This is a genomic window from Caballeronia sp. A2-2 (assembly GCF_057612605.2).
This window is the reverse complement of sequence record NZ_CM172588.1, coordinates 1,192,796-1,423,481: the sequence shown is the minus strand read 5'-3', so window position 1 is coordinate 1,423,481 and position 230,686 is coordinate 1,192,796. Positions and strand designations below refer to the sequence as shown.

Genomic DNA, 230,686 nt, shown 5'->3' with positions numbered 1-230,686 from the left:
ACGTCGACGCCTTGCGAAGTTCTTCGAACAGGAGCGGCAAGCCCTTCATTGGAACGACCTGCGAGGCGTGCCCGGTTCCAGCCATACCTGCGGCGTACAAGGTGTCTGCGTCCCCTTGGGCGGTCCGCCACGCGTCGACCCATGTGCCGACGGTCAACGCCATTCCCGGTTCGTCGAGCGCGATATTTGCGGCCAACGTTGCCACGTCTCCAATGCGTCGCGGGTCCTGTCGAGTCATCAGGTGTTGCACCTGATACTCGGTCAAACGCAGCAGCGTCTCTAGGACGAGTTTGATGTACTGGCGAACCTGAAGGCTCGCCCATAACCCCCGAGCATCAGGCACGTCAGTCAGGTCAACCGGACTGCCGTCAGGGCCGAAGCCGCTTCCCATCGCGTGTCTAATGATGTCTACTGGCACGAAACCGGCCTCCGTCGCGAAGCTACCCTCAGAGGCAACAAGCGCCCGCATGGCAAGCGTCAGCCCTTTGTGGCGCATATCCCAGAGTTTATCGATAGGGAACTGACCCGGCGACGGAAGGTACTGCGACAGAAAAGCCTGCTGTTCCGCTGGGTGAGCCGAGTCGAGTCTCAGGAGAGGGTAAAAGCTGGATACGCGCTCACTCGAGATTTTCACCTGACGTGGGTCTGCAAGCCACTCAATCTGCGCCCGGGCGCCAGCAACGTCATCACTATGCGCGACCACATTTGCAAGATGCTGGGCGAATCCAGCTGCCAGGTCCCGTCCTGCACTGCTGAGCATGAAGGCACCGGGAATGGCTTTCGTGTCGAGCTGGAGAAACTGAAGGCCATTCACGAGGCTTGGGCGATACTGAGGCGCGGTGAGAAGGTACGCGCCTCGCGCGGTGTTCACTGGGCGGCCCTTTTCTCTAAGCTTTTCCTGCTCATCGCTGAGAATTTCACTCAGCCGCAGAGTTGCCAACTGGCCAGCTGTCGGCCAATTCCGGTCGGTGCCTGGCAAGCCGCCGCGGTGCTCACGATTGCACCACACAAGCAACAAGTCCATCTTCTCAAGAGCGGCGGTACAGAGTTCACGCGCATCCTCGACGTCCTTCGCGCTCTCCTTGGCAATAAGCCTTGCTTCCCGCAGTGCCCAGCAAAGTGCCGAATAGACTCTGATGGAGTTCGCAACGTTGTTGATTCCCGGCAGAAGAGTGCGATAGAGCGACATGTTCGCGCTCTGCAGACCCAATGGGTCGATTTTCAGCGCGGACTTGGCCGGAGTCGTGAAAACGGGCGCCTTATGCATTATTGCGGCTCCAGTCGGCGTAGATAGACGAGGCGACGTTGTAACGAGTCAGCTCAGTTGCTCTCAGTCCCGCAAAAACCGGTTTTTTGCAGTGGTCGTGAATGGTCACGCGTCGCGTTTTCAATGCGGTCACCTCCCCGATATTGCGCACGGCAGTACGGCAGTTGGGACAGGACGCGACGTTAGTCAGCGGTATCTCCTGCGGTATCAGCCCGAACGCCGTATTTTTCTTGTCGAGTTTGCCCGCTCTGAGCTCTTGTAGTCGCTCGAGCACCTTCTGGTAACGGGGGTTTGGGAGGCCTTGGGCCGCATTCCCGAACACTGAACCGAGCATTAGCTCAAGTTCTTCCCGAAGCGTCAGACTCGCCACGATTTGCGCGACATGCGCCGTTACCCGGCTTGTTGCGCCGGCTTCCCGCACCAACTCGAATGCATCAAGGTTCAGTCCCAGAGCGACTGCGTCTTCCCATTCCTTCACCGGCACTTCGCGTTGCGCGAAATCTTCAATCTGTTCCTTGATAGCACCGAGCGCAAGCGTTGGGGACACATCGTAGGCGCAACAGGCAAAGGTGCAGAGAACGGGAAGCAAGCGCTCGCGGTTGTCGACGTCGTAGTCGTAAGCGCTGTATTGAGCCAACCAGGCCCCCATCCCGTACGGGTCAACTGGCACGAACGCCTGTGGTGATGCACTCGGAGCGGGGGGTGGGGCGCCCCCGGCTTTCATAGAAACAACTCCTTCGGCAAGCGCGTCCGTTGCAGACATAGCGACCGCTCCCGAAACCATTGGCCCCGTTGCATCTTTGGCCAGCACCGCCGGGAGCTTCTCCAGCATCGCGTCGATGGCGTTTTGCTCTTTTGCGGTGCCTTCTTCGACGGTGTCCGCAAGGGCTGTTCTATTGCTACCGTACTCCTGCTCAGGCGTGATGATGTCCAGTTGACCGAGTGCGCGTCCAACCGGGCCAAAACGTGTCTGCCGGATATTGTCATTGAGGCTTCGAAAGGCTGCTGCCATGCTCTCCTCGGCAAGCTGAGGAGCGACAGTCAAAGCTGGCTCGTCCCCGTTTCGCCAGTCTTGGTACGAGCGGAGTTCCTTGAGCTTGCGCTGTTCTTCGCGATAATTGATTCCCTGAGGTTTCGCCGGGGTTAGGTCCTTGACATCGCCCTTGCCGTTGGTCGTCGCTTCAGGCTTGCGATGAAGAACCCCTGTCATCCAGTTGAGCACAGGGCGCAAGTCACGGTCGTTTCCTGTGCCGCTACGGATTCGTGAAGCCGCGCGTGCGAGTTCTTTTTCCCATGGCCTTGCTGCGAGTTCGCTCTCGACGTTGAGCCAGCCGGTGACCGTGAAGTCGCCCGTCCTCAGAAGAAGTCGACGCGCGCCCTCACATGAGCCTCGGCTTACCCGTGCAGTCTTGAACGAACCGTCCGGCTCAAGCGCCACGCCCGCGAGCGTGTGTTCGACTTCGGAGTCGCACCAAATCTCCAAGCTCACGGTGTCTTCGCTCGGGCGCGGTGATACCGTCCCGGTAATGATGCCATCCGACTGCCACTGGGCGTCAAGCGCGGGAGACTTGCGGCCAATCTCAGGGGACTTGAACTTGCACGCTTCGTATTTGACGGCTGCCAGTTCTTCTTCGCTCAACGTCTTCCATTTGAAAGCCGGCGTGTCCAACTTCCGGACAAGAGAAACCTCGACGTTTTCCAGCCCGAACAGACTTTGATTCGTCGCATTGACTGACCCGGTCATGACCATGCAGCCGCGCGGCGAACGAACTTCGAACACCTTGGCATGCGCAAATCCGTACTTACGGGTTTCAGCTGGCACGACGTAACATGTGTTATCAGGCAGCGCGTTCACCTTTTCCAAAGGGATGACGTAGCCCGCTTTGCCCTGACGTACTCCAAGCGAGAGCTCGGACGTTCCGCACAGGCGTGCGAGCTCGCAGGTGGCGTTCGCAGAAGGGTCGAGATAGGGCCCAAAAACAGTCAAGCCCGCCGCGTCCGGAAGATGCTGACGAACCAAGGTGCCGAATTGCTCGCCTGCGGTGTCGACTAACGTATGCACAAGCCAGACGGACGGATTTTCTCGAGCGGTCGGCGGTGCATCTTTAGCCACCTTGGACGCGCGTTCCGCGTAATACCGGAGATTGGCGACCGCTTTCGCGGACAAGCCGGGGCTAGAGGCGAACAGACTGGCGAATTCCGCAAAAGCCTCGAACACGAGCGGATTCGCTTGCGCGTTGACGGAATCAAGCACTTCGAGGTTGGCGTTTTGCCCGCTTGTCGTCAGATTGCCGCTACCCACGACCAAAACGTCATCGCCAGAACCTCGTTCGAGGTAGGCGATTTTCGGGTGGAAGAACCCGCCTGAGTCCTGGTGGACAGGGATGATTCGGTAGGCGTTGCCAGCATAGAGGCTCGTCGACTCGTCGGTCGATTTGCAGGCTTCCCGTGAGTCGACCAGCAAATCAACCTTTCCACAGCCTGACACCTTGAGCAACGGAAGGCAAAACGACTCGAACCAGTTGACGCTCAGGGTGAACGTGGTGAACAGCGCGCGGCGCGGGCGCACGGCGTCGATGATTGCCTGAAGTCTGGTCTGCATTCACGCTCCCCCGAGTGACGTTCGCTGAGGCGACGCCTTTAATGGTCGGGAGATTTTAGACGCCCTCTGCCTAGTCGTCATCTTGTCGCCACGTTGAAATGTGGCAGACCAATCGGTTCGTTTGACGAAAGCCCCATACGGAGGAGAGGGCGGGCGCGAGGAACGCTACAACTGGATGGGGCGCCGAATTTTCGGCTGACGCTGGCCTGCTGCCATGGAGAGGTTTGCACCCTTCTCGATAAGACGAAGCTTTGCAATTTGATGGTGGTAGCCGGCAAAAGCGGCGGCGACTGCGGGGTCTTGGAACGCGCTCACAATCTGCGCGTCGGCCGGCGGTGTCACGCATCCGGCCGGAATTGAATGAGACCAGCCACGCGCAGCGCGGAAACCCACGACAATCTGGGAAAACGTCATCCATGCGTGGTCGAGGTGTGCTTCATCGAACGAAAGCAGCTTTCCCGTGATTTCACAGGGTACTCTGTCGAGCGCGTCCCCATAGAGCTCGAACGCACTTTTCTTCGCGGCTAGGAGTGCAGCTTGGACTGCTGTACGACAGGCTCCCGTGAACTGCTGAGCATCACTCATCGGAACGGCCTTAACCGCCCAGATGTAGCTGATATCGGTGGCAGAGCCGTCTGTCCGGATAACCCAGAACCCCGGCGTCGAGAAACCATCGCTGACATTACGGCGGCGTTCGAAATGGTCAATACCGCTTCCTGCTTTCGCCGGCCCGTCTTGAATGGCGAGGTCAAATCGCTCAACAAGCGCGGATAGGTCGTCGTGGTCGCTTGCGTTGTCGATAGCCTGCTTGTCTTCATAACGCGCAAGCATTGCCTTGAAATGCGCCAATGCTGCTGCTTGCGTAGGCCACGATTTGCCGTTGGAAAGTGTGACGGGTTTTGCCATCGGAACGCTCCGCGGTGAGAAGCTAGCAGTTTCATGCAGCATAGCCGTCTTGTACAGAGTCCGACCATGGCCCAATACCCCTCCAAGAGGGCTACAGACACCTCAGACGGCTTATCGAATCGAACCTTTTGGGTGCGGGGGCGCTTTCACAAGCGCTCGACTTCAGGAAAAGCGCGCGTTCATTCGGTCTGGCTTGCCCCCGAGAGCATCGAGTCCACCGAATTCCTAAAGGTTCGCCGATGCGGTGCTACAGCTTGCACCGGCAGGGTATCGTGCTCGGTGGACAGACCATTCACTTTCTTCACCGCGGTGCCGATTGCCAGAAACTCAAGGATACCGCTCGACAGTTCGTTGACGACGACGTCCGTGCCGTAGACCGCTTCCGCGCCCGCGGCCTTCGCCTCGCTCTCCAGCATGTCCAGCGCATGCTCCCGCGCTTCATAGATGAGTTTCGTGAGCTCGGGAAGCTCACCCTTTTTCAGGCTCTGAAACCACGTTTTGACGCCGGTCGCTACGCCCAAGGCATACACAGCCGCGCCCATGACGATTTTCACCGGCGCCATGCCCATCCGCGTGAGAGACCAGAGCTCATCGCTTGTGAGGTCGCAGCTAACCGGCGTGCGCACGCTCAGCGCGGGGTGGTGAGCAGCCGTTCCGGTCATGAGCATCTCGTGGAAACCAAGGAACGGCAACATATCTGTCTCGACGCCGATGACGGCGTTCGCGCCCGCGGCGCCAGCGTCCGCAGCGAGGCGCTCCAGCGCCAGATGCCGCGTCTTGTTCAGAATACCGCTGATTTCAGGGAGTTCGCCGCGGAACAGGGAGCGCAAGCCTGCTGTGATGCCGCCTCCGACGCCCATGGAGTAGGCGACGTTGCCGAAAGCGAACTTTTTCGGCTGATAGCCGGCGTCCAGCGCGCAGTACAGCTCCTTTGCATCAAAGGAGGTTGTGAATGGCTCATTGCTCGATTCGTGGTGTACGGCAGAACCCAGTGCGAGAAACTCCAAGTGGCCGTCGAATATTTCAACCGTCGAGCGCACACCGGCTATGCCGTTGGCGTCCGTTTGAGCGCCTTCGGCCAGCAACCGGTTGAGGGCATCGTCACGACCATCTTTGATGAGCGATGTGACGTCAGGGCTTTCGCCGCCGGCGAGGTTTCGCACGCTCGAGTTGAGCGAGCCGAGCAGACCTCGAGACTGCACGCTGTTGCCAACCAACAACTGACCCGGGCGGAAGCCTTTCTTTTGCAGGCAGTAGATGTCGTGTCCACCAAGGCCGCTGATGACAATAGAGCGGTCGCGTGCCGTGTGTACTTGTGTCATTGAGTCGGGTCGGCGCAAACCGCCCTGTATATGCGATTTTTGAATGCAAAGCGACCAAACGACTTCGTTTGGCAAGTACGTTGCGTCGCCATGAAGCGTACCGCACCGTTGTCGACCGGAATGACCCATCTGCCGCGATTCTTCGCCATTTGGCAGGAGCGTCCGGCCAACCGCGTGCCAGGGCGAGGCGCGGTTCTCCGCTCAACTTTTGATGTTTATTAGTCGACGTCAGGGTCCCCGAGCGCCGTCGCCCGGCACCAAACGTCAACGAGGACAGGCGAGCCGCCGTGTGACGACGTGAACTCACGAATCCGCACCTGCGTTTGTGCGTACCACGAGTCGAATTCCGCTTCCGGCGCAAACGCGAGCGTCTCGTCACCCAGAAGCGCCGACACGCGCACGAGCGCCGGTGCGTTCAGGGTCGTGTGCGCACGCTGTTCGATGAGCTGTCGAATGTCGGCCGGCACCTTGATGCGCAGCCACTTCACGAAAAGGTCGACCAGCTTGTAGGTCTGACGGCGACTCAACGGGAAGTCCGCATGCGCTTTCGATTTCCAGAACTCGGACAGTGAGGTAACAAGCGACTCGTGCCATTTCTCGAAAACGTCCTCGCCCGTGAACAGCGTATCCAGTGCGCCGCGGTTCTTAAGCGCAATCAGGGCTTTCAATGAGTCGTTGGCCCACGCATTGAAAATGTCGTAGGCGGACGGCTTCCAGTTCTTGGGACCCGAAGGGTTGCCTTGAAACGCGCCGGCGGTCGCGCCAAAGAGCGTTTTCTCGCGATGAACGGCGTTGAAGTCTTCGCGACTGTTGTCAATGGCGCGCTGATAGTCTCGAACCAGCGGTGCCGTACCCATCTCTTCCAATGCAGGCGTCAAGTGTGAGCTCTCTTGTTTGTGTTTTGTAAGCTTCTCGGTTTCGAGAAGGGCACAACGACATGGCGCGGCCGACCTGAACGACGTGGCGCAGCAGGGGTACTTAAGTCCCGCCTCGCGAATGTCGTTAACACGGCATCGTGTGCCAGGCGACATTATCTCGCAAGAGAGCCCATAGACTGTCCCTTGTTTGCGTACGATGACGGCTCGAGCGGTGCAATAAGGAGAAAAAATGCTGCGACTGGACGGGGAGAGGGTTTATTCGGCGTCGGACTTGGTGTCGTTTCTTGAGTGCGAGCACAGCACAACGCTTGCCCTGACCGACATGGTGACGCCCTTGCAACGCAATCCGGAGGACGAGCAACTCGTGCTCGTACAGGAGCGCGGCATCCAGCACGAGAAGGCCTATCTCGAAACCCTCATTGCAGAAGGCAAGAGTGTCGTCGATATCAATGCGATTGCTGGCAAGGACATCCGCTCGCGCGTCGCCGCCACGCTCACCGCGATGAAGGAGGGGTTCGACGTTGTCTACCAGGCAGCCTTCCTCGACGACAACCTCCTCGGATACGCAGACTTTCTGGTCAAGGTGCCGATGCCGTCGAGCCTCGGTGCCCACAGCTATGAAGCAGTCGACACCAAGCTTGCGCTGTCTTCACGCGGCAAGTTTCTCGTGCAGCTCGCGTTCTACTCCCACTTGCTCGCACGTGCACAAGGCGTCTACCCGGAACGCATGGCGGTGCGCCTTGGCTCCAACGAGACGAAGACCTACCGCTGCGCTGATTTCCGCTTCTACTTCGATACAGCGCTCTCGCGTTTCCTCGCCCGGGTGAGCATCGCGAAGGCGGCGGACGCGGCGGCCGCAGCCGTCGACAGCTACCCCGACCCGTGCGACAAGTGCTCGCAGTGCCACTGGAGCAATCTGTGCGACGAGCGCCGGACGGCGGATGACCACCTGTCGCAGGTGGCGGGCATCACCCGGGTGCAGGTTCGCAAGCTGACTGATTCGGGCGTGCACACCCTCGAACTGCTGGCCGAAATGCCGGCCGAGACTCGAGTGCCGAAAATTGCGGACGAGACGCTCGCGCGTTTGCGCTCGCAGGCCGAACTGCAGCACCTCTTTCGAAAGGACAACGAGCGGCGTCTCGTACTGCTCGAGAAGGATGAGGACGACGCGCGCCGCCGCGGGTTCGAGCGCCTGCCCGAGCCGAACCCGGGTGACATGTTTTTCGACATGGAAGGCAATCCGCTCGAGACGGGCGGGCTGGAATATCTCTTCGGCGTCTGGGAGGTCGACACCGGTAAGGGCGTGTTCCGTGACTTCTGGGCGCATAACCGCGTTGAGGAAAAGCTCGCATTCGAGCAGTTCATGGATTACGTGGACGCCCGACTGAAGCTCTATCCGGATGCGCACATCTACCATTACGCCCCGTATGAACAAACGGCGCTCAAAAAGCTGATGTCCGTGCATGGCACGCGCGAAGCCTCTGTCGACAACCTTCTGCGCAAGGGCAAGCTCATCGACCTCTACGCGGTCGTCAGGGAAGCATTGCGCGTGTCGGAGCCCAGCTATTCGATTAAGTACATCGAGCGGTTCTATCGCGGTGTGCGGGCAGGGGATGTCACAAACGCTGGCGCCAGTATCGTGTTCTACGAACGTTGGAAGGCGCTCGTGAAAGAGGGCGGAAAAGAAGCCGAGGCCGCAAAGCTGCTGCAGGACATCGCTGACTACAATCGCGACGACGTGGAATCAACTTTCCAGCTTCGCGAATGGCTGCTGTCGCTCAGACCGACTGGAATGGTGTGGGCAACGGGTGCCGCGCCTGATGACGAAGCAGGCGAGAAGAGGAAAGAAAATCCTGACCGGCTCCGCACCGGGAAGCTTGTCGAGTCCATCCTGAAAATGCTGCCGGAGAAAGAGCAGAACTGGACCGAGGTTGACCGCTACCGGGCGTTGGTCGCGCACATGGTCTTCTACCACCGCCGCGAAGCCAAGCCCGACTGGTGGGCGATGTTCAATCGAATGGAAATGACCGACGCCGAACTCATCGAAGACGCCGAGAGTCTCGGTGGCATGGTGCGTGACCCCGACCGTCCGCCCATTCAAGTGAAACGGTCGAAGCGCTACTTCTACACCGCGCCCGCGCAAGAGACCAAGTTGCGCACGGGCGCACCGGCGACCGACGCGCGTACCGGGAAAAGCCTGTCAAATTTCGAAGTGGACATGCACTCGCTCAGCGTGTCATTCACGACGGCTACCGGCGTGGAGCCTGAGAAGGTCATTGCGGCCGGGCCAGGGCAACCGGTCTCGACCAAGTATCACGAGGCGGCGCTCGAGCATTTCGCCGCGTGCATGCTCTCGAAGGGTGATTCGTACCATGCGGTGGAGGCGCTGCTGTGCCGTGAGAATCCTCGCATCAAGGGTGTTGCTCAAGGCGCGCCGCTTGTAGACGACCGGGTTGAGCTCCTGCCTCAGGTCATCCGGGTCGTGGGCAACATGGATGAGACCTGCTTGTTTCTGCAGGGCCCTCCGGGTGCTGGCAAGACCTATACCGGTTCGCACGTTATCGTCGAACTCCTGAAACGGGGCAATCGGGTGGGCGTTACCTCCAACAGTCATCACGCCATCAACAACTTGCTGCGAGCAGTGGAGAAGCGAGCCGAGGCGACGAAGGTGGAATTCTTCGGGATGAAGAAGTCCACCGGTGGCGACAGTGAGCTTGGCGGCAGCATGATTGTCGATGTGCGGGATGAAGATGATATTTTCCTCGGGCAGCCGGACCTGGTCGCAGGAACATCGTGGCTTTTTGCGAAAGAGGAAATGCGCGACACGCTCGATTACATCTTCGTCGACGAAGCCGGGCAACTGGCGCTCGCGAACCTCGTCGTTGTCGGCATGAGCGCGAAAAACATCGTTCTTCTCGGCGACCAGATGCAGCTCGGGCAGCCCAGCAAAGGTATGCACCCGGGTCGTTCTGGCGATTCGACGCTGGACTATCTTCTGGACGGTGCCGCGACCATTCCCGCAGAAAAGGGCATTTTCCTCGGCACGACCTACCGCATGCACCCGGACGTCTGCGAGTTCATCTCGGACGCGGTGTACGACAGCCGCCTGAAGCCATCTGGTGACACGGTGCGGCGCGTGGTTCACGGTTCGTTCGACGGCGCGGCGCCTGCGGCCCTGACCGGCATTCGCTACGTGCCGGTGCAGCACGACGGCAATGCTCAGTCGAGCGCGGAAGAGGTCGAGAAGGTGAAAGCCCTTTTTGAGGAGTTGCTTCGGGGCACACGCGATGAGGAGGGCAGCATGGTGCCGATGACGCTCGACGATATCCTCGTGGTCGCGCCCTACAACGTGCAAGTCAACGAGCTTAAGCGCGCACTGCCGGCCGGCGCGCGAGTGGGTACGGTCGACAAGTTTCAGGGACAGGAAGCTCACGTGGTCATTCTGTCCATGACCACATCCAACGCTGACTACCTGCCCCGCGATATCGAGTTTCTGTTCTCCAAGAACAGGCTGAACGTTGCGGTCTCCCGCGCGAAGGCGCTGGCTGTGGTCGTCGCAAGCCCGGACCTGCTCTGCGTGCCTTGTTCGAAACCCGAGCAAATGGCGCTTGTGAACACGCTCTGTGCGCTGGTGCATTACTCCAACCGTCAACTGTCTCGCGGCGGGGCAACCGAGGCCCTCGACCTAGCGTAGTGTGAATGCCAAAACGGGACATAAAATGTCCCGTCTTTCATGCATCCTTGTGCTCCCCCCGACTTCCGGAGCCAGTATTGTACGAACGCTTTCTCCAGTTGCTAGCCGAGCTCAAGCTCCCGTCCTGCGGTGACGGACACTTCGAGGTCTTCTTCGCCGAGTTGCAGGCGCGTATCGAGCGCAAAGCGCTTCTGCTTCAGTCGTTGCTGCCCGGCCTGTCGGCGGCAAGCAGTCTAGAAGCCTTGAGCCGCGCGAGCGTCATGCCGAGCTGGTTGCGCACGCTCGAGACGTTCCAGCGCATCGACTCGCAAGCTGAGCTTGAAGAGTCCGCGTGGGAGCTGATTGACGTACTGCCTGTGTGTTTCGAGCCTGCGCCGGAAGAGCTGCCGTTATCTGTCGTGCAGCGCGTTTGCGTGCGCACGTTTGCGACGCGATTGCAGGAAGCGCTGCGCCTGGATGCTCCGCACGCGTTTCAGCTCGTTGCAGCGCTCTTCGGCGCGAGCGACTGGGCGGCGTTTGGTGGTCACAGGCCATTTTTGCCCACAGCTGAGACGCTGTACACGAATCGCACCACCTCCGCGCCTCCTGACGCCGCGGCAAGCGCACCAGAGTATGCCGTTCTCGAGCCCTGCGCCGCTGCGCAGCAAGCCGACGAAGAGTTCGAGGCACTCACGCTTCTTCGTCAGCCAGTCTTTCAGCTTGACCATGCTCAGAGCGAGAGTGTCGACCAGCCGTCTTTGCTGTGCGCCGCGTCGGTTGCCGCGATTCTGCGAGTCGAAAACGGCGATTTTGAAAACGCTGAGTGGAAGACGCGTCTCGCGCTCGAAGCGCTCGACGCGGTGTACCCGTCTGACTGGCGGCTGCCGCTTGCGCCCGACAGCAAAACGCATCTCTACTACGTGCGCCTGCGAGCCGCTCGATACTGCGCCTTACTGCATTCCGGCAATGCCGACGACGCGTATGCCGAATGGGATGTCCTGATGGCAAGGGGCCGCGCCTACCGAAAGGAAATTATGCGAATTACGCAGGAGCTCGCGCCAAAAGGGGCGAAGCCGCAACACAGGTCGGCGTTGCGGCTCGTCAGTTAGTGAGCTCCGCCTGCGTCCGACGCGGCCCACACCTCTTGCGCGTACGTTTCTGCCCAGTCAAGCGCCGACGCTACCGCGGCCTCATATGTCTCAGCGAAAAACCACTCGCTGCGAACCCGCGCCCAAGAGAAATGAAGCTCCCCACCATCGACGACGATGAATTCAGGCTGCCGGGCGTTGATGAGCCAGCCGAAAGGGCCATCGGCCTCCTGAATGGAATCCAGAAGCAGTTTTCCTAGGGAGGGGCCGTCGACGGTATAGGTCGGTTGAAACCACAACCGTCCGTGCAGGAGCGATTTCAGCGCTTCGAAATCGGACATCATCGCCGCCCGGAGGGATTCGGGCAGATTATCGTGGGTCGCCATCGTGTCGAGATGGACGATGTGCTCCAGTCGGAGAGACAGTCATTTGAAGTCGTGACTCAGTTCGCAGGATAAGCTCAACCGTTCCTCGATTAGTGACGTAGAAGGTTCGAGCATAGCCCGCACAGAGGACATTTCCCGGTCCTTTGTGGGTATGGCCGGTAGAGAACAGTCTGATAGCGACCACAGTGTTGCTTTTGCGGCGCAATGAGGGCTGAGCCCCTTACAAGGTAACCGACCGCTGCCTAAAATTGCAGCCACTACAAAGAGACCCAAGCGAGCGTCGAACGGTCTCAGTCATATTCGGGGATGGAAAAGTGAAGAAGCTGCAATTGGCTGACACGATGGGTTTGCGCTTTGATGGTCCGTGTATGCTCGACATTCAGCGCACGACGAAAGAAGGCGTGCCGGTTTATCCTTATTTGTGCGAGAAGGAAGGTGCTCCCGGGATACCCGTATTCGATGTCTCATTATCAGGAAACAGCGATGAGTATGAGGGTGTCGACTTGCCGGGATTGCTGAGACTTTTCAAAGATGGTGCTTTCAATCGGAAGGCGCAAATCAGGATGAAGCCTTTAACAGGCGGGCATCGAAGCGGAAAGGCGCCAGAGCTCGGAACCATCTCTGCGCACTTTCGCTCGCTCGTGGCCGCCCTTGATGCACCACAACCTCCCAAAGTGACTTCAAGTACGAGCACTCCCCGTGATGCCGACCAAGGTCGCTCCGCTATTGACGACCTATCATCGTTCGAAGAAGAGTCATCTGGCGACCGCGCGCTGACTGTTCGCCATGAATATCTCCGTGACCCACAGGAGCGGAAAAAGGTTATCGATTTCGCCAAAGGACACTGTTAGTACTGCCGCAAGCCAGGATTCGTGAAGGCCAACGGCGAGCGGTATCTTGAAGCCCATCACGTGATTTCACTTTCCGACAACGGTGATGACTCAGTCGAAAACGTGATTGCGGTGTGCCCAGAGCATCACCGCGAAGCTCACTTCGGCGTCAACGGAGAGGCGCTGGAGCGTGACTTCATGAAAGTCATCGGGCGACGTCGAGGCAAGCTGTAACCAGTCCCGCTGGTGCGGCTGGACGGCCGCGCTGGAGCTATCGCCAGGACGTCATCGACGTGTCCAGGCGCACTCCGAGGGGCGGTCTGCAACGGGAAAAACGGTGAACAGCGACACAATGCCCAGTGCCTTGAGCTTGCCCGCGGTTATACACCACGCGTTCAACACGTCTCGCTTGTTGAAGTAGCGCACCCGCAAGCTGCCATCAGCGTACGTTATCCAAAGGGCCATTGGCTTGTTTCTCGTCTTCGCGGTCTTCATCTTTTCCTTTGCGTATGGAAGGCGTAGTGGCGACCGGTCTCAAAAGTCCTCGGCCCACTTCTCCCAAAAACCGGGCGCGTCGTGGTGCGCATTCTTCATCGCGCGGTCGAGCGGCACTGCCCAGAACATCGCGTCGCTAAACCGCATTCTTCCGTCTTCGTGCTCGAGAAATTGCTGGACCTTCTTGAACTCAGGGTCGTTCTCGTCGAACGGAACGTCGACGTAAATCTGACCGGCGTACGAGCGCATGATGTTCTCGTTGGCGAAGTCCCCGCATGGCTTCCAGCCGACCCTGTTGGCAGCCAGCCACTCAATGATTGCCTTGCGAACATCGATATCTTCATACGACACAGGGTCGTCGAAACGCTCGGCCGGCGGGAATGCGATGAAGAGGACGTCGCGTTGTTTTTCTCGCGCAATCGCGTCGATGAACTGCAGGAGCATGGGCATGGAATTACTCCGCTTACTTCGACAGGCCGCACATCGCCTTGCCGTCAGCAGTCAGCCGAGGCGTCACCCCGTCGCGAACCCGGATGTACTGGCAGCCAGTCTCGACGTCGCGGTAGACATGAACCCAGTCGTCGGTCTTGACCTTCAGCTCCTCAAAGACTTTTGGGCCTTTGAGGGGAGGGTCGAATACGCCTAAGATGTAAAGCATTGCAAACATGAACGCGATTGACGCGAACATGAACCCTAGCGAACCCTTCAGCATCGACCGACTCCCCTGTTTTGTTATTTGATGAGCCTCAAATTATCCATAAGCAAGAGACATTTTATGTCCCGATATGACGTCGGTGGATGAGCGCGTCGACGAGATGATTTCACGCAAGGTGGCTGGCTTGAGAGCTCCGCGCCGCACTCGGCGTCCCGCTGTGGGATAAGGCGTCCGCGAGTTCGAACATAAAGGACGTAGGCCGTACGCATTGCCCCGTTTCGCGAAACGCAAGATACTCGCGTGGCAAAAACAACACGCCGTCAAAGACTTGTGAGCATCGCAAGATGGTCGTCCGGCCATGCTTCCAAGTATTCCTTCACCAGTTCCTCGACTTCGGACCACGCTTCGGCCTCTTCACCAAGACGACCGTACGCGCCTGTTTCCAGAACAGCCACCAGACATTGCAGGCAATCCAGCGCTCGCCGCGTCCGTTCACTCATTGCCGGCGACAACGAAAGCTCGCGCGCGACCACTTCGACGTCGCTGGTCGCAATTGAAAGTAGGCCTGTCATCAATTCGACGGTGGCGTTCGATGCGGGAGCGTCAAGCGGCCGATGGCGGGAGGGATTTAGACGATACGTATTCATTCCGCGTCTAGGGCAGCGATTTATTCAGGATGCTGCGGGCCGCGATGATTCGCTTAGTACGAGTGCCTTGGTCATGCAGACGGCAGTCGAAGGACAGATTAAGCGGAACTGTGCAGTAGTTCGCAACGCCGTGGGGGCAGACTCTCGCTTCGCAACCCGATAGCCCGCAGTGGCAAATAGCTGCTCGGCGCTTGTGGTCAAAAGCCACAACTCGGAGACACCTTGAACGCAGCAAGACCTCTCGATTGTGCTCAGAAGCAGCCGTCCGAGTCCTTTCCTTTCGCGCGACACTTCTACGGCGAGAGAGCGAACAAGCCCTGCTTGGTCGAAACGCTGTACGCCGACGCATCCGACGACGTCTCGGTCGACATCAGCAACGAGAAATCCCGCCATCAAATCTGCGCCCAAATCCGACGTCGGCAGGCCCCGTTGCGTGAGCAGGGCTCGGATTGCAGCCAAGTCGTGATTTCTCGCTTGCCGGAGTCTCATGAGCCACCATTAGAGAGATGTCTTCTGCGGAGACTTTTGCTCTGCTTTTGACGCGCGTACCGCGAGCCAGAACGAGACCGCGGATAGCGCTGACACCCCGAGTACCGTCCATTCGACGGCCAGGTAGCCGCGCGAGATGCCCCAAATTGTCGCGCCGGCAATCGGCGCGATGCCTTTCGCAATATTGGACGGCAACGAAAGCATACCGCTCATGGTGCCATAGCCCGCCAGACTTTTACTCGACTTCGCTCTCGTCTGTGTCGCCGTTTTCGGAATCTCGCTCATGGCTCATCGCGGCTTCGGTGAGCGCGGCGATGGCCGCCGGCGCTTTTTCTTTTCGTTCGCTGTAGCGGTCGGTCAAGTAATCGGAGTGGTCGCGGATGAGAAGCGTGAACTTGAACAGCTCTTCCATGACGTCCACAACGCGGTCGTAGTACGCCGAAGGCTTCATCCGGCCGCTTTCGTCAAACTCTTGAAACGCTTTTGCGACCGAGCTTTGATTCGGGATGGTCACCATCCTCATCCATCGTCCAAGCACGCGCAGTGCGTTGACTGAGTTGAACGATTGGCTTCCTCCAGACACCTGCATCACGGCAAGCGTGCGTCCCTGCGTTGGGCGGACGCTGCCCGTTTCAAGCGGCAGCCAGTCAATCTGATTCTTAAAGACGCCCGTCAGGGCTCCGTGCCGCTCCGGACTGCACCAGACCTGGCCTTCCGACCAGATGGAGAGCTCGCGGAGTTCCGCGACCTTCGGGTGGTCAACGGGAACGCTATCTGCCAGTGGCAAGCCGGCCGGGTCGAACACTCGCGTCTCCGCGCCGAAGCTTTGCAGGATGCGCTCGGCCTCCAGCGTGAGCAGCTTGCTGTACGAAGTTGGCCGCAACGAGCCATACAGCAGCAGGAAGCGTGGCGGGTGCACCGATACCTTGTGCGGTTCGAGCTTCTTCAGGTCAGGTGTGTCGAGAACCGATGCAACGATATTGGGGAGCGTGAAATCCATCAGCGCACCCTCTGGCCTGCGGCATCGACGATTTTCTGACCATCTTCCTTCGTGAATTCGCCGCGCTGTTCCGACGGGAGAATGTCCAGTACGGTTTCCGACGGGCGGCAAAGCCGAACGCCGAGCGGCGTAAGAACGAAGGGGCGGTTGATGAGGATGGGATGCACCATCATGGCATCAAGCAATTGCTCATCAGTCAGCGCGTCGCTATCGAGTCCAAGCTCGGCATACGGCGTGCCCTTTTCACGAATCGCGGCGCGTACCGTTAAGCCTGCAGTTGCAATCATCGATTTCAACTGCTCGCGGGTCGGCGGTTGTTCGAGGTATTCGATGATTTCGGGCTCGATTCCAGCATTCCGAATCATGGCCAACACGTTTCTTGACGTGCCACATGCAGGGTTGTGATAGATGGTGACGTTCATGATTTGCTCTTAAAGCGTTCGTGTTTCGTACCAGTACTGCGTGCGGTTGACTACCGCGACGACCAGCAGCATCACAGGCACCTCAATCAGCACGCCCACGACAGTGGCGAGCGCTGCTCCGGACTGAAATCCGAACAGGCTGATGGCTGTGGCTACGGCCAGCTCGAAGAAGTTGCTCGCCCCAATCAGGCTTGACGGTCCCGCGACGCAGTGCGCGACGCCGAGTTGACGATTCAGAAGGTACGCGAGACCGGAGTTGAGGAAGACCTGGATGAGAATCGGCACCGCGAGCATCGCGATGACCAACGGCTCCTTGACGATTGCCTGACCTTGGAAGGCGAAGAGCAGTACCAGCGTCGCGAGTAGCGCACAGATGGAATACGGGCCGAGCCGACCGACTACATGCTTGAAATGCGCCTCTCCGTGAGCACGCAACTGTCGGCGCAAGACCTGAGCAATGACGACCGGAATGACGATGTACAGCCCGACCGACGTTATTAGCGTGTCCCACGGAACCGTGATTGCGGACAGCCCGAGCAGCAATGCCACCAGCGGAGCGAAGGCGACAATCATGATGGCGTCATTCAAGGCCACCTGAGACAGCGTGAAGTACGGGTCACCCTTGCAGAGCTGCGACCAGACAAAGACCATTGCGGTACAGGGCGCCGCTGCCAGCAAAATGAGACCTGCGACATAGCTATCGAGTTGGCTGGAAGGCAGATACGGTGCGAAGACGTGACGTACGAAAATCCAGCCAAGAATCGCCATTGAGAACGGCTTGATGAGCCAGTTCACGACGAGGGTCACGCCGATGCCACGCCAGTGTTCGCGAACTTGCGACATGGCACCGAAGTCGATTTTCAGCAGCATGGGCACAATCATGACCCAGATGAGAATGCCCACCGGGATGTTGACATGCGCAAGCTCCAAGCGTCCGATGGCTTCGAACACTGCTGGCAACCAATGACCCAGCGCAATCCCCGCAACGATACAGAGCGCAACCCACACCGTTAGATAGCGCTCGAAGAAGCCGATGGCGGGAGTTGTGCGCGCGTCGGCCGAACCATTCAGGCTGCTCAAGCTCGACTCCGAAATGAGATGGTCGAAGGAGCAGGCGAGCAGCATGCGGGCGACTCGGGCTGAACGTCATGGCGCGACTGGCCGTAAGTCGGAGCGGCTTCGAGCGCCAGGAACGTTTCCCACGCAACGCCTTGCGGGTCGATGGTCCAGGACTTGTCGGATTTCGCGTAGCAGCAGGTGGTAGCCGTCTGGTCAATCGTCGGCAGTTCGGCCGAACTAAAACGGGCTCGCATCTCGGCGAGCTCACCTGCTGTCTCAACTTGAATGCCCAAATGGTCTATGCCCGGCTTCACGCCTCGCTTCGAAATCGCAAAATTCACGCGCGGGTCGTCGAGCACCCATTTGCGATAGTCGTCTTTCTCGACGGTCGGAGCGACGCCGCCGAACATCGCCGAGTAGAACTGGGTGCTTACGTCCAAGTCTTCTACGCTTATGTGGATATGCATGCGTTTCATTTGGTGTCTCCGCAGCACTGCGGCGCAGGAGCGACAGTGCACGCGTCACCGGCGCAGCAATTCTCGGTTAAGTAGCCAATCAGCCCGTTCATACACTCGAAATTAGCCGAGTAGAAGATGAACCTGCCCTCTTGCCGCCCCCGGACCAAATCTGCATGGGTGAGGTCCTTCAGGTGGAAGCTGAGGCCCGACGGCGAGATGTCGAGCTGCTGAGCGATTTCACCCGCTGCCATCCCACTCGGCCCAGCAACAACCAACGCGCGAAATATGGCAAGGCGCGAGTCATGAGCGAGCGCGCCCAGCGCGCGTACGACGAGGTTGGTGTCCATGACGTGAATGGTACGCTCGTATATTCAATATTTCAAGAAATATTGAAACGACGATTTGCACATCGAATGGCAAGCGTATTCGTTCGTCATGGTGGAATTTAATGAGCGGAGGCCTGGCCCCAGTTGTGTCGACCGGCGCTAAATCTAGTGGCAATCGAGTTGACGCCTCACTCACTGCCGGTGCCAAGTAAGTCTGTGCCCACATCGGTCTGCCTCAAGTATTGGGTTCGCTTTGCCGTTACCAGAGTCGGACAATAACGATTTGAGAGCAAGATGGCGCAGCAGTACGACGCAGAGATTGGCCGCACGCTTGGCTGGGACTTGGCATCCTACGGATGGACACCACGGGACGACGCACCTGCTCATGTCCTTGAAGGGCACGCGGAGGGCAAAGCCCGATTCGGAACGAACACCAAGCGCCCGACGCGCTTTGAACGTAAATGGCTGCAGCTTCGCCAGAACGCCCTGCGACGCGGAAAGGTCGTCGATAAGGCGATTACACCGACCTTCATCGAGGTCATCGACTATCCGACATGTCCGGTGACCCTCGTCGAGTTAACTCACAGCACTGGCGCAGATACCGACTGGTCGGTGGACCGTGTGAACAATGACGGCGCATATGCTGACGGCAACTTGATTGTGATGAGTGTCCGCGCCAATAAAGCAAAGGGCAACAGGAGCCTGCGAGATATCAAGGAGCGCCTCGCTGCTGAAGAGCCGCTGCCAGGACTCACTATTCGCGAGACATTCAGATTGCTCAGCCTGATGGAAAAGCCGTGCAGTTCTCCAACAGCGCAAGAGCCTCGGAATACGCTTTTCACGCGGTTATGTTTCGGCACCGCCCGTACTAACTACCAGAATCTCCAGCACATTCTGGTTATGTGCACCACAGTAGATTCCAGCAAACGCAATGCAATGTTTCGGACCCTTTCCGATGCGCATGCGGATGCACGCACGAGCGCCAGCCTCCTCAAACTTGCATACGAGAAGCTGGCGAAGCGAATGCAGGTCGTTGATTACATGTACGACGCGTGTAGCGATGAAGCATTTCAGACGCTGCTTCAGCGATGGGTCGAGACCATTCCGAGTACCCGCAGAAAGGCGTTTGACGCCAAGCTCGAGGCTATGACGGGCGGCCGAGGCGTACCTAAAGAGGTATTGCGGACATGGGCTTTGGAGTCAAAGGGACGGTTTGCGAACTGGTGATGGCCGGCTTGCAATCGCCCAGTACGGCACGCGTTGTCGGTGAGTTCTTCCCGGGACCTGCAGTCGCGTTGCTACTATCGCAACCGGCTAGCTTCGGCCTAGACGCACTCACTCCGCGAGCACTGCGAACGCAACGGCGTCATTCGCGCGGTCGCACGACTACCGACAGGCAGTGGTCCCGCAGTGCACCTCGCACCATGAGTCGCCTGGTCGATTTCCCGTTCTGCGCGCCGCACCTGCCACTCCCCAACTAGCTCTCGGAGGACAAGTGGCAGCGACCGACCAAAAGAAAACTGGCGAGTAGCGCGATTACTGTATATATATACAGTAATCGCGCTACCGTTGTGATAACGCTTCAAGCAGTGCGACCGTCCGCCTTGCGTTATCCAGTGCGCCTTCCAGCCCTAGCTCGGAATGTGAGTTGTCACTAACAAAGCTCGCGAGGCGCGCGAGGCAGTAGTTAATCAAATGTGTCGGGGCGCCCAATTTCTCCGACTCGTATCTAGAAAGGGTCGATTTGTGGACGCCAGTCGCCGCTGCAAATTCGGCTTGGGTGCTATCGCCTCGTGCCCATCGCAGGAGTTCGCCTTGGCTTCGAGGAGGGAACATAAGTGAACATGCTGTAATCGCAATGAAGTTGCTATAATAGCAACATTCTATTCGTCCGGGGTCTATACTTCGGTTTGAGACTTTTGAGGTTCCAATGGCCCGTTCTGACCAAGTGAAAGCACTACTGCGCGCATATGCTGGTGACAACCACGAGCATTTCTACGCAGTTGCTATGCAGATGGCTGCAGACGAGGCTCATCGCGGCCATACCAAGTTGGCGGCGGAACTGCGTGACCTTGTCGATGCCGCGAAAGCTGGCAAGAAGCCAGGTCTGTCGTCAGTGCAAAGCAAGGGTGCCCAACGGCCGACTCCGCTTGCGCAGCCGAAGGGAGAACTGTCCGAGCTCCTGACCGTGCAGTATCCGCACGAGCACTTGCAACAGATGGTGTTGTCTGACGCCGTGCGTGGGAAGCTGGACCGCGTCCTTCGCGAGCAACGCCATCACGAGCAATTGCGCAGCCATGGATTGAGCCCGCGTCGGAAGCTGCTTCTTGTCGGGCCGCCGGGTACGGGTAAGACGATGACCGCTGCCGTTTTGGCTGGCGAGCTTCGTCTGCCGTTGTTCACCGCACGATTCGACAGCCTCATCACCAAGTTCATGGGCGAAAGCGCCTCCAAACTCCGGCTCGTATTTGAGGCGCTCAAGTCAACCCGCGGCGTCTACTTTTTCGATGAGTTCGATTCGCTGGGTCTGCAGCGAGGCAGCCAGCATGACGTGGCTGAGATGCGTCGCACATTGAATATGTTCTTGCAGCTCATAGAACAGGACGCGTCGGACAGCCTTCTGATTGCTGCGACCAATCACGGCAAAGACCTCGACAAGGCTCTTTTCCGGCGATTCGACGACGTCATCAAGTACGAGGCGCCGGACGAGCGTCAGATTGAAACGCTGCTGAGAAACAGCTTGGGTACCTTCAGAACGTCAGGCATCGACTATCGTCATCTCGCGCATGTTGGCAAAGGTGAATCACACGCTGACATAGTAAAAGCATGTCTCGATGCTTTGAAAGACGCGATTATGGAGGGCGAGAAAACCGTAAATGAGGCGAGCGTCATTCGCCATTTGGAAGAGCGCGCTCAAGGCAACAACATACACTCCTAAAATTAACGTCCCGGTCGAAAGATTCGAGAACTCTTGCGGTAGACTCTCAGGCGAATAAAACTAAAGAAGAGCCTGAGAAAATGGCGGACGAACTGAAGAGTCACCTGTCCATCGATGGATTCGTGAGGACGCTTGAATTTCGCTCGCCCCTGTCCGTCCAGCGCGAAAATGCGCCGCAAAGGGACCGGGGGACGCACGGCCAACGTCTGTTGGCTCAGATTCAAGAGATTGCCGGCAGCGTTGTCGAACTCGAGGAAACCCGGGAAGCCTTGGGGTTGCCCGAGAGGCGCGGCATGTCTATCGCCGTCGAGTTCAGTCCTCGTGGGTCATTCGATTATGGAAAAGTGGAGTGGAAGTCAGCAGGCATCGAGCTACTGACAGTTCTGGCTCACACGAACTCCGACGTTGCCGTATTGCACGTTCCGGATGGCAAACTCTCTGCGTTCGTAAAACGCGTCACCGAATATCTCGAGAAGGATAATCGCAACGGTACGGCTCCCCAGCATGCCGCGCTCGTAAATGCGATTGAGAATATTCGCCGGGCTGCATTCACAGAGTTATGGACCGACGCTGCTGACCCACCCTTGGACGATGAACCCCGTTGGTTCCAAATTTGGCTGAGACACGTTGGCGGCAAAGTCGCTGACGTCGTGACGGAGTTTCGGGAGGAGGCCGGAAAGCTCGGCATTCATGTCGAGCCGGGCCACGTCAGGTTCCCTGGCCGCGTGGTCGTCGCAGCGCACGCGACCCGGGCCGCCATCGAGCAGGGTGTCAACCTGCTGGACCTTATTGCCGAAATCCGGTTTGTCGAGGAGAACGCAGAGTTCTTCCTCAGCGACCTGACGCCGGCAGAGCAGGCGGACTGGGTCGAAAACCTTCTTGAACGAACCACTTTCTTCGTCGGCGAGGACGTGCCGCATATATGCCTCCTCGACACCGGCGTGAACAATGGACATCCCCTGCTCGAGCCGGCCTTAGATGAAGCGGACCTTCATGCCTACAAACCGGACTGGGAGACGCATGACCACGCCGGCCATGGGAGTGAGATGGCTGGCATCGCGCTCTACGGAGACCTGACCGCGGCCTTGCAAACGGCAGATGAACTGGAAATCCCGCATCGGCTCGAGTCGGTCAAGATTTTGCCGCCTGACGGGGAAACGGAGCCTCACCTCTGGGGCGCTGTTACTGCGGACTCCGTTGCTCGGGTCGAGGTCGATACCCCTGACAGGTCAAGGGTGTTCGCGATGATGACGACCTCGGTTGGCCATCTCCTCGGTGCGCCCTCAGAATGGTCCGCGACGGTCGACCAACTCGCCTTTGGTCGCGCTCCCGTCGATGTAACCGGGTCTTCTGAAGAGGAAGACGAGGACGCCGTCCGCGTCCCCAGACTCTTCGTTCTGTCTGCTGGCAACGTTCAGTGGGCCGAGTGGGACAACTATCCGGAAAGCAATGCAATGAGCCCCATCCAGAATCCGGGGCAGGCGTGGAATGCGCTCACAGTCGGCGCGGCAACTTTGCTGACAGTTACTGATGCGAAAAAGCATGCGACTCTAGAAGCAATCGCCGAAGCAGGTTTGCTCTCGCCAGCGTCGACCACCTCGGTGTTATGGAGCAATACGCCTTGGCCATTCAAGCCGGACGTCGTTGCTGAAGGCGGCAATGGGTCGCTCGATGGCGGCATCCACGTAACGGTAGGTCCGGAGTCACTTCGCCTTTTGACGACTTCGAACACTCCAGCGACCAACCTGTTCGCTGATACCGGAGACACGAGCGCCGCGGCCGCTGAGGTAGCACGGATTTGTGCACACGTTCGCGCACGGTATCCGGAATACTGGCCGGAGACGATTCGAGCGCTTGTCGCTCATGGCGCTGAGCACACCCCTGGCATGCGGGGGACACTGCCACAAGAACCGAAGAAGCTCGACAAGGACAGGCTTCTGCGCACCTTTGGATATGGGCTGGTGACGCCGGCGCAATCAGAATATTCGACTGCACACCGGCCGACACTGGTAGTTCAGCGGCAGTTCAATCCCTATTACCGCAAGCCGGGAGGTTCGATTGTGTTGGGCGAGATGCAGTTGCACGACATGCCGTGGCCAATGGACGAATTATTGCAGCTTGGTGAAGTTCCGGTCGAACTTCGCGTCACGCTTTCGTATTTTGTTGAACCGAACCCGAGTTCGCGCGGCTGGCTCAGCAAGTTCCGCTACCAGTCCTACGCGCTTCGCTTTGCGGTCAGAGGTGCAACCGAGGACGAGGTTCAGTTCAAGGCTCGCATCAACAGGCTCGAGCGGGCACAGACCGAAGACAGCGGTTTTGGCGACCCAGACGTTGCCAACTGGAAATATGGCGCACAGTTGCGCGCCCGAGGCTCCCTCCATTCGGACACGTGGACCGGGACAGCAGCCCAACTCGCTACGAAATCCCAGATTGCAGTGTTCCCCGTTGGCGGCTGGTGGAAGGACTGGAAGGAAGCACGGCAATGGGATAGCGAGGCGCGCTATGCCCTAGTCGTCTCATTGAAGGTCGCAGATGACATCGAAACAGACATCTATGCCCCTATAGCATCTCTAATTGAGGCAGCCGTTGAGGTCGACGTCGGTACTTCAAGCGGCGAAGACCTGCTCTAGCAAATGTTGCCATAGCGAAAGAGCCGCCAGCACGGTATGCACTCTAACAAGGTCGCCGATGGGGCTATATTTAGCCACCTATTGAAGCGCAGTACCAACTGCGCCCCGCTCAATTTTCTGCTGTAATTCCATCACTGCATGCTTATAAGTTACACCTCCAATAACGGCCGCTATGAGTTCGTCAAAGACGGAGACAATGCTCATGCTCGGCGTAATACTTACACTCTCATTGTTGGCAAGAACGGCACTGGCAAGAGTCGCCTGTTGAGGGCTGTTGTGCTCGGCTTGATGGGAAATCGGATGAGCGAGGAGCAGTTGGACCGGGGCGATAGAAGTCAATTTCGCCAGTCTCCTTTCGAGCTTGATATCGACTTTGAGCCAGAACAAATAATTTGCGTTTCCACAAGTTCATTTGACAGATTTCCTCTGTTGCGAAGAGGCCAGACAGTTCCCGGATACAGCTACCTTGGGTTGCGGGGGCTCTCAAGCGCTAATCCGAGCATGTCGTACCTATCCAAAATCGCAAATACTTTGGTGGACTCCGTCCAACGTGACAAAAACCGAGCCGCTGCGATTGCTGGAGTTTTAGAATATCTTGGCTACGAGCCGTCGATTTCACTGTTTTGGTCGCTTATTCCCCATCGCTTAATCGAGGATATGAGCAACGCGGAAAGTCCAAGTGAATTCGCTCGAGAGGTCATGCGTCGCAGTTCGATAAATTTCGGCAATGAAACAGCCATTCACTATCAACGAATTATCGATGCAGCTAACTACCAATTGCGCGAGGGGCTCAACATAGCGCGTGGTACACCAAAAGGTAAACGAGCGCGGATGTATGAACTCCGACTGGAAGGGCGCGGACTCATCTTCGATGACCGAACGGATTTGAGTTTGGACGACATTCTGTTGCTCATAGACACAGGCTTACTGAGACTTCGCCAAGTCGAACTGCGCAAGAAAGGCGCAAATGAAAGTCTTCTAATTGGTGATGCGAGCTCTGGCGAACAAGCGGTAGTACTGAGTCTTCTAGGAATCGGTAGCCAAATTCAGGACAGGAGTCTTGTCTGCATCGATGAGCCTGAAATTTGCCTGCATCCGGAGTGGCAGGAGAAATTCATACAACTTCTGTACTCCACATTCCAGCACCTGGAAGGCTGCCATTTTGTGGTTGCGACGCACTCGCCCCAAATCATTGCAAATTTGCCATCGGGCGATTGCCACGTCATGTCGATGGAGACCGGAGTCGCCTCCGACGCATCTGCGTTTTCGCGCAAGTCAATAGACTACCAACTCGCAGAAGTATTCGGAGCTCCGGGCGTCCGCAACGAGTATTTGAGCCGAATTGCCCTAAGCCTATTCGCATCCGTGTCCAAGGTTCGCAAGTTCGATGCAGAAGCCCTCAGGACCTTGAAATCACTCGAGGACGTTGTCGACCTCCTCCAGAAAGACGACCCAGTCTACGACCTCATCATGGCGCTACAGGAGATGCGAAAGAGCTATGCCTGACATCGCAAACCCCGTCGCCTACACCGATGACCTGGACAGGCTGGTGCAGTCAAAGCAAGTTGACGCGACGTTCACGCATCAGGATTGGGGTCACGATGACCTTGCACCGCTTCGCACACATGTACGCACGCACTATCGACGTGAACAGCGAGCGATATGCTCATTTTGCCGCGGTCCCCTTGGCCTGCAGGCCGCAGAGAACTGCCAGGTGGAGCATATTGTCCCCAAGTCTATCCGGCCCGAGTTCATGTTTGAACCCAAGAACCTGTGCGTGATATGTGCCGACTGTAATGTCATCAAGCGCGACCAGGAGGTAACGGATACCATCCCCAATACGGTGGCGCCCAGGCGGGCTCAACGCGTCTACCCGCGCTCATCAACGGCCTTTTTGATAGTTCATCCACATTTCGATAGGTACAGTGACCACATTCTGATTCACCAGGGCTTCTACATCGACAGGTCGCCCAAAGGTAACTTCACCATCGGAGCATGCAGATTGAATCGGCGGCTGCACGAGTTCGGATGGGACGAAAATATCGTTGAAAGACCAGCGCTTATGGAAGCGGCCCAGCAATATGTCGATTCAGAACCGGGAGTCGAGAGACTTGCCGCGCTCCAGCGTCTCCGGGAGGAAGTACTGCCGTGATGACGAGCCGAGACCATATATCAGAAGCTTTTGTGCTGTAGGCGCAATGACGGCTCATCACAGCGGTATCTGTCGTTGAACACGCTCCAGATACCAAAGGTGACAATGTCGAGCTAACGGCCGGAGGCATCTTGTTATTAGATGCTGTTCGTCCGTAGCACGGCAGGTATCGAAGCCAGAGCGTAATCGAGTTGCGAAAGGGACGGTCGGCTTGGATATCGAATTCGATTCGGCCAAGTTGCCGAGGCCCGACGCAAATGTTCGCCTTTCTAAAGCAGTCGCCCCAAGCACGGTACTTTCTCGCGATTCGTCGCTGAGAATCCTCAACAAGACGAAGAGCAGACCGCTTGAACCTCCCAGAAACGCCGTGATGGAAACCGCCCGATTCCACAACCCATTTCCCGGCAGGCACGTGCCGCTGAAGATTTCGGGGCTAATGCAGCTTTGCCCGACAGTTTTGCACAGGCTCATGGGTGCAGCGCACAGTACAATTCACGCTGAGAGCGGAACGGCAGCGCTTTTCAAAGCGGCGAACCGTGCGCTGAAGACAAAAAACTATTCGCTAAAGCTCTTGCGTCGACTGTCCGACGTCATCCCGACAGAACACGAACATTCCGCTGTGTTCAGAGCCGCGCTGGCCGGGGACGTTGATGCACAAAGGATTGTCGACGGCATGGGCTCTTGGGAGTCGCTGTACCCACAGGTCGATGGCAAAACCCGCTACCGCACGATGGCGCGCGTTGCAATTGAACGGGCGGCCACGCGCCCTCATATTCTTGCATCAGAGTTGCGATACGGTGAAGCGGTCGATTACATGCTTCGCGACCCGTTACTGTCTCTATTTCTATGGGACGAGGCCGCGAAGGTGTTTCGACGCGCCACAGAGTTCGAAAAGCTTCGCATTGCGCAGTCGTCGCTCGTGCTCGAGACCGAATTGAGCGCGCTAGCGGCACTCGACGTGGAACTGTGTAGCGAAGGCGTTGAGGATACTGACTCGATGTTCCGGTCCCTGCTCCCAAGCAGCGCGACGGCCAAGGCTAACCCTGCAAGACTTCTCTTCTTGTGGTTCAAAGCGGAATTTGGCCTAAAGAGCATTGATAGCATACTTTCTCATCCTCGCCTGCTCGAGCTCGAACTGGCCGAGGCAACAGTTAAACGCTGGAGCAGCGGCTCGCATTGCATCTCTGAAGAGATGTTTGGTCAAATGGTCTCCGCACTCACAGGCAACGAAGCCCACGTACCAGCGCTCTCGCGGCACTGGGCGGCCCAGGTGCTTAACCTGATTGGATATCTTGGTCAGCATTGCTCGACCCATGCGCGAGCGCTGGCCGCCACGGATTTCCCGAGAGCGGCCGCGCCTTGGCCGGAGTACCCGTTCGGATATCCGTCGTTCGAAGAATGGTGTAAGGCGCGATATCCGTTCTGGCTTGAGTACCACGGCCGAGAGATTCAAAGGTTTGAAGCTAGCAAGGGGGCCACCCCGTCGAAAAACTGACGTCGGCGCGATGGCGTCCCACATGAGCGTTACTTCCCGGGATTCGCATTACCTCGGTTGCCGCCAGAGATTCCTCGCGGAACAGTGCTCGGCCAGTTGCCGCCGTAGAACTCGTTGGGTGCGCGTCCGCGACCGGGGCTTCCCGCGCGACTACCGCCTTGGCCTTGACTGCTGCCCTTACCTCCGACACTTGCTCCCTTTCCACCGTTACCTTTGCTCATCGTATGCCCCTTCGTTTGGTGCCGGGCCTATTCCCGACAGGCACAGTATCGGGCCGCAAGCAGGGGGAGTCAGTATCAGGTTTTGGACAAAAGCGCTAACTAAGGAAGAGCCCTCACTGAGCTCAGCGCTATGCAAAAAATGACGTTTGGACGTAGATGATTGAGGATTTGAACGATGATGCTTTCCGCGATTTCCATTCTGCCCGTGGAATTAGTTTAGGCCTTGCGGCCGGGTACGAACACACGTTCTTTACAAAGTAACCACGCTCGCCGAGAAGGGATATCGAGGCGCGTATGTTTCGGCTTGAGGCAAAGAGGCCGCCCTCCTTGAACCGCGACTCTCTCACCGTTGCTAGCTGGGAGGCGTTCCTCGCAGATAGTGGGAAAGGCGAAAGACGTGGGCCGAGCTCATCTAAGATGACCCACGATACGGTCTGGCGTTCCGAGATGCGGGTTATTCCGAGCTTTCAGAGCGTGATAAGCACGCTAGGATAGCCTCTAACAAATACGGCAGATGGGCGACTCCACCTTACGCGGAAACGCAATGAGCGACGAACTTAGTGACGACAAGGCAAATTCCATTCAGGTAATAGCGCGGGCGGGCAAGATTTTGAACGTTCTTAGCGACAAGCCAGAAGGCATGCGTTTGGCCGAGATATCGCGGATAGTCAATCTCCCGCGGTCGACGGTCCAGCGTATCGTGTCAGCATTAAGCCAAGAGGAACTCGTGCGGGCTGACCGTGGAGAAGGTGTGAGACTGGGTCCGGCCCTAATGCGGATGATTGGGCGCGTCCACACAGACGTCGTTGCGACGACACGACCCCACTTGGAATTGCTCTCTAAGCAGTTGCAGGAGACCGTCGTCCTCTGTCGCATAAGCGGTCAACGTCTCGCTTACGTGCATGCGGTCGTCGCAGAACACGTGCTGAGGGTGACGCCAGGAGTTGGTGGCGACCTTCCACTTCACTGCACAAGCGGGGGCCGTGCGCTCTTGGCACTCAATGCCAACTCGGATAACGAGATTTCGCTTGGTGGTGTATTTGAGAAAGTGACGGACGCGACAGTGACCGATGCGACTCAATTCGCTCGTATCATCGCTGAGACGCGCGAAACGGGTTTCGGCTGGGAGTCGGAGGAATCCATCGCGGGCGTATCTTCAATGGCGGTCGCCATCGACACGGTACACGGTCAGTATGCCGTTGCAGTCGTAGCTCCAACAGCTCGCGCGCTTCCGCGAAAGCACGAAATGGCCGAACGTTTGCTCAAACTAAAAGCCGACTTGCAGGTCGAGTTAGGCGATAGAAGCATCGACAGCTAAATCAATTTAACTGGGTTAAACAGTTCCTTTTCGCCAACTTGTTTCTTAGTACACCTATGGAACATCATGTGAACTTGCTCGGAGGTGGAGGAGCCGCGAGTGTCGCTGATGTAATCGCCCTCAATTTACGGAGACTGAAAATGCAAATCGCCGAGACTATGAATGCAATGCGACTACACCTGCCCGGAGGAAGTTTCGAACTCGACGCGATAGCAAAACCTCGGGTTGAGAGGGCAACTGACGTCGTTGTCCAAGTAAAAGCGTCTGGAATCGTGCCGAATCTACGCAATGTCATGCGCAGCTACGGTGAACGCGCTTACCTTACCGTGCCTGATTTGCCCGCAATTTACGGACTCGACACCGCTGGTGTAATTGTGGAGGTGGGTGACGATGTCACAGGCTTTGCTGTTGGGGACCGGGTGTATGTCAACCCAGGACGCTCATGCGGTACATGCCACGCCTGTCGCGTTGGAGACCGCATCAGCTGTCAAGCCTTCACATTCCAGGGCTACTTCGGTTTCGGGCCGCGGTCGAAGGAAATCTACCGTCGTTATCCGTACGGCGGGCTGTGTCAGTTTGTAACTGCTCCGGCTGACGGCCTGGTCAAGCTGCCAGAACAGGTCAGCTTCGAGCAAGCCGCACGGTTTGGCTATTTGGGAACGGCTTATTCAGGTTTGCGCAAAGCAGGTGTAGGAGCGGGACGAACGCTTCTGGTTTGTGGTGGCACTGGAACCCTTGGCCTATGTGCCGTTCAGATTGCTCGAGCGATGGGTGCCACAAAAGTCCTGTGCGTCGCACGCAATGAGGCAACTCTTGCTCGTGTGCGAGCGCTTGACCCAGCGAGAGTCCGCACGTTTTCCTACGGCTCGACCTCGTTGAAAGATTGGGTACTATCGGAAACGGAGCAGAACGGAGTCGATGCGGTAGTAGATGCCATCGGTCCTGGTGCGTCGCATCAAATCACGCACGACTGTATAGCCTCGCTGCGGCGAGGCGGAAGGCTCGTTGAGATTGGTGCCATGTCTGACCCGATGCCAGTCAATATGCACGAGCTCATGTGCGCCCGGGTAAGCCTGATTGGCTCGCTTTGGTTCTCTGTAGCTGAGGGACAAGACTTAGCCGCCATGGTCGCGGCGGGGACGCTAGACCTCAGCGTGTTTGAGCACCACTCGTATACCCTAGAGCAGGCTAACGAGGCACTCGCCGACGCAGAACGTCGAGTAGGTGGCTTCGTGAACGTCGTAGTCTCTCAGTAAGCCGCTCAGTGGCGACGCGGTGTCGTTGACCATTACCCAGCACTGGGAATTCGCACCAGGGAATCGACCGAGAAACCTCGTTGGATAACTGGTATAGACGGATTGCATAACTGAAGCAATCTAGCCTGCGGTACCTTAATCTCGACGCAGATATGCGAGGGTTTGAACCGCCAGCCATGTTCACTTGGGCGAGTTTGCTTCAGGAATATAGCCCGCCGTGTCGTCTGGCCATCTGCTTATCCACATGCGTACTTCAAGCGGAACTGAAGGACCTCGTCATAGATTTAGCAGTACATAAAATACTCAACGGAGACAAGATATGAAGACGATGCGTGCTGCGCGTTTGCACAAGGTTGGAGAAGCCTTTCAGGTTGACGAAATTCCGATGCCCGAACCGCGTCCCACAGATGTTCTCGTCAAGGTTCAAGCATGCGGGGTCGTACCCAACCTGCACAACGTTGTCGCGTACTATCCCGAGTGGTTCCCGTTTCTCCCTCTTCCCAAGTTGCCGGCAATCTATGGACTTGACGCCGCAGGTATCGTGGAACAGGTTGGAAGCCATGTTGTCGGCATCAAACCGGGTGACCGCGTGTATGTCAATCCAGGCCTGTCTTGCGGTAGCTGCCCCGCGTGTCGCAGGCGCGACAACACGAATTGTCCGGCTTATACGTTCCAAGGCTACTTCGGTTTTGGCCCGGGCTCGCAGCGCATCTTTGAAGATTATCCCTACGGTGGATTTGGAGAATTTCTCACCGCCCCGGCGACCAACCTCGTGAAGTTGCCGGAGGCGATTTCATTCGAGCAAGGTGCGCGTTTCGGCTATATCGGCACCGCCTACGCCGGACTTCGTCGCGCGTCGCTTGAAGCTGGTCAGACGCTCATCATCGACGGTGCCACCGGTACGCTTGGCCTGGGGGGTACGATTTGCGCGCTCGCGATGGGCGCCAGAACTATATTTGCCACCGGACGAAACCGAGAGCTTCTCGCGCAACTCAAAGAGCTCGCTCCCGAGCGCATTCATCCTGTGCCGCTTGGCGAGCGCAGCGTACATGACGTAGTCATGGAGGCGACTGACGGTTTTGGCGTTGATGCGGTACTTCAATGCCTTGGACCGAATGCGCCGGTCGCGAACGTCCTCGATTCGTTCTCAGCCATGCGGCGCGGCGGCAAGATGGTTTCCGTCGGCGGTGTTTCCGACCCGATTCCGCTTGAACCGTTCCCACTGATGTGCCAGCAAAAGTCTCTTATCGGTTCTCTCTGGTTCACGCCGGAGGAAGGCGAAAACATGGCCGCGATGGCGGACTCGGGCGCCCTCAATCTCTCGGTATTCGAGCATGAAGTGTTTCCTCTTGAAAAAATCAACGAGGCGCTCGATGCAGTGAACAACCGGCACGGCGGATTTACGAACGTTGTAATCAACCCAACGCTCATCTAGTCCGAGGTGTACCATGAATCGACGTGTCGTAACAGGACGCGATGAGGGCGGCGCTTCGACCTTCCTGAGTGACGGTCCGTCCCCTTGGAGTGCGTCGTTTAGCTCGGTCCCAGGCTTCGAGGTTTCAATGCTCTGGTCGACGGGCGGTCCGACGCCCTCTGCCTCTGCAACGTTCTCAGATACGGGTAGTTGGCCTGGGTCATGGGTGCCACCAACAGGCGGAAGCCGAGTCCTGCTCGTGGACTTTCCACCCGACAGCGTGTTTTTCTCTGAGAGCTTTGATGGCGCAGCAGCGCATCGAGAGCAGATGGAGAAACTGCCTGGATTGGCGGAGTGCTTCGAAGCCGAGAATCCTGGTATGCACACGACCCCGACGCTCGACTACGGGGTTGTCCTTTCCGGTCCCATTCACCTTGAGCTCGACAACGGCGAGACGCGAGAACTTCAAGCACATGACGTAGTAGTTCAGCGCGGCACGCGCCACGCGTGGCGCAATCCTGGAAAAGAGAAGGCGACCGTTCTCTTTGTGCTGTTAGGTTCTGCGTCACCAGCATAAGCACGATAGGTCCCCGGACCGGCTACGTCTGGGGATGCAGCAGTCAGCACCCACGCTGTTAAGACCAGTTCGACCATCAAAAGATGCTCACTCCTTTGGAGCGTGAGCGGGGCGCGCTTGCGCCTTTATAAGACGGAGACACAGTGAAAAAGCGAATACTCATAGCCGCTCTTGCGGTGGTCCCTTTGCATTCGTACGCGCAAAGTTCAGTAACTCTTTTTGGGCTTCTTGATGAGGGCGTGACTTACGTCAGTAACGCGGGCGGCCACTCGCTCGTACAGATGGCATCAGGCATTCAAGCACCAAACCTGCTCGGCATTCGCGGGACCGAGGATTTGGGCGGCGGCTACTACGCCTTTTTCGTGATGGATTCACAACCTGACATCAATACCGGCAAGCAAAACGGCGGAGCATTTACTGGTCGCGAGTCGTATGTCGGCATCTCGTCTCCGTATGGAACACTCTCGTTGGGCCGGCAATTCGACTACATGTTCGATAACTTGTCAGTAGCCCGCTGGGGGCACCAAATCCCCTTCGTCAGCCTTTATCAGTTGCCCGGAGGACCCTTCGCGAAGCTGGGCGCCCCCTTGGGGACGTTCGATTACACTCGAATCGCAGGCGGCGAGGCAACACCGAACGCTATCAAATTTACCTCTAAAACCTATGGAGGTATTGATGTCGGCGCGATGTACGGATTCAGCAATCTACCTGGTCAAACAGGAAGCAACAATCTGATGAGCTTTGGGGCGAACTACAGCAATGGTCCGCTGCGCCTGAATTCGGCGTACACCTACTCAAAGGAAGACGGCATCAACGAGGGACACTCTGGCATCCGGAACTTCGGCTTTGGAGGACGATATGACTTTGGCGTCGTAGGACTCGACCTGTTGTATACGAACACGCGCAATACATTCACCAATGCGCATGTCGACAGTTTCGAAGCTGGCGGTCTCATAACATTCGCGCCTGACCTCTTCCTGTACGCCAATTACATCTACGCGAAGGGAAACCAGCAGGTCGACAACAGCCATTCGAATCAAGCCGGCGTCACACTCGACTACCTCCTCTCGAAGCGGACCGACGTCTATATGAACGCGCTTTATCAACGAGCAAGCGGCACAGGTGCAGTGGCCTCTATCAACGGGACATTCGTGACGTCATCGAGCCAAAATCAGAGTGTGTTTCGACTCGGCGTGCGTACTTTGTTCTAACAGCCTGTTGAAATACCCTCCTCCCGAGTCATCCATACGCAAGGCAGAAACGTTGATCTAAAGAATCGAACGACACAGAGACCAAAGCGATGCGCGGCCCCGACGGCTATACCGAATCGATGTTTACGATGTCCAGACTGGACGATTTCGTTCCGGCCAATCATCCGCTGCGACCCATTCGCTTGTGGCTGAACGAGGCGCTCACGCGCATGGACGCGGTGTTTTCGCGCATGTACGAGAGCGAGGCCAAGGGCGGTCGCCCGAGCATCGCGCCGGAGAAACTGATACGCGCGCTGTTGTTGCAGGTGCTGTATTCGATTCGCAGCGAACGCATGCTGATGGAGCAAATCTCTTACAACATGCTGTTTCGATGGTTCGTCGGACTGGCGATGGACGATGCGGTCTGGGACCACTCCACCTTCAGCAAGAACCGCGACCGGCTGATGGTCCACGATGTCATGGTCAGCCTGTTCAACGAGACTGTCGAGACGGCGCGCGGGCGAGGTCACCTGTCGGGCGAGCATTTCAGCGTCGACGGCACGCTCATTCAGGCGTGGGCGGGGCACAAGAGTTTCGTGCCCAAGACGAAACCGGATGACGATTCGCCGCCTGAGGGCGGAGACGGCTCGCAGGAGAACTGGCGCGGCGAGAAACGCAGCAACGACACACACGAATCCAGCACGGACAATCAGGCACGACTGTTCCGCAAGAGTCGTGGCACGGGCGCGGTGCTTTGCTACATGGGTCACGTGCTGACCGATAACCGGCATGGTCTCGTGGTCAACGCGCAGGTCACGCAGGCCAGCGGCACGGCCGAACGCGACGCTGCCGCGCAGATGCTTGCGGATGCTGCGCAATGTGCCGGTACGACCATAACGGTCGGTGCCGACAAGAACTACGATACGGCTGGCTTCGTGGCGACGTGTCGCGCGAACAACGTGACACCGCACGTGGCGCAAAACGATGCACGCGCGGGCGGTTCCGCGATCGACGCTCGAACCACGCGATGGCCCGGCTATGCAATGAGTCAGTGCAAACGCAAATGCATCGAGCAGGTGTTCGGATGGGGCAAGACCGTCGGGCGGATTCGGCAGGCGATGTATCGAGGTCTGAAGCGAGTCGACCAACTTTTTCTGCTGACTCAGGTGGCGTACAACTTGACCCGCATGCGAACGCTTGCTGCTCGGGCAGCTTGAAAACGTAAGCGAGAAGCAAAGCGGCATTGGCAGCAGATGAATCAAAGAAAAGTTGGCGTCAATTCATTTGAAACACTGCATCGTGCTAGCTCTTGCGGATAAACGAGCGCGCGTTCATTCAGGGATATTTCAACGGGCTGCTAAAACACCTCGGATATGGGTGGACGCTCTACGTCTACCCGTACCGCCCCATCCGAGATGGTGATTTCTAAGTTTCTTCGGAGAGTTCGACGGTTTGTGCTTCGGCGGTCTTTTTCAGTCGCTCGGCTCCAAGCCAAATACCGCTTTCTACGATTTCGTCGACGAATTTGAAGACAAGTCGTTGGCCTTCACGAACAGCTTGCGAGTGAGAGCGCGCCGTGTTTTCGCACAGTGCCCAAGTCATATAAGCGCCGCGAATCGGACTCCAGGATAGCGACTCTTCCCAATAGGGGTTGCCGCTTACCGCGCAGCACGGTGTGATGGTGTCTGCGACGCCCTGTCGCGCAAGCTCCATGGAAAGATGCATCGCATCGATTTCAAAGAGCGTCTTGAACTCAAACCCGCGCCGTGAAAGCGAGTTTTCTATTGTCGTGCGGATTACGTTCGGCCGTGCTGGCAAAGCAAGCTTCAGCCTATCCAGCTTTGAGAATGCCACCGGCTTGTCAGGCTGCAGTCCGCCGTCCTTCTTACCAACGAGGATGAGCGGTTCTCGAATCAGCGGCGTGTGGATGTACCCCTGTGGTGGCGACCCTTCAAACGGGACAATCGCGAGGTCGAGCATGCCTGAGTGCATGACCTCACGCAGTTCATGGCTCGCCCCCTCGTGTACGCGCAAGGAAACGCCTGGGTACTCCGCTACCAAACGAGGAATGTATTTCGATGTGAATAGGTAACGCCAGGAAGGCGCCATGCCAATAGAAAGCTGGCCGGCAGCCCGGTCCCCAACCTGCTCGACCAGGCTTGTCAATTGTCGAAGGATGGGTCGCGCGCGCTCGAGTAGCAGCGTTCCCGCCTCTGTAAGCATGACGCCTCCCCCTGTTCGGGTGAAAAGCTTGGCGCGAATCTGATGTTCGAGCAGTGCAATGTGCCTAGACAGTGCTGGCTGAGAAAGCCGAAGGTCCGTGGCGGCTTTGTTGATGCTCCCCAGCTCGGCAACCCGCAGGAAGTATTCGATAAGGCGCGAGTCCACATCGGTCTCCGTTAGGCTCAATGTGGGTAACCTTGAGCTCTGTTATCCGTTAAATGATTATAGGTCGGACTTGCGTAGACCTCTTAGTTGGGGTTTGCACTGATGCTCGAATGTCGGTGGTTTTTGTAGCGAAAGTGAATGCAAGCCATTGAATTATATCATTAAATAATCGTGTTATAAGGGTTAACATCCATATGTTAATAATGGATGTCCTTTATAGAAAACTCGCATTAGTCGAATAACAAGCGGCTCGCTACTATTTGTTCAAGGTTTTCGCAGGACCAGCAGGGAAAAGCGGTCCCTCGTATAGCCAGCCGCCGAGCTGGCGTTGCAAACAACATGAATAAGGAGACAAGCCGTGACACTGGCTGTGCTTTGCGCATCTCACACGCCGCTGATGAAAGACGGCATCGCTGACCAAGAAGTTCGCACAGGTGTAAAGCAAGCGTTCAGCGCTCTTGCACAGCGAGCGGAAGAATTCGCGCCCGACCTTCTTATTCAGTTTGCTCCCGACCACTTCAATGGCTTCTTTTATGAGGTCATGCCGAGCTTCTGCGTTGGTATCAACGCCACCTCGCTCGGTGACTGGGACACCTCGGCCGGCCCGCTTCCGGTGGTGTCGGATGACGCTCTTCAGTTAAGCGAAACACTCCTTAACGACGGTCTGGATGTCGCTGTCTCCTACCGCATGGAAGTGGACCACGGCTTTGTGCAGATTTGGGAGCGCATGTTCGGAAATTTCAGTCGCTTCCCGACGATTCCAATCTTTATCAACTGCGCTGCCCCTCCGTTGCCTTCCTTCAAGCGAGCCCGTTTGCTTGGCGAAGCGGTTGGACGTTGGGCAGCCGCGTCCGGTAAGCGTGTCCTCATTTCGGCCTCGGGCGGGCTTTCGCATGACCCACCCACTCCGAGCATTTTGACTGCGCCTGACGAGGTTAAGGAACGACTCATCAGTGGCAGGCATCCCTCCGACGAAGTGCAACGGGCCCGCGTCGAACGAGTGTTGGCTGCGGGCGCCCGAGCCGTTCACGGCACACCTGAGATTTTGCCGGTAGACCCCGACTGGGATGCAGCCTTCATCGAGAAGCTCCAGCGTGGCGACCTCGAAGCATTCGACTCGATTCATATGAAAGACGTTCGAGCGAAGGCTGGTCGCGGCGGTCCCGAGGTTCTTGCATGGGTGGCGGCATTTGCCGCGCTCTCGACACAAGGTAAGTATCAGGCCGACCTCATTTATTACGAAGCCATCCAAGGCTGGATTGCAGGAATGGCAATGATGTTCGCAGAACCGAAAGCAGACCGCGCATAGCGCAGGTACATACACAGGAGATTACGAAATGGGCATTCGTACAGGCCAACAGTTCATCGACGGGTTGAAGAACAGTCCGCGTGACGTTTGGGTTCGTGGAGAGCGCGTCACCGACGTCACAACGCATCCTGCGTTCAAGGGAGCGGTAGAGCAACTTGCAGCGCTTTACGACACTCAGCACGACCCGGAACTCCAGGACAAGGTGACGTATATCGTTCCCGAGACAGGAGAGCGCGCAGGTTTGGCGTTCATGCCCGCAAAGTCCGCCGATGACTTGCGCAAACGCCGCGAAGCCTACCGCATCTGGGCAGAGACTAATTTTGGGTTGATGGGCCGCTCGCCTGACTTCATGAACGTCACACTGCTGGCGTTCTGGGAAGCTCAAAAGGACTTCGCCAAAGGCGGCGAGCAATTTGGCGAGAACATCGTGAAGTACTACGAGTACATCCGCGATAACGACCTGTTTCTGAGCCATGCCCTGATTACGCCTCAGAACGACCGCTCGAAGCAGTCCTCAGAGCAAGCCAACATGCACTTGCGCGTTGTCAAGGAAACAGAGGACGGTATCTACGTGAGCGGCGCACGCATGATTGCGACGCTCGGCCCCGTATCCGACGAAATGATTATGTACAACCTGCCGCAGTTCAAGGCAGGCGATGAAGACCACGCGCTCATCTTCGCGGTTCCTACGGACATCAAGGGTTTGCGCCAGATTGCACGAGACCCGTACTTCGTCGAGCACCACGATAGTTACGACCACCCATTGTCGACTCGATTCGAAGAGAACGACTCCCTTCTCATTTTCGACAACGTGTTCGTTCAATGGGAGCGCGTCTTCTGCTATCGCCAGGTCGAGTTGTCGAATCAGCTCTATTCGCACACGGCATTGCGCAACCACACCGCGCATCAAACAAATACGCGCGCCCTCGTCAAGATGCAGTTCTCGGTGGGGCTCGCTATCGCAGTAGCGAAGTCCATCAAAGCGGACCAATTCCTGCACGTTCAGCAAATGCTAGGCGAATTGCTCGGCTACGTCGAGCAAGTCAAGAGCGCGCTGGTGCGTTCGGAATACGAGGCTGAACCCTCTGAAGTCGGTACGGTGCGTCCTTCGCTCGCGCCGCTGCAAGCCATTCGCACTATGTTGCCGTATGCCTACCCATGTGTAGTCGAAGTGCTCCAAACCATTGGCGCGGGCGGCTTCATGCTGATGCCAAGCGGCGCTGATTTCCGCGCACCGGAACTCGCCGATGACATGGCGCTGTATTACCAAGGCGCCGGCGGCATGCCGTCTGTCGAGCGTGTGAAGCTCTTCAAGCTCGCGTGGGATTTGGCCGGAGAAGCGTTTGGTCAGCGGCTCGTCCAATACGAGCGCTATTACGCAGGCGACCCCGTCCGCAATCTCGCTATGAACTACTTCGCGGGAAGCCGTGACGCGGACATGCAGCGCCTAGTCGACAAGGCGCTCGGGCTTGCAGGCGACCCCGCGGAGACATTGGGTGAACAGGCGCCATCAAGCGCTGAACTCGAAGCCGAAGTGAACTGACTTCGAATCGACTGGTATTTCGCCGGTGCGATACAGGAGATAAAGATGTCGGAACCCAGCAATCAAGCGCACGGATTGTGTTTGACAGAGGCGGATGGCGTTGCGTTTCGCCACGCACTTGGTCACTTCGCAACGGGCATTACGGTGATGTCGACGCGGGACGCGGAGGGTCGGCCCTATGGCGCGACGGTTAGCTCGTTCTCGTCGTTGTCACTCGAGCCGCCCCTCATTCAATGGAGTCTCACGACTCGTTCGTACTCGTATCCCATCTTCAGTCAGGCCGGTCATTTCGCGGTGAACATCCTGGCGTCGGACCAAGAAGATGTCTCGCGTACGTTTTGCAAGCCGGTTGACCGCTTCTCGCTGGTCGAGTCTCACGGAGGTATTGAGCGACTGCCTCTCGTGTCAGGTTGCCTCGGCTGGATTGAGTGCCGTTTGGAACGACAGGTTGAAGCCGGCGACCACACAATTTTTATCGGTCGCGTGCTGAACGCGCGAGTCTCGAACAAGTCGCCGTTACTCCATTGGCGCGGGTCGTATCACCCTCTCGAAGTGGACGCAGTGTCCTGACCTTAGCGAATCTCTTGAAGGAACGTTATGTCTGATGCAACCCTTGAGCAGCCCGTTGCTGGTGCTGCAGACGTCGAAGCTCTCGCAGCGGAACTCCGTCGATGCTTCGAAACTGGCGAGACAGTCGCGCCGCTGCGCGACCGTGTGGCAAAGAATGATGTTGATACCGCCTACGCCATTCAAGACGCGAATACCCGTTTTTACGAATCGCAGGGTCGCCGTCTCGTCGGGCGAAAAATCGGTTTGACATCGAAGGTCGTTCAAGCGCAACTCGGCGTCGACCAACCCGACTTCGGGATGCTGTTTGCCGACATGGCGGCGGGCGAAGGTGAGCCCATTGCAGTTAGTCGGCTCCACCAGCCGAAAGTGGAAGCAGAGGTCGCTCTCATTTTGGGTGAGGACCTTAATCTGGAATCGCCGACGGTTGCCGACCTTATTCGCGCCACAAAATACGTGGTTCCGGCACTCGAGATTGTCGGTAGTCGCGTTTCGAAATGGGACATTCGCATCTTTGACACCGTCGCAGACAACGCCTCTTCGGGGATGTATGTCCTGGGTGGGCCTGCTCGTCGAATAGACGACCTCGACCTGCGCGGGCTTCAGATGACGATGACGCGCGAGCGTGCTGAGGAAGGCGCCAGTACAGGCCCGAACGTAGTCTCGACCGGCAGCGGCGCGGCATGTCTCGGGCATCCCCTCAACGCTGCAGTGTGGCTCGCCGGTGAGGTTGCTCGTCGCGGACGCCCACTGAAGGCCGGCGATGTTGTGCTTACCGGCGCGTTGGGACCAATGGTGCCAGTTACCGCCGGCGACACCTTTGTAGCTCAGATGTCGGGACTTGGCGAAGTCACGGCGAAATTCGTTTAACGAGGTCTTCTCATGTCTAAAACCAAAGTAGCCATCATCGGTTCCGGCAACATCGGCACGGATTTGATGATTAAAGTTCTTCGCCTCTCCGACGTGCTCGAGATGGGTGCGTTCGTCGGAATCGACCCGGAATCGGACGGCCTGAAGCGTGCTGCGCGAATGGGTGTTCCGACCACGGCCGAAGGCATTGACGGCCTCGTCAAGATGCCGAACTTCAATGAAATCCAGGTCGTCTTCGACGCGACCTCTGCCGGGGCGCACAAGAAGCACGATGCTGTTCTGCAGTCGCACGGCAAGCGCGTTATCGACTTAACACCTGCGGCAATCGGCCCGTACACGGTGCCTTGCGTCAACGGGGAAGCGAATCTCGATGCGCCGAACGTCAACATGGTGACCTGCGGTGGACAAGCGACGATTCCTATCGTTGCTGCAGTTAGCTCTGTCGCAACGGTTCACTATGCAGAAATCGTGGCGTCCATCTCTTCGCGTTCGGCTGGCCCCGGCACGCGTGCAAATATCGACGAATTCACTGAAACGACGTCGCAAGCTATCGAGCGCGTGGGCGGTGCCAGGCGCGGTAAAGCGGTCATCGTTTTGAACCCGGCTGAGCCGCCGCTCATCATGCGCGACACGGTGTACTGCCTTTGCGAAGGCGCGGACGAAGACACGATTGAGGCTTCGATTCAAGCTACGGTCGAGAAAGTACGGGCTTACGTGCCGGGTTACCGCCTGAAGCAAAACGTTCAGTTTCACCGTTACACGAAGGACAACCCGCTCTTTATCCCAGAGATGGACCAGACCTTCGTCGGGATGAAAGTCACGGTCTTCCTCGAGGTCGAAGGCGCTGCCCATTATCTGCCGGCTTACGCGGGCAATCTCGACATCATGACCTCTGCGGCGCTTTCGACCGCAGAGCGCATCGTGCGCCGCCAGTCGCATGAGAACAGCAAAGCGGAGGCGCTGTGAGCAACGAAATCAATTCCAAGCTGTATATCCAGGACGTGACTCTGCGCGATGGCATGCACGCCATACGTCATCAGTACAGCCTGGACCATGTTCGAACGATTGCTAAAGCGCTCGACTTGGCAAAAGTCGACGCAATCGAAGTCGCGCACGGCGATGGTCTGGCCGGCTCCAGCTTTAATTACGGCTTCGGTTCCAATACCGACTGGGCGTGGATTGAAGCAGTCGCCGAAGTCATCCAGCACTCGAAGCTCACGACGCTTCTGATTCCCGGAATCGGGACCGCACATGACCTGAAGCGTGCCTACGAAATCGGCGTTCGCTCGGTACGCGTTGCGACGCATTGCACCGAAGCTGACGTGTCGAAACAGCACATCGAATACGCGCGCTCGTTGGGCATGGACGTCTCGGGCTTCCTGATGATGTCGCATATGGCCGCGCCCGAAAAGCTGGCCGAGCAAGCGAAGCTGATGGAGTCGTACGGCGCTCACTGCGTCTACGTGACGGACTCCGGCGGAGCGATGACGATGGATGACACGGCTGCGCGCTTCCAGGCATACGACAAGGTCCTCAAACCCGAGACGCAACGCGGAATTCATGCCCACCACAACCTTTCTCTCGGCGTTGCCAACTCGATTGTCGCTGTTCAGAACGGTGCAATTCGTGTGGACGCTAGTTTGACCGGAATGGGCGCTGGCGCTGGCAACGCTCCCCTCGAAGTATTTATCGCTGCCGCTGACGCCCATGGCTGGAGCCACGGCACGGACCTCTATGCACTCATGGACGCGGCGGAGGAAATCGTACGCCCGCTTCAGGACCGTCCAGTTCGCGTTGACCGCGAAACGCTGAGTCTCGGATACGCCGGTGTGTACTCGAGCTTCCTTCGGCACGCAGAGGCAGCCGCTAAAGAATACGGCCTCGACACCCGAACGATTCTCATTGAACTGGGTCGCCGAAAGATGGTGGGTGGCCAAGAAGACATGATTGTTGACGTTGCGCTCGACCTCGTTCGTCAGAAGCAGGAGGCAGCGGCCTAACCGCCCGTCGCGAAGAGAGCGCCTGGCCTCGGGGCCAGGCGTACAGAACAAAAGAAGAAATAAAGAGATTCCGTTTGGAGGAAGACATGAGCAGCATGCTGAGTTCGAAATACGTTCCAGATGGCGTGAAGCGCGCGGCGTACCGAAAAATCTGGTGGCACATCATTCCGTTGCTTTTTGTTTGTTACGGCGTTGCATTCATCGACCGTATCAACATCGGCTTTACCAAGCTCCAGATGAGTGAATCGCTCCATATCGATGCCACCTGGTACGGCATTGCAGCGGGCGCATTCTTTATCACTTACGCACTATGCGAAATTCCGAGCAACCTGTTTCTTTCCAAATGGGGTGCCCGAAAGACGTTTGTCCGAATCATGTTCTTGTGGGGATTGGCCACAGCCGGGACCGCCTTCATTTCAAGCGTCGGTCACCTCATCACTTTGCGTCTCTTAGTTGGTGCTTTTGAAGCGGGCTTCCTTCCTGGCATCGTGCTTTATCTGACGTACTGGTTTCCTGCAGCTATGCGTGCTCGTGTGACGGCCGTCATTTTCGTTGCGAACGCCGCCGCCGGTGCAATTGCTGCGCCAATTACGGGTTGGATTCTTTCTGCACTCAACGGTGTATGGGGCCTCGCTGGATGGAAGTGGGTTTTCATCGTCGAAGGCCTGCCCGCATGTGCGCTCGGGATTGTCACGTTCTTCGTCCTCCGTGACCGGCCCGATGACGCAGAGTGGCTCAGCGACGAAGAGAAAGCGGCTGTAAAGGCAGACCTCGCATCGGAGGTGGTCGTTCAAGCTGACCATTCTGCAGGTCTCGTTCGCCAGATTCTCGCAAACCCATTGAACTACTTGGTCGCATTCCTTTTCTTCACGGCTATCTGCAGCAACTACCTGCTGTTCTTTTGGTTGCCGACCATTGTCAAAGAAAGCGGCGTTGCATCGCTGGTCAATGTTGGTCTGCTGACGGCGATTCCGCTGGGTATGGGCTTCGTCGGGGCTGTCGTCCTCAGCTGGAGCTCTGACAGGCTGAAGGAGCGCCGCTGGCATCTTGTTCTGTGCTTCTGTCTGATTGCTCTCGGGCTGGTTGCGGCGATGTCAACGCAAAACTTGACGTTGATGCTGACCTCTTTCGCCGTGACGAGCTTCGCCACAGGCGCTAGCGGTCCGTTGATTTGGTCGATTCCCCCCGGCTACCTCAGCCAGAAAGCAGCACCGGTCGCGCTGGCCTTCATTAGCACCCTTGGGAACATCGGCGCATTCGCGAGCCCGCCGCTGCTCGGCTACATCAAGACGGTAACAGGAAGCTTGTATGGCGGCGTGATTGCCATCGCAATCCTTTCCGCCATCGGCGCGCTCTGCATCGCCTTCGCGTTTCCGGAGCGGGCCGTCCGAGTACGAGACAAGCACGTGGACGGTCTCGGACAGGTGTAACGACACGGGCTTCGTTGTATGAGTCCAGAAACGAAGCTCAGGTTAGCTGATGACGGCACATCCGCGCTGTTAGCGTGCGTGCAACCAGTGGCAAGTGGCCATGGATGCAGTTTTAAGAACTTTTAAGGCGTACAGGAAGAGACTATGGACACCACCACTGAATTCGATACCGACGTGATTATTGTTGGCTCGGGCCCGATGGGCGCCACAACCGCGCTAGCCTTAGCGACTTACGGGATTCGTTCGCACATCATTTCGCGCTGGAACTGGTTGGCCGACACCCCGCGAGCCCACATCACCAATCAGCGAACCATGGAGGTCTACCGGGACCTCGACATCGAAGAGGACGTTGTCCGCAACTCGACGCCTTGGGACCAGATGGGCGACAGCCTGTTCACCACGTCGTTGGCAGGAGAGGAGCTCATTCGGCATCGTGCTTGGGGAACTGGCGAGGAGCGCCATGGTGATTACGTGAAGGGAAGTCCCTGTCCGCTGGTTGACATCACTCAGCCGAATATGGAACCAATTCTGCTGAACAACGCTGCAAAGCGCGGAGCCGGATTTTCTTCGAACACCGAGTATCTGGGTCACACGCAGGATGCGGATGGCGTAACGGCGCAGTTGCAGGACCGTCTGAGTGGCCGCGAATACACGATGCGCGCCAAGTATCTGGTTGGTGCCGACGGTGCGCGCTCTAAGGTGCTCGAAGAGCTGGACCTGAAAGTTGAAGGCGAAATGGCGCGTGCCGGGACGGCGTACGTCATCTTCAATGCAGACCTCTCGCAGTATGTGAAGCATCGCCCGAGCATCCTGCACTGGATTGTTAGCCCGCACGCCAGCTTCGGCGAAATCGGTCTGGGGCTCCTGCGCGCGGTCAAGCCCTGGACGCAATGGATTGCAGGTTGGGGGTTCGATATTTCGAAGGGCGACCCGGATTTAAGCGAGGAAACTGTCCTCGAAAAGATTCGAGTCCTCGTCGGTGACCCCGACGTGGAAGTCGAAATTGTTCGAAAGTCGGTCTGGTACGTCAATCAAGCATATGCCACTTCCTATTCCCGCGGCCGCGCATTCTGCGGCGGCGATGCTACCCACCGGCATCCACCCTCAAGCGGCCTTGGCCTGAACACTTGCGTGCAAGACGCTTTCAACTTGGCGTGGAAGTTAGCCTATGTGTTGAACGGCTACGCAACTCCGCAGTTGCTTGAGACCTACTCGGATGAGCGAGCACCGGTCGGAAAGCAAATTGTGCTCCGAGCCAATCAGTCCCGGAAGGACTACGCCCCCATCAAAGCAGTATTCAGCGTCGAAGGAACAGAGAACCCGGTCGCTGCGGGTATCGCCCGATTCAAAGACCCTGGTCCTGAGGGCATGAAAGCGCGCGCTGCCGCACAGGAGGCGCTCGAATTGAAGAACAAAGAATTCAACGCTCAAGGAGTCGAAATGAACCAGCGGTATTCGTCGAGCGCCGTTGTCGACGATGGGTCAGCGCCGGAGGCGTGGGCGCGAGACCCCGAGCTTTATCTGCAGCCGACGACGCGCCCAGGCGCGAAGTTGCCGCATGCATGGCTCGTGAATAAGTCTGGCGACCGTATCTCGACCCTCGATGTCGTGGGCAAAGGAAAGTTCACCCTTTTGACTGGCCTTGGCGGCACGGCATGGGCTGACGCTGTTGCGAAGCTGGACCTTCCCTTCCTCAAGACCGTCGTCGTCGGCTCTGAGCGCTACCAAGACCCGTACTGCGATTGGCAGCGTCAGCGTGATATCGAGGAAGCCGGAGCGCTGCTAGTGCGTCCGGACGGATATGTTGCCTGGCGTCAAAGCGCGAACGTCTTCGATAACTCTGAAGCATCGCAGTTGCTGCGCAGTGCTCTCGAGGCCGTTCTGGGCAAAGCGTAAATCTTCACCTCGAGATTGTGACGCGCACGCTGGCGTTTCACATTCCCGACTCCACTAATCCTGTAAAGCAGAGGAAACGAGAATGAGCACCCAAACCGGATTGACCGAAGCAGGTACGAGCAAGTTCGCCCGAATCAAGGAGGGTGACCTCGACCTTCAGATTCACTACAACGACATGGGCAAAGGTCCTCAGACCGTGGTGATGCTGCACGGCTCAGGCCCTGGCGCGAGCGGTTGGGCGAACTTCAATCGCAATCTTGAGCCGCTGGTTGGTGAAGGCTATCGTGTCATCCTGATGGACTGCCCAGGCTGGAGCAAGAGCGACCCGATTGTGAACAAAGGCTCGCGCTCGGAGCTGAACGCCAAGGCACTAAAAGGCCTGCTCGACGTGCTCGACATCCAGAGCCCGGTCCATATCATCGGCAACTCGATGGGCGGACACAGCGCCGTCGCGTTTGCTTTGGCAAATCCCAGCCGCGTTGGCAAGCTCGTCTTGATGGGTGGCGGCACCGGAGGCCCGAGCCAGTTTGTGCCGATGCCGACTGAAGGCATCAAGCTGCTGAACGGGCTCTATCGTGAGCCGACCATCGAAAATCTGAAGCGCATGATGAATGTGTTCGTGTTCGACACGAGCAACCTTACCGAGGACCTGTTCAAAACGCGCCTGGACAACATGCTTTCGCGTAAGGAACACCTCGAAAATTTCGCGAAGAGCCTCGATGCAAATCCGAAGCAGTTTCCGGACGTGGGCCATCGTCTTGCCGAAATCAAAGCGCCAACGCTGGTGATTTGGGGCCGCGACGACCGATTCGTTCCGCTGGACGTAGGTCTGCGTCTCGTGTGGGGCTTGCCGAACGCCGACCTGCATGTGTTCAGCCGCTGCGGGCACTGGGCGCAGTGGGAACACGCGGACAAATTCAACCGTATGGTGTCCGACTTCTTCGCGAACTGATATCGGCGGCGTTACAAGCCCGATGTTCCTCACAGAAGACCGGGTCGCGGTCCGCATTTCAAAACCTTTAACACACACTAGCCCCTTTCAGCACCACGGCTGCTCGATGCAGTCGTGGGCTCGCTTGCGTTAGGTCATTAAAAGTGTCAGTCGAGGAGATTCCACGTCGATTAAACCGACAGTGATTTGAATAGCATCCAGACCCTCTCGAACGCTGGACTAACTAGAAGAAGTATTTGGAGACTCTAAGTCATGAAGAAGACCGTCGTTGCCGCGGGTTGCCTTGCCGCGTTTACCAATTGCGCTCATGCTCAAAGCAGCGTCACGCTGTACGGCATTATCGATGAGGGATTTAACTGGACGTCCAATTCTGGCGGTAAAAGCCTGTACAACCTCTCAAGCGGCGTTATGCAAGGTAGCCGGTGGGGCTTGCGTGGGGCGGAAGACCTTGGTGGTGGCCTGAAAGCGATTTTCGTGCTGGAGAACGGCTTTGACGTCAACAACGGCTCGCTCGGCCAGAAGAATCGCGGAAGCACTCAGGGGTTGATGTTCGGGCGTCAGGCATATGTCGGTCTCTCGAGCCCCTACGGAACGATGACCCTTGGCCGTCAGTACGACTCCGTCGTGGATTATGTTGGTCCGCTCGAAGTGGGGACGCAGTGGGGAGGGTACATCGCCGCGCACCCCGGCGACCTCGACAATCTCAATAACGCTTACCGCGTCAATAACGCTATCAAATTCACCAGCGCGGACTACAGCGGCCTACGATTCGGTGGTGTCTACAGCCTTGGCGGCATTGCGGGAGAGACGACGCGAAATCAACTGTGGTCGGTTGGGGCAGGTTACACGCGTGGCCCACTCGTCCTCGGCGCAGCGTACCTGAACGCGCGGAACCCGAACGTTGGCTTCTTTGGCGACAATGGGGCGAGTACCGCACCTGCGGCGAATGCGAACTTCATCTCGTCGCCAGTCTACAGTGGCTACGCGTCTGCGCACACCTATCAAGTCATCGGCGCTGGTGGAGCGTACACGTTCGGTGCCGCAACAGTCGGCGCGACCTACTCTAACGTGCAGTTTAAAAGCTTGGGCGACACAGTTACGTCAGGCCCGAATCCGCGCGGATACACCGGGAACGCTACGTTCAACAATGCGGAAGTAAGCTTCAAGTATCAGGCCACGCCGGCATTGGTGCTGGGGGCTGCATTCGATTACACGAAAGGTGGCAGTGTCTCCACCGCTACGAGCTCGACAGGTGGAGCAAAGTATTACCAAGGCGTCCTCGGGGTTGACTACTTCCTGTCGAAGCGAACGGACGTCTACGTAATCGGCGTCTATCAAAAGGCCTCTGGCACGGATTCAACGGGCGCCACTGCGGTTGCCGCGATTAACAACCTGACGCCTTCCACTAGCGACCGCCAGACGACGGTTCGCGCGGGCATCAGACATAAGTTCTAAGCCGCAACAAGTCGCTAATGGCAGTCGAGCGCGTTGCTTTTTCTCTGTCTCGACTGCCTGCGGCAACGCCCTGACTGTAAGTCCCCCGACGAAACTTTCGCATGGCGGTCCTATCGTGAAATCAGTTATTACATGCGCGTGCCTGGTCGCAACATTCATCGGTCTATCGTCCTGTTCAAGCACCAAGCCGGCGTCAAGCTCAGTACCAGCTCGCATCGGCTTCGTGGCCGGTGCGGGTGGCTTCCAGAAGATGGCCGTTACAAATCAGGCATTTTTCGACACGCTAGCCGAGGCGGGTTACACGAATGGCGGCAAGCTTGATGTCGTGTTCCGAACGGCTGATGGAGACATGGCGCGGATGCCAGCGTTGGTTCGAGAGGTCCTCGACCAGAATGTGAGTATCCTGGTCGTCTCCTCTTCTCCTGGTTGTGCCGCTGCGAAGGCCGCGACCACGACGGTTCCCGTACTCTGTATTTCTGTTCAAGATGACCCTGTAAAAGCTGGTCTCACGCGAGAGGTCGCGAAAGCAGATGGAAATATCGTTGGTGTCTATAGCTACCTACCCGACGGTATCTCACAGCAGATGGATTGGCTCGGTCGGTTTCGACCCGGAGTCAAGACATTCGGTGTGTTGTTCAACCCAGAAAATGCAACACACATCCGCCTACTTTCGGAGTGGTCAGAGCTCGCCAACCAACGCGGCCTAGAGCTCGTGAAGATGCCTGTTGTCAAAGCGGCCGACATCGAGCCTGCAATCAAGTCGGCAGTCGCCCAGCACTGTCAGATTGCGATTGGCCTCCTTGGCGCAGACACCTACGCATTGAGAAAAGAAATCGCCGACGCCGCCCGAGCACAAAACTTTCCGATTGCAATGGATACCCCCGGCGGGTACACGCAGCTTGGAGGTGTCGCGGTAATCGGCGTGGATATCGTGCCGCTCTACCGAAGGGGTGCGCGCGAGTTGATGTTGCCAATGCTTAGAGGGACGTCTCCATCGCAACTCTCATGGCTTGGCCCTGACCGGGTCTCGGTGACTGTGAACCGGGAAGCGGCGCAGCGCTTCGGCATCGCCGTCCCGAGTGGCGTCGATTCCGTTCGGTGACCGTAGGCGGCGAGAACCATGAAAATTCTCATTATCGGCGCTGGTGCAGTGGGTACGTACTTCGGCGCAGCGCTTGCGATTGCGGGCCATCACGTGACCTTTGGTGTTCGCGACGTCAGCAAAAGCAGAATTGACCGCGAGGGCTTGCTGTTGACAGGTCCTCGCGGCGAATTTTCTGTTCGAGGCGTCTCACATACTTCGGACCCGAGCGCGGCCATGAGCATGGACATCGTGCTGTCTACGGTGAAACTATACGACGCAGCATCGAGCGCTCGCCAATGGCGCGTGTCATTAGAGTCAGCCGGTGTCGCAATCTGCCTGCAAAACGGAGTGGATGGCGCTGAACGGATGCTTGTCTCTGCGCCGGAGTCGAACGCAATTGGAGGCATCGCGTTCGTATCCGGAAGCTCAAACTCGCCAGGCAGAGTGAAATACCTCTCGAACATGTCGTCGTTGACCGTGGGAACGACGACCATAGAGAAGAACGCGACATTGAAGGCCTTCGTCGAAAGCTTCGCCAGTGTGCACAATCCGTTGAACGTGCGAATCGAGCAGACAGAAGACATCGCGCTTGCTCAATGGCGAAAGTTTCTTGCGTTGGCGACTAATGCTGCCTTGACTTGCCTCGTGCGACTCGGCGCGGGAGCCATTTACCACGACCCGACACTGATAGAGCTCGCTCAAAGGTCAATCAGAGAGATTTTCGATGTGGGTCGCGCCGAGGGCGTGCCATTGTCATACGCTGACAAGGAATCCGCGCTCGCGATGCTCCAAGGTCTACCAGCCGATATGGTCGCCTCGATGCATCACGATTTGCTCTCGGGCCGTCGACTCGAACTGGACGGTCTTAGTGGGCACATCTGTCAGCGAGGACGCGTCCACAATATCCCTACGCCCTTTCACGATTTCGCTTACGGCTGCCTGAAGCCGCACATGAATGGCGGCAGTACAGGCTTGTTCTGACCGCGACAATTCTCCGATGCTCGTTTGCCGGTGCTCTGCTATATTCAATTGCGAAGTCTGGCGATGGTCGATGTTGATTCGGCCGACCAAAGAGGAGTGGTATGAGGGGAAAGAGCGAAGCGCGAACGGCTGTGAGTATCGATGAGTCGCAGGAGACAGAACAGAGCGTGCAATACGGCTTCCTACGTTCTAATTTTCCGTTCTCAATCCGATTGCTACGCGGCTTTGTGCGCCGTGAAAGCCAGCGTATCTTCGACGAGGTTGGCATCCTACCGGGCGATGCGAGCGTGGTCGCAATCCTTGCTCTCAACCCCGGTATAACTCAAACGAAGCTATGTGATTCGTTGCTTCTCAAAAAATCACAACTTGCGGTCATTCTTCGCGGAATGAGTGAGCAGGGGCTCGTTGTCCGCAAGGAGTCATCTGAGGACCGCCGCATCAATAACCTGCGTCTTACCAAAAAAGGCGAGAAGCTCTGGGAAAAATTGCGTCAGCGTATCGACGAACACAATGAACTCATCTTGTCTCCTTTGTCCGAAGGAGAGAAGCAGACGCTCAATAGACTCTTCGAGAAAATTATTGGCGGATTCGAGGCACGAGGTTTGTCCGGCGACATGCCAGCACTCGCCGACGACTAAAGATATTGGCCGTGCGTACACGGCCATTTCACGCGTTAAACCGCTGGCGACAACCTAAGTGGAGTCGATGAAGGTCCGAACTCGACCCAGTCTGTCATCTTCACGTCGCCTGCGAGCTCAAATCCGCCGGTCATACGAAGCAGAGCGCCGATTCCGATTCTAAGTTCAAGACGGGCAAGGGACGACGCAGGACACTGATGCGCTCCGCGCCCGAAAGCGATGTGACGATTCGGCTGTCGGAACATATCGAACTCGTGCGGGTTAGGAAATACGTCTTCGTCGCGATTTGCCGACGGGAAAATCATCGTGATGGCTTCACCCGCTTTGATGTTTCTGCCGCCGATTTCGACATCGTGCTTGGCAGTCCGTGCAAACACCCTGTACGGGGCGTACATACGAAGAAATTCTTCGATAGCTCGCGGAAGCAATTCAGGCATCGACCGAAGCTTTGTCTGGAGCTCTTGGTCGCGAGCAAGGTGAACCGCAATGCTCCCGAGAACGGCGCCAGGAGCGGCTTGGGCGGCGGACAAGAACTGCCTGATGCTTGCCACGACAAGTTGCTCAGGGATGGCCTTGCCTCTCTCGCCAGCGAGAAGCAATGCGGAAACGAGGTCCTCGTCGGGGTTCAACAAAGCTTGCTTTCGTCCTTCCACGATTTCGCGAGCGATGGCATACAGGTCTGTGCTCGCCTGAATCATTTCCTCCTGATTCATTGACGTAGTTGCACGGTAGTAACGCACCCCAACCGAGCGAGCGCGAAGCATCATCTCAAGCGGTAGCGAGAGTATTTCCCCAAAGGCTTGAGCGGCGAAGTATTCGGCGAAGTCTTTGGTGAAATCCGCATGACCTTGCAGAACCAACGGCTGGAGCAGCTCGTGGGCATAGCTCTGAAGCGAGGCTTCCAGCTTGTCGATGCGCGACTTCCTGAAGATGCGGTTTATGGGCTCGCGGAAGGTGCTGTGTTCAGGCGGGTCGAAATGCAAAGGCGGCCGCGGCCCGTCTTTGCGAGTGACGCGCGGGACGATGTTCTGTTCTGCCGTGCTGAACGATGCAGTGTCTTCCTGCAGTCGGATGACGTCGTCGTACTTAAACAACGCCCAGAACCCCCCAAACTCACTACTGTGTGCCACAGGACACTTGGCACGCATCTCGGTGTAGTAGGCGTGCGAGTTGTCAAAGGTCTCCTCGTAGAGAGGATTAAATTCCGATTCAATTTCGCCTTCTTGCACGACGTCCCTCCAATCTCGACGTACCTCGGACTGCGACGTTGAGCGTCATCATCCCAAGCAGTTTTCATCCGTTAATCCGCTGCGCACGTTCACCGTGCTCCACTGTGCGGCTCCTGCGTCAGGGCCTTCCCGGATATGTCAAAAATGGATTCGCGTCATCCAGTTTCGACATTAGCTAAGCACCTGTCGTTGGTCCTAGTATAGCAATCGTTAAGAATGTTAACGAATTTATTTGAGTCGATTCCTGCTCTCTCCTGGCGATGGCTTATCTCCAAGAGAAGCCGGGAAATCCCGCGGTTTGATGAAAAGAAAAACATATGTCGGAGACACTTAATGAGAAAGAAAGCGGTGGCAATCTTGGCTTGTGCAATGTCTGGAAGCTTTGCTCATGCGCAGAGCAGCGTGACCTTGTACGGCGCAATTGATGCCGGCCTTACCTACACATCAAACCAAGGTGGCCACAGCAATACATTCTTTCAATCCGGTGTGAACAACCCAGACCCTTGGGGTCTGAAAGGCGTTGAAGACCTCGGTGGAGGAACCAAGGCAATATTCAAGCTCGAGGGGTACTACAACTTGGGCACCGGTGCCACCAATGGAGGCGGCATATTCGCGCACCAGGCGTGGGTGGGTCTTCAAAACGATAACTGGGGTACGGTGACCGCCGGCGACCAGTACGATTTCATGCTTACATCCTTGGCCTCTCGTCGCTGGGGGCCGATGATTCTCTATGTCTCGCCGTTTATGACGCAGGCCGGACCATTTGCGAACCTTAAGGCTCCGGGGCCTTTCGGGATGTTTGACTTTGACCGTACCGCCGGGACTGTTCGCATGAACAATTCCGTCATGTATCAGAGTCCTGTCATCAACGGCCTTACAGCGGGCGCAATGTATGGCTTTGGAGGTCAGCCCGGTTCCTTCGGGTTGAACAGCTCACAAAGTTTCGGCATTGACTACGCCAACGGTCCTCTGGCGCTCGACGCGGCGTACACCTATCAAAAATACCCCACTATCGCCAACGGTAGTAAGGGGATTCGAAACTATGGCTTCGGCGGACGCTATGCCATCGGAAAGAATTTCGTCGACGCGCTGTGTACGAACACGGCAAACACCGACAACGGCGCGCGCATTGATGTTTATGAAATCGGCGGCCTCATACCCATGGGTGCGGCGCTGAACCTTCACCTCGAGTACCAATTCATGCAAGGTAACAAGGTGCTCAATGAAAATAAGGCGCATCAAGTTGGCGCCACGCTCGACTATTCCATCACCACCCGCACGGGTGTGTACGCGAGCGTTCTGTATCAACATGCAAGCGGTGACGGTGCAGCCAACGCGTACATCATTGGCATGCTTGGTCCGTCGTCTTCGGGAAATCAGACAGCCGTTCGTATCGGTCTGAGAACGCGCTTTTGATTCTCGTTCAGAGCCCTCATTGGCGCTCGAACGGCGAGCAACATTTGAATATGGTTGGACAGGAGACTGGAATGACACTCGAGGCATCCACACTTCGGAAGTTGCGACTTCGTATCGTCTACTTCGTGTTTGTGCTTTATATGCTTTTTGCACTCGACCGGGTGAATATTAGCTTCGCCGCACTTCAGATGAACAATCATCTCGGATTCGATGCGAAGACCTATGGTTTGGGCGTGAGCTTGTTTTACGTAAGCTATCTTGCCTTGCAGTTACCGAGCGCCATGCTTATCCGCAAGCTAGGTATCAAGGTGTGGCTCGGTGGTTCCCTTGTGCTATGGGGACTCCCTTCCGCGGCGCTCGCGTTCACGAACAGCAAAGAGATGTTCTATGTCTTGCGCTTCATCCTTGGGGCGGCTGAAGCCGGCTTCGGCACCGCCATCATCTATTACCTGAACAACTGGTTTCCCAAGCGATATCGCGGTACGGCAATTTCCAGCACATTCCTCGCTGCTCCCGTGTCAGTTGTCATAGGTGCACCGCTTTCTGGTTGGTTCCTCTCGTTCAATGGAGCAGGGCTCGCCGGATGGCAGTGGATGTTTCTTCTCGAGGGAATTCCGACCATCCTGCTTGGCATCATTTCCCTCTTTTATATATCGGAGAGTCCTGCTGCCGCTCGATGGCTCACCGAGCACGAGCGAGAGTGGCTGGCCGGTGAAATCGAACGGGAGCACAACTCAGTGCGTACTGCCGGCGGTATCGAGTCACTTCGCTCCGTCTTCCTTAGTGCCCGCGTATGGGCTGCTGCAGGGGCGCTTTTTTCTCTCATTCTGGGCTTTACGGGCATGCTCTATTGGCTGCCGCTCGTCCTGAAGCAGGTCTCGAAGCAAACAGATTTTGGCGTCAGCGTATTGAGTGCGATTCCGTGGTTGGCAATGGGCCTGGGCATGTATTTCAACGCTCGACACTCTGACCGGCAGCAGGAAAGGCTCTGGCACGTCGGCGGTGGCATGTTTGCAGCCGCGGTTGGACTTGTTATAGGTGCCGGGGCACCTGCGCCATACAACATGCTAGGTCTCCTGATTGCAGGGTGCGGAATCGGCGCGGCACAGGGCATCTTCTGGACTATTCCTCTTGGATTCTTGAGCGGTTCTGCCGTTGCGGCGGGGCTGGCACTTATCAACCTTGTCGGGAACAGCGCGGGTCTCGTCGGGCCAAACGTCATCGGCTGGTTACGTCAGGCCAGTGGTTCATTCGTGCAACCGACTCTTTTCCTTGCGGCGGCGATGGCTGTGGGCTTCGTCTTGTTGCTTCCACTGAGAAAGGCGCTTGGGACCACGGTAGTTCCGGAGGCCGGACGATGAGTCTCGTGAGAAACAGCGACGACGACGACCTTGTGCTCGTGGCGGTGGGCGATGTGGGACCTTGTCGAGACGACCCCAGAAGCATTTTTGAGGATGTGCGTGAAGACATGCGCGGAGTCGACATCGGATTTTGCCAACTCGAGGTCAACTTGTCCGAGCGCGGTCAAAGACTTCCTCAGGTTCGGCATACGACGAAAGCGAGCCCTGATACAGCCGATGCCATGCGCGAGTGTGGCTTCAATGTTGTGTCCGTCGCCGGCAATCACTGCATGGATTGGGGGCGCGATGCTTTCGACGATACCGTCGCGGCTTTGCGCAATGCTGGCATTCACCCCGTAGGCGCCGGTGCGAACATCGAGGAAGCTCGCAAGCCTGTCATCGTCGATTGCAAGGGAACGCGGGTTGCCTTCTTGGCCTACTGCAGCATATTGCCCGAGGCTTTTTGGGCGGACGAGAACCGCGCTGGATGCACACCTATGCGGGCTTGGACCGTTTACGAGCAAATCGAGAAAGACCAACCCGGGACACCACCAAGAATCCATACTTATGCGAATCGCGATGACCTTACGGCGATGCGAGCAGACATCCGCGCTGCCCGCGAGCTCGCCGATGTCGTCGTAGTATCGATGCATTGGGGGATTCACTTCATTCCATTCACGATTGCGGACTATCAGCGAGAGGTAGCACATGCGGCAATCGATGAGGGCGCCGACATTATCCTTGGGCATCACACGCACATTTTGAAGGGCGTAGAGGTGTATCGCGACAAGCCGATTTTCTACAGCCTTTGCAATTTCGCGCTCGACGTTCCACTGTCACCAAAGATGATGGCAAGCAAGGCTTTCAAGGAAATCCAGTCCCTTAACCCTGAATGGAACCCGGACCCGAACAGCTCTTACACCTTCCCGCCCGATTCGCAATTGACCATAGCGGTTCGGGTTTTCATTCGAGAGCGAAAGGTGCTCGAGATATCGGTGTTGCCGGTTTTCATCAGCACGCACTCTCGACCGAGCTTCCTGGTGGCAGCAGACCCACGCTTCCATCAAGTAGTGGACTATCTGAAGCGCGCGAATGCTTTCGCAGGGTTCGACGACGTGGCGTTCGAGCTGCGGGAGGGGCGTCTCCAACTGACACGAGAGCAGGACCATTCTGGCTCTAGAAGCAAATCGGAGGCCGCCAATGGATGAGTCTGTCATCCTTGCTGGTCACGTTGCGGCGACCCGTTTTAAAGTACTTCCGTTGGAGGCAGTACGTGCAGCGGAGTTGAGCTTGCTTGACGCTATCGGCGTTATGTTTGCAGCAACGGGACTTACCGAAGCTTGTCGGTCCTTTTCCAATTTGGCACGCGCCTCGGGCGGTCGCCCTCACAGCGTGTTGCTGGATTCAGGCGCGCGAGTGCCGGCGGCGGCCGCCGCATTGGCAAATGGCGCACTCGCGCATGCGGTGGACTTCGAGGACACACACGACCGTGCAGTACTCCACCCCAACGCGGCGGTCATTCCAGCTGCGATGGCGGTCAGCGGAATGCTTGAAGGCGCTTCCGGCAAAGACCTCCTGACTGCAATCGCGGTCGGTGCAGACGTCGTCTGCCGCTTGGGCCTTGCTCTGAGAACGAATCCGCATGACAAGGGTTGGTATCACCCTCCCATGCTCGGTGCTTTCGGGGCCGCTGCCGCTGCTGCGAGTCTGCTTCGACTGACACAAGAGCAAGTCGTCGCCGCTTTCTCACTTGCGATGAGTCAGTCAGTCCTCACCTCGCAGTTCGAGTCTGATGCCGCATCATCCATCCGTGCGGTCAGAGACGGATTTGCTGCACAGGCCGGAGTGGTCGCTGCGCTTCTGGCACGAGACGGAATTAACGGATTCGCTGAGCCATTCGAGGGGCGCGCAGGATGGTTTGCCATGTACGCCGATGGCCAATTCGCCGGTGATTGCATACGGCATGCTCTAAGTGAGCGTTTCGAGGGAGCGTACGTGAGCTATAAGCTCTGGCCGTCTTGCCGCGGTACGCATCCCTTCATCGAAGCAGCACTGAAGCTTCGCGAAGAAGGCGTGTCACCTGACCGCGTGGAGCACATCGAGATAACGGCTTCGCCGTTGACCAAGATGCTGTGCGAGCCCTTCGAGCAAAAGCAAAGACCTGCTACCGCAATCGACGCGAAGTTCAGCATCCCCTTCACGACTGCAGCCGCCTTGATAACTGGCCGAGTTGGCCTTGACACCTTCGCGACCGAGCGACTCGGCGACAACCAGGTTCTGTCTTTGACGAAGAAGATGAGCTATCGGATTGATACGAGCAGAGACTTCAAAGCAACGCTAAGCGGCACAGTCCGAGTTGTCGAGTTGGATGGACGCACATCGTCCGTGAGTATCGTGCGTCCGCGTGGGAGCGTTGAGTGTCCAATGACCGAGGCCGAATTGCGGGAAAAGTTCTACGACTGCTGTACCTACCATGCCGTGCCAATTACGCGCCCCAAGGCTCAGAAAATCGCTGACACGGTGCTGAATGTTCGAAAGCTTGATAAGTTGGAACCGTTGTGGGAATGCTTTACCCGAGCGCAGTGACTTGGTGCCGTCGAGGCACTTGCTGGACCATAAATAGGGAGACGAAGATGAATGGACATAGACTGGCAGTCGCGCTGGCGCTCATGACTGGCGCCACCATCGCCGCAGCACAGCCGCCCCAAAATCCGAAGCCACCGAGGCAGGCGGGCGCAAGCGCTGCTCATAGCGACACTCAAGGCTGGACACCAGGAGCGCCACTTCCGCCGTCTCGAAAAGCAAATATTCACCATCCGAAGTTCGGGAAAAAGCCCAAGGCTGCATCTGCAGCAGATTCGAACTGACATTGGCGGTCGGTGAGTCGCGAGAGGGGCCCATGTGGCCCCTTTCGCGCGCTCGTCTGCGCAGAAGATTTAGTTGTGTTGGCTATTAAGACAAAAAGAGCCTAGTCCTGGATAAAGAGCTCTGTTTGAAACCTAAAGAAAGAGCTTTTTAAAAAGTGTTAGATAGTGAAGTGCGAGTTGGGCGACAGAACTTTGATTGAACGCGTCGCCCGCGTCAGCGCAACATACCAGTGCTGACGTGAAGTGCACGCATCCGGGGTGACAACTACATGGTCGAACTCTAAACCCTTCACAAGCAACGTGCTCCCCACCGAGCGATATCGAATGATTCGGCCTCTTTCTCGACGAGAGTTTGCTATGTGGAAAGCAGCATCGTCCAAGTGCACGTCCGGATGGTCGATGCAGTGGTGGAGTGCGGCTGCTACGCAATACGAAAGCTCGGGGCGGACCACGGTGACTCCTGGCTCTCGTTCTATACAGGTAAGGAAGTCGGCGACGCTGGCGAGAGAGTTTGCCCGAGCAATGGCGCAAAGCGCCAATTCCGCAGGTGTTGCTGGAACTCTCACGCGGGCTGGATTGTTTAGCAAACTTTCAACTCGTCTCCTTTTGCCTGCGACGTCAGTGCCCGCGTAGACGGTACCAGCGAGTTCCAACACTGCCTGCATGCGACGCGCACCCTCGAGGTTACGAAGCGCTAAATAGAATTCCCGCTCGGTGCGGCCGCCGACAGGCTCGACCGTCGTAGCGCCAATGGATTTGGCGAGGTCGGCACGCTGGGTGTCGCTCACGCTAGAGTGAATGACGCTCAACGTGTGACCGTCGTCCATGCGCACCGCGCAGTGAGTCGCAAGCTCGTGAGCCGCAGACCGTTGCGGAGCTTGCCTCCACGTCAGGCATTCGGGCGCGCCAGTGAAATCGAACCTTCCGGCCCGGAATTCATCTCGGCTTCTGATGAGCCAAGCGCCCAAATCGGGATTTCCTGCGGCTATCCAGCGATAAGGCATAGCAAGCCTTCCCGCCAAGGGAAATCGGGCGAGAGTGTCCGCATCCCAGTCCGCCAGTTCGCCCGGACGGAAACCAAAGATAGCTTGGAGCGGGTCGCCGAAGACGTAGCACCGCAGCGTTAGAGCTAAGGCGCAGACAAGACGATGGTGGTCGCGTGTGCAGTCTTGATACTCGTCCACGAGTACGCCTGTATATGACGCACGCAGGACGCTTGTAATGGCGCCACTCTCGACGAGGTGAGCCGCTGCCTGGATGACCGCGCTCCAATCGCGACCGGCGGCGGTCCACGCCTGCGGCAGCCCAGAGCCTATCGGGTATGCCATTGCATATCTGTGGGCCCATGCCGACAAGGTGTCTACATGCCATTTGTCGGCGGGCACCGCAAGGCGGCGCAGTCGCTTTCGAATAGCATCGACGCCGGCTACGGTGTGAGTCAGGACTAGCCATCGTCCCGGCACGTGCCGCGCGACGAGCGCAATCTGCTCGGTTTTCCCGGTACCCGCAGGCGCCTCAATCGCGCCGCTTCGCGATGCCATCATCTGGGCAACTGCAGCTTCAAGCATCGGCTTCTAACCAGGTGAAGATTCGGACGAGGTGGTCATCGGTTGTGCCACCGCCGATAAGGGACCACGGCGCGAGTAAGGTCTTCCCAATATCGAAACACAGGTCATAGTCCCGCTTCACCCATTTCTTCGAATGTGCCAGCGCGCCGAGTTGCCGAAGCATGCCTGCGTCATTTAGACGCCCCTCAATTTGGTCCAACGATGCAAACTGAGTTCTCGTCATCGTGGATGTCTCGCCAATGATGCGCGCCTCGCCGTTTTCACGTGCGGCGAGCCGAAGAAGCGACAGACGAGTCTCGATTGACGTTCCGAGGAACAGCTCCTGTTCAGTGCAACGGTCATCACCCCACTCGAAACGGCTAACGCCGACCGCATTGAGGGCGGCCTGTTGAGCAGCATTCGGCGGGGCGTCACTGTCGGTGAGCAATCCCGTGCGATAGCCCAGTCGGCGGAAATGCACGGCAACCTCCGGAGCCGACGAACCGCCTCCGTCGACAAGTGCTACGTTGTTTGCCTGGAATGGTCTTTCGGCACCTTCCGCGTAACCCTTCAAAAGTGCAATTTCAGTCTGCCCTTCACACACGAGGACGGAGCGGGCAAGTAGCGCTTCGCCCTTGTCACGGACATACTGTTTTGCCGCCAGTGCCGGGGTGTCACTGCTGCTGGCAGACGAGACGGAGACCTTGCCGCTAAGAGCATCTCGCCGACACACGAAGACTTCGGCGAACCGAACCTCTCGCAACGTTGTCGTCGAATGGGTCGTCAGAAATACTTGGCCGCTCGCTTCTACGCGCTTGCGGAGGTGGCTAGTGAGCAAAGAGATTCGATGTGGCTCAAGTCCAAATTCGAGTTCGTCGACCAGGAACAGATGTCGCCCCGCCGAATCTGCACTCTGGAGCGCCGCTACTGCGAGGCGCGACGAGCCTGTGCCCATGCATCGAAGCGGCACATTTCCATCGTGAAGGGCAATTCCGCTCGCGTTCGTCGAAAAGCTCGTGTGGTCAAGGTTCGCCGCCAGCTGACTGCGAACTTCCACGCCAAGGCGGGAGATGTCCGGCGCGACGGATTCGATTGTGTCCTTGAAAGTCTGTGCGCTCCGGCGAGCAAACGCGTCGCGTGCGTCGCGCAGCAACTCGTTCAAAACTGCCGGCAGGCGCTCAGGATGCTCGCCGACCCGCGACAGCGCTGAACCTCGCCCCCACGACAGGTGTCGGTCGGCGTACACCCCGAGGCGGGCCGGAGCCATCTGCTTTCGGTCGGCGAACTGGATTCGTCTTGTCTTGTCGGCCGGGTCGTGGTGATGCGGTATATACCAGACGGGCTCGAGAGTCTCATCAACTTCGAGCTTGAGCATCAGCGCCGGACGAAATCCTTCAGCTTCTGCCGGCTCCGCCCGCCAGCCCCTTGTATCAGGGTTCCATCCACAGAGCGTGAGCCCGTACTTGTTATCACGCAGGAAGGCCTCGGGCAGGTCCGCCACGATTGCTGCAATACGGATATGGTTTGCCGGCGCGGCGTCGTAGAAATCCAGGTCGTCGAACGACACATTGTGACGCTCGGCAAAGAGCAAATCGATGGCGTCAAGAATCGTCGTCTTCCCGCTGTCACCTGGGCCGATGAGGCCATTGATGCCTGGCTCTGGCGTCCAGGTTAATTCGCTGATACCCCGAAAGTTCTTGATGTAGAGCAATGCGATATGCACGTCGGTCTCTCCGCCGATTCCCGCCGGATGCAGGCTTATGTCGGATTCGACTATATAGGTTTACGTTGCAAAAAACGAACGCAAGAAATTGTGAACATGCGGCCGTGAGCCTGGGTTCGAGCTACCGCCCTGAAGCATCTCGACGTACCGTCGCTGTCGACCGACCTGTAGACTTCGATTTCTCGTTCACCGGTAAGGAGAGTCGTTTTGCTCGACCCAATCATCTCGCTCGCGTTCTCCATGCAGTCCAATCGAGGCGTGTATGCGCTTTTGCTCGGCTCGGGCGTATCCCGGTCATCGAGAATCCCGACCGGTTGGGAAATTGTCCTCGAGCTCGTGAGGAAGGTTGCCCGGCTGGAAGGTGCCAACTGCGAACCGGACCCGGCGGCGTGGTATCTCGCAAGATTCGGCCGCCAACCTGACTACGGCGAACTGCTCGATGCGGCCGGAAGAACACCCAGCGAGCGTCAGGCACTTCTGCGGAGCTACTTCGAGCCGACGGAACAAGAGCGTGAGGACGGTGCGAAGATGCCGACCAAAGCTCACCGAGCCATCGCGAAGCTCGTGCGTGCTGGCTACGTGAGGATTATTGTCACGACGAACTTTGACCGCCTCACAGAACGCGCGCTGGAAGACGAAGGCATTGCACCGATTGTGGTCAGCGGTCCGGACCAGTTGGCAGGGCTTCCTCCGTTCGCGCATCTCGGATGCTGCGTTGTCAAAGTCCACGGCGACTACCTTGATGTGCGCATCAGGAATACCCCGACCGAACTCGACGAGTATGCGCCCGAGATGAACCGATTTCTCGACAGAGTGTTCGACGAGTTTGGATTGGTGACCTGCGGTTGGTCGGCCGATTGGGACACAGCGTTGAGAGCAAGTATCGAGCGTGCACCATCACGCCGTTACTCCATGTATTGGGCCTCTAAAGGCGAACCGAGGCAGGCAGCGCTTGACCTCATTGCGCGACGTTCCGGTCAGGTTCTACAGATTGCCGATGCCGATAGTTTCTTCGATGACCTACACTCGAAAATTGAGTCCATCGAGGAATTCAGCAAACCGCATCCGTTTTCAAAGGACATTGCAATCGCGTCGACAAAGCGCTTCCTCAGTGAACCAAAGCACCGAATCCGCTTCTTTGACCTCATCGACGGTCTAGCTAATGACCTTGCAGTGAAACTTCGCGACGGTCCGTTCGCGGATACGAATACCATGCCCGGGCTAGAGTCGGTGACAGCAAGAGTCGAGTCCTATGACTCTCTTTGCACAAGCCTTGTTGGTGCGGCATTTATTATTGGTCGCTGGGGGACACAAGAGTCCGCCGCCGTGCTGCGTCGAGCTCACGAGCGAATTGCGGCGGTTCGACGTCAGGACGGATACGACATTTGGACGTGCTATCAGCATTACCCCACCACATTGCTCACGTACGCGGCGCTTCTTGGCGCGTCATTGAGCGACAACATGGTTGCGGTGCGCCCACTATTCGATGGCGAAGTGAAACTCTTGAGCTACGACACGCCTGTGGCGGTAGCCCTGCCTCCTGCGCTCTTCGTTCCCGATGGCGGCGAGAAGCTTCTCAAAGGATTCGAGCGGCAGCGTGTTCCGGTCAGCATGAGGTTGCATCAAACCCTCTGGTCAGAGCTAGGTGCCGATTTTACCTCTCAATCAGAGTTCGATTTTCACTTCGATTTTGTAGAAATTCTCGCTGCGCTGGCTTGTCAGCACATCAGGTCGCAGATGGAAGACGGCGATTTAGGGCGGTGGTTCCCGCCGGGTAAGTACGTCAATAGCGCGAAAAATCGCGAGCGAGTTTTTAGTCGAATCAGAGAGAGCCTTAACACCCTTGGCGACAAATCACCCTACGTGCTGACAAAATTGTTTGGAAGCACCGCCACCGCATGCGAGGCTGCAGTTTCCGCTTTGAGTGCCTCATCAGCCAAGAGGATATGGGGATGAATTGAGTGTTCGACGTCGTCAACGCTGAACTTAATCTTTGGCGTTCAGTGAGCGATGTCTTTGATGACATCGCGCACGTTCGCCTTATTGCAGCGTCCCTGGGAAGACATCTGAATTGCTTGCTGGAAGTGGCGAGGACGCTGGCGTGGGTGGAACGATTTTGCCCGTAAGCTCATAGGCGTTCGATGCCTTAGACAAGTCCTTAGTCTTGTCGTCGCCGCGCACCTCAATCGTCGAGACAAGCTGGACGCCTGTGCTTCCGTCTCGTGCCTCCGCAAGAGTGAGCGGGGCAGCTTCAGGTCCCGGCTTGGAATACGCACTTACACTTGACCCGGACGGCAGCTCTTCCACACGACGTAGAAGGTACACGGTATCGACGGAAACTATCTTCACCGTCATAGAAACCGTTGGCTTCACGGCGTTCGCCCCCTGCGTCGAAGTGATTGCCCACTTCTTCTCCAGCTCAGCCGTGATAGGAAAGAGTCCAAGCACTGTCTTGGCCGTGTCATCTGTCACGGTGGTGTTGGACTTTGTAAGAGTGCCTTGGGAATCGAACTCGAAATCTGCAGTAGCCGTTCCAATGAGCGGAACTCTATTTTTAATGTAGTAGACCTTGGGTCCGGTAATCATCTGTAGAGCCCATGTATTGCTCGTTACATCCGGCTCGTTGACTCGGACAAAGGGAGGTGGTGCAAACATCGCGAGCGCATGACTGACCTTTTTCTCAGCCTCTACAAATGTAGTCTCTCTGAGGCCAGCGTCGAGCCTCGTCAGTTCATCACGCAACCGTTTCTGACTTGAGGCTGCTCCATCGATGCGGATAGGTCCTGAGGTAGGTAGCGAGACCTTTTGGGCGTCGCTACTACGGTCGTCAGCTAGTTCGATTTGTAGTTCGAGGTCGTGGTACACACGACGAGTTTCGTGGTTGAGCACGGGCACTTTCACGTAGAACGGAATCCCAGGTTGCGTAACCATTTCGCCGCCATCTTGGGAGGAGACGTCGACCGCGCTGCATGCAGTCAACGTGATGGTTCCGAGCACCACTGTCGTTAAACGGATGCGTTGTGCCATGAGACCTCCGGACGCAGACCGGCAAGGCCGCGATGACCGAAAATATACGAAGAAGAGCTGACAAAATGTGCGCAGTCGAACGTTGCATAGCGCTCCGCCACAGGCTCAATTTGTGAGGCGAACGACAAGCTCGTCGCCAACCTGGACGATTGAGGCCTTGCGTCGCGACGGCCCAAGCGCGGCCACGCCGACGACTGAGCACGCGTCACGTTGGCGCTTGTAGCTGGAGGCGAGATTTTCCGAAATTGCACTCGGTCAACCCTGAAAACATCTGCTGATTGGCTTCCTCTCTAGTCCCAAGAAATTTTTTTGAGCAAAACTCCAGCGCCGCTCGCAGTCAGGCAGCCGACGAGGAAAGCTCTATGCGTGATGTCAGGGGACCCCTCCGGTCATCGCTTGCAAAACGCTGAAGTCTCGTTCAGCATTGCTGGACGGTTCGACCATACAGCGGAGTTGCAACATGAGCGATGATGAAGCTACTGTGTCAGAACAATGGCAACTGAAGGGTGCGGAAGTCGATGTCCAGACCGTTCTCGACGAACTGCGCGAGGCCTATCCGGATGTCCACTTCGAGGCGGAGCCTGCCGAGGAGGAGGACGATGAGGCGTTGACCTCCCGCAAGCCGCTCCGTGACCTCAATGTAGTGGACATCATCATCACGGCTGTTATCACAAAAGCGGCTCAGGAAACTCTGCTATATGCCTACAACAAGCTGAAGGAGCTTGCGCAAGACAAGTCTATAGAGGTCGAGGAGAAAACGGACGAAGAGGAAGGCTAGAACCACAAGCCCTGTAGGTAATTCCCAGCGGGCGCCGGGCTGTCTCGACGGGCCTAACTCGATTGAAGAGCGATTCAGAGAGCGAGCGCCCAAACGCGCCGCATGCTATGGCATACAAACCGTCGCCGCTAATCGCCCGAGCGTCGCTCCGGTCCGCTACTGGAGACGGCTTTTATTCGCCGCATTCGCAGTATCTTGGCTTTAATAAGGAAAAAATCAGCCGCTGGGTGCAAAATGTTAAGGGTGGACTGAAAGACCAACCTCCAGGTGTGAAAGAGGTTGAATCCGTAATTCAGCACGAGCTCGCTCACTGGATTCAAGGCCATGGGACCAGTATCGGTGCCTTTCTCTCGACACTGCGCGGTCGGCAACTAGACTTATTCAAGCGCTTTCCTCGTGCTGCTGGCGCCGAGTTGATTCACCGACTGTTCAGTCGGCGATTTGCGCCCGATGCCGCGCTGCCCCTCATCAGGACGTCAAAGTCTGTGCTCGCGAACGAGCCGGAATATGAGCGTCACGAGGTGTTCCTAGGCTTTAGAAGTCAATGGTGGAGTCTGCAACTCGCACAGTCCGTTTTCGAGCAGCCCACGGAAATCGTGAAGAAACGGCTGCGGGTTGGCGAAGCTCTAAGAGTCGCATTCGCTGATTCGACCGCGGATGAGTGGGGGCTATCTTCGTTGAACAGCTCCGACGCTGAGGAAACGAAACTCCAAGGGGTCTTATCACAGCAAATTAGTACAAACGACTTGCTTGAAGGATTCGCCTCGGCCAACCAACTCCTGTATTACTGCCTGTACCAGAAGATTGAACGAGGCGAGTGGCTGCAGCAGCGCATAAAGAAGACCATCCGGTCAATCTCTACGACACACTATGGGACAGGGATTAGGCATCTAGCTTCGGTGTCTTCATCGGCGAAGGGAGACATGATTAGCGGCATGGCCGTCTTTTGTGCAATCGCCGATTTGTCGTTACATCCGTCCTTCGAAGAAATCCACAATGCGGCCGCGCAAGGAGGGCTTATTGCGGACGCATTTGAGCGAGTGTATCCGCCATCGAGGTTCGTCGCGCTCTGCGAAGCCGCCGCTGGCCTTCCGCAGTTGTCCGTCAGAGCGACGCACGACGAGATTGAATCCTTTCAATCGGAGGTGATTCGCCGCGCTGGGATGACCATCGCGAACGAACAGCCGAAAGACCGCAGCGGGCTTCCGTCGATGCACGACCTGACATACAAAGGGGAAATTTTGGCCAAGTACACTTTGGCCGACGTAGAGAGTGCCTGGCAGAACAACGCGATGGAGTTGCGAAGAAAACTGCCAGCGTTGTTTGTTCTACCCTCTCCGCAGTATTTGCTCGACCGCGACTGGCTCACTGAAGTGCGCAAAGACCGCGAAAAGAGTTCTATCGTCCTTCCACCGCTGTGGTCAGATACAGAGAAACACATCTACTTTCACCTTAACCACTCGTCGTCCCACTGCCTAATCTTCTGGTCGCTCGTCGCGAACATCACGCATAGCTTATTGTGCGGCCACCAGCATGTGGACCTTTCCGGCTTTCCAGAGGACGTCCAAGAGAGCGGAATCATGGAGGACGCTCGCTCGGCAATATTTAGGCACTGCGGATTTGACACTGCTCCCCCTGTGACATAGACCGTTTCTAACGGAGTGCCGTACCGGTATCGGGTTGCGGAGAGAGGATGGTGTAAACGCGGCAGCGAACCGCCGTGGCGATGGAGCCTGCCTAAGTCACCAAAGGAGTCTCGAAGTTTCGGACTCGTGGGCGCAACGTCGAATGTAGCCCCATCAACGAAGTAAGCTGGCCCGTACCCAAACTCGGACACGAAAACCTCGGGGCCGTTCTGTTTGAGCTTCGGTTGGCTACGAAGTACACGCTCGCCATTGCCGTTGGCCATCACCTCAAAGCCAGCGGTACGGACAGAGAAACTATCTCCGGTGAAAGTCATGCGATGCGCCGATGGCTCGAGCATATCGAAGTGCTACCCGATAGCCGCCTCCTCGGCGCATGACCTGGACGAGGGTCTTCGTTCCGAGACTCTCGAAACGATAGTTCAATTCGAATAGCGCATGCCACGGTAGGTTGAGAGGCCTCATTGCTCTCGTTACTCGCGCGAGTCGATGCCGCGTCCGCCCTGGTTGAAGAAAAACTTCGGGATAGTAATTCGCCCGGCCAACCCTTACTCTAACTATGAGGTCTCGACACACCCTGTATCGAAGTTCCTTACGCGAGAGGCCTGCGCGCTTCGAAAACGCTGACGTTGTGAGCAGTCGCCCGGTGCGAACAAGTCGACGTCGCGCTCGGCGGACGAGTCGCATGGCTTCCGAGTCGGGCGTGTCTGCAAGGTCTTCCATGACATTCTTCGCGAGTTGATAGAAGCCTGAGGTTCGACCGTTGATTGGTAGCTCATGGCTGGTTGCTCCGCCGAGGCTCTCGGCTCAGTTTCGAGAGCATTCCGAACACGGCGTCCGCTACTTCGGTCACCGTAGCCCGCTTTGTGGACAGCTCGAATTTGTGAGCAACAGGAAGCTCGTCGCTCCCTGCGGTCCCCACTGTCACTGCAAGGACGCGGCCATCAAGGTGGCAGACGAGTCTCGCCTCGGGCACTGTGTCAGTTTGCCCCGCCGCCTGCCGCTCGACGATGACGACCATCGTCTTTCGTGCGTGGGGAATCGTATGAGGGAGTTGGTAGCCCGGACTATGAATGGCGCTGAGCGCCCGTGTCCACAACGGGCGCCGCGGGTCTATCTCCGCCGCACATTCATACAGTGGCTCTGCGGTTGAGGAATGCGTGGACCAATTGCCGCCGTAGAACTTGACCGCAGTCCGGCTGAACTCGCTTGCCCAAGCCTTCGCAAATCGGCGGAGGTGTTTGTAATTGACATCGTCTTCAAGCATGTCGACTGGCACGTTGTCGCCGAGCGCCCCGCACTCTCGCGTCAGAAGGTCAAGGCGCGATTCAGGCGGCGCCGGCACGATTATCTTGGCGATGTGCCAGAGCCGCTTCAGGTTCAACTTCGCGTCACAGAAAATCGCCGGGTAGACCGATTGACCGTCGACATCGAGCGTGAACAAGCGCCCATCGGTGAGCATAGCCGCCAGCCGCTTCTTGCTCACTCCTGGCGTCGCTCGGAAGTTCGCCTCGGAAAGGAGCTCTCCGTTCGCGAGCATCTGGCGACGTTGCTGAGCCGCCTTCTCTCGAACCCTCTCCATCGAGAGGAGACCTCTCGGAGCCGGATTTTCGAACACGTCAAAGTTCTCGTCGGCAATGAGCAAGACAACTCGTTCGACAAACGCTTCATCAGTGGCTTCGTCGAAGTTCGTTGACGGCCCCACGCCTGAATGGAAAAAGTCGTCGACGGCGCCGTGCTCTCGATGTTGGCGCTCATGCATCCATGGCAGTCTGGGCACAATGACGGTGCGAAGAATCTCGGCGCCGGTTGCATCGCGTTGTGCTGGCAGCAGCAGCAGGGTCGCGCTCGGCGCCGCACGGCTGAGTTGTTCGAGCAGTTCTCTGACATTCATGTTTGTTGCTCACGCATAGGCCTACACGAATCAGAGGCGGCCGAGGCTTTCGCATGCCGCCGCGCAGCCACGCGCAATGACGGAAAGGTGCTCATTGCCCCTCGTTATCCTCCCGCCATGGATGGACCGGTCGCGGAGGAAGCTCTTCTCGCCCAACCATGGCGACGATGATTCCGCGTGCGACGAGGTCCCACACACTGCCGGCATGACGGGGGTAGTCGCTCAACTGCCCGAGCCACTTTGGCTCATCGGAGCCTTCCTTTACTTCAATGAGATAGTGTCCATAGGCGCTGTCGCCGCCCACGTTGACGATGCGCGTCTCACCTAGAGTGCGACGACCTTTCGCGCTTCCACCAGGAAGCAGCTCAACGGTAATCAGAAGCACAGTTTCCTCCTGTCCGATTCCACTTCGAGCAACGTTCAACGCCAATGCATCTCCTGTAGGCCAAACCGAAGCTCCCCAAGCACAGGTTGTGATGCGATTCCCCAAACCGGGTCTGTTCGCACGAGTCGGTCTCGGCACCATGTTGGCCATCCCTCGTCGTCGTCATCAAGCGCGAGCCAGCATCTCGGTCTTCGTCTGCACACGTCGCTCCATATCTGCAGTCCCCGAGGCGTGTCTCGAAACTCCATCGCGTTCATCTTGCTGTGGAATGTCGCACCGACTACTCGCCCCGCCAGCCCAGGTCCCAATCGGCTCGCCAGATAGCGAACGCTCCCTTTGTAGTGGACGACCCATGACGTCGAAAGAACGATTCGGAGCTTCGGGTATGGCGCGAGTTCTCGCTCAAGAAGCGGGCAACACTCGAAAAGCGCGTGCCCTGGTTGGTTCATTAGGCAAGGCCCGAGGCCTCGAAGCCAATACACCGAATGAGGCTGGACCGCACCATCGAAATCGAGGTAGAGCACGTTCCCTCCCATCTGCCGCGGTGAGACGCGGTAGAGCTTCCCGGCGGATTTTGCGGCGCTCTCAGGGAACTCGAGCCCCGCATCAGCCAGCAACATACGAAGCGTATCTTTTCGTTCCAGCTCTAGCGGCCCAGTGTTCAGATAGACGCCCCCATCGGCTTGTACGCCCATAATCTCGCGCTTCCCGGACGAGAACACGAGCCTCGGGTTTGACTTGGCGGGAGTGACCGACAGCGTCAGTCGAGACTCGTTGTCCGCCCAACTTCGCAGCCATTGAAGGTTCGAGAGAAGGGCGTCGCCACCCTTATCCTCGTCGACCTTTTTCGGCCGCTGGCTCGACGCAACGAAGTTGAAATACTCGTCTACGCTTCTAGGCGAACCGGCGGCGGCTTTTTGTGTTTTCGCACGTTCGGTGCGTCCGATAACGGTCGGCACGTACGCGACACGGTCGCCACAAGCGAAATGTGTGAGCTCGATACCCACTACTTCACGTACGCCAAGGCGCTCATTCAGGTACTCAATCAAGCGTCGCAGAGTGAGCGGTATTTCGTCGGCAACGAACACAAGTCGACACTCGCCGGAAAGAAGCTTCTCCTGAACCGCACGCTAGAAGTCGACCGCGGAGCGGCCGGCAAGAAAGGTTCGAATTCCGCCTGCCGCGCCCCGTCGATGTAGGCTTTCAAGTCTTCTATTTTCGTCGCTTCAAGTGCGGCCGCGTAGTCAATCATCTGTGCGACTACCAAACGCTTACTCTCTGGATTGCCTGAGAGCTTGTCTTCTACCAGAATTGGCGTGCCTGCTTGGTCGAGGTAGAGATGGTCAGCGAAGATAGTTTGTCCGCGTCCGTCCACAAGTGGAAACTGGTCTTTCACCTCGAACCAGCGTTCCGGGTCCTCGACTGAGTCGGACAGGCTATCTGCGAGCAGGTTCGGATTGGCTGATAGCAGGTCCGTCAGCCGCTGCTCCAGCTCCGGACGGGTACGCGTGAACCTAACTGGCTTCTCGCCGTGGTCCGAGACATACATACTGCGCATAGCATAGTTCCCCGTGGTGAATTTGTATCGACAGCGTAGCGCGGGACTCATTCGGCGGTGTACGGGCGCTAACCCAAGCCCCACCCGCGCTGTGACGCTGCGCGAAGGCGTGCGGGTAACCGACACGCCTTCGCATTAACAGCGTTAAAAGTCCTCGGCCCACTTCTCCCAGAAGCCGGGCGCGTCGTGGTGTGCGTTGTTCACCGCACGGTCGAGTGGCACTGCCCAGAACATCGCGTCGCTGAATCGCATGCTTCCGTCTTCGTGCTCAAGAAATTGCTGGACCTTCTTGAACTCAGGGTCGTTCTCGTCGAACGGAACGTCGACGTAAATCTGCCCAGCGCACGAGCGCATGATGTTCTCATTGGCAAACTCACCACACAGTTTCCAGCCTACCTTGTTGGCTTCGAGCCACTCGATGATTGTCTTTCGAATGTAGATATCTTCGTAGCGCACCGGGTCTTCGAATCGCTCGGCCGGCGGAAACGCGATGAAAAGGACGTCACGCTGCTTTTGTCGGGCAATGGCGTCGATGAACTGCAGGAGCATAGGCATCAGGAGTCTCCGCTTACTTTGACAGGCCGCACATCACCTTGCCGTCAGCAGTTAGACGAAATGTGACGCCATCCCGCACGCGGATGTACTGACAGCCGGTTTCAACGTCGCGGTAGATTTGGACCCAATCGTCGGTTATGACCAACAGTTCCTCGAATACCTTCGGCCCTTTTCTCGGCGGGTCGAATACGCCGGAGATATAGAACATAGCAAACATGAACGCGATGGACATAAACATAAAACTTAGCGGTCCCTTCAGCATCGAGCCACTCCCCTATTTTGTTCTACGCTGGACCCATCGCATTGTCCACGTGTAAGAGACATTCATGTCCCGATATGGCGTCGGCAAGTTAAAACATCGACGAGATGAACCCATGCGAGGTAGCACCCTCGAGAAGCCCGCTTCGGAATGGCGCTTGGCTGGAAAAAGATAGGCGTCCGCGAGTGTGGCGAGAGGTGACGTGTGCAATCCCTGCGCATTGCCACGTTTGCGAAACGAACACACTCGCGTGGCAGAAAACTTCAAGCGTCAAAGATTTGTGAGCATTGCAAGATGGTCGTCCGGCCATGCCTCCAAATAGCTCCGGACGACTCCGACGAGTACAGGCCAGTCTTCGGCGTCCGCCGCAGCACCAGAACGACCGCTCACCCCTCTTTTAAGAATCTCGCTGGCACTCTGCAGGCAATCCAACGCCCGACGCAGGCGTTCGTCCATCGCTGGCGACAACGACAGTTCGCAAGAGACGACTTCGACGTCAGTGATTGCGGTCGCGAGAAGACTTGCGACCAGGTCGGCCGCGACAGATGACTCGCTGTCGAGCGCGAAAACGGGCGGGAGGATGGGAGCTATTGGTTGCATCGCAGATGTAGTCACCGCGATTTATTTCGTTCTCGGCTTGCGCGGTCCTTTCTTCACTTGGCGCCAACGCCATTAGAACAGGACGCCTTCATTGAGGTAGTTCGCCTGAATTTTTGACCACGACTATTTCGACCACGTTGCCGATTGCCGGAGGGTTGCCTATCTTCGTCCGCCTCACGCACGCGCGGAGCTGGTCTAAATGTCCAAGATGCGCGGCACGCCGAACCCAATCGGGCTCACGATAGCAAAGGATTCTATTAAGCATCCGCTGAAATGTGTTCGCTAGCCAACACACGCTCGAGATTTGTCAGCCTATTCTTGGCAACGTTTCGCGCGGGGCCACATAGAGAGAGACCAAACAATTAAACAAACAACTTCAAGCCACCCAGGTACCAGCCTTGGTGGCTTTTTCTTTTGCACCGCACTGCGTTCGAAGGCGAGCCAGGTTACCGTTCCTTGAAGCCACCGGAACTCGGACGGCGTTTCGTTCAGTTCGCCCCAGGACTGCTGTAATGTTCGCAATGTCGTCTGTGACTTGTTTGAAGTCTGTCGGCTTCACGACGTAAGCGCTGATACTCGTTTTCCGATGCAGACTCTTGCGTTTCGGTTTGCGGCTGCCGCAACTTTTGACCGGGGAACGGAAGCGCGACTCACGAAGGAGAAAAAATCACAGCGTTACCTGATTCGAGGCGAGCGAAGGTCCTGACGAAGCGATACGCCTGGCCATCAATCTCGACTTCATTGTTACCCACAGAAGTAGCTGCAAAAATTCCGTCGACCACTGCTTCCGCGAGAGCGCCATGTGGACCGCAGTCGACCTCCGCATCGAACGGATTGCCGACCGTAACGGCACACGTGCCGTTACGGGGTTCCATGATGACCAGGCTCGCATCCAGGTCCAAACACACTTCGAGATACTCTGCTAATGACGACAAGGATGCGTCGTGGGGTCGCGCTCGTTCATGCTGCGACGTGATGGGCATAGGGGAAGTTGTTGTGAGGAGGTTCGACTCGGGCGGAACATTCGAACTACGTTCCTGAGCTTTTTTACCGTCGGTGGACAGTAACACGAAGCATTAGCCTATCTACGACAACATCAAGAGCCCAGACTACTCCGGGTAAGCTCCCTCGATTCCGTTGACGCTAACGAGTCGGCATCTCAGGCCAAACGTATAGGCGGTTGCGTCAGTCGATTCAGCCCGTCTGCTGCCCAGAGCAGTGTCGCCTTTCCTAGACCGTGTATCTCTTGTTGATGACGTCGATAAAGCATCGCGTGGCTGAGTTGAGCCAACCGTCCTTTGATAACTCCGTCCTTGAAAAATCCGAATTTCCCCAGCGTGCCAAAGGCGTCGTAGTTCGCGAGCGACACGAGCGACCCAAAATCGTGATACGCGAATTCTCGTAGTGAGCCGCCGTTCACCCATATGGGTAGCGTTTTCGCCAGGTGCTCTGCCTGCTGCGTGGCGACCTGTGCGGTCGGCGCCAGCGCCCGTTCCGCGCCATTCATGAAAAGGCTGGAGCAATCGCCAAGCGCAAAAATATGGTCGTCGCGGGTTGTTTGCAGCGTCGGACGGGTGACAATTTGATTGGAACGCGACGTTTCCAGTCCTGCCAAGCCGCTCATGAAATCAGGTGCCTTGACCCCAGCTGCCCAAACCATCAAATCGGCCGGAACGAACTCGTCGGCGCCGAAGCAAAAGCCGTTCTCCTTGGCGCCAGTCACGCGCGTTCTCGTGAGCACGTTGAAGCCCATCCTTTTGAGCAATGACTCGCTCGAATCTGAGATGTCCGACGGAAACGCAGAAAGGATGCGCGGGCTGCTCTCGATTAGGGTCAGCTCCAGGCGCTGCCGTACCGTTGGGTCGCCATAGCCAGATGCGATATCGAGAAGCGAACTAAGTTCTGCCGCCAATTCCACGCCGGTGGCGCCACCGCCAACAATTGCGACACGGAACTGCTGGTCGCGCGCAATGCTTCTGAAAAGACGAGTTCGAAGCGTCTCGTTGAATGTTTCCGCTTGTTGCTGACTATCGATGAAATACGCATGGTCCGACACGCCTGAAGTGCCGAAGTCGTTGGCGCGACTGCCAAGGGCGAGCACCAAGACGTCGTAATTGACGGTGCGCGCGTCGACTATCTGCTCGCCATCGGCCGAACGTATCTCCCCAATATGTACCTGCTTCCGTTCCCGGTCGAGGCCGCACATCTCACCAGGTTGGTACGCATAGCCATGCGTGGCTGCGTGAGCGATGAAACTGACTTGCTGCGTGTTCACGTCACGCGTGCCCGCAGCGATTGTATGCAGCATCGGCTTCCAGATGTGCGTCGCGCTCTTATCGACGAGGGTGACTGTCGCGGCGACACCATTGCGAACGTGCCGCCCAAGTTTTGTAGCGAGTAAGAGCCCGGCGATACCGCCGCCGACAATCACGATGCGTACAGGAGGTTTCACGGTTCTAGATTCGATGGTTGTTGGCGATGCCAGTACAGAAGCCTGCCGGAAGCGATGTTTAGAGCAAGCTATGGACCCGCAGCCAAGGCGCCTCAGATGGTCTTTCCTTGCTGGCAAACAAGAAAATACTCATCCGAATGTTCGCGAGGTACAGCAGTTGCTCAAAGTCACAACATCGCCATCGCTGGTCTGATGAACGAGGCAACTTTCCATCTTGGGGGCTACATGGCAGAACACGTTTATAAGCTGCTTGAAATCACAGGTTCATCGCCAGTGTCATCAGATAACGCGGTCGAAATCGCGCTTGAAAAAGCGTCCGGTACGGTGAAAAACATCGAATGGTTACAGGTGACTGAGGCGCGTGGACATACCGAAGGCGGCAAGATTCTGCACTGGCAAGTCACCGTGAAGGTCGGCTTCCGGGTCGACGAGTGACGCTCGCAATCAAGACAAAAGCGCCCGTCAGAATCGCGCAAATTACCTATCTCTAGCGATAAAATTTGGATGAAGAACGCACTCAAGACCACGCTAGCGGCGCTTTTGGTCGCAACCTGCGCAGTACCTGCTGCCGCTATCGCTCGCCCGTACCATCATCACCGATGGCATCACCACCATCATGACAGATGGCACCATTATCATCATCGGCATTAGCCACTTCCTACGTGATTGCCTTTTCAAAGAAGATGCCGTCGTTGAGACCGAGCACAGCGCTACCGGCCGAAACTGGCTCATAGCCCATCCGCCAAAAGAACCGTCTTGTCGCCAATGTCGTCTTCGAAGCGTCAACTACAGTTGTGTGATATCCCGCGTTCGCGGCAATCATTTCGAGTCGAGTCAGCACGCTTCTTCCAATACCAACGCTCGGCAATCGACTGTATATGCATCTTAGCTCTGCAACGCCAAAGTCAAAACGCTTGAATGCGCCGCATCCTACCGGGGCATCCTGCGCTGTCCGTGCAAGGAGGAAGCAGCCTCGCGTGGAACTCACATCCGAATTCAAGAAGCGCGATTGTCCGCCGCTGCCCGTGTATAGGGCCATTGTCGCTGCCAGTTCGTCGAGCAACATGCGTGCGTCGTTTGACCATGGGTCTTCACGTTGAATGAGCACAGCGAGCGAGACGGGGGTCATGTCGTGCCTCAAAGGAGATGATTTGAGCTATCCGAGCAAATTGAGCGCCCGGAACGCCTCGTCGCCGAAATCAACAACTCTAATGCCACGATTGAACGAAAAGAAAGGGCTATCCAAGAAATGGATGGGCCGAGTGGACTTAAGACTCGAACGTTTTCATGACTGCGCTCTGTTTCTATTTAATGCGCTCTCCCCGAAGCTGGTGATTTTGTCTCTATTGGGTCGCTCCCCGTGTCGCAAAATGTCTTTGCAGGAAGTCAGGCGGCCTATTACGTGATGTGCGACTTTATTTCGACGCAGCTTAGGCGATAGGTTGCTGTTTGCGCAGGCAGGCCTTATCCGAGCTCTTGGGTAACTGTGGCGATAGGCGATTCATAGCGAATGCTCTCGGTACGGTATAGCCTACGCACGGGTGATTCCGGCCCGTGGATGCTAATTTCCTCCCGGGTCCGCCAGCATCGAGTCGGTGAATTCGGATATTTCTACCTCAATTTGAAACTGATTACTTTACTTGCACATTCAGTCACAGCGCCACCCTAGACTGTCAAGTACAGCAAAAGATGAAGCCCGCCAGAATCAAAAGTTCAATCCTGGCGGGTCATCGCCTTGGAGCGGCCGTATCGGCTCTGTTCCAAGAATCGCCAATTTCCGATATGACAGCTCTCGCTGTTTTGCGCTCTCTCTAGCTGCGGACTGGCCCTCGGTTGCAGGCAAACGATATATCCATCACATCAATCTGTGCAATAGGTAAAACGCCATACCGCAACACATTTGCAATCGCTCTTGATTGCAATCCTGACCACGCTGCCGATTTAGCCGTTTCGCAGATAAACGCAAAATATCCGCAAGACGGCTAAATTGAAAGGGCTGAATGGCGCACATCATGTTTCCACCTCAAAGGCTCGTCACCGTTAACCAACTGGGTGCACTGTTGGTGTTGCGAAGGAGGGAGCTCAGGCTCACGCAGACGCAAATAGGGCTACGTCTAAGTTTGAGTCAGAACCGCGTTTCTTGGCTTGAGAAAAATGCGGCCCATATCAGCTTCCAGCAGTTGCTGAATTGGACCGCGGCTCTTGAGGTGAAATTAGACCTCTCCGCGCGAGACGCCGATTTGCACAATGAGTCCGACTGGTAACAGCCAGCTTATCGTTGCCGTGGCGACGCTTCGTAGTAGGTACCGTCTATGCTGGTGGTCGAAGGGGCGGTCGACAGATTTTCTTGACCTTGTTCTCGTGACGCTGACGCGATGACCGCACGATGTCTTGCTGTTCTCATTTTGAAATGTCGTCTCGGGAGTATCACAACGCGGATAAAACGCCACGCGAGCGGTGGGACCGTTGCGGCTCGGTGCGACATTTGAAGCCGTGCCGTCAAGTGAACTTAAAACGCCGTACCGTAAGGACGCGAAATGACGAGAGAGATGTTAGGCCATAAGGAGCGGCTCGCGGTTCTAGAACGACGCATCGCTGCGGCAGAGGCGCTCATTGCCAAACACAATAAGCTCGCAGTGACACGTTCACAACGGGAAAACCGGGCGGTATCTACTGTGCTTTCGAGCTGGAAGCAGATACTTGAATCACTCAGGTTTCTTCGTCAGCTCGAAGTGCACCGCAACCAAGACCGTCCTGATTGAGCGCCGTATTCCGTTGGCAAGGACGCTCGTCCACGAGACTACCGAACGACTTTTGTCCACTGCCCGACGCTATTTGACACCACGACGGATTTTCGAATTTGGTCGGAACTTCCGCAGGCCGCAGCGATGCCCTTCAGCGCCAAACCGCTGGCGACAGGACTTCGCATCTGACCGAATGCGTCAGAAATTAAAGCAAGCCCGCGGCCGAAAAGATATCTTCCCCCTGCCACTTTTATGATGCAGAATAAAGAAAATAACTGGCACGAGCCGGACAACCGAGAGAACTGTCACCTTTACGGGGCAGTGAATTGCCACGATGAGACAAGCATATATGTCCGACCCAAATAAAACGAGGGAGTCTCCAATGGTTTCCCTCGAAATCAATCGGCGGTCCGATAGGGTACGACCGTCTTCAAATTACTCAACTATTTTTCGCCCGATGCTTCTTTAAGATTGAGTGCTCTCCTACGCGCGCACGTGTCGCGAATGAACACGATGTGCATCGCGTGAGTCCGTTGTTCACGCATCGCAGCGCTGGCGAAAGCGCGGTCAATACACGTAAATCTTAGCCAGGGGTCTAGTCTTGCTGCGTCAGCTTCGGAGAGCCTCGTCATCTTGACGCGTGCTCACGACTGGCATAACAGACATGTTCTCTGAGATGAGCTCGAGCTAGCTTGGATTGGCGTCCATTTCGCTACCTCGTCGGCTGTCGCGAACATTGTCATCAAGGCCGCTAGTTGAGGTGTACGTGAATATCCGGTCGGAATCGAACGTCAACGCGATTGACGAGCGGGAAATGACTGCTTTTATGCAGTCCACTAACTGTCGCGCGGCTCAGTTCACGGCGGCTGAGCTCGCGACGCACTTCAGTCTGACTCTGTTCGAAGCAAGGGCGTCACTCAACCAATATGCGCGGGATGGACTTGTGAGCTGCTTCACAAGTCAGGCGCAAGGCTGGGAGTGTTGGCTCGCGTCGAGGGACGGAAGATATGCATTTCTGCCACGTCGTGCTCGCGCCGAAGGCTTTGACCTAGAGAGACTGAAGCATCTAGTTGCAACCTATAGAAATGAACGGTTCGACGCGGAATACCAAGAACTTAGTTTGGGTGGTAGGCCTCTACGTGGCATGTCAAATGGCAAGCCTGTGATTGGGGTGAAGACGCGAAGCGAACCTTACAGCATCCCAGGTCACGTCCGATTTCTGGGTGGCTTAGCGACGCTGACCTCGCGCATGCTCGGCTCCCACGACTTCCTTATCATCGCGTTTCGCGAACGTATTCCCGAACGGCTGCAAAACAGGTTGATACTCAGGGGTTTAGGAGAAGGGCATGTTGTTGAATCCCCGAGTCACTCGGTCGATTCCGGCGAATCTCTGGCTCTACACCACCATACGAACCTTCTTAGTCCTCGTGTAATTGCACAGATACGCACTGGGACCTTTAACGTGCTCTCAAAGTTATTAGTCGACTCCCTTCCCAGGGATTTACTTCAAAGTGTTGTCAGTGACGTCGCGGATGCTGACGCGCCGATTCGCTGTTGCGTCTCTCCGTTTTCGTTCGAGGACCTCTGGATAAGCAAGCTCTCGAGTATGCACAGTGGCTGTTGGAGTTTTATCGACGAAACAATAAGCGGAGCACGGGAAAGAGCTAAGCATGCAGTGATGCGCTGAGGAACGGTATGGCGCATGCTTTTTTCGAAGAAGCTCTACCTTCGATTTGTGGTCTGAGCCTTGCACGCTTGAAGAGACTTCGCGATAGCGTGAAACGGGTCAAGCTGAACGTCTGCAGGGGCTTGCTATTCCACGCTGCTGCGCTACGCATCGGTGGCCGAAGGATAGTTCGTTAATCATGGTTCGTAAGCTGCTAAGCATATCTACAAGTCTTAACTAACATTATCGGCCGGGGCAGGCGACGAATGGGCAACGACGTCATTGAGGACTGAACATCTATGCCAAGCGTGCTCGTGGTTGAAGATGACCGAAGAATCCTGATTGCGCTCCAGACCATCATCGAAGGCGCGGGCCACGTCGTTCATATCGCTTCAAATGGACGCGATGCGTTGCATGTTGCACGGACATGCCGGGTCGACGTTGTTGTTTCGGACTTGAAAATGCCTGAAATGGACGGCGTGGAGCTATGTCGCCAGATGGCGTGCGACCCGTCACTATCTAATATCCCCATCATCTTGCAATCAGGGGTCCCCACGCCACCTGCCGAGGTCAAGCTCGCCGCGTTTCTCCTGAAGCCGTTTTCCCCAGCGGCTCTTTTGCTACTTATCGAGTTGCACACAGTTCAGCCTCTGCAACCTTGAGAATTAGCTTGCAAATAAGTCGCCGCCGCTACGGCATAGAATTGACGGTTTCGAAAGATAGGCGCCACGCATCATTCATGAACTTCAAGGTTGAGACATGACGCATATTCCCCCAGACGAGGCCCACTTTGCTGCCTCGTCGGTACCCGTCTTAAGTCCCGATTCGGTGGACGGTTCTGCAGCAGCTCTCTTTGACGCGATTCCAAGTGCGTTGCTTATCCTCCTGCCCGATGAACGCCTCACGGTAGCGGCGGCGACTGATGGATACTTGCAATCGACAAGGTCTAAACGCCAGGACGTGGTAGGGCAACCTCTGTCCGAAATGCTCTCGAAGCGATTCGGGCTGGCGACGGGCGAAGGCCAGAAGGTCTTTGAGGCCTTAGCATCGTCGCTACATACAAAACTAGTCTCCGAGCAAGTTGTACACGAGCAAGCAGAATCTGAAGGTTGCGAATCAAACGATTCGAAAGCGTGGAAAATAAAAAACGTGCCGGTGCTTGTGAAAGGTGCTGTGCTCTGCATCATTCTTTGCATTGAAGGTTTTTCTGATAGGACGCCCGCTATCTCGCAGGGAGAGGCAGCCACGAAAGCTCCTTGCACACTCGCCGTCCCGGATTCTCCAAGCCGTTTTATACCCAAACGAAAGACCGCAATCGTATGGGCCATTCGAACGAAGTTGAGTAGGTCCGCCCTCCGGCAAGATTTTAAGCTGGATGAGGGCGTGTTTAAATTGATTACAGATGCTGTTCCGCAGAGTGTATGGACAGCTCGTCCCGACGGGTACGTCCAGTATTTCAACCGCCAATTTTCAGAATTCGCGGGAACACCTCCAGAAGCCGCTGAAGACGGACTATGGGTAAACTTTGTACATCCCGACGACGTGTCGAAAGCACAGGCGGCGTGGCAGCACAGCGTAGCTACCGAAGAACCTTATGAGACTACATTCCGGGTAAGGCACAGGTCGGGCGAGTATCGGTGGACCCTGGTCCGAGCTTTATCGGTGCGACGGGACAATGAAGTCATCATGTGGGTAGGCACAAACACAGATATACATGACAAAGTTCTAGCGGAGGAGGCGCTTCGCGAAACCAATCGTCGTAAAGACGAATTTCTGGCGATGCTCGCCCATGAACTTCGAAATCCGCTTGTCCCAATCGTAGCTGGCGCGGAGATGCTTTCAAAAGCTCCTACCGATGAGCAACGTGTAACTCAACTGAGCGACATGATTCGACGTCAGATTGCGCACATGACTAGCCTTATAGACGACCTCCTTGATGTCTCAAGGGTCACACGCGGCCTCATAGTTCTAGAAGACTCAATCGTTGATTTGGAAAAGGTTGTACAAGAAGCGGCAGAGCAGACCCGCCCGCTTTTCGATGTGCACCAACATGAGCTAAACCTTCTGATATCAGGCGGTCCACTATGTGTCCGAGGAGACCACACTCGGTTGGTGCAGGCGTTAAGCAATCTACTTAACAACGCAGCGAAGTACACCCCTGACTCAGGAACCATACTGATTGAGGCGAAACGAACTGCGAGCGATGTTGTGGTACGCGTTAAAGACAACGGCGTCGGTATGGCGGCAGATTTACTGCGACGGGCATTTGATTTGTTTGAGCAGGGAGAACGAAGTGCTGCTCGTACGGAGGGTGGCCTCGGCGTTGGACTCGCTCTTTCGCGTAGTCTTATAGAACAACACCAAGGTTCGGTTACAGCGACGAGCGGAGGGCACGGCCGTGGAAGTGAGTTCACAGTGCGCCTACCATGCATTCAAGGTGCTACAGCCACGGACCGACTCACTCAACAAAAAGGGCCATCCACCGCCCACAAGAAGCATCACGTATTGCTAGTTGAAGACAATACAGAAGTGGCAGATGCGATGGCTATGATTTTAGAAATGCTTGGACACAGCGTGGCCATTGAGCATGATGGCGGAGGCGCAATTGAGCGAGCACGTCAAGAGTCGTTTACAACTTTTATTCTCGACATTGGCCTTCCAGACATGGATGGATACGAGTTGGCTCGCCAGCTAAAAGCAATGTCGGGCACAAAGGACGCAGTCTTTGTCGCTCATACAGGTTATGGTCAAAAGGAAGACAAGCAACTTTCGGCGCAGGCCGGATTTTCCCACCATCTTGTCAAACCAGCGGCGTTGGAGGATTTAGAACGAGTCCTCGCCATTTAGCCGCGGCTCAATGAGCAAGGACTAGACCATGTCCGACAGCGTCGGCCTAGACCCTCCGAGAGCGGGTATTTACGAGGCCCGACTAAGCGCAAACAAGATTGTTAGGAAACACGTCATGGCAAACGATGTTGTCGACAAGTATCTGATATCAGAGTCCGACGCTCACGAAAAGGCTTCTTTGCTACAAGAGCTCGCGGGAGGGAAACATGCATTGCGACGCAACCAAGCCCTAGAGGCTGTCGCCTTAGGATGTGGCTTCCGAGAGTGGCGGGAACTCGCCGCGATTCTCGCGAGGCTTGAAGCGGGTGAGGCGTACAACTTCAACATCTCTCCTTGGATGCTGGCTGACGACCAACATGTGGATGAAGATGTACTACACGCCCGTCTGACCAACCAAGTTGCAGCAATACGCCAATGCATAACGTGTTCATCAACGCGCGCCGAAGTGCTAGCGTCACTCTGGGCACTGTCTGGACCGGCCTCCTGTGTTGCTGAGACGTTGGATTCGGACAGGGGTTCGCGTGAGGGCAGGGAAATTCGCGGGTTCGAGCCTCAGTCCGAGCAATCGTCGCCGCTCGGCCCAGACGATGGTTCGGAACACCCTTCGTCAAATCGCAGTAGCGAATCAATCCTCACTCCGTCCTCTTCTGTACTCGTGAGTTACAAACGACGGCGAGTCGTTTCGTCTCGTTGAGCTATGGGCAGAGGTTGGCAACGCCCTTGCGATGGTGGGCGTCGCCTCGTGACCAGCTAAAGCGAGGACAGATAGCTTGTGGGCATGGTTCATCACTACTGAGGCTCAGCCATCAAAGCATTGACAGTAGTTACTCAGACAATCGCACATTGCGCGCGTTTGAAAGGCACCCCTTCCGGACTCATTCGCTCGTCGTAATCGATGCGAGAATTGTTTGCACGCACCGAGGTTTTCTGACGCTCGGTGGGCCGCTGGGAAAATCATGATGAAGTCGAGTCATACTCTACGGTTGCAGTCCAACCCCAGACACGCTTCGTTCCGCAGCGTGTCTTCAGCCGTCCTATTCTAGGACGGCTTTTTTCCCAGCACCTTTAAATGGGTCTGGAATGGCGGTCTCTCGAAGCATGGTCGATGTGACCCAGTCGTCTTCGGACCTCTTGCATAGAGGAAGGTCGAACAATGGCGGCAATAACTTCTAAACGCCCAAAACTTGTAGTGTTTCAATCTAGGCCTGTCGTCATAGCAATGCCAGGAAAGTCCGCCGAGGACTATGCAGTGTACGCGTCATATCGCCCATGTGTGGGAGACAAAAATCGTGGCACTCTGAAAGTCGTCCGCCTTACTGATTCTCGCCTTCTTTTTCCATTTGATGGGGCAGAAACTATTGGTCCCTTCCCATCCGCGGTTGAAGCGAAAAAGGCGGCTGCTGAAAGAGGCCGGTTGATTGTCGAGGCGGACTTACTAAATCCAGAGTTGTGACCTAAGATGCGGCCAAATTCATCAAGGGGCGCTGCGTAAAAGCATTCGGTATAGCAAAGTCCCTAATTGCCTTTTCTTGGCCAAGGTCCTTATCGAACCTCGCTGAGAATCAATGGAAATGGCGCCGACCAGAGGGCGGCGACGCTGAAGCGTCGATGCTCACTGCTCAAGGTAAGCATCTCTGGGGTGGTTAGCTCGGAATGTATGTTGCCTTAAGGCCTCCATTATTTGCAGCATGCAAACACGTGCGCCGGACTTCGGCACGGTTTCTGCGGACCGCAGACGCATCTGTGGGGAATAAGTTGCGCAAACAGGTGACGCCGAGGCGCATGCAATGCGCCATCTGGAGGCGCGGTCTGATTACGGCGGGTACCGAAGACATTGCCTTTGTACAAGTTCACTTCGCGCGACCAGCCATACGCCCGCAGTTCCAAATTGGGCTGGTTCTCCGGTGGCGAGGAAGCAATCGCAATAAGACATATAGGCTCGACGTAGCGGCAAATCGAGCGGAAACCGCTTTTTGTGTCGCTTGTGTGGCGCTCAACAGTCGGATGAATCATTATTCGGCACGACGCATGCGCGGCGAAGCAAGCGTCACATTTCTGTCCAGCCCTTGCGTGGGTACAGGGGCAAAGCGACGGGCACGCGTGTTCAATGGCAGCCGCCTTTTTTGGAGTAGTGGGATGAGTTTGCCGAACGGTGATAGCGAATCGAAGGCTGTTGCGTTGGCCAGTCCGGTCCGACGCCAAGATGATTTGTTTTTTGCAGCCGTAACAACGACCAGAACCCCCATCTTGGTGGCCGACGCCCGGCATCCCGACCAGCCTATCATCTATGCAAACGACGCTTTCCGGAAGATGACAGGTTATAGCGACCCGGAAATTTATGGACGGAACTGTAGGTTTCTGCAAGGCCCTGATACCGACCGGACAGTGTTTTCAAGCCTTCGTACGCTGCTGTCCGAAGGTAAAGAATTCTCTGCAGAAGTCCTAAATTATAGGAAAGACAAAACAACGTTCTGGAATGAACTTTTCATTGCTCCGATTTTCAATGAAGACAACGAGCTTGTGTACTACTTCGCCTCTCAAAGTGATGTCAGCCGCAGGCATGAAGCGGAAGAAGGCCTTCTTCAAGCAAGAAAAATGGAAGCAATGGGGCAGCTGGCGGGCGGCGTTGCCCATGATTTCAACAACTTGCTACAGGTTATGGTCGGCTACGTCGACCTTCTTGAGAAAAGCGTTAAATCGAGCGGCCCCTACAGTGACAAAGTCTCTTTCAGCATTGGAAAAATTCGCGGAGCGGTTAAGGTCGCGTCTTCTTTGACGCAACAGCTACTTGTTTTCGCAAGGAGACAGGTGCTCCTCAAGCGTACAGTCAACCTTAACGAAATCTGTAGTGAGATGCTTGGACTGGCAAGACAGACGCTCGGGGATGAGGTCGAGATTCACACTCAGCTCGCCGAGAATCTCCGTAACTGTCACTTGGACGTTGGTCAGCTCGAAATGGCCGTGCTCAACATCTTGCTGAATGCGCGAGATGCATTGGCCAATCGGTCTGATGCGCAGGTGCTTCTGCGAACTGATGACTTTGATGTTGAACATGTTCGTCCGGATGATAGCTTGCCCCCAGGTAAGTACGTCGCGCTTTCTATCGCTGATAACGGTCCCGGCATGACCCCAGAAGTGATAGCTCAAGCGCTTAAGCCCTTTTTCACGACCAAAGCAGAAGGAAAAGGTACAGGGCTTGGCCTTAGTAGAGCCACAGCCTTCGCGGAGCAATTGGGTGGGACCCTGACTATTGCCTCAACAGACGGACTTGGAACTACGCTCACCTTCTACTTTCCAGCGGTGGAGGAGCATGAAACAGCGAATGAAGACGCCAAGAATGCAATGACACCAACAGGCAACGAGCGGGTGCTTATCGTGGATGACCGCCGTGATGTTGGCGATGTTGCACAGGCGATGCTTGGTGAGCTGGGCTATGCGACTCGACTCGCTCTGAACGCAACGGACGCCTTGACTATCCTCCGAAGCGGGGAAGCATTTGACGTACTCTTCACGGACCATGCGATGCCAGGGGGAATGAGTGGTGTCGGTTTGGCGCGAGAAGCTCGACGTATCAGTCCTGGTCTTCGGGTGCTGCTTGCCACTGGATACGCTGAACCAGATGATGACTTGACTGGGTCAAACGGTGTGTCATTCAAGATTATTCACAAGCCCTATCGGCAAGCCGACCTTGCCCGAGAGATTCGGCAAGTGCTTGACAACGCGCGATGGCAATAAAGATATGCAGCGAGTACAACTGTCCATGTAAATCCGAAAGCTCTTATGGCGTGACATTGCTGCACGTACTTTTGGACGAGACAACGAAAATGCCGTTTCAAAGATTACAACTATGGGGGGAACGCGTTAATGCAACAAGGAAACTTCGCCGCACCTAGCGTCTTCAGTCCGATTGAATCTACGTTCGATGCGATGATGCTTTCACGAGCAGCGTCACACATCGCAAGCACGCTATCCCTAGAAACGTCGCGCGACGCGATGCGTCAAGTGCTCGCTGAGGTAACGAGACGCTATGGGGCAGACGGTGTTACACCGTTTCTTATCAGCATACGGAGTTGGCTCCTCGAAAGGGGTTTCGAGCGTGCGTTTATGCTCGTGCAGCATCAAATCGAGCATGGCGCATTTCCGACGTCTGAGCCTGCCCTGACTAAGAAAAAGCTTTCATTGGCCGTTGCGGCACAGAAAGATATGCGGAACAGGAAATTCATCTGAACCAATTGCGAGCGTCTCAACGGTGCACAAACGCGCATCGGTCCCAGTACTGCTAGCCTAAGAACATAGAATGAAGGCGTTCACATCTGAGAAGTCCAAATGTCGAAATCGACTGATTTGAATGCCAGTGTGAACGGTTTTTCAAGCATAACGCGGAAGGTACTTAAGCGTCTCCAAGTTCCGGCACGGGCAAGTAACTTGTCGTTGCGAAGTCAAATATCCTTCCGGTGGCATCGCTCCACTGCACAGGCATCCGGTTGATGACGTCGTGTACATCATAGAGGGCATCGCCGAGTCTGCGTACGGTGATGAGGCCCCAGGCTTCACATGCTACGAAGCGGCGCAGACCTTCCAAGACAAAGCGGATGCGGTTCACACATACATCCGCAACTGCAACCCTGACAGGCCGCTACGCTTTTTAACCAACTAGGTCCTCGAACCGGGGAAGTCCTACACTATCGATTTTCCACAGAAACCGAATTAGGCCACGAACCGGCTTGTCGAGGAATTGACTATCAAGGTCGGTCAGAAAGACCGAGAAAATTTCGGATGTCACAAGAATGTCGCCATCGAAGTATGGCCGGTGCAGAATGGCGTGCCACAATCAATCGCACACAGAATAATCCGAGTGCTGCTGCCAAATAAACTCAGATATGCTTACAAAAGAAGGGGCGAACGAGTTAGATGTCATCGTTCGACCACGCAGCATGGGCGGATGGCGAATCGAATTGCCCCGAGGCTCGGGGGCCTTTGTCATTGTCGTCGCTCAGCAGTTTTTCGCTGTGGTGATTGCTCGTCAACTGCAGCCAGATGCGCTGGGTCGAATCCTGCCTGCGTTTGAAGATGCTTCCGTTCGAGCTTCGAGCGGCGACAAACAGTCCCCATTCACGAAGCGTTCTCCATGGAGACTTTCAAGCATTCGTCGAAGGGGCGAGCTTAAAAATTTTGATAAGTCGGCATCGACCGAACAAACTGAGAGACTGGCCGAGCGAGCGTAGGCTTCGCTGGCTGTTTGGAGGCACCATGGCTGCAATCAATAACGGCAACTCGCCCCACGTCGTCGTGCGGGAAGAAGCGAGCGGCGTTTGGAGCGTCGCATCACCGCACGCCGAGCGTCCTGGTGACTTGTTCATCACGTTCGCGAGCGACGAAGAAGAGGCCATCTGGCTCGCAGGCCAAATGCATCCAGAGCTTGAGCTCGAAATCGTTCATTAAGACACGATTCGTCCCAGTTACCCGGCAAAGTCATGTTCATCCGGCGCATCAATGTCGCCGCTCAACACTCACGGAGATGGTGGGCATGAAGACCGCCTTCAGCGGCCGTTCCTGCAGCGTTTGTGACCATGCCCTCCAACATGGGTATTTCAGCCTGTCAAAGCGCAGCCAACGAGTCGCGGAAACTTCGGCCGGTGCAGTTGTCTTGGTTTCTGCTGATGACCAGCTCAGCGACTTCTGCGGACATGAATGCGCCGATTACGCGGAAGCGGCCATTACTTCGACCTTGACCTCCGCCTATCCCGCCGGCAGTCAGCCGGTACCCTGTTCGCTATGCCTGCGGCCAGTCGACCGTACGCAACCTCATGTCTCTGTCAGCATGTCAGCGTTCGAAGATGCGTCAGAACCATGGCTCGTCTCTGCTCGAGTCGTCGATGAGCGCGAGCTCGCCGTCTACTGCCGCGGCTGTGCCGAACCCCGAGTTGTCTCCAATGCGTTCGACGAATCGGAGTTCGGCATCGGAGCATGAAGGTTTTTCTCGACGACGAACGCGACACGCCTCAAGGATGGTTACGTGTGTATTTGCCGCAGGAAGCGATAAGATTGCTGGAAACCGGCGCAGTAGATGAAATTAGCCTCGACGTCGACGTCGACCTCGACCTCGACCTCGACCTCGACCTCGACCTCGACCTCGGCGGCGACTCCGTTGGCACCGGCTATGACGTCATCTTGTGGGTAGAAGAGGCTGTCGCGCTTCGCAACTTCAAACCACCAAAAAATCCTCGTGCATTCTGCGAACAGCTCCGCGCGTGAGAAGATGCAGGCAGGTGTGCTCACAATCGAGCGACTTGTCTCAAAGAAAGGAGGCGAGACGGGCTCTTTGCGATAGTTGTTGCACTGGATATAACGTTCAGGTGCAGGATGGGGAAAACAGAGAGCAAAAGCGAAGAAGCTGCCGCTGTGGAGCGCATTGCGATTGCTGCGCGAGAAGTCCAAACCGCTTCGGTGTCACTTGAGGGGCGGTTTAACGACGCGACCACTGCGACCACTCCGACGCTACCCCTCGCTCGTTTGACTGCCGCAATAGCTGAACTCCAGGCTGCGCGGGACGCACTGGACGGCTTGCTTTCTCGGAAACGGATGCATTAGATTCAATCTACGGGTTGGGTTCGTCAAGTTGCGCGCTATGAGTGGAGATGCTCGCGCCATCTCGACGTCGACCACTTGAGGGTGACAGCAAGTTCAATTTAAATGATGCATCGTCCTGCCCTTGGCTATGCGGCGCGATTGAGATGTCGCGCTACCGAGAGCAAGCTCTCGGCGGGCGGTCAAAATCGCGCATAGCGCGTTTCAAGGGGCGACGGCTGGAGCGTTGGTCGGCTTTTGGCCCGCCGCTTTCTGCTCCGCGTTCTGCAGATTCTGCGGGTAGTTTGTTTGATTGCCACCGGGGTTGTATCCGTTTTTCTCCAACTTGCTGAGTTCAGCATTCTTCTTCGCACGGCGTGCTTTGCGGTCAGCCTGCTTTTGCGCTTTCATCTCCTGCTTAGACATCGCGCCACCAGCGGCTGCGCTATCGCTTGCTCCCCCTTGCGCTTGCGACGTTATCGGCAACGAACATAGGCTTAACGCGAGACTCGCCGACACAGCAAAGACTGACAGGTGCTTGGACTTCATGCATTTCTCCCTATAGGTAGTTGAACAGCAAAGCTCGCTCCACTGCAAACTGCATTTCTTTTGACCTGGAACCAGCTTTTCGAAGCGATACGCCCGAACCGTAATCGAAGGGACGCAGAACGGGTACGGGGGTTAACGCGACACGGCTGCCCAGCTACTTCCTTAAGAGCCACCGCACGTCTGCGCAGAGCTTCATTTTCCCTGAAACCGCGAAAGAGATTCTCCCTCGCGCTCTTTGTTCGAGCGAATGGGGAATATAAACTCGGCCAAAATTTCAAAAGAGATGTTCTGCGCGGTGAGCACGAAGGCCACCCTTTTCGTCGCTTGCTCTCACGCATAGGTCGTCCGCAGCATGTGCCTCGCTTTGCACGTGGGTGTATGCAAGGTAGCGATGCTGGTCACAGCAGGTCCGGTGGAAAACTGATGTTTGCCACGCTTAAGAGTGGAGGATAGCGCTGGCACAAACGAAGGACTTCATTCGTTTATACGTAGTACAACTATATTAACGGAGATAGGCATGAAAAAGCTTTTGTTCAGTGTGGTTGCGTTGTCCGCCACGGCCACCGCTACAGCACAAAGCAGCGTCACCCTGTACGGCATCGTGGATAACGGCGTTGTGTACGAGACAAATCAACCCAAGGGCCACGTCTTCGGTGCACAGAGCGGCGGATGGGCGCAGTCCAGATTCGGCCTTAAGGGTGCAGAGGACCTCGGCGGAGGCACGCATGCCATCTTTCAGTTGGAGTCCCGGCTGAACACGATGAACGGCAGCTTTGCAAATGGAAGCTTTTTCGAAGGTCAGGCAACTGTGGGACTTCATAACGATACGTGGGGGCAAATCAAGTTTGGCAACATGGGGTCTGCCGAAATCAGCCAGTATTCTGGCGATGTGGACCCACAGCAAACGAAGAAGTATGCAATTGGCACGCTGGTTCGCGGCCGCATTTTCTCTCAGGCAGCCAACGGCGTCGAATACCTTTCGCCGACCATTGCCGGTTTTACTTTGCAGGGGCAGTACGACCTGACCAATTCTCCCACCTGGAATGCAGGCAATCCGGGAAGCGCGCCAGGGCAGCTTGGTAGTTCCAGTGGTCTTGGCAGCTCCCAGGGGCGCTCGGATGGTGTAAAGCTTTCATATGGGAACAAAGGCCTTTTCTGGCAAGCGACTTATGATGAGGTACGGGATGGCAACGGGCAGTTCAGCAATGTGTATCTTGCCTCTCGCTCCATTCTCTCTGGCCTTACTTACACGTTCGGTCCGGTGACGGCTTACGCCGGCTATCAACACCTCAGCGCGCCGGACGCATCGAATGCAGGATACTTTGGCACGGCGGCGGCCTCGGCGCTTCCGGCGGGAGCAAGTCTGCCCACGAGCGTCAATCACGAGTGGGTTGGCGCGACCTGGCAGACGACACCGGCCTTCGCCATCACGGGCGCGGTGTACCACGCGAACGCCAATAATGGCAATGGAAACGCAACCCTGTACACGTTGGGCGCCAATTATTCGCTATCCAAGCGAACGTTGCTTTACACGGAGCTGGGCTACGTCCGAAACAGTTCATCGTCCAACGTTGGACTCGATAGTGGCCTGTATGGCGCGAACACTAACAACGACCCCGTCAACGGGAGCCCGTCTAGCACGAACCCCAATTTCGGGAAGAGTCAATTCGGTGTAATCGCTGGCCTTGCGACTCAATTCTAAGCGCAACTGAGGCTCCAAGCGCCGTAGACCTGGACTTAAACCCACGTAACTTTCGTTAGCCTGTGCTTGATGCTGCCGGTGGCAGCTCAAGCGCGAAAGCGACTCGCGATGTGTTCGGGAATATTCTCAGGCGTGACCACGACGACGGACGACGAAGGCGAGACGGCAGCAGCAGGTAGCATCCCGTGGAAGTGCAGGATGTGCTCGCACGCACAACGCATATCCTGACGAAGGTCATGGTGCAAGACAGCCTGTATTCTGCCTTCCTGCAATAGGGGCACGTTATCCTTGTCCAAATCGTGTGCAATGAAACAGGCAGGCGGTTTCTTTTGTTTTTCCAGCGCACGGAGAATTGCCTTGTTGCCGCCCCCCATGCAATACACCGCGTCGACGGTTGTTCCGTCGCTGAGGACTTCCCGAACACGCTCTTCGGTATGTTGGTCGAGTCCCTGGCCACCGCTGGCATCGATTAACCGGATTTGCGGATGACGAATCCGCAACGCCCGGCGAAAACTTATCTCACGCTCTTCTTCGCCTCTGAATTGGTCGTCGCTCATAGTAATGAGGACCCGCGCAGGTCGCGAGCCTAACCACTGTCCAAGAAGATAGGCTGCCGTGGCCCCCGCAACTCGGTTGTTCAGGCCAGCGTACGCAATCCGTCCGGAAAGCGGGATATCCGTGATGAGGGTGACGACAGGAATGCCCTGGCGTTGAAGTTCGCCGACAGCCTCAGCTATTTCTGGAACATCACGGGCCTTGAGGAGCACACCGTGGCTGCCCCTGCGCCCAATGGAACGCAAGGCAGCTACGACTTCCGACGTTTTCATCGTTTCGCGTACGGTGAAACGGGGTCTAACAACGGCCGGATGCAACATTGGCAGAGCGGTAAGCAGCGCGCTTTCCATCTCGTCTGTGAAGCGTTGGGGCGCTTCAACGACCATGTCCACAGAAAGCTTTCTTCCCGTCGTGGCTGAATTGAGCTCCTGTTTCTCTAGTTCCTTGATTGCTTGCTCCACGCGCTTGCGGGTATGTTCCCGAACGTGAGCGCGTCCGTTCAAAACCCTGTCGACAGTGGCAGCACCAAGGCCTGATTGAAGCGCGATTTCCTTAATCAAAAAGCGATGGGCCAAGTCGGCCTCCTGAGGCGTCTTGATGCGATTGCTGATGTTTACGGAGAATCTTGTGCAATATTAACGCAGAGACCGACTACAGGCTGAGCCTTGGAGAACGCGCACCAAACGGAGTTATAGTTTTTTTTGCGAAAACCTGTGCTATAGGGCGACATATCAGACAAAAAGGCCGAAAACGCCCTGTGCGCCCTTGAAAAGTACCCAAACTCAGAAATTCTAGTCCAGCATAGGCCAGTATGTTTGATGTGTTTTTGATGCGTTTTTGAGGACCATTGAGGGGATGCCTGACCTATCATTGATGCCAACGCGACGAAGAATTCTAATCAAGATGGTCGCGCACGGTCCCGCCTATCTGGACGAAGCGGGCGGAGACAGGCGTTATGGTGCAATGGCATGGACCAGTTTAAAGAGCTGCAGTTATTCGTCGAGGTGGCGGAAACGGGCAGCATTAGCCGAGCCGCCGAGGCGGTCGACCTATCCATCTCGGCGGCGAGCCGATATTTGATTTCGTTGGAGCAACGCCTCGGCGTTCAGCTGGTACGAAGGACGACGCGCAACCTCTATCTGACTGAAGCAGGCGCTGAGTTCCACAAACGCTGTAAATCCATCCTCGCAGACCTCGGAGAAGCGGAAGCAGTCATCAAGGAGGCAGTGGTGCGCCCGAGCGGGGTGCTTCGGGTTACCGCATCTTTGTCCTTCTGCATGCTCCATATAGCGCCGATGCTTCCTGACTTCACGGCCCGTTACCCCGAGATATCAGTCGAAGTCATCGCGGCCAATCGCTACTACGACATCATTGAGAACGGCGTTGACGTCGCGATTCGCACAAAAGTGCTTGAGCCCGACAGCAACATCACAGTGCGTCGTCTAGCCTCGACGCGACGAATTCTCGCGGCCTCGCCCGGTTATATCGAGGCCAACGGGCGACCTCGCTTTCCCGCAGAACTCGCCAAGCACCGGTTGCTGAACTACCAGCTCGCAGATAACCCGCGCGAGCTCTCCTTCACCCGGGGTCGCGACAGCGTTGTCGTCAAAGTCAAGCCATTGGTCGAGTCCAATGACGGTCAGATATTGCGCGTGGCGGCCCTCGACAGCATGGGTATCCTGGTACAACCCAAATACATCATCTACGAGGACCTCAGGGCCGGCAGGCTCATCCCGGTGCTCGACGAGTGGGACCTACCGAGGTTGACCATCAATATCGCGTTCCAGACGCGCGCTAACCTTCCTGTGAAGGTGCGCTTGTTCATCGATGCTCTCGTCGAGCAGTTCCAGCAGAACGACTACGAGCGTCTTTGGACGGCGTAAGCCTTTGTTCGCCAACTGCCGCGACTTCTTCCCACTCAGCGCGAAAGACTTTCCCTTTATAGCTCTGTTTTGCCAGCTACGGCGAATATAGACTGCATTCAAAGCTACAGAAAAGATTGATGGAGACACGCAAATGCACAGCGAATCACCTGCAGTTCTTTCCTCGTCGCCTTACTTCGAAGAAGCACGCTCGGCCGAGGTCGTCAATGCGCGCATGAGCGAGCAGGCCGACCCCCGTCTTCGCCAAGTGATGTCGGTGCTCGTGAAGCACCTGCATGCTGCAATCAAAGAAATCGAGCCGAGCCACGAAGAGTGGTTCGCCGCCATCCGCTTCCTGACTGAGACGGGGCAGATGTGTACCGATTGGCGTCAAGAATACATTCTCCTCTCGGACATACTCGGCGTGTCGATGCTGGTCGATGCCATCAATCATCGTCGTCCGAGTGGCGCTACGCCGAACACGATTTTGGGGCCCTTCTACGTTCCCAATGCCCCTGAATATGCGAATGGCACGAACATTTGCCTGGACGGAAAGGGTGAATCGATGGTCGTCGAAGGTCGCGTTACCGACATCGATGGAAACCCGATTCCGAACGCCACACTCGAAGTCTGGCAGACCAACGATGACGGTTTCTACGACGTCCAGCAAAAAGGCCTTCAGCCGGACTCGAACCTGAGAGGTGTGTTCCATTCTGAAGCCGATGGCCGCTACTGGTTCAAGTCGGTCAAGCCCCGTCATTATCCGATTCCCTCGGATGGCCCCGTCGGCAAGCTCCTAGGCGCCATGGGGCGCCATCCGAATCGCGCTGCTCACTTGCACTTCATCGTGACGGCGCCTGGATTCGACGCGGTTATTACGCACATCTTCACGCCTGACTGTCCGTATCTACCTGAAGACGCTGTCTTCGGTGTCAAGCGTGAACTCATTGCCGACTTCAAAAAAATTGAAGACTCTGAAGCGGCGAATCGTGTCGGATTGCAATCGCCGTTTTGGTCTGTCTCGTGGGACTTTAGTCTTGCGGCAGCCAGCAAGCCTGCGCGGGTAATCGCGTAATCGTTTGGCCCGCACGAGCGTGCCGTTCAAGCAATCAACGAAATCGAGAGACACAGGAGTACTACACATGAGCGCGAAGAAAGAACTGCTGGCGGCGTACTGGACACTTGCCGGCGACGTCTACCCGTGTGCAACGAACGAAATCAGTCCGTTCCCGTTTCTCGACCGTTGTGAAGCAGCGGCTCGCGCTGGCTGGCGTGGCGTCGGTCTGATTCTCGATGACCTGGAGTACAGCATCCAGAAATATGGCCTTTCGGGCGTAAAGGCGATTCTGGACGACACAGGCATGAAGTATTTCGAACTCGAAATACTGATGGACTGGTACATGGAGGGCGAAGCCCGCGCAAAATCGGACGACTGCCGACGCCGTTTCATCGAACTCGGCGGCGAGTTGGGTATGCGCAACCTGAAAATCGGCGCTAGCCCTTTTGACAAGAATCCTGCCGACTTTGCGCTGATGACAGACGAGTTCGCGCTGCTTTGCCAGGACGTGGCGACAGTGGGAGCGACAGTGGCAATCGAGTTCATGCCCTTCTCGCCGATTCGCAATGTTTCCGATGCACTGAAAGTCGCGGGCGGCGCTGACCAGCAAAACGGCGGTTTGATGGTCGACCACTGGCATGTGGCTCGCGCCAACACGCCATACAGCGAAGTCGCGCAAATCCCCGCGCGATTCATCAAGGGCGTGGAGATGGACGATGTCGGCATGACCGTCAAGGGTTCTTTGTTCGACGATTCCACATTCAACCGCCAACTCTGCGGCGAGGGCGCAGGCGATTGCCGTGCCTTCGTCGAGGCGCTCGACCAGGCCGGTTGCATGCTCCCGTATTACGGCGTGGAACTTATCTCTGAGGTGCATCGAAAGTTTCCGCTCGATGAGATGGCAAAGCGCGCCTACGACACCACGATGGCGCAGTTCTCGGAAAAAAGCGCTGCCGCTGTCTGACACTCAGACGTAAACAAAATCCGAACTCTGGAGACTCACATGATTCGAATCGCTGTTCTCGGTGCAGGCCGCATCGGTCGCATTCACGCTGCAAATGTGGCCGCAAGCCCGAACGCAACCCTCGTCGTCGTTGCAGACCCGGTTGAAAGCGCAGCGAACTCGCTGGCGACCAAGCTGGGTTGCGAAGCATCGACCGACCCGGCAGGCGTGCTAGAGCGCAAGGATATCGACGCGGTTGTCATCGGCACGCCGACGGACACGCACATCACGTTCATGCTCGAAGCGGTCAAGCGTGGCAAGGCCGTGCTCTGCGAGAAACCCATCGACCTCGACATGGAAAAATCACTCGCAGCGGCGAATGAAGTGGAGCGCCAGGGCGGCCGTGTGATGCTTGCGTTCAATCGCCGTTTCGACCCGACCTCACAAGCTTTCCGCAAAGCAATCGATGCGGGCGATGTGGGCGAAGTGCGTCAAGTCATCATTTCGAGCCGGGACCCAGGCATGCCTCCGCGCGACTACGTCGAGCACTCGGGTGGCATCTTCCGCGACATGGTCATTCACGACCTCGATATGGCGCGTTGGCTGTTAGGCGAAGAGCCGGTGGAAGTGATGGCCATTGCCAGCCGCCTCATCGACGAGTCGTTGGAGAAGCTGACCGACTTTGACACGGTGATGCTTCAGTTGCGCACTGCATCGGGCAAGCAATGCCACATCAACTGCTGCCGTGAGGCGGTCTATGGCTATGACCAGCGCATGGAGGTGTCGGGCTCCAAGGGCATGCTCTTACAAGATAACCTTCGGCCGTCAACGATTCGTCGTTGGTCGACGGATGCCACGGATGCACGCGAGCCGCTGCTGAACTTCTTCCTCGAACGCTACGTTGAGGCGTACAAGGCGGAACTCGAAGCCTTCGTCGATGCACTGAACACGAATTCCCCGTTGCCCACGTCGGTTCAGGATGGACTGAAGGCGTTGCGGCTGGCCGATGCGGCGCTCGAGTCTGCGCTGACGGGCAAGGCTGTCAAGGTTTAACTGCGAATCTGGAGGAGATAAGTCATGACGCGAAAAATTGGCCCCAACGAAACGCTCGGCGTGGCATGTCTTGGTATCACGCATCCGCACACGTCAGGGCGAGTCAAGGCGATTCAGCGTCGCAGCGACGCGAAGATGCTCGGCGCATGGGATACGAGCCCGCTTCTGACACCGTTCGTCGATGCGCTCGGCCTCGAAGCCCGCTCGAAGGAAGACATCCTCGCCGACGAGAATGTTCATGTTGTGCTCGTTCATTCGAAGAGCGAGAAGATGGCAGAGCTGACCATCGAAGCACTGGAGGCCGGTAAGGCGGTCCTGTGCGAAAAGCCGGCCGGCCGCAGCTCGGCAGACGCGAAGCGTATCGTCGAAGCGGTCGAGCGAACCGGAGGACTGGTGCAGGTAGGGTACTGCTGGCGCTTCGCACCTTCGGTAGACGCGATGCAGGCGGCGCTCAGGAGCGGTCGCCTCGGTAAAGTCGTTCAGGTGCGCGCGCATGGTGGCTGCTCGCACGATGAGGCGGGTACGCCGCACATGACTCAACCGGGCGACATCGGTGGTGCTGTTTTTGTTATTGGTTGCCACCTCATCGACCGTATCCTCCTGCACTTCGGCTTGCCGCGCTCCGTCAACGCCCGAATCACGAAGTTCCCCAACTTCCATGGCGACGAATCTCGTGAAGACGCGGCAGGCGCCGTGCTGAATTACGAGGACAAGATTGTGTCCGTCGACTTCATGTCGTGGGACGTTCTGTCGTGGACCGAAAGCTGGGACATCACAGCGTACGGGACGGAGGGCATCATGTCATCGCGCTCGCTGCCCTCGAGTTACAAGATTTACGACGCGGGCAAGGGCGACCACCCGGAAGGCTGGACTGAATGGCAGGAAACCAGTTTTCCGGAAATCTGGGCGACGAAGAAAACGGAATACTCACCCGACATCGCTGAAATCGGTAATCCCGTGTATTTCGACCGCGAGTCGACCGCGTTCATCGACGCGCTGCGCAATGGCACGCCTTCGGTTGTTTCCGCGACCCAAGCGTACAACATCAGCCGTGTTATCGAAGCCATGTTCGCTTCGTCCAAAGAAGCAGGCGCTGAGGTCTTAATCGGTTGAAGATTCGAATGGCTGACGCCGTAAGGCGTCAGCTCGTAATTTCAGGCTTTTTACAGCCCAAACATAAATACGGATTCCTAATCAGGAGACAGTGTCATGAAAATCTTGAAGAGTGTTGTGATGGTTCTGGCGGCATCGGCCGCTTTCGCGGCCACGACGGAAACTTCGTTCGCACAGGATAAAGGTGTCGTCGGCATTTCGCTGCCCGACAAGACCGAATCCCGGTGGATTACGGACGGCAAAAGCATGGTGGATGCGCTGAAGGCTAAGGGCTACTCGTCGGACCTGCAGTACGCAAACTATGACGTTCCGACGCAAGTGAACCAGGTCGAAAACATGCTCGCGAAGGGTGTTAAGGCTCTGGTCATCGCACCTATCGATGGCAAGACGTTTTCCGATGCACTGGCGCTCGCGCAAAAGAAGGGCATCAAGGTCATCTCGTACGACCGCCTGATTAGCCAGACGAAGGACGTCGACTATTACGCGACGTTCGACAACTACGGCGTCGGCGTACTGCAAGGACAAAGCATTGTGTCCGCGTGGCAAAAGGCCGGCAGCAAGACGCCCTTCAACATCGAGATTTTCGGAGGCTCGTCTGACGATAACAACGCCCACATGGTCTACGCAGGGGGCATGTCGATTTTGAAGCCCTATATCGACAGCGGCAAGTTTGTGATTCGAAGCAAACAGGTTGCCTTCGAAAAAGTCGCCACGCGCAACTGGGACGGCGCGACCGCCCAAGCGCGGATGGACAACTTGTTGAGCGCCTTCTACGGCAAGGACCATCTCGATGCAGTCTGGGCACCGAACGATGCGCTCGCGATTGGCATCATCTCGTCGCTCAAGGGTGTGGGTTACGGCTCGGGTCAGCAAACAATGCCCATCATCACGGGCCAGGATGCTGACATCCAGAACGTGAAAAGCATCTCCCGGGGTGAGCAGACTTCGACTGTGTTCAAAGATACCCGCAAATTGGCGGGCGTAACCGCCGACATGGTCGACAACGCGCTGACGGGCAAGCAGGTGACCATCAACGATACCAAGAGCTACAACAATGGCGCGAAGATTGTTCCGACCTATCTGGTGAAGCCAGTTCTCGTGGACAAGGCCAACTATCAGGCGGAACTGGTCACGAGTGGTTACTACACGCAGGCTCAAGTCAAGTAAGCAAGCTGAAAGTGGGCGCGTGAGGCAGAGCCTTCCAACGGAACCTCTGCTTCACGCAGGCACGCCCCAAGCGTGACCAATCGGAGGAAGTTGACCATGGAAACCATTCTGGAGATGCGCGGTATTCAGAAAAGCTTTGGTGCAGTCAAGGCTCTGAATAACGTGAATCTGAAAGTCCAAAAAGGTGAGATTCACGCCATCTGCGGCGAAAACGGCGCGGGCAAGTCGACGTTGATGAAAATCTTGAGCGGTGTCTATCCGCATGGCTCCTACGCAGGCGAGGTTTTCTACGACGGACAAGAACGCGCGTTCACCGATATCTCGGATAGCGAAGCGGTGGGCATCATCATCATTCATCAAGAACTCGCCTTGGTGCCCATGCTCTCAATTACCGAGAACATTTTCCTGGGCAATGAACAATCGAAGCACGGCGTCGTCGATTGGCAAGTGTCGCGTTCGAAAGCGAAGGCACTGCTCTCCAAGGTGGGCCTTGCTGACTCTCCCGACGCTGCGGTCGGCACGCTCGGAATCGGCAAGCAGCAGCTCATCGAGATTGCTAAGGCATTGTCGAAAGAAGTTCGTCTGTTGATTCTCGACGAACCCACGGCAAGCTTGAATGAAAAAGATAGCGATACGCTGCTCACGCTGTTGCTCGAACTTAAATCGCGTGGTGTGACGTCAATCATCATCTCGCACAAGCTCAATGAGATTTCGCGCGTGGCGGATGGAATTACCGTTATCCGCGATGGCTCGACGGTCGATGTGCTTGATTGCAGCAAAGAGGCCGTGAGCGAAGACCGCATCATTAAAGCCATGGTCGGCCGCGAGATGTCGGACCGCTATCCGCCGCGCACGCCCGACATCGGCGAAATCATTTTTGAAGTGAAGGATTGGCGCGTCAAGCATCCGACGCAGCGTGACCGTGCCGTTATTAAAGGTGTAAGTCTCAAGGCGCGCAAGGGTGAAATCGTCGGTATCGCCGGGTTGATGGGCTCAGGGCGCACCGAACTTGCCATGAGTGTTTTCGGCAGAACGTACGGCCAGGGCATCACCGGCGATGTTCTGATGCACGGAAAGCAGGTCGATACGTCCTCGGTCAAGAAGGCCATCAAGGCGGGGCTCGCTTACGTAACCGAAGACCGAAAAGGCAACGGGCTACTTCTGGACGACAACATCAAGCGAAATATCACGCTGGCGAACCTCTCCGGTGTTTCGAAGCTTGGCGTCGTCAACGAGCACGAGGAGATAACGGTCGCGGCCGACTTCCTCAAGAAACTTCGAATCCGTGCGCAAGGTGTAACTCACGTCGTAGGCAACTTGTCGGGCGGAAACCAGCAAAAAGTCGTCATCAGCAAATGGCTGTTCTCCGGACCCGAAGTGCTGATTCTCGACGAGCCGACACGCGGTATCGACGTCGGTGCGAAATACGAGATTTACAACATCATCAATCAAGCGGTTGCAGCGGGCAAATGTGTGGTCATGATTTCTTCGGAAATGCCCGAGTTACTGGGTATGTGCGACCGCATCTATGTCATGAATGAAGGCCGGTTCGTCGGCGAATTAACCGCAGAAGAAGCCTCGCAGGAAAGCATCATGCGAGCCATCATGCGAAATGGAGACATTCAAAATGCGTAAGGCACTCTCTCCGGTGGCCGCCGAAGGCGCCGAGGTCAAGAAAAGCGAAATGTTCGAATTGCTCAAGCGTGTCGGCAGCGAATATGGGCTGCTTCTCTCGCTTGTCATCATCATGGTGTTCTTTCAGGTTGCGACCAATGGCGTGTTGATGCAACCGCTCAACCTGACCAACCTGGTGCTTCAGAACAGCTACATCGTCATCATGGCGCTTGGGATGCTGATGGTCATCGTTTCGGGCCATATTGACCTTTCGGTCGGCTCAACGGCGGGTCTTGTAGGTGCGTTGGCCGCCGTGCTCATGGTGCAGTATGAAGTCAACTACGTATGGGCAACCATCATCTGTATCGTAGCGGGGGCGCTGATTGGCGCGGTGCAGGGCTACTGGATTGCGTTCTGGCGCATGCCGTCGTTCATCGTAACGTTGGCTGGCATGCTGGTATTCCGCGGCCTGACGAACCTCGTGCTTCAGGGGCAATCCATCGGTCCGTTTCCCGAGGGCTTCGGCGCGGTGAGTTCGGGTTTCATTCCCGACTTCTTTCACGGTCAGACGCTTCACTTCACCTCAATTCTTCTCGGCGCTTTCGTAGGCGTGCTCTTCTTTGTGATTGAACTCCGGCATCGCGCCGGTGCAGCAAAACACGGCGTGGAAAGCGGCTCGTTCGTCATGTTTGTCACCAAGAATATCGTGCTTACGGCGCTCATCGTCGGGTTCTGTTACGTGCTTGCATCCTATCGCGGCTTGCCGACGGTCCTGGTCATCATGGGCGTGCTGATTGGCGTCTACACCTTCCTGATGAATCGCACAACCATTGGACGTCGTATCTATGCAGTGGGCGGCAACGCGAAGGCAGCACGTCTGTCAGGCGTCAGCGTACCGGCAGTGAGCTTTCTCACCTTCGTCAATATGGGCATTCTCGCCGCGTTGGCCGGCCTGATTTTCGCCGCGCGACTGAATAGCGGCACGCCGAAGGCCGGTACCGGGTTCGAACTCGACGTCATCGCAGCTTGCTTCATCGGCGGTGCATCTGCGTCGGGCGGTGTGGGCAAGGTCGTCGGGGCAGTCGTGGGCGCGTTCATCATGGGCGTGATGAACAACGGCATGTCCATCATGGGTATCGGTGTCGACTATCAGCAGGTCATCAAAGGCATCGTTCTGCTCGCAGCGGTCTTTGTCGATGTGTACAACAAGAACAAGGTGTAATTCAATTATGGTCAAGCACATCGTGATGTGGAACGTTCGAGGCGACACGCCCGAGCAGAAGAAGAAGGCTGCGGAGTTAGTGAAGTCGGCCTTCGAGAGCTTGGCCGGGAAGATTCCCGGACTAACGAAACTCGAAGTAGGTCTCGACGTTAGCGCAGTGGATTACGCCTGCGATGTTGTGCTCTACACCGAATTTGCCAGTCAGGAGTCGTTGGACGCCTATGCCTCGCATCCTGAGCACCTGCGAGTGAAGGAAGTGGTGGGGGATATCCGTATCGCCCGTCACCAAGTCGACTACGTCTGAGCCTGCCGATACAACTGAAGGGACCCGGAAGCCAACCACATGTATGAATTCACCTACACCAACCAGGCATCCCGAGTTGTATTCGGTGCTGGAAGCATGAAAATGATTCAGCAGGAGGTCGAGGCGTTAGGCGCACGCCGGGCGCTTGTGCTGTGCACACCGGAGCAAAATGCCCAGGCCGAGATTGTCTCCGGCCTTCTCGGGCCGTCCAGCGCAGGGGTTTTCGATGGCGCTCAAATGCATGTCCCCATTGAGAATGCTCGACGTGCGCGCGAGCACGCCAAGGAGGTCGGCGCTGATTGCGCTGTCGCAATTGGTGGCGGGTCCACGATTGGTTTGGGTAAGGCGATTGCATTGGAGTCATCGCTGCCGATTATCGCTATCCCGACCACCTATGCCGGCTCGGAGATGACTCCAATCTATGGCATAACGGAAAACGGGCTTAAGAAGACTGGCCGCGACTCACGGGTTATTCCCAAGACAGTCTTGTACGACCCGGAACTGACCATGGGACTCCCGCTGAAGATGTCGATTGTGAGCGGACTGAATGCCATCGCTCATGCGGCAGAAGGACTCTATGCTCAAGATGGCAATCCCGTGATGTCCCTGATGGCAGAGGAGGGCATTCGCTCGCTTGCCAACGGACTGAGAGGCGTGAACGCCAATGCGAAAGACAAGAAGGCACGTAGCGAATGTCTGTACGGTGCCTGGTTGTGCGGTATGGTGTTGGGCAACGTAGGGATGTCCCTTCATCACAAGCTCTGTCATACCCTCGGAGGTACATTCAACCTGCCTCATGCCGAAACGCATGCGATTGTTCTGCCGCACGCGCTTGCGTACAACAGCCTTGTCGCTGTCGATGCAATGGAACGGATTGCGAGAGCCCTGAACGTCGCCTCCGCACCCGGGGGTCTGTATCGGTTGAACCGAGAGCTTGGTGTTCCACAAGGGTTGCGGGAGATTGGCCTCAACGAAAGCGACTTGGACCGGGCCTGTGAAGTTGCCCTCTCGAATCCCTACTGGAATCCCCGCCCAATTGAAGAGAAGCCGCTTCGAGCACTCCTGCAGCGCGCTTGGGAGGGTGCACTTCCGTCTGCTTGATTTGTTCTTCGGTGCAGTTCTCTTCGTTTCTGCTGACTACCAGCTCAGCGACTTCTGCGGACATGAGTGCGCCGATTACGCGTAAGCGGCCATTACTTCGACTTTGACCTCACCGTGTCCAGATGCCGGCCGCATCGTGCCATGTTCGTCATGCCTCCGCTCCGTCGACCGTTCGAATGGTCACGTCGCTGTCAGCATGGCTGAGTACGAAGACGCCTGGGAGCCGTGCCCCGTCTCTGCTCGAATCGTCGAAGAACGCGAGCTCGCCGTCTACTGCCACGGCTGTGCCGAACCCCGAGTTGCCTCCAAAGCGTTCGATGAATCCGAACTCGGCATTGGAGCATGAAGGTTTTTCTCGACGACGAGCGCGAAACGCCTCAAGGATGGTTCCGAGTGTATTGGCCGCAGGAAGCGATAAGGTTGCTTGAGACCGGCGGGGTCACAGAACTGAGTCTTGACCACGACCTCGGCGACGATGAACGTGGCACAGGATACGACGTGGTTCTCTGGATTGAAGAAGCAGTAGCGCTTCGAGGCTTCCGACCACCGAAAATCGTCGTGCATTCCGCGAACAGTTCCGCGCGTGAGAAGATGCAAGCAGGGGTGCTCGTAATCGAACGTCTTGCCGCCAAACAGCATTCCGGCTCTGCCGGATAACGACCTGAGCGGGAGTGGGGAACCAATCGAAGTAACGGCAGCCAATATGGGACAAGCTGGAAACAAGAGCGAAGAAGCCGCAGCTGTCGAGCGAGTTGCCGCCGCGGCGCGGGAGGTCCAATCTGCTTCTGCGTCGCTCGAGGAACGCTTCAATGCTACGACGGACGCTGCAGCGCCGACGCTACCGCTAGCACGTCTGACTGCCGCTATCGCCGAATTGCAAGCAGCTCGAGATGCGCTCGATGGCCTTCTTGCACGTAAGTCGATGCACTGAGCTAGGCCTTGGTGCCATTCTCGATGAGCACATGGCAGCAACAACGAGCGCCTTCGTTTCACTTGCTATCTGACGGTCCGTCGTCGTAATAGAGTATTTCGCCGCGGCGCTTGAACGCTGCTCTTCAATATCGATAGACTGGATGTGCGTTCATCAGAACGCGCCCACTCGTTCGGCCGCCGCTCTTGGCGGCCTTTCTTTTACCCCTCGGGGTCGCCCAACCGATATGTTAGGTCGATGAGGGAGCGAATGGGTTGATAGGCTGTACGGCCCCTCTGTCGCTGACTCGCTCGAGCACCTGCACGGTCTCCCACCCTGTGACCATGGCCTCCAACCCGCGCAAGACGTTTGTCTCCAACGGTTGAAGCGCCGCATCTCCCTTGAACGCCGAACTGAAGACAGCGCGCCAGCGATACTGAAAGTAAGCGGAGACTTCTTCTATGCGCTCAGGCGTCGCTGAATCCGTGTACATCACTGATTCGGGCGAGAAGACGTCGTAGAAGAGAACGTGCTGATGTTCACTGCTTACCGCGACAGTCGGCTCGTCGCTGACCAGCAGCGACCCAATCAACTGAATCGAGCCTTTCTTGCCTCGCGGCGTTTTGAACACCCAGACACGCTTCGGAAGTCGTTGCGAGAGTTCGACTATTTTTGGGCCGCTGAATCCAAATTCGCCGACCTGGGCGGCCTTCACATTTTGCTCGAAATTCGGCGAGTGATAAAAAATATCCATCCGCTGTCTTCACCTTCCTTGATTGCAGTAGCTGCGACTTCGCAATGTTACCAATCTTGTCGTCTCAGTTTCGTGAAGGCCAAAGCCCTCGGGCTCCTGCTGTACCGGTACGACCGTCTCGAATAAATTAACCGCTTACCTCTAAAGCTCTGCGCACATTGAGTCGATATCCTCTCTGACGCGCCGTCTATTTGTAACGGTGCCAGAACAAAAACCTCGGGAGTCTAAATGAGCGTCGTCGAAGGATTTGAGCGCAAAGCGCTTTTCAACATTACCCGCGCAGTCGCGCTCGTGTGTGTGAGCGTGCCCCTTCTTGCAATCATTGCTATAGCAATCTATGCAGCTTCTGTTTGGAATGACAACGTTCCGACACGGGTCACCCCTGCGGAAATCATTGCTCAAGTTAAGCCGCCTGAGCCTGTTGCCGATGCGCCACGACAGCCTCAAGGTGCGCAGCCCCCGGTCAATCAAGAACCTGAAGCCAGCCCACTGTACGGCTACAAGATTCCGTTCTCTCTTCAGAAATACGTATCCGGTGATAACGCACAAATCATCAAAAATCATCTGGACCATGTGCCGGCAAATGAACGCCAGACTTATTTGGACGAACTTGGCGCAGTAGTCGCAGCGGCAGAGTCCAACAAAGTTGACCCCTTTGCGGCAATCAATGCCTATATGAAGACCAAGGCTGAGCGTTACGATGAAGCGGCTTCAGCGCAAGCTCGTAAGTGGGAAACGCTGAAAATCGCGGCCGCTGCGGCCGGTGCCGGATTACTTCTGATTGCACTGTTTAGTCTGGTGTTGGTGCTTCTCGCTATTGAGCGCAATACCCGAGCTCCTGCACGTTCAAGCGTCGCACCTCGTGTTCGGGAAGAAAGTGCGTTGGAGACGGCATGAAATCGGCACATTTGCGCGCTATGGGCGGCGGTCTGACACTTGCCGCCTTTGTCTCCGCTAGCGCCTTTCTCGCGGGCTGCGGAAAAGAGTCATCCACGCCAACTGCTGCTGCTCCGTCGCAACAATTCCCTGGCTACACCCAAGTGGGACAGTCGGGCGACGCCGCGCAGCTTTGGTTCAACGACAGCGATATTAAGCGAAGCGAAGGTGGATATCTCATCCACACCCTGAAGACGTTCCCGGGCGGTTACGCGCGCTTCGATTCGCTGACGAACTGCCGTGATTCCACGCGCCGTCTTCCGGGCACTCAGTATCGCGACGACGGGACTGCGCTCAAGGAATACCCAGGCAATGACACCCGTGTAGCTGCGAAATCGGAGCCCGGCATGAGCGAGCTTATGACTGCAGCTTGCACAATCGCTTTGACGTCCCGCGCGGTCCACGGGGATTTCGGCCAAGCAGCGGCGCTCGAAGTCCTTTACGGCCCTTACGACGAGCAAAAAAAGGCGGCGCTGTGGACGGATGTGTCTGTCCCGCAAAATCTGCCTTGGGCCCAGAACCTCAGTCTGACGCCAGGCGGCTCTATGAACGTCACCGCTTTGGCGACATTCGATTTCACCGAGGGCGGACAGCAGAAGAAGCTCCTCGTCACAAATGCTGTTCCGGAGAATGGTGGCTGCCACGCATGCACCGGTCTCTTGGGACTGGCGACATTCGTGAAAAACGGCACAGATTGGAAGGTTGAGTCGACCGAGCCCTTCGTTGCATCTATGGGTGCGATGGGCGTAATCGGGGATGACTTCAAATGGGTTCCGGCCGGCGACGATAGCTACGCCCTAATCGTGGCAGGCCACGACATGCATCAAGGGTATCAAACGTCGTCGACTGACATCTTTTTGAGGAAAGGTGCCGATAAGAAATTTGAAACCGTGATTTCCGACTACGACACCGGAAGCTCGGACATGGAGACGGTGGAGGCGAGTACGACCTTCTTGAAAGGGAAGGACCCGCACCACTACGACGTAAAAGTCGTCTACTCGTACTCGATTCCGGAGCAGAAGACGTACATCGCTGACCACGTGTATCAATACGCGAAAGGCAAGTATGTCTTGGTCAAGAAGGATGACCCACCGAGCTTTGCGCACCCGAATGCCCCCGCAGTTGCCAGCACTGACGGTGCCCCCGCGCCCTCGCAGCCAGTCAGCGTCTCCACGCCTGCGGCTGGATGCGCAACCGCTAGTGCTTGCGTCGTCCAGATGTTGAACGCAGCTAGTTCCGAGAATCTGAGCGCTGCGATGGCCGCGGCCACTTCCATGGCATCGCTCGCTAGACCGATGCGTGGAGACCGTGCCGCTGCTCGCAAGCTCAATACGGATGGGCTTGCTGCATTGAATGCGAATAACGCGAGCGATGCAGTGCGGCTGCTGTCTTCCGCGGCAGTGGCGGACCCTAGTGACGAGGAGGTTCAGAGCAATCTGGCCTATGCCTATTCGGTCGCCGGCAGTCTTGACCAGTCGATTAACGCGGCGGGCGTAGCCTTGACGATTAACCCGCGGCGGACGAGCGTTTGGGCTCCCTTGGCTGCGACATTCGCCAAGATGCACGATAGAAAGCACGCTCTCGATGCGATGTGGCTCGCGTATCAGTTCTCTGCCGACAAGCAGAAGACGATGAACTTCCTGAATGACCGGTTGAAGGTGGAAACGGACCCGGCAGTCCTGCAGATGTACACCGATAGCATCGCGTGGTTCTCTGAGAACAGGAGACCGGATAGCCTGTAGGCGGCAACGAGAAAGAGCGTCTGCTCCCTCGTACAGAAGCGCTGGACGTCGAACTCTGATGCTCAGGCTGGGCGTCAGGGTTGACTCGAAAAGCAAAGGGGAGGTTGTGGTGCAACCAAAAATCCAGCAGGTGTGGTGCTCACGGCGCTCCTGGCAATCGCTATCAAGCAGTAGGCCGGGAGGCCGATATACAAGACGTCACACCGTGACAGTCGGTGCTCAAAATGCCGATGAACGACAACTGGGGAAATCAATGAAAAAAATCGTCGCTATCGTCGTAGCTCTGCTTTGCATTGTGAACGTTGCTCACGCTTGCCCGAAGGGCGAACACCCTCACGGCGGCACTGGTTCGCATCATAACGGCGGCTATTGCTCCTGAGTTTTGCGTTTGTTAAAAAGCCCGCTTTTGCGGGTTTTTTACTTTGAGTCCAACCGAACGGAGATGAAGTCCCAGCTCCTGTCTGGATTCTCACTTGGTCCGGCAGCTCGTTGTTCGAGCTCGCCCTTGTCATCATCAACCTTCACGACCCGCTCGAGGCGGTGCGGCAGCGCTACCGCGCGGATGGGGTAGGTGACCCGCCTATCAAATTGCTAATGGCCAAAGGGGTCTACTTTCTCTTTGGCTTCTTCCGGACTGAGGTTGTATTCCGCACGCATCGTCTTTAGCACACCTTCGATGTCGCGCTCAAGACCGACCGCGTTTCCAAAATTGCTCATTTGCCAGTTGCATCCCGTCTTATCAATCTCTTGTAACTGCGGGCGCGGCGCACGAATCTTCACGCCATCCTCCACGACCTCTTGCAGTCGATGAATGCGCCGGTCAACCCCTTGCTGAAATCGAGAAGCACTGAGCGTTTTGCGTAGCAAGTTGCTCGCATTGGTGACGTCATAACTTCACATACCGTGCGTTGATGCGAACCAACACAGGACGCTCGCGCGTTCGCAGTTTCAGCGGCGATGATGTTGCCGCTGCGAGCGGAATGTAGAAACAACCACGTACTTAGCCCTACGTGACCGCACGCCTAAAAGGGCGACCAAAACTGGCCTGTTGCCTTCGCGCGACAGCACTGGCTGCCGTGTGCAGCAAGACATCCTTTCGCTAAAATAGGCAGACAATAAGGAGTTGGGCGAGCCGGGGAAAATCATGCCGTTGCAGCATGCGTTGATAGACACGCAGAACCGCGCTGTCGCGTATAGCGGCGGCAACGGACACGTCCATTTGGCCGGCAAGGGCCGCTCCAAGTCCGTACCAACTTTCTTCCCTATGACCCGGCTTGGAAATCTCTCAGCTCGAAGCTGCGTTTATCCCTGCGGTGCCCAATCTTCCGGCTGACCGGAATGGTTCTTTGATTTATATCGGTCGCGGTCACGCGCGACCGTGTGTGCCAAACTTCTAGAACAAGCAAAAATGAAGACCTTTATACTTCCGAAGACGGGAATACAGGAAACCGAGAAATATGCGGTAGACCGCATTTCAAACGAGTTTCCCCGAGAATGGCGAGCGTATGCTTCCTTGGAGCTGGTGGAAAAGGGCCGGCTCGGAAGGGAGATTGACTTGGTGATAATAACTCACGACCGCGTGCTGATTGTTGAGTTGAAGCGCTGGAACGGTCAAATCAAGTCAGAAAACGGCTACTGGTATCTGAAACGTCCACGGAAAGACGATTACGATAGAATTGACACATCTCCCGTAAAAAAAAATAACGACAAGGCAAAAATCCTTAAAAGCATCCTGGAGAGGACAATCAAGGACGGTCACAACGTTTTTGTCGATAGTCGAGTCGTTCTTTGTGGCAATTCACCTAGCCCAATTCTTGCGGCTGACGAGAAGCCGTTCGTGCTTCAACTGGAGGAGTTTCTCGGCGTTAGCGACAAATCGACCTATCAGCGGTTGCTCCCTCTTGCCGGGGCTTGGGCGAGACCTGACTGGAAATTCCCCTCTCCATTGGAGCGCATACAGGAATTTGACCTTCTCTTCCAGGCTTCGAGTCACATAAAGGCCCGGGATTTCTCATGGCAAAACTATAAGGTCGACGGCGCGGAGATTTTTCGACATCCGAGCAGCGTATATCGAGAATATCGGGCCCTTAATCGAGACGACCCGAACGCCAAAGCACTTCTGAGGCGGTGGGACTTCAAGACCCTCGGGACAGCAGCTTGCACCCGGGAGGATTGGGTCAATATTGCGCAACGTGAAGCCCGCGTGTATAGCTTCGTAAAAAGCAAGACTGATGAGCTTGAGGGGACTTTGCTTCGCCCCCTTGCAGTAATTGCGGCCGACGAGGTCACGAGCGACCATTGCGAATTGTTTGAGCTGCCGCTCAAGCAAAAGAGACTTTTCGAATTCGTCGAGACATATCGTAACAAGCTTTCTGTCAGTGACCGGCTTGCGCTGGCGAAGGTCCTTATTTCGAAAGTATCGGAGCTTCACAAGCTCGGTGTGGCCCACCGTGATATCGGCGACCATTGTGTTTGGCTCGAGCGACCGCAAAGTCTGCGCCTTTCCGGACTTGTCGCGGCATATTTCCCGCAAATGGAAACGCTGTCCAGCCTGCAGGAACAGTTGAGCGCAGTGCAAACAAAGTTGCCAGAAGACTTCTTCGGCGACAAAACTGCAACACCGTTTCATCGCGACGTTTTCATGCTCGGATGTGTGGTTCATCTAATTCTCTTCGGCACATCACCGGAAACCGACGACGGTCTGCCCAAGTGGAACATGCCCGAAGACGAAGATGAACTGCAGCCGCTTGAGGAATGGTTCGGCCGTGCCCTGAACTGGGAAACGAACAACCGCTGGGCGAATGCGAGCGAGATGCTCGACGCTTTGAATGACATTACTTTTCAGGCTATCGAGCCTACCGTTCCGCTATCTGCGTTCGACTACTTTCAATCCAGGACGCGAGTTAAGGACTACGAAGAGCTGGATGAGCCCATTGAGCGGGGCGGCGCTGAACTCGTCAGGGCAGAACTGGACGGCGTCGAATGCCAGCTGAAAGTCTGGTATGGCGTCAAGCCTGATTCGGAGAAGCCGCAACGCAACCAAGCACTACTGCGATTCCTAGAAAAAGCCAAAGCAATTCAAGTCAGTCCGAGCGAACTGCTTCCTAGGGTTCTCGATGTCGGACTGAACAATCGAGGACTGTTGTACGCAAGAGAGTGGCTAGACCTGCCAACCCTTCGCGCGTGGCTGGCTGACGAACACTCGGTGGAAGAGCGGCTAATGTTGTCGGCAGCGCTTGTGGACGGTATAACTCGCCTGCACGCAGCAGGTATCAGCCACGGCGATATTCATCCAGCCAACGTCCTAGTCCGAATACCAGAGGGCGAAGCGGAAAAGCCCGCTGTCGTTTTCATCGACACACCCGACTTCAAAGGTAGTGATGACTCGGTCATCACCACTGCCTATGCGCCAGCGAATTACCAACGACTGTCCGTTGAGGAGCGTGACCGTTATGCGATTGTCATGGTGCTATCGGAAATCGTTCGCGCGACCAGCGAGTCCGTTGAGTCGGGCGACCTCCCGGTTCCAGTGGTCTATGAAGCACTTGCGCAATGTGTCAGGAGTCAACCCGCAATCCTGACACTTGTAAAGGTCGCAGAAGCCATCGAGCAAGCTCTTGCGCCGCCTGCGCCTGACGTGCAAGAGGCAATTTTTGTCACGTTCGCAAATCTTCCACCCGGCATTCAGGCTGGGCCAATGATTTCCGACAACGGTGGCTACTACATCGAAGCGCAAGGGCGTGGCGCTGGACGCGATGACCGATTTCATGTGGTCGGTCCTGGCCTGCAGATTAGGCTTTGGGTGGACAGGGAAACCAAACAGCTCCGCAAGCTCGATGTTGAGAAACTCACGCACGCGTCCTTCCAACGACGGGCGTTCAAAGGCACGCACTTTCCTGGGCAGATTGTCCTCTCACAGGGCGCGGTCAATGACGCAGAGGAACTTATCGGCGCGCTGTACACCGAGTCCGCTCCATGGCAACCCGGCTCTGATTTTGAACAGGGTTCTTCGGCGGAAGCCGACGACGGTGCGGACGAATCCGATGACGCGGCACCGAAACAGCGCACGGCCGTAACGACGAGGGTCATTTGGCAAAACCTTATCGAGGCCGAGGCCGAGGCACTTCCTGAACTGGAAGTTACCGGGCCATCACGGCCGCACCCGCAGCGCGCCGGCATTCTGCTGGTACCCTATCGATGCAATAGTCCCATCGAATACGCTCCCGATGAAGAGGTGGACGTTTTTCAGGACATCGGTGCAGATGAGCCAAGAAAGGTTGCAACGCTCGAGCACAGGCTGTCTAACGGGTCCGAAGTCGCTCTTGCGAATCAACGTCTATCGCTGAGACTTTCGATTGGGTCGAGGCTCACACTGCAAGGAAGACGGGACCGTTCTTCGTACATCCGGCGGCAGGACGCGGTCGAAAGAATTCTGGCACGCCGCTCAGTGATTCCCAACCTCTATGCCTACTTCGAGCGGAGCGCAACAAGTTCTGATGTTGTCCGCTTTTCTGAACCGAAGGACGAAGAGCTGGAGGTCTACGACATCTTCGAAGATGAGGCCAGAATCTTTTCCTTGAATGACGACCAGAAGGCAGCGTTGAAGAAGCTTTGTGCCAACGGCCCCGTCAGTCTCCTTCAAGGTCCTCCCGGAACGGGAAAGACAGCCTTCATCGCGGCATTCATTCACTACGTTGTGAGCAAGCAGGCCGCGCAAAGCGTCTTGCTGGTTAGCCAATCGCATGAGGCGACAAATAACGCGCTCGAGAGAGTCCTCGACCTTTCCGAACGTACTCGGATTCCATTGGAGGTCGTCAGACTGGGAGAGGACGGTGTGCTGTCGGAACCCATCCGGCACGTTGGGGTCTCGGCGGTGCAAGAATCATTTCGTGAGAGATTCCGAAGTGAGATTAAAAGTCGAATCGTCTCGTTGAGTTCGCGTCTTGCACTTAACAAGGATTTCGTAGACGATTACGTTGAAACCATGACGCCACTGTTGCGGCTCTACCAGGAGGTCTCCGCGTTTGCGTCAGAGCTCGAGGCGACAAAAGACGAAGAGGACAAGAGCGCAGTCTCCGATAGGCTGCGAAGCCGTACCGAGGCCTTCATATCTCTGGCGTCTCGAGCAGCGAATATCAATGATTCGGCAGAGCTAGGCGTAATCCTGGCGGTGGTGGAGACCGACCTTACCGCCCGTTATAACGTCAAAAACCCGGCTGCGGTCGAACGACTTGGGCAACTCGTCAGAGTGTCCATCGAATGGGTGCAGGTGCTTGGCTCCGGAAGCGGGAATTTCGCCGAGTTCTTGGCTAAAACCCGCACAGTTGTCGCGGGAACGTGCGTCGGCGTTGGCCGATGGAATCTCGGCGTGTCCAAAAACGCTTACGACTGGGTAATCGTTGACGAAGCTGCAAGAGCTACTCCATCTGAGCTTGCCGTTGCCATGCAGGTGGGTCGCAGGATATTGCTTGTTGGCGACCACTTCCAATTGCCTCCGTTCTTCCGGGATGAACTGCGAGCCGAAATGTCACGCCGGCTTAAGGTCGCCCGCGAGTCCGATGTTTTTGATAGCGATTTCGAGCGTGCGTTCGAATCTGAATATGGCGACCTGGTGGGCGCTGCATTGCTGACGCAGTACAGAATGGCCCCGGCTATCGGTACACTTGTTTCTGAATGTTTTTATAAACCGCGCGGAAAAGTCCTGAAACAGGGGCGGCCCGGGCCAAAGGACTACTACGGCCTACTTCCCGAGGAGCTCAAGGCGCAGGTCCTGTGGGTTGACACGAGCGGCGTCGGTCGCGATGGATACGAGTCCGACTGGGAAAACAACAGAAAGAAAGAGCGCAACAATCCATTTGAGGCGCGCCTAATTGTCGACGTCCTTCGGCGAATCCTGACGTCCGAGCGCTTCGTTGACGAGCTCATAGCAGATGTGAAGCCAGGAGATGCTCCTATCGGCGTCGTCGCAATGTACGCCTCTCAGGTGAAAGAAATTGAGCGCGAGCTAGCACGCGCCGATTGGCTCGGAGCACTTCGTTCACTGGTCAAGGTAGACACCGTCGACAGTTATCAGGGAAAAGAGAACCGCGTCGTACTGTTGTCACTCGTCCGGAATAATCCCAAGGGTCGGGAGGGCTTCCTGCGTAGCCCGAACAGACTGAACGTGGCGATGTCGCGAGCCATGGACCGCCTGATAATCGTGGGTGCGTCGAGCATGTGGCGCGAGAAGAATGAAGAGTCGCCTCTGGCTAAGGTGCTCAAGCACATCGAAGGCGTGCAGGAGCAGGGGATGGTGGAACGATTGGACGCAAGGCGCTTTAAGGAGGCGGTGTAATGGAAAACGCTCAGATAAATCAAATCACCTTCTCGGTGCCCGCGCGACGCTTCGTTATCGACGCGTCCGTTACTGTCGAAGAAAGCCTACCGAAAGTCACAGAGTTTGTGCTGCGTCTAATAAGACTATGCGACGGTCTGTCAAGCGAGGAGATTGCAGCGTATTTTGGCTTCTCGTCGCGTGAGACTCGGCTCATCCTGAGCTCCCTTCAGGACCAGAGCTTGATAGCTTATGAAGGGGAACTCGTCCGACTCACTGAATACGCCGACTCGAAGTTCTACACGGATGACGACCTTCCGCGCTTTTCTGTGGTCAAGTCCCGGACCGACATTGTGGACTTCGACCTGCTCTCGTTCAATCCAATTGAGCGTGGAAGTGAAGGGAAGGCTCCTGGTTTCGCTTTTGCGCTTGATGTGTCTGAAGAGCAGACTGGCGCGAGCGCGAAATTGGCCGAGCAAGCGTACCAGAAGCATTTCCAGAAGATTCTCCGGATGCGGGAGCGGGGTGCGGAGAAGATGGATATTTACAAGATGTCAAACATCCAGAGCAAGCGCTTCCTCGATATGCCGCTACAGGTCTCTTTTTCCCTGCGTGACGATTGCGAGATTGAACGTTCCATTGCGTACAACGACGACGCAGCGGAGGATTTTCGGCTCACAGTGGAAGCCTCAGTTTCCGATGCGCTGAGGAGACCGTTGAGCGCGCAAACCGGCTGGTTAAATGAGTTTGTTGAGCGATTCGATGACAAGGTTATCGGCCAATATCTTTCCCGACAAGGGTTTGACTTTTCTCGTTATCTGAGGGACGTTTTCATCACTAAACGTGTCGCCTACCCGGGGCACACGCAGGCGATTTTGGGCAATCTGTACATGCCGGAGAATCAGACCGTAATCTCGACCTGGCTAAACGCGGCTGTGAGTCAGGCAGAACAGAATACGCCGGCCGGGTTCGTTACTTCCGCCGCGTGGATGATTCCGGACTACAGCTTTTGGGGCCGCACTCTTCTTTTCGATACCTTTTACTGGAAACTGCAAAGTCAGTTGCCGCAGCTATCCAAGCCGAAAAAGAGGGCAGTTGAGCACATCCACATTCTCTGCCCCGGTACTCGTGAGACAACGTGGTCTCTCGAGCCGAGGTTCTGGAGCTCAAGAGAGAAGGGGAGGGACAAACAGGTCCATTTTTTTGATGGCGACGTTATGGGAGCGCGCGTAGAGGTGTTTTTTGTTCCTACAAGGATGGCAGTTGTACTGTTTCATTACTCGCCGCCTGGTAACTCCTCGGCACTGGTCCCTTTCGGCTTCGTGACGAGCGCGCCGGATTTGATAAAGGAAGCGCAGGTATTGCTCATGGATTCAACCGCTAGCGGACACGGCTACGTTGGAAAAGCTCAGTCGCGGCAGAAATCGGAGGAAAGCGACGTGGTCGACACATTCGACGAACACCTTGGTTTTCTGCGGTACTGCAGTGCTTGAAGTAATCAAGCAGGCTATTACTTACCGCGCGGCGATGCTGCAGCGCTGGAAGTAGGCGAATAGAGTCCTAATCGAGGTGGCATCGCTTTCGCTGAGGTTTAGTCGCTCGTCCGCTGCGAACGGACGAGCGATTTTCCGTATTTCACGATTTCTATCAGAAGACGGTTGTGGCCAGCAGGGCCGAATATACGCTCGAAATATCCGCTGGTTTGATTGACGCGCCGTGCTCGAGCAGGGCGTCCAGCACAAAGGAGTGACCCATCCGTCGCGCGGAATTGAGCATGACGTCGCGCTGCGTCATGCCGAGTGCCTCTCATCGCACACCATTCGAATTACTGTATCGCTGCTTTCTATTTCGAGTCAGGATATAGCCGTTTAGCGAGGACAGCCATGCGAGCTTTAGAACTTGTCTCGGACCAGGGGTGTGTTTCATCCGAATGCCAGTCGAAATCAAACGGGTCGTTGGCAAGATAGGTTTCGATGCGTCGGAGTCGTTCGATGTCGAATTCGTCCATCGTCAGCAACCACTCGTCGGACAGGACCTTCTTGACCATTAGCGGAAACAGTACGGAGATGAAGGCCAGGTGCTGCTGGTTCGACCAGACGAATGCCCGTTTGTCGGAACCATGTGCGGACTTTCCGCGAACGGCACAGAAGTCTTTCGCCCACGCGTTAAGCAGCCGCGATTCATGCTGATAGCGGCCGAGCCATTTCTCGACAAGGGGACCATCGGCTCGCAAGAATTCAATGTCTGCGAGCCGCTTCTGCAGTGCGGCAACGAAGGAATCGGCCTTGGAGTTGACTTGCAGAAGCCATCCAAAGGGTGACTTGCACATGACAATTTCGACGTGGCTGGGCACGTCACTCGAATCAGTGTTTGCCTGGTTAAATTCAACTATCGCTTCATATAATCGTTCATGTTTCGCGTCCAGCCAAAGAGCGCCGTCAATAGAGCCTCGTCTAGCAGCCTGTTGAAATACCCCTTAATGAACGTGCGCTCGGTTATTCGGAAAAGCTAGCGCGATGCAGGGTTCCAAATGAATTGACGTCGACTTTCCTTGGTTCAGGTGCTGCCGATGTCGCTTTCCTTAAGGCTTACTCTTTCAAGCTGCCCGAGCAGCAAGCGTCCGCATGCGGGTCAAGTTGTACGCCGCCTGAGTCAGCAGAAAGAGCTGGTCGACTCGCTTCAGACCTCGATACATCGCCTGCCGAATCCTGCCGACGGTCTTGCCCTATCCGAACACCTGCTCGATGCGTTTGCGTTTGCACTGACTGATTGCATAGCCGGGCCATCGCGTGGTTCGAGCGTCAATCGCGGAACCGCCCGCGCGTGCATCGTTTTGCGCCACGTGCGGTGTCACGTTGGTCGCGCGACACGTCGCCACGAAGCCGGCTGTATCGTAGTTCTTGTCGGCACCGACCGTTATGGTCGTACCGGCAAATTGCGCAGCATCCGCAAGCATCTCTGCGGCTGCGTCCCGTTCGGCCGTGCCGTTGGCCTGCGTGACCTGTGCGTTGACCACGAAACCATGCCGATTATCGGTCAGCACGTGACCCATGTAACAAAGCACCGCGCCCGTGCCACGGCTCTTGCGAAACAGGCGCGCCTCAGTGTCCGTGCTGGATTCATGCGTATCGTTGCTGCGTTTCTCGCCGCGCCAGTTCTCCTGCGAACCGCCTCCGCCCTCAGGCGGCGAATTGTCATCCGATTTCGTCTTGGGCACGAAGCTCTTGTGCCCCGCCCACGCCTGAATGAGCGTGCCGTCGACGCTGAAGTGCTCGCCCGACAGGTGACCTTGCACGCGCGCTGTCTCGACAGTCTCGTTGAACAAGCTGACCATGACATCGTGGACCATCAGCCGGTCGCGGTTCTTACTGAAGGTGGAGTGGTCCCAGACCGCATCATCCATCGCCAGTCTGACGAACCATCGAAACAGCATGTTGTAGGAGATTTGCTCCATCAGCATGCGTTCGCTGCGAATCGAATACAGCACCTGCAACAACAGCACGCGTATCAGTTTCTCCGGCGCGATGCTCGGGCGACCGCCCTTGGCCTCGCTCTCGTACATGCGCGAAAACACCTCGTCCATGCGCGTGAGCGCCTCGTTCAGCCACAGGCGAATCGGCCGCAGCGGATGATTGGCCGGAACGAAATCGTCCAGTTTAGACATTGTGAACATCGATTCGGTATAGCCGTCGGGGCCGCGCATCGCTTTGGGTTCAGTGTCGTTCGATTCTTTAAATCAACGTTTCTCCCTTGCGCACGGATGACCCGCGCAGAAGATATTTCAACGGCCTGCTAAAGCTGACCAAGTAGGCGCACGGAATGGACGTGTTAGTGCTGCGGGGCGAAAGTCAGCTTGCTCCCGCTAAGGGAGCACAGGTGCGGCATTGATTTCGACGATGGTTTCCCCTGTCCCAAGCACAGGAGGCGGTATTGAGCTGATTTGCATGGGAGAACCAAAATCCGTCAGAACGGCTGCTTTCAGCATAGTCAGATTGCTGTATTTTTTTCTGGGTTTCAACAGAATACAGCGGAAGGTTGCTCTGTGCGGCCAGTCGCGGCTTTGGGCTCCTAGCCTATGACGTTCGGCATGGCTTCATCCAGAAATTCGAACGCACGACGGAGCGGCTCGGCAGACGTCATGATGGCGCTATCTTGATGGCTACAATGTCGACAGAGAAAGGACAGAGGCGGAAATGGCGAAGGGAGAGCGAGTTGGTGAGGTACTGTCGATGGATGACGTCCGTTCGCTCGCGGATGCGAAATCGCTCGCACGTGGCATAGATTACTTCCGTGACGGTGCCGTGTCTCGCATCGACGAGCGCGGCAATGGTGTTCGCGCAATAGTCAGCGGCTCAAGTGCCTACGATGTCGAACTGCAGGTTGGAATCGACGGAAACGTCGTCTACTCTTGCGATTGCCCTGCCGGTAGTTCAGGAGCGTTCTGCAAGCACTTGGTCGCTGTTTCACTCGCATTGCTTTCAAGCGGTGGCGGAGGAGGAACTGATTTGCCGTCGTCGAAGGCAACTGTCAGTAAAGTCCAGCAGACCTCTCCAGACGAATTGATTGCAGAGTATGTGATGGGGCTTAGCGACGCCGCCGTGCGCGAACTTCTGCTTGAGGCTGCTGAGCGCGACATCGCGCTACAAGACAAGTTACTTCTCGCGGCACGGTCTGCAACCGCCGTAGACTTGCCGAGCATGAAGGCAGCAGTCCTGCAGGCGACACGAGTTTCGCGAAGTCTCGATTGGCGCGAGTCCGGAGCGTTCGGTGAGGGTTTGTTTGCGCTTGCGGACACGCTCCGTTCGTGGCTCGCAGGACCTGCGGCCGCGGAAGTGGTCAAACTCGCTGAATTAGGCATTGCGGAGGCCGAGAAAAGCCTTGAACAGATTGACGATTCAAACGGCGACGTCATGCCCGGAATCGTCAAATTGGCGGCAGTTCATCTTGAGGCCTGTCGTCAAACGTCGCCAGACCCTATCAAACTCGCGGAGCGACTATATCGCTTTCAAGTCGACGGCGCATGGGACACGTTTTACGAAGTAATACCGGCCTACGTTGACCCGTTGGGGGAGAAAGGACTCAGATGCTATCGCGAACTTGTAGAGCACGCGTGGCAGCAACTTCCGGCACTCTCGTCAGAAGACGGGCTGCGACGGTCGTTCGACGGCAAGCGGACTCGTTTGGAGAACGCCAAAATCCGACTCGCAGAGCTCGATGGCGACCTCGACGAACTGATTGCAATTCGCCGGAAAGACCTGTCTGCGCCGTACCGCTATCTTCTGATAGCCGAGCTTTGCGCGGAGAACGAGCGTTACGAGGATGGTCTTGCTTGGGCACAGCAGGGACTCGCTGCCTTTCGAAACTCAGACCGCCGATTGCTTGACTTCTGCGTGCAAGAGTATCTGCGGCGTGGAGATTTCGGGGAAGCCAATCGGTTTGCATGGCTACGGTTCGAACAGAGGCCGGACGCAGAAACATTTGTGGCCCTCATGGCTGTTGCGCAAAAGACGAACAGCATCGACGCGACGCGTGAACGGGGACTTGCGCATCTTTGGCAGCTTGTCGGAAAAGAGGAGGCGGCGGCGGGCAAGACAAAGGTTGCCTCGTATCCTCGTTCTCGCACGACCATCGTCGAAATCTATCTGGCAGCGAAGAACCACGACAAAGCGTGGGAAGTGTCTGCTGGCGGACCCGTTTCAAGCAACCTCTGGTCGACATTGGCAGCAAATCGAGCAAAGACCCATCCTGACGACGCTGTTGCTCTATATCATCGCCTTCTCGCAGTAGCAGCCGAGGAGGGAACGAGAAGGGCTCGCTACGACGACGCCTTCAAGATTGTCCGCAAGATTCAGAGCTTGCGCACAGAGCAGGGTGAGCAAGCCAAATTTGTGGAAGAGTTGGATGGCATCCGCAAGGCGTATGGTGCCAAGAGGAACTTTATAAAGCTACTCGCAAGGATGGGCTGACAATAGCTTTCGAACTCTGGACAGCCCCTGGGTTTGCCCTAATACTGAACTGTTACTGGCGTTGAAGCGCCATGTACCCGCAGCACATCTCCGTTTGGCGTTCTTTGGCGCGGTATGTCATCGAAAGTCGGGACTCGATGCTCTTGCGTCTTTTGTGTGAAGACCGGTACTGCCACTGACTTCAACGCAACGCGCCCCTTTGGACGTGATACCGATGCTTTTGGAGCCAAGCGGTCATTCTTCGCAGCTTTGCGATTCTTAGGATTGTGAGACGACATACCCCCGCGTGCTTCTGGCGGGTCCCACACCTCGACGTAACGCTGGCCCGCACCCGCTGTCGTTGCGCATGCTATCGAAAGAACAGCGAGCAGTGATTTGTGACCCAAATTCTTTCTCCACGAAAAGCGTATTTTTACGAGCTCCCTTGCTTCGCAAGCGCGCCGGATTCTCGCACGCGCGACTCGCTGCCTACAATCGGCGAAGTTACTCTTAGAGGTAGAGACTCTACGGTTGGCGGTAAGCGCTTGGTGGTCGAGTGCACACCTCCGACTTGAAACAGCGCCGCCCCATCCTGTTGCTCCGCAGAATTCCACTGCGAATTTTGCGGAGCATGAGCAACTTGCGCTGAACCGTCGCAGATTCGTTACAAGAGAAAGGATGAAGTCGACATAGGGTAGCCATAGATTGCCCTTAATTGTCATCGGCCTACTCGCCTTTCGGGTGTTGTGGTGTCATAGTGCTGACATCCGTGTCTTATGGAGAAGAAAAGTGCCCACCCTTGAAAGCGTGAAAGCGAAAATCGCAAAACTGCAGGCTCAGGCCGAAGAAATCGTGAAGAAGAAATCCACTGCCGTTATCGCACAAATTCACTCACTGATGCACGAGAACGGACTCACGATGGAAGACATCGGCGCGAAGTTCGGTGCTCGGAAGATTGGTCCGGGCGCAGCAGCGAAGTCGGCGTCGGCTAAGCCTGCAGCAACGGCGAAATACGCTGACCCGAAATCGGGTGCCACATGGTCGGGCCACGGCCGTGCGCCGGCATGGATTGCAAATGCCAAAAACCGAGAGAAGTTCTTAGTTAGCGGTGGTTCGTCAAGCACGACAGTACCTGTAAAGGCGGCAGCGAAACCTGGGAACTACGTTCGGGGACCTCAACCTGCGAAATTCAGAGACCCGAAAAGCGGTGCGGAATGGAGTGGACGCGGAAAAGCACCCAGTTGATTAGCCGGCGCGAAAGACAGGACCAAGTTCCTCATTGACGGTGCCGCTGCCGCAGCGCCCGCTAAAAAGGGTGGCAAGTCGGCAGTGACTGCGACCAAGAAGGCCGCAGTGAAGAAGGGCTCGGCATCGGTGGGTGCGCCAAAACGGGCGGCGAAGACTCCTTCAGTCAAGAAGGCTACGACCGCAAAGACGACTACAGAAAAAGCTCCTACGGCACAGAAGAAAGCAGTTGTGAGCAAGAAGGTTGCTGCGAAGAAGGCGGGGCCAGTGGCCAAGAAATCGACGCAGGCTGCAAGCAAGAAAGCTGCCGTCAAGAAAGTCGCAGCTAAAAAGCTCAATGGCGCCTCGACCGTGGGTGCAGCTCCGGATTCGACATCTGTCGTTCCGAATGTCGCTAGCGAAACGAGCGCAGTAACTACAGTCTGACTGCAGAGTTCAGGTATGGATTCGGCGGCGGTGATAGGAGTGTGATGACCGTCGCCGTTTGCCGAACTCGTGTATCGACTAAAGCCATTTTGGGGAGTGCCGAGTCGCATAAAGATTGGAATTCTCCATGCGTGGTTTGTGTCGCTCATGTCAAAACGACTCGACTGCGGCCCGCCTGTTCGACGCAACGGCTTACACCCCCCTAGGCCGCAGTAGCGTTAGAAAGCCCGCTCACACCCTTGGACGCTTTCTGTGTTTCCGTTCGTTGACGAAGTACGAATTGTGCGTCGGCTAAGCCTGCAGCAACGGCGAAATACGCTGACCCGAAATCGGGTGCCACATGGTCGGGCCACGGCCGTGCGCCGGCATGGATTGCAAATGCCAAAAACCGAGAGAAGTTCTTAGTTAGCGGTGGTTCGTCAAGCACGACAGTACCTGTAAAGGCGGCAGCGAAACCTGGGAACTACGTTCGGGGACCTCAACCTGCGAAATTCAGAGACCCGAAAAGCGGTGCGGAATGGAGTGGACGCGGAAAAGCACCCAGTTGATTAGCCGGCGCGAAAGACAGGACCAAGTTCCTCATTGACGGTGCCGCTGCCGCAGCGCCCGCTAAAAAGGGTGGCAAGTCGGCAGTGACTGCGACCAAGAAGGCCGCAGTGAAGAAGGGCTCGGCATCGGTGGGTGCGCCAAAACGGGCGGCGAAGACTCCTTCAGTCAAGAAGGCTACGACCGCAAAGACGACTACAGAAAAAGCTCCTACGGCACAGAAGAAAGCAGTTGTGAGCAAGAAGGTTGCTGCGAAGAAGGCGGGGCCAGTGGCCAAGAAATCGACGCAGGCTGCAAGCAAGAAAGCTGCCGTCAAGAAAGTCGCAGCTAAAAAGCTCAATGGCGCCTCGACCGTGGGTGCAGCTCCGGATTCGACATCTGTCGTTCCGAATGTCGCTAGCGAAACGAGCGCAGTAACTACAGTCTGACTGCAGAGTTCAGGTATGGATTCGGCGGCGGTGATAGGAGTGTGATGACCGTCGCCGTTTGCCGAACTCGTGTATCGACTAAAGCCATTTTGGGGAGTGCCGAGTCGCATAAAGATTGGAATTCTCCATGCGTGGTTTGTGTCGCTCATGTCAAAACGACTCGACTGCGGCCCGCCTGTTCGACGCAACGGCTTACACCCCCCTAGGCCGCAGTAGCGTTAGAAAGCCCGCTCACACCCTTGGACGCTTTCTGTGTTTCCGTTCGTTGACGAAGTACGAATTGTGCGTCGGCGGTTTCACGAGCACTGCTGCAGCTTCCACGCTTCCCGTAGCTTCGAAGTGTCCCTCGCCGACCAAGGGAAATTCAACATCTTCGCGTTGATTCAGTCGCCGAGCTGTCAAAACTCGCCGGGATGAGACTTCGTTGAAGACAGGCGGCAGCTTCGGGCTTCTCGGAACTCCATCGGAGCAAACGACAGAGGCTCAACTTTGGCGACTCTGAATCAAGGGAGAACGCTTCTCTTGGTTTAGCGTCGTTGCCGCGCACTTACGGCATCCCTTTGCGCATCTCTTAATTTGCTATGTCGGCACGGGCTTCGACAACGATAGTTGGTTAGTAACTAGCGTGAAGATGCGGTGCGATGCGTTGATGGAGGCTGAAACAGGGCGTACGTTAGCGCTTTAAAAACCGTGATAACCGCCCGAATTAACGAATGAATCGGGCATCAACAAAACACAGCGTACTGTTTTACGTTGGGGCTTCGCTTTAGGGTCAAATCTTTTGCGCTTGCAATTAGTGATACTAAATAAAATCTAGAAAAGTCAAGGTATCCGAGCGTTTTTGTAGGATTCAGAAAAAGAATTGAATTCTTGACAGATGCCGAAAATCGGGGATAGATATCTCGTTCGCCCAAGAAAAAAAACCAATTTTCGTCGCCGAGCTAATCTGCCACGCCTAGTCCATCGTCCCCCTTGCCGGGTTGCCAAGCTGAATGCAGCGAACCTAACTGATTTTAGGAAAGGGACCTGCCGCTTTAGACGCCAAAAACGTCGCTTTCTAAGATAGATAGACGCTTGAGTGCTACGCCTAAGATTGGAAATGTACGCGAAAAAACGCTGTGTCAGTGGCTCATTTTAGACTGAGCCGGCACCAATCGTTCCGAATGTCTCTGGCGCGGCATGTCGAAGTCTTGATTTTAGATTTCGACCAAGGCGGTGCTCCGACGAGCGGGCTGACCGCAGCGAGTTAGTCAGAAACAACGCTTGGAAAAGTTTTGCGATTTTGGGGTGCAAGCGAAGTTGCCACCAGAACACTTTTCCCTTAAGACTATCTACCTGAACACTAAGTCGAGGAGAACGATAATGCAGATGATTTGACGCTTGGCATATTAGCTAGTTAACAAAAAACGGGCATCCAGTGGTCAGACTGGCTGCCCGTTACCTTCGGCGCGGCGGCCTTAGGATTACCTATACACATGGGTATCCTCCGTCTGTCGCGCCTCTTTGTCAAGTGCTTCTTGATAGGAGGCAGGCCATGATTTCGTCCAATGAAATACGTCAGTGCACGTGGAATTCCGAGGGTGGAGACGCTGGGAATCGGCACTTATCGAACTTTTTATATTACGAATTCGACACTCCGAAGCCCTGTGTTCAAACTAAAAGCGATAGCGATTGCTATGGAGGGGACGGCTCTAATCAGAGTTACTCATCACCGGTTTCGCAAGTTTGGACTGATGCAATCGGCACTGACTCATCACCGCGGGTGCCCCCAGTTACTCGAACGCTGAGTGTGCGTGGCGGTCGACCGCCAAAAGTGCTTCTTTTGAATTGGCCGGACGAGCAAATGCGCGCAAAGATGCTACGCGAGCGAGTTCATCCCGTAGAAAGCCGGTATTGGAAGACCTCTCCAGACGAAGCGCGATACATTCTTGTTGCGGCGCATGAGCGAGCGTTGTCCCTTCAACTGAAAACTCTCAAGCGGGAGATATCGGCACTCCCGTCGTACCGTCGGATTGCGATTGGGATGGACTGTGCGGCGCAGGACCTGGATTGCATTGCGCCCCTCGCATGGGAAATCCGCCGACTTGTTCGTCCGAACATTCGCATTATCTGTGCAGTCGATGCCCGCGATGATGTCGCATGGGCATTGCATTACGAACTGAGTGCACTGCACATGGAAATCATTTCCGAGGGAATGCCTTGGACGCAGCAGGTTACGAATTGCCCGAGCCGTGCGCAAGAAGACGAATCTCAACTGCTCGAGACGAGATATTCAGGTGCAAACGGTGACCCTCGGCCATTCCAGAATCAGCCTCGAGAGAGGATGACGTCATTGCAAGCCCAACCCAAGGTGTTCAGACTTTTACCGGGTAAGGCCGACTCGCCTCCTACGTCCGCGGGTGCGGAGGTAGCACTTATCGAAGCACGGCAGGTGATAAGTGCAGCGAAAACGCGCGCTGTGCAAGCGCAGAAGTTGGACGTCCAGCCCTCGAAGAGCGGCGAATCTATCGACTTCATGGCGACTCGGGCTGACATGGACCACAGGACTGTTCCTACTGTCAATCGGCGGCACTCTGCTGCGAGCAGCAACAAGGCAGCCTTCAATCACCCGAAGACGTGCAATCCCAGCGACGCAGTCCAAGTCTGGCGAGCAGACAGCGCCGAGATGCTTACTACTGGTAGCCAATGCTCTGTGGGTCTTCGACGCGAGGTTCGCTACGAGAAACGTTCGACTGATATCGCGGAACTCGAACTGCTGCCGCTCAAACCGCCGTCGAAGCTTGACGCACCGCGCTCGCTCGAGCCTTTCGCAGTTAGCGCTGGCACCGTGAGTTGCTTTGATTTTAGGGATATCACGCGCGACGAGGCGATTGAAGAAATCGTACTTTCTGACCAAGACTTCGTCGACAGGGCGTGTAACGCAGCCGCCTATCGCAACTCATTCGCCGTCCAGCGACTTTTGCGTGAACGGCTGCTGCACTAGTCTGCACGCCTCTGATAGGTGCAGGGCGGCTCCTGCCGAGGAGCCTGCCTACCTCGGCGGATAAAACCCGTGACGTTCTACCGACCGCACGGCCCCGGTAGTTATAGCGCCACCAGGCCATCGACTTAGCACAGAATCTCTTAGACGATTCAGTTATTTCAAGACTGTCTTTTGATTAAAAAGGAATGCGAAATGACATCGAGAACTTTGCAGATGAAGAAAGGAACTCGCGACCGAAAGAAGCGAGAGCTGGAAGCCGCAAAAGCAGAAGGGCTGCACATGCGATGGATTGGAACTCGAGACATTCCTGGGGCAGGTATCAAAACGCGAATGACTTGCATGAAGACTAGGCTCAGGGAGGTTCATCTGCTGTCTTCGTGCGAGCACGCCGCGCTGCTTGAGTTATGGTGGGACCAGGATGTTTTGACATTCTACGAGGCAGTAATGTTGCCCCCAGAGGACACTCGCCGAGCCGCGTTGGACGTCGGAGTCGAGCACCCAAGATATGGAGCAGAAGACGAGCCAGTAGTGCTCAGCACAGACCTTGTCGCGATATACGAGCGTGATGGGAAGCTACAGAAAAAGGCCTTTTCAGTGAAGGCGTACATGCCTGGGAGACGAGGAGAATTTACGCCTCGACAACTAATCGAGCAACGCTACTGGGAACGCGAGGGGGTCGAGTTTGAAGCCATCGTGACAAAAGGTATTCATAGCCCTCGCTCGAAGAACCTCAGTTGGCTTCTTCGCGCGGAGAACGACATGAGCGGGCGCGAGCTGTCTACAGACGAGCGGCGTGCACATAAGGAGTTGACTCGGCGGTTGAGAAAAAGATTAGACGTCTGCGTTATCGATGCCTGTTTGCGGGTCGACAAGATACTCTCTTTGCCTCCAGGGTCGGGCGCGCGAGCATTTCGACAGCTCGCAGCGTTGCGCCAGGTCAGTTTCGACTTAGATACAAGGGACCCAGTCCAACTTCCATCGGCGCAAGTGCGCGTCGTGACGTAAGTCGCCACACGGATGGGAGACTCACCATGTCAGCAAAAGCTAACTGCCCGAGTTCGTTGGCGCAAGGCGATGTACTTCAGCTCAAGAGCAATGAGGAAAAGATTTACATCGTCCTAAAGACGGGCGATGGTCAGCGGTGGACACACTTGCTTGATATCGAGTATGAAATACCGGAGGCACGACACAAGGCTAGCCCGTTTGCTTTGAAAACGGAAGAAGTGCTGCGTCGGCTTGCTGACAACGTCGAACACGAGCTCGCCTTGAGGATGTTGCCGAAGCTACCAATAAGCGTAGCTGAGCAGCGCAGACCTGCACGCCATGTCCCGCATCGGAGGTCAGTTCAAAGTATCGACGCAGTAGAGAACCCAACAAAAAATGCCGGGTGGCTGTTAATTGAAAAACTACTGACCTTTGACATTTCGTATCCGAAAGAAGGGGAAAAGCGAAAAGCTGATTTGCACGGACCTCAACACGAGGAGTTGTTGCGTCGCGAGACAAGAGCAAACCGCATTTTGCGTTTCATAAAGATACATCCGTATTCTGAGGCGAGGGTGCGGCGAGTCCTCCGCCGTTTCTGGCAACGAGGTCTAAGCCCTGCGGCCGCAGACTACGATTACCATCATTGTGGTGGCCGCGGGAGGCATAAGAATTTCAAATCGAAACCAGGACGTAAGGCGAGGCAAGGGTGTCTTAGTGGTCCGGTCATGGACCTTGAAGCCCGCCGCCTACTTCAGATTGCGTCAGATTACTACTTTAAGCCGGAGTATAGGAAGGGGAAGCGTCAGCGGAAGTCAATGAAGATGGCAGTTCGTTGGCTAGAGCTAAAGCTCGCAAAAAGACGAGTCTTTGACAAGAACCGGCGTCTTGTCGACTACGAGACCGACTTCCGGACATCATTTACAGCTCGACAGTTGCAATACTTCATTCAGCAGAGGTACTCGTACCAAGAAAGGCGCGCTCACGTAGTCGGCTCGAAGCATTACTTACTCCACGAGCGGCCACTAACGGGACGGCTATCTGATACCAGAGGGCCCGGGGAGCGGTATCACATCGACGCTACCGTAATCGACGTGTACTGCGTGTGCCGACGCATGCGCAGTGTGGCTGTCCCGCGGCCCACGTTGTATCTGGTGGTCGATGATTATTCGAGGACGATTGTTGGTGTGCATCTGACGTTTGACCCTCCAAGCTGGAAAGGGGCAATGGCAGCGTTGTGTAATGCGTTGGATTCGAAGGTAAAGTTTTGTGAAAAGCTTGAAATCGAAATTACTGAAGGAGAGTGGCCACGAGCCCCACTCCCCGAAGAGATTTTCGCAGACCAAGGAGAGATGTCGTCTGTGCATCGCGGCATGCCGATTTCGCTACATTACAGCGTTCAGCTCTCCAATGCGCCGGCTTATCGACCAGACATGCGTAGCATTATGGAGTGCAGATTCCGCATACTTCCGCGGAGCTGGATGCCGTTAGTCCCAGGCGCGGTGGAAAAGGTCAGCTTTGAACGCGGCCAACAGCATCCGGCGCTTCATGCCGCGCTCACGTTTGACGAGTTGTATGCAATCGTAGTTCGCGCAATCCTGGACTACAACCTTCGTGCGGTGACCGGATACCCAACTCCGCCGGAAATGGTTCAGCGTCTGCTTGCTCCAACGCCGATGAACCTTTGGCACTTTGGGATGGAGGTTAATGGTCGCGGCCGCAGCGTTGATGTCGACGAGTTCCGCTTGCGAGTCATGAAGTCAGAAAAGGCAAAGATTGGTCCGCGCGGAATTGAGTTCGCGGGGCTTGAGTACGACTGTCCGCTATCTCTCGTTGAACGCCAAAGTCTTAAACGCGCTGAGAACAAGGACACCTGGGTCGACGTTGTCGGTGACACCACCGACAACTCCCGTATCTTTCTTTTGGGTCTGGGCGAGCCGGTTGAATGTGCTTTAGCCGAGAGTGTCCCGGATTTTCTGCGCGGCCTCTCCCACGAAGAAGTAAGAGCTTACAAAGACTTCGAAAGCTGGAATCGAGGTGTACAGGAGGCTGATGGGAGAAAGAGTACGGCCATTACGGAATACAACATTCGTGAGCTAGCCAGAGATGCTGAGACGAAGACTAAGCAGGAGCTTGTTGAGCGAGGAATGGACCATCCAGACATCTCGAAGCTGGATGAGATGCGAGACTTCGAGCGGCAGATGGGTGACGTTCCAGCTAACCAATCCATGCAAGCAAATGAATGCATAGAAACCGAAAAGATGCAGTCGTTAAAAACGGACGAGCGGCAGAAAAAGAATGTCAGGCGACAAAGAAGGCGCGACTTAAAGGAATTTTTAGCACAGCAGCAGGCGAAGGCGTCCAACGATTTGGATTTAGACCCAGAGGAGGAAACATCAGTCAACGTTAGTTCGATTGCGGAAGAATCAGAAGCCCATGTTCGTAATGTCTTTGACTCTTATTGAAGCGAGGTCATGATGCTTGTAAAAGCTAAACCCGAAAGTGGAAAGTCGTCCATCCGGGCCCGACAGCAGGCGGCGATTCGCCAGTCCGCGCACGCTCTTGATGCAGTCTACATGAAGGAAGGGCTGCTTCCCGAACACGCTGATAACCCGCTCATCTCCAGTCTTGGAAAATACTGGACCATGGACGACATCGCGCGGGAAGTAAGTGTCCCAGTTGGTTTCGAGGAAAGTGAACGAAGCCGTTCGCGCGAGTATCGCATGCACGCTATCTCAAGGCTCGACCATCTCGTCGTTTCACTGCCAGCCCATCTTTCAGTTGTCGATTCTGTTCACCGCATCATCCGTCAACACTACTCTCATCAATCTATCACAGACAACGGATTGGAATCGATGCGGGACAGGTACGCGATGTCGAGCGAGGGGCAACTCAGGGCAGTCTATGAGCACGAGAAAAGCCATGCTTCGTGCTGCGCGTTCTTTGGGTTATCGGGTTCTGGGAAGAGTACCGCAGTCGAGTCGGCCCTGCGCTTGCTTCCGAAGGTCATTCGCCATAAAGAGACGGGAGTTATGCAGGTAGTTCGGATAAAAATAGACTGCCCACGCAACGCTGGCTTGAAGGATACCCTCAAACTCATCATCCTAACGTTTGATGAATTGCTTGGCACCAATTACACCGGCGAACTCTCGATGCGAGCGACGGTGGCTGACTACGCAAACAAAGTCCATCGAATCTCGAAGCGTCATTTTGTGGGAGTAATAGTTCTCGACGAAATCCAAAATGCGCTACATGCTGCTGCGAAGAGTCAGGACCCCTTGTTCGACTTCTTCGTGAATTTCACCAACATCGTGCGAACCCCTGTAATCGTTTGTGGGACGCCCCGAGCCGAACGATTGTTTAGGAAGACATTGCGACTTGCGCGCCGGGTGAGCAGTCAAGGTGTAACGGTTTGGCGAGGCATTCAGAATCCTGCTGACTGGGATAGGTTCTGCAACAAGCTTTCGATGTATCAGTGGCTGCAGAAAGCGCGGCCATTGAGCGAGTCGGAGCGGAAGTACTTGTGGGAACTGACGCAAGGACTTCCCGGTGTCGCAGTCCCTCTGTATCAACTCGCACAGTATGCGGCCATCGAGACGGGCAAGGAACAACTGTCGAACGAGATTTTCAAGATGGTGTTCAATGAGAAGATGTCCGCACTGAAACCTATCTTGGCGGCGATTCGTTCCGGTAAGAAAGCCGCGATGATGAAGTTCGATGATGTACTCGGCGATACGCTTAAAGAAGTGGTTGACGATATGAGAATCACTGCGCAGCACAACTTGTTCTACAACGCGGCAATCAACCACGACCGGATAGAAACCAACTTGGACGCGGTCTCGTGCTTGATTGCTTCAGGCATCCCGGGGGAAATCGCATCCTCGATGGTCGGGCTGCTACAAAAGCAACATCCGAATGCAACACGGGAGCAACTCTGCTACGAGGTCAATGTTATGTACTACAAAACGAAGGACTCTAGGCTGAAATCCGCGAATTCGGGCAAAGTCAAGCCTGAAATGGCTGAAGCGGATGATTGATTCGTTAGGGTAGGCGGCCGACGGTGTCGGCCGTCCCGAGGATGATTTTCCATTCGATGGGAGGTGGACATGGCTGTTGCGCTTCGGTTGCCTCATTCAGACGAGATGCTGGTCGGACCGCTGCTTGAGTACGTTCGAGATGAGCGCGTAAGCAATGTACCCGCTTTCCTAAAGAACCTTTTTGGTTACGAAGTGAACGCGTTTTTCGATATGCCGGGGGGACTGGACCGGTTTTCCGAACAAACCGCTCAATACTGGTCCTGCAGCGCGAAAGCGATTGCGCGGACGCTGACCGCATATCCATACCATACCGCGAGTTGCTCGCCTGCGGTCGCCGCTTCGGTGCTTGAGTTGATGCGCACATCCGCCGGTAACGTCCGAGACCGTCGGAGACTTATGTTCGGGCGCTTTGTTCCAGTTGAGCATTTCTGCTACTGCGACCAATGTGTTTATCAAGACAGGTTAGCGGTAAAACGCGAATACCTTCATCGCTCGCACCAGCTTCCGGGAGTGGTTGTCTGCCATGGTCACGGGTGCGTCTTGAAAACGTCACCGGTCAGTGCAAATCTGCCGTTCCGTCTGATGGGTCTTTCCGACGGACCCTGCATCGCGGGCGCACCTATAGATATAGCGATTCATAACGATGAAGTCACAGCGCGTTGGCAAGATGTCGCACGCCGTTCTGCGGAAGTCCTTATGTCCGCACTGTCAAGCTCGATGTATCGCTCACGAGACGTATATCGCACGCAGTTGAAAGAATTAGGTTACGTCGTGATGTCCGGGAACGTTCAGCTAGACGACCTTTCTCGCAGCGTCGCCGATTACTTTACGACAGGCTATTTGACCAGGATTGGCTTAGGAGGCGGGCATCGTACCTGCGATTGGCTTGCGCCGTTACTCTGCGAAAGGCAGGCTGTCCCGCCGACCCTTGTACACGTCCTGCTCCAATCGTTCATCGGTTCGAGACTTGGGAAGCCTACTGGGAACGATGGACATTTCTAATGTTTCATGCCGGCCAGCTGATAAAGGTTTTGCGGAAGATGCCCGCGACAACTAGCGACGGATACGCGCAGGACTACTCCAAGTTCGCCTTTGAGTGAGAATTTGCGGTAATCGAGTGCGCGTCCGATGGGGTTGGCGATAAGGTGTTCAAACATCGTCGCGGAGTCCGTCAGCTTCTGAAGGGCTTAGTTGAGTGTTGCCAAGGCATCTCGGAGACGTCTTGAGCGTCGCATAGACGACATGGAGGAATTTATGGCTATCGCATTGGAAGCCCTCTACCCCGGAGAAACGGTCCACCACAATGTCTCGCGCTACGTGATAAAGGTAGGCGTGGAGAGTGTTGGTCAGGTATTGAGGCTCACATTTGGGCGCGACACCTGCTACCAGACTCGAGTTTTGCCGAGCGGCATTGACCGCCTTTGCGAGGAAGCTCGAGACTATTGGAATAAGACACCGAATGAAATCATCACGGAGCACACCGGATTCGAGTATTACGTGTTGCTTGCCGACGAGGAGCTGCGAAAAAAGGCTACCGCATTCATATTGGCACCGGCTGGCTCTAAGCAAGCTAGCTTGTGCGTACGTAGGAAGCGTGATTTCGGTAGATATGCGCAGCGATATTGTGATGAGTGTCTCCGGGAGAGCAAAAGGGAGGGCAGAGAGCCCTATCTCCGCGTTGACCATAACCTGCCGGGCGTCTTTGACTGTCCAACCCACAGGTGCGCGCTGCGTACGTTTGACCTTGACCCGAATGAACACATGCGCGCTTCTGCTATTCCGCTCGAAAGATTCGTGTCGGATGCAAACCGCCGTCCTATCCAAGGCTACAGCGACTGCCATAAAAAGGCCGCGATGGACGTCGCACGAAGAACCGCCGACATTGATGCGGCTAGTCGTCAAGAGTTTCTTGCTTATCCGTATGAAGACAAGTTGAAAGCTGCCGAATTGACGAAGGCCGATGGGACCTTGAAGCGCAGAGAATTGTGGCGTGCTGTTGAAGGATACTTTGGGGAGCAATTCTGCTTTGAGACTGGGCTGGAAGAAGGAGCCTTCGTAAGAACGTTCTGGAGGGGATATGAAAATCAAAACATCAGGTGCCCTCGGCCGCTTCGATATATTGCGCTTCAATCGATGTTGGACCAACGAATCTCGCAAGGGGCAGGAGTTGTTCCTCTAATTTTGGAGACCGCCCCAGTGCGCAAGAGCACGATAGCGCTTTGCTGTGAACCGACCATAGTCGCGCGACGCGGTGTGTTGAAGATTACATGTGAGGAAGACTTCAGCGCTCTGGCCGGTGCACATCCATGTAAAGGAGCGCTTCACCGGGAGTCTGACCGCTTTACAAACATCGAAATCAAGCCATCCGCTGACCGGCTCCTTTATTCATGTAGCTGTGGTATCCGAGTCAGCGTCCGACAAGACAGGAACGGAACTGTAACCAAGCTTCTGACGGTTAACTATGGAAAACGATACCGCAATTCTTTCGAGCGGCTTGTTGGAAAGGGGGTTCCGGCAAATGTTGCTGCACGGCAGTTAGGCATAAATGGGGCTGCTGCGCATGGGTGGAAACATAAGCTGCAGGATGGGAATGCTTCCAGTCGCATCTCCCGCAAGATGGTCGCAGCGAAACGAAAAATTTGGGCCGAATTTTTTCATGATTTCCCTGATAAAAGCTTGGAGCAAGCAAAACGGGAGGTGGGTGCCGCGTACAGCTTTTTGTCACGATATGACGGCGCGTGGCTTCGAGGCTTTAACGAGCAGTTGACGCTTCGCCGTCGAGCGCGGACGCTCGCAACAGAAAAGGCGAGATTGAAGGAGGCACGGGGGAAGCTGGACTCGATTGTGCCGCCGATTTGGATAAGCCAAGCGACTTTGCGCCGTACTGCGAAATTGCGTAGTCAACGTGCCGGGCGCGTCGATGTATGGCAGCGGGATGCCGAGCGCTTGTCGGAGTCGCGCGGCCAATTCATCGGACGAACACTCGCCTTCTGGAAGGCAAAGCTTTCTGACAGACGCCCCGTTCCGTATTTGGAGTTCTTAAAGTTTTGTCATCTGACGGATAGCAATCTCTCGCTTGTTCAGCGACGCAGCATTAAGGCCTGGCTCAGAGGGGAATAGCGCAAGTTGAAATTCTTAGACGATTACGCAGCGCCCTTCCCGTTCACTGAGAGGCGCATTGTGGCGGTGCAGCATGAAGTTGCTTTGGCACTATTTTTTTCTTTGGCGCGAACCGCTGCCAGATAAGGTTGCGTCAAACTTTGCGTTTCGCAGTCGGGTCGCGTTGGGAGACAAGCTGGACTGGACTGCAAACTTTGTTTTTTAAAAACGGACCTGCAGTCATCGAGCGTTAAGGCGTTGGGCGTCATTTTGCTGCAGACTTAGATGTCTTGCTTTATCCGCTCGGCCCGTTTCGTTGCGGGAGCCGAAATGCCGGCGCCGGCTTCATCGGAAAGTCGCGCAAACATCGGTAAAGATGCCAGCACCACGAGCGCCGTTGCAAGGAAACCGCATGCGAGTTGCCAGCGCTCGGTTTGCGCGCTGCCTGAAAACAGCATGGTCGCCTGAATGGTTCCGGCCGCGACCGTCACGCCAACGGCTTTCATCAACTGCTGCGCGGTGCCTTGGAACGACGTCGCGGCGGCGAGGCGCGGCTTGGGGACATCGGCGAAGGCGAGCGCGCCCATCGTCGCGAAACTGAGGGAACGGCCGAGACCGCCGATCAACAGCAGCACGAAGATGGCGCTCGCGGGCCACGCTTGCGACATCGTCGAGCAGATGGCGAGCACAGCCGCGAAGCACACGCTGCCGCCGCACAAGACCGCGCGCACGGAGAAACGCCGAAGCGCGAGCGCCGTCATGGGCCGCATGCAGAACGAACCGAGCGCGCTCGCGAAGGTGACCAGACCGCTGGCCGTTGCGCTGTATCCGAAGCCGGTCTGCAAGGTCAACGGCACGAGAAAGGGCAGCGCGCCCGCGCCCGCGCGAAAAAGACTTCCGGCGACGGTGGCCGCGTGGAAAGTCGGAATAGATAAAAGCGAAAAGTCGATGGCCGGGTTCGCGACCTTGCGGCAATGAACCACGGTTACACGAAACAGCAGCAATCCAACCGCCACGCAGACCCACGGCACGCCCGCAGGCAGCACGCCCCGCCCCGCGCTTTCGATGCCGACCATGAACAGCGTGAGCGACGCACCCGACAGCAGCATCCCGCGCAAATCAGGCGGCAGCCGATGCTCCGGCGCCGATGGCGGCAAAAGCTTCCACGTCAACAGCAAGCCGACGATGCCCACCGGCACGTTGACCCAAAAGATGCTTCGCCAGGAAAGCGCATCGGTGAGAAAGCCGCCGAGCGGTGGCCCAAGCAATGGGCCGACAAGCGCGGGCATGGTGAGCCACGTCGTCGCTTGCAGCAGTTCCTCGCGCTTGACGCCGCGAAAAAGGATGAGGCGGCCGACCGGCACCATCATCGCGCCGCCGAGTCCCTGCACGATGCGCGCGGCAATGAGCTGCGGCAAGGTCATCGCCGCCGCGCATGCTATGGAAGCGAGCGTGAACGTGGCGATCGCCCACATGAATACGCGCCGCGCGCCGAAGCGGTCCGCGACCCAGCCGCTTGCCGGAATGAACACGGTCAGCGCGACCAGATACGCGGTGATCGCGCTGCTCAAGTGGATGGGGTCGATGTGAAGATCGCGCGCCATCGTGGGAATGGCGGTGGCGACGATCGTGCCGTCCATGTTCTGCATGAAAAGCGCGCTCGCCACGACTGCGGCGGTGATGCGAAAGTTGCCGCCCTTCACGGCGCGGTGCGCGCCCGCCCGTCGAAGGGTTGATGCAAGGCGTGGTGAAAGGTGAATGAGTGCATATCACCCAGTTTAATCGATGCCTCTCACCATCCGCACTTCAATGAGCGACACGCACCGCGATGTCCATATAGTGGTCGAGCGTCGGCGTCACGCGTGAGGCGTCTTTCGCTTCGTCGTCCCAACGGCGCAAGGACAAGGCTTCTTGTGCGTGCGGTTTGGCAAGAAACGCGTGCGCCTCTTCATCGCTGAAAATGCCGCCCTGCAATTGAAGGCTGCGAACGGAATCGGCGGAAAGGCGCGCGTGGTAGGAGGCATCGATCGCGCATAGGCAACGCTTTGCATCCACATGAAGACGAATGGGTTCGAGCACGGCATCGGAAAAAACGGGCCGCAGAAAAGGCAGCGCGAAGTATTGATGCAAGTCGTCGATGCCGCGTTCGGTCGGCGTTTCGCCCTGCTGATTGAGCAAGTGGCCGAGGTCGTGCAGCAGCGCGGCGGTAATGAGTTCGGGCTGCGCGCCCGCTTGTTCGGCGAGCATCGCCGTTTGCAGCGCGTGCTGGAGTTGACTGACCGGCTCGCCGCTATAGGCAGTTGCGCCGTATCGATCGAAAAGATGCCGGATATCGTCGAGTGAAAGAGCCATGATTCAGGCGATTTACGTTAAACGCGGGATTGTCGCCGCATAGTATGACGAACTGATGGCGCGCTTGAGCCAAAGCGTCCATGCGTTCGATTTTATGTACATGAAAACCCTTATTTTCACGTGTTACGATGCTCGGCGACCGCACTCATAGAACGCATGCATGGCAACGCTATACGAAACGCTCGGCGTGAGCGACCACGCCACCGAAGACGAAATCAAACGCGCTTACCGCAAGGCTGCGATGCGTTCGCATCCCGATCGCAATGTCGGCAATGAGAAGACCGCGCACGCGAAGTTTCAGGAGGTCAAGGAAGCGTATGCCATTCTGTCGGACCCCGCGCAACGCGAGGTCTACGACCGCATTTTCGCGGAGGAGATGGAGCGGCACACGGCGCGCATGAAGCAGGAAGAGGCGGAGCGTGAAGCGCAGGAAACGCGTGAGCGTGAGGCACGCGAGGCGCATTACCGCGAACGCGTGTCGCTGGCCATGCGCTTTGCTTCGCTTGGTCATAATCGCGATGTCGTGTTCGGCGTTTTACTGGGACAGGATTGCGACGATGCGACTGCACGGCAAATAGCCGATAGCGTCGTGGCACTGCATGAATCGCGGCATCCGCCAGAAGTGGTGGAAGAAGCAGAGCCGGAAAAACAAGAAACCGTCGAAGCGGGCGCCACACCTGCCAACCCACTCGGCACGATGTGGTTTCAGTTCCTCAACAACCTGAAGTTCTAAGCCGCCAGCTTCTCACCGCGCATGATATTTGCCGCCTTCAGCGCCGGCGGATACACACACCAGCGGCCATCGTCGTGCCGGAAAAAGAACAACGCACGCGACGATGCGCCTTGCGAAGTCTCCACGCACACATAGCGCCTGCGATCAGAACGCGTGCGGCTGAACTGCGTGACGTGAACCGGAATGCTACCGGGCGCGAGCCATTTCTCGACCTGATAACGAAGGGACTGCTCATACGCGCTTTTCATCTGAGTCTCCACACACGCGGCTTCCATATTTGGGCTAACGGCGGAATTCGCCTGCTGCTTTAAGCCCTGAGCATGGAATAACCATGCCGCATCGCACCACTGTCCTGACAAAGCACTTGAACTTTACGCCCCTCGTCCGTTCGTTGTGCGCATTTTCGCGAAATAGCAACATGCGAAAATAAGCTTTTAAAAAAGGAACCGGTTGCATCAATCGTCGTGCATGGCGGTGCTCGGGTATGTGCGCGAACGGTCATATCAAAAGGCCGTTGCGTGCGCTACCCGTCACTCTTGGTAGAGCGAAATGTGTGCCTGACTGAGTAAGTTTATTTAAAGAGGACGCGCGAAACTCAATTCGTGGCCGTCAGGATCGGTGAGATGAAAATAGCGCTCGTGCCAGGGCGCGTCGCGTGGCGCGAATTGCGGCTCGATACCGCTCGCTTGCGCGCGGCGATAGAACGCATCGACATCCGAAACATAGATGATGACGCGGCCCCACCACCGCACGGGTTCATGCGCTTCTGTCGTGAGATTAAGGAAGGACGGGCCGAAGGCAAATGATGTGAACGGCGCATTTTCGCCGCCATGCACGATGCGAAAACCCAATGCGTGATAGAACCTGACCGCGCGCGCCATGTCGCGCGTGGCGAATGTGATGGCGCTCAGGCTCTCCGGGTAAGCATCTTCTTTGTCGTTCGAGTCCATGCGTTTCGATGTCATCCCGGATGATGTTGATGCGACACGATGTTCAGCACCGAAAGATCGGGATGCGTGCCATCTACGATGCTGCGGCCGATATGCCGCGCATCGTCTACGGCGTCTTGCGGATGCTTGTATTCGTCTTCGCCATCCGCATGAAAATGCACCGCTTCGGTTGCGCCGGGCCTGCACACGTGTCCGATATAAACGTAACGCTCGACCTCACGCGGCGGCGCATGCTCGGGAATGGGCTTGAGCAAAGGCAACACGTGAATCTCGAATCCTTCGTAATCGAAGACCTGCCATTGAGCGGTGTCGGCGGACATGATCGCCTCCTTTGTCGGTGCGCTCACTAAGAACGTTACTCCTGTTGAGGCGCGAGTTCCATCGTTTAACGTGAGAACATACGGGCATTGTGATTCGATCGGAGGCATCGGGCCATGAGCTTCGTTATTCGTCTTTCATTGACGTGCGCGCTTTTAATGATCTCGAGCGCGTCGCTGCATGAAGCACAGGCTGCGGATGCATCGCAATCGATCGCAATGTTGGATTGCACGCTGATCGACGATAACGCCGCCTATAACGACGAAGAAACCAATCGCCTTCAAAAGCAGCGCCTCTCGATGGTAAGCGACGCACTGCGCGACGATCTTCGCGAACGCGCGCTTTTTCACGTCGCCGACAACGCACCCGCAAGCGATCTGATCGCCACGTTGCGCAGCACGCAGGACATGAACGCATGCAACGGCTGCGAATTGCGCGTGGCAAAGCAACTGGGCGTATCGCGAGTGGGCGTGTGCTGGGTGCAAAAAATCAGCAATCTCATTCTGAACATGAACGTGCGCGTGGAAGACTCAGCGAACGGCTCGACGCTCTTTCAGCGCTCTGTCGATATACGCGGCAACACAGACCTCTCATGGAAGCGCGGTGCCAAGGCGCTTGTCGATTTGATCGCAAGCGACCCTTCCGCCACGCGCTAACGGCTAATTCGGGAGTTTTTCCCGTCTCGCGGCATTGTCAGTGCGGTGCGTGTTGGGCTAAGTTCGTCGAAGAACGCAATCAAAAACGAATGAGAGCCGGAGACGAATATGCAAGTTGGAAAGAACGCGGCGCGCATTGCTTGCGCATCGATCATGACCTGCGCGTTGACGGCGCATGCCGCCGCGACGGCCTATGTGACGAGCGAAACCGCCGGTGTCGGCGTGATCGATCTGAATGCAATGACGCTCGCGAAGACCTTCGATCTGGGCAAGGACGGTCCGCGCGGTTTAAGTCTCAACAAAGACGGCACGCGTCTTTATGTGGCCAACAAAACGACGAATGACTTGTCCGAGATCGATACATCGTCAGGCAAGGTCGTGCGGCGTGTGAAGATCGGCAAGAATCCCGAATTCGTGCGTGTGCTCGGCAATACCGCTTACGTGACGTACGAACCCGGTGAAGAAGGCGGCCCGCCCAAGCCCGGCCAACCTGAAAAGAAGGATGACGACGACGCCAACTCGCCACCCGCCGAAATAGCTATAGTCGATTTGAAAGCATTCAAGGTGATGCGTTCCGTGAAAAGCGGCCACGAGACCGAAGGCGTGGAGTTCTCGCATGACGGCAAGCTCATGCTCGTCACCAACGAAGGCGATGATACGGTGTCCATATATCACGTCGGCACGGGTGCGCCCGTACGCGAGGTGAACTTGCCGAAGGGTTCGCGTCCGCGCGGCATCAAGGCGTCGCCTGATGGGAAGCAATACGTCGTGACGCTGGAAAACACCAACAAGTTCGTCGTGCTCGATGCTTCGTCCATGAAGATAGAAAAGACCGTCGATACGAAGATGGGCCCTTATGGCGTGTCATTCGATCCATCCGGCAAGCACGTATTGGTCGCGGCGGCGCGCGACAAGACCCTGCAAGTCTTCGATGGCAAGACCTTCGAACACACGAACGATATCGCAGTGGGTCAACGCTGCTGGCACTTCAGCTTCACGCCCGATGGCTCGAAAATTCTTCTTGCATGCGGGCGTTCCAATGCGGTCTATGTGATCGATGCATCGAGCTATCAGCCCATCAAACAGATCGGCGACTTGCCGCTTGCATGGGGCGTCGTGACATATCCGCCGAGCGCGGGTTCGATCGTGGGACGTTGAGTTTTTGTCGCACGGTCATTTCGTTTTGCGCGGTCCATCGTTGCCAAATAGACCGCATGGCGGGCATGAAAGCGCTGCTAGTATCGGAGCAGGGTCGCTGAAGAGGTCCATCATGCTCACACTGGCAGAGGCTTTTCATGAACTTCTGGACGCGCCCGCGCGCAAGCGAGTGCTGCTCGCGACGCAGGGCGCGCGCGGCAATTGTCACTGGCTGCCCGCATTCATCGGTAAGCAGGGGGAGTTGTGTTGCGAGCGCGGTGAAGACGCGAACATCGAACTCGAAGAAGAAGCTATAGACGCGATGCGTCTCTTCGAATCCGGCTCGTTGTCTTCATGCGCGCTCGTCGCACGGCTGGGAGATTTAGGTGTCGGCGCGCTGGTGATGGGCCCCGAATCGCCCAGCGACGCCATGCGCATGCTGGAGCAACTCAAGGCCAATGCGCTCGGCCGTTTCGTCGAACATTACCTCGCCGAGTTGCAGAAACGCCGCCCGGCGAAGGTGTATCCGTTCAAACCGCGTTGAAATGACGTTAAGCGTTATTCACTTCCACGCGTAACGCATTCCCACCCAGATGCCACGCGGCGCACCGACGCCGAGAAATTGTTCGTTGGTCGTATCCGTGCCGCTGAAGGTATGGTTAGGACCGTTGAAGAAGTTCTCACCGAGAATGGCGAAGTTCGCGTAGCGCTTGTCCAGCAGGTTTTGCAGCTTCGCATAGACCTGCAATTGCTTCGTGATGTTGTACGTCGTATCCAGATCGATCAGGAAATAGCCTGACACGGTGCCGTTCACATCCTGATTGTTCTCGTCGCCGCGCGCGAAGATATTGCTGCGATACGTGAGGTTCGAGCCTACATTCCAGCTCGGCAGCACGTTGTAATCGAGCCGTACTTTGACTGTGTTCGCGGGAATGCCCGGAATGCGGTCGCCTGAATGCACGGTGATGTTGCCATCGCCATCCGCGCTCGAATTGCTGGCGCTGCTTTCCGTCCACGTCGATTGATACGTCGCGTTCACATAGCTGTAGCTCGCGGCCACGCCGAGCGGTCCCCATTGCGTGCGTCCCGCCATTTCGAAGCCTTGCCGCCGCGTCTTGCCCACGTTCTGAAAATAGCCTAGCGTGCTCGCCGCACCCTGACTGCTGATGAACTGAATGTCGTCCGAGAGCGTCGTGCGATAGGCCGCTGCGCTCCATGTCGTCGCGTTGCCCAGACGCCCGCGCGCGCCGATTTCGAACGTGCGCGAGATCACCGGCTTGAGATCCGGGTCCGCGATGAAATCGTTCGGCAGCGAGCACGGCGCGTTCGGGTCCGCGCACGCCAGTTCGATGGCGGTCGGCGAGCGCATGCCTTCGTTGTACGTCGCATAGGCCGTGAAATAGCGCGTCGGATTCCAGTTGAAGCCAATCGCGGGATTGAAGCGCGAGAACGTGTGCTGGCCATCGAGAAGCGGCTGCACGCCGCTTTCATCGCCGATGGTGGCCTTGGACCAGTTATAGCGGCCGGCAAGCGTCATCGACCATTGTTCGTTGAAAGAGAACGTGTTCTCGAAGTAGATGCCCCAGTTCTGGTTACGCGTTTTCGCGTCCGTGCCCGGCACGAACGGACCGGTGCCGATGGTCGCGCGATTGTCCTCGAACGCGGCATCCTGCGTGGCCTGTGAGAAATGCGTGTTGGCGAAATCGCCCGCCGCGCCGAGCACCAATTGATTGTCATAGCCGAACAGCTTGTTGAGCAAGGTCAGTTGCAGGCTCGCGCCGTAACTGTCGGTCACGATCACCGATTGGTCGTTGGTGGCCTGAGCGAGTTCGTCGGGATCATCGCCGTCCGGGTCGAAGTCATCGTTGACGTTGCTGCTCACGTTCTTGTTGCGATAGTGCCGGTAATACACGTTCCCGCTCAACAGAATGTTCGGCGAGAAATAATGCTCGGCGTTGATCGTCAGGTATCCGACCTGATTTTCGTTCGTGTCGGGAAAGGTATAGGCTTGCCTGAAGTTGTCCATGAACGAACGCGGAATGGTTTGCGAACCATTGAGCGTGTTGTCCGCGCCGCGCATTGATACGGACACCGTGGTATCCGCATCCGTATAGCGCAGCTTGCCGAAGGCCTGACGCAGCTTGCTCGAATTGTGGTCCGCCCAGCCGTTGTCGTTCGTCACATTGGCAGTAAAGTAGTAATCCATATGATCGCCGATCACGCCGCCCTGCTCGAATTGCGATGCCTTGCGCCCGAACGAGCCGAAGCTCAGGTCCACGTTGCCGCCCGGATTGTCGCGGCCATTCTTGGTCGTCACGGCGATGGCGCCGCCCAGCGTGTTGAGGCCAAACGTAGGATTCGAGCCGGGAATGATCTGCATCGTCTGGATGGCGGCTTGCGGAATCAAATCCCAGTTCACGACATCGCCGAACGGTTCGTTGATGCGCACGCCATCCATGAACGCGGAAAGCCCTTGCGGCGTGCCGAGCAAGGGCGAGGCCGTGAAGCCGCGATACAAAATATCGGTCTGCGAAGGATTGCCCTGCGCGTCGTTGGTATCCACGCTCGACACGTTCTTCTGCAGATAATCGGTGATGGTCTGCGAATGCTGCGCGTCGATCTGGCGGCCCTTGATGGTCTGCACATTGGCGGGCACTTTTTCGAGCGGCGTGCCCACGCCGGTGAGCGGCGTCATGCCGACCACATTGACCGTCGGCAACTCCACCGCTTGCGGCGCGCTTGCAGCGGTGGCGGGCGCATCCGCCGTTTGCGCCCATGCGGCCACGCTCATGCTCGCGACCGCGCCGCCGAACACGATACGCAATCCGGCTCGGGGTTTGAACGGATGCGCGCCCTGCCTGTTGCGCGGCATGCTTTTCATTGTCTCTCCTCCTATCTTTCGACTCTTGGGATTCTTTATGTCAGTGAAAGACTCGCATAAGAAACCGCGCGTGCACCGGGAGCTTTTCCCGATCGTGCAGGGAAGCGTTCCCAAACGTGCCGGCGGGTTGACGCGAGGTGCTTCGGGCATGCGTAGAATGCTTGCGTGATGCCTTCCGACTCCCTTTCCACCGCAGCCGATCGTCCGCGCGAACGCGTGCCGCACGCGACCGTCTGGCGCGATTTCGTGTGCGTGATCGTGGTCACGCTGATTGCGGGCGCCTTGTTTGCCGAATTCGATTTCAGCGAACTCGCGTACCGATGGACGCGCCGCGTCGAACGCTTTCAGCTCGACGAATTGCCCGCGACGCTGCTCGTGCTTGCCATCGGCTGCGCGTGGTTTGCGTGGCGTCGCTATCAGGAAGCGCAGCACGAGGCGCGGCGGCGGCGCGTGCTCGAAGAAGAAGCGGAACATCTACTGGCAGAGAACCGGCGTCTGGCGAGTCAGGCGATTGCCGCGCAGGAAAGCGAGCGCCGTCATCTCGCGCGCGAATTGCATGACGAACTGGGGCAATACCTCAACGCCATTTCGCTCGATGCGGGGCGCATCCGCGATCTTTCCATCGAACGTGAAGCGGAAATACATCGGTTGTCGCTTGCGCTCATGCAGAGCGCGACGCATGTGTATCGCGAAATCGGCGGCATGATCCGCAAGCTGCGGCCGATTGGTCTGGATGAATTCGGCCTGCCCACCGCGCTCGAACATTGTGTCGATGGCTGGCGCGAGCGCTTGCCGCAAGCGGCCTTCACGCTTGCGATAGAAGGCGATTTCGAAGACCTGAGCGATGCGCTCAACATCACGCTATACCGGCTCGTGCAGGAAGGGCTGACGAACGTATCGAAGTTTGCCCGCGATGCGCGCGTGGAGATTTACCTGGCGCGCGGGCCGGGAGAAATCATCGTCACCATGACGGACGATGGTCCCGGCGTCGATCTGTCGAAGCCACGTCTGGGCGTGGGGCTGATCGGCATGCGCGAACGCGTGGAAGCGCTCGGCGGCGAGTTTCACCTCGCCAGCAAGCCCGGCGAAGGCTTTTTGTTCTGCGCGCGCGTGCCCGCTCAGGCGGGACTACCGTTGGCGCCGAACCCACTGAACGAAGCCTCCGCCGACGAAGCGAAGTCCGCGAAATGAAGCCCTAATCGATTGGCGATCTGCGCGAGTTGCACGCCGTTGTCCGCGCCGAATTTCTGCCTTATTACCGATTGATGGTTCGCCACCGTCTTCTGGCTCAGGCCTAACTTTTCCGCGATGCTCGGCAACGTATAACCCTGCACGAGCAGACGCAACACCTCGAATTCACGCGCGGACAATTGACGTCCCGGCGGTCCGTCCTGAATGGTCGCGCGCAATGCAAGCGCCTGAGAAATGTCGGGACTCAGATAAAGCGTGCGGCGCGCGACGGCACGTACCGCTTCGACAAGCACATCGGGCGCGCTGGCTTTCGTCACATAGCCGCGCGCGCCGGCATCGAGCGCGCGTCGAACGAAGATCGCTTCCTCATGCACGCTGAAGATCAACACATGCGCGTGCGGTTCGCGTGCGAGCATGCGGCGCATCGCCTCGATGCCGCTCGCGCCCGGCAACGCAAGATCCATCACCACCACATCCGGCTGCAACGCGCAGAACTTTTGATAGGCCTCCGATGCATTTGCCGCTTCACCCGCAACCAATACGTCGGGATTCAGCGCGAGCAGTCGCTTGTAACCTTCACGGACGACAGCGTGATCGTCCACCAGCAGCACGGAGATATCGGCGGTCATGGTCTGTCTTCTCCTCGGTCTGAACCTCGTTCGCGTGCTTCTTTCGCGATGCGCCGGGAATTCGCATCGTTACGGAACACGATGGGTTGTTCTTTTGGTTCTACATTGGGTTCTTCACGCGCGGCGGCATGGCGAACCACCTCGATCACGCGTCCGTGATGCGGAGACTTGTCGCACACCGGGTCCGCGTTCGCGGGATCTTGCGTCAACAGATACGCCTGACAGCGGCAACCGCCTAAATCGATGGTCTTTTCATCGCAACTGCGGCACGGTTCCTTCATCCAGCCGAAGCCACGAAAGCGGTTGAAGGCATCGCTCTCGTACCAGATGTCCTTCAACGGTGTGTCGATGACATTGGGAAACGTAAGCCCCGGCAGCGTGCGCGCGGTATGACAAGGCAGCGCCGCGCCGTCCGGCGCAATCCCGAGAAACACCTGTCCCCAGCCGTTCATGCAACGCTTGGGACGCGTTTCGTAGTAATCCGGAACAACGAAGAATATCTTGCAGCGGTCGCCGATTTCCTTTCGATAACGCTCGACCACCGCTTCCGCTTCCTTCAGTTGTTCGCCGGTCGGCATGAGTTGCGCGCGGTTCTCGTGCGCCCAGCCGTAGTACTGCGTGTTCGCGAGTTCCAGATACTCCGCGCCCATCTCCAGCGCCATGTCGATGATGCGTCCGATATGCGGCAAGTTATAGCGATGCAGCACGCAATTAAGCACCATCGGGAAGTCATGCGCCTTGATGAGCGCGGCGACGCGGTTCTTCAGATCGAAGGTCTTGGTATGCGAGAGAAAGTCGTTCAGCTCTTGCGTGGAGTCCTGAAACGAGAGCTGAATGTGATCGAGACCGGCTTGCTTCAATGCAGTGAGGCGCTTGTCCGTCAGCCCGATACCGGACGTGATGAGGTTCGTATAAAAGCCGAGCTTGCGCGCTTCCTCGACAAGCGTTTCGAGATCGTCGCGCAGCAAAGGCTCACCGCCCGAGAAGCCGAGTTGCGCCGCACCGAGCGCGCGCGCCTGACGCAATACGTCGATCCATTGAGCAGTGTCGAGTTCGCGCGAATGGTCCGCGTAATTCGTCGGGTTATAGCAGAACACGCAATGCAGCGGGCATCGATACGTGAGTTCCGCGAGCAGCCACAAGGGCGGCGGAATCGGCACGCCTTCGTGCTCGGGCTTCGCGACAGGGACGGACAGGTCGGTCATCTCGCTACTCCAGCCAGCCTCGCGCACGCGCGCCGGCGATGAACGCGCGCACATCGTCGCCGAGATTGTTCGCGTTGAACGCCTGCTCAAGGTCCGCGACGAGCGCGGGAATATCGCGCGTGCCGTCGCATCGCAAAAGAATCTGCGCGGCGCTTTGATTGAGTTTCACCATGCCTTCGGGATAAAGCAGTACATGGGCTTCCTGCGCGGGTTCCCACTGAAGCCGAAATAAACGCTTGAGCGTGGGACGCAATGAATCGTCGGGTGCTTCGACGGCTTCCTGCACGCGCTTCGTGGAGTCTTGATCGCTCATGACGGAAAAGCCTTTTCGATCGAATCCAGCATGGTCCAAAGAATATCGAGCTTGAATTGCAATATGTCGAGTGCGCGCTGTTGCTCTTCGCGCGTTTTGAAATGCGCGAGCGTGACTTCTAATCCGTGTTCGACATCGCGCTGCGCAAGCGACACGCGGGAGCGGAAGTAATGCAGCCCGTCCGGTTCGATCCACTTGTAATGCTCGGGCCATGTCGCCAGGCGGTCCTTATGGATCTGCGGCGCGAACATCTCTGTCAGCGACGAACACACCGACTCTTGCCACGGCGCGCGGCGCGCGAAATTCACATACGCATCGACGGCGAAGCGCACGCCCGGCGCCACGAGTTTGAGTGACCAGAGATCGTCGCGCGAGAGGCCGACTGCATCGCCCAGACGCGCCCATGCTTCGATCCCGCCGGGCTGATCGTCATAACCGTCGTGATCGAGAATGCGCAGCACCCAGCGGCGGCGTGTCTCGCGGTCGGGGCAATTGGACATGACCGCCGCGTCTTTCAGCGGAATGTTGATCTGATAATAGAAGCGGTTAGCCACCCAGCCGCGAATCTGTTCTTTCGAACAGCCGCCGCTGTTCATCTTCACGTTGAACGGATGATGAATGTGATACGCCGTGCCCTTCGCGCGCAATGCTTCTTCGAACTGCTCGCGCGTCCATGCGGGTCCGGCGTCTTTCAGCGGTGTGAAGATCGGGCCCGTGGTGGGATTGATCATCGTGTCATGCATTGAAGCTGCTCCGTTTCGTGTTCATAGCTCGAACGTCATGCCGTCGTTTGCGACTTCGATGCCGTGCTCCGTCAGCGTGCGACGCTCGGGACCGTCCTCGATAAGGATCGGATTCGTATTGTTGATGTGGATGAGCACCTTGCGCACGTTCGCGCGATCGATCGAATCGAGTACCTCGATCATGCCGCCCGCGCCGCTTTGCGCGAGATGCCCCATATCGCGGCCGGTTTTCTTCGTGAGGCCTAAACGAATCATTTCGTCGTCGGTCCATACGGTGCCATCGACCAGCAAGAGATCGGCTTCGCGCATGGCATCGATTACGTGCGGTTCGAGCGCGCCCAGACCCGGTGCATAGAAAGCGCGCTTGCCTGTAGCGGTATTCGTGAACATGAGGCCGATGTTATCGCCGGTTTCCGGTGCATCGCGATGCGGCGAATAGGGCGGCGCCTTGCTCGATAGTGGCAAGGCATCGACCTTCACGTGTGGAAGTTCAGGCACCGAAACCGACTCACCGTCCAGCGCGATACGACGGTGTTCAACTCCGCAGTAATGCGAAAGAATCTTAGTGATGGGAAAGCCGATGGAAAGATCCTGCCACACCGCATCAGTCGTATAGAGCGGTAACGGCGTGCCGCGCTCACGCAGCATGAGCAGGCCGGTGACGTGATCGATCTGCGCATCCATCGTGATGACAGCGGCGATGCCCGTATCGCGCACGCGTCGCGCGGGCTGAAGTTCAGGGTTCGCCGCGATCTGCGCCAGAATATCCGGCGATGCATTCACGAGCAGCCAGTCCTCGCCGTTCTCGCTCACGGCAATGGAAGACTGCGTGCGCGCCTTTGCGCGAATGGTCCCGCGCCGCACGCCATCGCAATTGCGGCAGTTGCAGTTCCATTGTGGAAAGCCGCCGCCTGCCGATGAACCGAGCACACGTATCTTCACGGCATCATCCTCCGCAAAAGACCGTCACGGTCGATCAACTGATGCTTCATCGCGCCGAGAAAATGCAGCGCGATGACGGCGATCATCATCCACGCGAGATAGCCGTGGATGGTGAAGAAGATATGTCGCAAGCCCTTGTCGTCCCAGCCCCATTGCGGCAGCGGAATGCCCCAGAACTTAGTGCCGAACTTGTTGAACGACGAACCGAGATAGCCGGTCAGCGGCATGCCGATCATGCCCACATATAAAAGAGCCTGCGTGATGCTCGCGGCGGCGCGTTGCCACGTCTGCATCGGCGGGTATGGCGGACGGCCAAGAGCCGACCGTGCCCAGATGCGGAGCAGCACCAGCAGGAAAACCGTGATGCCAAGCGACTTGTGAAAGTTGACGAGCGTCGATTTGAAGGGCTCGCCGCGCGGCAGCGTGCCCATGTAGAAGCCGATGCACAGCATCGCAATGATGACGAGCGCAATCAACCAGTGCAGGGCGATCAAGGGCCGTGCATAACGTTCGTCTGCTGTCGCGAGCGCGCTTGTCGTCGCGCGCGAGCGGGCAGGGTTGCGCGTTGTGCTCATAGGCTCGCTTCTCCGTGCGGCAATTCAAGGCTTAAAAATGCAAAGTCCAATTTTTCTCGTCCATTCATGATTTGACGATCAGCAATTCCCCCCGTCCGTCCACCGCAACATCGCCAGCATGGCGCAGGGGTAATGCGTGTTCGTCGAGCGTTGAAAAAGGCGCGATCTCGCGCGCGAGCATGCGCGTGAAAAGCCGCCAGAACACCTCGAAACCGTGGCCGCCTTCGACGAACGTCGGCCCGATGCGTGAGGGCGTGCGCATCAGCAATACCGTGCCGCGCCGCATGCCATAACCCAAGTGTGCGCCGACTTCGCCGCCCACGCAGACCGTGCCCGCGATCATGCGCGATGCCGCGAACGCCCCGGCATCGCCACCGACCAGCACGGTGCCGCGCCGCATGCGGTCCGCGAGCCGCTCGCCTGCGTGGCCGTGGATCGTGAGCGTGCCGCCTGACATGCCTTCCATGTCGCCGGGCAGCGCACCTGCGGCGAAATCGCCTGCATTGCCTTGAATCGTCATGCGGCCGCCTTGCATCTCGCACGCGGCGAAAAGCCCGGCATTGCCTTGTATGTTCAACGCGCCGCCGGCCATGTTCATTCCCGCGTAATCGCCGGCGTCGCCGTGAATCGTGAGCGTGCCTTCGGTCATGCGTGCGCCGATGCGGTCGAGCCAGCGTGCATCGCCTTCGATGGTGAGCGAAGGTGTTTCAGCGTCTTGCTGCGTGATATCGAAGAAATCGCCCAGCGCGCAGGTCTCGCCTTCACCTTGTAGCACGATATGCGGCAGCGCCTGCGAAGATGAAGCCGCCAACTGCGTGGGCAGTAAATTCGACGCATCTACCCTGAAATAAGGGGTATTTCTTACGCGCAAGGTCGTGGCGTTCATGCGCGGCTCCCGTCGATCTTCGCAGCCAGTTCGTGCAGCTTGAAGTGGTACGGTCCGAGCTTGCCGCCATAGTTTCCGGCGGAGATGCGCAGCACGCCGTTTAACGAAGCTGCTTCGATACCGGCTGTCATGGCTGCGCCGACGTCGGCATCGGTGAGACCGTCGATTACGATTTCAAGCACGCACGCCACATCGGATGTGAGTTCGCTTTTCTTCGACAAGCCTATTAACGTGGGACAAAACGCATCATTGGTCGATGCCGTCGCGCCCGCATACTTCGAGCCGATCTTCGAACCCGAGCGCACCACGCCGCCCGGAAACGGCGTGATGATGTTCGGTAAGCGATGCATCGCGGTGACGGCGGCTTCGGCCGCTTGCAATGCGCCGTCCATATCGCGTGCAAGGAACAACAAGTTGCCGCCGCCGACCGCCTTCACGGTCGCGGTCGTTTCCTCGCAGACGAACTCGCCGTCCATGACCGGTACGCGCCAGTAACGCGTGCCGTCTAGCACTTTCGATATCTGAAAGCCGTCGCCGAAGTAGCGCAGGCCTGCGCCGAGCGGTGCATCGTCGGAGAGCGGCGCGCGGCTCGTCGCGCGGTCGATGCCGCCATACACGGCCGTGGTCGGACACGTCAACACGCATTGACCAACGCGTCGCGCGATTTGCTTCGCCAGTTCCTTCGACGATACCGCGAACATCAACACGGATACGCCCGGTCTGCCGTCGGGTGTTTCATCGCCGGACAGGTCGCGTTCGATGCCCGCTTCGCAGCCGCAATCGATCACCGATGTCGCAAAGCCTGTAAGCGATGTCGCCGCATTCCGCGCCCACGTCGATGTATGCGCGGTGATGATGAGGCGCGTTGCCTTCATCGGAAAGGCTTCAGCGAAGGTATCGTCGATCTGCGTGCCGTTGATCAGCATGTCGCTCACCTCGCTGACGTGGCGAAGCACGCCACGGGCAACAACCGGCCGCCGTTGCAGCACGCGCAGATTTCGTCGTCGCTGATGGCGGCGTTTTCGAAACGGCTGGCGAGATTGGCTTCGGTGAACGCGCGCACACGCTGTTCGATCGCGCGGTCGTAATCCGGCATGACGTAATGAATACCGCCGTTGGGCGTCTTGAGCAAGGTGCGGTCGCGCGCGATTAGTTCGCCATCCTTGAAAACATAAGCGGGCGATGTGAACATGCGCTCGCGGTCGGCGTCGTCGCGATACACGGCGATATCCGCCGCCGCGCCCGCGCCGAGATGGCCGCGATCCGTGAGTCCGAGCAAACGCGCGGGCCCGGCGCGCGTGATGATCGCGATGTCGTACAGCGAGAACTCTCGCGTGATCTCGCTCAAGGCGCTGGCGGTCTTCGCTTCCGCGTGCAACGTGTCGAGTTGCGCGTCGCGAAAGGACTTGTCCATCAAAAGCCGAATGAGATGCGGATAACTTGTGAACGGTGCGCCGTTCGGATGATCGGTCGTCATGGACACGCGCCACGGATCATCCACGAGCAGGAAAATTTCGAGCCCGATGACCCATTGCAGCGCATTCACATAGATTTGCTCGCGATATTTGAATGGCACGATGCCGCAGCCTGCATCGCACTCGATATCGCCGAGTATCCACTTACGCGGATTCGCGAGCGGCGCGTTCTTGAACTGCATCATCGTGTCGCCGGATGCCGTGACCGTTTGCCCGAACATGATCTGACCGACATCGATGGTGACATTGGGCCTTGCATTGACAGCTTCCGCAATCGCTCGGGCTCCTGAAGAAAATTTGCGCGGACCTTCGGTGCCATAGCTATGAAACTGAATATGCGTGAGATGAACGGGCAGGCCTTCGGCGGCATCCATCGTCTTGATGGTCGATTCGATATTGCCCGGCACGCCAAGATTGCTCGCATGCACATGCAGCGGATGCGGCACGCGCAGATCGGTGAGCGCGCGCGTGAGCGTTCTCAATACATCGCGTGGCGTGATGCCGTAATGCACGTGCTTTTCATCGACATCGAGCGAACGTTGATTGAATTTGAACGCCGAGATGCCGCCCGGATTCACGACCTTTACGCCAAGCGCCTTGCTTGCATTGATGGTCCAGCCGACGTAATCGCGCATGCGTTCGAAGTCTTCCTGCGCGGCGAGCATTTGCAGAAAGAGTTCGTCGTTGCCCATCATCACGTAGGCGCCGTGATCGATGATCGGCGTGTCGCCCATTTCCAGATGCGCGTGACGTGCGTTGGAGGCGATCATCGCCGGTTCGAACGCGGCGGTGTAGCCCATTTCCGCATAGCGATAGCCGGTGGCGAAGGTGCCGGGCGTGCAAGTGCCGCACGAAGGCAGCCGCATATAGCGGCCTTCGTTTGGACGCTCGGGCACGGCGCGCGGATCGTTGCGATGATCTTCCGGCAACAGCAGCCGCGAGAGATTCGTCTTGCCGCCGCCGATATGCGAATGCAGATCGATGCCGCCTGCCATCACGATCATGCCATTTGCGTCGAAGTCCTGATCGATGGTTTCGTTGCGCACGTCCTCTGCTGCGACGATGCGGCCATCGCGGATATGAATGTCGCGTTGCTCACCGTTCACCTTGTTCGCGGGATCGTAGAGCGTGCCGCCACGCAGGCGCGTCAAGGTCATGGCGTCCTCCTGCGTTGGCTCAGTTCATCGGCGATGGCGGCGACGGTCGGGAGGCTTGTCGTGCGTGCGGCGGTGAGTGGGGCGACCACGGAGGTATCCATGCGGAACAGATGGGCGTCGTGGTCCATGCCGGGTGTCGCAACGGGGATGAATACCGTCGGGCCTTTGCGTGCGTGCAGCGTCGTGTTCGCGTGGCCGAGGATAATCAGCGGTGTTTCATCATCGAGCGATGCGGGTAGGGGTTCGGGCAGGAAGCTCGATACCCATAGAAGCGCATCGATACGATTTTCTTTGATGAGCGTTTCCGTGCGATAGCGGTGCGCGTCGTGATCGAGCGGCATGCCGTAGGCGATGCGTGTGCGCAATGGAAAGCCCGAGCGCCATGTGATGGTTTGATTGACGGTGAGCGCACCGTCGTCGCCGGTGAGCGCAAGGGCGCCTGCGCGCACAGTGCGGTTCAGCGCTTTCACGATGCGGTGGATTGCTTCTATGGCTAGCGCCGGTTGAGTGGTTTTCAGCGCTGCTGGCTCATAGATCAATGCGGTGTATTTCGCGGCGTTGATGCGGTCGTTCAGGGTCTTTAGCGCGTTCGTTGTTTCGTTTGCTTGCGCCGGGGCTTGGTTGGCTTCGGTTAGTGCGGACCATATCGACAGAATATCGAGTGGGTCGGTGTCTTCCAGTATTGACTCGGTTTCGGCTTTGCGGCCTACGGAGATCAGCTTGACGTCGCGTGAGGGCGAGATCGTGCGTTCGTAGAAGCGCGGGTATTTGTCGGTCGGATTGCAGGCGAAGACGATGATCAGGTCTGCGCGGGAGCGTATCTCCGATAGTGTTGTGAATAGCGCGCCGCGGTCTTGTAGCGCGAAGGTGCTGGCGGCGAGCACGTCGCCGTTTAGGTGGTCGAGGATTGCGTTGCTTGCTGCGGCCAGATCGTATAGGGATCTTGTGCCGGAAACGTCGGTGGTCAGGCCGCTGAAAAGCGGATGTTTTGCGGTTCTTAATATCTGCGAGGCGTGGGTTAACGCTTCGCTTTGGGTTGTTTTTTGGCCGTTTATTTCTGGGCTTCTGGGGTGGGTCGTTTGTGCGTTTAATGCCGCTGTTCGGCGTGGGCACGGGGTCGCGGTTGCCTCAAAGGGTATCGCGATGTCGTCGCATAGCAAGGGGCAGAATGGACAGGTCCAGGGTTTTGCTTCCACTTTTAAGGTGGCGGATTGGTTGGACTCGGGCATGGTCGTGGGGTGGAGCAAGGTCTATGCCGGATTTTTGGGTTTTGGGGTTTGATCTTCGTGCAAGGGGCTTCTCTTGTTTGTTTGGTTTATTCAGTAGCCGCCTCCCCGGCGGGGGGGTAACTTTCTTTGCTGCTGCAAAGAAAGTCACCAAAGAAAGCAGCTTTTTACCCCATGCACGATGGCTGGAGAGGGTTGGTCTGGATTAATGGATACCGTGGCCGCAATAGGACGTTCCACGTATAACAAGCCGCTTAGGCAACCTAGCGATTACGCGCTCGAATCCTTTTACCTAAGTGGACCGCAGTCATGCTTTCGGCCATGCGCTGCGCGCGCCGAGAGCTTGAGAACGGAATCCCGCAGCCTATCAGCGCCCAGCCACCTCACGCTTCCCCGCAAGATTGCTATTTGGCCCTACCTTGATAAGCACTTCGGCGAAAGGCCTAAAGCCAACGATGTGCACGCTCCATCGAAGCGCTAACTGAGGTAGTGCCCAATGGGGCGGGTGCGATGGGGTTTGATGAGGCTGGGCACTTATAGGCTGCGGGATTCCGTTCTTAAGTTCTCGGCGCGCGCAGCGCATGGCCGAAAGAATGAATGCGGACCACTAAAGCCTAAGGATTCGAGCGCGCAATCGCAAGGTTGCCCAAGCGCCTAGCCGACCAAGTGACGTCCTATTGCGGCCACTGTATCGTTAATTCAGATCACCCTCTCCAGCCATCGTGCCTGGGGTAAAAAGCTGCTTTCTTTGGTGACTTTCTTTGCAGCAGCAAAGAAAGTTACCCCCCCGCCGGGGAGGCGGCTACTGCAATAAAGACACAACCAAGAGAAGCCCCTTGCCCGAAGAAACTGCTCCCAAATGAAACACACTGTCACCCAGTGAACACCCCAGTGGAACAGACCCTTCCCAACCAATTACACCACCCCCGCCCGAAACAGAAAGCAAAGAAAGCGATGGCACAGATATTGAGTAAAGGACCGTAGAAGCGCAGCTAAAAAACCAGCCCTTTGTGCAAAGCCGAAGCCACAAGCCACCCTTCAGCCCCACTAAGCTCCCCTTGGAGAAGATCATTTTGATCCCGCACGCCGCCAGCGCCAAAGAAGCGAACATCCTGCGCAAAGGCACAAGCGCGCACATCGCCAAATGTCAAAAGATCCGGCCCGGAAGCACCCCCCACGCGATCAAGCGTCATAACGATAACCCGAGAAGGCCAGAGCGCAGCATCGACCAGCCCCAATCCACGCCCCAACCGAAAATCGAGCGAAAGAATGGGATCGAAGCCCTCGTCGCACGCCTGAGCGATCGCATGAACATCACGCAGAGATTCGGTGCCGAACACCGGCACAACGGTAGCAGCACCATCACCAACAAGCGCCCCAATCCGGCGCAAACAATCCCGCATGGAAGCGAAATCGGCAAACCCGGCATCGAGCCACAAAGAAACCCCAGCGCCAAGCGCATCACAAAGAGCGGCAAGCAAAACCGCATGACCCATACGCCCCAGAATCGCATCGAGATCCGCGACATACAACACATCCGAATGTGTCACCGACATCAACCCCCGCGCGACGGATAAAGGCTCGCTCGTCGCGCACAGCGTCGACCGGACAGGAAGGTAGCGCGAACGCTCACCGCGCACCGCGTGCACCGCATGTCCGTCGAGCAGATCGAGAACGGGTATTACCTGCATGGATGGCTTTCCTTTGACCAAGATCTTCGTATTCGAGTATCTCACCGGCGGCGGCATCGATCCCGATGTTGCGGCAAGCGGCAGCGGCAGTCTCGCCGACCTCTCCGCGCTGATCGTCGAAGGCCGCGTGATGCGCGATGCCATCGCCGCCGACCTGCGCGCGCTGCCAGGCGTCACGGTCAGCATAGCGACGTCGCGCTTCGAACAGCACGCCAACGATGCCACACATCGCCGCGCCGACCCCGGCGAACCCGTCACGCGCTTCGTCGCACGCATGGCGCGCGAGCACGATCATGCCTGCATCATCGCGCCGGAATGCGACGGCCTGTTGCTGCGTCTGCACGATGCAGTCGGCGCGGCACGCTGGCTCGGCTGCGCGAAAGAAGCGATCCGCGCGGCATCCAGCAAGAGCGCGACGGCGGAACGGCTCGCCGCGCACAACATCGCGACCACGCCCGCGCTCGATCCTGAAGACGCGATTGCAAGCATATCGAAGCGATGGGTCGTGAAGCCGGACGACGGCGCAGGCGGCCTCGATACCTATGTCTTCGACGACCTGCACGCCGCGCGCGCCGAATACACAGCCCGCGCAGAAGCAGGCCGAAGCCCCGTGCTTCAGGCGTGGATCGACGGCGAACCGCTGAGCGTGTCGCTGATTTGCGATGCCGAGGGCGCGCGCGTTGTAGCGATCAATCGTCAGCACATCGGCCTGTCGGGTGATGCCGCCATGAAGCAGCGCCCCCGCATCGTTCAATTCGATGGCGTGGAGGTGGATTGCATCGATCGTCACAGTCCGCAAGGGCGTGCGCTCGAACGGCTCGCGCTGCGCGTTGCGCAGGCGTTTCCGGGGCTGCGCGGGTTCGTCGGCATCGACATGGTGTGGCATCCGGCGCGCGGGCCGGTGGTCATCGAAGTGAATCCGCGCGTGACCGTGGCTTATGCGGAATTGTCGAAGCGCGGCGGGCGCAATCTCGCGGCGGACTTGCTCGCGGCGCACGGCGTGTCGGGTTTCGCGAATGATGCCTCGGCTCTGCGCGCCGCCGGAGGATCGGCATGACAAACCAGAAAGCGGAACATGAAAAGCCGACAGTCTTCGGCTGGGACGTCGGCGGCGCGCACGTCAAGGTGTCGATGACGAACCGCGCCGGCACGCTCGCCGATGTCGCGCAATGGGCGTGTCCGTTGTGGCAGGGCATGGCGCATCTCGAACGCGTGATCGACAGCGTGTTCGAACGCTGGCCGCATGCCGCCGATGCATCGGCGCGACATGCCGTCACCATGACCGGCGAGATGGTCGATCTGTTCGCGGACCGCGCGCAAGGCGTGTCGATGCTCGCGCGTCTGCTGGCGGCGCGGCTCGGGCCACGCACGTTGTTCTTCGCGGGCGGCGCGGACGAACCGCTGTGGCTCGCGCGCTCGGCGTGCGCGGAGAACTGGCGGCGCGTGGCATCGGCGAACTGGCTGGCGACGGCGCAATGGGTCGCGGCGTCCTTGCATGATGCAGTACTGATCGATATCGGCAGCACGACTACGGATATCGTGCCGATTGAAGGCGGCAAGGTCGTCGCGCGCGGCAACAATGACGCAGACCGGTTGATGACCGGCGAACTCGTTTATCAGGGCATCGTGCGCACGCCGTTATGCGGGATCGCGCATCGCATTGCGTTTCGCGGCGAAGTGACGGGCGTGATGAACGAATGGTTCGCGACGAGCGCCGATGTCTATCGTCTGACCGGAGAACTGCGCGCCGAACACGATCAGCATGCGAGCGCCGATAACGGTCCTAAAACCGAGGCCGCGAGCCGCGCGCGCATCGCCCGAATGATCGGACGCGATGCCGCCGAAGCCACCGATGCCGAGTGGCGGCTCTTTGCGCACGCCTGGCGCAGCGAGCAGTTGCGCACGCTGGAAACAAACCTCGCACGCATCTGCGCGCAGCATCCGGCGTTGGTCACCGCGCCGATCGTCGGAGCGGGCTGCGGGCGTTTTTTGGCGGCGGCACTCGCGCGGCAAGAGGCGCGCGGCTATGTCGATTTCGCGCGGCTGGCGGGCGTGGCAGGCAGCGAACACGCGGATGCCGAACGCGCCGAATGGGTATCGACGTGTGCGCCGAGCGTGGCCGTCGCGTTGCTCGCATCGATGGCGCAACCGCGTGCAACAGGCAACGGAACGCTTTCTTCAAACGATGCATCGCCGCGCGCCGCGTGATAGCCTGCGAAACATATCGGCGCCGCTGGAATGTCCCGGCGGCCGGACCGGATGAGGACGTGACCATGTGGGTGGTGAAGATCGGCGGCAGCCTGAGTCACGATCCGGGCTTGCGCGAATGGCTCATCAAGCTGTGGGAAGTGGGCGGCGGACGTGTCGTGATCGTGCCGGGTGGCGGCGATTTTGCGGACACGGTGCGGGAGTATCAGCGCGAATGGCGCTTCGACGATCTTGCTGCCCATAACATGTGTTTGCTTGCGATGGCGCAGTACGCCATTCTCATGCAGGGTGTGGTGCCGGAGTTGGTGCTTGCATCGAATGAGGAGCGTATTCGCCGTGCGTTGCGTGATGGGCGCGTGGCCGTGTGGGTGCCGACTGATTTGATGCGTACGACGCCCGATTCCATGACTAACTGGGATACCACATCCGATAGTCTTGCTGCGTGGTTATCGACTTCGCTCAACGCCGAACGTTTGTCGATCGTGAAGTCTTGTGATGTGGAGAAGGATGCTTCGCTTGAAGCGCTTGTTGCTAGTGGGGTGCTTGATTCGCGGTTCACGGCGCATGTGCGTGAGGCGAATTATGTGGTGGAAGTTTTGAATAAGGATGATCTTGCGGGTATGCGGGATCGGTTGCTTAATGTGATGGTTTGAGGTTTTTTTCTGTCGTGCAAGGGGCTGCTGTTGTTTGTTTGGTTTATTCAGTAGCCGCCTCCCCGGCGGGGGGGTAACTTTCTTTGCTGCTGCAAAGAAAGTCACCAAAGAAAGCAGCTTTTACCCCCATGCACGCTGGCTGGAAAGGGTGGTCTGAATTAACGATACAGTGGTCGCAATAGGACTTGCCACGCATAACATGCCGCTTAGGCAACCTGGCGATTGCACGCCCGAGCAATCAACCCTTAGTGGATCGCAGTCATTCATTCGGCCATGCGCTACGCGCGCCGAGAGCTTGAGAACCGAATCCCGCAGCCTATAAGCGCCCAGGCACATCACGCTTCTCCGCAAGATTGCTATTCGGCCCTACCTTGATTAGCACTTCGGTGAAAGGCCTAAGCCAATGATATGCACGTTTCATCGAAGCTCGAACTGAGGTAGGGCTCAATGGGGCGGGTGCGATGTGGCTTGATGAGGCTGGGCACTTATACGCTGCGGGGTTCCGTTCTCAGGTTCTCGGCGCGCGAAGCGCATGGCCGAAAGCATGAATGCGGTCCACTAAGAGAGAATTTTTGGAGCGCGTAATCGCTAGGTTGCCTAAGCGGCTCTATACGTGGAACGTCCTATTGCGGCCACTGCATCGTTTAATCCAGACCAACCCTCTCCAGCCATCGTGCATGGGTTAAAAAGCTGCTTTCTTTGGTGACTTTCTTTGCAGCAGCAAAGAAAGTTACCCCCCCGCCGGGGAGGCGGCTACTGCAATAAAGACACAATCAGCAGCAGCCCCTTGCACGACAGCACAACAACGCCAACTTTTAAACTCAAGCATCCATCACTTCCCGTTCCCCATGCAACGCACGCACCCACCGCGCCACGCGCAGCGGATCCAGCCGCCCCGCACGGCCTTCGCGCTCCCCACACAACGCCCCACGAAACCCAGCAATATCCGGCGCAAGCGCGCGAATCGCATCCAATTGCGCCCATCCCAAAGACCCGGCAAGCGCCGTCATCGTGCCCTTCGCGCGTGCGTCGCGGATGCACCCCGCAAGCGCCACCGCATCGACACAATCGAACAGCGTGCGGCCATCCTTCGACGCCGTATCGAAGACGATACCGACGAAACCAAGCTGCGTCGCCAACGCGGCAAGCGCACAATCCACGCCTACATCCGACAACAACACCGGCACCACGCGCGCGGGCAAATTCGCGAGATGCCGTAGACAAGCCTCAGCCCCCGCCCCCGGCGAGACACCAACCTTCACATAATCCACGCCCGCCGCCGCGACATCGAGCACCCGCGCGGTGATTTCATTGAGCGCGTCATTGGGCAGATCGCCGATGGTCGCACTGATCGGCCGCACCGCATAACGCGCACGCAACGCAAGCACGATACGCGCGATCTCGCCCGACTCGACGCCGCCAAGCGCACCCGCGCCCGGTTCCTTCAGATCGATCAGTTCGGCGCCGGCCTGCGCGGCATCGAATGCTTCGTCGGCCGAGCGGACGCTCGCGAGCAATGCGGTCATCGTGATGCTCCGGAAATGAATCAGGGTTGTGCTCGCGCGTCGGCACGATGCCGCGCGATAGCTTGCAACAGCCATTGCCATGCTTCGCGTTCCGCATCGCCCGCAGTCTTGTCGATGGCAATCTGCAAATACGCGACTTCGCTATCGACCTTTTCCGCCGGCAGCATGAACAAACGACTCACGAGAATCGCGCCTTCGACCACAGCGTTTTGCGCACGATTGAAGCCATGAAAAGGCGCATGCGTTTCGCGATGCACGCATTCCATTCGCAACGTGGGACGCGTGTCGTCATCAAGCACTTCCGTCAGACGCAACTCCGTATGCGCGAGCGTTGTCGCAAGCCGCACGCTCGGTACCGTCGATGCCACGACCGTTGGCCAATCACGCGCAACGCCCGTCACGCAGCCCGCAAAGACACGCACATCGGTCGTGAAATTGACGACCGCGCTTCTCGTGGCAAGCACGTTGTCGAGCGTGGTGGAAGGCCTGAATGGCGCGAGGATGGCAAAGCCGTTCTCAAAACGAACGCCCATCGGCGCGATATGCGGTCGTCCTTCGCGGCTCGATGTCGTGACGATCGTTTCGTGAATCATGGTCCGGTGCGCCTGCCGAACATGAAATGAATCCGCACGAAGCCGCACCGATGATGCGGTTTCGTGCGGGTCTGCCGCTCAGCGCGTGGCGATGTACATCGTGATTTCAAAGCCGAAACGCATATCGGTGAAGCTGGGCGTGGTCCATTGCATGAGCGTGACTCCGTGATTTAAAGGTGTTTCCTGCTGATGCCGAAAGAAGACCGGCCTGTACTTCATGCAAGCGCCGTGCCCGATGAACGGCACGACCGTGCATGCAGGCAGTGTGACAGAAACGCAGCAAAGTGTTCCATCGAGTGTGCGTTGCAGGGCTAAGGGTGAACACCCACTAAGGGATCGCTTAGGGACGCGCAAGTAATTCGTGAATTCCTTTCCATCGATGCCGCGCTTACTCTGAATTCACAGCAGGGCCACGAAGCGCGAACGTCGAACTCACTCACACTGTCGAGGAAACGGAATGAACGACTTCAGCAAGGCCGCCGTCGAGGCGGCGCGCAACCCGTCCGATCCGCGCTCGCGCTATGCGGCCGGCGTCATGAAGTATCGCGAGATGGGTTATTGGCAGCCGGATTACGTGCCTAAGGATACGGATGTCATCGCGCTGTTTCGAATCACGCCGCAAGCGGGCGTTGAGCCGGAGGAAGCGGCGGCGGCTGTTGCGGGTGAATCGTCTACTGCGACGTGGACGGTCGTGTGGACCGATCGGCTGACCGCGTGCGATATGTACCGGGCGAAGGCGTATCGATGCGAACCCGTGCCGAATGCGCGTTCCGACGAGCTGCAATACTTCGCGTATATCGCTTACGACCTCGATCTGTTCGAGGAAGGATCGGTGGCGAATCTCACGGCATCGATCATTGGGAATGTGTTCGGGTTCAAGCCTTTAAAAGCACTGCGGCTGGAAGACATGCGCATTCCGGTGGCGTATCTCAAGACCTTTCAGGGGCCGCCTACCGGAATCATTGTGGAGCGTGAGCGGCTTGATAAGTATGGACGTCCTTTGCTGGGTGCGACGGTGAAGCCCAAGCTGGGTTTGTCGGGCAAGAACTACGGACGCGTTGTGTACGAAGGCTTGAAAGGTGGTCTGGATTTTCTTAAGGATGACGAAAACATCAATTCGCAAGCCTTCATGCATTGGCGTGATCGCTATCTCTTTGCGATGGAAGCCGTGGCGCGCGCGCAGGCCGAAACCGGTGAGATGAAAGGACACTATCTCAACGTGACCGCTGGCACGATGGAGGACATGTATGAACGCGCCGAGTTCGCGAAAGAACTGGGCTCGTGCATCGTGATGATCGATCTCGTGATCGGCTGGACCGCCATTCAGTCGATGTCGAAGTGGGCGCGCAGGAACGACATGATTCTGCATCTGCATCGTGCGGGACATGGCACGTACACGCGGCAGCGCAATCATGGTATTTCGTTTCGCGTGATTGCAAAGTGGCTGCGGATGGCGGGCGTCGATCATGCACATGCGGGCACGGCGGTGGGCAAGCTCGAAGGCGATCCGATGGCGGTTCAGGGCTATTACAACGTGCTGCGCGAAGCGCGCAACGAGCCGGACCTGGCGCGTGGCATCTTCTTCGATCAACCGTGGGCGGGATTGCGCAAGGTGATGCCGGTGGCCTCGGGCGGCATTCACGCGGGACAGATGCATCAGTTGCTCGACCTCTTTGGCGACGATGCGATCCTTCAGTTCGGCGGCGGTACCATCGGGCATCCGCAAGGCATTCAGGCGGGGGCGACGGCCAATCGCGTGGCGCTCGAAGCGATGGTCAAGGCACGTAACGAAGGGCGCGACATAGCGAACGAAGGACTCGATATTCTCGATGCCGCCGCGCGTTCCTGCACGCCGTTGCGTCAGGCGCTCGAAACGTGGCGTGATGTGACGTTCAATTACGCATCGACGGATACGCCTGACTATGCGGTCACGGCAACGCCCGCTTGAATTTAATTTCATAAGGATGACAAATGAACCTGACACAAGGAACATTCTCTTTCCTTCCGCCGTTGACTGACGAGGAAATCTCCTCGCAGATCGGTTACGCGCTGGAGCAGGGCTGGGCGTGCTCGGTCGAATACACCGACGATCCGCATCCGCGCAACACGTATTGGGAAATGTGGGGATTGCCCATGTTCGACCTGCACGATGCAGCCGGCGTGATGATAGAAGTGAACGCATGCCGCAAGACTTATCCGCGTCATTACATCAAGATCAATGCGTTCGATTCGGTGCGCGGTTTTGAGACCATGCGGTTGTCGTTCATCGTCAATCGTCCCGACGACGAGAAAGGATTTCGCCTCGAACGTCAGGATGATCGCAACCGCGTGCAGCGTTATTCCATTCGCACATATGCCACCGACCGGCCCGGCGGCGATCGCTATTGAAACCAACGCGGAGAGACACGATGAATGCCGAAGCCACGCTCGTCGAGGAAGCGCCGCGCACGCACGCGGACCTGCTCGCGCTGTATCGCGATTCGCGCATCGGCGAAGTGCTCGCGGAGTTGGACCGCGATCTTGTCGGACTCGCGCCCGTCAAGACGCGTATTCGCGAGATCGCCGCGCATCTGCTGGTCGAGCGGGCGCGCGACACGCTTGGACTCGCGAGCGGTGCGCCGACGTTGCATATGTGCTTCTCCGGCAATCCGGGCACGGGCAAGACCACGGTCGCGTTACGCATGGCGCAGGTGTTGCATCGGCTCGGCTATATACGACGCAATCACCTTGTCTCGGTGACGCGTGACGATCTGGTGGGGCAGTACATCGGACACACTGCGCCCAAGACGCGTGAAGTGCTCAAGCGTGCGATGGGCGGCGTGTTGTTCATCGACGAAGCCTACTACTTATATCGCCCCGAGAACGAGCGTGATTATGGTCAGGAAGCCATAGAAATCTTGCTTCAGACGATGGAGAACCAGCGCGACGATCTCGTTGTGATACTCGCGGGTTATGAATCGCGCATGGAGACGTTTTTCCGCAGCAATCCCGGCTTTCGCTCGCGGATCGCGCATCACATTGCCTTTCCGGATTACGCGCCCGATGAGCTGATGCAGATCGCCACGCACATGCTGCGCGTCATGCATTACCGCTTCGACGATGAAGCGCGCGACGCGTTCGAAGCGTATCTCGCGCGACGCATTCTTCAGCCGAACTTCGCCAATGCGCGTTCGGTACGCAATGCGCTGGACCGTGCGCGGTTGCGTCAGGCGAACCGCTTGTTCGCGGCGGCGGAAAAAGGCAGCGGCCCCGCAGACGCCGAAGCACTCATGCAACTCGATGCGAGCGACATTCGCGCGAGCCGTGTTTTCACCGAAGCACCAGCGCAAGGAGCGTGAGATGCGTGACGGACGCACGACCTTATCGAAGTTCCTGATCGACACGCTGGACCGCCAGCCGGGCGCGGATGCATCGAGCGGATTATCTGCATTGCTGATCGATGTGGCGGCATCCATCAAAACCATTGCAGCGGCGCTTACACGCGGCGCGCTCGGTGGGCAACACGGTTCCGCGCAAAGCATTAACACGCACGGCGAGGAACAGAAGAAGCTCGACCTCGTGACGAACGACATCTTCTTGCAGCATTGTGAATGGGATGGCCTGCTCGCGGCGATGGTGTCCGAAGAGATGGACCACGTGTACGCGATTCCCGAGCCGTATCCGCGTGGCGAGTATCTGCTCGCATTCGATCCGTTGGATGGCTCGTCGAACATCGATATCAACGGCGTGGTCGGTTCGATCTTCTCCGTGCTGCGCCGCCGTGCCGATGACGAAGGTCCAGCAGACCAGCAAGCCTTCATGCGCACCGGACGCGAACAAGTGGCGGCGGGCTACGCCATCTACGGACCCGCGACGATGCTCGTGCTCTCCGTCGGCAACGGCACGCACGGCTTCACGCTTGAACGCGATGTCGGCAATTTCGTGCTCACGCATTCGGATATCCGCATTCCCGAGGATTCGTGCGAGTTCGCGATCAACGCATCCAACGAACGCTTCTGGGAACCGCCCGTAAGACGCTACGTGCAGGAATGCAAGGACGGCCGCACCGGTTGCCGCGACCAAGACTTCAATATGCGATGGATCGCGTCGATGGTCGCGGAAGTACATCGCATCCTGATGCGCGGCGGCGTGTTCATGTATCCGCGTGACTTCAAGACACCGGAGATGGAAGGGCGCTTACGTTTGCTCTACGAAGCAAATCCGATGAGCTATCTGGTGGAACAGGCAGGCGGTCTCGCAATCACAGGACGCGAACCCATTCTCGATGTCGCACCGGACGCGCTGCATCAACGCGTGCCGGTGATACTCGGTTCGCGCAATGAAGTGGCGCGCATTCATCGCTATCACGGCGAATATGACCGGGGCGAAGACAAACCTTTTTCATCGCCCTTGTTCAAGGAGCGCTCGTTGTTTCTGCCTGAAACGCCCGCTTGAACCATTCACGCTGCGCTACACATAGAACGCCACAGGGAGGCAAGCGCATGTCAGTCAAACATCCGATCGTCGCGGTGACCGGTTCGAGCGGGGCGGGCACGACCACCGTCATGAAGAGTTTCACGCATATTTTCAGGCGTGAAAAGCTCAATGCGCAGATTGTCGAAGGCGATGCGTTTCATCGTTACGATCGCCTCGGCATGCGTGAAGCCATGAAGCAAAGCGAGCGCGATGGCATGCGCGATTTCAGTCACTTCGGTCCGGAAGCGAATTTGCTGGAAGAATTGGAACAGTTGTTCGCGACTTACGGCGCGTGCGGCGGTGGGCAATTTCGCCACTACGTTCATGACGATGCCGAAGCCGCGAAGTATCAACAGGATGCGGGCACGTTCACGCCATGGGAAGACGTCGCGCCTCAAACCGATCTGATGTTCTACGAAGGCCTGCACGGCGGCGCGGTGACCGATCGCGTGGATATCGCGCGCCATGCGGATTTGCTCGTGGGCGTGGTGCCGATCATCAATCTCGAATGGATTCAGAAGCTGCATCGCGATCAGACCATGCGCGGCTATTCGCATGAAGCCGTGGTCGATACGATTCTGCGCCGCATGCCGGACTATGTGAACTATATCTGTCCGCAGTTCTCGCATACGCATGTGAATTTTCAGCGCGTGCCGACGGTGGATACGTCGAATCCGTTCACCGCGCGCGAGATTCCGCATGCGGACGAGAGCTTTGTGGTGATCCGCTTTGCGAAGCCGCGCGGCATCGACTTTCCTTATCTTCTTACGATGCTGCACGACTCGTTCATGTCGCGCCCGAATGTGATCGTGGTGCCGGGCGGAAAGATGGGCCTTGCCATGCAGCTCATCTTCACGCCATTGATTCTTCAGTTGCGCGACCGCAGCGTGCGCGCCTGAATACTTAGGTTTTCTAATCTGTACCGAGGAGGCATCTCATGAGTGCCGTTGCCGAGGCTTTGCCCGAAACACATCATGCGCCGCATGGGCGTCAAATGGCGAATGCGTTGCGCATGCTTGCCGTGGACGCGGTTCAGCAAGCGAACTCAGGTCATCCCGGCATGCCGATGGGCATGGCGGAGATCGCGGTTGCGCTGTGGACGCGTCATCTGAAACATAATGCGGCTGATCCCGACTGGGCTGATCGTGACCGCTTCGTGCTTTCCAATGGACATGGATCGATGTTGCTTTACGCGCTGCTTCATTTGAGTGGCTACGATCTTTCGTTAGACGAACTGAAGCGCTTTCGGCAAATGGGCAGCAAGACGCCGGGACATCCTGAAGTGGGCCTCACGCCCGGCGTGGAAACGACGACAGGGCCGCTCGGGCAGGGACTCGCGAATGCCGTAGGCATGGCGCTCGCTGAAACGCTGTTGGCGCGCGAATTCAATCGGCCTGGGCATGAGATCGTCGATCATCGTACCTATGTGTTTGCAGGCGATGGCTGCATGATGGAAGGTATTTCTCATGAAGCGGCGTCGCTTGCGGGCACTTTGCGGTTGAACAAGCTCACGGTGCTGTATGACGACAACGGCATATCCATCGACGGTCAGGTGGACGGATGGTTCACGGACGATACGCCGCGGCGTTTCGAATCCTACGGTTGGCATGTTGTGCGCGCGGTCGATGGTCACGACGTCGAGGCGGTCTCGCGCGCTTTGAATCAGGCACGCGATGCGGAAAAGCCGACGCTCATCTGTTGCAAGACGGTCATCGGTCAAGGCGCGCCGAACTTGGCCGGCACGCATGAGGTTCACGGCGCACCGCTTGGCCACGACGAATCGCAGGCGACGCGTCGCGCATTGAACTGGACGCATGCGCCGTTTGAGATTCCATCGTCGATTCGTGCCTCTTGGGATGCGCGTGAAGCGGGAGCGGCCGCGCAGAACGATTGGACGTGCCGAATGGATGCATACCGTCGCGCGTTTCCTCACGATGCTTCGGAGTTCGAACGGCGCATGCGTGGTGCATTGCCTGCGAACTGGCGCGATTTGGCTTACGAACTCGTGCGTGACGCGGACCGTGCGCGGCAAAGCATCGCGACGCGCCGGGCGTCTCAACTGGCAATCGAAGGGCTTGCGTGTGCGTTGCCCGAATTGCTCGGCGGTTCGGCGGATTTGACCGGATCGAATCTCACGCGCTGGAAGGATGCGGTGGACGTAGATGCTTCGTCATCGAATAAGGCTAACTACATTCACTTCGGCGTGCGCGAGTTCGGCATGAGCGCGGTGCTCAATGGTGTCGCGTTGCATCGCGGGTATTTGCCGTTTGGCGGCACGTTCCTCACGTTCTCCGATTATTCGCGCAACGCCTTGCGCATGGCCGCGTTGATGAAGACGCTCACGGTGTTCGTCTTCACGCACGATTCCATCGGACTCGGTGAGGACGGGCCGACGCATCAACCGGTGGAACATGCTGCGAGCCTGCGCATGATTCCGGGTCTTGATGTATGGCGTCCATGCGATGCAGTCGAAACCGCGCAGGCGTGGGTCAGTGCCGTTGAACGCGACCGGCCTTCGTGTTTGTTGTTGTCGCGTCAGAACTTGCCGTTTGTCGCGCGCGATGAAGCGCAGATCGATGCAATCGAGCGCGGCGGCTATGTGCTCGCCGATTGGCCGACGCAAAGCGAACCGGGCGAAAGACGCGTGGTGCTGATCGCGACGGGTTCGGAAGTTTCTTTGGCGCTCGCAGCGGTCGATCGGCTAAAGGAAGAAGGCATTCTCGCCCGCGTCGTGTCGATGCCATCCACCACGGTGTTCGATCGTCAATGTCACGCATGGCGCGAACGTGTGTTACCTGAGGACGTGCCGCGCGTGGCAATCGAAGCCGGCGTCAGTGCGTTCTGGCGGCAATACGTGGGATTGAACGGTGGCGTGGTCGGCATCGACCGGTTCGGGGAATCCGCGCCTGCGAGCGAGTTGTTCGCGCATTTCGGCATCACGACCGAAGCACTCGTGGACGAAGCGCGCCGCGTTGCTGCGTGACAAGAATCATCAGGAGAACGACATGGCGTTCATCGCATTGAGGCAATTGTTGGATCACGCGGCGGAGCACGGTTACGGCGTGCCTGCGTTCAATGTCAACAACATGGAGCAGATTCAGGCGATCATGCAGGCGGCGGACGCCACGCATAGCCCGGTGATTCTTCAGGCATCGGCGGGTGCGCGCAAGTATGCAGGCGAGCCTTATTTGAGGCATCTCGTGCTGGCGGCGGTTGAGGCGCATCCGGACATTCCGGTGGTGCTGCATCAGGATCATGGCGCGAGCCCGTCAGTGTGTCAGCAGGCCATTCGTTCGGGCTTTACCTCGGTGATGATGGATGGCTCGCTCATGCCCGATCAGAAAACGCCCGCGGAATACGACTATAACGTGGACGTGAGCCGCCGCGTGGTCGAAGCGGCGCATGCAGTCGGCGTGTCGGTGGAAGGTGAACTGGGTTGTCTCGGTTCGCTGGAAACCGGCCGCGCGGGCGAGGAAGACGGCGTGGGCGCGGAAGGCACGCTCAGTCATGAACGTTTGCTGACCGATCCCGATGAAGCGCGCGCATTCGTCGAGGCCACCGGCATCGATGCACTGGCGATCGCTATCGGCACATCGCATGGTGCGTACAAGTTCAGTCGTCAGCCAACGGGCGATATTCTGGCGATCGACCGCATCGCCGAGATTCATGCGCGCATTCCGAATACGCATCTCGTGATGCATGGGTCATCGTCGGTACCGCAGGAATGGCTGGCGATTATTCGCGAACATGGCGGTGAGATTCCGGCGACGTATGGCGTGCCGGTGGAGGAGATACGTCGCGGGATCGCGAACGGTGTGCGCAAGGTGAATATCGACACCGATATACGTCTGGCGATGAGCGGGGCGATGCGGCGCGCGATGGCATCTGCGAAGTCGGAGTTCGACCCGCGTCATGCGTTGAAGGCGGCGATGGCGGCGGCGCGGGATTTATGTATTGAACGGTTCGAAGCGTTTGGATGTGCGGGGCAGGCGGGGAAGATCAGGCCGGTGGGGATGGAGGCGATGGCGCGGCGGTATCACTGAAGCGAGGCGACGGTGGTAAGGCGAAGGTACTCCTTCAGATCACGATCGACGGTCAGGAACCTCAAGCCTTCGGTAAGCGCCTGCGCCACCAGCAAACGATCGAAAGGATCGCGATGCAAGTCGGACATATCCCGCACCGCCTTCGCATGTTCGAGCAGCACAGGAAGCACGATGAAAGACTGCGTGTCGAGTTCGTCGATGGCAAGCACGGCGTGCGGTTCCAGCTTTCCGGACGCGGCCTTGATCGACATTTCCCAGATGGTGGCCGTGCTGACGAACACCTTGTCTGCATCAGCGATCATCGCTTCGAAAGCGACAGGTAGCCTTCGGTCCGCCGAAACGCTCCAGATAAAGATATGCGTGTCGAGCAGCAAACGCATTATCGACTCTCGGGTGTGGGCGCGGCGTCATACGCGCGTGGCTTGTGAAATGCATCGAAAATTTCTTCGGGCAACGGCTTCACTAGCTCGTCGTTCTGCACGTCTTCGTCGGTATAGCCAATAATGACGGAGCCACACGATTCGGGCTTGCCCGGAACCAGATTGGCAACCGCCCTGACACGATGAAGAAGGGTAGGATACTTGCCGCCGATCGCTACTTCCTTGCCATTGGCGACCATTTCGAGCAGCTTCTCCAAATCCTTTTGCGCTTCTTCGACAGTGAAGATGTACATGAATGCTCCGGATGACTAATAAGAGCGTTCATGCTATCCGAGCTGTCGTTTCTTGCCAATTGGCTTGATGGACTAACCAAAAGAATTAGGAGGGTTCTCAGGTTCAGGTCATTTGTTCTTCGTCACCCCCGGCGCATGCCACACACTCAAATCCTCCTCCTCCCGATCCACCTCGCATCCCCAATCCAGCGCCTGATCCTGATCGAAGCGCTTGCCAAGTTGCCACGCGATCTCCGCACGCGCCAGTTGCACGCCGAGATAAAACGCATGACCGCCATCGTTCTCGACCTTCAGTTCGGGATAGAGCGCGAACGGATCTTTCGCGATGTGATGACCATCGCGGTTATAGACATGAATGCCATCCGCCGACACCTGAACGCGAAAGTTCGGATCACGAACGGAATCGGCAAGCGCGGAGATTTCGCTTGAATCGTACGGAAACGGGCGTTTGGAATGCAGCGCGGACAGATCACCGGAAATGCCTTTGGGCAACATCTGTGCCTCGCGGGCCGCATGCATGACACGTCGCGCGACATCGGCTTCGCGAACTGCGCGCCGCGCATGCAAACTCACGGACGTAGTCAGAACCGCCGCAATGCGCAACTCCGCGGCCATGCCGAGCAACACCGCGTTGATGCCGGTCGTGTCCGCTTCCGTCAACTCGGTCACGTTACCGATGCCCATCATGATCGGCACATCGGGCCTGCGTTCGCGTAACGACACATATCGCGCAATGGATGCCGAAAGTCCAAACGGAATCGGATCGAGAATAGGATCGGCGAGAAAGCTTCGGCCGAGCTTGTCCATCGCATCGATAGCTGCATCCAGCGATGCCATGTCGTGCGGCTCGCGAGGCACCAGAATCGGCGTCGATGCAATTTCATTGGCTATCCATAACGAATCGATGTTCAGACTCATCACATAGTCCGCGCCCGCCCGCCCACCGCGCACGAGTTCGTCATCGAGCATGGAATCGACGCTCACACGAAAGCCTTGCTCCTTGAGCATCGTCACGGCGTCTTCGAGATGCGCAAACGGCGTGGCCGGCAAACAGCCGATATCGATGACATCCGCGCCTTGCCGCCTGTATTCCACGGCACGCGCGAGAATGCCGTTCAGATCGAGACGCGGCGCATCCACGATCTCGGCGAAGATTTCGGTTTCATAGCGCGAGAGATCCAGATGCTTCGCCTCGCGCCCGAAGAACTGCGGCAGGTCTTTCACCTCTTCCGGCCCGCGTTCGACCTTCACGCCGTAGTACGCCGTGAGCATGTCCAGATCGCCCCGGCAACGCCCCGGCACGATCATGCGGCTCGTTCCTTCGGATAACGGAGGAATCACGCGACGACGAATCATGTCGGCAGTCATCAGTCCCGCGACCTGCAAGCCAATTTCGCGCACTTCCCACGTGAACGGCGCACGTGTCGCGGCAGGCGCGATGCTTTCGAGCACTTGCTGCAAGCTGGTTTGCGCAAGCCGCCCGGTCAGGAAGACGATGTGTTCCATGCGAGCTTCAGTTGCGAGAGACGCGCATCGAGGGCGGCGCGCAGTTCGTCGAGCGTGCGAGAGACACTTGTATCGACGAAGCGCGCCAGCCGCTCGACATTCTCGAATTCGATAGGGCGCGGCCGTACTTCGACCCATTCCTTGGGCGCTTGCGTGATGACCACCGGCGCGGTATCGCATGCGAACACGATGGCCGGCACGCACTGCTTGCCCGCTTGCGCGAAGAGGTTGGTAGGCAAGGTATCGGAGATGCCAAACGCGCATTTCGCAACCGTATTGCTTGTCGCGGGCGCGACGACAACCGTGTGATAGTCGCCGTTATAAAGCATGCCCACAGGCACGCTGCTCGCGCTGTTGTCGCGAATCACCTTGAAATGCTCGCGCAGTTTCGCAATGGGCCAGCCATAGAGCGGCAAGACTTCCTCGCCTGCGGACGAGAGAAACAGATCGACGCCCGGCAGTTTCAGCGCAAGCTCGATCGATTCCTCGATCATATGACCGGAGCCGGTCACGCACCACGCGAACCGCGCGTCGGGCTTGAACTCGTCGAGCCGGCGGGCGGGCGTGGGTGCCGTCATGCGTCGTTGGCGGTGGTCGAATCGTGCGAAAGCCGAATATGCAGCCGATGCATCTTGCGATACAACGTGTTCCGGCTGATGCCGAGCACCTTCGCCACATTGCTGACGTTCCAGCGATGTTCGTCGAGCAACAGCAATACGGTCTCGCGTTCACGCACCTGTATTGCGTTGAGCGAGGACGTATCCACTTCATCGGCGAGCGTGGGCGTTGCATTGCCCGTGTTCCGCATGACGGGCTGATTGCCGCTCGCCGCACCGTTGACGATTTCAGCAGGCAGGTGCGCGCAGCGAATCTCAGGCCCGTCGCACAACGCAATCGCCATTTGCAGCACATGCCGCAACTGTCGAATGTTGCCGGGCCATGCATAACTCAAGAGCGCGTGGCGTGCTTCATCGCTCAGGGCAGGCGGATCGTCGGTTTCGCTTTCGAGGATATGACCGATCAGCGCGAGTGCATCGGCGCGTTCGCGCAACGGCGGCAGATTGATCTCGATGCCATTCAGTCGGTAGTACAAATCTTCGCGGAACATCCCGGTCTGCACGAGCTCGACCAGATTGCGGTGACTCGCGCTGATCAACTGGAAGTCTACTTTCACGGTGGTTTCCGCACCGAGCGGCGTGACCTCGTGTTCTTCGAGCACGCGCAGCAGACGCGCCTGCAACGTGAGCGGCATATCGCCGATTTCATCGAGAAAGAGCGTGCCGCCATTGGCCTGCACGATCTTGCCGCGTCGCCCTTCGCGCTGCGCGCCAGTGAATGCGCCCGCACGATATCCGAAGAGTTCGCTCTCGATCAGATTCTCCGGCAGCGATGCACAGTTCACCGCGACGAACGCGCCTGCATTGTTCGGGCTGATGTTATGCAGCGCATTTGCGAACACTTCCTTGCCGGTGCCGGTTTGTCCGCGCAGCACGATCGGAATCTTGCGTTGAATCACGCGCGCGGCAAGCTGAATTTGCGAGGCCATGCGCGGATCGCCGAATTCGAGGTGCGAGAGCTTGTCGAGCCGGCCCGCGCTTGCTGCGGCATCCATTTCTTTGCGCGGCATTTTTGGCGTTGTGCGCGATGCAGGCAAGATCGCGCCATCGTTGAGTACGATTCGTTTTGCATTGCTGACCGCTTCGCGTGGCGACTGCGCGATCAGGAAGAAGCGGCTGTTTGCTCGTGCGCTATACACCGTGACCGGATGAAACGAGCCGCGTATGCTGCGCGCGATCATGTCGTCGAGCGTCGCGTTGAAGGCTTCCTCCACGCGTTTGCCGCACAATTCAGCGGGCGAGCGCAGATCGAGCTGGAACAACGCGCTGCGGCTGGCCGCGAGCACCACGCCGTCATCGCTGACGGCGAGCTTGCCTGCGTGCAGCGTGCCGACGAATTCCGGTCTGCTGTGGAAGTGGACCATGTTCGCGTGGCGATAACGCGCATCGATCAGGCGGTTTTCGATCATCTGACGCGACATGCCGACCAGCACCAGCGAATGCTGCTGCAAGAGCTTGGAGCGGCTCGTCACATCCAATACGCCGATGACTTCGCCGCGTTCGTCGAAGATCGGCGCGGCCGTGCACGTGAGTGACGTATAGCGCGGATAGAAATGTTCGTGCTGACATACCGCGATGCAATCGCGTTCGATCAGGCACGTGCCCATGCCATTGGTGCCGGCTTCCCGTTCGCTCCACAGCGCGCCGACGCGCAGGCCATCGGCGGCCACCGCTTCGCCGAACGGCACCGACGACACCTGATGCACGATCACGCCGTCCGCATCCACGAGCACGACGGCGAGTTCGGGATCCGCGAGTTGCTGATACAGCGTGGTCATTTCCAGTTTCGAGCACGCGATGAGATCGCTGGCTGCTTCGCGCCGCTCGGTGAGTTCGCGCTGCGTGAGCACGGGCGGCATGACGAAGTGTGCCGGGTCGAGGCGGAATTCGGTCAGGCAGCGCATCCACGACTGCGCGACCGAATCGCTGGCGCGCCGTGCGGCCAATGGGTTATGAACGATGTTCAGCACTTCCCGGACATGCGTGTCTACGTCTGCAAGCAACGACATGGGGGCGTGTCTCCGATGCGTCTGTCTCTTGGCCCGTATGCGTTATTGCTGCATGGCGGGCCGACGCTGAATATGTTTGTGTGTTCCGCTCAAGCGCCGCGGCTCTCTCGATGCCTTATTGCTTTTAATCCCCAACGCACTTTCATGGGGCACTGCTTGGTTCTTTCTGCGGGCGCGCCTCGTGGCCGGGTTGATCGATCTGGCCCGGTTCCCAAAAACTTTACATCCGATGGCGGGATGGTTCAATAAGTAGTCGCACAGAGTATGTCGCTTGCGCGCGATTTTTGCTTACTGAGTTTTCTTACTGGCTGGTTTTCAATGGTCAGGCGTTTGTTCTTGGCAAGGAGCGCGCATGGGCGGTAACGATCCGATTTTGAGGAATGGCTTTCCGTCGCCGGTGGCGGCACAGGGGCGTGTGGCAATGGATGTCGTTTTCATCGAGGGTTTGACCGGAGAGACGGTTATCGGGATCGATGAAAGCGAGTTACATGAGCCGCAGCCTGTTCGGCTTGATTTGGCTATTGGCGTTTCTTCTATTCTTGCCTGTCGGACTGACCGGATTGAGGATACGGTTAATTATGCTGCGGTGCGGGAGTCGGTTCTCGTGCTTTTTGCTTCGCATCGGGTGCAGTTGCTTGAGGCGCTTGCCGAATTGGTGGCGCAGCTTGTTATCGCGGATTTTGGGGCGCAGTGGGTTAGGGTTTCGCTTGCCAAGCCAGGGAAGTTTGCTGATGTGGCTTCGGTGGGAGTGGTTATTGAGCGCTCTCGCCGTTTGGGGGATTTTGGGTTTTCGGTTTTGGGGAGGGGGTTTGTGCCGGAGGGTTAAGGGGTTTTGGTCTTCGTGCAAAGGGCCTCTCTTGTTTGTGTTGTTTATTCAGTAGCCGCCTCCCCGGCGGGGGGTAACTTTCTTTGCTGCTGCAAAGAAAGTCACCAAAGAAAGCAGCTTTTTACCCCATGCCCGCTGGCTGGAGAGGGTTGGTCTGGATTAACCAATACAGTGGCCGCAGTAGAACTTGCCACGGATAACTTGCCGCTTAGGCGACCTAGCGATTGCGGGCTCCAACTCTCTAGTCTTAGTGGAGCGCGCTCATTCTTTCGGCCATGCGCTGCGCGCGCCGAGAGCTTTAGAACGGAATCCCGCAGCGTATCAGCGCCCAGGCACATCACACTTCCCCGCAAGATTGCTATTTGGCCCTACCTTGATAAGCACTTCGGCGAAAGGCCTAAAGCCAACGATATGCACGTTTCATCGAAGCTCGAACTGAGGTAGGGCCCAATGGGGCGGGTGCGATGTGGTTTGATGAGGCTGGGCGTTTATACGCTGCGGGATTCCGTTCTTAGGTTCTCGGCGCGCGCAGCGCATGGCCGAAAGAATGAATGCGGACCACTAAAGCCTAAGGATTCGAGCGCGAAATCGCTAGGTTGCCAATGCGCGTTGCTAGACGAGGGAAGTCCTATTGCGGCCACTGTATCGTTAAACCAGACCAACACTTTCCAGCCATCGAGCATGGGGTAAAAAGCTGCTTTCTTTGGTGACTTTCTTTGCAGCAGCAAAGAAAGTTACCCCCCCGCCGGGGAGGCGGCTACTGCAATAAAGACCCAACCAACAGCAGCCCCTTCCACGAACAACAACCTCACCGCGAAACCACTCCACATTCCCGAAACGCCTGCTTCTGCAACTCCCGAAATTTCTTAGTCTGCGCCTTAGCCCGATCCACCCGAAACTCCGCCCCACCTTCCCCCCCAAGCGAAGCATATTTAGAAAACGTGGATTGCTCCACAAAGTCATCATAGGGCAGCACTTGGGAAATCTTATCGATCGCACAAGAGCACTTATAGACATTGGCGAAGTCATGCCCATTGTCATCCATACACCCGAGCACGTACTCCACACGCCCCTGCGTAGGATAATCAAACCCATGCCGGGCGGCAGGCGCAGACCCCGCAATCGAAAGCGGCGCAACCAATGCAAGACTCAAAAACACCAAACACCGTAGACGCATTGCAAAGAGCCTCAAAAGACAAAGAACATCAAGCCAGCGCAAGCAAAGAATAAAAAGCCCACGCCGGCAAAGGCCAAAAAACTCAGCTAGGCGAAAACGGATGAGAACTTGAAGCCTTCTTCGACACCACCTCCGATGCCTTAGGCTCACCCGCCACCGCGCGGGCAATCGCCTCCTTAGTGGCTTGATAGTTATAGTCGTGAATCTTCTGATCGTCGTCCGCTTCCCAATGGATGAAAACCCCCACGCAAACAAACACGTCGTCGGCTTCATCGGCGGGAATCACGCCGCTTTCCACGCTGTCGGCTACCGCCATTGCCACCGCGCGCTGCGCCGGGCCGAACATCTGCACGGCCTGCTTGGCGCCCTTGATCGTCACCTTGTTGAAGAGAATCGTGTTCGGCTTGGTCAGCAGGTTCGGTGCGACCACGGCCAATAGCGATGTGAAACCATCCTTGTTGTTCGTCAGCGCGTTGCAGAACGCGGTCTCCGCAGCGGAACCTCGCGGTCCGATGATCAAGTCGATGTGCGCGACCTCGTTGCCATCGCCGACGAGCGACTCTCCTACCAGGACGCGGTTGATCTTGGCCATGCTGTTCCTCCGATGATGTGGTCTGGAAACACTCGGCTTGCGCCCGATGCTTCGCCTGATTCATGGCCGTCCCGACGCTCTCGCCGAAACGAACCGCTGAAGCGCGAAGTTCCTAACAGGTTCCGTGCCAATGTCGAGCACGCACGCAGGCGCGCTTCATGCAGCCACCTTCGAAAGCAACGTGACAAACAGCGTTGCCACCGACAAGTCCGCGCTCGTGCCGGGATTGAGGGCGCGTGCCTTCAACCGCGCATCCCATGCATCGAGTTCTGGCGAAGCGAGCGGCCGGCCTTGCGCGCGCCATTCATCGTGTCGCACGGCGGCATCGAGCGTGACACTTTGCGCCATCGCCGCGCCGTGCTTGCGCACTATGTGCGAATCGGGCCAGCTTCGAAGGAAATGGAGAAAGGTATCGAGCATGGCGGTGTTTTCGTCGGATGCATCGAGTCTATGCGCCGCCGCGAATACATCGGCGAAGCCGTTTGCGTATTGCCGCGCGATGCTGTCACGGTCCGCGGCCAATGTCATCGCCGCGCGAAGATCGATCGTGGGCGGCGCATGCACGCTTTGCTCGGGCGCATCGCCGAGGCCGCCGGGATTGGCAAGTGCAATCGCTTGATAGGCGAGACGCGCGTCTTCGATATCTAGTGCGGCAAGGACGTTTTGCGTCGCGGCATGCCAGTTTCCTTCGACCACTTCTAACGCAGCGCACAACGGCGCGCACAGCAGCACGATGCCAAGATTCGTATTGCAGCCGACCGTCTCCGATGTCGCGCGAACAGCATCGAGAATGCGTGTGCCGACACGCGCGCCGGGCGCGAACAGGCCATCAGCCGCAGCATTCGCACTCGCGATGAACTGCGCCGCGCTCATGCCATGACCTTCGCTAAACACACTCACATTGCCCGGCTTGCGTGTCTCGACATCGAGCGCACATGCGCGCGAAAAGGCCGCGCGCGCTTCAGCGATGTCCATCGCCACTCGCGAGCATGAGTGCGTTGGATGCCGCCGCCAATCGCCGATCCAGCAGATCATCGACGAGCAATGTCGCGATATCCACCGGCGTCACCGATTGCAACCCGCGCCACGCCGCCACGCCATTCACTTCGAGCACGAGCGGACGTCCATCGTCCGATGGAATGAGATCCACGCCCGCGTAATCGAGACCCAGCGCATGCGTCGCGCGCACGGCAATTTCAGCAAGCCCAGGCGTGAGTTCCGCGCGTTCGCAGCGCGCGCCGCGAGCGAAGTTATGAATCCAGTCTTCGCCGCCTACACGCTTCATCGCGGCGACGGCGCGATCGCCGATCACCAGCACGCGCCAGTCGAAGCCGGGTTTTCCCGCATCGATATAGCGCTGCAAATAAGCCACTTCGCTGAAACCTTTCAAAGAGGGCAGCTTCATGTCGAGCTTTTCCAATCCTTTGCCCTGCGAACCAAATAGCGGCTTCATCACCACCTGTCGCTTCGCGGCGGATTCACGCATCAACACACGCTGCGCAAACGCCGGAGATTCGCACGCCCACGTCGCAGGTGTCGGCACGCCGTAGCGGTTGAGCAGAAAGCTCGTCATCGATTTATCGACGCTGCGCTCGATGGCGCGGGCATCGTTATAAACCGGCACGCCGCTTTCGCGCAACGCATGCAGAATGCCGAGCCGCAGTGTCACCTGTTCGAAGGTTCCGCCCGCGATGCCGCGCACGAATACCGCATCGGGCAGCGTGTGGCCGAAGCCGGGAATCGCGAGGCCGTGCGGCTTCCATGTCGTGTCGATACGGCAATCCGCAAGATCGGCGCAACGCGCGTCCACGCCACGCGCGCGGAAGGCTTTTTTCAGGCGTCCGGTGTGCCAGCCGGTTTCATCGGTCATGATGGCGACGCGCAGATTCATGCCGCCGCTCCGCCATCCATCCAATGCGACTCGATCAATGCGCGCTCGACCTTGCCGCCGTGATAAGTCTTGCCGCTTTCGAGGCTCGATACCCATACTTCGGCGGGCGCGAACAGCGCGGCATCGATCTGATAGAAGTCATAGTTGAACGACGCGAAGATATCTGCGAAGGGCCGCCCATAATCGCGCGCATTCGATGACGGCAACTCGGCTGCAAGACGCTTTGCAATGGCATCGCTTTTCACGGTGAGATGCACGCGGCCACCGTACAGAATCGCATCGTTGGTGCGGCCCATCGCCTGAATGCCGTCGGGCGCGGGCGGCGGCAAGGGCGCACTGCCGCTGCCTTCGACTACTTCGTCCAGCGAAACACCCAGCACATGCGTCTTGTGCAGCGCCACTTCGACCACGCGCGACACGACCTGCACCGTGCCCGCGACAGACTGTGTCGGTGTCACCGCGATCACGAGTTGTTCCGGTTCGAGCGCGCAGTCCTTGAGCACCTTGTCGATGACCACCTGCGGCGGCAAGCGGTCCACTTCCATCACGAGCGCGCCACGTGCATGACGATCGCGATAGCCGAGTTCATCGAACAAGGGTTCTTTCGCAGCGAGTGCGCGCGCAGGACCCGAGCCGAGCGAGAAGAACTTCTTGCCGCCGGTTTGTTCCTTCGTCGCCGACAAACTCCAGCCCGCGTACTGACTGCCGAGACATGCAAGCACAGGGTTCGACGTATGCACTTCGATGAACGTGGGCCACAGCGGCGCGTCATCCAGCGCGATACGCCGCGCCACGCGTCCTAGCCCACCCATGCAGATGCGCGCGATCAACACGCCTGCGTCGGCGCTGCCGGGTGCGTCGACGCCTGCATCCGCGATGACGGTGCCCGCGTCCGTGCGCGTGATGTTGACGCCCAAGCGCGCGGCATCATCCACGAGACGCGTGACGAGGCGTTCGCTCAGCGCATTGACGGAAAGCGTGTTCGTGTTCATCGGCTCACTCGATTTCTTCGATGCATTGCAGAATGCGCGCGTGCTCGCGTTCCAGTTCATTGCGCATGGCGTCGAACGTTGCAGCGGTCGCGCTCACGGTGCACACCGGCTGACCCGTTTCGATGCGCGCAAGCGCGAGCGGCACGTCATGGCAACGCGGATTATCGAAACATGCGTCGCTGAAGGCGCGCGGGACGGTGAAGGACTTCGGCGCGAACACCACGCGTTGACCGGCGCGTCTTGGCGGTGCATGCAGCGTGCGGGGCAGGTCGCCTTGCAGACAGGCATCCACGTGCGCGCCGATCAGGCCACGTGGCCACGCATCGGGCCAAGCGGCTTCGTAAAGCGCCATCGTCGAAGAAGGACGCGTGTTGATTTCGAGCACGCTGAAGGTGTCGCCGTCCAAAAGAAAGTCGATGCTGTTCAGCCCCATGAGATCGGTTTTCCTAACGATCACATTAATTGCATCTACGATGCGCGCCGCAACGTTCGCAGGCAAATCCACCGGCCCGAGCGATCCTGCATGCACGAACGGATAAGGTCCGGCCTCAATGGTTAACTGCTCCGCGAAGCCGATCACCGCCGCTTCGCGATGCGCCGCGACGAACAACGCGGACATCGGCACGCCATGCGCAAATCGCTGGAAATAAGCATGATTCCGATGCGCGGCCCATTCCACGTGTGTTCCGCCGCAGCCATCCACGCGCTTGACGAGCCAGCCAGCGGGATCATCTGGCATCGCGAGAGAGACTTCGGGATGCGCGATGCCCGCAGCATCCAGCATCGCAAAGAAACGGCGTGGATCGCGCACGGCCTCCGCCTGCGCGCCATTGCCGATCAAAGGCGGCACACCCGGCGCGCGGCTCACTTCGCGCACCAGCGCTTCCATGCCGCCGCTCACGATCAGCCCGAGCATGCGCGGCACACGCGCGGCGCGTTCCAGCGCGTCGTAAAGCCGCGCACGGTCGATCGTCAGTCCCTTGTCGTTCCCCGCGCCGATGTCGAACCACATGCTCGCGTGCTCCCGTGTGTCGCGGTCGCCGAAAATATCCAGCGCGACCACATCGAATCCCGCTCTCGATGCCGATTGCGCCACCAGACGCGCGGATAGCCCCGCCACGGTCACGCAAGGCGCATCCGAGGCATTCATGTGCCCTGACCCGCGACGACGGCACGCGCCTCGTCGAAAGCCTCCGGAAAGCCGAGATACACCGGCTTGCCGCCTGTGCGCATGCGCATGAACAACCGGTGCTCGGTTTGATACTTCACGTTGCCGATCGCCAGCGCGCCGATGCCGATGGCGTCCGAACGCGCCGCACCGGCCAGCGGCTTGCCGTTGTCCATCACGTTGACGCCCGCGATGCCTTCGGGCGGCACGGCGTTGACATCGGCGGCGATCAACAGATGCTTCGCGTGCGCGAGATCGGCGGCGCTCATCACCTGCACGCCCGCGACGGCGGTGGCGAACACCACTTCCGCGCGCGCCAGTTCGCGATGCAACTGTTCCGCCGATCCGGTCGCCACGCCCGATGTCGCGATATCGAAGCGGCGGTTGATCTCGTCGCTGACCTGCGTGGCGCGCGACTGGCTCGAATGACTGGCGACCACGACATCCGCGCCGAGCGATGCCGCCATCGCCGCCGCCACGCGTCCCACCGCGCCCGTGCCGCCAAGCAGCAACACGCGCTTGCCGCCGAAATCCACGTTATGCACGGCCTTCAGATGCTTTTCCGCCAGCGCCACGAGCGCCGCCGCCGTGGTGTACGCGCCGCTCGGGTCGGTGAAGACGGAGACCTCGAAGGGCGGCACCATCGCGTGGCGCGCGCGGTCCAGCATGTCGGCGGCCTGCATCACATCGCGTCCGCCGATGAAGATGCCCGTGCGCGACACGCCTTTCGGTCCGCGCGAAAAAATCGCGTCCTGCGTGAGATTCACGATGCTGTCTTCATCGACATTGCAGTACGGCACGACGATCTGATAACCCGCATCGGCCGCCATGTTCACGTCGAACGGGCTCATCTGCGGCGTGCTGGTGAACATGTGCAGCACGTAAGGTCTTTCGGTGACTTCGGACATGGCGATGGACTCGTGCGGTTTCGAGGAAATCGGTATGAGCGGGGCGCTTAAGCAGCGTCGGCGTTGTTTTGATGATGGCGGCTCGCCGCGTGCCACGAAGCACCGCGATTGCGTCCGGTGACGATGGAGAAGCGCAACGGCGCGCGCGTCGACACACGTTGCGCGGTGGCGAGCGCGCGGGCGGCGTCATCGGCGCTGGCGACGAAGGCGAAGCCTATCGGTCCCCAGGAGGTTTGCCCGATGCCCGCCTTTTGCTCGTTCGCGACGGCTTTCAGGGCTTGCGCGACGGCATCGCTTGCAAACACGCCGCCTTGCACGGGCGCGAAATATTCGCCGATGGTCTGCTGCATTTCGCTGATGGCATCGGCGAAGACATCGAACGTGGATTCGGCCACGGCGGGCAATAAGCGCATCAGCACGAGATGACTCAGATGCGCGGCGAGCGTCGCGGGAAAAGGTGCGAGCATGGCGAGGCCGCGCTTTTCCTCGTCGCCATGCAGGCCTTCGCGCGAAGTGTCGTCGATGAGCAGCACGCGCCATGCATCGGGAAAGGATTGACGCGAAAGCAGCGGCGGCAATGCGCTTGTGTTTGCGATGGCGTTCGTCATGTCACGGCCGCCATCGACGATCAGACCGCCGTGATCGAACCCATGTATGCCGATGCCCGACCGCGCGCCGCGCCCGAGAATGTGCGCGATATCCGCCGTGCTCGCCTCGATGCCATTGACCCGCGCGAAAGCAGCGCCCACCGCCAGCGCCAACTGAGTGCCGGAGCCGACGCCGGTATGCGCGCGCGGCGTCTCATGCACTTCAATGGCGACGCTGCTCTGCACGCCGAACGCACGCGCAAGCTGATCGAGATATCGTTCGATGCGCGCACGCTGATCGTCGCTCACGTGTCCTTCGATGCACGCACGCGGTGCGGCCCGCGCGGTCAGCCGCGTGCCATGTCCGTCAATGGCGAGACCCACGCTGCCGAATGCACGGCCAAGCGATCCGTTCGGATCGATGAAGCCGAGATGCAGCCGCGCGGGCGTTTCGATGGTGATCGCCTTCGGGGGCGTTAAACGTCCGGGTTGGGTCGATGCTGGCATCGCGGATCGGGTTCCTTCGGCGTAGTGGGAACGGATGGGCCATGACGTCAGGCAAATCCTGTACCAGCGTAGTTAGAGAACCTTAACTCTTGGCGCCGTCGTACTTGATATAGCGGAAACGCTGATCGTCTGCGGGCGTGCCGTCGAGCGCTCCGCCTTCCTTGCCCGGCTGCCAGTGAACCACGTCCTCGATCTTCGTCGCGAGCGCGAAGTCTTTATCGGTGATGCCCTTCGCCGAATGCGTCATCAGCTTGACGATCACGAACGCATACGACACCGTGAGATCCGGGTGATGCCACGCCGCTTCGGCCAGATGCCCCACGGTATTGACGACCATCAACGTGCCTTTCCAGCCTTCGGTCTTGTACTTGCGCCTGAGCCAGCCGTCTTCCACATACCAGTGCGCGAGCGGACCCGTGAGCTTCGCCTTGATCTCTTCCTCGGAATAAACCTTTTCGGCTTGAGCCATGACCGTGTGCCTCCTTTGATTGAGATGCGAACAGTATGCGCGCGTCTCGATGCTGCGGCGCGGCACGAATAAAGGCTCGCAGGGTGTGTTCCAGCAGACGCGATGCATTCGCGGATTTGACACAGTATGTATCGTGCCATTCGCCCGATAAGCACATGAACAGGAGGTCGTCACGGGAAAAACTCCCGCGCGCACGCATGCTGCGTAATGGCATCCGCACGAGCGTTATTAAACCGGCATGGAATATGCAAACGGCGTCGGTACGCAAGCGTCCGGCAACGTACCGGACGCGGCGAAGCTCGTTACCTGCATTGGAAGGCGCGCACGATGCATCGAGGTAGCGTGGTCATCCTGGGTCGGAGGCATCATCATTCTGGAGGAGACATGAACTTACGCACCCTGGTTCTTGGACTGGCGGTGGTCGCGACGGCTGGCTTGAATTCGCTCATGGCGCAGGCCGATTCGCAACTCGACACCGCAATCAAGAATCCCTCGAACTGGGCGGCGCAGGCGGGCGATTATTCGAATCACCGCTATAGCACGCTCAAGCAAATCAACGAGAACAACGTCGGCAAGTTACAGGTTGCCTGGACCATGTCCACCGGCGTGCTGCGCGGCCATGAAGGATCGCCGCTCGTCATCGGCGACACGATGTATATCCACTCGCCGTTTCCCAACAAGGTCATTGCCATCAACCTGAAGGATCAGACCTTCATCTGGCAATACCAGCCCAAGCAGGACAATCAGGTTATCTCGGTGATGTGCTGCGATACGGTCAACCGTGGTCTCGCATACGGCGACGGCAAGATCTTTCTCCAGCAGGCCGACACGAAGCTCGTCGCGCTCGACGCCAAGACCGGCGATGTGGTCTGGACCGCGCAGAACGGCGACCCGAAGAAGGGCGAGACCAACACCAACGCGCCGCACGTATTCGGCGACAAGGTGCTCACCGGCATCTCGGGCGGCGAATTCGGCGTGCGCGGACGGCTCGTCGCGTACAACATCAAGGACGGCAAGGAGGCGTGGAAAGCCTATAGCGTCGGCCCCGACAACGAGATGATGATCGACCCGCAAACCACCATGACGTGGACCGACGGGAAGATGGCGCCGGTCGGTGCGGACTCGTCGTTGAAGAGCTGGCAGGGCGATCAGTGGAAGTACGGCGGCGGGACCACATGGGGCTGGTATGCATGGGACCCGAAGCTCAACCTTGTGTACTACGGCTCGGGCAATCCGGGTACGTGGAACCCGTCGCAGCGTCCCGGCGATAATAAGTGGTCCATGACGATCTTCGCGCGCGATCTGAACACGGGCAAGGCGAAGTGGGTCTATCAGATGACGCCTCACGACGAGTGGGACTATGACGGCGTCAACGAGATGATCCTCTCCGACCTGAACGTGAATGGCAAGAAGGTGCCGGCCATCGTTCACTTCGACCGTAACGGTTTCAGCTATACGTTGAATCGGGAAAGCGGCGAACTGCTGGTCGCGCAGAAGTTCGACCCGGCGGTGAACTGGGCCAACAGCGTCGATATGAAAAGCGGACTGCCGGTTCGCAACGTGAGTTATTCGACGCAGGCAGCCGGTCCCGACCATAACGTGAAGGGTGTTTGCCCGGCGGCGCTGGGTTCGAAGGATCAGCAACCTGCTGCATTCGATCCGCATTCGAACCTGTTCCTCGTGCCGACCAATCACGTTTGCATGGACTACGAACCGTTCCAGGTGGATTACGTCTCGGGTCAGCCGTTCGTCGGGGCCACGCTGTCGATGTTCCCCGGTCCGAACGAGAACGGCGCGATGGGTAACTTCATCGCCTGGGATGCCTCGAAGGGCAAGATTGTCTGGTCCAAGCCGGAGAAGTTCTCGGTGTGGTCGGGCGCGCTCGCCACGGCCGGCGGCGTGGCGTTCTACGGCACGCTGGAAGGCTACATCAAGGCAGTGCGCATCAGCGACGGCAAGGAGCTTTGGAAGTTCAAGACGCCGTCGGGGATCATCGGCAACGTGTTCACTTACCAGTATCAGGGCAAGCAATTCATCGGCGTGTATTCGGGCATCGGCGGCTGGGCCGGTATCGGCATGGCAGCGGGTCTCGAAAAATCGACGGAAGGCCTCGGTGCGGTGGGTGGTTATCGCGAACTGGCAAAGTACACGGCGCTCGGCGGCACGCTGTTCATCTTCGCCATTCCCGGCTGATTCTTTTAAACGATGTCATGACGGGCGGCGGCATGCGTGCCGCCGTCAGCAGGGCGGTTCTTCTGCAATGGAAGAACCGTCGCGAAGAATGACGCATACAAGTCACGCACATAAAACATGGAAAGGGAGTCGAGTTCAATGAAAGGCCGTTTATTCGTGGTGTTTTCGCTTGCGCTTACCGCTTTGCCCGCATCCTTCGCCCAGACGCCTCCGCCGATGCCGGCACAAGTCAAGCCGGTCGCCTACAAGGTCGAAGGCGGCGACAAGGTGGATGCCGACACGCTGCAAGGCTGGCGCACGTGGCGCGCGCTTGCCTGCGAACGGTGTCATGGCGCGAAGCAGGAAGGGCTGGTCGGCCCGTCGCTGATCGATGCGTTCAAGACCATCGACAAGACCGAGTTTCATCGCACGGTGTTTGGCGGGCGCGTCGATAAGGGCATGCCCGACTTCAGTTCCAGCCAGATGATGCAGAAGAATTGGGAGAACCTCTTTGCGTATCTCAAGGGGCGCTCCGATGGCAAGATCAATCCGGGCGACCTGCACGCGATCGATGCGAATTGAGGCTTTCGCCAGCAGTGCCATGGTGATTCCCGACCCGGAGGTTTAGATGTTCGTTCGTTCCTTAATCGCGATGTGCGGGGTGCTTGTCACACAGGCGGCATTCGCACAAGGCAACCCGCCGCCCAACCTGCCGAACAACGATGGCGCCGATGGCGTGCTGCGCGTCTGTGCCGACCCGAACAACATGCCTCTGTCGAACAAGAACGGCGAGGGCTTCGAAAACAAGATCGCAGCGCAAATGGCGAGCGATTTCGGCTATAAAGTCGAATACACGTTCTGGCCGCAACGCATGGGCTTCGTGCGCAATACCTTGCGCGACAAAGTGCCCAACAGCGAGCAGTTCAAATGCGATCTGATCGTCGGCGTGCCGAAAGGGTATGAACTCACGGCCACTACCCGTCCGTACCTGCATTCCACGTATGCGATGGTGCTGCCGAACGCGCCGCAATACGCGAGCATCAAGACGCCCGCCGATCTCATGAACCTGCCGCCCGACCAGTTGAAGAAGATGCGGCTCGGCATCTTCGTTAAGAGTCCGGCGACAGACTGGCTCCTGCAACACGATCTGATCGATCAGGCGGTGTCGTATCAAGGCCAGACCGGCGACCCGGACGCCTTCCCCGGCGAGATGATCGAACACGATCTCACGCAGGGCAATGTCGATGCAGCGTTCGTATGGGGGCCGATCGCGGGCTACTTCGTGAATCGTTCGGATAACAAAATAAGGCTCGTGGCGTTCCCGCCGCAGCCGGGTATTCGCTTCGACTATGAAATCTCGATGGGCGTGCGTTACGGCGAGAAGGCATGGCGCGACAAGGTGGATAACTGGATTGCCTCGAATCAGCCGAAGATCGATCAGATTCTGACGACCTATCAGGTGCCCTTGTTGCCGCTTCAGCCGGTGAGTGCGCAATGATGCGCACGACCCTGCGCGCGTTGGCCTTGTTGAGCGCGCTCTGCATGACGGCCGCACGCGCAGCGGATGCACCGCCTGCCGCTTCCGGTCCCGATATCGCACCGGCCGAGCGGCTGTTGTTCATGCAGCCGCACATGAACGGCGTGGAGCCGCAAACCGAACTGGATTATTCGGTGGACTATTCCGGCCCGCCCGCGAAAGTCAGCGACACGCTACGCGTGCTCGTCAATAGTCCGAACAATAGTAAGAACGATGCAAGCGTGACGGATCATACGGGCGCGGTCGAAGTGCCGGGCGGGCTGCCGTGCAATCCCGTCATTATTTATTTTCTGGAGCACGACATCACCGAGATGCAGCAGTTGACGGGCGGACAGCGGCGCTATTTTCAACAACGCGTGCGGCTGGCGCTCGCGGCGAACCCGGCCATTACGCCAGTCGATAGCGAAACGCTCGGCTTGCCCAGGCATGTCAGCGCGAAGCAAATCGTGATTCAGCCGTATCTGCACGATCCCAACGCCGAGCGTTTCGCGCAATACACCAGCAAGCGCTATACGTTCGTCATTGCCGATGATGTGCCCGGCCACCTGCTCCTGATTCGCACCGAAGTGCCGGGTTCGGGCGACGACTTTGCGCATCCGCTGCAGAAGGAAACGATCGCGTTTCAGGGCGCGCTCAAGACACCCGGCGGCGCGCCGGCGAAGGCAGGCAACGCGCCGCGCGCAAGCCGCTGAATTCACTTCGCGCATTCCGGCGCGAGGTTTTAACCGTGTGCCGCGATACGTGAACTTCGTCCGCTCCCTCACTCTGCGACAGTTGCAGATCTTCGTGATTACCTGCCGCTGCCCGAGTTTCGCGCGTGCGGCGGAGGAGTTGCATCTCACGCAGCCTGCGGTATCCATGCAGATCAAGCAACTCGAAGATGCGGTGGGTTTGCCACTGTTCGAACGCGTGGCGCGGCGTTTGTCGCTCACCGAAGCGGGCGAAATGCTCTCGCACCATGCGAGCCGCATACTCGGCGAAATTAAGGATGCCGAAGATGCCATGATGTCGCTCACGCAGGCCGACAGCGGTTCTATCGCGGTGAGTATCGTGAGTTCGGCGACGTACTTCGCGCCCAAGCTGCTCGCGCTGTATTCGCAGCAGTTTCCGAAGGTCGATGTGCATTTTTCAGTGGGCAATCGCGAGACGCTTCTACGTTTGCTTCAGGACAATGCGACCGATCTCGCCATCATGGGCCGTCCGCCGCCCGAGCTTGGCACGATTGCCGAGCCGCTTGCCTATCATCCGCATGTGATCGTCGCGCCGCTTTCGCATCCGTTGCGTCATGCGAAGCGCTTCGATCTTCAGGAACTCGCCAACGATACGTTCCTGTTGCGTGAGCCGGGATCGGGCACGCGTGCCGTGGCCGAACACGTATTTCGGCAGAACCTGTTCGTGCCAGCGCGCGGTGTCACGCTCGGCAGCAACGAAACCATCAAGCAGGCGGTGATGGCCGGAATGGGCGTGAGCCTCATTTCATTGCACACGCTGGGCCTTGAATTGCGAACAGGCGAGATAGCCGTGCTCGATGTGAATGGCACGCCCGTCGAGCGCACATGGCAACTCGTGCACTCGCGCGCGAAGCAGCTTTCGCCGACCTGTCTCGCGTTTCGACGTTTTCTGCTGGAACATGCCGAGCCGTTTCTGGAACGCGAATTCGCGCCGTTCGGTTTGCGTCGCACGAAAACGCTCGCGGATGCGGATGGCGTGCGATGAGAATCGCGCTTGCGGTTGTGCTGCTGTTGCTTGCTGCTGCGGCGCATGCGCAAAACGCGCTATCTGTGCAAGAGATAGCCGAAGGCAATTACGCGCATCGCGGTCACGATGATCTCGCCACGCGCGAGAATGGCGGCGATATCGCGAACATCGGGTTCATCATTGGCACGCGTTGCGTCGCGGTGATCGACACGGGCGGCACGCTGGCGGAAGGGCGCGCGTTACGTGCGGCCATCCGCGAGAAAACGAAGTTACCGGTGTGCTATGTCATCAACACGCACATGCATCCGGACCATATCTTCGGCAATGCGGCTTTTCGTGACGATCATCCGCAATACGTGGGAAGCGTGAAGCTCGCGCAGGCGGAAGCATCGCGGGCGGAGAGTTATATGCGCGGGTTGAAGCGTGAACTCGGCGATGAAGCGGCCGGTAGCGAAATCATCGGACCGACGAAGACGATCGACGGCACCGGCACGCTTGATCTCGGCGGCCGCGTGCTCGAACTGCGCACATGGAAAACCGCACATACCAACAATGACATGACGGTATACGATGAGAAGAGCGGCACGCTATGGCTCGGCGATCTGCTTTTCGTGGGCTGCATTCCCGTGGTCGATGGCAGCGTGCTCGGCTGGCTCGACGATATTGCGCGCATCCGGCAGATGAATCCGCGTCATGTGGTGCCCGGTCACGGAACGCTCGTGCCGCCTTGGCCGCAAGCGCTCGATGCCGAGGAACAATACCTGTCGAACTTGGCGCGCGACGTGCGTGCAGCGATCAAACAAGGCAAGACCATGCAGCAGGCCGTCGATACCGTGGGACTCGACGAACGCGACAAGTGGCTGCTGTATGACGTGTATCACCGCCGCAACGTAACAGCAGCGTATGCTGAGTTGGAGTGGGAGCAGTAATCGGTTGTGTGCCGGAGGTCATCATGAAGGCGATGAGTTTGTGTCTGACGATTGGCGTCATGTGGTTTGCTCCACATCTTGCGAATGCTGCGCAACCCGACGACGATCCGAACAAGGTCGAGCGCTGGCTCGACTTCAAACAAGGTACGTTCAAGGACCGCGCCATCGATCCTCATGGCGATGCCGTCATCAAACTCGATGCCCCCGCGCGCGCCGCAGATGCAGCAGTCGTGCCGATTGCGATCACCGCGCAGTTTCCGCAGACGAGCGCACATTACATCAAGAAGATCTATCTCTACATCGATGAGAACCCCGAACCGTATGCGGGCTCGTTCGAATTCACGCCTGAGTCGGGGCTGGCCAGCATCGAAACGCGCGTGCGGGTGGAGGACTACACGTTCATGCGCGCCGTGGCCGAGACGAATGACGGCAAGCTCTATAGCGCGATTCGCTTCGTGAAGGCATCGGGCGGCTGTTCCGCGCCTGCCGACAAGGACGAAAGCGCCGCCGAGCAGAGCGCGGGACAAGTGCGATTGCAGGCGGAAGGGCAGGCCGTGACTGGCAAGCCAGAGCTCGCTCAATTAATGGTTCGGCATCCGAACCGAACCGGCATGGCGATGAATCAGGTCACACGCAACTATGCGACGGCGTACTTCATTCGCAAGGTGACCATCACGTATGCGGACAAGCCGGTCATGATCGCCAACGTGAACTTCTCGATCAGCGAGAATCCGAACTTCCGCTTTTACTTCGTGCCGAACGGCAGCGCGGAGCTTAAAGCGCATATAGAGGACACGAAGAACAAGCAGTTCGATGGTGTGGTCGCGGTGAACGCGGCGCAGACTGCGGCGATGAAATGAGGACGCTGTTTTTCGTGCTTCTGTGGTTCATTGGCGGCGTGGCGCATGCCGCAGTCGTCGGTATGCCCGAGCCCCGTCTGATCGCGCCGGGCGTGTACGCGTTCATCGGTAATGGCGACGCCGTCGCGCCCGCGAATCACGGCATGGTGTCGAACAATGGGTTCATCGTCGGAGAAAGCGGGGTGACGGTGGTCGATACGGGATCGTCGTATCGCTATGGCCGCGCGATGATCGAGGCCATTCGCAAGGTCACGCCGCTTCCGGTTACGCTCGTCATCATTACGCATCAGGCACCCGAGTTCGTGTTCGGCGCAGCGGCCTTTCGCGATGAAGGCGTGCCGATTCTGGCCCACGCGCGCGCCGCGCAACTCATCCGCGAACGTTGTCCGATCTGTCTCGCCAATCTGCGCAAGACGCTCGGCGAAGAGGAAATGGCCGGCTCTCGCGTGACCGTTCCCGATCGCACGGTCGATGGCACGACCGAGATCGACAATGGCGGGCGCAAGCTGCAACTGCTGCATTTCGGCCCGGCCAGCACGCCGGGCGATCTCGCCGTGCTCGATACGCAAACGGGCGTGTTGTTCGCAGGCGGCCTTGTATCGAACGGACGCATTCCAGAACTGCGCAACGAGCAGATTTCCGGCTGGCTTGCCGCGCTGGAGCATCTTCACGCGCTCGAACTCAGGAGCGTTGTACCGGGTTTCGGTCCGCCGACGAACGTCGATGGCATCCTGCAAACGGGTGTGTATCTGCGTGAGCTGGATGCATCCGTCAGGCAGGCTTATCGCAATGGCGTGGGACTGACCGAGGCCATGCATGGCGTTCAGCTTCCGGCGTTTCGCGATTACAAACTCTATGCCATCGCGCAACCGCAAAACGTGCAGCGCCTTTACTTGCAGTTGGAAAAGCAGTGACCCGATGAACGTTGTTATCTTCAATACAGGGAGACTTCAAGATGGCCAAGCTCGTTGCGCTCTACAATCATCCTTCGGACCCCGAAGCCTTCGATAAATACTACGCCGCCACGCATGCGCCGCTTGCCAAAACCTTGCCCGGTTTGCGCAACTATGAGATCAGCACGGGAACGGTGAATGTGGCGTCGGGCGAATCGCCTTATCGTCTGGTTGCTTTACTTGAGTTCGATTCGCTCGATGCAATCAAGAACGCACTCGGCTCTCCCGAAGGGCAAAAGACCGCTGGCGATTTAGCCAACTTTGCGCAGGCCGGCGTTGAATTGCTGATGTTCGATACGAAGCCCGCTTAAGGCTTCATTCACGCGTGCCCGCATCCGATGCTTCCGTGGAATCCACTTCGCGATCGGGCACGCTCAGATCTTCTCGACGGTGGTTGATGATAAGAAACACACTCATCAGCACGATAAACCCGGCCACCAGCATGCTCGCGTTGATGAACACGCGCTCATAGCCAAGCTCCGACACGTCGATGAACCAATAAGGATAAAAATCCGATGCCTCACCGCGCCATAACGTAACGAACAAATAACACAGCGGATAAACCAGCCACAGCGCGCAATGCCGCAAAGAAAGATGAAAGCGCGGCACGAACAGCACCCAGTACATCACCGCGAGCACCGGCACCACGGTGTGCAGCGATTCATTGACCAGCGCGCGATAGCCCGATGGTGTCCATAACCACCGCAACAGCGCGTTATACGCAATGCCCACGAACGCGATATACACCACGACCGCCGTCACCACGGTCGGCTGTCGAAAGAAACGCGTGATCCCAACTTGCGCCCGCGTGGCCACACAGGTGAAGCAAAGCGCGGTGAGTAGCACGGTGAGATTCGTCAGGTAACTGCTCAGACGCCCGAAGCCTTCGGCAACCGTCATGCCGCGCGAAAGCGTGCGGGCGAGCGTGATGTCGGTCTGCGCCGCAAGCGCCAGCCAGGCGATCATAGCGATGGCGGCCGCCGTCGCAAGTGACGCCGTGCTGGGCGTGTGCAGCGGCAGCTCCGGCGCGGCCGTTTGTTTCGATCGATTGAGCATGCGGCCATTTTATCGACGCTATGCGCATGCCGCAGATTGCACCGGAAAGCGAAAAAAAAGCCCCACTCGAAAGTGGGGCAAACCACGTCCTCCAGACGTCGCCCGGAGCCATAACGGACCGCGACTGACACCGGACATGACCAAAGTATTCGACCGAAATAAGTCGCTCTATCGGAATGTTCCGAGAGTAGCCATGAAAACGGTTGACCATGCGGCGGGCAGACGACGATCGCCAATTCGTTAATCAATGCCCGCGATCATGAACTGGGGTTTGCCTGATTCCTCAGTCAAAAATCAGCGGCCTATACTCAGCGCGCACGGGGGCGGGTCCGCACGGGGAGAGACCAGCGGCATGTCGAGCTTCGAAATAAATAGATAGGAAAACATATGACATTGGGAGCTTTGCTTGCGGCTTCTTCTTGTGCCGCGTTATTGATGCTGTGTTGCGCGATCGTTCACTGCATCGATTTTTGGGCCATGTGTGGCGACGATACGTGCGAGATAACCTCGAAATCTTCCACGCTGTTCAGATCGGGATGGTTTTTCTATACGAACGCAGCGCTTTGTCTGGGGTGTGTGTTTATCTTGTTCTGGCTCGGTTGAGAGGATAAGATCGCGTCCGCGCCGATGGACCGGCGTGATCTTATGAAGGAAGACGTATCGATGGAAGTAAACGAATTCTCCGTGCATGCGAACGGCGGCACGGAACTCATGATGCGGCGGCTGCATGGCTCGCTCGATCCGGCCTTGCTGTCGCGGTTTCAGATCGTGCCTTCACGCGTGCGTGAGCTCGACCCCGAACGCAAGCGCGTGCTCTGGCTGCATGATCTACTGAGCGACGAAACGCTGAAACTCAGTGATCCGGAATATCGTCGAAATTTCGCGAAGATCGTCATGGTGTCCGACTGGCAGATGAACCTTTTCGCCACGCATCGCGATGTGCCGTATTCGGAGTGCCGCGTGATCCGCAATGGCATCGAGCCGATCGAGATGCGTGAGAAGCCGGATGCGAACGACACGCTCAACATCATCTATCACACGGCGCCGGATCGTGGACTGGACCTGTTGCTGGCGGGTTACGAGCAGCTATTGCAACGTCATGAGCGTGTGCATCTGCATGTGTTTTCTTCGCTGGCGCTCTATGGCTGGATGAAGCGCGATGCTACCTTCGAACCGCTCTATGAGCATTGCCGAAGGCATCCGCATATCACGTATCACGGTGCGCAGCCTAACGCGGTGGTGCGCGATGCGTTGAAGCAGACGCATATATTCGCTTATCCATCGTCGTGTTCCGAGACTTCGTGCCTCGCGGCGATCGAAGCCATGTCGGCTTCGAATGTGGTGGTTGCTCCGAATATCGGCGGATTGGTGGATACGTGCAATCGCTGGGCGTTCAGCTATCAATGGTCCGAGCAGAACCATCAGCACGTGCGGACGTTCGTCGAGCGCCTTTCAGAAGCGATCACGTTTGTTCGCAGCGAGCCGCTGGCTTATAGCGCGCATGTGGCGGAGCAGAAGAACTATACGGATCGATTTTATAACTGGGCGCTGCTTTCGGGGGAATGGGAGCGGATGCTTCGTGAGTTGTTGAATGATGCGTGAAGTTTATTCGCTGAGACTCTAGGATTGGGCAGTGTCGGGGGTGGTTTGTTCTTCGTGCAAGGGGCTTCTGTCGTTTGTGTTGTTTATTCAGTAGCCGCCTCCCCGGCGGGGGGGTAACTTTCTTTGCTGCTGCAAAGAAAGTCACCAAAGAAAGCAGCTTTTACCCCCAGGCACGCTGGCTGGAAAGTGTGGCCTGAATTAACGATACAGTGGCCGCAATAGGACGTTCCACGCTTAACGAGCCGCTTGGGCAACCTCGCGGTTGCGCGCTCGAATCCTTTGATCTTAGTGGACCGCAATCATTCTTTCGGCCACGCGCTACACGCGCCGAGAACTTCAGAACGGAATCCCGCAGCGTATCAGCGCCCAGCCACATCACACGTCCCCGCAAGATTGCTATTCGGTCCTACCTTGATTAGTGCTCCGACTAAAAGCTGACTTGCGTTGGTGTGTGCGCTTTGCCCAGAAGTGCTTACCAAGGTAAGGCCAAATAACGACATAACGGTGACGTTTGAGGTGGCTGGGCGCTAATACGCTGCGGGATTCCGTTCTTACGTTCTCGGCGCGCGCAGCGCATGGCCGAAAGAATGAATGCGGTCCACTAAGACTCAGGGATTCGAGCGCGTAATCGCTAGGTTGCCCACGCGCTTAACCAACCGTAGGACGTCCTACCGCGGCCACTGTATCGTTAATTCAGACCACACTTTCCAGCCAGCGAGCGGAGGGGTAAAAGCTGCTTTCTTTGGTGACTTTCTTTGCAGCAGCAAAGAAAGTTACCCCCCCGCCGGGGAGGCGGCTACTGCAATAAAAGCCCAAACAACAGCAGCCCCTTGCACGCAAGAAAAAACACCGTCTGTCATGTCAAACGCTGCCATCCACACGTAAAAAAAAACGATCAACGATCCGCAAGTTTCCCCGAAATCGACCGCACCGAAACCGCCCCAATCACCATGAACACCGCGACCGCATAAAGCCCAATACTATTGTTACGCGTCGTGACATTAAGCCAGCCGACCATATACGGCGACACAAACCCCGCGAGATTACCCACGCAATTGATACCCGCGATCCCCGCCGCAGCCGACGTACCCGCGAGAAACGCCGCAGGAATGCCCCAAAACAGCGACAGCGCCGACAGAATGCCCGCCGCCGCCACACACAGCGCGATGACAGCCAGCACCGGCTGATGCCCCACATAACCGCTCGCAGCAAACCCGATCGCACCGATCACCAGCGCCACCGAAAAATGCACGCGACGCGATCGAAAACGATCGGCGCTCATGCCCGTGAGAATGATGGCGGGAATCGCGACGATATACGGAATGGCCGACACCCAGCCAATCAGTTCGACATTGGCGATGCCACTATCCTTGATGATCGAAGGCAGCCAGAAGCTGATCCCGTACAGCCCGATGATCTGGCAAAAATACACACCCGCCAGCTTCCAGATATTGCGGTCGGACAGAAACGCGCCCGCGTTGTGATGCGTGGTCTTGTCCACATCCTCGCGTTCCACTGCGTGCGTGACGAGGCGCTTTTCATCGTCGGTGAGCCATTTGGCCTGCATGGGCTTATCGACCATCATCCAGAGCACGGCGAAGCCCACCAGCAACGCGGGAATGGCTTCGATGAGGAAGAGCCACTGCCATGCGGCCATGACGCTCGAGTGCCTGAACGAACCGAGAATCCAACCCGACAGCGGACCGCCGACGATCCCCGCGAGCGGAATCGCAATGTAATAGACGCCATAGGCGAAGCCGCGCTTCTTTGCGGGGAACCAGTACGTCAGATAGAGCATGATGCCCGGCGAAAAGCCCGCTTCCGCCACGCCGAGAAAAAAGCGCACGACGTAGAACTGGAAGGGCGTCTTCACGAACAGCGTGAGGGCCGAGACAATCGCCCACGTCACCATGATGCGCGCGATCCACCGTCGCGCGCCCACGCGGTGCAGAATCAAATTACTTGGTACTTCGAAGATAAAATAGCCGATGAAGAAAATGCCCGCGCCGAGCCCGTATATCGCATCGGAAAAGCCGAGGTCGCTCAGCATCTGCAACTTCGCGAAGCCCACGTTCACGCGGTCGAGATAGTTGCATAGATAGCAAAGCACGATGAACGGCATGATGCGCCACGTGATCTTGCGGTAGACGTCCGAAGTGCCGGACTGCGCGACGCCGAGTGTTTCGCTGATTTGGCTCATGTCTCCTCCGTCGCCCTTTGGCGGGCGTTGAGAGTACCGGGGTACGAAAGCGCCCGAACCATGGTCATGGCCCGGGCGCGATAACGTTCAGGATGACTGTGTTGTTTCAACTCGCGAGCTTTTGCACCTCCAGCTTCATCTCCTGGCGGAACAGGTCTTCCATCTCGCGTCGCACGCGCACGGCTTCCTTGCCCGCATCGAAGGCGACATCGCTCCAGCGCACGGGCTGACCGGCGGCGACGGGACGTTGCAGCACCATGTTGTGCGCGAGGCCGATGGGCAACGCGCCGAGCATCAGCGAATCGGAAGCGGGCATGAGCTTGCCGTAGACGGTGTGACCGCCTTCGCCATCGAGCTTTTCGCCGGCCTTGAGATCACGCTTTGCGGTGGCAGCGACATCGCCATGAAAGCCGGTCGTGGCGCCGGTCGCTTCACCGCGAACGGCAATGCTCGCGATCGATTGACCGAGTTCGAGGCCGATAAGGTGATACGGTTTGAACATGGCGGCGTAACGTCCGCTGCTATCCGTCTTGAGGCCGTATTGCGCGAAGCAATCGCGTACATAAGGCGTCGGCGCTTCGAAGACGACATACACGCCCCAGCGCAAATCGCGAAACACGGGACGTCCATCACGTTCCAATGACGACACCACTTCCACACTTCCACGATGCGGCAGGATGCCCCCCTCGGATGCAGGCTTGAGCAACTGCGGTAGATCATCGACACCGCAAGCGGGAAACGCGAGTCCGTCGCTAGGCGGGCGCAAGTCGCATCCGTTCGACACAGCCGCCATTTCAAGCGCCGATTTCGTGCCGTCGAGAAACGAGTTAAACATCTGCGCGTTGAAGTCGCCTGTTGCAAGTTGTTCTTCCGTGAAGCCGTAATAGCTCCATACGGTGTCCGGCGTCGATTGATGATAGACCGGCAGATACTTCGTGCCCTTGCCCGCGCAAATCACTTCCATGCCGATGGTGCGCGCCCAGTCCACGAGTTCGGCGATGAGCGCGGGCTGATCGCCGGACGCCATCGAATAGAGAATGCCCGCTTCCTTCGCGCGGCGCGCGAGCAACGGACCGGCCAGCACATCCGCCTCCACGTTGACCATGACGATATGCTTGCGATGCGTGCAGCACAGCAGCGCGTGATGAATGCCCGCAGCCGGGCTGCCCGTTGCATCGATGACGATATCGACGTGATCGCTCGCGATCATCGCATCGGCATCGTCGGTGATATAGGTCGAGCCGTTGGCGATGGCTTCGTTCCACGATTGCGCGGCATACCGCGCTTCTTCCCAGCCCACGCGTTTGAGCGATGCCCGCGCGCGATCCGGCGAAAGATCGGCCACGCCGACCAGATGAATGCCCGGCGTGCGCGGCGCTTGCGAGAGATACATCGAACCGAATTTGCCTGCACCGATCAGACCGACTCGAACGGGTCTTCCTTCCTGCGCGCGCGCCTTGAGTTTCGCGATGAGCGACATGCCTTGTGTCTCCGTGTTTTCACCGACTGTTATGAAGAATGCATTGCCGCATTCGCGTGCTCTGCGCTCACAGAGCTGAAGACAAAGATAGCAGCGGACTTATTGCAATAGAATGCGCAAAACGGCAATCGCGCTGTGCAGAAATCCCCATCCATCGGAGGCCTTTCATGCGCGGTTTCGACTGGGACGACATACAGGCTTTTCTCGCTATTTCGCGTGCAGGACGACTCACGGTCGCGGCGCAGCAGATGGGCGTCGATCATTCGACATTGAGCCGGCGCGTCGCCGCACTTGAAACCGCGCTCGGCGTGAAGCTGTTCGATCGCAGTTCGCTAGGGTTTGTCCTGACGCCCGAAGGCGAACGCGTGTTGAGCGATGCCGAAAGCATGGAAAGTCTCGCCACGCGCATGCGGCATCGGCTGGAGGATGCATCGGCGGGCTTGACGGGGAGTGTGCGTATCGGCACGCCGGAAGGGTTTGGCACGTACTTTCTTGCGCCGCGTATCGCGCGTATTTCGGCGGCGCATCCGCAGCTCGAAATCGAATTGATCGCCAATCCGCGCATGTTCAGCTTGTCGAAGCGCGAAGCCGATCTTGCCGTGAGCATGACGCGGCCCGCGCAAGGACGCGTGTATGCGCACAAGCTCACCGATTACGCACTAGGCGTGTATGCATCGCGTGAATATGCGGCCACGCATCGCACGATTGCAACGCGGCGCGATTTGCTCAAGCATCCTTGGGTCGGCTACGTCGAAGATCAGATGTGGTCAGCCGAGCTTAATTATTTGCCGCAAGTGTCGAACGCGCTTGCGCCGACCATTCGCATCTCCAACGTCATTAGTCAGGCCGCGGCGGTGTCGGGCGGCGTGGGACTCGGCGTGTTGCCCTGCTTCATTGCGCGAACGGACGCGAATCTCGTGCGGCTGTTGCCGGATGAAATCGCGCTTTCACGTTCTTACTGGCTCGTGACGCTCGCTGAAACGCGGGATGTAGCGCGCGTGAAGCTCATCGCGGACTTCATTCGCGAGGAGTGCAGCGGGACGTGGTTTCTCGACGAATAAGGCGTTATGCGTTCCAAGTCATATATTCATCTAGACGTCTCGCCGGCGTCACTGTCTCGTCATGTTGTCTTCCTAGAATTTGTTCAACGATAGGAAGGCTCATCGAGGAAGACATGGACGCAATACGCATCGAGCGTCTTTCCAAGACGTTCAGGAACGGCCGCAAGGCGCTCGACTCGGTCGATCTGCGCGTGCAGGAAGGCGAAATGGTCGCGCTGATCGGCGCGTCGGGATCGGGTAAATCGACGCTGCTGCGGCATATCGCAGGCTTCACGCCCGCCGATCCCGCGCCGTCGCACGTGACGCTGCTCGGCAGACCTATTCAGGAGAACGGCAGAATCGTGCGCGAAGTGCGTTCGATTCGCCGCGACGTGGCCTTCGTGTTTCAGCAGTTCAATCTGGTCGGACGGCTTTCCGTGCGGACGAACGTGCTGATCGGCGCGTTGTCACGCGTGCCGTTGTGGCGGCGTCTTTCAGGATGCTTCCCGCGCAGCGAACGCGATTTCGCGCTGCATTCGCTGACTGCAATGGGCATCGGCGAGCATGCCAACGAGCGCGCCAGCAATCTCTCAGGCGGCCAGCAACAACGCGCGGCTTTGGCCCGTGCGCTCGTTCAACGTGCGCGTATCGTGCTCGCGGATGAACCGATCGCATCGCTCGATCCGGAGTCCGCGCGCCGTGTGATGGAACTCATGCAGACGCTCAATCGCGAGCACAAGCTCACTGTTGTCGTATCGCTTCATCAGATCGACATCGCGATGAAATACTGCGCGCGCACGGTAGCGCTCCGCGATGGCCGCGTGGTGTATGACGGTTTATCGACAGGACTCACGCCCGCCGTGCTGCGCGATCTCTATGGCACCGCAGCGGACGAACTGCTCGCGCAAGACGACACCGCTTCGTCGCCCGCGCGCGAACCGCAATCGCGCTTTGAAACCACCGCATTCGCTTCCGCCAGCCTCTAACTCTTTACTTCGAACCGCACCATGAAAACTGCCCGCATTATCGTGGCCGGCGTCGCGCTCGCGTCGTGCCTGCTGAATCATTCCGCCTTCGCAGAAACCATCAGCTTCGGCATTATCTCGACGGATTCGTCGTCTGCGCTCAAGCAGCGCTGGCAACCGCTCATCGACGATCTGAACAAGCAAACCGGACTCGACGTGAAGGCCTATTTCGCGACCGATTATGCGGGCATTATCGAAGCGATGCGCTTCAACAAGGTGCAGCTAGGCTTCTTCGGAAATGCTTCGGCCATCGAAGCAGTGGACCGCAGCAACGGAGAAGTCTTCGCGAAGATCAAGTACAAGAGCGGCGAGGCGGGCTATTACTCGTTGCTCATCACGAACGCGGACAGCAAGTGGAAATCGCTCGATCAGGTGTTGAAGAACACGCATGACGTCAACCTCGGTTTCGGCGATCCGAATTCGACGTCGGGCACGCTGGTGCCTTCATATTATCTTTTCGCCAAGAACAATATCAATGTGAAGACGGCCTTCAAAAGCGTGCTGCCGTCCAGTCACGAATCGAACATGCTCGCGGTCATCAACGACAAGATCGATGTGGCGACCAACAACTCGGACATGCTCGACATCATCCGCACGCAGAAGCCGCAGTTGTATCCGAAGGTGCGCGTGCTGTGGAAGTCGCCGTTGATTCCGTCGGACCCGCTCGTGTGGCGTCGCGATTTGCCGCAGGCGACCAAGGACAAGCTGCGCAATTTCTTCGATCACTATGCGGAGAAGGATCCGCACGAACAGGCCGTCATCACGGCGATTTCCGGTTACTCGGGTTTCGCTGATTCTTCGGATGCCCAATTGATTCCGATTCGTCAGATGGCGCTGTTCCAGAAGAAGCAGCAAGTTCAGAACGACGAACATCTCGACGATGCCGACAAGAAAGCGCAACTCGCCGCACTCGATCAGAAGATCGCGGCTCTCGACAGCATTGCAGCGAAATGACGATGAAAGCCATCGACATCGCCACGATCGATAGCCCTGCGAACAAACGTAGCTGGCTCTCGACGCTCGGCTGGATCGCGCTGATCGCGGTGCTCGGATTGTCGTGGCGCAGCGCCGACATGCGCCCGCTCGATCTGATCGGCGCATCGGGAAACATGGGTACGTTCGCGCGGGATTTCTTTCCGCCCGATTTCAGCGACTGGCGCACCTATGCGCATGAAATGGTCGTAACGCTCGCGGTCGCGGTGTGGGGCACGGCGCTCGCGCTCGTGTGCGCGATACCGTGCGGGCTGCTATCGGCGAACAACATCGCGCCTGTGTGGATTGCGCAGCCCGTGCGGCGTTTGATGGACGCATGCCGCGCCATCAACGAGATGGTCTTCGCGATGTTGTTCATCGTCGCGGTCGGATTGGGGCCATTCGCAGGCGTGCTCGCTTTATGGGTGCATACGACGGGCGTGCTGGCCAAACTCTTTGCAGAAGCGGTGGAAGCCGTCGATTCGCGTCCCGCCGAAGGTGTCCGCGCCACGGGTGCAAGCAGCCTCGATGAAATCGTCTACGGCGTGCTGCCTCAAGTGTTGCCGCTCTGGATTTCGTTCGCACTCTATCGCTTCGAATCGAACGTGCGTTCGGCGATGGTAGTCGGCATGGTCGGAGCGGGTGGCATCGGCGTGGTGCTGTATGAAGCGATCCGCTCGTTCAACTATGCGCAGACCTCGGCGGTGATGACGATCGTCATCGTGATCGTGTCGTTGATCGATCTGGCTTCGGGTTGGGTGCGCGAACGCGTGATTTAGCTTTCGCCCAACACGTCCAGCAGTTTCGCGCCCGCTTCCGCAAGCAAACCCGAATTGTCGATGCGCACCACGCGCGCGCCGTCCGGCAATTCGAACGCGGGGCGGCGCGCAAGACGAGCTTCGATCTGACGTGCATCCTCACGCCCGCGACGCGCCAGCCGCGCGGCGAGCACATGCGGCGTGGCCTCGATATGCACGAAGCACGCATGCGGATAGCGTTCGAGCGCAAACGGCGCGTGCTGTCGCGAGCCGTTCACGACCACTGGCATGCCGCGCGCAAGCCACGCATCCAACTCGATGCCGATGCCATAGCGCAGCCCGAGGCTTTCCCAATGCATCGAAAAGAGTCCGTATGAAAGGCGCGCATCGAACTCGTCATGCGAGAGCGCGATGTGGTTCTCGCCATCCGCCACGGCGCGCGTGATGTAGCGATGCGCGAACATCACTTTCGTGCCGATGCGTTCGCGCACGTAACCCAGCAGCGAGTCCTTGCCCGCGCCCGATGGTCCCATCACGTAGATCAGTCTCGTTCCTTGAAGCCCCGTCATGCCCCATCCTGTGTGTTGTTGAACGGAAGGCGCTGCCAGAGCGAGAACGGCGCGCCTGCTTGAGGTTCGATGAAAAGCGCCGCGCCATGCACGGGCAACGGCCCGAGTGCATCGATACGATGCGTCCAGTCCGATACGATCGATGCGCGCAACGAGGTGTCATCGAGCGAATCGGAAAGCGTCATGTGGAAGCGGTATTCGTCGAATACATAGGGATAGCCCCATTCGCGCAGCAGGCTGATTTGCCGCTCGCTCATGCCGGGCACGATGCGGCGTTCGATAGCATCGGCTGTTGGCGTGGCGCGCAAGGCGGCCAACGCTTCAAGCCCGCTTGCAGCGAGTGCGCGCAGACGTTCGTCATCCTGATCGTGCAATGCACGTAGCGCGGTGAAGCGGCCCATTTCCGTCGCGCGAACGTGCATGTCGAAACGCGCGATCGATGAAGCCCAGGCACGCGATGCATCAAGCACATCCTCAGGCGTTATGTTGGATGCGCAATGAAAAGGAGGAACGATGGTCGCATGCCAGCCGTAACGTCGCGGCGTGCGTGTTGGCGTTTCGACCTCGTATTCACGGCCGCTTTCTACATCGCGACCTAGCCATTCGCAGCCCGCGCGCCACCATGCGGATTCAGCGGGCGGCGCGTAATAGAGCGCCACTCGTTCGAAATTGCCGCTCATAGATCGTGCTCGACCATCAACTGCACGCGGTCCGCCGCGAAATGCGTGACGCCGTATTTGATCGGCACGCCTTGTTCATCGACATCGACGTTCTCGACCCACAGCACCGGCTGCTGACGATTGATCTGCAAACGCCGTGCCACGTCCGACGAAGGCAGCACGCTACCAATGCGGCTCCACTTTCGCGTGTAATCCTTCACGCCGAATTCCGCGAGCGCCGCGCTGACGCCGCCTTTCGCTTCGATAGCAGCGGGCAGATCGACGAAACGCGCGGCGGGAAACCAGTTGCGCGCATAGGTGAGCGGCACGCCGTCGGAATCGTGGCGGGTTTCGATCTGATAGACGAGCGTGCCCGCGCGCACGCCAAGCGCTTTCGCCACGGCCGGGTCCGCTTTCACGCGTTCGGAACCGAGCACGACGCCTGCCGTCGAATGCTTCTGGCGACGCAGGTTTTCTGTAAAGCGCGTGCGGCGGCCAATCTGATAATCGATTGCGCCGGGCTGCACGAACGTGCCACGGCCTTGTTCGACGCTGACGAGCCCGGTCTCCGCGAGCCGCAACATCGCGCGGCGAATGGTATGGCGATTCACATCGAAGCGCTTGGCAAGTTCCGCCTCGCTCGGCAGACGCCCTTCGTCGCCGAAGCTGCGCGCGGCGATTTCCTGCGAGAGAATCTGCTCGATCTGCCGCCACACGGCGACCCCCGCGCCGCGTTCGACCGCGTGCCCCGGCGCGCTCTCGTTGACTCCGTTCGATGTCATGCTGGTGTCATTCCCATCGGTTTGAATGTTGTTATCCCGATTGTAGTGCGGAACGCGTGATGAAAATGTGAAAGCCCACACGCATATCCAAACGTCTAGACGACCGGATGTAACAACGAGTAGCATTGCAGATGTGGAATTCACGCATACACAGGAAAAGCCATGAGCATTTCTACGGAGCAGGGCGCGGCGGGCAACGAAGCGCGCCGTGGCTGGATGGCGGTACTGGCCCGCGCGCCACGCGAAGCGCTGGCGCAGGCATTGGACACCGTGCTGTCGGGCCACGGCACGCCTAGCTATGAATGGCTGCGCGCGCCGGATATCGGCCTTGCGATGGTGCGCGGGAGAGTAGGCGGCACGGGCGATGCCTTCAATCTCGGCGAAGTCACCGTCACGCGCGCCACGCTGCGTCTGACAGGGGAGCATGGCGCGGCGGTCGGCGTTGCGGTGCATATGGGCCGCGACAAGGAACGTGCACGCCTCGCCGCCTTCGCGGATGCGCTCATGCAAACGCCCGCTTTCACCGCGCGCGTTCAGGCACATGTCATCGACCCGCTGGCCGCGCGCATCGACGAAAACAGGCGCAGCAAGCAGCAACAGGCGGCGGCCACCAAGGTCGAATTCTTCACGATGGTGAGAGGGGAATGATGCAGATCGACATGCAAAAGCTCGTGCCGGGCTTCAACGATCCCGTCCACGACGCGCAACGCGTGTTCCGCGCCTTGCTGGATGCGCTGGCGCGTCCGGGCAGCGTCGTCACGCTGGATTCGGCTTTGCCCGGCAATCACGCCATGCGGGATGCGTTGGCGGGCCGCGTGCCGGTCGCGGCATTCGCAGCGCTTCTGGCGTTGACAGACTATTCGACGCCCGTATTTCTCGCGCAGGATAACGAAGTATTCGGCGATGCCCTGCGTTTCCACGCAAGCGCACCGCTCACGCGTGAGCACGCCAAGGCTTCCTTCGTCTATAGCGACGATGCCGCGCACATGCCCGCGCTCGATGCCTTCGCGCAGGGCGAACCGGAGACGCCGGAAGACGCGGCCACGTTGTTCATTCGCGTGCCTTCGCTCACGGAAGGCGACGCGCTGACGTGGCGTGGTCCCGGCATCGAAGGCGAACGCACCGTGAGCATTGCGGGACTTCCGCGCACGTTCTGGCATGAGCGCGCGGCGCTCACATCGCAGTTTCCGTGCGGCATCGACTGTTATTTCGTGGCGGGCGGCGCGTTGGTCGGCCTGCCGCGCACGACGCAAGTGGAGGTGGACTGATGTATGTCGCCGTGAAGGGTGGCGAACGCGCCATCGAACGTTCCTGGGATGTGCTCGCGAAACAACGCCGTGGCGATACCTCCGTGCCTGAAATGTCCGTCGCGCAGATTCGCGGGCAATTGCGGCTGGCCGTGGCGCGCGTGATGACCGAAGGTTCGGTCTACGACGAAGAGCTTGCTGCGCTTGCCATCAAACAAGCCGCAGGCGATCTGGTCGAAGCGATCTTTCTGCTGCGCGCCTATCGCACGACCTTGCCGCGTTTCGGCTACACCATTCCGCTCGATACCGAAGCGATGTGCGTGGAGCGGCGCATCTCCGCTGCGTTCAAGGATATTCCGGGCGGGCAGATGCTTGGCGGTACGTACGATTACACACAGCGCCTGATCGATTTCAGCTTGCTGGCCGAAGGCGAAGCGGTGACCGAGTTCAACGCTGCATCAAAGCCGCAACCTGAAGAAAGCGCCATGCCGCGCGTGCTGTCCTTGCTCGATAGAGAAGGGCTGATCGAGCAGGAACGCATCCATGAAGATGCACCCGAGCCCGGTGATCTCTCGCGCGAACCGCTCGCGTTTCCGGCGGATCGCTCGACACGCTTGCAAAACCTCGCGCGCGGCGACGAAGGCTTCCTGCTCGCCGTCGGTTATGCGACGCAGCGTGGCTATGCGCACAGTCACCCGTTCGCGGGCGAGATTCGTCATGGCGAAGTGGCCGTCGAAATGCACATCGACGAACTGGGCTTTGCTGTTGAGATCGGCGATATCGACGTGACCGAATGCCAGATGATCAACCAGTTCGGCGGCAGCAGCGATGTGCCGCCCGCATTCACGCAAGGTTATGGCCTGGCGTTCGGTCACTCGGAGCGCAAGGCGATGGCCATGTCGCTGGTGGATCGCGCATTGCGCGCGCAGGAGTTGGGGGAGTTGGTCGAATCGCCCACACAGGATGCTGAATTCGTGCTGTCGCATAGCGATAACGTGGAAGCATCGGGCTTCGTGCAGCATTTGAAGCTACCGCACTACGTGGACTTTCAATCGGAACTCGAATTGCTGCGGCGTTTGCGTCGTGTGCATGAGCAGGCACAGGAACCCGCACAGGAGAACGCGGCATGAGCACGCATGAAGCGGAAAGCGCACTCACCGAAGGCTATAACTTCGCGTATCTCGACGAACAGACCAAGCGCATGATTCGGCGCGCGTTGCTCAAGGCCGTCGCGGTGCCGGGACATCAGGTGCCGTTTGCGTCGCGCGAAATGCCGCTGCCTTACGGATGGGGCACGGGCGGCTTGCAAGTGACATCGGCGATCATCGGCGCGGACGATACGTTGAAGGTCATCGATCAGGGCTCCGATGAAACCACGAATGCGGTGAACATCCGCCGCTTCTTTGCGCGCACGGCAGGCGTGGCGACGACCGCGCGCACGGCGGAAGCGAGCATCGTGCAGACACGTCACCGCATTCCGGAAACACCGCTCACGAGCGATCAAATCCTCGTCTATCAGGTGCCGATGCCCGAACCGCTCTACAAGCTGGAACCGCGTCAGACCGAATGCAGAAAATTGCACGCGCTCGCGGACTATGGGCTTATCAACGTGAAGTATTACGAGGATATCGTGCAGCATGGCAGCATCGCGACGACTTACGATTATCCGGTGCTCGTGAACGATCGCTATCTCACGTCGCCATCACCCATTCCGAAGTTCGACAATCCGAAGATGCACATGAACGCTGCGCTGCAATTATTTGGCGCGGGCCGCGAGCGGCGCATCTATGCGATTCCGCCTTATACGAAGGTAAAAAGCCTCGATTTCGAGGATCATCCGTTCAGCGTGCAGAAGTGGGAACATGCATGTGCGTTGTGCGGATCGCATGAGAGCTTTCTGGATGAAATGATCGTGGACGATCAGGGTTCGCGCATGTTCGTCTGTTCCGATAGCGACTATTGTCACAGCCGCCGCGACGACGATGAGGAGGCCGCACGATGAACGCCCTGCTCACTGCGACGAAACTCACTAAACGCTACGACGGACGCGGCGGTTGCGTCGATGTAGACCTTGAGGTGTATCCGGGCGAAGTGCTGTGCATCGTCGGCGAATCGGGTTCGGGCAAGTCCACTTTGCTGAACGCGCTTGCGTTGCGCAGCGATATCGACAGCGGCGCGCTAACCTATACGACACGTGAGCATGAAACGCTCGATCTGCTCACACTGAGCGAGCCGCGCAAACGTCTTTTATCACGTACAGAATGGGGTTTCGTGCATCAGAACGCACGCGATGGCCTGCGCCGCAACGTATCGGCGGGCGCGAATATCGGCGAGCCGTTGATGGCGATCGGCGCGCGACATTACGGACGTTTGCGCGAAACGGCATCGGACTGGATGAGCCGCGTCGAACTCGATGCCGCGCGCATCGACGAATTGCCTTCCGCGTTTTCGGGCGGCATGCAGCAGCGTTTGCAAATTGCGCGCAATCTGGTGACAGGCCCGCGCCTCGTGTTCATGGACGAACCGACCGCCGGGCTCGATGTCTCTGTACAGGCGCGCTTGCTCGATTTGTTGCGCACGCTGACGAGCAAGCTGCATCTGGCCGCGGTGATCGTCACGCACGATATCGGCGTGGCGCGCTTGCTCGCGCATCGGCTGATGGTGATGAAAGACGGCCGCGTGGTCGAAAGCGGCCTCACGGATCAGGTGCTCGACGATCCGCAACATCCTTATACGCAGACGCTGGTGGCGTCCGTGCTGCCGGTCTGAGGTGAGAGAGATGACAGTAATCAACGAGGAAGCATTCATCGCCGACGATGCCCTGATGCTACGTGCTTCGGACATCGAAAAGACTTTCACGCTGCATCAGCAGGGCGGCGCGCAGATCGTTGCGTTGTCGGGTGTGTCGCTCGATGTGCGGCGCGGTGAATGCGTCGTGCTGGCGGGTGCTTCCGGCGCGGGTAAAAGCACGTTTTTGCGCTGCATGTACGGCAATTATCTGGCGACGCGCGGGAGCATCGCGGTGCGCGACGATGGCCGTGCATCGCGTCATGTGGAGCTCACGCAGGCATCGCCGCACGACATCATCCGTTTGCGCATGACGACGCTCGGCTACGTCAGCCAGTTTTTGCGCGCTATTCCGCGTGTGAGTTCGCTTGCGCTTGTCGCGGAGCCGCTCGTTTCGCGCGGTGTAAATGAAGACGATGCACGCGAACGCGCGGCATCGTTGCTGGACAGACTGAACGTGCCGCGCCGCTTGTGGACGCTCGCGCCTGCCACGTTTTCCGGCGGCGAACAGCAGCGCGTGAATATCGCGCGCGGGCTGATCGCGGCGCATCCCGTGCTTCTGCTCGATGAACCCACCGCTTCGCTCGATGCCGAGAATCGCGATGTGGTCGCGGACCTCATCGTCGAGGCGCGCGAACGGGGCGCGGCGATCGTCGGCATCTTTCACGACGAAGACACGCGCGCACGCGTGGCGACGCGTATCGTGCGGCTCGCGTCGTCGGCAGTACCGAACATCAACGAATCCGGAGCATTGCAGACATGCTGATCAAGAATGCGCGCATCGTCACGCGCGATGAAGACTTCATCGGAACGATGCGTATCGAGGATGGCTATATCGCGGAACTTTCGCCTGGCAACACGGCCGCGCGCGATGCAATCGATTGGGAAGGCGACTATCTGTTGCCGGGCTTCGTGGAACTGCACACGGACAACATCGAGAAGCATCTCGCGCCGCGTCCGGGCGTGCTGTGGAATCACGAAGCGGCGATCATCGTGCACGATGCGCAAGTGGCCTCCGCCGGCATCACGACCGTGTTCGATGCGCTCGGCGTCGGCTCGCGTCCCGAAGACGGCGTGCGCGGTCGCGAGTTGCAGGTGCGCTGCGCGCAGTCCATCGGCAAGTTCGTCGAACGCGGTTTGCTGCGTGCCGATCACTTTCTGCACTTGCGCTGTGAAGTGGGCACGACCGATGTCGTGGAAGTATTCGATTCGTTGTCCGTACATCCGTTGTTCAGGCTTGCTTCGGTGATGGACCACACGCCGGGCCAGCGTCAGTGGCAGGACCATGAGAAGTGGCGCAAGTATCAGGAGCGTCACGGCAAATGGAGCGACGACCACGCGCAGCAGATTCTCGCGCAACTGGCCGAACATCAGGAGCGTTATGCAGCGGTGCATCGTGCGGATATCGTCGAGCGTTGCAAGCGGCTGAACGTGTCGCTCGCGAGCCACGATGACACACTCGTCGAGCACGTCGAGGAAGCGGCGCGCGATGGCATTGCGCTCGCGGAATTTCCCACCACGCTCGATGCCGCCCGCGCCGCGCGCGAACATGGCATCGCGACGATCATGGGCGCGCCGAACGTGGTGCGCGGCGGATCGCATTCGGGCAATGTCTCGGCGCTCGAACTTGCGCGCGAAGGGCTGCTCGATATTCTTTCGTCCGACTATGTGCCGTCGAGTTTGCTGACCGCTGTGTTCGATCTCGTGAGCCGCGCGGGATGGACCTTGCCGCGCGCGGTGAGCACCGTTTCGTGGGCGCCCGCGCATGCGGCAGGGCTCGATGATCGCGGGGCGATCGTGCCGGGTCTGCGCGCGGATTTCGTGCGCGTGGCCGTGCTCGATGAACTGCCGGTGCCGCGCGAAACATATCGCGAAGGCCGTCGCGTATCCTGATCTCCAAGCGTCAGCAAACCGTCATACGCGGGTAAGCCCGCGTTGACGTTCATCATGCATTTTCAGTACTCTCACGCGAGTTTCGTTTAGTTCGCTATGTGAATCGGTGTTCGCATAACGAACAAACGAGCATACACAGACTTTCGATGAGGGAATGATGAGTAGAAGTCCTGCCGTGAACGTCCAGACGTTCATCAACGAGCATCCGTTCTCGCCGTTCCAGTGGTTGATCTTCGCGATGTGCTTTGTCATCGTGTTGCTGGATGGTTTCGATACGGCGGCGATCGGCTTTATCGCGCCTTCGCTTGTGACGGAATGGCAGATCAGCCGGCCCGCGCTCGCGCCAGTGCTGTCCGCCGCATTATTTGGCCTTGCTGCGGGCGCGCTGCTTTCCGGTCCGCTGTCGGACAAGTTCGGCCGCCGCGCCATGTTGCTCGGCGCGGTGCTCGTGTTCGGCGTGGCGTGTTTGGTATCGGCGTTTTCAGCGGACATCTCGCAGTTGACCACCTTGCGATTCGTGACGGGTCTCGGCCTTGGCGCCGCCATGCCGAACGCCGTCACCATGATGAGCGAGTTCTGTCCCGACCAGCGTCGCGCCACGCTCATCAATCTCATGTTCTGCGGCTTTCCTTTGGGCGCGGCATTCGGCGGCTTTCTCGCTGCGTGGATGATTCCGCATTTCGGCTGGCGTAGCGTGTTGATGATGGGCGGCGTCGCGCCGCTCGTATTGTCCGTACTGCTGATCGCCACGATGCCCGAGTCCGTGCGTTACATGGTCGCGAAGGCGCAGCCCGTCGAAAAGATCAGAAAGGCCCTCGCGCGCATCTCGCGCGATGCTTTGAACGCGGGTTCCTTCTTCATGACCGAAGCCGCGCCCGTTACTCAAGGCAAGAGCGGCATGAGCGTGGTGTTGTCGCGTTCGTACGTAGTCGGTTCGGTCATGCTGTGGCTCGCGTATTTCATGGGCCTCGTGATCTTCTATGCCTCCATCAACTGGATGCCGATCCTGCTCAAGGAATCGGGCCTCAGTCCTGCGCGCGCGACGCTTATTTCCGCGTTGTTTCCGCTCGGCGGCGTAGGTGCGGTTTTATGCGGAGTGCTGATGGACAAGTTCAACGCGAACCGCATCATTGGGGCGTGCTATGCGTTGACGGCGTTGTCGGTGTATTGCATCGGACAGTCGGTGGGCAATGTGGGCTTGCTCGTGCTCGTCGTGTTTCTCGCAGGTGTCCTGATGAACACCGCGCAGTCGTCGATGCCCGCGCTCGCGGCCGCCTTCTATCCGACGCAAGGGCGCGGCACCGGCGTTGCGTGGATGCTGGGTATCGGGCGCTTTGGGGGAATTGCGGGATCGTTTCTCGTTGCCGAGTTGACGAAGCAGCACTTCACGTTTGGCGGCATTTTCGCGGTCGTCGCGGTGGCCGGGCTAATTTCGGCGGTCGCGTTGCTCATCAAGCAGGCGGCGCATCCGCAGAAAGTGGCGACGGGGGAAATGAAAACGACGGAGCCGCTCGGGCATTGAGTTTTTTGTGTTGCTGTGGAATTGCCTCGCGTGATCTTCGGGTCGCGCGAGGCGTTTTTGTTTTGGGATGTAAAAATGCGCGGCCTGAGCGCGCGTCAAGCAACCTTCTTTACACGATTGTCGGAAATCTCCTAAGTAAGCCGTTCGCAATCAAACTGAAAATCCCGGGCCAGTTTTAGGTCGCGGGGAAGCAGCGCTTGTTTTTCTTCCGGGACCTGCATTACTTCCGGAATAGAGAAAATGAACAAGGGTTGCTTCAGGCTGATCTTCAATCGCGTTCGGCACATGATGATTGCCGTCGCGGATTTCGCGGTTTCGCGTGGCGCGTCGAGCAGTGGCGCGAGTACGTCTTCACCATCCGCCAAATGGATTCCGCGCGCGCTGGCGCTCGCGGCCATCGCGGCGTTCGGCTCGAATGTGTTGCTAGCATCGGCGCAGATCGTGGCCGCGCCCGGCTCCGGTGCGCAGGTGATTCAGACGCAGAACGGGTTGAACCAAGTGAACATCGCGCGGCCGAGCGCGGCGGGCGTGTCGGTCGGCACCTTTTCTCAGTTCGATGTCCCGAGCAAAGGCGCGATCCTCAACAACTCGCCGACGATCGTTCAGACGCAGCAGGGCGGGTACATCAACGGCAATCCGAATCTCACGCCGGGGAACTCGGCGCGGATCATCGTCAATCAGGTGTTGAGCAATGCGCCCTCGCAACTGAAGGGCTATCTCGAAGTGGCGGGGCAGAAGGCGGAAGTGATCGTCACCAATCCGAACGGCTTGGTGGTGGATGGCGGCGGGTTCATCAACACGTCGCGAGCCATTCTGACGACAGGGACACCTAACTATGGCGCCAATGGAAGCCTGACGGGCTTCACGGTCAACGGCGGCAATATCAGCGTGCAGGGTGCGGGGTTGAATGCCACCAACGTCGATCAGGTCGATTTGCTGGCTCGCGCCATTCAGGTGAACGCCGCGATCTACGCCAACAATCTGAATGTGATCGCGGGTGCGAATCAGGTCGATCACGACACGCTCTCGACCACGCAGATTGCAGGCAGTGGTGCCGCGCCCGCGCTTGCCATCGATGTCGGGCAGCTTGGCGGCATGTATGCAAATCGCATTTTCCTGGCATCGAACGAGTATGGCGTCGGGGTTTCCACGCGCGGGATTCTCGCGGCGCAGGCAGGCGATCTGACGCTCGCATCGAACGGACAGCTCGTGCTGGGCGGGACGACCAACGCGAGCGGGAGCTTGAGCGTATCGGCGCGCGGGGGCATCGACAACAGCGGCGTGACTTACGCGCAGCACGATGTGAACGTGTCCACATCGGGGACGCTGACGAACGGCGGCACATTGGCCGCCCAACAAAACCTGCATGTCGATGCTGCGAGCGTCGCCTCGACCGGCACGCTGGGCGCGGGCATCAATCAGGACGGTTCGGTTGCGAAAACCGGCGATCTGAACGTGACGGCCACGGGCGCATTGAACGTCAACGGTCGCAACGCCGCAGGCGGCAATGCGAGCTTTGCAGGGGCTTCGTTGAGTCTCGCCGGAAGTTCGACGACGGCCAACGGCAATCTCGCGCTGACTGCAAGCGCTGGCGATCTGAACACGTCAAGCGCGACGACGACCGCAGGCAACACGATCAACGCCACGGCGGCGAGCACGTTCATCAACGACAATGGCGCGCTCAAGTCGGGCGGCACGCAATCGATCACGGCGGGCGCGCTGTCTAATCGCAACGGGCAGATCATTTCGGGCGACGCGCTGACGGCGAACATCGTCAATGCGGTTTCGAATCAGGGCGGCACGATGCAGGCGTCCGGCACGTTGAACGTGTCGGCTGCGAGCGTCGACAACACGAGTGGGCATGTCGCGTCGCTGGGCGGCAATGGCGTGACGCTCGTCACCAGCGGCGCGCTCAACAACGGCGCCAACGGGCAAATTGCCAGTAACGGCAATGTGAACGTGCAGGCCGGGCAACTGGTCAATGCAGGTTCGATCACCGCGATGCAAAGCCTGATCGCGCGTGCGGTGCAAAGCATGCTCAATAGCGGGACGCTGGCCGCGAACGGTGCGGTGACGCTTTCGGCGGGCACGACGCTGACCAACTCCGGTTCGATCGCAGGCAATCAACTCACGCTTTCCGCCATCGATCTGATCAACCGGAACGGCACGATCACGCAGGCGGGCACGAGCGCGACGACTTTCGCCATCACCGGCACGCTCGACAACACGTCCGGCTCGATCGGCACGAATGCGGACGATTTGCTGCTCGCGCCCGCCGCATTGTTCAACGATAACGGCACGATCACGAGTTCGGGTGCGGGAACGCTGACGGTTCGAACCGGCAACGGTGCGCTGTCGAATAATGGCGGCACGATTGCCACGAACGGCGCGCTTCAAGTGACGAGCGGCGCGCTTGCCAATCGCGGTGGCACGCTCGCCGGACAAAGTTCGGTTTCCTTAGATATCGCCTCGCTCGATAATCGCGATAAGGGTTATGTCGGCGCGAGCAACGTATCGATTAACGATGCGGGCCGACTCGATAACACCGGTGGCACCGTGCAGGCGAATGGCGCGATGAACGTCGCGGCGCAGGATATCGCCAACGACAGCGGATCGATTGCCAATGGATCGACGGCGGCGACGACCGTTACTGCGCGCGGCGCATTGAGCAACGCGAACGGCGGCGTGATCGGCGGCAACGGCGACGTGTCCGTGTCGGGTGCGAGTATCGACAATACGAATGGCACGCTCATGGCGGGCGGTTCCATCAACGGGCAATCGGGCGGCACGTTCACGAATCGTTCGGGCCTGATGCAAGCCGGTCAGAATGTGTCGGTCAGCGCGGCAGGCGCGATCGACAACACCGCTGGCCAGATCGAAGCCGATGGCGCGACCTCCGCGCTTTCAATGAATGGCGCGACGCTCGACAACGCGAACGGACGCATCGCGAATAGCGGCACGGGCGCAACAAGCGTGTTTGCGGACACCATCGTCAACAGCAACGCGAATGGCGTGGCGGGCGCGGGCACTATCGGTGGCAATGGCGATGTAACGCTCGATGCGCGCGTGCTGTCGAACACGAACGGCGCGCAAGTGCTCGCCGGCCACGATCTGAGCATGCGCATCGCGCAATTGGCCGATAACACCGCTGCCACGCTCTCGGGTGCGAATGCGCTCACGCTCGAAGGCCCGAACGCCGCTTTGTTGAATAGCGGCGGCTCGGTTCATGCCAACGGCGCGTTGAGTTTGAACACCGCTTCCATCGACAACACGAACGGGCGTATCGGTAACGACCAAGGCAGTGGCGGCAGCGTATCGATTGCAACGAGCGCGCTTGCCAATCAAGGCGGCGCTATCGGCAGCGACCAGAATCTCGCGCTCACGACGAACACGCTCTCAGGCGATGGCCGCATCGTCGCGGGCAACGATGGCGCGTTGACGATCAACGGCGACTACACGCTCGATACCGCCAACCATATTCAGGCCAATCACGATCTTGCCTTCACGATCGCGGGCGACTTCACGAATCAGGGCACGCTGGCGGCCATCGATGCGCTGACGCTCAACGCTCGCAACATCGACAATCAAGCGGGCGCGGACCTCAACTCCGCCAGCACGACGGTCAATGCACAAGGCGCGTTGACCAACGAAGGACGCATCGAAGGCGACACGGTCAGCACGACGGGCGCGACGCTCGTAAACACCGGAACGATCATCGGCGACGTGGTGACGGTGAATGGTTCGGTATCCGTATTGAACACGGGTGCTGCCGCCGTGATGGCCGCGGCCTCCGAACTGAACGTGTATTCGCGCGGCGACATCCGCAACGATCAGGGCGCGAATCTCTTCAGCCTGGGCGACATCAACATTGCAGGCGATGCCACGCGCGATGCGAACGGCCTGCTCGTGAACCGCGCGAATTCGGTGACGAACGATCAGTCGGCCATCGAAGCGCAGGGCAATATCGAAGTGGCCGCTGCGACGCTGACCAACACGCGCCCGGCACCCACGGTCGAGACGGTGACGACGGGCATCGACACGGTTCATCAGACCAAGCGTGACAAATATATCGGCTGCACGACAACCGGCGGCGATTCACACGCGGGATGCGGCGATGCCCGATGGCAGCACGCAGCATGTGCTCGCGCCCGTGGTGTATCTGGCGCACGCGAACGCGAACGATCTTCAGCCGAGCGGCGCATTGATCGCGGCGGACGATGTGGAGATTCACGCCACCGGCAGCGTGACGAACAGCGCGGTGATCAAGGGCGGCACGCAGACGGTGATCACGGGCACGGACATTCTGAATCGAGGCGGCGCGATCGGCAGCAGCGGCACGAACGGCACCACGATGATCACCGCGACGAACGACGTGGTGAACGCATCGGGGCGCATCTCGGGGAACCGCGTGGCGGTGCTGGCGGGGCACGATATCGTCAACACGACGCTGGTCGATGCAGCGGGCGTGAGTTCAACAACGCGAAGCTGGACACATCGGGCAACGCGACGCTCACGGGTTCCACGCTGAGCGCGGACAAGGGCGCGGCGAGCATCGTCGCGAGCGGTGACGTGACGTTGAACGAAGCGCGCGAGGAGCATGACGATTATTCGTATCGGCATGCGCAGCGGGGGAGCGCGCTGCACCAGACCGTGACCGATGACATGCAAAGCACGCGGTCGAACATCGGCGTGGGCAGCACGGTGAGCTTCGGTTCATCGAGCAGCAAGTCGACCCTAAGCGACGACAGTACGCAACGCAATGGTTCGAACATCACGGCGGGCGGCACGGCATCGTTCATCGCCAAGGGGAACGGCACGGCGGGAAGCGGCAACGTGACGATCGCGGGTTCGACTGTGAATGCGAGCGACGTGATGCTGGCGGCGAACAATCAGGTCAACCTGGTCAACTCGACGGACACGGATTCGAACCGCAGCAAGAACGAATCGAGCAGTGGCAGCATTGGTGTGTTCTACGGTTCGTCGGGGTACGGCGTGGAAGCGTCGGGCAGTCGTGCGCACGGCAACGCAAATTCCGATTCGACGGCGCAGAACAATACGCACATCAGCGGCACGAACAGCGTGAGCATCGTGTCGGGGGGCGACACGAACATCAAGGGCGCGACGGTCAATGGCGGGCAAGTCTCCGCATTGATCGGCGGCGATCTGAACATCGCGAGCGTGCAGGACACGAGCCAGAGCGCGGCGCATCAGGAGAGTCAGAGCGCCGGGGTGAGCATCAGTCAGGGTGGCGGCAGCGCGAGCTACAGCCAGCAGAAGGGCGATGCGCATGGCGATTACAACGGCGTCGAGGAGCAGAGCGGCATCCATGCGGGCGCGGGCGGCTTCGATCTGAACGTGAAGGGCAACACGGACCTGCACGGCGCGTACATCTCGAGCGATGCGGATGCGTCGAAGAACAGCCTCACCACGGGTACGTTGAGCTTCAGCGACATCACCAATAATTCGAACTACGACGCGAAGAGCAGCGGATTCAGCGCGGGTGGGTCGATGGGGGCGGCGGATAGCGCGAAGGCCAATGGCGTGACGTCGCTGTCCAATGGCGGTGGTGTATCGCCGATGATCGCGCAGCACGACAGTGGCAACGAGACCGCGACGACGAAGAGCGCGATCGGCGCGGGCACGATCAACATCACGAACGGTGCGAACCAGACGCAGGACATCGCGAGCCTGAGCCGTGACACGACGGATTTGAACGGGACGGTGAGCAAGCTGCCGGATCTGAACAACCTCTTGAATCAGCAGGCGAGCACGCAGCAGGCAGCGGCGATCGTGGCGCAGACGGTGGCCACGCAGATTGGGAATTATGCGCAAGGCAAGAAGGACGTGGCGGACAAGGCGGCGGCGCAGGCCGAAAAGGACGGCGATCTCGAGTTGGCAGCGCAGTACAAGCAGGAGGCTGCGAGTTGGGATACACGAGCAACGAGGACGAATACCGCGCGTTGATGGCGAGCGGCGTGAACTTCGCGCAGAGCTTCGGTTTGATGCCGGGCATGGCGCTGAGCGCCGCGCAGATGGACGCGCTGACGAGCGACATCGTGTGGCTGGTGGATCAGGTGGTGACCTTGCCCGATGGCAGCGCGCAGCACGTGCTCGCGCCCGTGGTGTATCTGGCGCATGCGAACGCGAACGATCTTCAGCCGAGTGGCGCATTGATCGCGGCGGACGATGTGGAGATTCACGCCACCGGCAGCGTGACGAACAGCGCGGTGATCAAGGGCGGCACGCAGACGGTGATCACGGGTACGGACATTCTGAACCGGGGCGGCGCCATCGGCAGCAGCGGTACGAACGGCACCACGATGATCACCGCGACGAACGATGTGGTGAACGCATCGGGGCACCCCCCCTTCTGCCATTTTTTGTCCCACCCCCTCATTTCCCCGCCCGAAAAGCGAAAATGCCACCCTCTCTACCGTGCGCGAAATCCCACGTGGATTAACAAATCCGCGCTCGGACCCAACCGGTTGATCTCAGGCCGATCGCGCAGCAAGGCCGTATAAACGCCCGCGCGCCTTGCGCACACAAACCCACAAAGCATCATGAAGTACACAAAGCGTCTGCTCGCCCTCTCGCTGGCAGCACTGGCCGCGCTCGCTCAATTGCAAGCCCAAGCACAAGAGCGCACCCCGACATCCGCCGATGAAGCCGCCGCCGCCCGCGCCAACGCACTGCAAAGCCAGCAGGTTCAGCAACAACGCACGGAATCGCAACGTCAGGCCGCCGTCAATGCCTCGACGGTTCTTTCCGAAGTCCCGCAGGAACATGGCTTCCCAGTCCTGCCCATCGAACAAACCTGTTTCCGCATCGATACATTCGCGCTGAACGTCCCCGACAACTTGCCGGATGTTCCACGCAAGCAAGGCGCATCGGCGTTGCCGCTCGACCGGTTCGCCTTTGCGCGCGAATGGCTCGGCCATTACGAAGGCCAATGCATCGGCAAGGAAGGGCTGAACGTGCTCACCAAAGGCTTGCAGCAAGTGATCCTGAGCCGCGGCCTCATCACGACGCGCGTGCTGCTGCCCGAGCAAAATCTCTCCAACGGAACGCTCGAACTCTCGCTCGTGCCCGGCGTGATTCACGACTTGCGTTTCGCGGATGCCGCCACCACAGGCTCATGGAAAAGCGCTTTTCCGGCGCGCCCCGGCGATGTCCTCAACCTGCGCGAACTCGAACAAGGTCTCGAACAGATGAAGCGCGTCGCGAGTCAGGACGTCGACATGAAGATCGAGCCGACCCGCACGCCCGGCGAAAGCGATGTGGTCATCAGCGTGAAGCGCGTGAAGCCGTGGAGCGTGGCCGCATCGATCGACAATTCGGGTAGCCGTGCAACGGGCAAATTGCAGGGCAATGTGAGTCTGGGCATCGACAATCTCTTCGGCCTGAATGACATCCTCAGCGCCGGAGCGAATCAGGACTTGTATGTCGATGACAAACAACGCGGTTCGCACGGCTTCAACGGCTCGTATTCGATTCCCTACGGCTATTGGACCGCGAGCATCTTCGGCAATACGAATACGTACTACCAACAAATTGCGGGCGCGAACCAGAGCTTCGTGTCGAGCGGCAATTCGCAGACGGCCGGTCTCAAGCTGCAACGTGTCCTGCGCCGCAGTCAAAGCGATGTGCTCGGCGGCTACGTGCAGGTGTCGCGTCGCTTTGGCGCGAGTTTCATCGACGATACCGAGATCGAGCTTCAGCAGCGAAATAATACGTTCATCGAAGCAGGTCTGACGGACCGCCATTTCTTCGGGCGCGCGCAATTGGATGGCTCGCTCGCGTATCGGCAAGGCATTGGCGCGTTTGGTGCGAAGCCGGACCCGCGTCTTGCGCCCGATCCGAACATCGCGCCGACCGATGCCACCAAGCCGCTCGACCCGACCTACCGGTTCCGCATGGCCGTGGCCGATCTGAACCTCTCGGTGCCGTTCGAGATCGCGCAGCAAAACCTTCGCTACGTCACCACGCTGCACGGTCAATACAGCGCCGATCATCTTTACTATATCGACGATGTCACCATCGGCAGCCGCTACACGGTGCGCGGTTTCGACGGCGAACAGATGCTCGCCGCCGAGCGCGGTTTCTACTGGCGCAACGAGTTGCAGGCACCGATCGCGCAGACGGGGCAATCGCTCTACATGGGTCTGGACTACGGCCGCGTATTCGGACCGAACACCGCGTTTCTGGCGGGCACGCAATTGGTTGGCGCGGTGATCGGCTTGCGCGGCGGCCTGCCATCGAAGGGACTCAGTTACGACATTTTCGCAGGGACGCCCGTCTATAAACCCGCCTCATTCGAAACGTCGCGCGTGACAGTAGGGTTTCAAATGACCGCGCAGTTTTAATGCTTTGACGATGCCGCCGTTTGCCAATCGTCAGACCGTGGCATAACTCCTGCTGACACATTCATGCGACCGTCCGCTGCACGAAACAACACAGCGGCCAGCAGGCAGAACAAGCTGCAATTCATCGCATTGGCAAACCGTCATCAGGAGTGTGTTGACATGAAACGTATCGCTATCTCGTGCGCCGCTGGCGCATTTGCGCTGGTGTGTGCATCCGCTTTCGCGCAGGACAATCCACCCAGTTCCACCACGGGTCTGCAAGCAGGCGACAACGCGCAGACCACCACCAAGGGCCCGGGCATGCACAAGCATTCGAAAAAGATGCACAGCACCAAGACCGGTGGCCAGTCAGCAGGCGACACCGGCAAGCCGGGCGGCACGGCGACGCCGAGCGGCCCCGGCGCGCCGGTCAGCGCGAGCGGCTCGGGCAACTGATCGAACGCACACATGTAGAAACGAAAACGGGACGTTAAAAAGCGTCCCGTTTTTCATTCGAGTGCCAACGATAAGCATGACGCTGAACTGTCACGCATCTGGCATCAACGTCATTTGGCGAACAGCGAATCCATGTTCGCGAATGCCTTGATCTCCACCGCATTGTCAGACGGATCGAGGAAGAACATCGTCGCCTGTTCGCCGACTTCGCCCTTGAAGCGAACATGCGGCTCGATAATGAAGCTCGTCCCCGCCGCCTTCAATTTCTCCGCCAGCGCTTCCCACTGCGGCACCGACAGCACCGCGCCGAAATGGCGTACCGGCACGGCATCGCCATCCACAGCGCTGGTCGCGCGATGGCCGCATTCATCCGGCGACAAATGCGCCACGATCTGATGCCCGTAGAAATTGAAATCCACCCAATCTTCCGAACTGCGTCCCTCAGGGCAGCCAAGCAAATCGCCATAAAACTCGCGTGCGGCCGCAAGGCTATGCACGGGGAAAGCAAGATGGAACGGCGGAATGGTCGTGCTCATGATGTGTCCTTGTCCTTTGATGAAAATCGATGCGAAAGTGTATTCACAAATAATAATGCTGAAAAACGATATATTGCGGTTCTCAGCCCCACTATTTTCGATGAATCGAGATGCTGCGAGAACTTCAGACTTTCGTTGCGGTAGCGCGGCACGGCACGTTTGCGGGCGCGGGCGCGCATATCGGTCTCACGCAATCGGCGGTCAGCGCGCAGATGCAGCGGCTCGAAGCACATCTCGGCTTCGCGCTGTTCGATCGCACGGGCCGCTCGGCCACGCTCAACAAGGCGGGCCGCAAGACGCTCGAACTCGCCGATGAACTCATCGCGCTCTACGCGCGTCTGTCGGAACCGGAAGGCGAGGACGGACGCGGCGGCACGCTCGCGGTGGGCGCGATCGTCTCGGCGCATGCAGCGCTCTTGCCGGACGCCATCGGCGCGTTCCGGCGCACCTTGCCCGCGTGGCGCATCCGGCTCGTGCCGGGCGTGTCGCTCAATCTGCTCGCTCAGGTCGATGCGGGCGAAATGGACATGGCCGTCATCATTCGTCCGCCGTTTGCAATGCCCTCGGAATTGCAATGGCGCACGCTCATTGCCGAGCCGTTCGTGCTGCTCGCGCCTGCCGCGAAAAAGCGCGCGAACTGGCGCGCGCTGATCGAATCCGAGCCGTTCATTCGCTACGACCGGCGCTCGTTCGGCGGCCGTCAGGTCGATGCGTTCTTGCGCAAACAGCGTATCGCCGTGCGGGATTCGATCGAGGTGGACGAGCTTCAGGGCATCGCGCAACTGGTCGCGCGTGGCCTGGGCGTCGCATTGTTGCCGATGTCCGATGGCATCGGCGCATGGCCGCGTAACGTCGTCGCACTGAGTCTCGGCGATGACACGTTCCATCGCGAAATCGGTCTTGTCGAACGTGCGCGCCGTGGCCGTCAGGATGCGGCGGCGCGGCTCGCGGATTGCATCGTGGAAGCCGCGTCCGCGCCGCCCGTGGTGGCCGCGATGCGCGGCAAGCATTGAGCATGTCGCGCGCATGAGCGCATAAAATGCGTGGCAGGGCGCGGCCATCGATCAGTCCGGCGTTTTCGATTCCCGGCGCGCGCCGCGCTTCGATCAAGCGAGGGTGAGCGCCATGAGCGACGAACATCGGGCAGGCAGCGCGAAGGACCACGTCATGAGCAGGCTGTTCGCGTGGCTCGACCGGGTCGATCCCGGCACGCATCGGCGCATCAAGGGGCTGCGGCTTGTGACGGCGTACGGACTGGCGGCATCGCTCGGTGCGCTGCGCGATGTCACTCGCGAAGTTCCGGCAAGCGTGTCGGTCGGCGTGCTCGCGGCGGCGTATGCGTTGTGGGCGAGCGTGTCGGAAGCTCGCGCCACGCGCGCCGAATCGAGCCGCGATCTCGTCGTTCTGTGTCTCGCGGCGGCGGCGGGTTCGCTGAGTCTCGCGTGGCTTTCGCCGTCGTTGCATGCGCTCGGGCGCGGTGGCGTCGAACTGATTCTCGTGAGCGGCGCGTTTCTCGTGGGCTATCTCAAACGCTATGGAATAACGGGCGCGGGCGCCGGTTCGCAGTTCTATGTCGGACAACTCGTCGCGTATGCGGTGAACCTTTTGCCCGGCGATACGTGGGCGATCTTGCTGGCCGCGATGATCGCCATCGTCGCGGCGGTGGTGCCGCGCGTGCTGAGTGGTCCGGCCGAGCATCCGGTCGTGTTGCCCGCGCTGGCTTCCGAACCGGCGTATGGACGCAACGCGGTATCGCCCGCCTTCGCAATGGGTTTGCAGGCCGCGACCGGCGCGCTCGTCGTCATCGCGCTGAATGCCGTGGTCGGACTTGCCGAATCGGGATGGGCCATCACGGCTTGCGTCTATGTCACGGCGACGTCCGCCGTCGGCACGGCAGAACGCGTGCGGCGGCGCATCTACGGCACGTTGGTGGGCGTGCCCATCGGCATCTTGTGTCTGCCGCTCGCAGAACATTTGCCGCTGATCGTATGGACGCTCGCTGCGTTCGCGATGATCGTCTACGCCATGGCCTTGCCCGAGCGTTACGACATCGCATGCGGTGCATTCGCGTTCGCGCTCATCGTGACGATGGCGGCAAGCGGCATCCATTCCGTGCCGTTACTTGCGGCGCGCGCGTGGGAAACCTTGCTCGGCGGCGCGCTCGGTCTGGTGGCCGCGCGCTTCATCTTTCCGTTGCGGATCGTGCGCTCGCCATGAACATCATGGCCGCTTGATGCGTTTCGTCGCTTCCTCGATCACGCGGTCCAGTTCGTCGAAATCCACCGGCTTGACGAGATGCGCATCGAAACCGGCCTGCGAGGAGCGTACCTTGTCGCTGTCGTGGCCGAAGCCGGTCATCGTCGCGACATACGCGTGGCCGATCAGACGTTGCGAGCGCAAGGTCCGCAGCACCGCGTAACCGTCCATGTCGGGCAGCGCGAGATCGAGCAGGAGCAAATCCGGCGGAAAATGCCGGATGATTTCGATGCCTTCCCTGCCATGATACGCAATCCGAACTTCATGGCCCTTGAGTTGCAAGAGCATGGCGAGGCTGTCCGCCGAATCCCGGTTATCGTCGATGACGATCACGCGCAAGCCATTTTCCACGCCGTTCAACGGCTGATTGCGCTGCCACGCGCCGGACGAGGGCAATGTGTCTTCGCTTGCATAAGGCAGGCGCACGGTGAACGTGCTGCCCCGGCTTGGCCCCTCGCTTGCCGCCGCGATCGACCCGCCGTGCATCTCCACGATAGACCGGCATAACGTGAGTCCGATACCGAGTCCCGCTTCACCCGGATTCAGATATTGATCCTCCTGCACGAACAGATCGAATATGGACGTGAGCCCTTTCTGCGAGATGCCGCGCCCCGTATCGACCACCTTCAGCAGTAGCGAATTGTGCTCGCGTATCGCTTCGATCGTGATGGCGCAGCCGCGCGGCGAGAACTTCGATGCGTTGTTCAGCAGATTCTGCACGACCTGCACGAGACGCGTGGCATCGCCCATGACGTGCAGCGGTTCTTCAGGCAAACGTACCGCGACCGTTTGCGCGCGTTCGTCGAGAAACGGCTTCACGAGTTCGATACTACGAGCGACGATATCGCTCACGTCCGCCCGCGCCATGCGCAGTTCGATCTTGCCGGTGGTGATGCGCCCCATGTCCAGCAGATCGTCGACGAGCCGCCCGAGATGTTGCGTCTGCCGGTCGATGATGTCGCGGCACGCAGCCACGCGCGGCGCGATGTCCTCTTCCATGCGCATGACGCCAACCGCATTGCGCACCGGCGCGAGTGGATTGCGCAGTTCATGTGCGAGCGTCGCCAGAAATTCGCTGATGCGGCGCGATGACACTTCGAGTTGTTCGAGCCGCTTGCGCTCGCTCATGTCGCGCGTGACCTTGGCGAAGCCGCGCAACGTGCGATGTTCGTCATAGATCGCGGTGATGACGACATTGGCCCAGAACAGCGAGCCGTCCTTTCGCACGCGCCAGCCTTCGTTCTCCACGCGTCCCATGCGAATAGCCGTGGCCAGTTCGATGGCGGGGACATCGGCGGCGAGGTCTTCGGGACAGTAGAACGCCGAGAAATGCTTGCCGAGAATCTCGGCGGGCAGATAACCCTTGATGCGCGTCGCGCCCGTGTTCCAGCTTGCGACATGGCCGTCCGGGTCCAGCATGAAGATGGCGTAATCGCTGACGTTTTCGATCATCAAACGAAAACGTTCTTCTGAGAGCCTCAGTTTTTCTTCTTCGGCGCGCTTGGCCGTGAGGTCGCGCGTATATTTCGCATACCCGATGATTTCGCCATGCTCGTCGCGCGCCGCGGTGATGACAACATTCGCCCAGAACAGCGTGCCGTCTTTGCGCACGCGCCAACCTTCGTCCTCGAAACGGCCCGTGGCGTAGGCCTGCTTGAGTTCGTATTCAGGCCAGCCACGCGCGACGCTTTCCGCCGGGTAAAAGCGCGAAAGATGCTGCCCGACGATCTCGTGCGCCTCATAACCTTTGATTTTGCGCGCACCCGTGTTCCAACTGACGATGCAGCCGTTCAGATCGAGCATGAAGATCGCGCAGTCTTCGATGGCATCGACCAGCGCGTGATAACGCGCGTCGTGCATGGCGGGTTGTTCGTTCGCCGGGATGGTGCGCGCGCCTGAAGATGCCGGCGCGGTTTCGACTTGCGGCGATTTCATGGGGGCTCTCGATGTAATTTACGTTGCGTGGATCGCCGTGGCGGATCACGCGGCTCGCGCTTATGCGCGCATTCGCTAGTGTAACGCCGCTCGGGAAGCGGTGGACGTCATGTGTTTTCGCTGTTGTTTTGCATTTCGAAACACGCGCTGCGGTGAAGAAGATTCGGAAAACGAACTGTGTGCCTCCCTCCTTTTCGGGGGCACGCGCAAGCGGGGATTTCAACGCGGCGATGCGCACGTAGACTGCGTGCACATTTCGGAAGGTGGATTGCCGTGGCAGGCAGTGCAACGAACCAGAGAAGTGACTTCCTCAAACCCTCTGGAGCATCATCATGATCGGCAAAATCAGCGGTATCGTTTTTACTGTAGTGCTCGCGCTCGTTTGTCTCGCGCTCGCCGAAGGCTACGGCCCGCCGCGCTATTACGACGCCGAGGCACGCCCGCCCGTCGCGATGCAGACCGATGTGGCGGACTCCGCATCGACACCGCAGGCGAACGACGCGGCCATCACCCGCGACAAGCAGCCCAGCCCGTTATTGCAGGCACAGGACTGACAACGCACGCGCCGCGCGTCAATGCATCATCTGATTGACCGCGCTCGGCGCGTCTTCGGCATCGACCTTTTCGACGGTTTCCTTCGCACGCCCGATGTCGATGGCGGGCATGAACAGCATCGCGACGACCGCACCCAGCGCGATCACGAACATCGCCAGGAAGGTCATGTGCAACGCGTGATGCAGCGCGAAACGCACTTCCGCGTTGCCCGCGAAGCTGCCGGGCACGGCATTGAGCAATTGCTTGAGTTGGTCCGCGCTCACGGGCGGACCGCCTTCGACGTGCATGAGGCCGTAGTTTTGCACCGCGCCGAATACCGCCGCGCCGAGCGTGTTGCCCAAATTGCGCGAGAACAGGTTCGATGCGGTCGCGCTGCCGCGTTCCTGCGGCTTGACGATCTCTTGCAAGAGGATCAGGCATGACACGCTCATGATGCCCATGCCGAAGCCCAGCACCGCCGAGCCGATACCCGCCCACACCGGGCTGGATTCCGGCGTCAGCAACACGAACGGCAACGCGCCGAGCGGAATGAACACCGGCCCGATCACCAGCAGCTTCCTCAGGCCGATGCGCGCGAAAGTCTTCGAAGTAAAGGTCGCGCCGCTCGGCCAGCCGATCATCATCATGGTCAGCGTGAGGCCGGCCTGCACCGGTGAGCGATGCATCACGCCCTGCACGTACATCGGCAGGAAGGTGGTGAGGCCCATCATCGCCATGCCGCCGAGCAGCGTGGCCACATTGCTCGATGCAATCGGACGATGCGACCACAGCCCGAACGAAATCATCGGGTCGGCGGCGCGGCGTTCCTGCAGCACGAACAGCACGCTCGCCACCACCAGCACCGCGATTTCGATGCCCACGCGCGAGTGGTTCTCGCTGCCCGCATCGGTGAGGGCCATCATCAGCGCGGCCACCGCCGTGGTGAACAGACACGCGCCCGCGAAGTCGATCGACGGCCGCTGATGGCGCTTTTCCTCGTGCAGGAACAGCGTGAACAACGCCGCGGCCAGAATGCCGATGGGAATGTTGATCCAGAAAATCCACGACCACGAGAAGTGGCGGATGAGGAACGCGCCCACCATCGGCCCGAGCACGGCGCAAACGGCCCACACGCTCGCGAGATAGCCCTGTACCTTGCCGCGTTCGCGCGCGGGGTAGAGATCGCCGACGACCGTCAGCGCGACCGGCAGGATCGCGCCCGCGCCGACGCCTTGCATCAGCCGATACACGATCATCGCGGGCATGGACGTGGCGAATCCGGCCAATATCGAGCCGATCAGGAAGATCGCGATGCCCGCCATCATCGCGGGCTTGCGGCCGTAGAGATCCGCGAGCTTGCCGAACACGACCGTCAGCGCGGTCTGCGTCAGCAGGAACGACGAGAAAACCCAACTATAGAGATTGAGGCCGCCAAGCTGCGTCGCGATTTGCGGCATGGCGGTGGACACGATGGTGGCTTCGATCGCGACCATCGCCATGGAGGCCATGACGGCGGCGATCACCAAGGGACGGACGGTTTGCTTTTGGTTAGGCATGCGGCTTGGAAACGAAGGCAAATGGCGGCTTTTGCAAGGAAGAAAGCGATGAAACCGCGCGTCTCATGCGAGTGCGCGCGGTTCAATGCTGCGTCGCATGCAATGGTAGCCCGATGCCCGAAAGGCTGCTTGCCTCCTCATTCAAACCTAACTCTTCGGGCCTAGGCTTGATCAAGGGCGCATCAACAGCCCGATTCTCCACAGCCTTGGGCGCCGGTTCAGGACCCGGACCGGCGCTTTTTTTTCGCCATCCTTCGTTATTTCAAACGGCTTTCATCGTCCGTCATATGTGCACCTCGAACCCCGCATCGCGAAGTAGAATCGAGCGAGCATCCCGCCCGCTCCCTTCTTCGTTTTCTCTTTCGACGTTGCGGACTCGCATGATCAAATCGCTGAGAAATCAACTCGTCGTGGCGCTCGGTCTGCTCGTCAGCGTGATCGGCGTGGTGCAGGGCGTGAGTTCCTATCAACTGTCGAAAGCGGGCATGAACGCGTTGCTCGACTTGCGATTGGAACAGGTCGCCACGCGCATGCGCGAAGGCTTCGCCGAGGGCATTCCGCAGAATCCGGCGCGCGGCTCGCAGGATGATCGCGATGTCGTGCTGGTCGTGTGGAAGCCCGACGAAGCCGCGCCGTTCCGCAGCACGGACCCTTCGCTGCATTTTCCGCGCGATGCCAAACCGGGGTTTTCCCACGTCGATGTCAACGGCGAGGAATGGCGCATCTTCACGCGGCAAGACCCGACCATGACCATTCAGGTGGCGCAGCGCTCCGCCGTGCGCAGCACGCTCACGCGCGAGAACGCGGCCATGACGCTATGGCCCATCGCGGTGCTGCTGCCGCTCATGTGGTTCGCGGTGGCGCTGGTCGTGCAGCGCTCGCTGCGCCGGCTCAACGAACTGGGCGCGCAGGTGCGGGACATCGATGCCGCGCATTTGCAGCCCTTGCGCGTGACCGGCGTGCCCGAGGAAATCTCGCCGTTCATCGTGTCGATCAACACGATGATCGAGCGGCTGGCGAAGTCCATCGAGAGCGAGCGCAAGTTCATCGCGGATGCGGCGCACGAACTTCGCACGCCGCTGACCGCGTTGCAGCTACAGGCGGACAATCTCGCGCCGCATATCGTCGCGAGCAATCAGGAACGTTTTCAGGAGTTGCGACGCGGCATCGCGCGGGGCAGCAAGCTCATCACTTCGTTGCTACGGCTGGCGCGCGCGGATGCCCCGGTCGGCGCGACGCCGCTCACACGCGTCGATCTCGCCGACGTTGTGACGGGCGCGGTCGCCGATGTCTTGCCGATTGCCTTGTCGCGCGGCATGGATATCGGCGCGGAAGAGATGGTGCAGGCGCATGTGCGGGCCATCGAAACCGATATCGGCATGGCGGTGAAGAACCTCGTGTCCAACGCGGTGCGCTATACGCCGGACGGCGGCACCATCGATTTGCGCATGCGTCGTGATGGCGAGCGGGTGTGGATCGAAGTGGTCGATACGGGGCCGGGCATTGCGGAAGAATCGCTGCCGCGCGTGTTCGACCGCTTCTTTCGCGCGAATCCCGATATCGAAGGCAGCGGGCTGGGCCTGTCCATCGTGAAGGCGATTGCCGCGCGCTACGGCGGCGACGTGTTCATCCGCAATCGCGATGACGGGCGCACGGGCATCGTCGCGGGAATCGGCTTTCCGGTCGAAGAGGGCGCGGTCGTCCCGGAATCCGCGCCGCACGCCGCGACCGCCTGAAACAAGGGATTTCCGCGCCGATTCGCGCCGACTACAATGGCTCTCGCCATGTCGCGCGGCGCTTCGGACCACGACCGTATAGCCTGACGAAAAGTATTGACCGGTCGTGCGTTTATCTTGCTTGGCCGGGAGAGGAAACATGCGGATTCTTTTGATCGAAGACGACGTGCAGATTGGCACCAGCCTGATGCGCGCGCTCAAGGACGCGGACTACGCGGTCGATTGGGTGCGCGACGGCACGGCGGGGCGCGAAGCCATCGACGCGGCGGAATACACGGTAGTCCTGCTCGATCTCGGCCTGCCGGGGATGACCGGCATCGAACTGTTGCGGCAGGCGCGCACGGCGGGCAACGGCACGCCGGTGCTCATTCTCACGGCACGCGACGACCTCGATACGCGCGTGCAGGGTCTCGATCTCGGCGCGGACGACTATCTCCTCAAGCCCTTCGACATGCCCGAACTGCTCGCGCGCATTCGCGCCGTGCTGCGCCGCAAGGCGGGCTATGCCGTCTCGCGTCTCGGCGACGACTCCGTGAACCTCAACCTCGATCAGCGCACGCTCACCTGCGGCGAGATTTCGGGCGTCCTGTCCGCCAAGGAATTCGCCCTGATGCATGCGTTGATGGAGCGTCCCGGCACCATCTTTTCGCGCGATCAACTGGAAGACCGCCTGTACGGCTGGGGCAAGGAAGTGGAGAGCAACGCGGTCGATGTCATCATCCATTCGGTGCGCAAGAAATTCGGCGCGAGCGTGATACGCAATGTGCGCGGACTCGGCTGGACCGTGATGCTCGGGCAAGCCGGGCGCGAGGAAGCGAAGTAGCGCATCACTCAGAAGTTGGACACGGCGGTGGAGCGGTCGGTCGTGATCGCGCCGCAAAAACGCATGCTGTAGGCGTGTTCTTCCTGATCGATGCTGCGCATGCGGCGTTCGAGTTCCGCCAGATCCGTGGATGACGCGAGATACGCATCGTGTTGATGCGCCTTGTCTTGCGCGAACAAATTGCCGAGCTTATGAGCGATGAATGCGAACATGATGAGCTCCTTCGAATCCTGGTTTATTGAAGCGGCGGGTTTGCCGACACACGAAGATTAGGAGCATCGAATTAGGCTGGAATGAGAGCGTGATCTTCTGCACGACAAAGCGTTCGGCAGCGCACTCGATAAACGTTTTCGAGCAGTGTCGCGGCGCACCATCCCGTGCTATCTTGTTTCATACGGATTTCATACGGAACGCCGCACTCTCTCTCGCCGAGCCGCCATGAACGAAGTGCCTCGTACTCTCAGTGCCCGTGATCGTGCAGAACTTTTGTGCTGGCTGACTTGCGGCAGTCTCGGCGCGTTTTATCTCAATGGCGACTGGCCGGCGGCGGCGTTTCATGTGCAGGCCGCGCACAAGTGGCTGGACAGGCATCAACGGCTGGCTGATTGGCTCACGGTCGCGAAGCTCGCGGCCATTGCGCGGGATCTGGCATCGCGCCATTGCACGCTGCTCGAATCCGACTGGGCGCGCGACGCAGTGGAAGAACTGCTCGACAGCGAAGACCTCAACTATCAATCCGACGTGGTGCGGCAAGTGTTCGACGACTGCCGTCGCGCGCTTCAGGAAAAGCGCCTGCCGGAGTGATGCGACGCACTGGCGCAAACCACTGTATGGATGTACAGTAAGTCATTTTCGATCAGATGGCTGAAATGGCCGCGCGCTCGTTGGCGATGACTCCCGTTTCAATCTCTCTATCTTCGCGCTCGGCGTGCTTCGAACATGAGCACGCCTGACACTTCGTTGCCGCGCCGTATCGCGCATCTCGACATGGACGCGTTCTTCGCCTCCGTCGAACTGCTGCGCTATCCCGAACTACGCGGACAGCCGGTGGTGGTCGGCGGCGGGCGCGATGCCACGCCGGAAGTACTGGCCGATGGCACGCGCCGCTTCAGAAAACTGCGCGATTACGCAGGGCGCGGCGTGGTCACCACGTCCACGTACGAGGCGCGCAAGTTCGGCGTGTTCTCCGCCATGGGCATGATGAAAGCCGCGCAACTCGCGCCCGACGCCATTCTGCTGCCGACCGATTTCGAGTCGTACCGGCATTATTCGCGGCTGTTCAAGACGGCGGTCGCGGCCTTTACTTCGCAGATCGAAAATCGCGGCATCGATGAAATTTATATCGATGTGACCGAGCTTCCTGGCACGCCCGCCGAGATCGGTCAGCGCATGAAGGACGCCGTTCACGATGCCACCGGATTGACGTGTTCCGTGTGCATCGCGCCGAATAAGCTGCTCGCGAAAATCGGCTCGGAACTGGACAAGCCGGACGGCCTCACGCTGCTCACCATGGACGACTTGCCCACGCGTATCTGGCCGCTGGCGGCGCGCAAGGTGAATGGCATCGGGCCGAAGGCGAGCGAGAAATTAGCGGCGCTCGGCATTCAGACTGTCGGGGATATCGCGGCGGCGGACCTGGGTTTTTTGCAGACGCATTTCGGGCGCACGTATGCGGCGTGGCTTGCGCGCATCGCGCAGGGCGAGGACGAGCGGCCGGTGGTCGTCGCGTCCACGCCCAAGTCGATGAGCCGCGAAACCACTTTTTCGCGCGATCTGCATCCGAAGCAGGATCGCGCCACCTTGTCCGAGAAGTTCACGGACCTGTGCAAGCGTGTGGCGGACGATTTGCAGCGCAAGGGTTATGTCGGGCGCACGGTGGGCATCAAGCTGCGTTTCGACGACTTTCGTACCGTCACGCGCGATCTGACCTTGCCGGAAGCGACGGACGACGCCATCGAGATTCGACGCGCGGCGACGGAATGCGTGAAGCGCATCACGTTGGACCGGCGGCTCAGGCTGCTGGGCGTGCGGATCAGCGCGTTGTCGTTGAAAGGCGAGCGCTTTGCGGAAGCGGTGCAAGTGGAATTGCCATTCGACAGCCCGGACGAAGTGCGGGCGTCATAGCGCTTCACGCTTCTAACCAAATGACGGATGCTTCGTTGCCTCATCGCGCGCGCGAGAGTAGATTTATTGTCCCCTTGCCGCTTTTCGATGTCATCGTGACGAGTCTTTCTCCCGTAGCAGAAGCCGTTAAATCCAGCGGCCAGTCTTTCGACATTCGCGCGTTCGACGCACCGCTCGGCGCGGAAGTGATCGGCCTCGATCTGTCCAAACCCGTTTCCGCCGATGATTTCGCGCGCATCCATCGGGCGCACCTGGATCATCATGTGCTGGTTTTTCGCGATCAGCGTATTACGCCCGCGCAGCAAGTAGCGTTCAGTGCGCGCTTCGGGCCGTTGCAACGGCATGTGCTCAAGCAGTTCGCGTTGCCGGATCAGCCGGAAGTGCTGATCGTGTCGAACATCAAGGAAAACGGTCAGCCGATCGGTCTCGGCGATGCCGGTCATTTCTGGCACTCCGATTTGTCGTACAAGGACAAGCCGAGTCTCGGCTCGTTTTTGCATGCGCAGGAACTGCCGCGCGTCGGTGGCGATACGTTGTTCGCCAATCAGCATCTGGCGTGGGACAACTTGCCCGAGCATTTGCGGCAGGCGGTGCAGGAACGCGTGGCCGAGCATACCTATCTCGCGCGCTACGCCGAGCTGCAACAGCGCAGTCCGTGGCGTCCGAATCTCACGGCCGAGCAGGTCGCGGAGGTGAAACCGGTGCGGCATCCGGTCGTGCGCACGCATCCGGAAACGGGGCGGCGCGCGCTGTTCGTGAGCGAGCATTTCACGACGCGCGTGATCGGTTTGTCCGACGATGAAAGCCGCGCCTTGCTCGACGAACTTTTTGCGCACAGCGTGCAGGATGCGTTCGTCTATCGCCACATATGGCGTGCGCATGACATGGTGTTCTGGGACAACCGCTCGGTGATGCATCTCGCCGCCGGTACGCCCGATGACGAACGCCGCAAGCTGTATCGCACGACCATCGAAGGCGATGCGCCGTTCTAGCTTTTGCTGTTTTCCGCGCGGATGAAATCGACGAACGCGCGCAGCGGTCCCGGCATGTGCGCGCGGCTCGGATAGTAGAGCGATGGTCCGGGGAAACTCTGCCACCACGCTTTGAGCACGGGCACGAGTGTGCCTTGCGCGATCTCGTCGCGCAAAAACTCCTCGAACGTATAGGTGATGCCGAGTCCCGCGAGCGCGACGCTCCGGCTTACTTCGATCGACGACGACACCAGCGGCCCGCGCGGCGCGATCCGCACGATCTTGCCCGCGCGCGTGAATTCCCACGACGCCAGCACGCCACTCTCGAACCGATGCGCGATGCACGCGTGATCCACCAGTTCGCGCGGATGTTTCGGCTCGCCATGCGCTTGCAGATACGCTGGTGCCGCTGCCGCGACGAAGCGCTGCGTGCGCGGACCGATGGGCAGCGCGATCATGTCGCGCTCGATGCGTTCGTCGTAGCGGATGCCTGCGTCGAAACCAGCGGCGAGGACATCGATGAAGCGGTCTGTCGTGGTGAGTTCTAGCTGGATGCCGGGATGCGCCTTCAGAAAGCGCGGCACGATGGAGGGCAGGATTTCGCGTGATGCTATGCCGGGGACGTTTAGCTTCAATGTGCCGGTGGGGCTGTCGCGGAAGGTGTTGACGGCGTCGAGCGCGCTTGCGATTTCCGTGAATGCCGGGGTTAGGCGGTCGATCAGGCG

Annotated in this window: 204 protein-coding genes and 5 pseudogenes (2 of these 209 cut by a window edge); 123 read left to right on the top strand and 86 right to left on the bottom strand. The window is 58.1% G+C overall.

The window, feature by feature from the left end; translation table 11 throughout:
• The 5 genes from ACZCWR_RS22860 to ACZCWR_RS22840 all read right to left on the bottom strand — a co-directional run.
• On the bottom strand, positions 1-1,267 hold the 5' portion of the coding sequence (locus ACZCWR_RS22860; RefSeq protein WP_487303894.1) for a hypothetical protein. Its footprint begins 563 nt before the window's first position; 1,267 of the gene's 1,830 nt are visible here — the first part of the coding sequence; its start codon is at positions 1,265-1,267; its stop codon lies off the left edge, out of view.
• Positions 1,260-3,869, bottom strand: coding sequence for a phospholipase D-like domain-containing protein (locus tag ACZCWR_RS22855; protein ID WP_487303893.1), 2,610 nt, complete (start codon positions 3,867-3,869; stop codon positions 1,260-1,262). Before ACZCWR_RS22855 ends, ACZCWR_RS22860 begins: the two co-directional genes overlap by 8 nt.
• Before the next feature lie 165 nt (positions 3,870-4,034).
• Entirely contained in the window at positions 4,035-4,775 is a 741-nt protein-coding gene (locus ACZCWR_RS22850; protein WP_487303892.1) for a DCL family protein, read from the bottom strand.
• A 179-nt stretch (positions 4,776-4,954) separates the two neighbouring features.
• The gene (locus ACZCWR_RS22845) at positions 4,955-6,097 is read right to left on the bottom strand and encodes a heavy metal-binding domain-containing protein (protein ID WP_487303891.1); all 1,143 of its coding nucleotides are present in this window, start codon (positions 6,095-6,097) and stop codon (positions 4,955-4,957) included.
• Between the two features lie 218 nt (positions 6,098-6,315).
• Complete coding sequence (locus ACZCWR_RS22840) at positions 6,316-7,128, bottom strand: hypothetical protein (protein WP_487303890.1); 813 nt, start codon at positions 7,126-7,128, stop codon at positions 6,316-6,318.
• A 76-nt stretch (positions 7,129-7,204) separates the two neighbouring features.
• Here ACZCWR_RS22840 and ACZCWR_RS22835 point away from each other — a divergent pair, with 76 nt between their 5' ends.
• Positions 7,205-10,669, top strand: coding sequence for a TM0106 family RecB-like putative nuclease (locus tag ACZCWR_RS22835; RefSeq protein WP_487303889.1), 3,465 nt, complete (start codon positions 7,205-7,207; stop codon positions 10,667-10,669).
• 77 nt (positions 10,670-10,746) lie between these two features.
• Positions 10,747-11,757: a hypothetical protein gene (locus ACZCWR_RS22830; RefSeq protein ID WP_487303888.1), complete on the top strand. Its 1,011-nt coding sequence runs from the start codon at positions 10,747-10,749 to the stop codon at positions 11,755-11,757.
• On the opposite strand, the gene ACZCWR_RS22825 is transcribed toward ACZCWR_RS22830, so the two are convergent.
• Entirely contained in the window at positions 11,754-12,122 is a 369-nt protein-coding gene (locus ACZCWR_RS22825; RefSeq protein ID WP_487303887.1) for a hypothetical protein, read from the bottom strand. The two genes, ACZCWR_RS22830 and ACZCWR_RS22825, sit on opposite strands and share 4 nt — an antisense overlap.
• A 314-nt stretch (positions 12,123-12,436) precedes the next feature.
• Between ACZCWR_RS22825 and ACZCWR_RS22820 the strand changes: the two genes are divergently transcribed.
• Entirely contained in the window at positions 12,437-12,973 is a 537-nt protein-coding gene (locus ACZCWR_RS22820) for a hypothetical protein (protein WP_487303886.1), read from the top strand.
• A gap of 21 nt (positions 12,974-12,994) precedes the next feature.
• Positions 12,995-13,186 carry an HNH endonuclease gene (locus ACZCWR_RS22815; RefSeq protein WP_487303885.1) on the top strand — a complete coding sequence of 64 codons (192 nt, stop codon included), beginning with the start codon at positions 12,995-12,997 and terminating at the stop codon, positions 13,184-13,186.
• A gap of 300 nt (positions 13,187-13,486) precedes the next feature.
• Here ACZCWR_RS22815 and ACZCWR_RS22810 read toward each other — a convergent pair whose 3' ends face one another.
• The 10 genes from ACZCWR_RS22810 to ACZCWR_RS22765 all read right to left on the bottom strand — a co-directional run bounded on the left by ACZCWR_RS22810 (position 13,487) and on the right by ACZCWR_RS22765 (position 18,524).
• Positions 13,487-13,897, bottom strand: coding sequence for a hypothetical protein (locus ACZCWR_RS22810; RefSeq protein ID WP_487303884.1), 411 nt, complete (start codon positions 13,895-13,897; stop codon positions 13,487-13,489).
• Positions 13,898-13,910: 13 nt separating this feature from the next.
• Positions 13,911-14,159, bottom strand: coding sequence for a DUF6440 family protein (locus ACZCWR_RS22805; RefSeq protein WP_487303883.1), 249 nt, complete (start codon positions 14,157-14,159; stop codon positions 13,911-13,913).
• Between the two features lie 263 nt (positions 14,160-14,422).
• Positions 14,423-14,749: a hypothetical protein gene (locus tag ACZCWR_RS22800; RefSeq protein WP_487303882.1), complete on the bottom strand. Its 327-nt coding sequence runs from the start codon at positions 14,747-14,749 to the stop codon at positions 14,423-14,425.
• A gap of 24 nt (positions 14,750-14,773) precedes the next feature.
• Positions 14,774-15,238: an arsenic resistance N-acetyltransferase ArsN2 gene (arsN2, locus tag ACZCWR_RS22795; protein WP_487303881.1), complete on the bottom strand. Its 465-nt coding sequence runs from the start codon at positions 15,236-15,238 to the stop codon at positions 14,774-14,776.
• Positions 15,239-15,247: 9 nt separating this feature from the next.
• Positions 15,248-15,523: a hypothetical protein gene (locus tag ACZCWR_RS22790; RefSeq protein ID WP_487303880.1), complete on the bottom strand. Its 276-nt coding sequence runs from the start codon at positions 15,521-15,523 to the stop codon at positions 15,248-15,250.
• Complete coding sequence (arsH, locus tag ACZCWR_RS22785; protein WP_487303879.1) at positions 15,474-16,238, bottom strand: arsenical resistance protein ArsH; 765 nt, start codon at positions 16,236-16,238, stop codon at positions 15,474-15,476. Before arsH ends, ACZCWR_RS22790 begins: the two co-directional genes overlap by 50 nt.
• Entirely contained in the window at positions 16,238-16,660 is a 423-nt protein-coding gene (gene arsC / locus ACZCWR_RS22780; protein ID WP_487303878.1) for an arsenate reductase (glutaredoxin), read from the bottom strand. Before arsC ends, arsH begins: the two co-directional genes overlap by 1 nt.
• A 9-nt stretch (positions 16,661-16,669) precedes the next feature.
• Positions 16,670-17,785, bottom strand: a complete 1,116-nt coding sequence (gene arsB / locus ACZCWR_RS22775; RefSeq protein ID WP_487303877.1) for an ACR3 family arsenite efflux transporter — start codon at positions 17,783-17,785, stop codon at positions 16,670-16,672.
• A complete protein-coding gene (locus ACZCWR_RS22770) occupies positions 17,737-18,195 on the bottom strand; it encodes an ArsI/CadI family heavy metal resistance metalloenzyme (protein WP_487303876.1) in 459 nt (152 codons plus the stop codon). Before ACZCWR_RS22770 ends, arsB begins: the two co-directional genes overlap by 49 nt.
• Positions 18,192-18,524, bottom strand: coding sequence for an ArsR/SmtB family transcription factor (locus ACZCWR_RS22765; RefSeq protein ID WP_487303875.1), 333 nt, complete (start codon positions 18,522-18,524; stop codon positions 18,192-18,194). Before ACZCWR_RS22765 ends, ACZCWR_RS22770 begins: the two co-directional genes overlap by 4 nt.
• A gap of 273 nt (positions 18,525-18,797) precedes the next feature.
• Between ACZCWR_RS22765 and ACZCWR_RS22760 the strand changes: the two genes are divergently transcribed.
• A complete protein-coding gene (locus tag ACZCWR_RS22760; protein ID WP_487303874.1) occupies positions 18,798-19,730 on the top strand; it encodes a hypothetical protein in 933 nt (310 codons plus the stop codon).
• Between the two features lie 336 nt (positions 19,731-20,066).
• Here ACZCWR_RS22760 and ACZCWR_RS22755 read toward each other — a convergent pair whose 3' ends face one another.
• Entirely contained in the window at positions 20,067-20,339 is a 273-nt protein-coding gene (locus tag ACZCWR_RS22755; protein WP_487303873.1) for a helix-turn-helix domain-containing protein, read from the bottom strand.
• Between the two features lie 94 nt (positions 20,340-20,433).
• Here ACZCWR_RS22755 and ACZCWR_RS22750 point away from each other — a divergent pair, with 94 nt between their 5' ends.
• Both ACZCWR_RS22750 and ACZCWR_RS22745 read left to right on the top strand, forming a co-directional pair.
• On the top strand, positions 20,434-21,441 hold the full coding sequence (locus ACZCWR_RS22750) for an AAA family ATPase (RefSeq protein ID WP_487303872.1): 1,008 nt from the start codon (positions 20,434-20,436) through the stop codon (positions 21,439-21,441).
• 80 nt (positions 21,442-21,521) lie between these two features.
• Entirely contained in the window at positions 21,522-24,071 is a 2,550-nt protein-coding gene (locus ACZCWR_RS22745) for a S8 family peptidase (protein ID WP_487303871.1), read from the top strand.
• A gap of 78 nt (positions 24,072-24,149) precedes the next feature.
• Here the strand turns inward: ACZCWR_RS22745 and ACZCWR_RS22740 are convergent, their stop codons facing one another.
• Positions 24,150-24,458, bottom strand: a complete 309-nt coding sequence (locus tag ACZCWR_RS22740) for a hypothetical protein (protein WP_487303870.1) — start codon at positions 24,456-24,458, stop codon at positions 24,150-24,152.
• A 114-nt stretch (positions 24,459-24,572) separates the two neighbouring features.
• On the opposite strand from ACZCWR_RS22740, the gene ACZCWR_RS22735 reads away from it, so the two are divergent.
• The 9 genes from ACZCWR_RS22735 to ACZCWR_RS22695 all read left to right on the top strand — a co-directional run bounded on the left by ACZCWR_RS22735 (position 24,573) and on the right by ACZCWR_RS22695 (position 34,911).
• Positions 24,573-25,577, top strand: a complete 1,005-nt coding sequence (locus ACZCWR_RS22735; protein WP_487303869.1) for an AAA family ATPase — start codon at positions 24,573-24,575, stop codon at positions 25,575-25,577.
• Positions 25,570-26,223 carry an HNH endonuclease gene (locus ACZCWR_RS22730; protein WP_487303868.1) on the top strand — a complete coding sequence of 218 codons (654 nt, stop codon included), beginning with the start codon at positions 25,570-25,572 and terminating at the stop codon, positions 26,221-26,223. Before ACZCWR_RS22735 ends, ACZCWR_RS22730 begins: the two co-directional genes overlap by 8 nt.
• 211 nt (positions 26,224-26,434) lie before the next feature.
• Positions 26,435-27,718, top strand: a complete 1,284-nt coding sequence (locus ACZCWR_RS22725; protein WP_487303867.1) for a hypothetical protein — start codon at positions 26,435-26,437, stop codon at positions 27,716-27,718.
• A gap of 765 nt (positions 27,719-28,483) precedes the next feature.
• Positions 28,484-29,257, top strand: coding sequence for an IclR family transcriptional regulator (locus ACZCWR_RS22720; RefSeq protein WP_487303866.1), 774 nt, complete (start codon positions 28,484-28,486; stop codon positions 29,255-29,257).
• A gap of 140 nt (positions 29,258-29,397) precedes the next feature.
• Positions 29,398-30,513 carry an alcohol dehydrogenase catalytic domain-containing protein gene (locus tag ACZCWR_RS22715; protein WP_487303865.1) on the top strand — a complete coding sequence of 372 codons (1,116 nt, stop codon included), beginning with the start codon at positions 29,398-29,400 and terminating at the stop codon, positions 30,511-30,513.
• A gap of 319 nt (positions 30,514-30,832) precedes the next feature.
• Entirely contained in the window at positions 30,833-31,948 is a 1,116-nt protein-coding gene (locus ACZCWR_RS22710) for an alcohol dehydrogenase catalytic domain-containing protein (protein WP_487303864.1), read from the top strand.
• A 238-nt stretch (positions 31,949-32,186) separates the two neighbouring features.
• Positions 32,187-32,504 (top strand): cupin domain-containing protein, encoded by a 318-nt coding sequence (locus ACZCWR_RS22705; protein WP_487303863.1) that lies wholly within the window; start codon positions 32,187-32,189, stop codon positions 32,502-32,504.
• A gap of 143 nt (positions 32,505-32,647) precedes the next feature.
• Positions 32,648-33,715 carry a porin gene (locus ACZCWR_RS22700; protein ID WP_487303862.1) on the top strand — a complete coding sequence of 356 codons (1,068 nt, stop codon included), beginning with the start codon at positions 32,648-32,650 and terminating at the stop codon, positions 33,713-33,715.
• An 89-nt stretch (positions 33,716-33,804) separates the two neighbouring features.
• Positions 33,805-34,911, top strand: coding sequence for an IS5 family transposase (locus ACZCWR_RS22695; protein ID WP_487302694.1), 1,107 nt, complete (start codon positions 33,805-33,807; stop codon positions 34,909-34,911).
• A 208-nt stretch (positions 34,912-35,119) separates the two neighbouring features.
• Here the strand turns inward: ACZCWR_RS22695 and ACZCWR_RS22690 are convergent, their stop codons facing one another.
• A complete protein-coding gene (locus tag ACZCWR_RS22690) occupies positions 35,120-36,082 on the bottom strand; it encodes a LysR family transcriptional regulator (protein ID WP_487303861.1) in 963 nt (320 codons plus the stop codon).
• 358 nt (positions 36,083-36,440) lie between these two features.
• Here ACZCWR_RS22690 and ACZCWR_RS22685 point away from each other — a divergent pair, with 358 nt between their 5' ends.
• The 13 genes from ACZCWR_RS22685 (at position 36,441) to ACZCWR_RS22625 (ending at position 50,807) form a co-directional block, all read left to right on the top strand.
• On the top strand, positions 36,441-37,391 hold the full coding sequence (locus ACZCWR_RS22685; protein WP_487303860.1) for a 3-carboxyethylcatechol 2,3-dioxygenase: 951 nt from the start codon (positions 36,441-36,443) through the stop codon (positions 37,389-37,391).
• 64 nt (positions 37,392-37,455) lie between these two features.
• On the top strand, positions 37,456-38,934 hold the full coding sequence (locus ACZCWR_RS22680; RefSeq protein WP_487303859.1) for a 4-hydroxyphenylacetate 3-hydroxylase family protein: 1,479 nt from the start codon (positions 37,456-37,458) through the stop codon (positions 38,932-38,934).
• A 45-nt stretch (positions 38,935-38,979) separates the two neighbouring features.
• On the top strand, positions 38,980-39,504 hold the full coding sequence (locus ACZCWR_RS22675; protein ID WP_487303858.1) for a flavin reductase family protein: 525 nt from the start codon (positions 38,980-38,982) through the stop codon (positions 39,502-39,504).
• Positions 39,505-39,531: 27 nt separating this feature from the next.
• Positions 39,532-40,371, top strand: a complete 840-nt coding sequence (gene mhpD / locus ACZCWR_RS22670; protein WP_487303857.1) for a 2-keto-4-pentenoate hydratase — start codon at positions 39,532-39,534, stop codon at positions 40,369-40,371.
• Between the two features lie 12 nt (positions 40,372-40,383).
• Positions 40,384-41,337, top strand: a complete 954-nt coding sequence (locus tag ACZCWR_RS22665) for an acetaldehyde dehydrogenase (acetylating) (RefSeq protein ID WP_487303856.1) — start codon at positions 40,384-40,386, stop codon at positions 41,335-41,337.
• 8 nt (positions 41,338-41,345) lie between these two features.
• Complete coding sequence (gene dmpG / locus ACZCWR_RS22660; RefSeq protein ID WP_487304776.1) at positions 41,346-42,371, top strand: 4-hydroxy-2-oxovalerate aldolase; 1,026 nt, start codon at positions 41,346-41,348, stop codon at positions 42,369-42,371.
• Positions 42,372-42,457: 86 nt separating this feature from the next.
• Complete coding sequence (locus ACZCWR_RS22655; protein ID WP_487303855.1) at positions 42,458-43,801, top strand: MFS transporter; 1,344 nt, start codon at positions 42,458-42,460, stop codon at positions 43,799-43,801.
• Between the two features lie 144 nt (positions 43,802-43,945).
• Positions 43,946-45,697, top strand: a complete 1,752-nt coding sequence (locus ACZCWR_RS22650; RefSeq protein ID WP_487303854.1) for an FAD-dependent oxidoreductase — start codon at positions 43,946-43,948, stop codon at positions 45,695-45,697.
• A gap of 82 nt (positions 45,698-45,779) precedes the next feature.
• On the top strand, positions 45,780-46,649 hold the full coding sequence (locus tag ACZCWR_RS22645) for an alpha/beta fold hydrolase (protein WP_487303853.1): 870 nt from the start codon (positions 45,780-45,782) through the stop codon (positions 46,647-46,649).
• Positions 46,650-46,901: 252 nt separating this feature from the next.
• Positions 46,902-48,104, top strand: a complete 1,203-nt coding sequence (locus ACZCWR_RS22640) for a porin (protein WP_487303852.1) — start codon at positions 46,902-46,904, stop codon at positions 48,102-48,104.
• 115 nt (positions 48,105-48,219) lie between these two features.
• A complete protein-coding gene (locus tag ACZCWR_RS22635) occupies positions 48,220-49,206 on the top strand; it encodes an ABC transporter substrate-binding protein (RefSeq protein ID WP_487303851.1) in 987 nt (328 codons plus the stop codon).
• An 18-nt stretch (positions 49,207-49,224) separates the two neighbouring features.
• Entirely contained in the window at positions 49,225-50,169 is a 945-nt protein-coding gene (locus ACZCWR_RS22630) for a ketopantoate reductase family protein (protein ID WP_487303850.1), read from the top strand.
• Between the two features lie 101 nt (positions 50,170-50,270).
• Positions 50,271-50,807 (top strand): MarR family winged helix-turn-helix transcriptional regulator, encoded by a 537-nt coding sequence (locus ACZCWR_RS22625; RefSeq protein WP_487303849.1) that lies wholly within the window; start codon positions 50,271-50,273, stop codon positions 50,805-50,807.
• Positions 50,808-50,842: 35 nt separating this feature from the next.
• On the opposite strand, the gene ACZCWR_RS22620 is transcribed toward ACZCWR_RS22625, so the two are convergent.
• Entirely contained in the window at positions 50,843-52,036 is a 1,194-nt protein-coding gene (locus ACZCWR_RS22620; RefSeq protein WP_487303848.1) for a cytochrome P450, read from the bottom strand.
• A gap of 333 nt (positions 52,037-52,369) precedes the next feature.
• On the opposite strand from ACZCWR_RS22620, the gene ACZCWR_RS22615 reads away from it, so the two are divergent.
• The 4 genes from ACZCWR_RS22615 to ACZCWR_RS22600 all read left to right on the top strand — a co-directional run bounded on the left by ACZCWR_RS22615 (position 52,370) and on the right by ACZCWR_RS22600 (position 57,378).
• Positions 52,370-53,452, top strand: a complete 1,083-nt coding sequence (locus tag ACZCWR_RS22615; RefSeq protein WP_487303847.1) for a porin — start codon at positions 52,370-52,372, stop codon at positions 53,450-53,452.
• Between the two features lie 71 nt (positions 53,453-53,523).
• Positions 53,524-54,813, top strand: coding sequence for an MFS transporter (locus ACZCWR_RS22610; RefSeq protein ID WP_487303846.1), 1,290 nt, complete (start codon positions 53,524-53,526; stop codon positions 54,811-54,813).
• Positions 54,810-56,000: a CapA family protein gene (locus ACZCWR_RS22605; RefSeq protein WP_487303845.1), complete on the top strand. Its 1,191-nt coding sequence runs from the start codon at positions 54,810-54,812 to the stop codon at positions 55,998-56,000. The genes ACZCWR_RS22610 and ACZCWR_RS22605 overlap by 4 nt, the downstream gene beginning before the upstream one ends.
• Positions 55,993-57,378, top strand: coding sequence for an MmgE/PrpD family protein (locus ACZCWR_RS22600; protein WP_487303844.1), 1,386 nt, complete (start codon positions 55,993-55,995; stop codon positions 57,376-57,378). The genes ACZCWR_RS22605 and ACZCWR_RS22600 overlap by 8 nt, the downstream gene beginning before the upstream one ends.
• 439 nt (positions 57,379-57,817) lie before the next feature.
• On the opposite strand, the gene ACZCWR_RS22595 is transcribed toward ACZCWR_RS22600, so the two are convergent.
• The 3 genes and pseudogenes from ACZCWR_RS22595 to ACZCWR_RS22585 all read right to left on the bottom strand — a co-directional run bounded on the left by ACZCWR_RS22595 (position 57,818) and on the right by ACZCWR_RS22585 (position 60,929).
• Positions 57,818-58,486: a hypothetical protein gene (locus ACZCWR_RS22595; protein ID WP_487304791.1), complete on the bottom strand. Its 669-nt coding sequence runs from the start codon at positions 58,484-58,486 to the stop codon at positions 57,818-57,820.
• A gap of 294 nt (positions 58,487-58,780) precedes the next feature.
• Positions 58,781-58,987 (bottom strand): annotated as a pseudogene (locus ACZCWR_RS22590) (UvrD-helicase domain-containing protein); the annotation flags it as partial.
• Between the two features lie 232 nt (positions 58,988-59,219).
• On the bottom strand, positions 59,220-60,929 hold the full coding sequence (locus tag ACZCWR_RS22585; protein ID WP_487303843.1) for an ATP-dependent nuclease: 1,710 nt from the start codon (positions 60,927-60,929) through the stop codon (positions 59,220-59,222).
• A 207-nt stretch (positions 60,930-61,136) separates the two neighbouring features.
• Here ACZCWR_RS22585 and ACZCWR_RS22580 point away from each other — a divergent pair, with 207 nt between their 5' ends.
• Positions 61,137-62,885: an SIR2 family protein gene (locus ACZCWR_RS22580; protein ID WP_487303842.1), complete on the top strand. Its 1,749-nt coding sequence runs from the start codon at positions 61,137-61,139 to the stop codon at positions 62,883-62,885.
• Positions 62,886-62,969: 84 nt separating this feature from the next.
• Here ACZCWR_RS22580 and ACZCWR_RS22575 read toward each other — a convergent pair whose 3' ends face one another.
• Positions 62,970-63,956, bottom strand: coding sequence for a hypothetical protein (locus ACZCWR_RS22575; protein ID WP_487303841.1), 987 nt, complete (start codon positions 63,954-63,956; stop codon positions 62,970-62,972).
• Positions 63,957-64,416: 460 nt separating this feature from the next.
• Here ACZCWR_RS22575 and ACZCWR_RS22570 point away from each other — a divergent pair, with 460 nt between their 5' ends.
• Together ACZCWR_RS22570 and ACZCWR_RS22565 are read left to right on the top strand one after the other, a co-directional pair.
• Positions 64,417-64,734: a hypothetical protein gene (locus ACZCWR_RS22570; RefSeq protein ID WP_487303840.1), complete on the top strand. Its 318-nt coding sequence runs from the start codon at positions 64,417-64,419 to the stop codon at positions 64,732-64,734.
• Between the two features lie 107 nt (positions 64,735-64,841).
• On the top strand, positions 64,842-66,380 hold the full coding sequence (locus ACZCWR_RS22565) for a hypothetical protein (RefSeq protein ID WP_487303839.1): 1,539 nt from the start codon (positions 64,842-64,844) through the stop codon (positions 66,378-66,380).
• A gap of 772 nt (positions 66,381-67,152) precedes the next feature.
• Here ACZCWR_RS22565 and ACZCWR_RS22560 read toward each other — a convergent pair.
• The 8 genes from ACZCWR_RS22560 to ACZCWR_RS22525 form a co-directional block, all read right to left on the bottom strand.
• Positions 67,153-68,271, bottom strand: a complete 1,119-nt coding sequence (locus ACZCWR_RS22560; RefSeq protein ID WP_487303838.1) for a hypothetical protein — start codon at positions 68,269-68,271, stop codon at positions 67,153-67,155.
• Between the two features lie 91 nt (positions 68,272-68,362).
• A complete protein-coding gene (locus ACZCWR_RS22555) occupies positions 68,363-68,656 on the bottom strand; it encodes a hypothetical protein (RefSeq protein ID WP_487303837.1) in 294 nt (97 codons plus the stop codon).
• A 35-nt stretch (positions 68,657-68,691) separates the two neighbouring features.
• Entirely contained in the window at positions 68,692-69,192 is a 501-nt protein-coding gene (locus tag ACZCWR_RS22550) for an HAD domain-containing protein (protein ID WP_487304775.1), read from the bottom strand.
• 509 nt (positions 69,193-69,701) lie between these two features.
• Entirely contained in the window at positions 69,702-70,214 is a 513-nt protein-coding gene (locus ACZCWR_RS22545; RefSeq protein WP_487303836.1) for a hypothetical protein, read from the bottom strand.
• Positions 70,215-70,358: 144 nt separating this feature from the next.
• Positions 70,359-70,769, bottom strand: coding sequence for a hypothetical protein (locus ACZCWR_RS22540; protein WP_487303835.1), 411 nt, complete (start codon positions 70,767-70,769; stop codon positions 70,359-70,361).
• A 13-nt stretch (positions 70,770-70,782) separates the two neighbouring features.
• Positions 70,783-71,031, bottom strand: a complete 249-nt coding sequence (locus tag ACZCWR_RS22535; protein ID WP_487303834.1) for a DUF6440 family protein — start codon at positions 71,029-71,031, stop codon at positions 70,783-70,785.
• 1,247 nt (positions 71,032-72,278) lie between these two features.
• Positions 72,279-72,563 (bottom strand): hypothetical protein, encoded by a 285-nt coding sequence (locus tag ACZCWR_RS22530; protein WP_487303833.1) that lies wholly within the window; start codon positions 72,561-72,563, stop codon positions 72,279-72,281.
• Positions 72,564-72,787: 224 nt separating this feature from the next.
• Positions 72,788-74,080, bottom strand: a complete 1,293-nt coding sequence (locus ACZCWR_RS22525) for an NAD(P)/FAD-dependent oxidoreductase (protein WP_487303832.1) — start codon at positions 74,078-74,080, stop codon at positions 72,788-72,790.
• 225 nt (positions 74,081-74,305) lie between these two features.
• Here ACZCWR_RS22525 and ACZCWR_RS22520 point away from each other — a divergent pair, with 225 nt between their 5' ends.
• Positions 74,306-74,515 (top strand): dodecin, encoded by a 210-nt coding sequence (locus ACZCWR_RS22520; RefSeq protein ID WP_487304774.1) that lies wholly within the window; start codon positions 74,306-74,308, stop codon positions 74,513-74,515.
• Between the two features lie 223 nt (positions 74,516-74,738).
• On the opposite strand, the gene ACZCWR_RS22515 is transcribed toward ACZCWR_RS22520, so the two are convergent.
• Positions 74,739-75,146 carry a GNAT family N-acetyltransferase gene (locus ACZCWR_RS22515; RefSeq protein WP_487303831.1) on the bottom strand — a complete coding sequence of 136 codons (408 nt, stop codon included), beginning with the start codon at positions 75,144-75,146 and terminating at the stop codon, positions 74,739-74,741.
• 3,643 nt (positions 75,147-78,789) lie between these two features.
• Between ACZCWR_RS22515 and ACZCWR_RS22510 the strand changes: the two genes are divergently transcribed.
• The 4 genes from ACZCWR_RS22510 to ACZCWR_RS22495 all read left to right on the top strand — a co-directional run bounded on the left by ACZCWR_RS22510 (position 78,790) and on the right by ACZCWR_RS22495 (position 85,072).
• Positions 78,790-79,152, top strand: a complete 363-nt coding sequence (locus tag ACZCWR_RS22510) for a response regulator (RefSeq protein WP_487303830.1) — start codon at positions 78,790-78,792, stop codon at positions 79,150-79,152.
• Positions 79,153-79,249: 97 nt separating this feature from the next.
• Entirely contained in the window at positions 79,250-81,337 is a 2,088-nt protein-coding gene (locus tag ACZCWR_RS22505) for a hybrid sensor histidine kinase/response regulator (RefSeq protein WP_487303829.1), read from the top strand.
• 1,153 nt (positions 81,338-82,490) lie between these two features.
• Positions 82,491-82,790 carry a DUF6723 family protein gene (locus ACZCWR_RS22500; RefSeq protein WP_487303828.1) on the top strand — a complete coding sequence of 100 codons (300 nt, stop codon included), beginning with the start codon at positions 82,491-82,493 and terminating at the stop codon, positions 82,788-82,790.
• A gap of 683 nt (positions 82,791-83,473) precedes the next feature.
• Positions 83,474-85,072, top strand: a complete 1,599-nt coding sequence (locus ACZCWR_RS22495; RefSeq protein WP_487303827.1) for a histidine kinase famiy protein — start codon at positions 83,474-83,476, stop codon at positions 85,070-85,072.
• Between the two features lie 655 nt (positions 85,073-85,727).
• Here the strand turns inward: ACZCWR_RS22495 and ACZCWR_RS22490 are convergent.
• Positions 85,728-85,940, bottom strand: a complete 213-nt coding sequence (locus ACZCWR_RS22490; RefSeq protein ID WP_487303826.1) for a hypothetical protein — start codon at positions 85,938-85,940, stop codon at positions 85,728-85,730.
• 647 nt (positions 85,941-86,587) lie between these two features.
• Between ACZCWR_RS22490 and ACZCWR_RS22485 the strand changes: the two genes are divergently transcribed.
• The 3 genes from ACZCWR_RS22485 to ACZCWR_RS22475 all read left to right on the top strand — a co-directional run bounded on the left by ACZCWR_RS22485 (position 86,588) and on the right by ACZCWR_RS22475 (position 87,592).
• Positions 86,588-86,779 carry a hypothetical protein gene (locus tag ACZCWR_RS22485; RefSeq protein ID WP_487303825.1) on the top strand — a complete coding sequence of 64 codons (192 nt, stop codon included), beginning with the start codon at positions 86,588-86,590 and terminating at the stop codon, positions 86,777-86,779.
• A gap of 85 nt (positions 86,780-86,864) precedes the next feature.
• Positions 86,865-87,308 carry a hypothetical protein gene (locus ACZCWR_RS22480; RefSeq protein WP_487303824.1) on the top strand — a complete coding sequence of 148 codons (444 nt, stop codon included), beginning with the start codon at positions 86,865-86,867 and terminating at the stop codon, positions 87,306-87,308.
• Positions 87,305-87,592: a cyclic-phosphate processing receiver domain-containing protein gene (locus tag ACZCWR_RS22475; protein WP_487303823.1), complete on the top strand. Its 288-nt coding sequence runs from the start codon at positions 87,305-87,307 to the stop codon at positions 87,590-87,592. The genes ACZCWR_RS22480 and ACZCWR_RS22475 overlap by 4 nt, the downstream gene beginning before the upstream one ends.
• A gap of 537 nt (positions 87,593-88,129) precedes the next feature.
• Here the strand turns inward: ACZCWR_RS22475 and ACZCWR_RS22470 are convergent.
• On the bottom strand, positions 88,130-88,453 hold the full coding sequence (locus ACZCWR_RS22470; protein WP_487303822.1) for a DUF4148 domain-containing protein: 324 nt from the start codon (positions 88,451-88,453) through the stop codon (positions 88,130-88,132).
• 517 nt (positions 88,454-88,970) lie between these two features.
• On the opposite strand from ACZCWR_RS22470, the gene ACZCWR_RS22465 reads away from it, so the two are divergent.
• A complete protein-coding gene (locus ACZCWR_RS22465; RefSeq protein ID WP_487303821.1) occupies positions 88,971-90,155 on the top strand; it encodes a porin in 1,185 nt (394 codons plus the stop codon).
• Positions 90,156-90,241: 86 nt separating this feature from the next.
• On the opposite strand, the gene ACZCWR_RS22460 is transcribed toward ACZCWR_RS22465, so the two are convergent.
• The gene (locus tag ACZCWR_RS22460; RefSeq protein ID WP_487303820.1) at positions 90,242-91,285 is read right to left on the bottom strand and encodes a LacI family DNA-binding transcriptional regulator; all 1,044 of its coding nucleotides are present in this window, start codon (positions 91,283-91,285) and stop codon (positions 90,242-90,244) included.
• A 393-nt stretch (positions 91,286-91,678) separates the two neighbouring features.
• Between ACZCWR_RS22460 and ACZCWR_RS22455 the strand changes: the two genes are divergently transcribed.
• From ACZCWR_RS22455 to ACZCWR_RS22405, 11 genes are all read left to right on the top strand, one after another.
• Positions 91,679-92,593, top strand: a complete 915-nt coding sequence (locus ACZCWR_RS22455; protein WP_487303819.1) for a LysR family transcriptional regulator — start codon at positions 91,679-91,681, stop codon at positions 92,591-92,593.
• 133 nt (positions 92,594-92,726) lie between these two features.
• Complete coding sequence (locus tag ACZCWR_RS22450) at positions 92,727-93,647, top strand: intradiol ring-cleavage dioxygenase (RefSeq protein WP_487303818.1); 921 nt, start codon at positions 92,727-92,729, stop codon at positions 93,645-93,647.
• A gap of 67 nt (positions 93,648-93,714) precedes the next feature.
• On the top strand, positions 93,715-94,593 hold the full coding sequence (locus ACZCWR_RS22445; protein ID WP_487303817.1) for a sugar phosphate isomerase/epimerase family protein: 879 nt from the start codon (positions 93,715-93,717) through the stop codon (positions 94,591-94,593).
• Between the two features lie 39 nt (positions 94,594-94,632).
• On the top strand, positions 94,633-95,625 hold the full coding sequence (gene iolG / locus ACZCWR_RS22440; protein WP_487303816.1) for an inositol 2-dehydrogenase: 993 nt from the start codon (positions 94,633-94,635) through the stop codon (positions 95,623-95,625).
• A 24-nt stretch (positions 95,626-95,649) separates the two neighbouring features.
• Entirely contained in the window at positions 95,650-96,738 is a 1,089-nt protein-coding gene (locus ACZCWR_RS22435; protein WP_487303815.1) for a Gfo/Idh/MocA family protein, read from the top strand.
• 96 nt (positions 96,739-96,834) lie between these two features.
• A complete protein-coding gene (gene chvE / locus ACZCWR_RS22430; RefSeq protein WP_487303814.1) occupies positions 96,835-97,905 on the top strand; it encodes a multiple monosaccharide ABC transporter substrate-binding protein in 1,071 nt (356 codons plus the stop codon).
• Positions 97,906-98,001: 96 nt separating this feature from the next.
• Positions 98,002-99,540, top strand: coding sequence for a multiple monosaccharide ABC transporter ATP-binding protein (gene mmsA, locus ACZCWR_RS22425; protein ID WP_487303813.1), 1,539 nt, complete (start codon positions 98,002-98,004; stop codon positions 99,538-99,540).
• Positions 99,518-100,741: a multiple monosaccharide ABC transporter permease gene (gene mmsB / locus ACZCWR_RS22420; protein WP_487303812.1), complete on the top strand. Its 1,224-nt coding sequence runs from the start codon at positions 99,518-99,520 to the stop codon at positions 100,739-100,741. Before mmsA ends, mmsB begins: the two co-directional genes overlap by 23 nt.
• Before the next feature lie 7 nt (positions 100,742-100,748).
• On the top strand, positions 100,749-101,045 hold the full coding sequence (locus ACZCWR_RS22415) for a Dabb family protein (protein ID WP_487303811.1): 297 nt from the start codon (positions 100,749-100,751) through the stop codon (positions 101,043-101,045).
• 39 nt (positions 101,046-101,084) lie between these two features.
• Complete coding sequence (locus tag ACZCWR_RS22410) at positions 101,085-102,146, top strand: maleylacetate reductase (RefSeq protein ID WP_487303810.1); 1,062 nt, start codon at positions 101,085-101,087, stop codon at positions 102,144-102,146.
• Positions 102,147-102,488: 342 nt separating this feature from the next.
• Positions 102,489-102,803 carry a cyclic-phosphate processing receiver domain-containing protein gene (locus ACZCWR_RS22405; protein WP_487303809.1) on the top strand — a complete coding sequence of 105 codons (315 nt, stop codon included), beginning with the start codon at positions 102,489-102,491 and terminating at the stop codon, positions 102,801-102,803.
• Positions 102,804-103,306: 503 nt separating this feature from the next.
• On the opposite strand, the gene ACZCWR_RS22400 is transcribed toward ACZCWR_RS22405, so the two are convergent.
• Positions 103,307-103,810: a hypothetical protein gene (locus tag ACZCWR_RS22400; RefSeq protein WP_487303808.1), complete on the bottom strand. Its 504-nt coding sequence runs from the start codon at positions 103,808-103,810 to the stop codon at positions 103,307-103,309.
• Positions 103,811-104,038: 228 nt separating this feature from the next.
• On the opposite strand from ACZCWR_RS22400, the gene ACZCWR_RS22395 reads away from it, so the two are divergent.
• Together ACZCWR_RS22395 and ACZCWR_RS22390 are read left to right on the top strand one after the other, a co-directional pair.
• Positions 104,039-104,707, top strand: coding sequence for a hypothetical protein (locus ACZCWR_RS22395; protein ID WP_487303807.1), 669 nt, complete (start codon positions 104,039-104,041; stop codon positions 104,705-104,707).
• A complete protein-coding gene (locus ACZCWR_RS22390) occupies positions 104,704-106,488 on the top strand; it encodes a tetratricopeptide repeat protein (RefSeq protein ID WP_487303806.1) in 1,785 nt (594 codons plus the stop codon). The genes ACZCWR_RS22395 and ACZCWR_RS22390 overlap by 4 nt, the downstream gene beginning before the upstream one ends.
• A 591-nt stretch (positions 106,489-107,079) precedes the next feature.
• Here the strand turns inward: ACZCWR_RS22390 and ACZCWR_RS22385 are convergent.
• Positions 107,080-107,355: a hypothetical protein gene (locus tag ACZCWR_RS22385; RefSeq protein WP_487303805.1), complete on the bottom strand. Its 276-nt coding sequence runs from the start codon at positions 107,353-107,355 to the stop codon at positions 107,080-107,082.
• Positions 107,356-107,896: 541 nt separating this feature from the next.
• On the opposite strand from ACZCWR_RS22385, the gene ACZCWR_RS22380 reads away from it, so the two are divergent.
• The gene (locus ACZCWR_RS22380) at positions 107,897-112,822 is read left to right on the top strand and encodes an AAA domain-containing protein (RefSeq protein WP_487303804.1); all 4,926 of its coding nucleotides are present in this window, start codon (positions 107,897-107,899) and stop codon (positions 112,820-112,822) included.
• Positions 112,822-114,294 (top strand): hypothetical protein, encoded by a 1,473-nt coding sequence (locus ACZCWR_RS22375; protein ID WP_487303803.1) that lies wholly within the window; start codon positions 112,822-112,824, stop codon positions 114,292-114,294. Before ACZCWR_RS22380 ends, ACZCWR_RS22375 begins: the two co-directional genes overlap by 1 nt.
• A gap of 154 nt (positions 114,295-114,448) precedes the next feature.
• Here the strand turns inward: ACZCWR_RS22375 and ACZCWR_RS22370 are convergent, their stop codons facing one another.
• The 3 genes and pseudogenes from ACZCWR_RS22370 to ACZCWR_RS22360 form a co-directional block, all read right to left on the bottom strand.
• Positions 114,449-114,595, bottom strand: coding sequence for a hypothetical protein (locus tag ACZCWR_RS22370; RefSeq protein ID WP_487303802.1), 147 nt, complete (start codon positions 114,593-114,595; stop codon positions 114,449-114,451).
• Between the two features lie 49 nt (positions 114,596-114,644).
• Positions 114,645-115,154 carry a hypothetical protein gene (locus ACZCWR_RS22365; protein WP_487303801.1) on the bottom strand — a complete coding sequence of 170 codons (510 nt, stop codon included), beginning with the start codon at positions 115,152-115,154 and terminating at the stop codon, positions 114,645-114,647.
• 243 nt (positions 115,155-115,397) lie between these two features.
• Positions 115,398-116,504 (bottom strand): annotated as a pseudogene (locus tag ACZCWR_RS22360) (IS5 family transposase).
• A 490-nt stretch (positions 116,505-116,994) separates the two neighbouring features.
• Between ACZCWR_RS22360 and ACZCWR_RS22355 the strand changes: the two are divergent.
• The 12 genes and pseudogenes from ACZCWR_RS22355 to ACZCWR_RS22300 all read left to right on the top strand — a co-directional run bounded on the left by ACZCWR_RS22355 (position 116,995) and on the right by ACZCWR_RS22300 (position 132,512).
• A complete protein-coding gene (locus ACZCWR_RS22355; protein WP_487303800.1) occupies positions 116,995-118,767 on the top strand; it encodes an SWIM zinc finger family protein in 1,773 nt (590 codons plus the stop codon).
• Between the two features lie 768 nt (positions 118,768-119,535).
• On the top strand, positions 119,536-119,991 hold the full coding sequence (locus ACZCWR_RS22350; protein ID WP_487303799.1) for an H-NS histone family protein: 456 nt from the start codon (positions 119,536-119,538) through the stop codon (positions 119,989-119,991).
• A gap of 108 nt (positions 119,992-120,099) precedes the next feature.
• Positions 120,100-120,417, top strand: coding sequence for a hypothetical protein (locus tag ACZCWR_RS22345; RefSeq protein ID WP_487303798.1), 318 nt, complete (start codon positions 120,100-120,102; stop codon positions 120,415-120,417).
• A 317-nt stretch (positions 120,418-120,734) separates the two neighbouring features.
• Positions 120,735-120,812 (top strand): annotated as a pseudogene (locus tag ACZCWR_RS22340) (H-NS family nucleoid-associated regulatory protein); the annotation flags it as partial.
• Positions 120,789-120,965: an H-NS family nucleoid-associated regulatory protein gene (locus tag ACZCWR_RS22335; protein ID WP_487304773.1), complete on the top strand. Its 177-nt coding sequence runs from the start codon at positions 120,789-120,791 to the stop codon at positions 120,963-120,965. The pseudogene ACZCWR_RS22340 and the gene ACZCWR_RS22335, both read left to right, overlap by 24 nt.
• Positions 120,966-121,073: 108 nt before the next feature.
• Positions 121,074-121,391, top strand: a complete 318-nt coding sequence (locus tag ACZCWR_RS22330) for a hypothetical protein (protein ID WP_487303798.1) — start codon at positions 121,074-121,076, stop codon at positions 121,389-121,391.
• A 1,843-nt stretch (positions 121,392-123,234) separates the two neighbouring features.
• Positions 123,235-124,374 carry a hypothetical protein gene (locus ACZCWR_RS22325; protein ID WP_487303797.1) on the top strand — a complete coding sequence of 380 codons (1,140 nt, stop codon included), beginning with the start codon at positions 123,235-123,237 and terminating at the stop codon, positions 124,372-124,374.
• A gap of 192 nt (positions 124,375-124,566) precedes the next feature.
• Positions 124,567-125,379, top strand: a complete 813-nt coding sequence (locus tag ACZCWR_RS22320) for a TnsA endonuclease C-terminal domain-containing protein (protein ID WP_487303796.1) — start codon at positions 124,567-124,569, stop codon at positions 125,377-125,379.
• 26 nt (positions 125,380-125,405) lie between these two features.
• Positions 125,406-127,820 carry an integrase catalytic domain-containing protein gene (locus ACZCWR_RS22315; RefSeq protein ID WP_487303795.1) on the top strand — a complete coding sequence of 805 codons (2,415 nt, stop codon included), beginning with the start codon at positions 125,406-125,408 and terminating at the stop codon, positions 127,818-127,820.
• 9 nt (positions 127,821-127,829) lie between these two features.
• Positions 127,830-129,392: a TniB family NTP-binding protein gene (locus tag ACZCWR_RS22310; RefSeq protein WP_487303794.1), complete on the top strand. Its 1,563-nt coding sequence runs from the start codon at positions 127,830-127,832 to the stop codon at positions 129,390-129,392.
• 69 nt (positions 129,393-129,461) lie between these two features.
• Complete coding sequence (locus ACZCWR_RS22305) at positions 129,462-130,394, top strand: TniQ family protein (RefSeq protein ID WP_487303793.1); 933 nt, start codon at positions 129,462-129,464, stop codon at positions 130,392-130,394.
• 252 nt (positions 130,395-130,646) lie between these two features.
• The gene (locus ACZCWR_RS22300) at positions 130,647-132,512 is read left to right on the top strand and encodes a TnsD family Tn7-like transposition protein (protein WP_487303792.1); all 1,866 of its coding nucleotides are present in this window, start codon (positions 130,647-130,649) and stop codon (positions 132,510-132,512) included.
• Between the two features lie 260 nt (positions 132,513-132,772).
• Here the strand turns inward: ACZCWR_RS22300 and ACZCWR_RS22295 are convergent, their stop codons facing one another.
• Positions 132,773-134,194, bottom strand: a complete 1,422-nt coding sequence (locus ACZCWR_RS22295) for an MFS transporter (protein ID WP_487303791.1) — start codon at positions 134,192-134,194, stop codon at positions 132,773-132,775.
• A 103-nt stretch (positions 134,195-134,297) separates the two neighbouring features.
• Positions 134,298-134,843 (bottom strand): phosphonate degradation HD-domain oxygenase, encoded by a 546-nt coding sequence (locus ACZCWR_RS22290; RefSeq protein WP_487303790.1) that lies wholly within the window; start codon positions 134,841-134,843, stop codon positions 134,298-134,300.
• A gap of 160 nt (positions 134,844-135,003) precedes the next feature.
• On the opposite strand from ACZCWR_RS22290, the gene ACZCWR_RS22285 reads away from it, so the two are divergent.
• Entirely contained in the window at positions 135,004-135,576 is a 573-nt protein-coding gene (locus ACZCWR_RS22285; RefSeq protein WP_487303789.1) for a DnaJ domain-containing protein, read from the top strand.
• On the opposite strand, the gene ACZCWR_RS22280 is transcribed toward ACZCWR_RS22285, so the two are convergent.
• From ACZCWR_RS22280 to ACZCWR_RS22270, 3 genes are all read right to left on the bottom strand, one after another.
• Positions 135,573-135,824, bottom strand: coding sequence for a hypothetical protein (locus tag ACZCWR_RS22280; RefSeq protein ID WP_487303788.1), 252 nt, complete (start codon positions 135,822-135,824; stop codon positions 135,573-135,575). The genes ACZCWR_RS22285 and ACZCWR_RS22280 overlap by 4 nt on opposite strands.
• Before the next feature lie 327 nt (positions 135,825-136,151).
• On the bottom strand, positions 136,152-136,526 hold the full coding sequence (locus tag ACZCWR_RS22275; protein ID WP_487303787.1) for a VOC family protein: 375 nt from the start codon (positions 136,524-136,526) through the stop codon (positions 136,152-136,154).
• A gap of 11 nt (positions 136,527-136,537) precedes the next feature.
• Positions 136,538-136,846 (bottom strand): hypothetical protein, encoded by a 309-nt coding sequence (locus ACZCWR_RS22270; protein ID WP_487303786.1) that lies wholly within the window; start codon positions 136,844-136,846, stop codon positions 136,538-136,540.
• A 156-nt stretch (positions 136,847-137,002) separates the two neighbouring features.
• Here ACZCWR_RS22270 and ACZCWR_RS22265 point away from each other — a divergent pair, with 156 nt between their 5' ends.
• From ACZCWR_RS22265 to ACZCWR_RS22255, 3 genes are all read left to right on the top strand, one after another.
• Entirely contained in the window at positions 137,003-137,500 is a 498-nt protein-coding gene (locus ACZCWR_RS22265; protein WP_487304772.1) for a DUF3280 domain-containing protein, read from the top strand.
• Between the two features lie 108 nt (positions 137,501-137,608).
• The gene (locus tag ACZCWR_RS22260; protein WP_487303785.1) at positions 137,609-138,658 is read left to right on the top strand and encodes a cytochrome D1 domain-containing protein; all 1,050 of its coding nucleotides are present in this window, start codon (positions 137,609-137,611) and stop codon (positions 138,656-138,658) included.
• A gap of 112 nt (positions 138,659-138,770) precedes the next feature.
• Positions 138,771-139,181: a hypothetical protein gene (locus ACZCWR_RS22255; protein WP_487303784.1), complete on the top strand. Its 411-nt coding sequence runs from the start codon at positions 138,771-138,773 to the stop codon at positions 139,179-139,181.
• A gap of 18 nt (positions 139,182-139,199) precedes the next feature.
• On the opposite strand, the gene ACZCWR_RS22250 is transcribed toward ACZCWR_RS22255, so the two are convergent.
• The gene (locus ACZCWR_RS22250; RefSeq protein WP_487303783.1) at positions 139,200-141,518 is read right to left on the bottom strand and encodes a TonB-dependent receptor; all 2,319 of its coding nucleotides are present in this window, start codon (positions 141,516-141,518) and stop codon (positions 139,200-139,202) included.
• Between the two features lie 168 nt (positions 141,519-141,686).
• Between ACZCWR_RS22250 and ACZCWR_RS22245 the strand changes: the two genes are divergently transcribed.
• Positions 141,687-142,709: an ATP-binding protein gene (locus ACZCWR_RS22245; RefSeq protein ID WP_487303782.1), complete on the top strand. Its 1,023-nt coding sequence runs from the start codon at positions 141,687-141,689 to the stop codon at positions 142,707-142,709.
• Here the strand turns inward: ACZCWR_RS22245 and ACZCWR_RS22240 are convergent.
• The 11 genes from ACZCWR_RS22240 to ACZCWR_RS22190 form a co-directional block, all read right to left on the bottom strand.
• Positions 142,637-143,338 (bottom strand): response regulator, encoded by a 702-nt coding sequence (locus ACZCWR_RS22240; protein WP_487303781.1) that lies wholly within the window; start codon positions 143,336-143,338, stop codon positions 142,637-142,639. The two genes, ACZCWR_RS22245 and ACZCWR_RS22240, sit on opposite strands and share 73 nt — an antisense overlap.
• Positions 143,335-144,543, bottom strand: coding sequence for a pyrroloquinoline quinone biosynthesis protein PqqE (gene pqqE / locus ACZCWR_RS22235; protein WP_487303780.1), 1,209 nt, complete (start codon positions 144,541-144,543; stop codon positions 143,335-143,337). Before pqqE ends, ACZCWR_RS22240 begins: the two co-directional genes overlap by 4 nt.
• A 4-nt stretch (positions 144,544-144,547) precedes the next feature.
• Positions 144,548-144,856, bottom strand: a complete 309-nt coding sequence (pqqD, locus tag ACZCWR_RS22230) for a pyrroloquinoline quinone biosynthesis peptide chaperone PqqD (protein WP_487303779.1) — start codon at positions 144,854-144,856, stop codon at positions 144,548-144,550.
• Positions 144,853-145,599, bottom strand: a complete 747-nt coding sequence (gene pqqC / locus ACZCWR_RS22225; protein ID WP_487303778.1) for a pyrroloquinoline-quinone synthase PqqC — start codon at positions 145,597-145,599, stop codon at positions 144,853-144,855. The genes pqqD and pqqC overlap by 4 nt, the downstream gene beginning before the upstream one ends.
• A gap of 21 nt (positions 145,600-145,620) precedes the next feature.
• On the bottom strand, positions 145,621-146,541 hold the full coding sequence (gene pqqB / locus ACZCWR_RS22220; protein ID WP_487303777.1) for a pyrroloquinoline quinone biosynthesis protein PqqB: 921 nt from the start codon (positions 146,539-146,541) through the stop codon (positions 145,621-145,623).
• Entirely contained in the window at positions 146,538-147,116 is a 579-nt protein-coding gene (locus tag ACZCWR_RS22215; RefSeq protein WP_487303776.1) for a cytochrome b, read from the bottom strand. Before ACZCWR_RS22215 ends, pqqB begins: the two co-directional genes overlap by 4 nt.
• A gap of 64 nt (positions 147,117-147,180) precedes the next feature.
• A complete protein-coding gene (locus tag ACZCWR_RS22210) occupies positions 147,181-148,002 on the bottom strand; it encodes a formylmethanofuran dehydrogenase subunit C (protein WP_487303775.1) in 822 nt (273 codons plus the stop codon).
• Positions 147,999-148,928 (bottom strand): formylmethanofuran--tetrahydromethanopterin N-formyltransferase, encoded by a 930-nt coding sequence (fhcD, locus tag ACZCWR_RS22205; protein ID WP_487303774.1) that lies wholly within the window; start codon positions 148,926-148,928, stop codon positions 147,999-148,001. The genes ACZCWR_RS22210 and fhcD overlap by 4 nt, the downstream gene beginning before the upstream one ends.
• Before the next feature lie 5 nt (positions 148,929-148,933).
• Entirely contained in the window at positions 148,934-150,634 is a 1,701-nt protein-coding gene (locus tag ACZCWR_RS22200; protein ID WP_487303773.1) for a formylmethanofuran dehydrogenase subunit A, read from the bottom strand.
• On the bottom strand, positions 150,631-151,863 hold the full coding sequence (locus ACZCWR_RS22195) for a molybdopterin-binding domain-containing protein (protein ID WP_487303772.1): 1,233 nt from the start codon (positions 151,861-151,863) through the stop codon (positions 150,631-150,633). Before ACZCWR_RS22195 ends, ACZCWR_RS22200 begins: the two co-directional genes overlap by 4 nt.
• Positions 151,864-152,852: 989 nt before the next feature.
• Complete coding sequence (locus ACZCWR_RS22190; protein ID WP_487303771.1) at positions 152,853-153,551, bottom strand: HisA/HisF-related TIM barrel protein; 699 nt, start codon at positions 153,549-153,551, stop codon at positions 152,853-152,855.
• A gap of 13 nt (positions 153,552-153,564) precedes the next feature.
• Here ACZCWR_RS22190 and ACZCWR_RS22185 point away from each other — a divergent pair, with 13 nt between their 5' ends.
• From ACZCWR_RS22185 to ACZCWR_RS22175, 3 genes are all read left to right on the top strand, one after another.
• Positions 153,565-154,608: an ATP-grasp domain-containing protein gene (locus ACZCWR_RS22185; protein ID WP_487303770.1), complete on the top strand. Its 1,044-nt coding sequence runs from the start codon at positions 153,565-153,567 to the stop codon at positions 154,606-154,608.
• The gene (locus ACZCWR_RS22180) at positions 154,605-155,759 is read left to right on the top strand and encodes a hydantoinase/oxoprolinase family protein (RefSeq protein ID WP_487303769.1); all 1,155 of its coding nucleotides are present in this window, start codon (positions 154,605-154,607) and stop codon (positions 155,757-155,759) included. The genes ACZCWR_RS22185 and ACZCWR_RS22180 overlap by 4 nt, the downstream gene beginning before the upstream one ends.
• A 65-nt stretch (positions 155,760-155,824) precedes the next feature.
• The gene (locus ACZCWR_RS22175; RefSeq protein WP_487304771.1) at positions 155,825-156,412 is read left to right on the top strand and encodes an amino acid kinase family protein; all 588 of its coding nucleotides are present in this window, start codon (positions 155,825-155,827) and stop codon (positions 156,410-156,412) included.
• Positions 156,413-157,233: 821 nt separating this feature from the next.
• Here ACZCWR_RS22175 and ACZCWR_RS22170 read toward each other — a convergent pair.
• The 3 genes from ACZCWR_RS22170 to pqqA all read right to left on the bottom strand — a co-directional run bounded on the left by ACZCWR_RS22170 (position 157,234) and on the right by pqqA (position 158,684).
• A complete protein-coding gene (locus ACZCWR_RS22170) occupies positions 157,234-157,938 on the bottom strand; it encodes a (5-formylfuran-3-yl)methyl phosphate synthase (protein WP_487303768.1) in 705 nt (234 codons plus the stop codon).
• Positions 157,939-157,958: 20 nt separating this feature from the next.
• Positions 157,959-158,531 carry a DUF447 domain-containing protein gene (locus tag ACZCWR_RS22165; RefSeq protein ID WP_487303767.1) on the bottom strand — a complete coding sequence of 191 codons (573 nt, stop codon included), beginning with the start codon at positions 158,529-158,531 and terminating at the stop codon, positions 157,959-157,961.
• 78 nt (positions 158,532-158,609) lie between these two features.
• The gene (gene pqqA, locus ACZCWR_RS22160; protein WP_008354335.1) at positions 158,610-158,684 is read right to left on the bottom strand and encodes a pyrroloquinoline quinone precursor peptide PqqA; all 75 of its coding nucleotides are present in this window, start codon (positions 158,682-158,684) and stop codon (positions 158,610-158,612) included.
• A gap of 304 nt (positions 158,685-158,988) precedes the next feature.
• Between pqqA and ACZCWR_RS22155 the strand changes: the two genes are divergently transcribed.
• The 7 genes from ACZCWR_RS22155 to fba are packed head-to-tail and all read left to right on the top strand — an operon-like array spanning position 158,989 to position 167,029.
• Positions 158,989-160,479, top strand: coding sequence for a form I ribulose bisphosphate carboxylase large subunit (locus ACZCWR_RS22155; RefSeq protein ID WP_487303766.1), 1,491 nt, complete (start codon positions 158,989-158,991; stop codon positions 160,477-160,479).
• 23 nt (positions 160,480-160,502) lie between these two features.
• On the top strand, positions 160,503-160,919 hold the full coding sequence (locus tag ACZCWR_RS22150; RefSeq protein ID WP_487303765.1) for a RuBisCO small subunit-like domain-containing protein: 417 nt from the start codon (positions 160,503-160,505) through the stop codon (positions 160,917-160,919).
• A gap of 20 nt (positions 160,920-160,939) precedes the next feature.
• Positions 160,940-161,869, top strand: a complete 930-nt coding sequence (cbbX, locus tag ACZCWR_RS22145; RefSeq protein ID WP_487303764.1) for a CbbX protein — start codon at positions 160,940-160,942, stop codon at positions 161,867-161,869.
• A 1-nt stretch (position 161,870) separates the two neighbouring features.
• A complete protein-coding gene (locus ACZCWR_RS22140; protein WP_487303763.1) occupies positions 161,871-162,965 on the top strand; it encodes a class 1 fructose-bisphosphatase in 1,095 nt (364 codons plus the stop codon).
• Positions 162,966-163,012: 47 nt separating this feature from the next.
• Positions 163,013-163,885, top strand: coding sequence for a phosphoribulokinase (locus ACZCWR_RS22135; RefSeq protein WP_487303762.1), 873 nt, complete (start codon positions 163,013-163,015; stop codon positions 163,883-163,885).
• Positions 163,886-163,923: 38 nt separating this feature from the next.
• Positions 163,924-165,969 (top strand): transketolase, encoded by a 2,046-nt coding sequence (gene tkt / locus ACZCWR_RS22130; RefSeq protein ID WP_487303761.1) that lies wholly within the window; start codon positions 163,924-163,926, stop codon positions 165,967-165,969.
• A gap of 22 nt (positions 165,970-165,991) precedes the next feature.
• On the top strand, positions 165,992-167,029 hold the full coding sequence (fba, locus tag ACZCWR_RS22125) for a class II fructose-bisphosphate aldolase (protein WP_487303760.1): 1,038 nt from the start codon (positions 165,992-165,994) through the stop codon (positions 167,027-167,029).
• Here fba and ACZCWR_RS22120 read toward each other — a convergent pair.
• The 5 genes from ACZCWR_RS22120 to ACZCWR_RS22100 all read right to left on the bottom strand — a co-directional run bounded on the left by ACZCWR_RS22120 (position 167,023) and on the right by ACZCWR_RS22100 (position 171,834).
• Complete coding sequence (locus ACZCWR_RS22120) at positions 167,023-167,409, bottom strand: type II toxin-antitoxin system VapC family toxin (protein ID WP_487303759.1); 387 nt, start codon at positions 167,407-167,409, stop codon at positions 167,023-167,025. The two genes, fba and ACZCWR_RS22120, sit on opposite strands and share 7 nt — an antisense overlap.
• Entirely contained in the window at positions 167,409-167,702 is a 294-nt protein-coding gene (locus ACZCWR_RS22115) for a hypothetical protein (protein ID WP_487303758.1), read from the bottom strand. Before ACZCWR_RS22115 ends, ACZCWR_RS22120 begins: the two co-directional genes overlap by 1 nt.
• A 108-nt stretch (positions 167,703-167,810) precedes the next feature.
• Positions 167,811-169,208 carry a DUF6513 domain-containing protein gene (locus tag ACZCWR_RS22110; RefSeq protein WP_487303757.1) on the bottom strand — a complete coding sequence of 466 codons (1,398 nt, stop codon included), beginning with the start codon at positions 169,206-169,208 and terminating at the stop codon, positions 167,811-167,813.
• The gene (locus ACZCWR_RS22105) at positions 169,187-169,786 is read right to left on the bottom strand and encodes a flavoprotein (RefSeq protein WP_487303756.1); all 600 of its coding nucleotides are present in this window, start codon (positions 169,784-169,786) and stop codon (positions 169,187-169,189) included. Before ACZCWR_RS22105 ends, ACZCWR_RS22110 begins: the two co-directional genes overlap by 22 nt.
• Positions 169,783-171,834 (bottom strand): sigma-54-dependent Fis family transcriptional regulator, encoded by a 2,052-nt coding sequence (locus ACZCWR_RS22100; protein WP_487303755.1) that lies wholly within the window; start codon positions 171,832-171,834, stop codon positions 169,783-169,785. The genes ACZCWR_RS22105 and ACZCWR_RS22100 overlap by 4 nt, the downstream gene beginning before the upstream one ends.
• A 352-nt stretch (positions 171,835-172,186) precedes the next feature.
• Here ACZCWR_RS22100 and ACZCWR_RS22095 point away from each other — a divergent pair, with 352 nt between their 5' ends.
• Entirely contained in the window at positions 172,187-172,660 is a 474-nt protein-coding gene (locus tag ACZCWR_RS22095) for a dihydroneopterin aldolase (RefSeq protein WP_487303754.1), read from the top strand.
• A gap of 808 nt (positions 172,661-173,468) precedes the next feature.
• Here ACZCWR_RS22095 and ACZCWR_RS22090 read toward each other — a convergent pair.
• The 9 genes from ACZCWR_RS22090 to ACZCWR_RS22050 form a co-directional block, all read right to left on the bottom strand.
• A complete protein-coding gene (locus tag ACZCWR_RS22090; RefSeq protein ID WP_487303753.1) occupies positions 173,469-173,837 on the bottom strand; it encodes a hypothetical protein in 369 nt (122 codons plus the stop codon).
• Positions 173,838-173,919: 82 nt separating this feature from the next.
• Positions 173,920-174,429, bottom strand: a complete 510-nt coding sequence (gene fae, locus ACZCWR_RS22085; RefSeq protein ID WP_487303752.1) for a formaldehyde-activating enzyme — start codon at positions 174,427-174,429, stop codon at positions 173,920-173,922.
• 156 nt (positions 174,430-174,585) lie between these two features.
• Positions 174,586-175,404 carry a triphosphoribosyl-dephospho-CoA synthase gene (locus ACZCWR_RS22080; RefSeq protein ID WP_487303751.1) on the bottom strand — a complete coding sequence of 273 codons (819 nt, stop codon included), beginning with the start codon at positions 175,402-175,404 and terminating at the stop codon, positions 174,586-174,588.
• Positions 175,391-176,320 (bottom strand): ATP-grasp domain-containing protein, encoded by a 930-nt coding sequence (locus ACZCWR_RS22075; protein ID WP_487303750.1) that lies wholly within the window; start codon positions 176,318-176,320, stop codon positions 175,391-175,393. The genes ACZCWR_RS22080 and ACZCWR_RS22075 overlap by 14 nt, the downstream gene beginning before the upstream one ends.
• The gene (gene mch, locus ACZCWR_RS22070; RefSeq protein WP_487303749.1) at positions 176,317-177,312 is read right to left on the bottom strand and encodes a methenyltetrahydromethanopterin cyclohydrolase; all 996 of its coding nucleotides are present in this window, start codon (positions 177,310-177,312) and stop codon (positions 176,317-176,319) included. Before mch ends, ACZCWR_RS22075 begins: the two co-directional genes overlap by 4 nt.
• 4 nt (positions 177,313-177,316) lie before the next feature.
• Positions 177,317-178,462, bottom strand: coding sequence for an ATP-grasp domain-containing protein (locus ACZCWR_RS22065; RefSeq protein ID WP_487303748.1), 1,146 nt, complete (start codon positions 178,460-178,462; stop codon positions 177,317-177,319).
• Positions 178,459-179,388: an NAD(P)-dependent methylenetetrahydromethanopterin dehydrogenase gene (locus tag ACZCWR_RS22060; protein WP_487303747.1), complete on the bottom strand. Its 930-nt coding sequence runs from the start codon at positions 179,386-179,388 to the stop codon at positions 178,459-178,461. The genes ACZCWR_RS22065 and ACZCWR_RS22060 overlap by 4 nt, the downstream gene beginning before the upstream one ends.
• A gap of 47 nt (positions 179,389-179,435) precedes the next feature.
• Positions 179,436-180,482 (bottom strand): beta-ribofuranosylaminobenzene 5'-phosphate synthase family protein, encoded by a 1,047-nt coding sequence (locus ACZCWR_RS22055; RefSeq protein WP_487303746.1) that lies wholly within the window; start codon positions 180,480-180,482, stop codon positions 179,436-179,438.
• An 82-nt stretch (positions 180,483-180,564) separates the two neighbouring features.
• Positions 180,565-180,951: a 4a-hydroxytetrahydrobiopterin dehydratase gene (locus ACZCWR_RS22050; protein ID WP_487303745.1), complete on the bottom strand. Its 387-nt coding sequence runs from the start codon at positions 180,949-180,951 to the stop codon at positions 180,565-180,567.
• A 384-nt stretch (positions 180,952-181,335) separates the two neighbouring features.
• Between ACZCWR_RS22050 and ACZCWR_RS22045 the strand changes: the two genes are divergently transcribed.
• The 9 genes from ACZCWR_RS22045 to ACZCWR_RS22005 all read left to right on the top strand — a co-directional run bounded on the left by ACZCWR_RS22045 (position 181,336) and on the right by ACZCWR_RS22005 (position 189,411).
• A complete protein-coding gene (locus ACZCWR_RS22045) occupies positions 181,336-183,144 on the top strand; it encodes a methanol/ethanol family PQQ-dependent dehydrogenase (RefSeq protein ID WP_487303744.1) in 1,809 nt (602 codons plus the stop codon).
• 138 nt (positions 183,145-183,282) lie between these two features.
• On the top strand, positions 183,283-183,705 hold the full coding sequence (locus ACZCWR_RS22040; RefSeq protein ID WP_487303743.1) for a c-type cytochrome: 423 nt from the start codon (positions 183,283-183,285) through the stop codon (positions 183,703-183,705).
• A 70-nt stretch (positions 183,706-183,775) separates the two neighbouring features.
• Complete coding sequence (locus ACZCWR_RS22035; RefSeq protein ID WP_487304770.1) at positions 183,776-184,621, top strand: substrate-binding domain-containing protein; 846 nt, start codon at positions 183,776-183,778, stop codon at positions 184,619-184,621.
• The gene (locus ACZCWR_RS22030; protein WP_487303742.1) at positions 184,618-185,352 is read left to right on the top strand and encodes a hypothetical protein; all 735 of its coding nucleotides are present in this window, start codon (positions 184,618-184,620) and stop codon (positions 185,350-185,352) included. The genes ACZCWR_RS22035 and ACZCWR_RS22030 overlap by 4 nt, the downstream gene beginning before the upstream one ends.
• Before the next feature lie 49 nt (positions 185,353-185,401).
• Positions 185,402-186,376: a LysR family transcriptional regulator gene (locus ACZCWR_RS22025; RefSeq protein WP_487303741.1), complete on the top strand. Its 975-nt coding sequence runs from the start codon at positions 185,402-185,404 to the stop codon at positions 186,374-186,376.
• Positions 186,373-187,287 carry a quinoprotein relay system zinc metallohydrolase 2 gene (locus ACZCWR_RS22020; protein WP_487303740.1) on the top strand — a complete coding sequence of 305 codons (915 nt, stop codon included), beginning with the start codon at positions 186,373-186,375 and terminating at the stop codon, positions 187,285-187,287. Before ACZCWR_RS22025 ends, ACZCWR_RS22020 begins: the two co-directional genes overlap by 4 nt.
• Before the next feature lie 23 nt (positions 187,288-187,310).
• On the top strand, positions 187,311-188,147 hold the full coding sequence (locus tag ACZCWR_RS22015; protein ID WP_487303739.1) for a quinoprotein dehydrogenase-associated SoxYZ-like carrier: 837 nt from the start codon (positions 187,311-187,313) through the stop codon (positions 188,145-188,147).
• The gene (locus tag ACZCWR_RS22010; protein ID WP_487303738.1) at positions 188,144-189,061 is read left to right on the top strand and encodes an MBL fold metallo-hydrolase; all 918 of its coding nucleotides are present in this window, start codon (positions 188,144-188,146) and stop codon (positions 189,059-189,061) included. The genes ACZCWR_RS22015 and ACZCWR_RS22010 overlap by 4 nt, the downstream gene beginning before the upstream one ends.
• Positions 189,062-189,102: 41 nt before the next feature.
• On the top strand, positions 189,103-189,411 hold the full coding sequence (locus tag ACZCWR_RS22005) for an EthD family reductase (RefSeq protein ID WP_487303737.1): 309 nt from the start codon (positions 189,103-189,105) through the stop codon (positions 189,409-189,411).
• Positions 189,412-189,415: 4 nt separating this feature from the next.
• Here ACZCWR_RS22005 and ACZCWR_RS22000 read toward each other — a convergent pair whose 3' ends face one another.
• Positions 189,416-190,156: a Pr6Pr family membrane protein gene (locus tag ACZCWR_RS22000; RefSeq protein ID WP_487303736.1), complete on the bottom strand. Its 741-nt coding sequence runs from the start codon at positions 190,154-190,156 to the stop codon at positions 189,416-189,418.
• Positions 190,157-190,819: 663 nt separating this feature from the next.
• Between ACZCWR_RS22000 and ACZCWR_RS21995 the strand changes: the two genes are divergently transcribed.
• Positions 190,820-191,758 (top strand): glycosyltransferase family 4 protein, encoded by a 939-nt coding sequence (locus ACZCWR_RS21995; RefSeq protein ID WP_487303735.1) that lies wholly within the window; start codon positions 190,820-190,822, stop codon positions 191,756-191,758.
• 895 nt (positions 191,759-192,653) lie between these two features.
• Here the strand turns inward: ACZCWR_RS21995 and ACZCWR_RS21990 are convergent.
• Both ACZCWR_RS21990 and ACZCWR_RS21985 read right to left on the bottom strand, forming a co-directional pair.
• Positions 192,654-193,958, bottom strand: coding sequence for an MFS transporter (locus tag ACZCWR_RS21990; RefSeq protein ID WP_487303734.1), 1,305 nt, complete (start codon positions 193,956-193,958; stop codon positions 192,654-192,656).
• A 106-nt stretch (positions 193,959-194,064) separates the two neighbouring features.
• Positions 194,065-195,438, bottom strand: coding sequence for an NAD(P)H-dependent oxidoreductase (locus ACZCWR_RS21985; RefSeq protein ID WP_487303733.1), 1,374 nt, complete (start codon positions 195,436-195,438; stop codon positions 194,065-194,067).
• 167 nt (positions 195,439-195,605) lie between these two features.
• On the opposite strand from ACZCWR_RS21985, the gene ACZCWR_RS21980 reads away from it, so the two are divergent.
• The 4 genes from ACZCWR_RS21980 to phnE all read left to right on the top strand — a co-directional run bounded on the left by ACZCWR_RS21980 (position 195,606) and on the right by phnE (position 199,254).
• Positions 195,606-196,499: a LysR family transcriptional regulator gene (locus ACZCWR_RS21980; RefSeq protein ID WP_487303732.1), complete on the top strand. Its 894-nt coding sequence runs from the start codon at positions 195,606-195,608 to the stop codon at positions 196,497-196,499.
• A gap of 113 nt (positions 196,500-196,612) precedes the next feature.
• Entirely contained in the window at positions 196,613-197,464 is an 852-nt protein-coding gene (gene phnC, locus ACZCWR_RS21975; RefSeq protein ID WP_487303731.1) for a phosphonate ABC transporter ATP-binding protein, read from the top strand.
• 21 nt (positions 197,465-197,485) lie between these two features.
• A complete protein-coding gene (gene phnD, locus ACZCWR_RS21970; RefSeq protein ID WP_487303730.1) occupies positions 197,486-198,457 on the top strand; it encodes a phosphonate ABC transporter substrate-binding protein in 972 nt (323 codons plus the stop codon).
• A 2-nt stretch (positions 198,458-198,459) separates the two neighbouring features.
• A complete protein-coding gene (gene phnE, locus ACZCWR_RS21965) occupies positions 198,460-199,254 on the top strand; it encodes a phosphonate ABC transporter, permease protein PhnE (protein WP_487303729.1) in 795 nt (264 codons plus the stop codon).
• On the opposite strand, the gene phnN is transcribed toward phnE, so the two are convergent.
• From phnN to phnF, 3 genes are read right to left on the bottom strand one after another with little or no spacing between them, the layout of a single operon-like run.
• Positions 199,251-199,802 (bottom strand): phosphonate metabolism protein/1,5-bisphosphokinase (PRPP-forming) PhnN, encoded by a 552-nt coding sequence (phnN, locus tag ACZCWR_RS21960; RefSeq protein WP_487303728.1) that lies wholly within the window; start codon positions 199,800-199,802, stop codon positions 199,251-199,253. The two genes, phnE and phnN, sit on opposite strands and share 4 nt — an antisense overlap.
• Positions 199,799-200,482, bottom strand: a complete 684-nt coding sequence (locus tag ACZCWR_RS21955; RefSeq protein WP_487303727.1) for a DUF1045 domain-containing protein — start codon at positions 200,480-200,482, stop codon at positions 199,799-199,801. Before ACZCWR_RS21955 ends, phnN begins: the two co-directional genes overlap by 4 nt.
• Positions 200,479-201,243 carry a phosphonate metabolism transcriptional regulator PhnF gene (gene phnF, locus ACZCWR_RS21950; RefSeq protein ID WP_487303726.1) on the bottom strand — a complete coding sequence of 255 codons (765 nt, stop codon included), beginning with the start codon at positions 201,241-201,243 and terminating at the stop codon, positions 200,479-200,481. Before phnF ends, ACZCWR_RS21955 begins: the two co-directional genes overlap by 4 nt.
• Before the next feature lie 162 nt (positions 201,244-201,405).
• On the opposite strand from phnF, the gene phnG reads away from it, so the two are divergent.
• The 13 genes and pseudogenes from phnG to ACZCWR_RS21885 all read left to right on the top strand — a co-directional run bounded on the left by phnG (position 201,406) and on the right by ACZCWR_RS21885 (position 217,490).
• Positions 201,406-201,891 carry a phosphonate C-P lyase system protein PhnG gene (gene phnG / locus ACZCWR_RS21945; RefSeq protein ID WP_487303725.1) on the top strand — a complete coding sequence of 162 codons (486 nt, stop codon included), beginning with the start codon at positions 201,406-201,408 and terminating at the stop codon, positions 201,889-201,891.
• On the top strand, positions 201,888-202,511 hold the full coding sequence (gene phnH / locus ACZCWR_RS21940; RefSeq protein WP_487303724.1) for a phosphonate C-P lyase system protein PhnH: 624 nt from the start codon (positions 201,888-201,890) through the stop codon (positions 202,509-202,511). Before phnG ends, phnH begins: the two co-directional genes overlap by 4 nt.
• Positions 202,511-203,620 carry a carbon-phosphorus lyase complex subunit gene (locus tag ACZCWR_RS21935; protein ID WP_487303723.1) on the top strand — a complete coding sequence of 370 codons (1,110 nt, stop codon included), beginning with the start codon at positions 202,511-202,513 and terminating at the stop codon, positions 203,618-203,620. The genes phnH and ACZCWR_RS21935 overlap by 1 nt, the downstream gene beginning before the upstream one ends.
• Positions 203,617-204,492: an alpha-D-ribose 1-methylphosphonate 5-phosphate C-P-lyase PhnJ gene (locus ACZCWR_RS21930; RefSeq protein ID WP_487303722.1), complete on the top strand. Its 876-nt coding sequence runs from the start codon at positions 203,617-203,619 to the stop codon at positions 204,490-204,492. The genes ACZCWR_RS21935 and ACZCWR_RS21930 overlap by 4 nt, the downstream gene beginning before the upstream one ends.
• Positions 204,489-205,259, top strand: a complete 771-nt coding sequence (phnK, locus tag ACZCWR_RS21925) for a phosphonate C-P lyase system protein PhnK (RefSeq protein ID WP_487303721.1) — start codon at positions 204,489-204,491, stop codon at positions 205,257-205,259. Before ACZCWR_RS21930 ends, phnK begins: the two co-directional genes overlap by 4 nt.
• 10 nt (positions 205,260-205,269) lie before the next feature.
• Positions 205,270-206,043 (top strand): phosphonate C-P lyase system protein PhnL, encoded by a 774-nt coding sequence (phnL, locus tag ACZCWR_RS21920; RefSeq protein ID WP_487303720.1) that lies wholly within the window; start codon positions 205,270-205,272, stop codon positions 206,041-206,043.
• A complete protein-coding gene (locus ACZCWR_RS21915) occupies positions 206,037-207,170 on the top strand; it encodes an alpha-D-ribose 1-methylphosphonate 5-triphosphate diphosphatase (protein ID WP_487303719.1) in 1,134 nt (377 codons plus the stop codon). Before phnL ends, ACZCWR_RS21915 begins: the two co-directional genes overlap by 7 nt.
• 157 nt (positions 207,171-207,327) lie before the next feature.
• The gene (locus ACZCWR_RS21910; protein WP_487304769.1) at positions 207,328-208,692 is read left to right on the top strand and encodes an MFS transporter; all 1,365 of its coding nucleotides are present in this window, start codon (positions 207,328-207,330) and stop codon (positions 208,690-208,692) included.
• Between the two features lie 240 nt (positions 208,693-208,932).
• Positions 208,933-212,817 (top strand): annotated as a pseudogene (locus ACZCWR_RS21905) (beta strand repeat-containing protein); the annotation flags it as partial.
• A 537-nt stretch (positions 212,818-213,354) separates the two neighbouring features.
• Positions 213,355-214,656, top strand: coding sequence for a hemagglutinin repeat-containing protein (locus ACZCWR_RS21900; RefSeq protein WP_487304768.1), 1,302 nt, complete (start codon positions 213,355-213,357; stop codon positions 214,654-214,656).
• Positions 214,620-215,051 (top strand): annotated as a pseudogene (locus ACZCWR_RS21895) (hypothetical protein); the annotation flags it as partial. The gene ACZCWR_RS21900 and the pseudogene ACZCWR_RS21895, both read left to right, overlap by 37 nt.
• A 201-nt stretch (positions 215,052-215,252) precedes the next feature.
• Complete coding sequence (locus ACZCWR_RS21890) at positions 215,253-217,055, top strand: ShlB/FhaC/HecB family hemolysin secretion/activation protein (protein WP_487303718.1); 1,803 nt, start codon at positions 215,253-215,255, stop codon at positions 217,053-217,055.
• Positions 217,056-217,214: 159 nt separating this feature from the next.
• Positions 217,215-217,490, top strand: coding sequence for a hypothetical protein (locus ACZCWR_RS21885; protein WP_487303717.1), 276 nt, complete (start codon positions 217,215-217,217; stop codon positions 217,488-217,490).
• Between the two features lie 110 nt (positions 217,491-217,600).
• Here ACZCWR_RS21885 and ACZCWR_RS21880 read toward each other — a convergent pair whose 3' ends face one another.
• Positions 217,601-218,026: a VOC family protein gene (locus ACZCWR_RS21880; protein ID WP_487303716.1), complete on the bottom strand. Its 426-nt coding sequence runs from the start codon at positions 218,024-218,026 to the stop codon at positions 217,601-217,603.
• Between the two features lie 110 nt (positions 218,027-218,136).
• Here ACZCWR_RS21880 and ACZCWR_RS21875 point away from each other — a divergent pair, with 110 nt between their 5' ends.
• Both ACZCWR_RS21875 and ACZCWR_RS21870 read left to right on the top strand, forming a co-directional pair.
• On the top strand, positions 218,137-219,039 hold the full coding sequence (locus tag ACZCWR_RS21875; RefSeq protein WP_487303715.1) for a LysR family transcriptional regulator: 903 nt from the start codon (positions 218,137-218,139) through the stop codon (positions 219,037-219,039).
• A gap of 112 nt (positions 219,040-219,151) precedes the next feature.
• Positions 219,152-220,243, top strand: a complete 1,092-nt coding sequence (locus tag ACZCWR_RS21870) for an FUSC family protein (RefSeq protein ID WP_487303714.1) — start codon at positions 219,152-219,154, stop codon at positions 220,241-220,243.
• 3 nt (positions 220,244-220,246) lie between these two features.
• Here the strand turns inward: ACZCWR_RS21870 and ACZCWR_RS21865 are convergent, their stop codons facing one another.
• Positions 220,247-222,217, bottom strand: a complete 1,971-nt coding sequence (locus ACZCWR_RS21865; RefSeq protein WP_487303713.1) for a PAS domain-containing hybrid sensor histidine kinase/response regulator — start codon at positions 222,215-222,217, stop codon at positions 220,247-220,249.
• Positions 222,218-222,549: 332 nt separating this feature from the next.
• On the opposite strand from ACZCWR_RS21865, the gene ACZCWR_RS21860 reads away from it, so the two are divergent.
• The gene (locus tag ACZCWR_RS21860) at positions 222,550-222,771 is read left to right on the top strand and encodes a hypothetical protein (RefSeq protein ID WP_487303712.1); all 222 of its coding nucleotides are present in this window, start codon (positions 222,550-222,552) and stop codon (positions 222,769-222,771) included.
• 18 nt (positions 222,772-222,789) lie between these two features.
• On the opposite strand, the gene ACZCWR_RS21855 is transcribed toward ACZCWR_RS21860, so the two are convergent.
• The gene (locus ACZCWR_RS21855) at positions 222,790-224,307 is read right to left on the bottom strand and encodes an MDR family MFS transporter (protein ID WP_487303711.1); all 1,518 of its coding nucleotides are present in this window, start codon (positions 224,305-224,307) and stop codon (positions 222,790-222,792) included.
• Positions 224,308-224,687: 380 nt separating this feature from the next.
• On the opposite strand from ACZCWR_RS21855, the gene ACZCWR_RS21850 reads away from it, so the two are divergent.
• Positions 224,688-226,043: a sensor histidine kinase gene (locus ACZCWR_RS21850; RefSeq protein WP_487303710.1), complete on the top strand. Its 1,356-nt coding sequence runs from the start codon at positions 224,688-224,690 to the stop codon at positions 226,041-226,043.
• 139 nt (positions 226,044-226,182) lie between these two features.
• A complete protein-coding gene (locus ACZCWR_RS21845; RefSeq protein WP_487303709.1) occupies positions 226,183-226,866 on the top strand; it encodes a response regulator transcription factor in 684 nt (227 codons plus the stop codon).
• Positions 226,867-226,874: 8 nt separating this feature from the next.
• Here the strand turns inward: ACZCWR_RS21845 and ACZCWR_RS21840 are convergent, their stop codons facing one another.
• Complete coding sequence (locus ACZCWR_RS21840) at positions 226,875-227,078, bottom strand: DUF3563 family protein (protein ID WP_487303708.1); 204 nt, start codon at positions 227,076-227,078, stop codon at positions 226,875-226,877.
• A 226-nt stretch (positions 227,079-227,304) separates the two neighbouring features.
• Here ACZCWR_RS21840 and ACZCWR_RS21835 point away from each other — a divergent pair, with 226 nt between their 5' ends.
• The 3 genes from ACZCWR_RS21835 (at position 227,305) to ACZCWR_RS21825 (ending at position 229,982) form a co-directional block, all read left to right on the top strand.
• Complete coding sequence (locus ACZCWR_RS21835) at positions 227,305-227,670, top strand: hypothetical protein (RefSeq protein ID WP_487303707.1); 366 nt, start codon at positions 227,305-227,307, stop codon at positions 227,668-227,670.
• A 135-nt stretch (positions 227,671-227,805) separates the two neighbouring features.
• Positions 227,806-228,990: a DNA polymerase IV gene (dinB, locus tag ACZCWR_RS21830; RefSeq protein ID WP_487303706.1), complete on the top strand. Its 1,185-nt coding sequence runs from the start codon at positions 227,806-227,808 to the stop codon at positions 228,988-228,990.
• 95 nt (positions 228,991-229,085) lie between these two features.
• Entirely contained in the window at positions 229,086-229,982 is an 897-nt protein-coding gene (locus tag ACZCWR_RS21825) for a TauD/TfdA dioxygenase family protein (RefSeq protein WP_487303705.1), read from the top strand.
• On the opposite strand, the gene ACZCWR_RS21820 is transcribed toward ACZCWR_RS21825, so the two are convergent.
• A protein-coding gene (locus ACZCWR_RS21820; protein WP_487303704.1) for a LysR family transcriptional regulator crosses the window boundary here: on the bottom strand, positions 229,979-230,686 show its 3' portion. The gene runs 195 nt beyond the window's last position; only the last 708 of its 903 coding nucleotides appear in the window; its start codon lies beyond the right edge, outside the window; the stop codon is at positions 229,979-229,981. The two genes, ACZCWR_RS21825 and ACZCWR_RS21820, sit on opposite strands and share 4 nt — an antisense overlap.

Coding starts and splice junctions, on each gene's coding strand:
- iolG (WP_487303816.1), top strand. CDS start 94,633: ATGATTCGAATCGCTGTTCTCGGTGCAGGCCGCATCGGTCGCATTCAC.
- ACZCWR_RS22035 (WP_487304770.1), top strand. CDS start 183,776: ATGTGCGGGGTGCTTGTCACACAGGCGGCATTCGCACAAGGCAACCCG.
- fhcD (WP_487303774.1), bottom strand. CDS start 148,928: ATGCTGATCAACGGCACGCAGATCGACGATACCTTCGCTGAAGCCTTT.
- phnE (WP_487303729.1), top strand. CDS start 198,460: ATGAAAGCCATCGACATCGCCACGATCGATAGCCCTGCGAACAAACGT.
- pqqE (WP_487303780.1), bottom strand. CDS start 144,543: ATGACCGACCTGTCCGTCCCTGTCGCGAAGCCCGAGCACGAAGGCGTG.
- ACZCWR_RS21870 (WP_487303714.1), top strand. CDS start 219,152: ATGAGCGACGAACATCGGGCAGGCAGCGCGAAGGACCACGTCATGAGC.
- ACZCWR_RS22215 (WP_487303776.1), bottom strand. CDS start 147,116: ATGAGCACAACGCGCAACCCTGCCCGCTCGCGCGCGACGACAAGCGCG.
- ACZCWR_RS22810 (WP_487303884.1), bottom strand. CDS start 13,897: ATGCCCATGCTCCTGCAGTTCATCGACGCGATTGCGCGAGAAAAACAA.
- ACZCWR_RS22260 (WP_487303785.1), top strand. CDS start 137,609: ATGCAAGTTGGAAAGAACGCGGCGCGCATTGCTTGCGCATCGATCATG.
- ACZCWR_RS22325 (WP_487303797.1), top strand. CDS start 123,235: ATGCGCGCAAAGATGCTACGCGAGCGAGTTCATCCCGTAGAAAGCCGG.
- ACZCWR_RS22105 (WP_487303756.1), bottom strand. CDS start 169,786: ATGACGGCACCCACGCCCGCCCGCCGGCTCGACGAGTTCAAGCCCGAC.
- ACZCWR_RS22405 (WP_487303809.1), top strand. CDS start 102,489: ATGAAGGTTTTTCTCGACGACGAGCGCGAAACGCCTCAAGGATGGTTC.
- ACZCWR_RS22040 (WP_487303743.1), top strand. CDS start 183,283: ATGAAAGGCCGTTTATTCGTGGTGTTTTCGCTTGCGCTTACCGCTTTG.
- ACZCWR_RS22710 (WP_487303864.1), top strand. CDS start 30,833: ATGAAGACGATGCGTGCTGCGCGTTTGCACAAGGTTGGAGAAGCCTTT.
- ACZCWR_RS21855 (WP_487303711.1), bottom strand. CDS start 224,307: ATGCCTAACCAAAAGCAAACCGTCCGTCCCTTGGTGATCGCCGCCGTC.
- ACZCWR_RS22575 (WP_487303841.1), bottom strand. CDS start 63,956: ATGGCACAACGCATCCGTTTAACGACAGTGGTGCTCGGAACCATCACG.
- mmsA (WP_487303813.1), top strand. CDS start 98,002: ATGGAAACCATTCTGGAGATGCGCGGTATTCAGAAAAGCTTTGGTGCA.
- ACZCWR_RS22180 (WP_487303769.1), top strand. CDS start 154,605: ATGACAAACCAGAAAGCGGAACATGAAAAGCCGACAGTCTTCGGCTGG.
- ACZCWR_RS22435 (WP_487303815.1), top strand. CDS start 95,650: ATGACGCGAAAAATTGGCCCCAACGAAACGCTCGGCGTGGCATGTCTT.
- ACZCWR_RS21850 (WP_487303710.1), top strand. CDS start 224,688: ATGATCAAATCGCTGAGAAATCAACTCGTCGTGGCGCTCGGTCTGCTC.
- phnL (WP_487303720.1), top strand. CDS start 205,270: ATGACAGTAATCAACGAGGAAGCATTCATCGCCGACGATGCCCTGATG.
- ACZCWR_RS22280 (WP_487303788.1), bottom strand. CDS start 135,824: ATGAAAAGCGCGTATGAGCAGTCCCTTCGTTATCAGGTCGAGAAATGG.
- ACZCWR_RS22565 (WP_487303839.1), top strand. CDS start 64,842: ATGGCATACAAACCGTCGCCGCTAATCGCCCGAGCGTCGCTCCGGTCC.
- ACZCWR_RS22110 (WP_487303757.1), bottom strand. CDS start 169,208: ATGGAACACATCGTCTTCCTGACCGGGCGGCTTGCGCAAACCAGCTTG.
- ACZCWR_RS22140 (WP_487303763.1), top strand. CDS start 161,871: ATGCGTGACGGACGCACGACCTTATCGAAGTTCCTGATCGACACGCTG.
- ACZCWR_RS22020 (WP_487303740.1), top strand. CDS start 186,373: ATGAGAATCGCGCTTGCGGTTGTGCTGCTGTTGCTTGCTGCTGCGGCG.
- ACZCWR_RS22630 (WP_487303850.1), top strand. CDS start 49,225: ATGAAAATTCTCATTATCGGCGCTGGTGCAGTGGGTACGTACTTCGGC.
- ACZCWR_RS22625 (WP_487303849.1), top strand. CDS start 50,271: ATGAGGGGAAAGAGCGAAGCGCGAACGGCTGTGAGTATCGATGAGTCG.
- ACZCWR_RS22120 (WP_487303759.1), bottom strand. CDS start 167,409: ATGCGTTTGCTGCTCGACACGCATATCTTTATCTGGAGCGTTTCGGCG.
- ACZCWR_RS22090 (WP_487303753.1), bottom strand. CDS start 173,837: ATGCGTCTACGGTGTTTGGTGTTTTTGAGTCTTGCATTGGTTGCGCCG.
- tkt (WP_487303761.1), top strand. CDS start 163,924: ATGAGTGCCGTTGCCGAGGCTTTGCCCGAAACACATCATGCGCCGCAT.
- ACZCWR_RS21845 (WP_487303709.1), top strand. CDS start 226,183: ATGCGGATTCTTTTGATCGAAGACGACGTGCAGATTGGCACCAGCCTG.
- ACZCWR_RS22465 (WP_487303821.1), top strand. CDS start 88,971: ATGAAAAAGCTTTTGTTCAGTGTGGTTGCGTTGTCCGCCACGGCCACC.
- arsN2 (WP_487303881.1), bottom strand. CDS start 15,238: ATGAGACTCCGGCAAGCGAGAAATCACGACTTGGCTGCAATCCGAGCC.
- ACZCWR_RS22055 (WP_487303746.1), bottom strand. CDS start 180,482: ATGCCAGCATCGACCCAACCCGGACGTTTAACGCCCCCGAAGGCGATC.
- ACZCWR_RS22175 (WP_487304771.1), top strand. CDS start 155,825: ATGTGGGTGGTGAAGATCGGCGGCAGCCTGAGTCACGATCCGGGCTTG.
- fba (WP_487303760.1), top strand. CDS start 165,992: ATGGCGTTCATCGCATTGAGGCAATTGTTGGATCACGCGGCGGAGCAC.
- mhpD (WP_487303857.1), top strand. CDS start 39,532: ATGTCTGATGCAACCCTTGAGCAGCCCGTTGCTGGTGCTGCAGACGTC.
- ACZCWR_RS22675 (WP_487303858.1), top strand. CDS start 38,980: ATGTCGGAACCCAGCAATCAAGCGCACGGATTGTGTTTGACAGAGGCG.
- ACZCWR_RS22825 (WP_487303887.1), bottom strand. CDS start 12,122: ATGGCGACCCACGATAATCTGCCCGAATCCCTCCGGGCGGCGATGATG.
- ACZCWR_RS22765 (WP_487303875.1), bottom strand. CDS start 18,524: ATGGACACCAACCTCGTCGTACGCGCGCTGGGCGCGCTCGCTCATGAC.
- ACZCWR_RS22730 (WP_487303868.1), top strand. CDS start 25,570: ATGCCTGACATCGCAAACCCCGTCGCCTACACCGATGACCTGGACAGG.
- phnF (WP_487303726.1), bottom strand. CDS start 201,243: ATGACATCGAACGGAGTCAACGAGAGCGCGCCGGGGCACGCGGTCGAA.
- fae (WP_487303752.1), bottom strand. CDS start 174,429: ATGGCCAAGATCAACCGCGTCCTGGTAGGAGAGTCGCTCGTCGGCGAT.
- ACZCWR_RS22445 (WP_487303817.1), top strand. CDS start 93,715: ATGAGCGCGAAGAAAGAACTGCTGGCGGCGTACTGGACACTTGCCGGC.
- ACZCWR_RS22380 (WP_487303804.1), top strand. CDS start 107,897: ATGAAGACCTTTATACTTCCGAAGACGGGAATACAGGAAACCGAGAAA.
- ACZCWR_RS22290 (WP_487303790.1), bottom strand. CDS start 134,843: ATGGCTCTTTCACTCGACGATATCCGGCATCTTTTCGATCGATACGGC.
- ACZCWR_RS22000 (WP_487303736.1), bottom strand. CDS start 190,156: ATGCTCAATCGATCGAAACAAACGGCCGCGCCGGAGCTGCCGCTGCAC.
- ACZCWR_RS22595 (WP_487304791.1), bottom strand. CDS start 58,486: ATGGACGACGGTCACACGTTGAGCGTCATTCACTCTAGCGTGAGCGAC.
- ACZCWR_RS22695 (WP_487302694.1), top strand. CDS start 33,805: ATGCGCGGCCCCGACGGCTATACCGAATCGATGTTTACGATGTCCAGA.
- ACZCWR_RS22190 (WP_487303771.1), bottom strand. CDS start 153,551: ATGCAGGTAATACCCGTTCTCGATCTGCTCGACGGACATGCGGTGCAC.
- ACZCWR_RS22170 (WP_487303768.1), bottom strand. CDS start 157,938: ATGACCGCATTGCTCGCGAGCGTCCGCTCGGCCGACGAAGCATTCGAT.
- ACZCWR_RS22115 (WP_487303758.1), bottom strand. CDS start 167,702: ATGTACATCTTCACTGTCGAAGAAGCGCAAAAGGATTTGGAGAAGCTG.
- arsC (WP_487303878.1), bottom strand. CDS start 16,660: ATGAACGTCACCATCTATCACAACCCTGCATGTGGCACGTCAAGAAAC.
- ACZCWR_RS21890 (WP_487303718.1), top strand. CDS start 215,253: ATGAAGTACACAAAGCGTCTGCTCGCCCTCTCGCTGGCAGCACTGGCC.
- ACZCWR_RS22840 (WP_487303890.1), bottom strand. CDS start 7,128: ATGTCGCCTGGCACACGATGCCGTGTTAACGACATTCGCGAGGCGGGA.
- ACZCWR_RS21860 (WP_487303712.1), top strand. CDS start 222,550: ATGATCGGCAAAATCAGCGGTATCGTTTTTACTGTAGTGCTCGCGCTC.
- ACZCWR_RS22640 (WP_487303852.1), top strand. CDS start 46,902: ATGAAGAAGACCGTCGTTGCCGCGGGTTGCCTTGCCGCGTTTACCAAT.
- ACZCWR_RS22570 (WP_487303840.1), top strand. CDS start 64,417: ATGAGCGATGATGAAGCTACTGTGTCAGAACAATGGCAACTGAAGGGT.
- ACZCWR_RS21930 (WP_487303722.1), top strand. CDS start 203,617: ATGAGCACGCATGAAGCGGAAAGCGCACTCACCGAAGGCTATAACTTC.
- ACZCWR_RS22240 (WP_487303781.1), bottom strand. CDS start 143,338: ATGACCGCCGATATCTCCGTGCTGCTGGTGGACGATCACGCTGTCGTC.
- ACZCWR_RS22005 (WP_487303737.1), top strand. CDS start 189,103: ATGGCCAAGCTCGTTGCGCTCTACAATCATCCTTCGGACCCCGAAGCC.
- ACZCWR_RS22095 (WP_487303754.1), top strand. CDS start 172,187: ATGGGCGGTAACGATCCGATTTTGAGGAATGGCTTTCCGTCGCCGGTG.
- ACZCWR_RS21865 (WP_487303713.1), bottom strand. CDS start 222,217: ATGAAATCGCCGCAAGTCGAAACCGCGCCGGCATCTTCAGGCGCGCGC.
- ACZCWR_RS22850 (WP_487303892.1), bottom strand. CDS start 4,775: ATGGCAAAACCCGTCACACTTTCCAACGGCAAATCGTGGCCTACGCAA.
- ACZCWR_RS22400 (WP_487303808.1), bottom strand. CDS start 103,810: ATGGATATTTTTTATCACTCGCCGAATTTCGAGCAAAATGTGAAGGCC.
- ACZCWR_RS22770 (WP_487303876.1), bottom strand. CDS start 18,195: ATGAAACGCATGCATATCCACATAAGCGTAGAAGACTTGGACGTAAGC.
- ACZCWR_RS21985 (WP_487303733.1), bottom strand. CDS start 195,438: ATGTCGCTCATCGCGAAACTCAAGGCGCGCGCGCAGGAAGGAAGACCC.
- ACZCWR_RS21910 (WP_487304769.1), top strand. CDS start 207,328: ATGAGTAGAAGTCCTGCCGTGAACGTCCAGACGTTCATCAACGAGCAT.
- ACZCWR_RS21990 (WP_487303734.1), bottom strand. CDS start 193,958: ATGAGCCAAATCAGCGAAACACTCGGCGTCGCGCAGTCCGGCACTTCG.
- ACZCWR_RS21885 (WP_487303717.1), top strand. CDS start 217,215: ATGAAACGTATCGCTATCTCGTGCGCCGCTGGCGCATTTGCGCTGGTG.
- ACZCWR_RS21955 (WP_487303727.1), bottom strand. CDS start 200,482: ATGAGCGGCAATTTCGAACGAGTGGCGCTCTATTACGCGCCGCCCGCT.
- phnD (WP_487303730.1), top strand. CDS start 197,486: ATGAAAACTGCCCGCATTATCGTGGCCGGCGTCGCGCTCGCGTCGTGC.
- ACZCWR_RS22835 (WP_487303889.1), top strand. CDS start 7,205: ATGCTGCGACTGGACGGGGAGAGGGTTTATTCGGCGTCGGACTTGGTG.
- ACZCWR_RS22800 (WP_487303882.1), bottom strand. CDS start 14,749: ATGAATACGTATCGTCTAAATCCCTCCCGCCATCGGCCGCTTGACGCT.
- ACZCWR_RS22855 (WP_487303893.1), bottom strand. CDS start 3,869: ATGCAGACCAGACTTCAGGCAATCATCGACGCCGTGCGCCCGCGCCGC.
- cbbX (WP_487303764.1), top strand. CDS start 160,940: ATGAATGCCGAAGCCACGCTCGTCGAGGAAGCGCCGCGCACGCACGCG.
- ACZCWR_RS22355 (WP_487303800.1), top strand. CDS start 116,995: ATGGCGAAGGGAGAGCGAGTTGGTGAGGTACTGTCGATGGATGACGTC.
- phnH (WP_487303724.1), top strand. CDS start 201,888: ATGATGCAGATCGACATGCAAAAGCTCGTGCCGGGCTTCAACGATCCC.
- ACZCWR_RS21980 (WP_487303732.1), top strand. CDS start 195,606: ATGCGCGGTTTCGACTGGGACGACATACAGGCTTTTCTCGCTATTTCG.
- ACZCWR_RS22155 (WP_487303766.1), top strand. CDS start 158,989: ATGAACGACTTCAGCAAGGCCGCCGTCGAGGCGGCGCGCAACCCGTCC.
- ACZCWR_RS22505 (WP_487303829.1), top strand. CDS start 79,250: ATGACGCATATTCCCCCAGACGAGGCCCACTTTGCTGCCTCGTCGGTA.
- ACZCWR_RS22510 (WP_487303830.1), top strand. CDS start 78,790: ATGCCAAGCGTGCTCGTGGTTGAAGATGACCGAAGAATCCTGATTGCG.
- ACZCWR_RS22845 (WP_487303891.1), bottom strand. CDS start 6,097: ATGACACAAGTACACACGGCACGCGACCGCTCTATTGTCATCAGCGGC.
- phnC (WP_487303731.1), top strand. CDS start 196,613: ATGGACGCAATACGCATCGAGCGTCTTTCCAAGACGTTCAGGAACGGC.
- ACZCWR_RS22270 (WP_487303786.1), bottom strand. CDS start 136,846: ATGTCCGCCGACACCGCTCAATGGCAGGTCTTCGATTACGAAGGATTC.
- pqqD (WP_487303779.1), bottom strand. CDS start 144,856: ATGAGCGATCAAGACTCCACGAAGCGCGTGCAGGAAGCCGTCGAAGCA.
- ACZCWR_RS22075 (WP_487303750.1), bottom strand. CDS start 176,320: ATGAATCTGCGCGTCGCCATCATGACCGATGAAACCGGCTGGCACACC.
- ACZCWR_RS22610 (WP_487303846.1), top strand. CDS start 53,524: ATGACACTCGAGGCATCCACACTTCGGAAGTTGCGACTTCGTATCGTC.
- ACZCWR_RS22080 (WP_487303751.1), bottom strand. CDS start 175,404: ATGGACATCGCTGAAGCGCGCGCGGCCTTTTCGCGCGCATGTGCGCTC.
- ACZCWR_RS22015 (WP_487303739.1), top strand. CDS start 187,311: ATGAAGGCGATGAGTTTGTGTCTGACGATTGGCGTCATGTGGTTTGCT.
- ACZCWR_RS22805 (WP_487303883.1), bottom strand. CDS start 14,159: ATGCTGAAGGGTTCGCTAGGGTTCATGTTCGCGTCAATCGCGTTCATG.
- ACZCWR_RS22045 (WP_487303744.1), top strand. CDS start 181,336: ATGAACTTACGCACCCTGGTTCTTGGACTGGCGGTGGTCGCGACGGCT.
- ACZCWR_RS22750 (WP_487303872.1), top strand. CDS start 20,434: ATGGCCCGTTCTGACCAAGTGAAAGCACTACTGCGCGCATATGCTGGT.
- ACZCWR_RS22735 (WP_487303869.1), top strand. CDS start 24,573: ATGTCGTACCTATCCAAAATCGCAAATACTTTGGTGGACTCCGTCCAA.
- mmsB (WP_487303812.1), top strand. CDS start 99,518: ATGGAGACATTCAAAATGCGTAAGGCACTCTCTCCGGTGGCCGCCGAA.
- ACZCWR_RS22265 (WP_487304772.1), top strand. CDS start 137,003: ATGATCTCGAGCGCGTCGCTGCATGAAGCACAGGCTGCGGATGCATCG.
- mch (WP_487303749.1), bottom strand. CDS start 177,312: ATGAACACGAACACGCTTTCCGTCAATGCGCTGAGCGAACGCCTCGTC.
- ACZCWR_RS22650 (WP_487303854.1), top strand. CDS start 43,946: ATGGACACCACCACTGAATTCGATACCGACGTGATTATTGTTGGCTCG.
- ACZCWR_RS22550 (WP_487304775.1), bottom strand. CDS start 69,192: ATGGGAGGGAACGTGCTCTACCTCGATTTCGATGGTGCGGTCCAGCCT.
- ACZCWR_RS22475 (WP_487303823.1), top strand. CDS start 87,305: ATGAAGGTTTTTCTCGACGACGAACGCGACACGCCTCAAGGATGGTTA.
- ACZCWR_RS22245 (WP_487303782.1), top strand. CDS start 141,687: ATGCCTTCCGACTCCCTTTCCACCGCAGCCGATCGTCCGCGCGAACGC.
- ACZCWR_RS22600 (WP_487303844.1), top strand. CDS start 55,993: ATGGATGAGTCTGTCATCCTTGCTGGTCACGTTGCGGCGACCCGTTTT.
- ACZCWR_RS22250 (WP_487303783.1), bottom strand. CDS start 141,518: ATGAAAAGCATGCCGCGCAACAGGCAGGGCGCGCATCCGTTCAAACCC.
- ACZCWR_RS22285 (WP_487303789.1), top strand. CDS start 135,004: ATGGCAACGCTATACGAAACGCTCGGCGTGAGCGACCACGCCACCGAA.
- ACZCWR_RS22500 (WP_487303828.1), top strand. CDS start 82,491: ATGGCGGCAATAACTTCTAAACGCCCAAAACTTGTAGTGTTTCAATCT.
- chvE (WP_487303814.1), top strand. CDS start 96,835: ATGAAAATCTTGAAGAGTGTTGTGATGGTTCTGGCGGCATCGGCCGCT.
- ACZCWR_RS22165 (WP_487303767.1), bottom strand. CDS start 158,531: ATGATTCACGAAACGATCGTCACGACATCGAGCCGCGAAGGACGACCG.
- ACZCWR_RS22540 (WP_487303835.1), bottom strand. CDS start 70,769: ATGCCTATGCTCCTGCAGTTCATCGACGCCATTGCCCGACAAAAGCAG.
- ACZCWR_RS22645 (WP_487303853.1), top strand. CDS start 45,780: ATGAGCACCCAAACCGGATTGACCGAAGCAGGTACGAGCAAGTTCGCC.
- ACZCWR_RS22665 (WP_487303856.1), top strand. CDS start 40,384: ATGTCTAAAACCAAAGTAGCCATCATCGGTTCCGGCAACATCGGCACG.
- ACZCWR_RS22520 (WP_487304774.1), top strand. CDS start 74,306: ATGGCAGAACACGTTTATAAGCTGCTTGAAATCACAGGTTCATCGCCA.
- phnN (WP_487303728.1), bottom strand. CDS start 199,802: ATGACGGGGCTTCAAGGAACGAGACTGATCTACGTGATGGGACCATCG.
- ACZCWR_RS22450 (WP_487303818.1), top strand. CDS start 92,727: ATGCACAGCGAATCACCTGCAGTTCTTTCCTCGTCGCCTTACTTCGAA.
- ACZCWR_RS22615 (WP_487303847.1), top strand. CDS start 52,370: ATGAGAAAGAAAGCGGTGGCAATCTTGGCTTGTGCAATGTCTGGAAGC.
- ACZCWR_RS22135 (WP_487303762.1), top strand. CDS start 163,013: ATGTCAGTCAAACATCCGATCGTCGCGGTGACCGGTTCGAGCGGGGCG.
- ACZCWR_RS21835 (WP_487303707.1), top strand. CDS start 227,305: ATGAACGAAGTGCCTCGTACTCTCAGTGCCCGTGATCGTGCAGAACTT.
- ACZCWR_RS21915 (WP_487303719.1), top strand. CDS start 206,037: ATGCTGATCAAGAATGCGCGCATCGTCACGCGCGATGAAGACTTCATC.
- ACZCWR_RS22745 (WP_487303871.1), top strand. CDS start 21,522: ATGGCGGACGAACTGAAGAGTCACCTGTCCATCGATGGATTCGTGAGG.
- ACZCWR_RS22720 (WP_487303866.1), top strand. CDS start 28,484: ATGAGCGACGAACTTAGTGACGACAAGGCAAATTCCATTCAGGTAATA.
- ACZCWR_RS22065 (WP_487303748.1), bottom strand. CDS start 178,462: ATGAATGCCTCGGATGCGCCTTGCGTGACCGTGGCGGGGCTATCCGCG.
- ACZCWR_RS22480 (WP_487303824.1), top strand. CDS start 86,865: ATGAAGACCGCCTTCAGCGGCCGTTCCTGCAGCGTTTGTGACCATGCC.
- ACZCWR_RS22010 (WP_487303738.1), top strand. CDS start 188,144: ATGAGGACGCTGTTTTTCGTGCTTCTGTGGTTCATTGGCGGCGTGGCG.
- arsB (WP_487303877.1), bottom strand. CDS start 17,785: ATGCTGCTCGCCTGCTCCTTCGACCATCTCATTTCGGAGTCGAGCTTG.
- ACZCWR_RS22410 (WP_487303810.1), top strand. CDS start 101,085: ATGTATGAATTCACCTACACCAACCAGGCATCCCGAGTTGTATTCGGT.
- ACZCWR_RS22370 (WP_487303802.1), bottom strand. CDS start 114,595: ATGACGCAGCGCGACGTCATGCTCAATTCCGCGCGACGGATGGGTCAC.
- arsH (WP_487303879.1), bottom strand. CDS start 16,238: ATGGATTTCACGCTCCCCAATATCGTTGCATCGGTTCTCGACACACCT.
- ACZCWR_RS21995 (WP_487303735.1), top strand. CDS start 190,820: ATGGAAGTAAACGAATTCTCCGTGCATGCGAACGGCGGCACGGAACTC.
- ACZCWR_RS22060 (WP_487303747.1), bottom strand. CDS start 179,388: ATGTCCGAAGTCACCGAAAGACCTTACGTGCTGCACATGTTCACCAGC.
- ACZCWR_RS22305 (WP_487303793.1), top strand. CDS start 129,462: ATGGCTGTTGCGCTTCGGTTGCCTCATTCAGACGAGATGCTGGTCGGA.
- ACZCWR_RS22375 (WP_487303803.1), top strand. CDS start 112,822: ATGGAAAACGCTCAGATAAATCAAATCACCTTCTCGGTGCCCGCGCGA.
- ACZCWR_RS21875 (WP_487303715.1), top strand. CDS start 218,137: ATGCTGCGAGAACTTCAGACTTTCGTTGCGGTAGCGCGGCACGGCACG.
- ACZCWR_RS22515 (WP_487303831.1), bottom strand. CDS start 75,146: ATGTTGCTCGACGAACTGGCAGCGACAATGGCCCTATACACGGGCAGC.
- ACZCWR_RS22030 (WP_487303742.1), top strand. CDS start 184,618: ATGATGCGCACGACCCTGCGCGCGTTGGCCTTGTTGAGCGCGCTCTGC.
- ACZCWR_RS22100 (WP_487303755.1), bottom strand. CDS start 171,834: ATGTCGTTGCTTGCAGACGTAGACACGCATGTCCGGGAAGTGCTGAAC.
- phnG (WP_487303725.1), top strand. CDS start 201,406: ATGAGCATTTCTACGGAGCAGGGCGCGGCGGGCAACGAAGCGCGCCGT.
- ACZCWR_RS22315 (WP_487303795.1), top strand. CDS start 125,406: ATGTCAGCAAAAGCTAACTGCCCGAGTTCGTTGGCGCAAGGCGATGTA.
- ACZCWR_RS22495 (WP_487303827.1), top strand. CDS start 83,474: ATGAGTTTGCCGAACGGTGATAGCGAATCGAAGGCTGTTGCGTTGGCC.
- ACZCWR_RS22320 (WP_487303796.1), top strand. CDS start 124,567: ATGACATCGAGAACTTTGCAGATGAAGAAAGGAACTCGCGACCGAAAG.
- ACZCWR_RS22300 (WP_487303792.1), top strand. CDS start 130,647: ATGGCTATCGCATTGGAAGCCCTCTACCCCGGAGAAACGGTCCACCAC.
- ACZCWR_RS22755 (WP_487303873.1), bottom strand. CDS start 20,339: ATGTTCCCTCCTCGAAGCCAAGGCGAACTCCTGCGATGGGCACGAGGC.
- ACZCWR_RS22395 (WP_487303807.1), top strand. CDS start 104,039: ATGAGCGTCGTCGAAGGATTTGAGCGCAAAGCGCTTTTCAACATTACC.
- phnK (WP_487303721.1), top strand. CDS start 204,489: ATGAACGCCCTGCTCACTGCGACGAAACTCACTAAACGCTACGACGGA.
- ACZCWR_RS22605 (WP_487303845.1), top strand. CDS start 54,810: ATGAGTCTCGTGAGAAACAGCGACGACGACGACCTTGTGCTCGTGGCG.
- ACZCWR_RS22255 (WP_487303784.1), top strand. CDS start 138,771: ATGCTCACACTGGCAGAGGCTTTTCATGAACTTCTGGACGCGCCCGCG.
- ACZCWR_RS22195 (WP_487303772.1), bottom strand. CDS start 151,863: ATGCCCGAGTCCAACCAATCCGCCACCTTAAAAGTGGAAGCAAAACCC.
- ACZCWR_RS21880 (WP_487303716.1), bottom strand. CDS start 218,026: ATGAGCACGACCATTCCGCCGTTCCATCTTGCTTTCCCCGTGCATAGC.
- ACZCWR_RS21900 (WP_487304768.1), top strand. CDS start 213,355: ATGCAAAGCACGCGGTCGAACATCGGCGTGGGCAGCACGGTGAGCTTC.
- ACZCWR_RS22390 (WP_487303806.1), top strand. CDS start 104,704: ATGAAATCGGCACATTTGCGCGCTATGGGCGGCGGTCTGACACTTGCC.
- ACZCWR_RS22560 (WP_487303838.1), bottom strand. CDS start 68,271: ATGAATGTCAGAGAACTGCTCGAACAACTCAGCCGTGCGGCGCCGAGC.
- ACZCWR_RS22200 (WP_487303773.1), bottom strand. CDS start 150,634: ATGACCTTGACGCGCCTGCGTGGCGGCACGCTCTACGATCCCGCGAAC.
- ACZCWR_RS22415 (WP_487303811.1), top strand. CDS start 100,749: ATGGTCAAGCACATCGTGATGTGGAACGTTCGAGGCGACACGCCCGAG.
- ACZCWR_RS22655 (WP_487303855.1), top strand. CDS start 42,458: ATGAGCAGCATGCTGAGTTCGAAATACGTTCCAGATGGCGTGAAGCGC.
- ACZCWR_RS22275 (WP_487303787.1), bottom strand. CDS start 136,526: ATGGACTCGAACGACAAAGAAGATGCTTACCCGGAGAGCCTGAGCGCC.
- dinB (WP_487303706.1), top strand. CDS start 227,806: ATGAGCACGCCTGACACTTCGTTGCCGCGCCGTATCGCGCATCTCGAC.
- ACZCWR_RS22535 (WP_487303834.1), bottom strand. CDS start 71,031: ATGCTGAAGGGACCGCTAAGTTTTATGTTTATGTCCATCGCGTTCATG.
- ACZCWR_RS21935 (WP_487303723.1), top strand. CDS start 202,511: ATGTATGTCGCCGTGAAGGGTGGCGAACGCGCCATCGAACGTTCCTGG.
- ACZCWR_RS22545 (WP_487303836.1), bottom strand. CDS start 70,214: ATGCGCAGTATGTATGTCTCGGACCACGGCGAGAAGCCAGTTAGGTTC.
- ACZCWR_RS22470 (WP_487303822.1), bottom strand. CDS start 88,453: ATGAAGTCCAAGCACCTGTCAGTCTTTGCTGTGTCGGCGAGTCTCGCG.
- ACZCWR_RS22050 (WP_487303745.1), bottom strand. CDS start 180,951: ATGGCTCAAGCCGAAAAGGTTTATTCCGAGGAAGAGATCAAGGCGAAG.
- ACZCWR_RS21840 (WP_487303708.1), bottom strand. CDS start 227,078: ATGTTCGCATTCATCGCTCATAAGCTCGGCAATTTGTTCGCGCAAGAC.
- ACZCWR_RS22715 (WP_487303865.1), top strand. CDS start 29,398: ATGCAAATCGCCGAGACTATGAATGCAATGCGACTACACCTGCCCGGA.
- ACZCWR_RS22210 (WP_487303775.1), bottom strand. CDS start 148,002: ATGAACGCCACGACCTTGCGCGTAAGAAATACCCCTTATTTCAGGGTA.
- ACZCWR_RS22485 (WP_487303825.1), top strand. CDS start 86,588: ATGGCTGCAATCAATAACGGCAACTCGCCCCACGTCGTCGTGCGGGAA.
- ACZCWR_RS22150 (WP_487303765.1), top strand. CDS start 160,503: ATGAACCTGACACAAGGAACATTCTCTTTCCTTCCGCCGTTGACTGAC.
- ACZCWR_RS22790 (WP_487303880.1), bottom strand. CDS start 15,523: ATGAGCGAGATTCCGAAAACGGCGACACAGACGAGAGCGAAGTCGAGT.
- ACZCWR_RS22455 (WP_487303819.1), top strand. CDS start 91,679: ATGGACCAGTTTAAAGAGCTGCAGTTATTCGTCGAGGTGGCGGAAACG.
- pqqC (WP_487303778.1), bottom strand. CDS start 145,599: ATGCATGACACGATGATCAATCCCACCACGGGCCCGATCTTCACACCG.
- ACZCWR_RS22760 (WP_487303874.1), top strand. CDS start 18,798: ATGGCGCAGCAGTACGACGCAGAGATTGGCCGCACGCTTGGCTGGGAC.
- ACZCWR_RS22310 (WP_487303794.1), top strand. CDS start 127,830: ATGATGCTTGTAAAAGCTAAACCCGAAAGTGGAAAGTCGTCCATCCGG.